Consider the following 230,686-nt stretch of genomic DNA (forward strand, 5'->3'; position numbering starts at 1 on the left):
CGAGATACACAAGTCGCTACTTGCTGTTATTTTTATAATCAGCATCCTGCTAAAAAAGCATTCATCCCTAAAATCTTATTATTGTTATTGTGCCGTTGTTATTATCGTAAGCTTACTATGCCGCGCTACAGCCGATTACATCTCCATAGCATCTTCAACGTCATCATCGAACCAGTCGGGTACCTGAAGCTCTTCTAAATCTGCTGCTAAGCACACGGTTGCAGCGTTTGACAGATTGTTTGATGCATTGTTTGATAAAACATTAAATAAGGTCATTCTCGTCCTCCTAAGCTTGGGTGGTTTGTCATTTAGTTTGTTGTTATCTGTTCAATAACTACAAGATACCCGCCCTAGATGACAAACTCATTAAGCAATGATGACGATTTTATGACCCCGCTATTTTGTCACCCATTGTATAAGCACAACCGGTGATAACGGCTACTGTTTACCAGCGCGCACTTAGCAAAATAGCGACTACTGAGCCGCTTTGTCCTTAACATGACGGGTAAAGTGGTTGAGCAGCTCACGCACTACCTCTACCCGCTTGGCTGGCGTGTCAAGCTTATCCGGGTTGGTATAGCGGATACCTGAGGCACCATTCATACGGTAGCGATTGCCATCAGACTGAATAAGCTGAATAATTGCTAGTGCTTCAACCGGAGTGTCTGGGGCAAACTCTAGGATAACTCTGTTGCTGGTCGCATCAATCTTATAAATCGCCAAAGGCTCAGCCAATACCCGCAACTGATGAATCGCAAACAGCTGCTTGGTCTGATCAGGCAGCGCACCAAAGCGATCAATCATTTCGGTACGAATGTCAGTAAGCACCTCTTTGTCTTCCGCATTACTGATACGTTTATAAAATAGTAAGCGCTGCGGCACATCATTGACGTAATCTTCAGGTATCAGCGCGGAGCTGTGAAGATTAATATCACTGGTCAACGACAGCGGCGTGTTTAAATCCGGCTCTTTGCCCGCTTTAATGGCTTTGGTTGCCCGCTCTAGCATGTCCATGTACAGACTAAAACCAATGGCCTGCATGTTACCGCTTTGCTGTTTACCCAGTATCTCGCCAGCGCCGCGAATCTCCAAGTCCTCACTGGCCAGCATAAAGCCTGCGCCCAAGGTATTGGCACGCTCAATGGCAGTTAAGCGTTTTTTGGCATCGCCTTTTAGGCCTTTTACCGAAGGCACTAGAAGATAACAGTAAGCCTGATGGTGACTACGCCCTACTCGGCCACGTAGTTGATGCAGCTGTGCTAAACCAAATTTATCGGCGCGCTCGATGATAATGGTATTGGCATTGGGCACGTCAATACCAGTCTCAATAATGGTGGTACACACCAGCACGTTGAATTTTTTGTGATAAAACTGCTGCATCACCTGCTCAAGACCACGCTCATTCATCTGACCATGCGCAACACCGACTCGAGCCTCTGGTACAAGCTCTCGGATATTTTCTGCCATACGCTCGATGCTAGCAACATCATTATGCAGCAGGTACACCTGACCGCCACGCAGCAGTTCACGCAAAATAGCCTCTTTCATGAGCTGATTTGTCTTTTGCATCACGAAGGTTTTAATCGACAAGCGGCGCGCCGGCGGAGTGGCAATAATTGACATGTCACGCATACCGGTCAATGCCATATTGAGCGTACGCGGAATGGGCGTGGCAGTCATAGACAAGCTATCAACATCGCTTTGAATGGCTTTAATTTGCTCCTTGTGGCGTACCCCAAAGCGGTGCTCTTCATCAACAATCATTAAGCCTAAATTGGCAAATTTCACGTCTTTTTGTAGCAGCTTATGGGTGCCAATAACAATATCTACTTTGCCTGCTGCTAGATCCTCTAGCACTTGATCTTGGTATTTTTTGCCCCCAAAGCGAGAAAGCGTCTCCACTCGAATCGGCCAATCAGCAAAGCGGTCTTTAAAGTTGTCTTCATGCTGTCCTGCCAGCAAGGTAGTCGGCACCAGTACCGCCACTTGATAGCCACTATTTACCGCAATAAAGGCCGCGCGCATGGCCACCTCTGTTTTACCAAAGCCCACATCACCGCAAATCAGGCGATCCATCGGCTTGTTCTGCTTCATATCATGCATCACCGCATCGATGGCATTGGCCTGATCGGGGGTTTCTTCAAAGGCAAACTGGCTGGCGAACAGCTCATACTGAGCCGTTTCCACCTTGAAGTGGATACCCTCTTTGGCCTGACGGCGCGCCTGCATATTAAGCAGCTCAGCCGCCACATCGTGGATTTGCTCCAGTGCTTTTTGTTTGGCCTTATCCCATTTACCGCTACCAATCTTATGCAAAGGCGCAAGTGCTGGATCACCGCCACTATAACGACTAATCAGCTGTAGATTGGCCACGGGCACATAGATACTGGCATCATCGGCATATTTTAGATGAATAAATTCTTGCTCACCTTCACCGATGTCTAGAGTGATTAGACCATGATAACGACCAATACCTTGGTCAATGTGCACCACCGGACTGCCTTCTGTTAATTCGGTGACACTTTTTACTAAGAACTCTTCGGACACATCGCTTTGACGGCGACGACGGGTTTGTAGCACTTGACGACCAAACAGTTGAGTTTCACTGATAATGGATAAATGCTGATCAATCACTGCGCCGCGCTCAATGGGCGCAATGGTCAGACCCACCGTTGGCTTAGTGTTGCTAGCGGATGCGGTGTTTTTAATCAATGATTGTTGATACAACTCACTGCCTAAAAACTGCTGTAAGCTATCAAAGGTTTGCACATTAAGCTTGCCGCGAAATAGCTCAAGTAAAATCTCACGTCGGCCAGCAGTCTCGGCCACCACTAGGATTGGGCGCGCTAAAGCCGCCTCAGTGGTGTTGTCATCCCACCCGGCACTGGCATAATTTAAAAGCTCTAATAAAGGCTCAGCTTTTTGATGACTGACCGGCAGCTCAGGCGGCATCAGTGCCGGCAGTTTTACCTTACCGCTTTGGGTATTATCGGCAGCTGCTAAGTCACTTTGGCTTAAGATAACGCGCGGATACGCATTGAGCATCTCATTTAAGCTATTGCTTGGTAAATAAAGCAATGTAGGTTCTACAATTGGCTTATCGATATCATGACGGCGCTCTTCATAACGGCGCTGAATCTGTGACCAATAGTCAGCCTGCGCCTCAGCCGTATTTTCATCGATAATAAACAGGGTATCTTTGGAGAAATAGGAGAATAAATGGCCATTTTGTGACCAATCCTCTATTTCAAAAAACAATGGCTGGTAGTACTCCAGACCACTACTGGCAATGCCTGCCATTACGTCTTTGTGTAGCTCAAACCTGCGGCTACTGACATTGGGGAACATGGCTGCAAAGTTATTACGGAAGGTCTCTTTGCCCTCATCTAGCGGAAACTCTTTGGCCGGCAAGATCTGAAACTGAGTGATTGGCTTAGACACATCAGGCAGCTTATGCAGTAGAGATAAGGATTCAACCGTTAAATCATGCTGATTGGCACTATTGGCATCGGCACGGCCTGCAACCAGATCCATCAAGGTCTGAGTAGACAGTGTGCGCTGAGTCTGCGGGTTAAAAAATCGAATGGTCTCAATTTCATTATCAAACAAATCCAAGCGTAGCGGAAACGGCTGACCCATGGCGAAGATATCAATCACACTACCGCGCACCGCAAATTCACCGGGTTCAAACACATTATCCACCGCCCGATAGCCGGCTGCGGCGAGCATCTCTCGTTGTTGATTGATGTCAAAAATATCACCAACGCTTAAATCAAAATGCTGACCAATCAGCCAGCTTGGCGGCGCCATACGCTGCATCAGCGTCTGAATACTAATCAGTAAAATGCCCTGCTTTGGCATATCGGTTAATAGATTGATACGCTCACTGACAATATCTTGATGCGGTGACAGCTCATCATAGGTTAGTGTCTCCCAATCAGGAAACACATAAGCATCGACACCGCAAAATGCCAATTCTGTCTCGATTTGGTTGAGCTGGTTTTGATCTTTGGTGACGACCACCTTGAGTCTATTGGCGACATTGGCCACAGGACAATCACTTAAACTGGCCAGCCATAAGCTGCCTGCTGCTGCATAAGCCGGATAAAGCCAGCGCTTTTGCGCCTTATCGATAGGAAATAACTGCTCGTTGGTGGGGGTAAAAATATCGGTTAAAGGGTGCTCAATAAATTTAGGCATAACGGTGTAGTATGTATCCTTATCAAAGGCCAGTGTGCTAAAACTAAGTAGGAAGGCCGTTATTATACGAACAAAAATGGCAACAACCAATTTTTGATACCCAATCCATATAGTCTTTAACAGTGATACAGGCGTACCACCGGTTACGATTGTCTTGCACTATCTAAAGCGTATTGATTTGATATGGTGATAGGTTATCAACGACATCTGTGACAAGCTTCTAAGCTTTAGATAGTGACAGTTGAATGGTTAATTTCAGCGATCATTTACCGGTCTGTCTTATATGTAGATACTTGATAGCTGACATCTTAAACGGTGCTCAGACCGCTGATAATAAAAATAAAACAATAAGCGGCTAGGCACACTAGGCAATCAGTGGTTTATCACTGGCAATAATGCCGTTATTATCAGCGTAGATAATCATGCCTGAATTTAAGGTCAAATCACCAAAACGAATTTCGATATCCGTCTGACCTTCGCCGCGGCGGTTGGACTTACGAGGAATACAGCCAAGCGCCATGACACCGATATCCATTTGTGCCATGTCATCCACATCACGCACGCAGCCATAAACAATCACGCCAGCCCAGCCATTATCAATGGCTGATTGGGCAATCATATCACCAAGTAGTGCACAGCGCATTGAGCCACCGCCATCAACCACCAATACTTTGCCCTCACCCTTGGCATCTCGGCCATCCGTATTTAGCAGCTCTTTAACACGGCTGTTATCCTCAAAGCATTTAACCGTAACAATCTCACCACAAAATCTGTCCTTACCCCCAAAACTATAAAAAGACTTGCCTTCAATATTAGGCAAGCACACTTGGCTTTCAGGATTGGCATCTAACAAATCACAGGTCACAAAGTTGGTTTTGGTCATCTCAGTCATGGTTGTTCCCTCAAATAGTATTATGGTTGCACATCTTTTTGGCTTAAGACATCAGCCAGTTTGATTTTAAGCTAAAAACAGCCTTGTGTTTAGCTTAAGACTTTAATTGGGTCATCGCAAGCAGTTGTTTATTGTCTATAATGGTTACTTTATGTACTTGCGACTCTGTCTGGGCATCCATAAATCTATGGCGCTCATATAAATTTTGAGCGGTTACCGCCATAGCAGCGGCGACTCTTTGTGCCTCAATAGGACGAGCCTTCATGGTCTTAGGCACCAAAGGCGAGAATACCTTATAAATACTTTGAGCGGTATTTTCAAGTACGCGCCCTTTGTGTTTGCCAAGTAGTAAAGACGGCTGGAAGATGACCAATTCATTAAAACCCAGCTCGCTTACTGCTTGCTCAAGCTCGCCTTTAACACGGTTATAAAAAAAGCGGCTTTTGACATCTGCTCCAAGAGCGGACAATAAAAAGAAGCGCTGCACTCCTTTTTCGCGGCACACTTTGGCAAATTCGAAATTGTATTCATAATCAATGCGTCTAAAGGCCTCTTCACCACCGGCCTGTTTTTTGGTGCTGCCCAAACAGGTAAAAGCATCTGTATCTGAGCCAATGGCGATACTGGCCATGATTTCTTGTAAGTTGGTAAAATCGCCCAATTGATAAAACTGCATTTCTGCAGACATGCGCTTTGGTGGCTTTCTGGCCACGATGATCAAGCTGTCATACATTAAACTTAGGTGGTTTACCAGTTGCTTACCAACCAGTCCAGTTGCGCCTATAATTATGGCTTTACGTTTCATAACTTAGTACCTATTTGATAACGCTTCTTGTAACGCGCACAGCTTTTGCTGATTTTATAAAGTTTTTCAAAGGTAATCATAGTAGCAGGCTACTCTAAACATTTTTACCCCTTCGCTCAATCAGTTATTGAGGATTGAAACCATTTGATACAAAGCTTGTTAATATCGCCAATAACTGTTATAATCCGCCGCTTTATAGCAACAAGTAATTTTGAAAGGGCTTTAATTATACAGCCTTTATCCTAAAAATTATTTTATTGTAGATGGTTACTTTTATTTTTATTATCTGTCTTTGCTATAAATCTCCTTGCTGTTGACATGGGGTCAATGGCTACTAATCCGTAAGGAGTCTTAAATGCGACATTACGAAGTGGTGCTTATCGTACACCCTGACCAAAGCGACCAAGTAGTCGGAATGGTTGAGCGATATATCAAATTAGTTCAAGACAACAATGGTATGGTTCATCGTCTTGAAGATTGGGGCCGTCGTCAATTGGCTTACCCAATTAACAAAATCCATAAAGCACACTATGTTTTATTCAACATCGAGTGTGATGGTGCAACTCTAGAAGAGCTTGAAGAGCTATTCCGTTACAACGACGCTATCATCCGTAGCTTAGTTGTTCGTCGTGACGACGCTATTACTGAACCTTCACAATTAGCAAAAAGTGCTGATGAGAAGCGTGCCCGTAAAGCTCCACGTAGCGAAAACTTTGACAACGATCAGGATGATGAGTCTAACGACGATTCTGACGAATAATTTAAGCTCATTTAAGGAGAAGATCCATGGCACGTTTTTATCGCCGTCGCAAATTTTGCCGTTTTACCGCTGAAGGTATTACTCACATCGACTATAAAGATGTTGAGCTACTAAAACAATACATCAGTGACAATGGTAAAATTGTTCCTAGCCGTATCACTGGTACGTCTAACAAATATCAGCGTCAATTAGCCACTGCTATCAAACAAGCTCGTTACTTAGCATTGCTACCATACACTGACAATCATCAGTAAGCCAACTTAGGAGTGACTCATGCAAGTTATTTTATTACAGCGTATCGTCAACCTTGGTAAACTTGGCGAAACTGTGGATGTAAAATCAGGTTACGGCCGTAACTATCTTATCCCACAAGGTAAAGCTCTACCTGCCACACCAGCTAACGTTGAGAAGTTCGAAGCACGTCGTGCTGAGCTTGAAGCAATTGAAGCTGAAGAGTTAGCAGCTGCTAACAAACGTGCTGAAGCTTTAACTGACGTTAACGTTATCATGCGCGCTAAATCTGGTGAAGATGGTAAACTATTTGGTTCTATCGGTACTCGCGATATCGCTGATGCCCTTACCAAATCTGGTCTTGAAGTGGATCGCGCTGAAGTTAAGCTACCTGAAGGTACTTTACGTCAAGTGGGTGAATACAACGTTGACATCCAACTACACCACGATATCTTTGCTAGCATCCTAGTTACTATTCTTTCTGAAGATGGTGATGTAGAAGCAGCACAACAAGAAGCTGAAGAAGACGCAGAGTAATTTATAGCTGAGAGCCAAGCGCCCTCACCTATTCTTACTTTGATAGTTATCTACCGCTTTTGGTTGTAGAGATCAAAAAAAGACAGCTTAGGCTGTCTTTTTTTATAGGTAAGGGGTTTGGTAAAATTAGTTATCTATATTAATATGTTACCTAATGTAAGAGCCGGCTTACTTGGCTTGTGCTCGATGAAAAATGTCTATATAATTACTCGTTCAATTGGGGATGTTCTGGCTTCGACGCTGGTGATGAAACTCAATGATGCATGTCGAGAGTATATGTCCTCTCGTTAATCAAACATATATTGTTATAGTCGCAAACGACGAAACTTACGCTCTAGCAGCTTAAACCCTGCTTACTCCTCTGCCCTTTACCCATAGTGGGTTAGACGAGTTGAAGCGCACGCATATGGGTTCGCTTAAATGATTGCCTTAATCATTTAGGTTCAAACTTAAAGGATCGCCCTATCCAACCTGACTGTCGGTTCGGTGCGGGTTAAAGCCAAAGACAGACCCTAAACATGTAGATTCATGAGCGTAGTGCTGGCGGACGCGGGTTCAACTCCCGCCATCTCCACCAAACACTAAAAAAGCTTGTCACATTCATTGTGGCAAGTTTTTTTTTATGCCTAAAGCTTATATATCCATTTTAGAAATAGGGTTATAACTTACCAGTAATGCCCTATTTTTTTATCTTTGATAAAATGAGCTCATAGACTGAGCTCATAGACATAAATACCTACTCTTATCATGAGGAGATCATCATGAAAAAATTGTTATTGACCACTATTTCGCTGGTTTTGATTGCCAGCAGTCTTCCCGCTCAAGCCGCTCGGGTTAAGTGTTCTGACTTCAAATCGCAAAGAGAAGCACAGGCTTATTTTGATGCCAAAAAGCCCGGCTATCAATCCTTGGATCGCGATAAAGATGGCATTGCTTGTGAAGCTTTAAAATAACAAAGCTGTCTTGCTAACCCGCTTATCACAATAAATGTGGTCTCATTAATCTGCACCCAAAAAAAAGCTTGCCACCAATTTGTGACAAGCTTTTTTTTGAGCCTATTTAAGGTAAGCCAATTTCAAAAATAAATGTTGGTATTATTGTTGGTATAAAAACCCACGGTTGGTATTGCCTGACTATTTAAACAAGCCATTTTAATTTAATAATAGTTATTTATAGCCAGTGCTTTAAAAACAGATATATGGCCGTTTTCGCGGCTCTAATATGTACCGCTTGTCTGTCCCCAATAAGCTCACGTTCAATAATAGATATGTTGCCATCAATGCACAAAGCGATATAAAACCTCTTAGCACTTCTACCTGAGGCAACTTGCGTGGCCGGCAAGTCATGGCAGTGGAATAAACCGATGGCATTAGCCAGCTGATGATCCTCAATAAACTGCATGAACTGCTCATTTACCATAGGCTCAGTTAACGGCGGTGCAGCAAACTTGGTCACACTTAGTGTCACATTATCATGCTCATCATCGCAGCTAAGTAGCCTATGACTCAGATAAGCATTGGTATTCACCTCCAAAACACCAAAATCTTTGAGGTTATGACGGCTTAAGGTCTGCTCTAAGCTTTCATTTTGCTCACTATATAAGTGCTCAGCTAAGCGCTGTTTTATACGTTGCACGGTAGGCGCAAAGTCATGCTCCGCCTCCTCTGCACTATTAGCCTTCACACTCAAACGCACGGTTATCTCACCAATGCCCGCATAAGGCGCCAAAGACACTTTGCCTTGGCTACTAATTAAGTCCTTGAGTCTATCCTCTACAGCCGACTCGCCGATACCGCCAAATTTCAAGTACTTTGAATACAGTTTACGGCGCTCACCCAGTAGCTGATCGAGCCATGGCTTCAGCTCATGCTCAAACATATACGCCATCTCTCGAGGTGGCCCTGGTATCACTGCATAATAGGTTGCGTTGTACTGATGCACAAAACCCACGGCCAGACCCACTTCATTTTTTAATAAATGACTACCCTCAATGGTATTGGCCTGTCTTTTATTAGCGGTGATGAGCGACTCACTGCCGTCTTTGAACAGCTGCATGATTTTTGCTTCAGCCTCTTTATCTATCACAAGCTTAGCACCAGTAAATTCAGCCACGGCATCTTTGGTTAAATCATCTTCTGTGGGACCTAGACCACCGCAGCATACCACTAAGTCTGAGCGCTGACTGGCAATTTTTAGCGCCTCTTGGATCCGCGCCATATTATCGCCTACGACCCCTTGAAAATATACATCGACACCTAAATCGGCCAGTACTTCAGCCATATACTGAGCATTGGTATTGACTATTTGGCCAAGTAATATCTCTGTGCCTACTGCAATAATTTCTGCTTTCATAAAAGATACCCTTATAATTTTTAGTTGAATGGAGCGCCATAAGCTGTTGTTGGTATTATAACGTGTAAGGGTGAAAAACTTGGTTGCTTTTTATGGTCTACCTTACTGCATAAGAAACCCGAGCACTTGTCTAAAACGGTATAAAAAATACAAAAAAAGCCTGACACGTCACCGTGTCAGGCCTTATGGTATAAAGCAATTAGTAATATTGGTAAGCTTTATCAAATTTTGAACAAAAAAAGATGGCCCCACTAGCACATCCTCGGCACACCCTGTATCTACTACCGTTGCTACCTTCCGGTCCTGGCGGGGTTCGTAGTACAAAGTTGCGAGGCTACCAATGGAGCCACCAAGCACGTATTATACCTAAACTTTCAATATTTTCAAGTAGATTCACAAATTTATGCGCAGCAAACTTTGCTGTCAATACAGATTGTTCGCCCAAGAGATTGTCATTTGAAATCTAGGTCGAAAGGACGCTAAAAAAGCATTTACACCCTTATCTAAACCCAAAGTATTGCGTAACAATTTTCACATCGATTGCACTTACTGCAAACATGTAACATGATATTATCCAGTTATCTTAGCTACTATAAGCTTATTTAAAACGCTAAGCCTTTGTTAAATCCTATCAAGACTTAATTATATTAACAACACTAATAAACACAATTAAAAGGATAAATTCATGTCTAATTTACTATCAAAATCATTATCTAAAGTAGGCCTACTATCAATTATTGGCTGTGCTGCAGCTTTTGCTCAAGGCGCACAAGCAGAGCCGACAGGTTATAACCAAATTAGCTTTAATGTAGAAGCCAATCAAGAAGTAGAAAATGATGAAGTAACCGCCACTTTATATAAACAGGCTCAAGCAAGCACCCCTAAGCAATTGGCAACCCAGCTAAATACAGCCATCAATCAGGCGCTAAGTATTGCTAAGCGCTACCCCACAGTGACAGCCACTACCGGTCAACAAAACACTTATCCAAAGTACAATGATGACGGTAAAATTGTTGGCTGGACAGGCACTGTAAGCGTTGATTTAAAGAGCAATGACTTTGCTAAGACCAGTGAGCTTGTGGCCAACTTACAAGAAAACTTAGTGGTACAAAACCTTCAATTTGGTGTCTCTGAGAAAAAACAAAAAGAGCTTGAAAAAGAGCTGATCAAAAAAGCTTCTTTACAATTTAAAGAGCAAGCCAAATCATTGGCAGAAACGTGGGGCATGAGTGGCTATCAAGTTATTAACGTATCTATTAATACCAACAGTGGCTATAATCCGCGTCCAATGGTGATGATGCGTGATGCGTCTGCTAAAGCGGGCGTGCCTGCTCAAAGCTTTGAGGGCGGCAACTCACGTGTGGCTGTTACTGCCAATGGTACCATTGAGCTTATCCCATTTATGAGATAAATATTTAAGACGCTTTATTTATCAAAAAAAATCCCAGCACATGTGCTGGGATTTTTTATTTTAACCTAAATCTTTGAGGATTATAGGCTGTAGTACATATCAAATTCTACTGGATGCACAGTGGTATTTAGACGACGTACTTCTTCAGTTTTTAACTCGATAAACGCATCTAGCATATCTTTAGTGAACACATCACCTTTTAGTAAGAAGTCATGGTCATCTTTTAGTGCTTGTAGCGCGACCTCTAAGTTTTCGGCCACAGTTGGGATTGAACCTTCTTCTTCTGGAGGTAGATCATACAAGTTTTTATCCGCAGCATCGCCAGGATGGATTTTATTTTGGATACCATCAAGGCCGGCCATTAATAAAGCAGCAAATGCTAAATATGGGTTAGCGGTTGGATCAGGGAAGCGAGCTTCTACACGCACACCTTTTGGTGAGCTGACGTATGGGATACGGATAGACGCTGAACGGTTACGCGCTGAGTAAGCAAGCATGATTGGCGCTTCGTAATGAGGTACTAGACGCTTATAGCTGTTAGTCGATGGGTTAACAATCGCGTTAAGGGCGCGAGCATGCTTAATGATACCACCGATATAATAAAGCGCTGTTTCTGAAAGACCGGCATACTCATCACCAGCAAAAGTATTTACGCCATCTTTAGAGATTGACATATGCACGTGCATACCTGAGCCGTTATCACCAACGATTGGTTTTGGCATAAAGGTCGCTGTTTTACCAAACTGGTGCGCTACGTTATGTACCACATATTTGAATTGCTGTACTTCGTCCGCTTTACGAACCATGGTGTTAAATGACACACCGATTTCTGATTGGCAAGAGGCCACTTCATGGTGATGAACCTCAACACGGTCTGGGCCCATAATGTCTTCTAAACGTTGACACATCACTGAGCGCAAGTCTTGTGAGCTATCTACTGGAGGTACTGGGAAATAACCGCCTTTTACACGTGGACGGTGACCCATGTTGCCCCAATCGTATTCATTATCCGTTGACCAAGCTGCTTCTTCTGCTGTGATACGGTGGCGCGCGCCTGACATATCAATAGACCATTTAACGTCATCAAATACGAAAAACTCTGGCTCAGGACCAAAGAAGGCCGTATCACCGATGCCAGTTGATTTTAGATACTCTTCAGCACGGCGAGCGATTGAACGAGGGTCACGGTCATAGCCTTGCATGGTGGTAGGCTCAATGATGTCACAAGTTACCACAACGGTTGTCGCATCAAAGAATGGGTCGATAAATGCGGTCTCTGGATCAGGACGCAAAATCATGTCAGAAGCTTCAATGCCTTTCCAGCCAGCAACAGATGATCCATCAAACATTTTACCATCTTCAAGAACATCTTCATCGATGCTTGAGGCAGGATAGCTGATGTGCTGCTCTTTACCGATCGTATCAGTAAAACGGAAGTCTACCCACTTGGCATTAGACTCTTTGATTAGATCGAATAGTTTGTTTGACATTATATGTCTCTCCATTAATTGGTTACTAAGAACTCGGTTGTGGTAGTGATATTAGCTGCACTTAATTTGAACTTATTATGCTGTACTTAGCTTTTTTAGTTAGTTAGGCAAGCGGCACATCATTTTCATTTTATCAAAATTCAGTATAGGTGACAGTAATTTAAAATCATAGCCAAAATTTAAAGATCAACTGGTTTTTGGTGTGTTCACTTTATTTTGGCATTTTTAGCATTGCTGCTTTCATGACCTAACTGTTGCAACTGACATGCCAGATTTTCAAAAAAAGGTTAAAAAGTGGCGCAATATTTTTGTTCTGGCTCAAAATGCCCCAAAAACCGCTATATTTAAAGCAAGTTTAGCGCATTTACGCCATAAAATGTGCGTCTAAAAACATTCATAAACCAAATTGGGGCAAAATATGGCATATTAACGCACCAATATTGTGCATAATATATTAAATTTTATAATTTTGGTGCAATATCTAGGTTTATGGGCACACCCAATAGCTCATGGTTTAATTACCGATTGACGCCAGCGTTAAAGCTTGCTTTTATATTTGCAACATAAGCCCTTATCACGGCGTGATGTTTGGGTATAATTGGGCACTATGTATAAGGCAGTTAGCTTAAGCAGCTGCTTTTTTCCGTTTATCATTGCCAGTCCTATCTGTTATTCATAGGCGCGATAACTTTTGTGATAATAATTTATGATTTTGCTTTTAGATAACTACGATAGCTTTACTTATAATATTGTTCAGTATTTACAGCAATTAGGCGCCAAGGTTAGGGTTTGTAAAAACGATCAGGTAAGTTTGGCTGATATTCATGCTTTACAGCCGCAAGCAATTGTCTTTGGACCTGGCCCTGGCACACCAGATGATGCCGGTATTACACTGCCGTCTATCAAACACTTCGCCGATAAGCTGCCCCTACTTGGGGTGTGCCTAGGACATCAAGCCATCGCGCAAGCCTTTGGTGCCCGTGTCATACACGCGCCACAAGTGATGCATGGCCGTATCTCACAGGTACATCATGATCAAAAAGGGGTATTTGAAGGCTTGGATAATCCTAGCGTCTTTACCCGATATCATTCACTGATTGTTGACAAAAGCAGCTTGCCTGATACTCTTAAGGTCAGCGCTTGGACACAAAGCATACACCCTAATGAGCCAATCAGTGAGATTATGGCCATTCGTCATACGCAGCTGCCCATCGAGGGGGTACAGTTTCACCCTGAGTCTATCTTAAGTGAAGCCGGACTGCAGCTGTTTAATAACTTTTTGATGCAGCACAATTTATTACCAAGCTAACATCATAAGCTTGATTGTGTATAATAAATAACACCCATCCCTTTATTCCTTATCCCAACATAGTGTTCGAACTTATGCCAAATACCGCCTTATCTACCGCTGAGCTGACTGATGATCAAGTTCATGACATTCTCACCACAGCCTTAGCCCGCATACTCAGACGTATTGATCTAACGCAACAAGAGATGCGTCAAATTATGACCATTATTATGGATGGCCGTTGCCCTGATGCCATGCTAGGCGCCCTACTTACAGGGCTTAATATGAAGAGTGAGTCTATTGATGAGATTACTGCCTCTGCCAGTGTGATGCTTGATTTTGCCAAAAAAATTGAACCAAAAAACCGCACAAATATGGTCGATATTGTTGGTACGGGAGGCGATGGCAGTAACTTATTTAACGTCTCTACTGCCTCAGCATTCGTGGCCGCTGCTGCAGGTGCGACTGTCGCCAAACATGGTAACCGCGGGGTATCATCAAAATCTGGTAGCTCAGATTTACTGGAGCAGGCAGGTCTTAATCTGAACATCACCCCAGAGCAAACGCGCGAATGTATTGAGACTCAAGGCATCGGCTTTTTGTTTGCACCCAATCACCATACGGCGATGAAGCATGCCATTCCCGTACGCCGAGCTTTAAAAGTACGAACCATATTTAATATTCTAGGCCCACTGACCAACCCAGCTGGGGTCAAAAACTTAGTGGTTGGGGTATTTACTGATAATATGTGTGAGCCTTTAGCACACGTATTCAAAAACTTAGGCGCCAAGCATGTGATGGTGGTCGGCTCAAAAGATAGACTGGATGAAATCAGCCTGGCAACCAGTACCAAAGTGGCCGAATTAAAAGACGGTGAGGTTACCGTGTATGATATCTTCCCAGAAGATGCCGGTATTGACTCTCAGACCTTAGTCGGACTTGACGTCAACTCCTCTGAACAAAGCCTGCAACTGATACAAGCCGCTCTATCTGGTAAAGAGACCAATGACTTTGGTATTGCTCAAAACAAGGTCAATAAAGCGCGTGACATGATTGCCTTAAACGCAGGCGCTGCCATCTATGTTGCCGGATTGGCCAGTAACTTCCCTAATGGGGTAAATCAGGCCCAAAACATCCTCCAAAGCGGTAAAGCCCTGCAAAAAATGCAGGCATTGGCTGAATATACCCAAACCTTTGATCGCTAGTTTTTGCTAAATTCATTATTGATAACCCTACGAGCCCAATATGACGCATGATGCCATCCCCTCAATCCTAAAAAAAATTGTGCTGACCAAAGAGTCTGAAGTGGCCAGTGCCAAAGCACAACAAGCGCTGCCTGCGATTAGAGCTGAGGCTGAGCAGCTTGCTGCCTCTCAAGAGGCCCCTCGCCGCGGTTTTGCCCAAGCGTTATTGGCCAAACAAAGCGCTGGCGTGCCAGGCATCATTGCTGAGGTCAAAAAGGCGTCACCATCAAAGGGGATTATCTCACCTAACTTTGATCCTAGCCGAGTCGCTAAGCAATATGAGCAAGCTGGTGCTGCCTGTCTGTCTGTACTGACTGATGAGCAGTATTTTCAAGGCCATAACAGCTACTTACAACAGGCCAAAGCCGCTTGTAGCTTACCCGTACTTCGCAAAGACTTTATGATTGATGAGTATCAGATTTATCAGTCCTACCTACTGGGCGCTGACTGTATTTTGTTAATTGTTGCCTGCTTAGATGACAAGCAATTACATCATCTACATGACTTGGCCTGCAAACTTAGCATGGATGTCCTTATCGAAGTGCATACCCTTCATGAGCTAGAGCGCGCCCTAAAGCTACCGGCGTCTGAGCACAATATTTATGGCATCAATAACCGCGATTTAAACACCTTTAATACTGACCTACAAACCTCCATAAAACTCAAAGAATTCCTTGATAATCAGTCAGCCAAACCTCAGCTGTTGGTGACCGAAAGTGGCATTCATAGCACTGAGGATATGCAGCTAATGCTCACTCATCACATAAACTGCTTTTTAATTGGCGAGCAGTTTATGAAAACTGAGCATCCGGGCGACACCCTAGCCGCCCTACTCAGCTCACTGTAAGAGCGATAACCTTCTAAATTCATTTAATATAAGTGGTACCTATTACTATGGCAAATTCATTATTTTCAAAAGAGATGCAAGACCAGCTCAAAGAGCTAAAAAGCGAACTTAGCAAAGGCCGTGCTACCTCTCCTAGCGATCCTGAGAATGAAAAACCCACTGATCCTGTGACCCTACCGACCAAAAAACAGGTCGAAAAAACCGTTAAGCAATTAGACAGCGCTCATGTTGATGATGACAAAGTACTGTTTATGCAGGCCATGGCAGGTGTTCAGCCCATCAAAGACAATAACACCTTATCGGATGTGGCCAAGCCCAAATCAACCAAACCTGACGCAGCCACGTTATCAAAGCGTGCAGCGGCTCAAGGCGCTGACTCTGAAAAGCTAGAAGCGGGATTGTCAGACATGCAGGCACTATTAAACCCTGTGAGCGGCGACTCTTATCTTATTTATAAAACCCCAACGCTACAAAACAAAGTCTTCACTCAGTTAAAACAAGGCAAATTACGCTGGTATGATGCTGTAGACGTGCACGGCTGTACTATTGATGAGGCGCGTGAAGCCATGACCACCTTGATTACGCAGGCACGTAGCAATAATGAATCTGTGGTAAAAATCGTCCATGGTAAAGGTACTGATGCGGTTCTAAAAACTTGCGTTAACGGCTGGCTACGCCAATTACCCGAAGTTCTAGGCTTTTGCTCAGCTCCGCCAAAAGATGGTGGCAATGGCGCTGTACTGGTGTTATTAAAGAAAAATAAATCACAAGACTAAAGCTCTAGCAACAAGCTATTTTTTGTCATACAGCCTTAGCGCTTTACGCTACAAATGTTAAGCATAAAAAAAGCCACTATCTACAATAGTGGCTTTTTTTATGCCATGTGGTTGGCAGCTACTCTTCTGTATCATGATGACTTTGAAGAGCAGCAGTTGGGCTGTCTTTAGATGATGCGTTATCTGTATTAGCATCAGAGGACTCTACAATCATTTTTTGCGTGGCTAACGCATGCTCAACAGGATACGTTTCTATCTCTTTTAAGATTTCAATTAGCAACTGAGTCTGTTTGTCATAAAACTCATCAGCGCCGCTGGCATAAATATAGGCACGGAATTCTATCACCATAGAGTCCTGACGCAGCTCTGAAATTCTTACTTGGGTCCATTCAGAGTTGGTGACTTCATGGTTAACTAAGAACTCCTCCATCTCTTTTAAAAACCTCTCCAACGTGGAGGCCGCCACATCGCGTTTAATATAAATATTATGCAAAAAGTGAAACATATCACGGGAGGTAAAGTTTTCAATCGACATAGAGGAAAACTCGCCGTTAGGCACTGTCACAATGGTACGGTTTAAGGTGCGCAGTCGAGTGGAACGAATACCGATGTCTACGACCGTGCCTTCTAGCGAACCAAACTTACAATAGTCACCGACACGCACTGGCTGGTCTGCTACCACCACCACACTACCGACCAAGTTTTCAATCATCTTTTGCGCACCTAGGGCCAAGGCCAAACCACCGACCCCCAGTGCTGCAATCCCTGTGGTTAAATCAAAACCTAAATTACCAAAAATGAAGATACAGGCTAATATTAACAGCACTGTCTTAATAATTTTGTGCAGTAAGCTTAAAATCGATACGCGTTCAGTCTGATTGCGCTTATAACTTTGACGCTCTGCACGATTGAAAATGGCATCGACCACTCTGAGCAGTAGCCACGTTGAGGCAAACCAGCCCACAATATCCTTAATACGGTTCACCGGCTCTCGCACTGTTACCGAAACCCCAGCATACACCATAACCTCATATAAAATCAGCGAGGTCATGACCAAGGCCAGTGGTAACACAAACTTAATATCTATCGGTAGCGGCTTATTACGTACTTTGGGATAGAAAACTTTAAAAATAAAATACAACACAGCGAAGAACACATATGAGGCGGCTATACAGAATAACGCCAACAAAAACACCGCAAAGATATCGGCTAAGTTATAACCACCAATCATTTTATCTTGCAGCGGCTTGAGCGTGTACTTATCAATGATTGAGGGATTGGCTGAAATATCTGATTTTTTTATGGCCTGCAACGTCTCATTAGAGATCTGCCAGTACTGATTGCCATGCTCTGCAGTCTTTCTTGCCAGTACAATATCAATCACTTGATCTTGAGCGGTAATGGTGCCCACCTTCTCTAAGGTCGGTGGCAACTGATCAGCAAAATTACCCGAAGGGGTGTTATTAATCTGCAGCTCAGCGTCTAGGCGTCCCCCCATGTCTAATGCAAGCTTTACCTGACGCACGGCCTCTACCGAGTTCTCTCCAGCATCTAAGCTTAGATAATTAGCGGCTAATGACGCATTGTTTTCGGCTAATGATTTAATGAATCCTTGCACTGTGCTGCGCGGCGTCTGTCGACCAAAAGGGTCAACGACTTCTTCTGCGCTCGGGGCTGTATCACTGGCTTCATCAGCTGCTGTCGCAGTCACCGATAGTAGGGATAGGATAAGTGCCAATATTATCCCCAGTGTTACACTGAGCAGCTTCATAGGCTGCGGGCTGACTGAGTTAGCTGAGCTGGAAATATCACGTTTCTCAAAAAAAAGCATGGTTTATAGCCTAATACTTGGGCCTCAGTTATAGAGGTATAAAAAATCGTTTGGGCAATTTTAACATGACCTGCACCAGTGATAAGTAACGGTCAGTGTCTTCTAAATAAAATTAGGTGGCAACAACACTAAAAAAGACAATATATTAAGACCGTATGACGGGTAAACACGCCTATTTTAATGACAAGTTGAGTATTACTAATCAAAACATGAGTAAAAATCGCTTAATTGTTGTTTATTTTTTAATTAGATACGGGATAATAGCCACATTATTTCTTAAGTGTTATTTTATTTAAACGATTGGAACCAGACATGAAAACCTCTTACAGCCCTTTGTATCGCAGTGTTGTTACCGCTTTGGCATCTTCTAACTTGACCCCAAAAGCTTTGACTATAGTGTCTGCTCTTGCAGTTTGTATGCCTGCTATGGCCGCTCAAAATCGAGGGGAAGTGGATGCTGAGCAGCCTAGAATAAATTTTCCAGCGATTACGGTTACTGCAACCCGCACACCGACTGCTGTGAATAATACCATTGCCCAAACTCGTGTTATTGATAGCCAAGAGTTAAGTACTTATAAAGGCCAAACAGTGCTTGATGTTTTAAAGCGTCAGCCGGGCTTTAGTTATAAACAAAATGGCGGAATGGGAACGACCAGCAATTTCTATCTACGCGGTTATGACAATAAAAGCATCTTAGTATTAATCGATGGGGTACGTTATAGCACCCTTAGCGCAGGTGGCTCAACACTTGAGCTACTTCCTGCTGAACAAATCGATCGCATTGAAATACTGTACGGTGCCTCAGGCTCTAGTATGTATGGTGCAGATGCTGTTGGCGGTGTGATTCAAATCTTTACTAAGGGTCAGAATATTGAACAAAATCAATTCTCTGTCACCGCTGGTGCTGGTAATCATGATCATTACATGTATGGCGCTACTGCGCAGTTTCGTAATGAACAGGGCACCAGCTTAAGCCTATCGGCCAGCCGTAATGAAACCAAAGGCTATAGTGCTCTGTTGCCCGATCCTACCAATCCTAATTCTCAGTATAACAGCGATGATGACGGCTTTGAGAGTAACAACTATAGCTTACGCCTGAATCAACAAATCAATGCCGACGTCGATGTTGGTATCAGTGGTCTATATAGTGATTCAGAAACTGAGTTTGATAGTGGTCCATCAATCGGTAAAGACCGCACCAAAGCCAAACAAAAAAATGGCGCTGCTCAAGCCTTTGCTAACTGGCGTTATGCCCCAGGCTCTACGGTAAAACTGGCGTATGGTCACTCTATCGATGAGTCTGAAAACCCAACCTATTCGAGTAATTACGAAACCAAGCAAGATCAAATCAGCATCACAGGTCAACATAAACTACCTGTCGGTACCGGAATATACGGTATTGAACATTTGAACCAGGAACTTGATGGTTATTTAAATGTGTACCCTGCACCTAACTATATCCCTACAAAAGTAGACTACAGCCCATCAGATAGAAAAGTCACTAGTGGATTTCTAGGCTATTTAGTGTCTCATAATAATATCGATGCCCAAGCTAATATTCGTTATGACGATTATTCAGATTTTGATAATGAAACCACGTACAACCTTGGCATCGCTTATAGTTTTACTCCAGAATTTCGTACTGGCGTCAATTATGCCAAAGGCTATCGTGTCCCAACCTTCAATGATTTATATTATCCAGGATATGCCAATCCAGACTTAGACCCTGAAACCAGTGATAACTATGAAGCTTTCATAGATTATAATACCGCTTTACAATCGACACGTTTAACGGGTTATTACAATAAAGTCGATGATTTTATCTTAGCAGAAGAACCTAGCTATATCCCACAAAATGTTTATAAAGCTAAAATCAAAGGTGTGACGTTAACCTCTGACTGGAATATTAATGATTACCTATTTGGTCTAAGTTATGATTATCAAAAAGCGGAAAATGATAGTGGTAATGCTAATGACGGCAATTATTTGCCTAACCGTCCAAAGAATAAAGGAATGTTCTATTTAGGTTACCAACTATCTGACTTAGATGTCCGTGCTGAATATGAATATGTTGATAATTTTTATGCGGATGCAGGAAACTTTACCAAACTCAATGACTATAGCTTAGTTAATATAAGTGGTAACTATCAGTTAACCCCTGCATTATCTATGTCAGCTCGACTCAATAACGTATTTAATAAGAAATACGTAACTAATCCTGGCTATAGTACAGATGACGGCACCAACTTCTTTACCTCACTAACCTACACCTGGAAATAATCCCTTTCACATTGTTACCCTTTTATCAAAAAAACCACTCGCTTAAGCGGGTGGTTTTTTTATCACCGGTCGCCGTAAAACCACCCACTTCAGGGGGTGGATATAAGGCGACACACACTGTCGTGGTTAGTACTTAAAGTATTGCAAGTTAAAATTAACCTCGCCATACTAACCCTATGAAAACACTCAAGCTACGCATCAAAGACAAACACGTAAACCAGCTAAACAAACTAGCTGGGAGTGTTAACTATGCGTGGAACTATATTAATGCGTTAAGCTTTGAGCATTTAAGACGCACAGGTAAGTACTTTTGGGCCTATGATTTAAGCCAATACACCAAAGGCAGTGGTGAGTATTTAGGCTTGCACTCGCAAACTTTGCAAGCCATCAACGAAACTCATGCCAAATCTCGTAAACAATTTAAAAAAGCCAAACTAAATTGGCGAACCAATCGTCCTGATGCCAAACGCAAAAGCCTAGGCTGGATACCCTTTAAAAAGTCTGCTATCAAGTATCTACGTAGCAGACAAACGGGCAAAAAGGCACTTAAATCAACCATACAGCTATCGCTCTGTAAAGGTCAAAAGCTTATCATAGACGTATTCGATAGCTACAATTTGTCTTTGTATCAAATTAATACGCTTAAGATAGTGCAAGACAGCCGTAATCGTTGGTATGCCTGTATTACCGTCAAAGATTTTCCTAGACAAGCAAGTGGCAAAGGCAGCGTTGGTATTGACTTAGGCTTAAAGCAGTCTGCTACCACCTCAAACGGTGACAAGCTGACAACCAAACAAACGCAAAAGTGGGCTAAAAAGCTTGCAATAGCTCAAAGAGCGAAAAACAAACAGCGAGTCAAAGCAATCCATGCCAAGATCAAAAACTCAAGATTAGATGCCATACACAAATTCACCACCCAATTAGTCAAGGATAATGCCTTAATTTTGGTTGGTGATATTAAATCACGCTCATTCACTAATTCGATGACCAACCTAGCTAAATCGACATACGATGCAGGATGGTTTGAACTTAAACGACAACTGGAATACAAATGCAAGCATGCAGGTTGTCAGCTTGAGATCGTAAATGAGAGTTACACTACCCAGACCTGCTCGTACTGCCGCCAAATAAGTGACAGTAGTCCGAAAGGTAGAGCAGGTCTTGGAATAAGAGGATGGAGGTGTGCTGAGTGTGGCACATGGCATGATAGAGATATCAATGCTGCTAAGAACATCCTTGCGGTCGGGCTTGACCGTCTAGCTGTAGCAATCCCCTCGGTTTAGCGAGGGGAGGAGGTCAAAGAAGAAAAAAGTTTTTTATTGATGCGCTGCCTTTACTCATTTATGAATTATATCAATCAAGACAGCTATCTGCGGGGCAAATGCTCAGGTAAGTAACAGCGTAAATAAGCCACTGAAGCCTTTATCGTTTCCTCACACATCTCAGCCGTGATTTCATCAAATTGCTTAAATGATAAGGCAAATATGCTATGAATAATGCCATAAACGATTAAGAACAAGTCATCTATATCCTCAAAACTAGACATATCATAGTAGTCTGATAATTTGCCCACAATCATACCGACCATGTTGATATCGATTCGTTCATCATAATCATGGTCCTGAAACTCAGGGGTATTTGCTCCGTACATCAATTTGTTCTTAGTCACATCGTTATTAAACACTTGCCCTGACTGTCTAATAACTTGAGCCAAATAGTCTTCCCAGCGCTTGAAATCATGCACTTCTATTTTTTCTAAGGCCTTAAAGGTTTCTATATAGCTTAAGAATCTTAGGGCCAAAAAGATAGATTCTACATTCGGAAAAAAGTGGTAAGCCGAAGCACGAGGGATGCCGGCTTTTTCACAAACATCGGCTAAGCTGATGTCCTGAATATCACGTGTTTCACTCAATTTTTTTGCTGCCATTAGCAGTTTTTGCCGGCGTGCCCGACCTTGCTTGCTGGTGTGCTTAAATTTATTTGGCACGATATTTTTTGCCAATTCAGAGTCAACGAGGACATCTTTAATCAAGTCGCTACTTCTTTCTGTCATAACACGCTCTAAGTCTCTTGGTAGGTGAATAAGACCACTAGTCTCTCATTGTGTATTTTATTGTAACACCCCAGTAAGTACAGGGTTATGCTATTTATACTCACACAAATGCCTACTATGACTTACTAAGCATAACGTTAATAATACGACATGAGGATCTATTCCACTGTTACTAACTATTTACAGTTATTTATCGTGGTTAAAGCAGTTTTATTTTTGCACGTACAATACCGTGGTCAGAATACCTGTCTTGATAGTCTTGCTTGAGATGATCATTAAAGTAATCAACCCGCTCCACCTCACCCAGTGAAAACTTACCATCGACCAAAAACTCCTCTGATACAAACAGCTGGTCGATTACCTCTGGCATGCCTTGGTATAGATGTGTATAAGCCACATCCCGCATCCAGCCATAACTGGTCTGTACGCGTGCAGCATCAAACAAAGCCACATCACGCATACTCTTATCATAAATCACTTCGCTGGTCTCAGCCAGTAGCTGAGTAGTCACACTATCAGTCACATCATTCATATCACCCAACAAGATGAGGGGATGACGAGTATTGTGCAGCTTATCAATCATAAATAATCTAAGTGCGGCTGCCTCTGCTGCACGCATGCATAAGCTTCTAAGCTTAGCCCGTACTCGCAGCAAGGGGTCATTGTAATCCTCAACTCGCCCGCCCGCTTCATCACGGATATACTGTGGACGCTTACTTTTTAGATGAGCAGTAATGACCGTAATCGGTTGACCGTAGACGTCTAAAGTCACGACCAAAGGTGGACGATTGAAGCTTTTATACAAGCCTTGGTCAGGAATATCCACCACAGCCAAAGGATCAAAATCGGTGAGCAATTGCCAGTCAATCACGTTGAATTTGGAAATAATACCCAGTGCAGGTGTGTCCTGTGCCCCTTTGCCTTTGGTTAATTGGCTCGAGGGCTCATTACTTGCCATGGGCGCCAGCACTTGTGACGGCTCAAATCCTAATTTTACTGCCAAGTCTTGTAATGCCTTTTCGTCCCACACTTCTTGAAATGCATAAATATCTGCTTTGGCATTTCGTAATAACTGATGCAATCCATTAAGCTTACGCTGATATTCACTCTGACTATAGGCGTCCATATTAGCGTAATAAGTGCGATTGGGCAGGGCAAAATTAAGCAGATTGCTGGTGGCAATATAAAAATTTTTGTCTTCTTTTTGGGTTTGATGCGGCGCCATACTTATTTTATCCTTTTTTTATTATTTCACTGCGTCACTTGTCGTAAGCGAGCTTTATTATGGGTTGTGGCCCTCCTCTTTTATAACATAACAGGGTGTAAGCCGTCTTGTGGTGCCCTGTAATATAAGTTGCAGATTATTGTAGAGTCTTGGTAATTGCTTTATGCCATTTATCCAGATGCGCCTCACGCTCATCAGCAGACATCATCGGCTCAAAGCTATGGTCTAAGTCCCAAGAGTCATCAATGGTGGTCTCATCATAAAGACCGGCTGTAATACCTGCCAGCAGCGCCACCCCTTTGGCGGTAATCTCAGTATCTTTGGGCCGTAATACTGGCACCCCAAGCATATCTGACTGAAACTGCATCAACAAATTATTATTAGCAGCACCGCCATCTACCCTTAACTCAGTCAATGGACTGGGGCTGTCTTTTTGCATGGCACTAAGCACGTCATACGTTTGAAAAGCAATGGATTCTAAAGCAGCTCGGGCAATATGTGCCTTAGTAGTACCACGGCTCATCCCTGAGATACTGGCGGTAATATCTGATCGCCAATAAGGGGCACCAAGGCCGGTAAAAGCAGGCACTAAGACCACCTCTTCACTGCTCGCAACCTCTTTTGCCAGCCGCTCAACATCTTCTGACTTGTTAAATAAACCTAAGTTGTCGCGCAGCCACTGCACAATGGCACCAGCCATAAATACCCCGCCCTCTAGCGCATAAGTTACCTCACGCTTGGCAGGGGTTAAGATACGCTGACCGGACTTAACCAGCTTAGATAATGAAGGATGCTCCATTTGATTGGTACGCAGCGCGGCAGTATCGACTCGGCGCTGCCAACCCACTGTGGTCAACAACTGATGCTGGCTCAGCTGCACCTCACTACCAATATTCATTAGCATAAAGCAGCCGGTACCATAAGTATTTTTGGCCATACCTGTTGAGATACAGCCTTGACCAAACAGCGCTGCCTGCTGATCTCCCAAGATAGCTTGAATTGGGATTTGCTTGGCAAACAGGCCTTTTTTTGTCTTGCCAAAGTCACCATCTGAGGGCAGCACTTTGGGTAAGATGTTTTTGTTAATACCAAATTTGGAGAGCAGCTCATTGGACCACTCAAGCTTATTGATATCGTACATCAAGGTGCGAGAAGCGTTGGTAATATCTATCACATGCTCACCACCCGTTAATTTAAACATAAGCCAACTGTCGATGGTGCCAACAGCCACTTCACCGCGCTGTGCTCTATCTTTTAGATTGGGGTGATTATCAAGCATCCATATAATTTTACTGGCGCTAAAATAAGGATCGAGACGCAGGCCGGTGATTGACTGCACGTACTGCTGCATGGTCATATCCTGCTTAGCTACACGCTGCTGCTGCATCTGCTGACACCAAGCATCAGAGCGCCTGTCTTGCCAAACAATGGCTGGGGCCAATGGATTGCCGGTACGCTTGTCCCAGATCACGATGGTTTCGCGCTGATTGGTAATCGCCAAACTGCTGATGTCTGTCGCCAGTAAGCCGGCTTGGTTGATGGCATCATGAGCACAGCTAATCTGAGTGTGCCAAATTTGCATAGCATCTTGCTCGACATACCCAAGCTTTGGGGTAAGCAGGGTGGTCGGCTTTTGTGATATCTTAATGGGCCGCGCCTGGTCATCATATATAATGGCACGACTTGAGGTGGTACCTTGATCCAATGCTAAAATGTAACCTGCCATGGGCTCTCTCCTAAGTACAATACTGGATGTCTAACTGTTATCCGCCAGACGCAACACATGTGTCTTGCTCATCATTTTATATAAATGGTAAAGCAAAAGGCACTATCTCATACATACCGCTACAAAAACGCTTGTAAAACCTGGTTAAGATAACGGCGCCCCAAAGCCGTCGGTTCGATCCAATCGGCCTTGGATACCAGTAAGCCTTGTTGCTTTAACTGGCGGATAATCGGCTCAATATCCATAGCGGCCAAGCCTGTTCTGGCTGTATACAGCGTTAAAGGCACACCTAAGCTTAAGCGCAGTACATTGAGCATAAACTCGCCGCTGAGCTCATCTACGGCGATAGGGGCACAGCCTACCATTTTGGGATATTCCTCATAACTTAGATAGTCTTTGGGCAGCCGAGTCTTACTAAAGCGGTAGATGCCTGGCTGCGTGATCCCCAAGGCCTCAATATCCTCCTTGATATCCGGCTGATCAAAGCTTTGTTGCCCGACAGTCACTTTGCCATGAGCACCGGCCCCAATCGCCAAATAATCTCCGAATTGCCAATAATTGATATTATGACGTGAGCCACTATCCGCCTCACTGACCCAAGCCGACACCTCATAATTGCGATAGCCAAGCTCAGTGAGCAGTGCACTACCCTGCTCTTCGATATCTGCCAATCTATCATCATCAGGCAATATCGGGGTATCTCGATAAAACACAGTATTAGGCTCAATGGTCAACTGATACCATGAGATGTGTGTCGCCCCTGCTTGATGCGCCATTTTAATATCGTACAAAGCTTCCTCAAGGGTTTGCTCTGGTAAACCATGCATAAGATCGATATTAATGCGTTTAAAACCGGCTTTTTTTGCCGCTTGCGTGGCACTTTGAGCTTGATTGGCACTGTGAATGCGTCCTAAAGCCGCAAGCTTACTATCCGAGAAGCTTTGTACCCCCATAGACAGCCGATTAATCCCCACTTCTAAATACTGCTCAAAGGGAGCATGCTCCAAGGTGCCTGGATTGGCCTCCATAGTGACTTCAATATCATCACTCATAGGCAGCACCTGCTTAAGGTGATCAAATAGGCGCCGATACTGAGTGATGGGCAGCAAAGATGGTGTCCCGCCCCCAATAAAGATAGAGCGAATGATTCGATTTTGCAGCAAAGGCAGCTGTGCATCGATATCCTTGATCAGCGCATCAACATAAAGCGCAAATAAATCACTGTCTATTGAATTACCTTGACGGTCTAAAGCTTTGGTGTCAACGCTTGGCAGGGTATGTGAATTAAAGTCGCAGTAAGGACACTTTTTGACACACCAAGGAATATGAATGTATAAAGCTAGTGGGATATCAGGAACATGAATTAAAGAGGACATAAAGATAAGGTCTTATACTCGCAGGCAGATAGTGGTATAGTCACGCCTTTATTGTTGTCAACAAGTCTCATTCTATAACTCACGCTTTGGGCCATAAAATGCAGCTGAGCTTCCAATAAAGGCAGTTAGCCATAAGACTCTTATTATACGTGCTCCTTGAGCAGATGATACAGTGATTGAGTGGCTGTCTTGATAATGAAGTACTCAGTGGTAAAATAGTACCCCACTCAAGCCACTTTACTGACTCAAAGTATTATCCAAGATGACCTGCCTTTTGGCAGGTTATTTATTTGCCTGATGTTAAAACTCTATATAAAAGGTGGCGCTGCATTGCTATCGCTATAAAAGCGTCTTCTTTTTGTCTCACTCTTTGGGCTGTCACCCTTATATTTAGAAGTTATGTTATGTTGTCTAATTTATCTTTTTCTGAGTTTAAACAGCACAGTTTACGCTTAGGTACCTTAGTTCTTCCCATCTTAATTACTCAGTTTTGTCAGGCAGCGTTAGGCGTGGTCGATGCGCTGATGGCCGGCGGCGTTTCTGCTCTAGACTTGGCAGCAGTGTCCATTGGCTCAGGTATTTGGCTGCCTTTGTTCTTGTTAGCCACAGGGACTTTGATTGCTACCACACCACTGATTGGCGAAAAGATGGGGGAAAAACTGCCCCATCACGTACCGCATATCACTCAGCAGTCCTTGTGGGCAGCATTATTTATTGGGGCCATTGGTCTGGTAGTGGTGTCCTTTACGCCTAATATTCTAGGCCCTATGGGCGTGCCAGCCGATATTCAGCCTAAGGCAGCGCAATATCTACGCTTCGTAGCCTGGGGCTTTCCTGCTATCGCCTGCTATGCGGTACTGCGCAGCTATTGTGAGGCGCTCGGTAGACCTGAGCCGGTCACTATTATCAGCTTAATTGGCTTATTTATTAATATTCCAATTAACTACATCTTTATCCACGGTTTATTTGGCATGCCAGAGCTTGGTGGCGCAGGCTGTGGTCTGGCTACCGCTTGTGTGCTGTGGATTAATGTCATCTTACTATCTATTTATTTGTTTTTCTCGAAGCACACAACCTTTGATGAGACCCGCTTCTTTTACAACTTTGCCAAACCTGATCGTCAGCAAATCGGTAAGCTGTTTCGCTTAGGTGTCCCCATTGGCATCTCAATATTTTTTGAGGCAAGTTTGTTTAGTCTGGCCTCTATCGTAATTAGCCCCTTGGGTGCAGTGGCTGTGGCCTCTCACCAAGTGGCACTGGCGGTGACCTCGCAGCTGTTTATGATTCCGATGTCAGTGGCGATGGGTCTTACCATTATGGTCTCTAATCGCTATGGCGAGAAAAACTGGCTGGCCTTACAGCAAGTGCAGCGCACGGGACTGATTTGGACCGTGGGTATCGCGTTGGTGAGTATGCTTGGGGTATGGTTGTTCCGTGAGAACTTAGCCGATGCCTTTACCGATAATCCGGCCGTAAAAGCACAAGCGATGTATTTATTGCTATTTGCCATTGCCTATCAATTGGTAGATGGATGGCAGGTCAACATAGCGGGTATCTTACGTGGTATGCAAGACACACAAGTGCCGATGTGGATCACTTTATTTTGTTATTGGCTGGTGGCTTTACCATTAGGAACCTATTTGGTTCGTTATACCGACACAGGTGCACAAGGATTTTGGATGGCATTGGTCACTGGCCTGAGTTTATCTTCGGTGTTATTGACATTAAGGCTAATTTATCGTCAGCGCCAAGTTTTGAGCATACCTGCGCGCTAGCCCTTTAAATATAAGGGCTGTATCAACCCGATTTAAATACTTATAGACAAAAATATGTCTGAAAATTCACAAGATTGGTCACAATTTGTTAATTTTTGCAGAAATAAACGATTTGTGACTCTTCAGGCATGAAAAAATTTGTTACAATATAGTTTACATTATAAGAAAACCGGTAGGGAACCGTATGGAAATTCAGAAAATTCGTACGCTCATCGAGCTAATGGAAGAAAAAGACCTTGTTAATCTTGAGATTAAAACAGGCGATGACAGTGTTAGCTTAACTCGACACTATAATACTCCAATGCCCTCTATGATGGCGGCCAGTCCAACTTTTATGCCAGAATCGCAGCCTGAGGTGGTGCATTCAGGTAGTATTGAAACCTCACCTATGGTAGGCGTGTTTTATGCCGCACCAAGCCCAAATGATCCACCTTTTGTGACCCCTGGTCAAAAAGTTCAAGCTGGGGACACCTTGGGCATCATTGAAGCAATGAAAATTATGAACCCACTTGAGGCCACTCAAAGTGGTATCGTGGATGCCATCTTGGTGGAAAATGGTGATGTGGTTCAGTTTGGCCAACCCGTAATCCGTTATAGAAACTAATATATAGGCACCTTGATGATAAAAAAATTGCTTATCGCCAACCGTGGCGAAATTGCTTTACGCATCGTCCGTGCCTGCAAACAGCTGGGCATTAAAACGGTAGGGGTTTATTCTACTGCCGATGAGGATTTGATGCACTTACGGTTTGTGGATGAGGCCATCTGTATTGGAAAACCCAATGCCAACCAAAGCTACTTGAATATCAATGCGATTATTACTGCCGCAGAGATTACAGGCAGTGATGCCATTCATCCCGGCTACGGCTTCTTGGCAGAAAATGCTGAATTTGCAGAGAGCATTGAGGATGCGGGCATTATATTTGTCGGCCCCCACCCCGATCACATCCGCTTAATGGGCAATAAAGTCTCCGCCATTAATGCCATGAAACAGGCTGGGGTACCTACGGTGCCAGGTTCAGTGGGCACAGTCACTTTAAATAACGCTGAAGAGCAGGCGAAAAATATCGGCTTTCCATTGTTGATTAAAGCAGCTGCCGGTGGTGGTGGTCGAGGCATGCGCATTGTTGAGCGCTTCGATCAGCTTAATGAACAAGTACAAGCTGCCAAGCAAGAGGCAGAACTGTGGTTTGGTGATGACAGCGTCTATATGGAGCGTTATCTGCAAAATCCACGCCACATCGAAGTTCAAGTCTTAGGGGATGGCAATGGTAATGCTATTCACTTATATGACCGTGACTGCTCACTGCAGCGTCGTCATCAAAAAGTGTTAGAGGAAGCCCCTGCTCCAGATATCCCAGATGACATTCGTGAACCCATTTTACAGGCGTGTGTTAAGGCGTGTGAAACCATTGGCTATCGCGGTGCAGGCACGTTTGAATTCTTGTTTGAGGACGGTGAATTCTTCTTTATCGAGATGAACACCAGGGTTCAGGTAGAGCACCCAATTACTGAGATGGTCACCGGTGTGGATGTGGTGGTAGAACAGCTAAGAATTGCTGCAGGCTATGGCCTATCGTATCGTCAAAGCGATATCAGCGTTCATGGTCATGCTATTGAATGCCGTATAAATGCCGAGGACCCCAAAACCTTTGCCCCCTCACCTGGTAAGATTACCCAGTATTTCACGCCTAGTGGGGCCGGGGTCCGCTTTGACTCTCATTTGTACCCCAATTATGAGATTCCCTCGTACTATGACTCACTTATTGGCAAGCTTATCTGCCATGGTCAGACTCGAGAACAGGCCATTGCTAAGACGCTTCATGCCCTTGATGAGCTAATCATCGAAGGCATCAAGACCAACATTCCTATGCACCGTGATCTGATTTTAAAAGATCCCGATTTTGCCTCACGTGCCCAAAATATTCATTATTTAGAAAAATGTCTATTAATGCCAAAGGCTGAATAGCACAGCATAGGCTGTTTGGTTACTTATATTAATGATATAAACATAAAAAAAGCAGAAGTGATATCACTTCTGCTTTTTTGGTGTTAACCGTCACTAATCGATTAAGACAAGTCACGACCACGGCTGGCTTCGATAGACAGACGCAGACCATTTAGGCGGATGAAGCCCTCTGCATCTTTTTGATCATACGCACCTGCATCATCTTCAAAAGTCGCAATCTTCTCATCGAATAAAGAATAAGGAGACTTGCGGCCCACAACGCTGACATTACCTTTATATAGCTTAACGCGCACTGTACCGGTCACATATTCTTGCGACTTATCGATCAAGGCTTGTAGCATTTGACGCTCTGGGCTAAACCAGTAACCGTTATAAATGATTTTTGCATAACGAGGCATAAGCTCATCTTTTAAATGTGCCGCTTCACGGTCTAGGGTCAATGATTCCATACCACGGTGCGCTTTTAGCATAATGGTACCTGCTGGCGTCTCATAACAGCCGCGAGACTTCATACCCACGTAACGGTTTTCTACGATATCTAGGCGGCCAATACCATGCTTACCACCCAGCTCATTTAACTTAATCATTACCTCATAAGGCTCTAATTTTTCGCCATTGATGGCCACGATATCGCCTTTTTCGTACTCAAGCTCTAGATATTCTGGTGTATCTGGTGCTTGCTCTGGGCTTACTGACCAGCGCCACATATCATCTTCAGCTTCCGCATAAGGGTCTTCTAAGATATCGCCTTCATAAGAGATGTGCAGTAAGTTGGCATCCATTGAATAAGGAGATTTTTTCTTATTGGCGGCAAAGTCGATAGGAATGTTATGCTCTTTGGCATAGGCCATTAAGCTTTCACGGCTGGATAAATCCCACTCACGCCAAGGGGCAATCGTTTTTACATCAGGCGCCAGTGCAATGGCACCCAGCTCAAATCTCACCTGATCATTACCTTTACCGGTAGCACCATGGCTGATGGCATCGGCATTGTGCTCTTTGGCAATCTCAACCAAGCGCTTGGCAATTAAAGGACGTGCGATAGAAGTACCTAGCAGATACTCACCTTCATAAATGGCATTGGCACGAAACATAGGGAACACATAGTCACGCGCAAACTCAGCTCGCAGATCTTCGATATGTATGTGCTTAATACCCATGGCTTCAGCCTTAGCACGAGCAGGCTCTACCTCTTCACCCTGGCCAATGTCTGCGGTAAATGTGATTACTTCTGCATCATAAGTATCTTGTAACCACTTGGCGATGATCGAAGTATCTAGACCGCCTGAGTATGCCAAAACAATTTTATTAATATTGTCTTTGTTTTCTATCGACATAATGCATCCTTTATTGAGTACGTTTTAAGTGAGTATTGATTAAATATTAAGTGCCTCTAGCACTTATAACGCTAAATCTAATCGCCAACCTTGGTATAAGCCAAATTTGCCCTTATCATCTAAGCCCGTAAAGCGTGGTCAGGCTTAAATCTGGCAGCTTATTGCTTTTATATCTGTTTAAATGACCGATTTTAAATCAGCAGCTCTACAACGCAAACTGCCTTAAACCACTGCGCCCATTCAACATTTCAGTTTACACTATTTAATTGAGCAACAAAAGCTGAGTAGCCCGTATTTACCACTTAATTCAAACAGCTTGGGGGCAATATTGCGCATATTTGGTCATGGATAAATGTGCTGATGGCCGAATTTATCAGCAAAACCTGTTATCATTAGCCTATCAGATGCGGCTTGAAAACTGGCGTATAAAAACCTTACTGATTCGCTTAGGCCTATCAAAAACCCAATGATGGCGACAAAGCCAAGTCAGGCTGCATGCTTACCTACCCTATTAAATAACGACGGCGATAACTTATGACTCATAATACTGCCCCCACCACTGCGGATACCTCTGACACTGCGGCTGCGACACAAGAGGTCCGTCACATTACGCTAACTCGCCCAGATGATTGGCACATCCACCTGCGTGATGGACTATCACTGAGTACCACAGTGGCCCATGCGGCGGCTCATTTTAGCCGAGTTATTTGTATGCCAAACCTTGTGCCACCCGTAAAAAATACTGAGCAAGCCTTGGCTTATCGCAGCCGTATCATGCAGGCATTGGCCCACGCGGATATTGATGACACTGCCAAACGCGCTTTTGATCCACGTATGACCTTATATTTAACCGACAGCACCACTGCCGAAGACATCAAGCAGGCCTCAGAGTCAGGTATGATTCAGGCCGTTAAGTTATATCCTGCAGGTGCTACGACTAACTCAGCCGATGGTGTCACCAACTTAGGCGGCCGCAGTGCGGTATTTGAAGCGATGCAAAAGTACAAACTGCCTTTATTAATCCATGGTGAGGTTACCGATGCACACGTCGACATCTTTGATCGTGAAAAGCAGTTTGTCGATACCACTTTGAGCAACTTGGTGCGTCAATTTCCTGAATTAAAAATTGTGGTTGAACACATTACCACAGGCGATGCAGCAGACTTTGTGCTGTCACAAAGTGCACTGGTGGCTGCCACCATTACCCCTCAACATTTGTTATTTAACCGAAACCATCTGCTGGTAGGCGGGGTAAAGCCGCATTTTTATTGTCTGCCAATCTTAAAGCGTCAGCAGCATCAGCAAGTACTGCTTGATGTGGCGACCAGTGGTAACCCTAAATTCTTCTTAGGTACAGACTCAGCGCCGCATGCCACCAATGCCAAAGAAAATGCTTGTGGCTGCGCAGGCTGCTATTCGGCATCTATTGCACTGCCTTTATATGCGACCGCCTTTGATAGTGTTGGCAAAATTGATCGTTTAGAGGGATTTGCCAGCCATTTTGGTGCCCAGTTTTATGGCCTACCCCTCAATGACAGCACCATTACCTTAGTCAATGAGCCCATGACTGTGCCACAAAGCTACCCATATCTTGACACGCAAAGCCTGACGCCCTTAATGGCCGGTGAGACCCTACCTTGGTCTATCAAAAGCTAATAGATAAGAGAGTAGATGGCCTTATTTTTGAGTTGCTTAATTTTTTATTTACTTAATATGTGATTTTTGATTTATGACTGATTTAACTGTACTGGCAGATGATGAGCAAAATGGGTTGAACGATAATCAAGCAGAGCCCAGAACGTGTAGCAATACCTCCACCAATGAAAACAGCTCGGATGCCACCTCAGATCATGGCAATGGTCTAGCAAAGCAGCCGGTATTAAAGATGGTGGAGCGTTTTCGCAAATTTTTACCCGTGGTGGTGGATGTCGAAACCGCCGGCTTTAATGCGGCAACGGATGCGTTATTAGAGATTGCCTGTATCCCTATTGTGATGGATGATGAAGGCAAATTTGTCCCAGGTGAGCCGCTAAGCGCCCACCTAAATCCTTTTGAGGGTGCAAACTTAGAGCAGCGGGCATTAGATTTTACCGGTATTGATCCTAATAATCCGATGCGTAAAGCCATTGCTGAAGAAGAGCAGCCTGCGCTGCGCCGTATTTTTAAAGAGCTAAAAGCGGTACGAAAAGATAACGACTGTTTAAAATGTATTTTGGTGGGTCATAATGCTCACTTTGATCTGTCCTTTTTAAACGCCGCCATTGAGCGTACCAACAGCAAAAACCACAACCCTTTTCACCAGTTCTCTGTACTCGATACGGTGACTCTATCAGCGCTTGCCTTTGGTCAAACGGTATTGGCGCGCGCCTGTAGAGCAGCTGGTATTGAATTTGATGGCTCTGAAGCTCACTCAGCACTGTATGACACTCAAAAAACCGCAGAGCTTTTTTGCAAAATCTTAAACCATTATTCGATGATGCCCATTAGCTTACCTGAAGACAACACAACCGATGAGCAATCAGGAGTAGAGTTGGTTAATAAAGATGATGGTTAGAATGAGGGTGACTGATTCAATTCTATAACTGTCATGTGAAGACAGTGGCTGTAACGACTGTCTTACTTTAAGGCAATTACAGTTAAGGAATGACTATGCAATCAACTCAAATTATCTGGGTAACTATTGTCAGCTACATGCTCTTAGCAGTGACGATATCGTTCATCACCAGTTTATGGATAAGATATCATTTAAGACGTCCCACCGTGTTTCCACACTGCTTATTGACAGACAGACCGATGCGCAGCACCTATTGCTTACTAACCGATAAGCCGATTGTGCGCTCTTTTTGTCTGCTTTCAGAAAGGCCCGATAAATAATCATACTTTTTTTAAAAAACATGTTGACACATCGAGGCGATATCATTAGAATACGCTCCACTTCGACATTAACGGTGAAAGCGGTCGAAGTGGTCTGTGTCCCGTTCGTCTAGAGGCCTAGGACCCCGCCCTTTCACGGCGGTAACAGGGGTTCGAATCCCCTACGGGATACCACTATTTTGTGATATCTAGTAAGCATTATCCGGTTGATAAATGCTGACACCAAAAAGCCAAACTCGCAAGGGTTTGGCTTTTTTTATGGCTGTTATTGTGCCATCCAGTTGGCTCATTTTAATAACCTGTGATTGGTTTTGGTTTTTTTTGCTATTTTCAAAAAAATATGTTGACACATGGAGTTGATATCATTAAAATACGCCCCACTTCGACATTAACGGTGAAAGCGGTCGAAGTGGTCTGTGTCCCGTTCGTCTAGAGGCCTAGGACCCCGCCCTTTCACGGCGGTAACAGGGGTTCGAATCCCCTACGGGATACCACTATTTTGTGATATCTAGTAAGCATTATCCGATTGATAATACTTACACCAAAAAGCCAAACTCGAAAGAGTTTGGCTTTTTTTATGGCTGTTATTTTAATGGTTTTTAAGCGGTTGACTCATCGCTTTATTGGCCTAATGACTGGCCAATATACGCTCAATTAAGCTTAAATCTTCAGGATAAGTCAGTTTTATATTTTGATGGTTACCCTGTACAATCTGGATAGCATGCCCCATCAGCTCAAAAGCACTGGCTTCATCGGTAATCATCAAATCACGTTTGGCCACCTGCGTTAATACCTCGCGTAATTTGCCGGCACGGAACACTTGGGGGGTCTGAGCCTGCCATAGCTGACTGCGGTCCACTGTGGCCTCAATACGACCATTTAAACCCACTTTTTTGATGGTATCAGCCACAGGTACGCCTAAGATAGCGCCAGAAGAGTGATTATGTGCAGCGGCAATCACAGCATCTATGTGCTGCGCCATGACACAAGGGCGAGCTGCATCATGAATTAAGATCAAATCTTCACAATCAGCGCCTGCTTCAAAAATGGCCTCCACCCCAGATTGGACAGATTGCCAGCGCTCAGCGCCCCCTGTAGCAAAGGTGATGGGTAGACTAAAAGATAGGGTTTGTGCCACAGTGTCATCGGCGGCTATCACCAAAAACACCTCTGTTATATGCTCACTGCGACTAAGCGCCAATACGCTTTGTTGAAGAATGGTCTTGCCATGCACCGGCGTATATTGCTTGGCTATTGTAGAGCCAAACCGGCTCCCCTTTCCCGCAGCCACAATAAGGCCATACACTTTAGGCTTCTTAAGTGTAGCGCCACAGTAAGCGTTGGTTGAATCAGTTAAGGGGGTATCGAGATAAGCGTCAGATGCGGTCATTATCGAGCTGCCTAAGGAATACTTTCAATGGCGTCATCAGGGTTGATAGGCGGTGTGGGCTGAGTGGTATGGGTCACTGGTGCGGTAGATAACTGCACGAAGGTTTCGCCAGGCTTAATCAGGCCTAAGTCTAATCGTGCATGCTCTTCTACGGCTTCAAGACCATTTTTTAGGTCATTTACATCGGCCAGTAGTACCTTGTTCTCATCCACTTTTTGATCATTAAGCTGCTGCTGTACTTGTATATCTGCATGCAGTTTGTCTAATTCAGCGCGTCCACTTTTACCCAGCCAATATTGATATTGCAAACCCAGCAATACGGCCACTGCAATTAAAAACAACATGAATTGGCTAAAATATTTCATAGGACGACTTATGTTAATTCCAAAATAGTACGCATTAAGATAGCGACTATTGGCTAAAAAATAAAGAAAAGAGGGCTAAGGTTAATAAAAAAAACCATCCCAGCAATAATTGAAAAACACCAAACAACCAGACTGCCCAGCCTTAAATCACAGGCCAAGCAGTCTGGTTGAGTTATCTGAGTAGATAGCAACTAGCCACGTAGGCCGATGAACTCTTCACCGCCACGATAGCTGGCACGAACTTGCTGCTCAATACGCAGTAACTGGTTATATTTAGCGACGCGGTCTGAGCGGCACAGTGAACCGGTTTTGATTTGACCTGCTGCGGTACCGACTGCTAAATCAGCAATGGTGCTGTCTTCAGTTTCACCAGAGCGGTGTGAAATAACGGTCGCATAACCATTTTTCTTAGCTAAGTAGATGGCATCTAAGGTTTCTGACAACGTACCGATTTGGTTGAATTTAATCAAAATGGCATTGGCGATTTGTTTATCGATACCTTCTTGCAAGATGGCTGGGTTGGTTACAAATAAATCATCACCTACCAGCTGTACTTTTTTGCCAAGCTTGCTGGTTAAATACGCCCAACCTTCCCAATCTGACTCATCTAAGCCATCTTCAATTGAGATGATAGGATATTGCTCAGTTAATTTTACTAAGTAATCTGAGAAGCCTTGGCTGTCAAAGGTTTTGTTGCCCTCACCGGCTAAGATGTACTGACCATTTTTGTAAAACTCACTGGCAGCACAGTCAAGCGCTAAGTGGATGTCTTTGCCCGCTTTGTAGCCTGCTTGCTCAATGGCCTGCATGATAACGGTGATGGCCTCTTCATTGGTGCGTAGGTTAGGTGCAAAGCCACCTTCATCACCCACAGCTGTGTTTAGGCCTTGTGATTTTAGGACAGACTTTAGACTATGGAAAATCTCAACACCTGCACGTAGCGCCTCTGAGAAGCTGCTAAAACCTGTCGGCTCAATCATAAACTCTTGGATGTCTACAGTGTTGTCTGCGTGCTCACCGCCGTTTAAGATATTCATCATAGGTACCGGCATGGTCAATGAAGTTTGGCCACGAAGGTTTGCGATGTACTGATGTAGCGGTAGGTTTTGTGAGATGGCCGCCGCTTTCGCTGTCGCTAAAGAAACTGCCAGCATCGCGTTAGCGCCTAGATGATCTTTATTGGCTGTGCCATCAAGCTCGATTAATATGTTATCAATGCCTTGCTGGTCTGTGGCATCGCTTTCAAGTAATGCGCTTCTGATTTGGCTATTCACATTAGCAACAGCTTTGGTCACGCCTTTACCTAAGTAACGTGATTTATCACCATCACGTAATTCTAAAGCTTCACGAGAGCCTGTAGAGGCACCACTGGGCGCTGCAGCACGGCCCATAGAGCCATCTGCCAAAATAACATCCGCTTCAATAGTTGGGTTGCCGCGTGAATCCAAAATCTCACGAGCACGAATGTCTTGAATTTCAACTGCGTTAGTAATATTTTCTGCGTACATAGCGTCTACAAGCCTCTTTGATTGAGTTATAAAAGATAAGTTTTGAGCCGATTACGGGGCAATTATAAGCAAGAAAAAGCCATCATAGCTTCAAACTTGCCTGCGCTTAGAATCAAAACCTAGTCTCAAAAACAGTTAAAAACACCAATATTTTTAACGTCAATTTTTGCAACAAATAAGTTGCGCCATCATAGCATAAAATGGCAAATTCTTGGATGCCAAAGCCTATCCAGCGCTCATTATACTTTATATCGGGTCAAACGTAACGCATTCATTAGCACCGAGATTGAGCTGAGCGCCATGGCTGCAGCCGCTATCATAGGGTTTAACAATCCAAAGGCGGCTAAGGGAATACCTAGACAATTATAAATAAAGGCAAAAAACAGATTTTGCTTGATATTACGCACTGTGGCTTGGGCAATATCTACCCCAGAATGCACCTGCATAATAGAGTGGCCCATCAAGCGCGCAGAAGCACTGTGTTTGGCCACCTCTGTGCCATCCAGCATGGCGAAGCTGGCATAAGCGGTGGCCATAGCAGGCGCATCATTTACCCCATCTCCGACCATCGCCACTTTATGACCAAGCTGTTGGTAATTCTCAATCCACTGAGACTTATCACGGGGTTTAAGATCGCCATGTGCCACTATAATGCCCAGCTGCTCAGCCACATGACTGACAACAGTAGGCTTATCGCCACTTAATAGCACCACCTCTAGCCCATTAGCTTTTAGCGTCTGTACCGCCTCTAAGCTCTCAGGTTTTAACTCATCGGCTAAAGCGAATATACCCAGCGGCATATCCTCCACACTCACTGCTATGGTACTGGCAATCACCCATGCTTTGGGCAGCTGCTTAGGTAGTTTTAGCCCCGTAAATTCAGCCGTACCTACTTTAACCAAGCCAAAACCTTCTACATTGGCCTGAATACCCATACCGGCCACCACATCGACTTGGCTGGCCGCCAAAAGCGTGATACCCCTCTCAGCTGCAGCATTGACCACGGCGGTCGCAAGGGGGTGGCTGGCGTGGGCCTCGACACTGGCCGCCAGTTGCAGCACATCATCACTATTAATCTGATTGTTAACCATCATAGAGGCGACAATATGCGGCTTGCCTTTGGTTAAAGTCCCCGTTTTATCAAAGACGACGGTGTCAATACTACCGGCCACCTCCAAGCTTTGCGCATCTTTGAACCATACCCCATTGCGCGCGGCAACGCCCATACCCGCCATAATCGCTGCTGGTGTAGCAAGCCCTAACGCACAAGGGCAAGCAATCACAAGCACAGAGACTGCGTGCAAAACTGCCTTATCCATTGCCCCAGTCAGCCACCAAGTCAGCCCAAAGGTCACCAGCGCAATCATCACCACCACAGGGACGAATACCGCAGCCACTTTATCGGCAAGACGTGCCAAGTCCGCTTTACTGCCTTGCGCCTCACTTAATGCCTTGACCATATCGCTCAATTGGGTCTCGCTACCGGTAGCAGTCACCTGATAATTTAAGCTACCATTATCTATCATGGCACCTGCCAGCACCTTATCGCCCACTTTTTTACTCACAGGTACCGATTCACCAGTTAAATGGCTCTCATCACACCAGCCTTCACCAGATACCACGATGCCATCGGTGGCCACACGAGCGCCTTGCTTAGCGCGCAGCACATCCCCTTTGTGTACCTGCGCTAAGCTTACTTGCTCAAAAGTGGTGTCTGTGTCAGTTGACTTTGATCCAACCCGTCTTTCAACGGTAGTCGGTGTCAGCTCAAGCAGCATATTAATACTATTTAAGCTGTGCTTTTTGGTACGCTGCTCTAAGTATTTGCCCAATTTTACAAAGGCAATAATCATCACTCCCGCTTCAAAATACACGGGAATATGGGCGGTATGTGAATGCAAAATATCCGCCCAGCTTAGCGTAAAGCTGCTGCTATCTGCCAGATTTACCCCTAAGCTATCAAACCAGATATAAGTCGAATATGCCCAAATGGTAAAGGTGCCTATCACCACCAGCACATCCATATTGGCCAATCCGCCTTTTATAGACGCCCAAGCACTGCGATAAAACGGCCCTGCCAGCCCAAATTGCACCAAAGTGGCCAGCACAAATTGCAGCCACAAAGGCGGCATCCAGTGCATGCCTTGACCTACTAGCATACCGGCCATACCAATCAAAAATGGAATCATGCACAACCAAATCAGTAGCAAGCGCCAGTCCATCGCTTGTTCAATGGGCTGTGGTATCTGATTGTCAATCATAGGCCGCGCTGTAAATCCGGTCTTACCGACCCACTCAGTGATTTGATCAATACTGGCCTGATTGGGGTGATACGCTACGTTTAAAGTCTCTCCGGCAAAACTGACACTGGCAGACTCAATGGCAGGCTTCTTATTTAGCACCTTTTCAATTCGAGTGGCACAGGCCTGACATGACATGCCCTCAATTTGAAACTGTGTTTTCGCCAAGTCATCCCTTGGCGGCTCATTCATAGGGCTATGGGTGGTATCGGTATTGACAGAAGAGGTAGATTTAGACGTATCGAGGACGTGCGGAGTAGACATAAGGGGTACCACATTTTGGTTAAAAACAGTTATCTAAAGCCTGAAGGAGGTTTGGTATCAGTATCTTAGTTATGGCTTTAGTATATAGATTATAACGTACAGTACTATCATATAAGAGATTAAAAAAAGCCAGCATCACTGCTGACTTTTTAGGTAACGGGCATCAGTCAAAACAAAATCTGGCGCAAGTATGACAAGGATTATCTAGCCACTGTGGCATCAAAACCGGCATCTTCGATGGCTTCTAGCACCGACTCAATTGAGGTGACCTCATTATCGAAGCTCACCACTGCTTGATTGGCTGCCAAATCCACATCAATGCTTTGCACAGCCGATAACTGACTGACGGCGCCCTCGACACTTTTTACACAGCCACCACAGGTCATGCCCTCGATATGAATAGTCGTTGTCTCTAGACTCATTTTATACTCCTTTTATGGTTATCTTTACCCCAATCGTTAGTTAATGGCTATCAGCAGTTAACTGTTATCAGGTATCAGGATTTTGCGGCGCCCCTTCGGGGAAAGGCTGAGTGACGTAATCTACCATAGAAAGCGCTGCTTCAATGGCATGACTGGATGTTTTAGTATCTTCAAACTCAACCCTACCACTCTGGCTATCCGGCAATAGCTCAGCGGCCACTACCCCATCAATATTTTTTAATGCGGTCATCAAACTGTCGATGCCATAGTCATCATCGATGTTTTTTATACTAAACTGCACCTGTTGTCTTGCCATAACCGGTATCCTTTTTTACATCGCCCTAAAGCTATAGGTTTGATTAATGAGTGTCTAACACACTAAAGCCTTTCACCAAGTCATCAATCTGTTTTAACTGTGATAAAAAGGCTTCTAATTGGCTCATTCTCAGCGCACAAGGGCCATCACATTTGGCCACTTCAGGCTCAGGATGTGCCTCTAAGAATAGCCCTGCAAGCCCAGTGGCCATACCTGCACGTGCCAGCGTGGTAATCTGCTCGCGGCGTCCACCGGCACTGTCACTGCGCGCACCTGGCTGTTGTAAGCTGTGTGTCACATCAAAGAACACCGGCACATCCATCTGTTTCATAGTATCAAAGCCAAGCATATCTACCACTAGGTTATTGTAACCAAAAGCTGTGCCTCGCTCGCATAAGATAATCTTATCGTTACCTGCTTCTAGACACTTATTAATGATATGGCGCATTTCGTGAGGGGCTAAGAACTGTGCCTTTTTGATATTAATAATTGCCCCTGTTTTGGCCATAGCTTGTACCAAATCAGTCTGACGACTCAAAAACGCTGGCAATTGAATAACATCTGCCACCTCTGCCACAGGCTCGGCTTGATACGGCTCATGTACATCTGTGATGATGGGCACATTGTATTTTTCTTTGATTTGACCCAGCCAGTCCACCCCTTTTTCTAAGCCGGGTCCACGGTAAGAGTTTAAGCTTGAGCGGTTGGCCTTATCGAAGCTGGCTTTGAACACATAGCCGATACCCAAACGATTACAGATATCGATATAACCTTCTGCAATTTCAAAGGCCAGCTCCTTGGATTCTAATACGTTCATACCACCGAACAACACAAAAGGCTGATCATTGCCAATGGTCATGTCGTTTAACTGAAGATGCGATTGTGCTTGAGTTAATGCCGTCATAAGGGACTCTTTTTATTTTATGAAAGGGACGAATAAAGGGTTGTTACCAAGCTGCATGGTATCCCCATAGCGTAGGTTACCCATAGCGTAGCAAATACAAACCTTGAATACAAAAAGGGTGATAAAATTAAGTATAAAATACCTGCCAATAAAAAAGAGGTCGGGATAACCAAACCTCTTTTTTTATATAACGCTTAGAGCATCACTGTCAGCTATAGACAGCTTGGCGCTGCCTTAGATATTTTGATGGTCAATGGCTGCTTTTACAAAGCTTGCAAACAAAGGATGACCTTCGCGTGGCGAGCTGGTAAATTCTGGGTGGAATTGCACCCCGATAAACCAAGGATGATCCGCAATCTCTACCGACTCGACCAAATGCTGCTTGGCAGAATAACCTGAGATGCTCATACCTGCCTGCTCTAATGGCTCAATATAACGATTATTCATCTCATAGCGATGGCGATGACGCTCAGTAATTAACTTAGCACCATAGATTTGATGTAGTTTTGAACCCTCTACCAACTCAGCTTTTTGGCTACCCAAACGCATGGTACCCCCTAAGTCTGAATCATCAGTGCGAACTTGCAACTCACCTTTTTCATCCAACCACTCAGTGATTAAACCAATAATAGGCTCAGCCGCTTTACGATTAAACTCTGTAGAATCCGCCTCTAGACCAAGCACATTGGTGGCATATTCGATAACCGCCAACTGCATACCCAGACAGATGCCCAAATAAGGCACTTTGTTCTCACGAGCAAATTTAATGGCGCGCATTTTACCCAATTTGCCACGCTCACCAAAGCCGCCTGGTACTAAGATAGAATCTGCTTGCTCCAAACGTGCTAACAGGCTGTCATCCGTCTCTAAGGCTTCGGCATCTACATAATCAATCTCAACTTGGGTTTTGTGAGTGATACCTGCATGCAATAAAGCTTCGTTAATTGACTTATAAGCATCTGGTAATTCAACATATTTACCAACGATGGCAACCGTCACTTTGCCTTGGGCATTTAGCAGACCATCTACTACCTTATCCCAATCTGACAAATCAGCTTCTGGCGCATCAATACCAAAGCGCTCACAAATGATGTCATCTAAATCTTGCTCATATAAGGTGCGAGGAATCTGATAAATGGTGTCGGCATCTTCACAAGTAATGACCGCGCGCTCTTCTACATTGGTAAATAGTGCAATCTTGCGACGGTTCTCTTCACCAATCGCATGTTCAGAGCGGCAAATCAACACATCAGGCTGCAAGCCAATTGAACGCAGCTCTTTTACTGAATGCTGAGTGGGCTTAGTCTTGGTTTCACCAGCACTTGAGATATAAGGCACTAACGTTAGGTGCATAAGCATAGCACGGTTGCGACCTAACTCCACTTGCATCTGACGTACCGCTTCCATGAAAGGTAGCGACTCAATATCACCCACAGTACCGCCAATCTCGATAATGGCAATATCATGGCCTTCACCACTGGCATGAATGCGGTGTTTAATCTCATCAGTAATATGCGGAATAACCTGTACAGTACCGCCTAGGTAATCACCACGGCGCTCTTTATTTAATACGGTTTGGTAGATACGGCCACTGGTAAAGTTATTGGTTTTACTCATTTTTGAGTGGCGTAAAAAGCGCTCGTAATACCCTAGGTCTAAATCAGTCTCAGCCCCATCTTCAGTAACGAATACTTCACCGTGCTGAAACGGGCTCATGGTGCCTGGGTCAACGTTGATGTACGGATCCATTTTGGTCATGGTCACTTTTAAACCACGCGCTTCCAAAACGGCCGCTAAAGAGGCTGCGGTAATACCTTTACCTAGTGAGGACACAACCCCACCAGTCACAAATATAAATTTAGTCATAAGAATCAGTCGGCAGTTGGTAAAAGGGGATTTTACTAAATTTGAGGGCGAATTTATAGGGTTGACTTTGTATTTAGTTTACGCTTAGAGCGATTTGACCCTATCCAGCATCAGCTTTTTATTATTCAAATAGAAGCAGCTGTCTATATGGGGGCTTATTGTTATAGCACAATGGGACAGCTCAGCTTTATCTATGTATAACGCTGAATCTCCCATAAGATGTCGCCTTTGATGATAAGCTCTGGCCATTAAGCTCAACACCACACAACAAAAAAACTCACCCCCGAAAGGATGAGTTTTTGGAAGAATCAGATTCTAATTAAATTAGAATAAGTATTCTAGACCACCACCAACTGCGATTACATCAGCATCATGGTTATCAGTTTCAGCTGAGTTAATACCAGCGTATGCGTGAGCAATGATGTTGTTGCGGTATGAGTACTTACCACCAATCACAACTTGATCAGAATCAAAGTTATTGATACCACCTAGGTTGTCAGTCTTGTCATACTGGATGTATGCAACAGCTGGGTGAGCGAAGTTGCTTAGAGCCCACTCAGCGCTTACGATCATACCTTTTTCTTTCTTATCAGCGCCGTCAAAATCAGCTACTTGATATAGTGCACCTAAAGTTACAGGTACGCTGCCGAATTTAGCTAAATCAACGCTTGCAGTACCACGAGTTAGATCACCCAATTGGCTCATATCTTTATCGTATGCAATACCTGCAGTGATACCAGTGCCAGCGTCATACATTAATGATGCGCCAAAACCACTGTCGCTGCTTTCAAAGCTTTCGTCAGCACCGTACATTAGAGCAAGCTCTAGTGGTAAGTTGTTGTATTTAGGTGCAATCCACACGATAGAGTTGTTGATACGAGTACCGTCAGATAGCGTTAGAGCATTGATTAAGTCATCAGCAGTGTTATCTGTTCTGCTTACATCAGCGCTTAGAGTGCTTGCACCGATGTTATCGAAGAAACCTTCGGTACGGTAAATGTTGTTTACATAGTCAATTACTGAGAAGTTACGACCTACACGGAATTCACCGAAGTCTTTGTTTTTCAAACCAAGGTAAGTATCACGGCTTTTTAGTTCTCTATCTTCACCGTCTACACGTAGACCATACTCTAACTGGTACGTTACGTCAGTGTTTGCTGTTACTGCTTCAGAACCTTTAAGACCTAGCTTTGAACCAGTAGAGTTGATTTGAACAGTGTCTTCATCGATATCTGAATTAGGTGCATCTCTATCGATTTCAGCATTTACATAATCAGCTGTAAGGAACGCTTTACCATAAACAGTTGGTGCAGCATTAGCAGCAGATACAGATAGAGCAGCAACAGCTGATGCTAAAAGTAGTTTTTTCATGGGGTAGATCTCCACTTTACAATTTTAGTTATGGGCTGCCCTAGTCAGCTAACGCCCAATATGTTCAAAGATTTCTAACTTAATTACAGTATCCAATATTCGGAAATGCATTGTTTAGAACTGGATTAAATATCAGTATGGCAATAAAGTGTGACAAAACTGTTAAAGTAAGTAACTTAAGTCCTAATTATTTAAGCAACTTCCCTATTCAAGAAGCTAACAACGGATAAGCTTCTGTTACATCACTCACCAAACTCATACCTCATTTATAAGCATATCAACTTTGAAATAATTTGCAACATTTATTTGTGGATTTTATTGACACAATTTAGCTACTAATTAAATTAAGTTGTTGAAATAAAAAACAATAATAACCCTAAATAATTTGTTAAGCAGGTATTTATAAGCTAGGTATAGGTTTATTTTTACCTCTAATCGGTCAGTTTTTGACTAAAATTCAGGTCATATAAGCCTAAAGCTGTACAGAATATGGGTTTACAAATGTTCTATTTTAGAGTTGAACAACTTATTGGTTACTATTTTTTAGGATAAATAAACAAAGTATGTCTCTAAATATGACCAGCTTATGCCGAGTATGTCGTGATATATAGTAAAGATCAAAACAAATATGACTACTTTTGTATTAGATAAATTAAGACTAATGATACTGGCTAAGTATGTTGACTCAGGTTACTAGTTATCCTTCATACTCAGCATTATATCTGCCTAGGGTCACCTATTACCGCTGTGTATTGCGTACTATATATACCAAACCCCAGAAACTTTAAAAAAATTAACCAATAAGTCATCTAATTACGAGTGTTCTGAGCCATACTGCAATATTTTGGACAGAAAATAATGTAATAAATTTACATATATAAGTAAAGCCGTAATAATCTAAAAATCAGCCATTTACATGATTTTTTATGACCCCTGAGTCAGATACGCCCCAATAGATTACGCTTTATTGGCAAGATGAGTAGCTGACTGGCATATTTACTTTTATATTGACAGCTATTTTTAGCAAAAAAAACTCTGCCAAACTCAAGATTTGGCAGAGTCAACGGTAGGGCTATCTAACAGGCTATGAGCTTAAGCACCTATTAGCCATTGGAAGCAGCTGTTAGCCATTAGCTTTTAGCTTTAAGCGCGCCGCATGCAGTAATGGCTCAGTGTAGCCACTTGGCTGCGCGCGTCCTTTGAACACCAAATCACAGGCGGCTTTAAAAGCAATAGAATGATCAAAGTTATCCGCCATAGGCATATAGCTTGCATCACCTAGGTTTTGCTCATCGACCACTTTTGCCATACGCTTCATGGCATCCATTACCTGCTCTTCGGTTACGATACCATGGTGTAACCAGTTAGCGATGTGCTGACTTGAGATACGTAAGGTAGCACGGTCTTCCATTAGGCCTACGTTATTGATGTCTGGCACTTTTGAACAGCCCACGCCTTGATCTACCCAGCGTACTACGTAACCTAGGATGCCTTGAGCATTGTTCTCAAGCTCTTGACGCTTCTCTTCATCTGTCCAGTTGGTGTCTTTGGCCAATGGAATGGTTAAGATATCATCTAAGCTGGCGCGCTCACGGCCCTTAAAGCCCTCTTGAATCTGTTGTACATTGTTTTGATGATAATGGATGCTATGTAAAGTAGCACCTGTGGGCGAAGGTACCCAAGCAGTCGTGGCACCAGCTTGTGGATGGTTCATCTTAGTCTCAACCATCTCTTTCATCTCATCAGGCTTAGCCCACATGCCTTTACCAATCTGAGCGCGGCCAATTAAGCCGGTCTCAATGCCGATATCCACGTTCCACTGCTCGTAGGCAGGCTGCCAAGCTTGCGACTTCATATCCCCTTTGCGTACAAAGGGACCTGCATTCATACTGGTATGAATCTCATCGCCTGTACGGTCTAAGAAGCCAGTATTAATAAAGATAACGCGCTCTTTAGCTTGGCGGATACTTTCTTTTAGGTTGACTGTGGTGCGGCGCTCTTCATCCATAACCCCCATTTTTAGGGTATTGCGAGGCAGATTAAGGGCATCTTCTACTGCAGCAAATAGGTCATTGGCAAATTTCACTTCTTCAGGGCCATGCATTTTCGGTTTTACAATATACATAGAGCCTTCACGAGAGTTTGAGCGTGTACTCTTGCCTTTAATATCGTTGATGGTCAATAGTGGCGTGATAAGCGCATCCATCATACCCTCGAAGATTTCTTCTTGACCCTCACCTAAGTCTACCAAGATAGCTGGGTTTTGCATTAAGTGACCCACGTTACGGATTAACAATACCGCACGTCCAGGTAGTACCAGCTTGCCGCCCTCAGGTGTAGTGTATTCACGATCTGGGTTGAGTTGACGGGTCAGCTCTTTGCCACCTTTCATAAACTTCTCAGTCAAGTCACCATTCATCAGACCAAACCAGTTACGATAAGCTTCTACTTTTTCTTCCGCATCTACAGCGGCTACTGAGTCTTCACAGTCTTGAATGGCGGTGATTGCCGATTCTAATAACACATCTTTTATGTGCGCTGGGTCATCTTGACCTACTGGATGGCTGGCATCAATCTGAATCTCAACGTGTAAGTTATTGTTCTTTAATAAGATGCCGGTAGGGCTTGATGCCTCACCCACATAGCCTGCGAACTGAGCGCTGTTGGCCAAAGAGGTTGTGCTGTCGCCTTGAGCGATGTTTAACTTGCCATCTTCAACGCTAAAACCAGTCACATCGGTATAGCTGCCTTCAGATAAGGCAAAGTTGTCATCTAAGAAGGCTTTGGCATAGGCCACGACCTCTGCCCCACGCTTTGGATTGTAGCTGCTACCTTTGTCTTTGCCATCGGCAGTATCAATCACATCTGTGCCATACAAGGCATCATAAAAGCTGCCCCAACGTGCGTTGGCCGCATTCAATGCATAACGAGCATTACGCACCGGTACCACCAGCTGTGGACCAGGAATAGTTGCGATTTCGGCATCGACATTTTCAGTAGATACTTCAAAGTCATCGCCTTCTGGCAATAAGTAGCCAATGTCGGTCAAAAACTCTTTATATTTTGGATAGTCAATCTCCCCGTCTTTGGCAGGATTGTCTAAATGCCACTGATCAATTTTGGCTTGTAGCTCATCACGTTTGGCCAATAGCTCTTTATTACGCGGGGTAAACTGCTTTACGATTTTTTCGAAATTTGACCAATAAGCTTGTGAGTCCACACCAACGCGGGGTAACACATCATTTTCAATAAAATTATAAAGTTCGCTATCAATGGCAAGAATGCCTTTTTGAACACGGTTCTGGTTGTTATTAACAGAGTTACTCATACCATATGATCCTTTGTTGGTGAATGGGGTTATCGGTGCCTTTAGTACCTTAGTGTTTATTGTGCTTATTTATGGCTTTATGTCGCTTAAGTAATGTCACTTAAACCATTCTGTATTCATACTACTATCAATCAGATAAATAAACAAGAAACAGCCATTTATTAAATAAATGTTTAGTCTTTAATCAATTGATAATACCCCTTAAAGCCAATAAAATCAGTCATTTGTGATTGCAAATTAACAAGCGACCCACCATTCATTATTAAGTAAAGCTGTGTTAATCACAGTCCATATCGCCTCTACGACCTCTTCCTATATGTTAAAAGAGGACAAAACGCTTATGGCAACTGCTGAGGCGACTCTAACGCGGTCACTTAAGCAGACGCATCAGGCTATATTTGTTAAAATAGCGCCCAACAGATTAGTTTATAAAACCTTGTCCTTACTTTATGACTTGATAATACCTATCAAGTGAGCGGTAACACCTGAGTGATAAATGAGCCCTACTATGAATGATGATCTTCTTAATGACAGCAGCAATACCGTTCACGCGCCTGCCCGTACTGACATCTCTCACATTCATCAGTTTTTGGGTGCGCCCACACCGCAGGCTTGGCTAGATGCTGCCTTACAAGATATTCCCAAGCTGATACAAGACCATGCCAATTGCGAAAAAAAAGCCGCTGGCACAGCGATGAATTTAATTTTTCGTTATGAGTTCCATCAAGACTTACAGCTTAAGCTTGCGCAGCTGATCCGAGAGGAGATGCTGCACTATGAACAGGTGGTGGGGATAATGAGAGAGCGTGGCCAGCCCTGGAAACATTTGAGTGCCAGCCGCTATGCTAAAGGCATGCTCAAGCACAAGCGTACTTATGAGCCGGCAGCTATGATTGATATTTTAATTATTGGTGCCTTTATTGAGGCGCGCTCTTGTGAACGCTTTGCAGCCTTAAGCGAAGTGATTGATGATGAGCGCTTAGCAAAATACTATCGCTATCTACTAAAGTCAGAGAGTCGTCATTACGAGGACTATATTACCCTAGCCCGCTCGCTTGAACCCAAACGTCAGCAGTCAGAAGCTCAGCTTGACTTTGAGGCATTGCAGCAAGCCACCAATGGCAGCATAAATTTAGACCAACAGACCATGGATGTTGATCAGCGTATTGCTTTTTTTAGACAAATAGAAGCTGAGTTAATTACCAGTTCTGATAAAGAGCTACGTTTTCACAGTGGCACACCTGCTTAAGAGGCCATTATTACCGAATTTATGACAACGTTGTTTTCAGCTTGTACAAAAAGGCCTACTAAAATTAAGTAGGCCTTTTTAATGCATTAATATTCGTGTCACCCTCTACTTTAAGTCTTCATTTAAGACACGAGCTTGGGCATTATCAATAGTGGCATAACGATTACGATCTGTGATTTCACCACTTTGTGGCTGTTCAGTACCGGTAGTATTCTCATTAATATTATCATCAAACGCAGTACCGCCTTGCTGATCTCGTCTGTCAGGTTGGCGAGCGGGGTTGTCCCCATCGTTAACATGCTCACTTTGAACATAATCATTGTTTAGGGTTTGGGTCCCGTTAGTGTCAGAAGACTCTGCATATCGGCCCGATTTATCGTTAACTGCGTCGTCAGTCGTGGTTGCGTCGATTGGTGTTTTGGTTAAATTTGGGTCTCGAGTTTGCATCATACTTCCTTAATTTATTGAAATAAATATATCGAACTGAACCGGTGTATTAACCACCTATGCCTGTTATGACGCCTGTTATGACTTAAACTTAGTCTTGCTTGAATTTAGATCTAAATGTTTAACATGCTCAGCAGCTTTAAGACATAAGACTGGTCGGTGGTTGGACTTGATTACCATCACTATATAGTCATCTATAAAACTATTAGAAAACTATCAGAACGCTAGTCGTTATCATGTCGTCCTAAATCAAAAGCATTCAAATCGCCCACATTCTTGCCTGCAGGTGGCAGACCAGAGTTCATTTTACGGGTATCTTCATAGACATCGTCGGTCTCTTGTGAAGCTTGCTGTGGGCCATCGATTTCTGGTAAGTTCTTATTACCACCATACGTCCCCACTTCTAAAGCGCCCTTATCTGAAGTTGCTCCGGTTTTATCAACCGCACCCACTTGTTCATCCTCAGTAGACACAGTAGACTCATTGGCAGCTTCTATCGCATCATTTTCGACTTGTGCATCTTGAGGTAATTTGACAGTTACTGATTCATTGATTGACATAATATTCCCTTATCGTATTTTAGTTATTGTTAAATTAGTTATCATTTATGATTGGCTGTTTGTAGCCGAGCTCTTATTATTTATCTTTACGCAAATTATTTATCTGTACGCAAATCATCTTCAATAAAAGGGGTTTGCTCTTGCTCAGTCAGCTGCTCTGGCTGCTCTTTTTGCTCTGAAGGCTTTAAGTTTTCTTTTACCTCATCAGGCTTTACCTGATTGGCTGCTTGTTGCAAGTCAGAGTCTTTATCAGCTTGTGGATTTGAATTACTCATAACATTATCCTTTTTTTTGTTGGGTATTTTTTTATTTGCGAGCAATTTTTTATTTGCGAGCAATTTAAGTCATATGTCTTATCATATAACCTGCTATGGCCGATAAACTATTAGTAACTCGTAGCTTTGTGTTTAGATATGTTGAAAAAAAAGCAACTTTGTAAGTCAAAGTTGCTTTTTTATTGAGTCAGGTAGATGTCTTTTAAATGTAGATGTCTTTTAAATAATGATAAGCTTTGAGACAACGCCTAGTTGCTTTGGGAGGTTAGATCAGAAACTTTGTTAATCTTTTGTAGTAAGTAATCTTGTGCAATAAAGACTGCCTCACCTTTGGCCGGCTGTACTTGATTCCAGCTGCCATCGCCTTTTAACTCCCACGCCTGCACGTTGTCAGTTAAGTAGCTCATTAAGCCATCTTCATAAACACGTTTGAACAGCTTAGGATCTTCTACTGGAAAAGCCACTTCTACGCGGTGGAACAAGTTGCGACTCATCCAATCTGCACTGCCACAGTACAGACGCTCATCACCACCATTATAAAAATAATAAACCCGAGTATGCTCTAAGAAACGCCCCACCACCGAACGAACTGTGATGTTCTCAGATAAGCCTTTAACTTGAGGGCGAATACAGCTCATTGAACGCAAAATAAGTTCAATCTTCACGCCCGCTTGTGAAGCATCATACAGCTTATCGATTAAATGACGCTCCGTTAAGGCGTTACATTTGACGATAATATGCGCCTTTTTGCCCGCTTTGGCATTGGCAATCTCATCATCAATAAATGACATGAGCTGTGTGTGCAGCGTAAAGGGCGCATGTAGTAGCTTGTTGACGTTAGCCGCTTTGCCCATACCGGTCAGCTCTTGGAAAATCTTATGCACATCCTCTGATATATCAGGGTCAGAGGTAAACAGTCCATAATCAGTATAGGCCTTGGCATTGCCCTCATGATAGTTACCAGTACCTAAGTGTACGTAACGACGAATCTTATTATCTTCACGGCGCACAATAAGCATCAACTTGGCATGAGTCTTATAACCGACGATACCATACACCACCACTGCGCCTGCTTCTTGCAGCAAATTGGCCACCTCAATATTTGAGGCCTCATCAAAACGGGCACGCAGCTCAATAATGGCAGTCACTTCTTTACCATTTCTTGCCGCAGCTGCTAAGGCTTTGACAATCTCGGAGTTTTTGCCTGAGCGGTATAAGGTTTGTTTAATCGCCAATACCTTAGGGTCTAAAGCGGCTTGCCAAATCATATTAACCACGGGGTTAAACGACTCATACGGGTGATGCACCAACACATCGCCTCGGCGAATGGCCGTAAACATGCTCTCGCCTTTATCGAATGACTCACGTCTAAAGGCTTTTGGCATCATGTGTGAAAATGGCTGAAATCGCAGGCTTGGGATATCAAAGTCAAAAAGTAAGCGGGTGAGGTTCACCGGACCATTCACACGGTACAGCTGACTTTCGTGCAACCCAAACTCTTCCAACAGATAATCGCTGACTTGAGTAGGACAATTGGTGGTCACCTCTAGGCGCACCTTGTCACCAAAGCGGCGATTATTAAGCTCACCCTCTAAAGCTTTAGCGATATCCTCTACATCATCCGCCAGCTCCAAGTCAGCATTGCGTGTTAAGCGGAACTGATGGCAGCCTGTCACACTCATACCCGGGAACAGCTTACCGACATGCTCATGAATCACCGCTGAGAGCATGATGTGGTGCTCTTTGCCGTCGGTCAGCTCGTCGGGCAGACGAATCACGCGCGGTAGGCTGCGCGGCGCGGGTACCACAGCCAAATTGATATCTCGGCCAAAGGCATCTTTTCCCTCTAGACTCACCATGAAGTTTAAGCTCTTGTTCACCAGACGTGGGAACGGGTGTGCCGGATCAATACTGATTGGAGTCAGTACTGGCATGACCTGCTCGATGAAATATTCCTTCATCCACTGCGCCTGCTCCGCATTTAACTCATTGCGCTTAAGATAGCGAATGTCCTCTTGAGCCAAGGCTGGCAAGATATCTTCATTTAAAATACGGTACTGCTCTTCAATCGCTTGATGCGCCACATCAGATATCTCTTGTAATACTTCGCTTGGACGCATCTTGTCAGGCTTATGCGAGATATTGCCATGATTGAGCTGCTGCATTAAGCCTGCCACACGAATCTCAAAGAACTCATCTAAATTGGATGAAAAAATAATCAAAAAGAACAAACGCTCAAGCAGTGGATGACGAGGATTCGTCGCTTGAGCCAGCACGCGCAGATGGAACTGTAGCCAAGACAGCTCACGGTTAATATAACTATTAGAGGAGTAAGTGCCATCTTCATAGCGTTCCCAATCTAGCTCAGTTAATGACTTAGATTTGGTAGTGTCATTGGTTTTATTGACATGACTGTTTTGAGAATTGTCTTGAGAAGTTAAGGCGGTATCGGTCATAGTTTGCTCTGCTTTGGTTTGCCGGCTTGGGGAGGAGTCTTGATTATTTGGCGCATGATTGGATGCATTATCTGACGTAGTGGCTGCACTATTTTTTGGATTACGAGCGGGTCTGGTCATGACAAATATGCCTCCTTTATGTCTGCGCCAAAATAAAAATCGCGCAGACTTAGTATATAAGATTCATTTTACAAGTTTATTAAAATCAAATACTTAAATTAATTAGGGCAAAACTGCATTGTTCATACGGCGCATGATAATACGCTGCTTATTGCGCAGACGCTTATCGCTCATATGTCCTTGATAATACTTGGGATTGGTGAGCATGCTAATCAGCAGCGCCGATTCGTCTCGATTGAGCTTGCTTGCCGGCTTATTAAAATAGTGATGCGCAGCCGCCTCAATGCCATAGATGCCATTGCCAAATTCGGCCACATTTAAATAAGCGGTTAAGATACGCTGTTTGTCCCACATCCCCTCTATCATTAAGGTGATACTTGCCTCAAGTCCTTTACGCACATATGAGCGGTGCGAGGTCAAAAATAAGTTTTTGGCAAGCTGCTGAGTGATGGTTGATCCGCCAGCTGCCACTGTGCCTGAGCTTTCATTTTTTTTCATGGCCGCCTCGATACCTTCCATATCAAAGCCATTGTGGCTGGCAAATCGAGAATCTTCACTGACAATAGCGGCTCGCTTAGCAGACTTGGCGATATCTTCATACTCTACCCAAGTTTGGGTCACGCTGCCACCCCCTAAGCGGTGGGCAATCATAAACATGCTATTATTAATGGGCTGACTTTTCCAGACCATCAGCAGACCCGCTACAGAAATATAAAAGGCCACTGCCAATAATACCAGGGCCCCAAACAAACGCTTAAAAAATGTGGAAACTGCCGTCATAGTTTTTTGACTCGGCTAACGGTTAAAATTAAAACAATGATAAACTAACTTAAGGCTTACGGGTAGTTGTCTTTTACTGTTACCCAAGATGAGCGCACCTAAGATGACCCACGATAGGATAACAATTTTGACTCAGATTAACCTTACTCGGCATAAAATTGCACAGCAAATTCACACAGTCACCTTATCCACTAAGGACTCAAATGCTAAGCTGCCAGATGTGCAGCCTTTAGATGGCCAAGCTTGGTGGCTACTGGGTACATCTGGGTGTCATTTATGCGACGTTGCAGAAGAGACACTTAGGCTATTTTCAAGTGTGTCTCCGGTAAAGGTTCAAAAGGTAGATATTGCAGATTTAGATGAGGCATTGATGCAAGAGTTTGCCACGATTATTCCGGTTATCCTTACACCCACTCACCAATTAAAATATCCTTTTTCTGTTGTTGATTTACAAACTTTAATTTAAAATACCTTACCCTTTAATTCATTAGTGTTATAGATGATATCACTCAAAGCCCGCCCTTTATGGCTTTGGGAACCATTACGTGCCAATAAGATCTGTAAGTCAGCCTATTTTATAATTCAAAAATACTAAGTAGAGAGTACAGTTGCGCTCTACTTTGGGAGCTTTATTCCCTAATTGTTATGCCTTGCGTCAGAGATTAAAAAGCAGATGCCTTGATATAGTGCTGCCAACTCCCTTTATTATTAATGATCTGATTGATTGACTTATTGGTTATGTCTTAAAAATACCCGCTAAATCCATTCGCACTATACAAGGATGTTTTATGTATACTTTTTTGGCTTTAACTCCCATCTTGGCGGTTTTCTTACTGTTGGTGGTGCTACGGCTTCCAGCTAAAATTGCCATGAGTCTCACTTTTGTGATAACTGCACTACTGTCCTTACTGGTTTGGCATACCTCAGGTGCCCAAGTCGCAGCTGCCTCTTTAAATGGCGTGATTGTGGCACTGACTATTTTATTTATTGTTTTTGCCGCAATTTTGCTGCTAAATACCTTAAAAGAGAGTGGCGCTATTATTGCCATTCGTAGAGGCTTCATGGACATTTCACCCGACCGCCGTGTGCAAGCCATCATCGTGGGTTGGTTGTTTTGCTCATTGGTAGAAGGCTCTTCAGGATTTGGCACGCCCTCTGCGGTAGGTGCACCTTTGTTATTGGCACTGGGCTTCCCTGCTATGGCGTCTGTCATGGTGATGCTTATCATTCAATCCACACCCGTCTCTTTTGGTGCAGTAGGCACGCCTTTATTAGTAGGTGTATGGTCAGGTATTGAAGGTAAGCAAGACTTAACTCAGTCTATCGCGCCAATGAGCCCTGAAAACTACCTATTACAAATCACCGCTAACGTAGGCTTATTGCATGCACTCATCGGTGTACTCATTCCTCTTATCCTCAGTGCTTTTTTGACCCGCTTCTTCGGTGAAAAAAGATCATTTATTGAAGGCTTAAAAGTCTGGCCATTTGCTTTATTCGCCGGTATCTGTTTTACGCTCCCTTATTATTTAGTCGCCAAATACCTAGGTCCCGAATTCCCCTCTTTGGTCGGCGGTTTTATTGGTCTTATGATTGTGGTACCTGCAGCCAAACGTGGCTTTTTGATGCCAAAAGAAACCTTTGACTTCGGTCCTAGAGCTGCTTGGGATAAAGATTGGGTAGGCACATTGGCTGAAGAGAAGTATGATGATACTGTCGCACCTAGATTTTCTATCGGTCGTGCTTTTTCTCCTTATATTATCGTCATCGCTCTATTAATTTTGACCCGAGTGATTGCCCCGTTAAAAGCATTTTTAGTGGGAGACAGTGCGACTTTAACTTTCTCCAACTTATTCGGTACCGAAATATCCAGTAAAATACAGCTACTCTACTCTCCAGGTAGCATATTAATTATCACCTCACTACTGTGTGTGTGGCTATATAAAATGGATGGCGCTTCGGTTAAGCGCAGTTGGAGTGGCTCAGCTAAAACCATGATGGCAGCAGCACCAGCGCTTTTATTCTCGGTGCCTATGGTGCAAGTATTCATCAACTCAGGTTCCACAGCAGACTTGGCCACCAGCTTGCCTGCCATGCCTATTTTATTGGCACAAAGTGCTGCAGATGCGTTCCATGATACTTGGCCACTAATCTCACCTTGGATTGGGGCTATGGGCGCTTTTATTGCCGGCTCTAATACCATTAGTAATATGATGTTCTCATACTTTCAGTGGTCCACAGCAAGTCAAATTGGTCTGGGTCCTGACTTAGCTGCGCAGATCGTCGCATTACAAGCCATTGGGGGCGCAGCAGGCAACATGGTATCGGTACATAACGTGGTGGCTGCTTGTGCTGTCGTGGGCTTGGTCAATAAAGAGGGCTATGTTATCCGTAAAACCTTAGTAGCCATGACTTATTATGTGGTTCAAGCTGGCTTCTTAGGGATGGCGTTAATTTTTGGCAACGTTATGTGGTGGATGATGGCAGTGGCTTGGCCGATAGGCTTCTTGGTCATTATGTCGTTAACGACAAAAGGTGCAAAGGCCTAAATGCCTCATTAATAATAAAAAAGCACTAAAATTTACTGTATTTTAAAACCGTCATTAATAAGAGGGCTGATATGAAAGACTTAACCAAAATGACCGAGATTGAAGACTTGCGCCGAGTAGCTGAGCGCAAAGTACCGCGCATGTTTTATGATTATGTCGACTCAGGATCATGGACGCAGACCACTTATCGTAATAACGAAACCGACTTTGACCGTATCAAATTACGCCAGCGCGTGTTGGTCGATATGGACAACCGCAGCTTAGCAACTCAGATGATCGGTGAAGACGTAAAAATGCCTATTGCCATTGCCCCTACCGGCTTTACCGGTATGATGTGGGCCAATGGTGAGATGCATGCCGCTAAAGCCGCCAAAGACTTTGGGGTACCTTTTTCACTGTCCACCATGAGTATCAACTCTATTGAAGATGTGGCCGAGTACACCAACCATCCTTTCTGGTTTCAGCTGTATGTGATGCGTGATAAAGACTTCATGGCCAATCTGATTCGCCGCGCTAAGGAGGCCAACTGTTCAGCCTTAATCTTGACTGCGGACTTACAGGTACTTGGTCAGCGTCACAAAGACATCAAAAATGGTCTATCTGCACCACCAAAACCCACTTTGGCCAATATCTTAAACCTAATGACCAAGCCTGAATGGTGCTTTAATATGCTGGGCGCCAAGCGCCGTACATTCGGCAACATCGTAGGCCATGCTAAGGGCGTGGGCGACTTGTCGTCATTGTCTTCTTGGACCGCTGAGCAGTTCGATCCTAGCCTAAGCTGGGATGATGTTGCCCGTATTAAAGACATGTGGGGCGGCAAGCTGATTATCAAGGGCATCATGGAGCCTGAAGATGCCATTTTGGCTGCCCGCAGTGGCGCAGATGCTATGGTTATCTCAAACCACGGTGGCCGCCAATTAGATGGTGCGCCCTCCTCTATTGCCTGCTTGTCTGAAGTGGTGCAAGCGGTACAAGCTGAGAAAAGCGATATTGAAGTGTGGCTAGACAGCGGTATCCGCTCAGGTCAAGACGTACTGAAAGCCATTGCTTTAGGCGCTAAGGGCACCATGGTTGGACGCGCTTTCTTGTATGGCTTGGGCGCTTATGGTGAAGATGGCGTGCGCCGCGCATTAGAGATTTTATACAAAGAGTGCGATATCACTATGGCATTTTGTGGTAGAACCAACATCAGCGACGTCACAGATGACATCTTGGTCAAAGGCACGTATGAGTATCTTAAGACCTCTATCCCGCAAGTGGCACCCATTCGTTGGGGCTAAATGGCGGCGGTCATTAGCTTCGTTAAATAAGCGCCATTAATTACATACCAGTCAAAGCGTCGAGCATATCGAATGCAGTGACTGGTATTTTTTTGCCCATAAATCTTGGTGGCACCTGCGGCGCTGAACCATATCTACCTTGAATATGTACCTATGCTAAAATAGCCGCACCATGCACCACTAGCCTTGATTATGACTATAAAAACCTTATTTAGCCGAGCCCCAGTCACTGCCTTATTGTTAATAAGCTTCGTTGGCTTATTTGTCATTCAGGTGGCCTCCGGCGTCGATATTAATGAGCCAAGCCTACCGTCTTTGCTGAAGTGGGGCGCTAATGCCCTACCCTATACCGTAGGCTATGAACCTTGGCGGTTAATTAGCAGCGCCTTTTTGCACATCGGCTTGATGCATTTGTTATTTAACTGCTTTGCCATGTACTACTTTGGCCAAGCTGCAGAAGTCAGCTTTGGCTCTATAAAATTTTTATTACTGTTTTTACTATCGGCCGTGGGTGGTAACTTACTTAATAGCTATGTTACTTGGTGGCAGATATTTTACAATAACGGCGCACCAGGTATATCAGCAGGTGCTTCAGGCGGCATTATGGGCATAGGCATGGCACTGCTAATGGTTGAGCTGCTCAAAAAAAGCCTACTCAAATTCCCAAGCCATGGCAAAAACCCTCAGCTAAGAAGCCTGGCGCTGATTATGGGCATTAACCTGATGTATGGTTTTGCGGTACCTGGTATTGATAACGCAGGACATATTGGTGGCGCACTCACTGGTGCTGTATTAGCAGTGGGAATCATGGTGGGGTATCGCTACTCGATACTGGGAGATAAACCGTTATTTAAGGCGTTACCTTGGCTGATTTTTGCTATTATTACCATTATTTTTTATCAGTTATGGCTAGACTTACATCTACAGATAGGGCTATAGTTAATTTATTATGGCAATCGCGCCAATTTTTTGAATAGCCCTCTGTACTCCTAGACGACTTTCCTTTATATAAAGAGCCTTGTTATGACAAAGATGACACAAACCGCCCTGAATACTGCTGTGCTAAGTGCCGGTATCATGCTGCTGGCCACTGCCGCCGCTCAAGCTGCACCTACCACTACGTCCACAGCTTCCAGCGAAAAAATGGGCTTGAGTGTGGGTATTAACCTTCGAGCCGAAAAAAGCGCCTATGATATGGACAACACCACCTCTGTGCTACCCAGCCTATTTTATGACAATGGTCAAGTCTATGCCCGTGGCAGTCAGTTGGGTGGTTATTTGATTAATGATGATGTCAATGAGGTGGCCGGTTTTATTCAGCCAGGTGGCAGTCAGTTTGATCCCGATGATGCTGATGGTGCAATGGCACAATTAGATGAGAGAAAATGGTCAGGCATGGTAGGTGCCAGCTATATGCGTAAAACACCAGTCGGCGGTTTTCGTGGTCAAATTGCAACAGACGTTACTGGCCGCAGCGAAGGCACAGTCGCTCGTCTAACGTACCTTGCCCGCCTAAATCCTGGCAAATGGACCATTTACCCCAGCGCAGGTCTTGAGTGGGTAGATAAAAACTACAATGAATACTACTACGGTATTAGCGAAAAAGAGTCTGCTAAATCAGGGCTAAACCCCTACAAGCCAGACTCAAGCATTAGTCCGTATGTAAGCATTAACGGTACTTATGATTTAAATAAAGACTGGGATATTTTTGTCGGTCAAAGCATCAACTATCTGGCAGATGAGCAGCGTGATAGCCCTATGGTAGATGACCGTTTTAACTTCACCACCACCGTCGGGGTGATGTACGAGTTTTAATAGTCAATCTTGACAGCAGGTTTAACGCTCAGCGTTTAGTAGATTTTCGCTTACCCCATGCCCACACAAAGAGGATTTTACGTGCAACATACTCAGCAACCTATTAGTGATACGACCGATGAGCTTTATTCAGATTATGATGAGAGTTTAAAGTTTAGTATCTCCGATATGTGGTCATCCTTTACTGGCAAAGTGAAGGCTGTGTATGGCAAGGCGGCAAACTCTGTCGATGATGAGTTCTCCTTGCCGGTTAGCCAAGATCAGGTCAATGCGGCACTAAAAAAGTTCGTCACCGATAATGTGAGTCAAATTCTTGAGCTACGGGTGGAGCTGCATGATGATTGGTTTCGTCTGTTTTGTACCATTGATGTGGCTGGTGTGTATGCGGAGATTGCCAGTAACTTTGGCTTAGTACATGTTCAAATCGACCGCGATGTGCAGCGCTTTGTGTTCGCCCAGCAGACCAATACCGATGTGATCAAGTTAAACTGCGAGTCATTTTTAAAGCGTACAGGCATTAAGTTTGTGATTTGGTTTTATCACAGTGTGCTAAAAAAAGACCCACTTGGCTTTATTTTAAGTAAGATTAATATTGCTCGCCCAAAAGATAATATCATCTACCTAGATATTAACCGCTGGCTAAAACGCAATAAAAAAATCATCAGCACCTTGCACAAGGTTCAAGTCAATTACGGTCTGGTAGAAGAAGAACAGTTAGTACTAAAAACCAAAGTTAACGTCCGCGACTTATTGTCTAACACCAGCTCTGAGGACATTATCACCCCAGATGATGAGCCTGAGCTGCTCAAAGGCCCCACCAACCCTATCAGTGATGCCATTAGCCCAAGTCAAGAACAGTAAGCTTAACCCTTGCATTACTGTGGCTGTGATAGTGCCAGATACGCCATAAAGACAAAACAAAGCCCCTAATTAAGGGGCTTTGCTGATTAAGGTGAGTGCTAAGCTGATATCGCTACCAATAATTCTCTACTGCAATATTACCCACCCCGCGGCGGTTCATCACCAGACCCATCTGCTTTAAGGTCTCTTTGGTATCCTCCACCATCTCAGGGTTACCGCATAGCATAACATGCGAGTGCGCCACGCTAAGCTTATGCCCCACAAAGCTTTCAAGCTCACCGTTTAATAGCAGCTCAGGCAGGCGTTTGCTCAAAGCCCCTGCTACCTCTTCACGAGTCACAATTGGCACAAAGGTCAGCTTGGCAGGATTATTGACCAATCCTCCGAAGTCCTCTTCTAGCTGCTTAATGCGCTCAATGTATGCCAATTCTTGTTCATTACGGGCACTGTAGGCTAAGATAATATACTCATAATCTTCCCACGTTTTTAAATCTTGTAGCATAGATAAAAACGGCGCCAACCCAGTACCGGTAGCCAATAGCCATAAGTCTTTTGGTAAAGGTTCTTGATAGCGTGCTAACGTTAAAAAACCAAAAGGTGTGGTGTTCAACAACAGCTCATCGCCTACTTGCAAATGCTGAAGCTGCGATGTAAAAGCTCCTTCTGGAATGACAATTGAGAAAAACTCCAACACCTCATCATAAGGTGAGGAAACAATAGAATAGGCACGGTAAATATCTTCATTGGGTGCCTCGCTCTCACTGCTGTTATTTTGCAAATGATAGGTTAAGCGGCTTGGATTGACCCCTAAGCGTACAAATTGACCGGCCGTGAATTTAAAGCTGTTAGGACGGGTAACTGTGAAGCTAAATAAAGTCGGCGTCCAAGTGGTTTTTGAGAGAACCGTTACGGTTTGAATGTTATCAGAATCACTCATAATATCTTCTTATTATTAAGACGTTATACCCCTTTTATGGGAACAAAAAAATGCTTGTAGAGCAAATTTGCCCTACAAGCATATCATATCATAGCCATTAACTCATCTGATGCAAGCGGCTATCTGCTTCATTATAGCCTAGCGCCATTACCAGATAATAGATTTGGTGGCCCAAACAATAAAGTCATTCGGTAGAACACCCACATATAACACAATTAGGGTCACTAAAATCACCATAATACCACCCACTTGAATACCCCAGTCGCCCAGCGCATCAAATTCGATAGTTTTGTTAGGACGCTTGAACAAGGTAAGCATAACGCGTAAGTAGTAGAACAAACCAATGGCACTACCTAAGATAATCATAGCCGCTAAGAACCACTGATCACCATCGACAGCAGAAACAATCGCGAAGAACTTAGTGATAAAGCCTGCAGTCAATGGAATACCGGCCATAGATAATAGCATAACGGTCATTACCCCAGTCAGTACCGGACGACGCCAGAATAGACCTTGATAATGATACAGCTCAGAGGCTTCCCCTGCATCCTTATAAGTACTCGACATTAGGGTAATTACGCCAAATAGACCCAGTGAAGTCAACGCATATATGGCCATATACATATTGGTGATCGAGTAAGCCCCTGGACCAATACTGACCGCAACAACCAACACATAACCCATATGCGCAATAGAGGAATAACCCAATAAGCGCTTAAGATTGGTCTGGCGTACCGCCAATAAGTTACCAATTAAAATAGACAACGTAGCGATAACCATCAGCAGCGTATTTACTGTTGGCAATGCTAAGATAGCGCCATCTAGTAAGAAGCGAATGGCCAAAGCCATCATAGCCACTTTGGTCACTGAAGCTAAGTAAGTGGCTACCGGTGCAGGTGCGCCTTGATACACATCTGAGGTCCAGATATGAAAAGGTGCGGCTGATAGTTTAAAGGCAATACCAAAGGTCATCATTGCCGCACCTAAAATCATCAAAGGTGACTCAAATACATAAGTTAATGAGTGAGCAATCTCTTTGAAGTTTAAAGTACCGGTTGAGGCATAAATAAAGGCCATACCCATAAGGAGCGTGGCTGAAGCCGTGGCAGATAAGACCAAATACTTCAAGCCCGACTCTAATGAACGGCTGCGCATGAAGGCATAAGCCAACATACCGTATAAAGGTACTGATAATAGCTCCAAACTCATGAAGAAAGAAGCTAAGTTATGCGCAGATACCATCAACAAGGCACCGATGGTCGATAGTAACAATAATAAGTACAGCTCTTCTTTATGATCTTTAAAGGTTCTAAAGTACGGATAAGCCAAGGTACAACAGGCCAGTGAGGCTAGGAAAATAAACACCATGTTGAACTGAGCAAAAGGATCAACCATAAACATACCGCTGATCACAACTTGCTCAGGTACCCCAAACCAGCCCATCATTTGGCCCACTAACACCAGCAGACCTGTATTTAGGCCAAGGACGGTTAATGTGCCTGTCAAAAAGTGTGAACGCTTTACCGCAATGGCGATCATTACCACCAATAAGGTGGTGGCAACGATACCCACAGGGGCAAAGGGCAATAAAACAGGCCAAGCATCTGCTACAAGATTATTCATTAACGTACCTCCCCTGTGGCAACTGCTGATTGGACTGAATCTATGACATCAAAATTCACAACTTCATGATAAGTGTAGGCATTATTAATCCACTGCATGGCATGGCTGGAGGTGTCCAAAACAGGTTGTGGGTATAAGCCCAACCACACTAGACCGATTGCCAGTACCAACAGCAAAGTCAGCTCGCGCTTGTTTAAATCATGTAGCTTAACTGATTTGTCAACAGGCACTTCTTCTTCATAACTGTGGTTAATCTTATGGCCTGCAGGCGTGGCTGTCGCATAAGTCGCCTTAGCAAGTTGCGCCTTAGCAGCAACAAACTGAGCGGTTTTTGCTACAGCGGTTTCAGGTACGGTTTTTTCACCAAATAAAGCACGGTAAATGATAAGTAGTGAATATAAACCTGCCCATACCAAACTAAATGTCGCTAAGACAACAAATACAGGATACTGCTCAAAGGCACCTAACAAAATTAGGATCTCACCGATGAAGTTGCCTGTACCTGGAATACCCAGCAGTGAGGCACAAAAGAACATCAGCAGCGGCGCGTAGTAGCGGAACTGTCCCCACATACCGCCCATTAAAGGCAGCTCGCGGGTATGTAAACGCTCGTATAACTGACCGGCCATGATAAATAGCGCAGCAGAAGACAAGCCATGCGCCAACATCTGTACCATCAAGCCTTGTAAGCTGATTAAGGTACCGGCATAAATAGCTAAAATAACAAAGCCCATGTGCGAGACACTGGTATAAGCCAATAGACGCTTAATATCAGTTTGCATAAAGGCAAGCCAAGCGCCATAGAAGATACCGATGGCCCCTAAGGTCATAGCGATAGGTGCAAATTGCTGTGAGGCTTCTGGGAATAATGGCAATACAAAGCGGATCAAACCATAAGCGGCTGTCTTAATTAAGATACCGGCTAAGTCAACAGAACCTGCTGTCGGTGCCTGAGCATGCGCATCGGGCAACCAGCCATGAAAGGGCATAACAGGCAGCTTAACTGCAAAACCGATAAAGAAGCACAGCATGATGGGATATTCCCAACCACCCAGCGGTGTCCCTAACAAGTCATTGTAGTTGAAGCTAAATACGCCGGAGCTGCGGTAGTTCATCAGTACCAATAATAAGATACCAATCAACATAATGAGACCAGAAGCTTGGGTGTAAATAAAGAACTTGGTGGCTGCGTATTCTTTGGTCTTACCATTGGTGGCATTGTGGCCCCAGATGGCAATTAGGAAATAGATAGGAACTAACATCATCTCCCAGAAGAAGAAGAACAAGAATAAGTCGATGGCCAAAAACACCCCGATTACCCCGCCTAAGCTCCATAACAGGTTCAGATGAAAAAAGCCCACGCGGCGTTGAATCTCACCCCATGAACAGCCCACGGCCATGATACCTAGGAAGGCAGTCAGTGAGACCATAAGCAGTGACATACCATCAAGCGCTAAGTGGAAGCTGATACCAAACGACTCAATCCAAGGCACACTAAACTCTGCAAACCAAGGCAATTGAGCAGTCGGTGCCAACACTTGCTGGCTCATACCGGCAAAGGCGCCTTCACGCCATAAAACCAAGCTTAAGCCAAAGGTGATGATCATGCCGATCAAAGCAATCCAGCGTGGCAGACGATTATTAATTTTCTCTACTAACCAGCACAGCGTACCCGCAATGAACGGGGTTGCAATCAATGCTGGCAACATCCAAGCTAATTGAAATTCTGTCATCTTAAATCACCGTCGTCATGACTAGTATCAATAACACTGCCATCCCCAGTCCAAAGCTTGCGGCATATCCTCGAAGTGACCCTGTCTGTGTCATGGCCATCACTTTATTACCTGCAGAAGCAATTGCTGGTAGGATGTTCCATGTTTTATCAACAGGATCCGCTTTAAGTAATTTACCGATGAATAAAAATGGTTTTACAAATATTAAGTCATATAAAGCATCGAAGCCTAAACCATGGTAGCACCAGTAATAAATAGCGCCGCCTAAGCTTGAAGCTTTGAATTTAGCGAGAAGCTTACCACCATTAACCACATAAAGTAGCACGGCAAGAATAAGGCCTGATGCCATCGCTGCCATGGCAATAAACTCTGCCGTGTGCTTGGCGTGCGCGTCACCATTCATCTCTAACACATGACCCACGCTTTCAGGCAATACGCCTTGTAGCGGCGGCGTAATTAACGCACCCACTGCGGTCGACAGTACCAGTAATACAATAAGTGGAATCTGATAAGACAGACCGGATAGCTTGTGCGCATGAGTCTTTTCTTCACCAAAGAAGGTGAACCAAATCATACGGAAAGTATAAAGTGAGGTTAATAGCGCACCAAATACTCCCATGTAGAACAAGACTTGGTTACCTGTGGCATAGCTTTCCCACAAAATGGCCTCTTTTGAATAAAAGCCCACCGTAACCCAAGGAATAGCTGCCAAAGCGCCGCCACCAATAATGAAGCACCAAAATACCAGTGGAATCTTCTTACGCAGACCGCCCATCTTAAAGATATTTTGCTCGTGGTGAACGGCAGTAATTACCGCACCGGCTGACAAGAACAATAAGGCTTTGAAAAAAGCGTGCGTCATCAGGTGAAAAATAGCCCCTTGCCAAGCACCTACGCCCAACGCTAAGAACATATAACCAATCTGACTCATGGTTGAGTAAGCCAAGATACGCTTGATATCAGTCTGTGCCAAAGCACAAAAACCTGCGACTACTAAGGTGATTGCGCCCACAGCGCCTACCCAATATAGCAGCACGCCTGGCGTTAAGATAAATAGCGGATGTAGACGGGCAATCAGATAAACCCCTGCTGTTACCATGGTCGCTGCGTGGATCAGTGCAGAAACTGGCGTCGGACCAGCCATCGCATCAGCAAGCCACGTATGTAGTGGAATCTGAGCTGATTTACCCATAGCACCGCCCACCAACATCATGGTTGCCAGTACTAAAGTTGAGTTGTTGGCGGCGAACATTTGCGGCGCTTGAGTAATAATGTCTTGAATGTTTAAAGTGCCAAACTCACGGAACAATAAAAACAGACCAAAGGCCAAGAACACGTCACCCACACGAGTTACCGTAAAGGCTTTCATTGCGGCACGGCCATTGGCTCTATTGTCAAAATAAAAGCCAATTAATAGGTAAGAACAAATACCCACGCCTTCCCAGCCTAGATACAATAGCAATAAGTTATCTGCTAAGACCAATAACAGCATGCTGGCAACGAATAGGTTCATGTAGCTAAAAAAGCGGGCGAAGCCTTGATCACCTTTCATGTACCAAGAGGCAAATAGATGAATCAAAAAGCCCACACCGGTAATGACGCCAGTCATGGTTAAGGCTAAGCCATCAAAGCTTAAGCCAAAGTTTGGCGCAAAATCACCCACCTGTAGCCAAGTCCATAGCGGAATATTAATGACTGTGCTTGGATCGTTTTGTGATAAATAGGTGTATGAGGCAATCAGTGCACATAAGGCAGATAGCCCCATGCTGCCTACGCCCAACCATTTGGCTGAGACTTCAGGCAAATGATCACGCATAAATGCCAAAATCAAAAAGCTGATCGCTGGAAAGATAAAGGTTAAAGGGAGTAAGCTCATAGTTTTAACCTCTCATCTCGTTGGCCGAATCAACATCTAAATGACCGCGGCGATGGTAGAACTGCAATAAGATTGCCAGACCCAATGACGCCTCAGCAGCCGCTAATGTTAAGATAAAGATAAACATAATTTGACCGTCTGCACTTAACCAATGACTGCCCGCGACTATAAACGCCAAACCTGCAGCGCTCATCATAATCTCTAAGCTCATCAGCATAAATAAGAAGTTACGGCGCACCATAACACCACATAGGCCAATAGCAAAAATAATGGCGGCCAGTATCAGGCCATGTTCCATAGGAATTGGGCCCAATATGGTGGGATCTGCTGTCGTAAATGTGGGCGTGTCTTGTACCGTTTCAACAGGCTTTAGGTGCATCGATTGCACAGATGCCTCTTGGTTTGCAGTGCCTACAGTAGCGCCATCAACAGCGGTTACTGATTCAGAGGTTGCAGTTGCCATTAACGATCCTCCTTATTGTGCAGCTTTGAGCTTACGCCCTGTTGCGCATGAGTCTGTTTAAAGCTTTCGCCATCAATCTGCTGATATTGATAAGCATCATTCGACTCAGCATACTCTCTTGAAATGCGGCTATTATGGCTCTCATTCTCATCATCCAAGGCTTTTTTGCCCAAATGATAAGCGGCAACCAAAGCAGCCAACAATAGCATTGCAGCGACTTCTACCAACAACAGATACTCGGTAAATAAGGCGATACCTACTTGCTTAGCAGAAATAGTTTGGGCGCCTATCATGGCTTGAGCCACAGTACCATCAGCATTGTGAACACCATTGCCTAGTGACAGGATATAGCCCAATACTACCGCAATAACGAAGCTTAATGCTGCCGGCACGGCCCACACATCTGAGGACAACCACAGGCTCTCGCGGGCATCATTTTTGACGCCCAGGTTCAACATCATAATGACGAATACGAACAATACTAAAATTGCGCCCGCATAAACAATAACTTGTAATGCGCCAGCGAAAGGCGCGCCAATGATAAAAAATATACCTGCCAAAGCAAGTAAAGAGACAATCATCGACAAAATGGCATGGACAGGATTTGCCAGCATAATCACACGAAGGCTGGCAATAATGGCCACCAAGCCTAAAGCATAAAATCCTACCAATGGGGTATTATCAAACCAGTGTAGCCAACTCATGGCAATAGACTCCTTAAATCGACAGGCTGGGCCTCATTTTGGGCAGCACCTTTTGGTTTGTCTTTAATCGCCATACCACTAACACGGTAGTAGTTATAATCAGGGTATTTACCTGGGCCTGAGATTAATAGGTGCTCTTTTTCGTACACTAAGTTTTGACGTACGTATTCACCAAGCTCAAAGTCTGGTGTCAACTGAATCGCTGTGGTGGGACAAGCCTCTTCACACATGCCGCAAAAAATACAGCGCGAGAAGTTAATACGGAAAAACTCAGGATACCAGCGACCATCTTCACGTTCTGCTTTTTGTAATGAGATACAGGCTACAGGACAAGCCACGGCACACAAGTTACAGGCCACACAGCGCTCATCACCGTCCGGATCGCGGGTCAACACAATACGGCCACGAAAGCGCGGCGGCACAGGAACAGGCTGTTCTGGATACAATATGGTATCGCGAGGTCTAAACGCATGACTGTTAACCATCCACATGGAGCGTACAATGGTAAACATGCCCACGACTGTATTTTTCAACGTTTTAAACATGTTAACTTCTCTTATTGCTTATCGGTGAGCGACCTTGCTAACTTTACAATCTAAAGCGGCTTGGATATCTCACGATAAATAGAAGATTTAAAAACCCAGTAATTTTTTTACCTGCAGTCAGCTTATGTTGTTGCCAGTTTGATGGACTACTTTTAGCCCACACTACGCGGCTGAAATTAAGATAAGTGCTGCGGTAATCATCAAGTTAATCAAAGTCACTGGCAAGCATACTTTCCAGCCAAAGTTCATAACTTGGTCATATCTTGGACGCATTAATGAGCCGCGCGCTAAGACGAACATAGTCATGAAAAATAAGGTTTTAATCATAAACCAAAAAGCAGGTGGCAAAATGGTAAAGCCTAAATTCAGCGGTGCATCCCAGCCCCCAAAAAACAAACAAGTCATCAAGGCAGAGATGAGTACCACGTTGACATATTCGCCAATAAAGAACATACCAAATTTCATGCCCGAATATTCGACATGATAGCCTTCGGCCAATTCTTGCTCAGCTTCTGGCTGATCAAAAGGATGACGGTGAGTGACTGCCACACCAGCCACCACGAAGGTTAAAAAGCCTAAAAACTGTGGAAAGATGTTCCAGTGCCAAAAGCCGCCTTGTTGGGCCACCACAATATCACGAAGATTAAACGAGCCGGTCATGGCGACCACACCCATTAAGGATAAGCCCAAAAACACTTCGTAGCTAATGGTTTGCGCCGCTGAACGTAGGCCACCCAATAAAGAGTATTTGTTTTGTGAGGCCCAGCCACCGAACATAACGGCATATACCGCCATACCCGCCATAGCAAAGAAAAACAAAATACCGATGTTCCAGTCAGCGACCCCAAGCATGGGCGAGACTGGAATAATGGCAAATGACGCCAAAGCCGTGAACATCGCCACAGCAGGCGCTAGAATAAACATGAACTTATCAGCAAACTTAGGCGTCCAATCTTCTTTAAAGAAGATTTTTAGCATATCCGCAACCAGCTGCAATGAGCCCCAAGGACCCACACGGTTTGGACCGTAGCGATCTTGCCACAAGGCCAACATACGGCGCTCATAGATAATCATCAATGCCGCTACAATCACGACCACTAAGAAGATGACTAAAGCCTGGCCCACTAAAAATAAAATATTCCAAGCGTCAACGGACAAGACTTGATTTAAAAAGCTGGGCACCTCAGGGATGATTCGAATAGATTCCATATTAGCCTCCCTGACCCTCTAGGTGTGGTTTAGTGGTAGTCACGATAGTTTTGTCTGATTTTGGGGGATCAATTTTCACAACCGATGCTGGCAGATGACCATGCAAGATAGGCACTTGACCGACCGGATAGCCAATGCAGCCTTCAGCTAAGTAAGGCACTACCAATACTGGCAACTCAACACGCTGACCGTCTACTGTGATGGCTAGCCAATCATTGGTTTTCACCTGCCAGTGCTCAGCATCCTCTACACCGATCTGGAACGCTGGCGCCTGCATCTGCTCTGCCACCACAGGGCTACGATGAGCCATAGGTGAGCTACCATATATATTGTGTACCGGTACCAGCTTGGCTTGACCTTGGAAAATACTGGTCTTAATAGGCTGAGCGGGCTCAGGACGCACGTACTCACGTTTGGCTAATTTGCGATCGGCATCTACTAAGTCAAATAAGCGCACACCAGGGTCACCTTGTTTTAGGCTACCGCCGATTTCATCTTGGTACTTATTCCAAGCTTGAGGTGAGTTCCAGCCAGGCGCTTGTGCAAAGGGAATCATAGAGCCTGGGGTCTGAGTACCGCTATAGCCTTCCATTGAAAAGGTCAAACCTGTGTCTAAGTCTTTTGGCTGCATCGGCTCATGCACTGAGACATTGGCACGCATCGCAGTACGGCCTGAGTAACGTCTTGGCTCACGTGCAATTTTTAGTCCTGAAATACGGAAATCTGCTGCAGGCGCCGCTTGTTTGATACCGGCTAAATTAGGATGCGTTTTAATCAGCTCATTGATGACATCATCGAGCTGAGTCCAATCTAATGGCAACTCATTTAGACTGGTTTCAACCGCATGCAACCAGCGCCAGCCCTCTTTAATACAGTTTTTGTTGCTATAGTAGCTTGGGTCATATACTTGGAAGAAACGCTGAGCACGGCCTTCAGCAGATACCAAGGTACCATCTGCTTCAGCGAAGCTTGCAGCAGGCAATACAATGTCCACAAATTTATGCCAATGCAAGTTTTGATTATCCAAGGTAATCACGGTTTTGTTGCTTAATAGCTGAGCCAATTTTTCGATATCTAAGGCATCGGTTAATTGGTTTTCGGCCACAATCACCGCATCGAAATCTGTCGCTAAAATTTGCTCAACCGGCTTACCGCCTAATAAACATACACCCACGCTGTTGGCATTGGGTACAGTAAGGTACAAACCAGCTTGCTGACGATAGTGATTATTGATCTGTTTTAATTCTAAAACAGGCGCATTGGGATCACGTTCTAGGTTGTCAGCTTGTTTAGATTGACCCGCTTGATCTGGCTTGGCATCTAACTCTTTGTCCTCAGCAGGCTGATTAAGTGCTTGCTGAGCCTGTACTTTGGCATTGTGTGCATCTACTTGCTCACGCTCATGAGCTTTAATATCGGCACGCTTATCAGTTAAGTTCTGTGCAATCTGTGCCGAAGCTTCAATGATGGCCACACTAAATTGACCAGTACCTGAGATAACCAAAGGCTGATTGGCAGTGACCAAGTCAAAAGCAATTTGCTTCGCCAAAGCTTGCATGGCATCGGCTTGCTCATCGCTCTCTTCACTTGGTGCACTTGCCAGTATTTGCTGCAAATCGTTACCGAACTGTTTAATGGCATCAGCTACCGCAAAGCCTAGGCTTGCAATGTCTTCTGGTGTCGCCACGCAGCTGACTTTACTGATGTCATCAAGCTTGGTCTGAACGGTATCTGCGATATACACAGGGCTTAGTGCTTTTTGACCAATACGTTGTACTGGCTCTGCCAGCCAAGACTCAGTTTTTAATGCCGCCGCCATTTTAAGCTGTTCATTCTTGGCTGCTTGACGTACTGCCAAAGCAACACGGGCACTGGTCTGAGTGATGTCTTCGCCTAGGATAAATACCGCATCATGGTCTTCGATTTCGGCCATGGTGGGGTTATAAATACCTTGGGTATTTAGCACTTCAATGCATTTTTCGACTAAGGCTTGCTGATGATTATTAAGACCGGTTGAGAAGTTATCAAAGCCCACTAGTTTTTTTAGGGCAAAGTTGGTCTCTAAGCTGGCTCTAGGTGAGCCAATACCGATGACCTTTTTGCCTTTTAGGCGTTTAACCGTTTCGTCTAAAGCATAGTCGATATTAATTTTGACATGCTTATCATTGATATACTCAATGGCTTGTACCGGACGATCTTCACGATTGACATAGCCATAACTAAAGCGGCCTAAGTCACACAAGAAATAGCGGTTTACTTCACCGTTATAACGGTTTTCGATACGGCGTAGCTCGCCATAACGCTCACCGGCTGAGATGTTACAGCCCGCTGAACAACCGTGACAGATGCTTGGAGCATACTGCATGTCCCATTTACGGTTGTAACGATCTGAGTGGGTCTTGTCTGTAAATACGCCCGTTGGGCATACTTCAGTTAGGTTACCTGAGAATTCGCTTTCGAACTGACCATCTTTATCACGGCCAAAATAAACTCGGTTATTTGAGGCATAAACACCCAAATCTTCACCGCCAGCATAATCTTTGTAATAACGCACACAGCGATAACACGCGATACAGCGGTTCATCTCATGGGCAATAAAAGGCCCTAACTCTTGGTTGTGGTGAGTACGCTTAGTAAAACGATAACGACGCTTATTGTGACCTGACATATAAGTCATGTCTTGCAGGTGACAATGTCCACCCTCTTCACACGTTGGACAATCGTGAGGGTGGTTGGTCATTAAGAATTCAACAATAGATTTTCGAAATGCTTTGGCCTCAGCATCATCGACAGAGATGTACATGTCATCGGTAGGTGCTACCATACACGACATGACCAATCGACCTTTACCTGCTGCTGCGTCTTCTGCGTTGTTAAACTGCTTTACCGCGCACTGACGACATGAGCCGACTGAACCAAGTGCAGGGTGATAGCAGAAATAAGGCACATCGATACCCAGTGACAAACACGCCTCTAATAGGTTGTCTGCGCCGTTTACCTCGACCTGCTTACCGTCAATATGTATGACCGCCATGCCTGTTTCTACTCCTCTACTTCACATCACTAGGGTTAGAAGTTAGGGTTTTATGCCCGGCTTCTGCGCCTGCTGTTGTATCCGAATTAACGTTACTACCGGTATCTGCGCTTGAATTAGACGATGCCGCAGGACTGCCGCTTCCCATAGATGACATTACTTTTTTGATTTCTGACTCCGCCCACTGTGACGTCTCAGCGTCTACCTCAATAGCAGGAACCACAATTTTGCTGTCAAACTCATGGCGGAAATACTTAAGCGCACTCATAAGCGGCTCCATAGCACCCGGTGCATGCGCACAAAAAGTTTTACCCAACCATAAGTCGCGGGTTAAGCCCTCAAGCTTTTCAACATCACCTTGCTGACCTTGGCCATCATCAATGGCCGTTAACAGCTTCACGCCCCAAGGCAAGCCGTCACGGCAAGGGGTACAAAAGCCGCAAGATTCACGCTGGAAGAAAATCTCCAAGTTTTTAAGCAAAGGCACCATATCTTGGCTTTCGTCCACTACCATAATCAGACCTGTACCCATACGGCTGCCCGCTTTTTGAATACTGTCAAAATCCATGGCCACATCTAAATGCTCTGTGGTCAAAAAGTCAGTTGATGCCCCGCCAGGTAGCCATGCTTTAAGACGTTTACCGTCTTTCATACCGCCTGCGAAGTCTTCAATGATCTCTCGAGCCGTATATCCAAAAGGCAGCTCCCAAAGACCAGGATCATTGACCAGACCTGAGCAACCAAATATTTTTGTACCTGGTGTGGTACTGTTGCCTTTTTCATTTGGTAAAGACTGGTACCACTCAACGCCATTAATCATAATGGCTGGCATGTTGCTTAGCGTTTCCACGTTGTTGACAACAGTGGGTCGGCCCCAAGCCCCTGATACCTGAGGGAATGGTGGCTTAGTACGGGGATTGGCACGACGACCCTCTAAACAGTTAATCAAAGCGGTCTCTTCACCGCAGATATAACGGCCAGCGCCGGTGTGCACGTGTAAGTTAAAACTAAACTCTGAGCCTAGAATATTATCGCCCATCAGATTATTGGCCAAACACTCATCGATGGCTGCCATTAGGCGCTCTGCTGCTAAAATGTACTCGCCACGGATAAAGATATAACCATCCGTTGCGCCAATAGCATGCGCGGTAATTAACATACCTTCAATCAGCTGAAAAGGCAGACGCTCCATAAGCAAGCGGTCTTTGAAAGTACCTGGCTCCATTTCATCAGCGTTACAAATTAAGTAACGAGGCCCGCCATCTGGTGGGGTCATAAAGGTCCATTTCAGACCGGCGTTAAACCCTGCACCACCACGGCCACGAACGTTAGCCGCTTTGATCATATCGCCCACTTCTTTTGGGGCCTTTTCTAAAGCAGTCTTTAAGCCCTCAAAGCCGCGCAGCGACTGATAAGTGGCCAAATCCAAAATCGCGTCATGGTGCGCCAAACGCCAAGTTAACGGCTTGGTCTCAATAGTCGCTGTGGCTTTATCGCCATAGATAGGTACACGTTGGCTATTTAATTGACTGGGGGCTTGACCTTGCTTGCGGCGAGCAAACTGCTCGGCAATGCTTAGTTTTTTGGGTTGATCAGATTGTGCCGTTAGCACGTCTTCGTTGTGACTCATGGATAATACTCCAACAATTCGGCAACCTCAGAAGGAGATACCGGACCAAAGGTGTCTTCGTCAATTAGTACCGAAGGCCCTTTGTCACAGTTACCTAAACAACAGATAGGTAATAAGGTAAAACGACCATCTGCTGTGGTCTGTCCAAACTCAATACCCAAGGTTGTCTTTAATTCAGCGGCAAGCTCTTCGTAGCCGGTCAAATAACAAGCAATAGAATCACACACCAAAATTACGTGGCGACCTACTGGGGAACGATAGATACGGTTAAAGAAAGTAGCAACCCCTTCGATATCAGTTACAGGAACATCCAATAGGTTTGCAATGGCATTAACTTGCGCATCATTTACCCAGCCGTTACGCTTTTGAACCAATTTTAACGCATCAAGAGACGCCGCACGCGCGTGAGGATAATGATGGATATACTCGTGTATCCCCTCAATCTCTTGAGCCGTCAAAATACTGGCAACATCTACGGTTGGGGCTTTGTCGGTCACAATCTTAATCATTGTATTATTTTCTCTTTAACTGCTAGCCAGGTCGATGTTTTGGCCGGCTGGCTTGATACCCTAGAAAATTGAAAACTATCCGCTATCTTTATCTGTCCGTATCGGCCATCACAATATCAATTGAGGCTAAATAGATAATCAAATCCGATACCAAGCTTCCGTTAATTACAGAAGGCATCTGCTGCAAATGTGCAAATGTTGGGGTACGAATACGGGTACGATAACTCATGGTCGAGCGATCTGAGGTAATGTAGTAGCTGTTAATACCTTTGGTCGCCTCTACCATCATAGATGCTTCGCCCGCTGGCATCACCGGTCCCCATGATACGGAGATAAAGTGATTAATCAAGGTCTCAATATCGTTCAATGTACGGTTTTTTGGTGGCGGTACAGCCAGTGGGTGATCGGCTTTATAAGGACCAGATGGCATGTTGTCCATACACTGTCTTATGATGCGTAGTGACTGACGAATCTCTTCAATCTTCACCATACAGCGGTCATAAGCGTCACCGTTATAACCTACTGGGATTTCAAAGTCATAGTTCTCATAACCCATGTAAGGACGCGCTTTACGTAGGTCAAACTCAACACCTGTGGCACGTAGACCTGCCCCAGTAACCCCCCATGCTAAAGCTTGTTTGGCATCGTATTGCGCCACGTTTTGGGTACGTCCTTTAAGTACCGAGTTCTCCATTGCGGCTTTGACGTACTCATCTAAACGTTGTGGCATCCAGTCTAAGAACTCACGTACCAAACGCTGCCAGCCACGTGGTAGATCCGCTGCAGTACCGCCGATACGGAACCAAGCTGGGTGCATGCGGTAGCCGGTAACCGCTTCAATCACATCATAGGCTTTTTGACGGTCAGTAAACATATAAAATACTGGCGTCATACCCCCAGCATCCTGAATAAAGGTACCGAAATACAATAAATTATTGGTAATACGGAAGAACTCACTCATCATGACGCGAATGGTCTGAGCACGTTCAGGGACTGTGATGCCCGCCAACTGCTCAACTGCCATGACATAAGGCAGCTCATTCATGACGCCGCCAAGATAGTCAATACGGTCGGTATAGGGGATATAAGAGTGCCAAGTTTGACGCTCAGCCATCTTCTCTGCACCGCGGTGGTGGTAGCCGATGTCTGGGATACAGTCGATGACTTCTTCACCGTCTAACTGTAGTACCAATCTGAATGCACCGTGCGCTGAGGGGTGGTTCGGGCCTAAGTTTAAGAACATAAAGTCCTCATCTCGGCCACTGCGCTTCATCCCCCACTCTTCAGGAACAAAGCGTAGGTTTTCTTGCTCAAACTGCTGCTTGGCATTGTTTAGGAAATACGGGGTAAATTCAGTAGCGCGCGCATGGTACTCTTTGCGAAGCGGATGACCCTCCCAGTATTTGGGTAATAAAATACGGGTTAAATGGGGATGGCCATCAAAGACGATACCGAACATGTCCCACACTTCACGCTCGTACCAGTTAGCATTTGGCCAAATCTTGGTCGCTGTTGGAACCTTTAGATCGTCTTCTGACAAGGCCACTTTTACGCGAATATCACTGTTACGCTCAAGCGACATCAAGTGATAAAAGACAGTAAAATCACTGGCAGGTAAGCCGTCACGGTGCTGACGCAAACGCTCATCCATTGCTGATAAGTCAAGCAACATTACATAAGGTTTGGGCAGGGTGCGTAGGTACATCAATACGTCAAGTAAATCCTGGCGCGATACCCAAATGGTAGGGATACCATCAAAGGTGAACTGCTCAGTGAATTTACCTGCAAACTTATGTCCAAGCTCACGCAGCACAGCATGCTGTGTCATATTAGGATTGGCGCTATTGTCAGTCGCTTTGCTATTATCCGTTACCATGGTTACCGCTTACCTCAGAGTCATTGCAATTGTTGCGAATACGCAAGGATGAATACTTTGTTTTGTCTGGGCTTATTGCCAAGCTGGCTAGGCGATTCAGCCCTTAAAATATCTGAGCTTATTAAATGCTGTCCGGACTACGCAGATTTTTTACGGCGATACGATCGGCCTGTTTGCGGTCACGCTCAGGCAGCATTTGTGGCTGATAGATGCCTTTATCATTAACATAAGCCCCTAATGGACGGCGCTCTTTGGTAATGGATTCTTGCAACAGCATCAAGCCTTGAATAAGCGCTTCGGGACGTGGCGGGCAACCGGGCACATAAACATCCACTGGAATGATTTTGTCCACCCCTTGTACCACCGAGTAGATGTCGTACATGCCGCCTGAGTTGGCACAAGAGCCCATAGAGATGACCCATTTTGGCTCAAGCATTTGTTCATAAAGACGCTGGATAACCGGGGCCATCTTCACAAAGCAAGTACCCGCCACAATCATCACATCCGCTTGACGGGGGGAAGCACGAATAACCTCTGCCCCGAAGCGTGACAAATCATGTACTGCTGTTAGCGTGGTGGCATACTCCACATAGCAGCAAGAGGTACCAAAGTTAAATGGCCAAAGTGAGTTTTTACGTCCCCAGTTAGCTGAGGCATGCACCATATCCTCAAGCTTACCCATAAATACATTACGATTTACCTCATCCTCAATGGGATTATTAACGGTTTGGCGTGTCTGCGCAGGATAAGTATCGGCGTCAGGATTTGCACGGGTTAGCGTATATTTCATGATATAACCCTTAAGAAGACGATTTATTGGATAAAGAATTAGTAGATTGGGTAGAGAAGTCTACACTGGTAACATTACCAGTGACGTTGATACGATCGATATTGGCAAGATGGCGCTTGTTGGCTTCGATATCGTTTGAGACGTTTACTTGGCCTGATGATTGAGCCGGTACTTTACCTGTAGGGTCAGTGTGTAGCTCATCGATGCCATTAAATTTGGTGATACTGGCTAAGTTGAAGCCAGCTGGGGCGGCGCTCAAACGCTCTTTTTTGCGGCGTTTGTCAGCAGGTGCCCAGTTGAGCGCCCCTAAACTTAGCGCGTAGATGAGGCCAATTAATAAATCAACCACAAAAATAAGGGCTGTCGCATAGCCGATCCAGCCCACTTCCCGCACCGATACCGAATAGGCATATAAATACAGGGCTTCTAAATCGAAGATCACGAAGAAGATGGCCACTAAATAGAATTTTGCAGACAAACGAATTCGGGCATTGCCTGCTCCGACAACGCCCGATTCAAATACTTCCTCTTTTTCTGTACCTTGCGAGCGTCCACCTAATAAACGTGGTACTACCAGCATGAATATAACCAAACCAATGGCAGCCAAAATAAAGGCTAATGCTGACCAATTAAAGGCGGAAGTCATCTATAAATCTCCTCACTGGCAAGTACCCGATGACACTGATTTTCAATAAATAGGATAAATCAGCGGTGAAATAGGATACATCGGCTGGCAAAATTGAGGTGCTACTATACTTTTTTTAAGCACTAAATGCCAATTTAATACTGAATTAGAGGGTCATAGTTCGGTATGAACTGTCGCGCTCTACTTCTTGACATTTGTTACTTTTTAAGGCAACACCTTCTATTAATTTACTTTAAAATCAGCAGCTTATCCCATTAAGCACTGATAAGCACTGATTTGTATCATTTGGCTATGTTGGCCAATCTGGATATCTGAACATAAGCACTTGGTGTTTGAAAGTGCTTGGTGTCTATACAGTAACAGACGAAGTACGTACAGACTAAGTACGAGGTAGTGTTACCCCTCGTTGACCTTGATATTTACCACCACGATCTTTGTAGCTGGTTTCGCAAATATCATCGGCATCGCTTTGGAAAAATAGCATTTGCGCTACCCCTTCACCCGCATAAATACGCGCAGGCAACGTGGTGGTGTTGCTAAACTCTAAAGTAACATGACCTTCCCACTCAGGCTCAAGTGGGGTAACGTTGACAATTATACCACAGCGGGCGTAAGTTGACTTGCCCAAACAAATGGTCAATACATCACGAGGAATTCTAAAGTATTCTACAGTGCGCGCTAGGGCAAACGAGTTGGGTGGAATAATACACTCATCACCGACGATATCGATAAAGCTATTTTCATCAAAGTTTTTTGGGTCTACTATGGCAGAGTGGACATTAGTGAATACTTTGAATTCACGAGCACAGCGTACATCATAACCATAGCTTGATGTGCCATAACTGACCAACTTATCGCCCGCTTCATTAAACCGTACTTGACCTGGTTCATATGGCTCAATCATGCCATGTTCTTCAGCCATTTTACGAATCCAGCGGTCAGACTTAATTGACATTTCACACCCTTATTTTTTGGTTCTAAACAGTTTTTTGATTATAAACTGTTAATTTATCACAAATTTTTCAAAAGCAGGTCGATTATAATTAAATACAACCGATAGTTAAGCGCCCCAATATTTAGCCCCAATTGGCTTTTTTTTGCTCTATTAGAGTCATTAACGGCGCTATTTTACGCTTATTAATGGCTTTACGCCATCCCCTATGTCAACATCTTGTGGTAACAGCTGTGACAAAGTGTAAGAGGCTAAAATATTATTTGGCCCTTTTTAATCGCTATTAACCCAATGCCCACGCCACATGCCCGCCGCCCCTACCACTTTGCAAAATGGTCTTCTGCAAGACCCATGACGTTATCAAGTGCCACCACATGACCACCCTGCGCTGCGCTAAGTTTTATATGGCCGCAGTATGTGCCAATCCACTGCTCAAACACGCTGGCTATTACCCCATAGTTATCCATCTTTTTATAGACACTTATTGGTGTAAAGGTTAACTCAATCTCCACATCACTCCAGCCTAAATTAAGATGACTAACCTGCCAAGCACAGGCACGCGGCTCATCTGGACTTGTGCCGCACTTAGGCTGCTTGCCACCAGTTAAATCTGACTGTCGGCTAAATAATACCCGCGGCAGATAATAAATCTGCCCATCAATCCAGCATGCATTCTCACTGATCCCAGTCTCATTGACACCCATAGACAGGTTCAGCATAAATGTCCGTCCATCTGGCAACTCGGTGGTGATGCAGCTCCAAAACCAATTGGTCTCATGACGCATAAACCCAAGCGTCCAATCCAAATTAACCAAAGCATGTGGCTTAAGTGGCAGGCTATGGCTTAGGCCCGTTTGTGCTTTGTCACCACTTAGCTTATTGTCTGCCTCATTGTCTGAGTCGGTATCCGCCAGCTTAGGGTAATGTTTAGAGTCGGCAAAAAATGTGAGCGTACCCCCTATTACAGTCAGCGGCTCTTTTTGGGTGAAGCTCCAGCCCCTTCTGCCTGAAGGTGAGCACACTGCCAGCGGCTGATCACTGCGCCCCAACTGAGCTGATACTGCAAACTGCTTACTGACCAAGTCAAGCTGCACCCCTGACTCAGAAAACTGTAGCACCAGCGACAGTTTGCCTTGCTTAAGGCTCATACGCCCTTGCCGATGATCACCACTAAACTCGCTGTTATGGGTGAGAGGCTGCAAGGCTTCAACCACCTCAAACTCGCCAGTATGTTCATTATAAATATAAGCAAACACAGTGCTGGCAAGCTTAATGGTCGCAATTGCCATACAAATACGATACGGCGGCTGCACTATCTGAACAAAGGCAAACTGATTGGCTTTAAACTGTTTGCGCCGCTGAGATACTGCCTTTTGGGAAATCAGGTGACTGTGGTAATCAAGATAATTAATCCGCTCTACCTCAGCAAAGACGCCAAAGTGAGGCTGACCGTCTACGATAAGCTGGTCAATATGTGCCAGTTTCGGCAGCCGAGTCTTTGTCGGGGCTTTAATAGTATTGTTTTGCCTATCCATCTTATATTCCCCAATATCCTTTTGAGTGATTTGAGTGGTGCGCCGCAACTGGCTCATTAAAGCCTAAAAGATACGTCCATCATTGCGCTGCTTAGCAAATTTGGCGATATTGGCTTCAATTTTTTGAGCAATTTCCACATAAAAATGTGCGTAATCATCGCCGTCACCTTGATTGGCAATCACACTCGGTTCACCTTTATCAGCTTGAGCACGGATAGTAGAGGCCAAAGGCAGTTGTCCTAGTAATGGCACCTGATACGCTTCAGATATGGTTTCACCACCGCCGGCACCAAAGATGGCTTCGGTATGACCACAGTTCGAGCAGGTGTGTAGCGCCATGTTCTCCACCACCCCAATCACGGGAATGCTGGTTTTGTTAAACATTTCAATACCTTTTTGGGCATCCATTAAGGCAATGTGCTGCGGCGTGGTGACAATGACCGCCCCTGTCACTGGAATACGCTGCGCCAAGGTAAGCTGAATATCACCGGTACCTGGCGGCATATCAATCACTAAGTAATCCAGCATTGGCCAGTTGGTCTGATTGAACAACTGCATTAACGCACCCGTCGCTTTTGGACCACGCCAAGCCACAGGGGTATTATCACCATCTAGTAAGCTGCCTATGGAGAGCATAGCCAGACCATGCGCCTCTACCGGCACAAACTGCTCATTTTCTAACTGCGGCTTCACGCCTTCCACGCCTAGCATACTGGGCATAGAAGGCCCATAAATATCAGCATCCAATATGCCTACTTTATTGCCAAGCTTTTGTAGGGCTAAGGCGATATTGACCGTCGTGGTTGATTTACCGACGCCGCCTTTGCCTGAGGCCACCACCAAAATATGCTTGATACGTGGATGCGGCTGTAAGCTTGACTGTAAGGGCGCACGCTTGGTAATAGGCGGCTCATCTGTCTGAGACTTGGGCGCAGCCGCGTTGACTGTTTTTGGTAACGTCTTCGCACCGCCTTTGGTAGACGCAAAGGCAGGCATATCATCACTTGTCATAGAGGGGGCCTGAGTAGAGGATGAATGGGAATGAGAGGATGGGCTTGTCTTAGGTTTGGCCGGCAAGCTGACATTTAAGTTTACTTCATTAATACCATAATTTTGTAGGGCAAGTCCTAACTGGCGATGTACCTCTTCAGGATCAGCATCGGCATTTAAGCGCAAATCTAGCGTTACTGAATCGCCGTATTGTTTAATAGCTGTCACTTTATTATCTTGACCACCGGCACTATGGTCTTGTAATACTTGATTGGCTACCGCAAACAGCTGTTCGCTTTGCAGGCTTTTTTCACTGTTTTTGTCGTTTTTAGCCATCGATTTTTTTATAAAATTAAACATGATTGCCCCTAAGCCTTACGGCTATAAATTTAATATTGCACGCTTTGGCATGACACGTATGACACACATTATAAGTATTTTAGCTAGTTTAGCTGACTTTGATGGATAAAAAAACCACACTGACAACGCCGCATTTTTATCAAACAGTCCGGCACATGGCCTTACATCATTTGTTTTGCGCGGTGACTTAAAGCGGTAAAAACTTAGAAGCAATAAACAAATAAATGGCCACACCTGAAGCATCACACACCGAGGTGATTAATGGTGCACTGGCGCTGGCCGGATCAAAGCCGAGCTTATTAAGCACAAAAGGTAGACTCATACCAATCACACAACCAATCATCACCACAGACACCATACTTAGCGCCAGCACTAAGGACACCACTGCATCACCACGTACATAGCCAATCACTGAAATTGCAGCAGCCATAGTTATCCCCAGCAATAAGGCCACTAAAGCTTCACGCCCAAGCAGTGAGAACCAATCTCGCATCACCACTTCTCCTGTGGCCAAGGCCCGCACCATCAGTGTTGCTGATTGAGAGCCGGCGTTACCGCCACTGTCCACCAATAAAGGCAAGAAGAATACCAACACTAAATTGGCTGCAATCACCTCTTCAAAGTGAGCAATACCGACCCCTGATATTAGGTTACCAAACACCAAAAATACCAACCAAAATACCCGTTTACGATACAAAATACGAATACTGGTGTCTTTAAAGCTGCCTACTAAGCTTGAGACGCCCCCTGACTTGTGGAAGTCATCGGTGGCTTCATCACTTGCCACATCCATCGCATCATCATGGGTCACAATACCAACCAGTGCCCCACCGTCATCAATAATAGGCAGCGCAATTAAATCATAACGGGCGACCTTTTTTGCCACATCTTCTTGGTCTTCATTGACATTTGAAGCCACCACTGAGGTGAGCATAATATCGCCAATGCTCTGCTCAGGTGAGGCCAAAATTAGACTGCGCAGTGAAATGACCCCAATTAATTGGCGCTCAGAATCAATCACATAAGCATGATAAATGGTCTCAGCATCTGGTGCTTCTAAACGCAGTGCGGCTAAAGCTTGTGCCACCGTCATCTGCGCTTTTAACGTGGCATAGTCAGAGGTCATTAAAGCCCCAGCTGTGCCCTCAGCATAAGCAGACAAAAGGCGAATATCCTCACGTTCTGCCTGAGCCAAAGCGGGCAATAACGCATCACGCTGGCTTTGATCTAAGCGCTTATATAAGTCGGTACGCTCATCAGAGGGCATATCGCCCACCAGTCGGGCCAGATTTGCCCTAGGGAATTGATAGGCCAAAGCCACTTGGTCTTCTGCCTCTAAATAAGAAAAAACAGTCGCCCTATTGGGTAGGCGGTCTAACAGTTGCCAAGACAATTTAGGGGGGATTAATGCCAAGATATCAGCCGTATCAATGGGGCGTAAATCATGCACTTGGCCAATGGCTGTATCGAATTTTTGTTGTTCAATGGCTGTGGTCAGCAGCTGTGCAATGTCTTTATGAGTCATGGTTTTTACTCCTTGCAGCTCATTGGATGCCGCAAGTAACGGTATAGGATAGATAACAACGTCAATAAGAAGATGGATGACAAATTAGATAAGCAAAAAAGCCAATAAAACATATTGGCTTATGATTCAGACTAAAAATATTACTCAAGCATAAGCAGGATAAAACTCAAGCGCTGGTATAGGTCTGTGCTAAAAATAGGAATATCAGCTCGGCGGCGGTATGAGTATTAATCAAAAAAGCTTAGCATCACCGGTAAGTATGTTACCGGTGATGCTAAGCGATTGGGCTAGGATTAGCAAGGCCTTGACTGTTAAGTTAAGCAAACGCTTAATTCATAAACCAGCCATGGCTTGCCACAATAGACTGACCGGTAAATACATTGGTCGGGAATGCAGCCAAGAACAATGCTAACTGAGCGATATCTTCCGTACTGGTAAACTCCTTATCCACGGTATTCACCAGCATAATGTCATTGACCACTTCTTCTTCGCTAATGCCCTTTTCACGCGCCTGCTCAGGAATTTGTTTTTCAACCAAAGGCGTCTTGACAAAGCCTGGGCAAATCACGTGCGAGCGCACATTGTACTGAGCACCCTCTTTTGCCAACACCCGGCACAATCCTAACAGCCCATGCTTGGCCGTCACATAAGGGGCTTTAAATAAGGAAGCTTCATGTGAGTGTACCGAGCCGGTATAAATCACTGTTCCTACTTTATCATTGCTATACATGTATTGTAGCGCTGCTTTGGTGGTCAAAAATGCCCCATCTAAATGAATAGACTGCATCTTTTTCCAATCACTAAAGCTTAGCTTATGAATGGGGTCAATAATTTGAATGCCGGCATTAGACACTAAAATATCGATACCACCAAAGTGATCCACCAACGCCTTCACCCCATCATTGACCGCAGATTCAGACGAGACATCCATGGCAAGGGCCAATGCCTTACCGCCGGCAGCCTCAATATCTTTGACGACATTTTGTGCAGCTTCAAGATTAATATCTGCTACACCGACCGCTGCGCCTGCCTTAGCATAAGTTTCGGCGATGTCTCGGCCGATACCACTGGCGGCACCGGTTACTAAAGCCACTTTGCCGGTTAAGTCCTGATTGAGTTGAGTCATCCTTGTCTACTCCTGAGTGCTTAGAACAGCACCATCAGCTGGCGCCATTAAATTGTGTATAAAACAGTGGGTTATTGGCTAATCTTCACTGGGGTATTTTTTTGTAGCTCATCGAAACTTACCCCATCAGCCAGCTCAACTAGCTTAAGGCCGGTGTCAGTGACATCCAGTACTGCCAACTCTGTGATAATACGATCGACTACTTTTTTGCCGGTTAGTGGCAGCTGACACTCAGCTAAGATTTTGGGTTCGCCATGCTTATTGATCTGCTCCATAAGCACAATCACTCGTTGCACGCCTGCCACCAAGTCCATAGCGCCGCCCATACCTTTGACCATTTTTCCTGGAATCATCCAGTTGGCCAAATCGCCCTGCTCAGAGACTTCCATCGCGCCTAAAATAGCTAGGTTCACATGGCCGCCACGGATCATAGCAAAAGACTCTGAGCTACCAAAGAAGCTGGCACCTGGCTTAGCCGTAACGGTTTGCTTGCCGGCATTAATCAAGTCAGGATCCACGTTCTCTTGTGTGGGAAACTCGCCAATACCCAGTAGGCCGTTCTCAGATTGTAGCCAAACATGCATACCCTCAGGGATATAGTTGGCAACCATAGTCGGCAAGCCGATACCTAAGTTAACATAAAAACCATCTTGTAGTTCTTTGGCCGCACGCTGCGCCATCTGCTCTCTTGTCCATGCCATGGTGATACTCCTTATTATTCATTAATACTTAAGTGGCTATTTTTTTACGGTAATTTTTTCGATGCGTTTTTCTGGCGTACTATTTAATACCAGACGCTGTACAAAAATACCAGGCAGATGAATTTGATCGGCATCCAGCTCACCAATTTCAACGATCTCTTCCACTTCAGCCACTGTAATTTTGCCCGCCATGGCACAATCTGGATTAAAGTTGCGTGCGGTTTTATTAAAGATAAGATTGCCTGCTTTGTCGGCTTTTTGGGCTTTAATAAGTGCCACATCAGCCGTCAGCGAATGCTCTAGAATATAGGTGCGACCATCAAAGTCGCGAGACTCCTTGCCTTCGGCTACCTGTGTGCCCACGCCTGTGGCGGTATAAAAAGCAGGAATACCCGCGCCGCCTGCACGTAGCTTTTCAGCCAAAGTGCCTTGAGGGGTTAATTCAACTTCGAGCTCACCGCCTAAGAACTGACGTTCAAATTCTTTATTTTCACCCACATAAGAGGCGATCATTTTTTTGATTTGACGGGTCTTTAATAACAGGCCCAACCCAAAGTCATCCACGCCAGCATTATTACTAATACAGGTGAGCGCTGTGGCCCCACTGTCTCTTAATGCCAAAATAAGATTTTCTGGAATACCGCACAATCCAAAGCCGCCAATGGCTAACGTTTGTCCGTCTTGGATGATGTCTTCTAACGCCGCTTCAGCACTGGCGTATACCTTTGATTGACTCATTATTCTCTCCCTGTTGAATCAACGTAAATGATGATGTGTACCTATATTTGTACCTATATTTGTGCCTATAAAAGACTTTAATACCCACAGAAGCTTGCACACATTGTGGCATATATAAATGGTATAGACATTAATAGTATAGACATTAATAGTATATATTCGCAAAATCGAATATAATATTTTTTTGCTCGTAGACTGATGCTGATTTGCGCCATTGCATAGCAAGCCTGTTTGCCAAAAGGCCCGCTGTATCATTAAGCGCTAATAAGCCCGTTAGTTTACTGCATTTGGTATATAGTGTACAACTGATAACCCATCTTGATGTGTCATCACTGCCCCATTTATATATAGCAACCTACTTGATATAGGGACTTATCAGTAGCACAGCCGATTAAGTCTGCTTAATTTAGCAGCTTAATGGGCTTGGTGTTTTTTTATTCATATTTAAGCCAAGGAGAAGGCACCTATGTTTAGCACACTTGCGATTATCGTCACTTTATTATTACTGATGTTTTTTGCCTATCGTGGCTACTCAGTTTTAATCTTAGCACCCATCATGGCCGTCTTGGCGGTTTTATTATCCGGTGACTTTTTAAGCAGTATCCCTGCTTACACTGACGTATTTATGTCAGCCCTTAGTGGATTTTTATTAAAATTTTTCCCAATATTTTTATTAGGCGCTTTATTTGGTCGGCTTATTGCAGACTCTGGCGCTGCTACTGCCATCGCCAATACCGTGGTGAACAAAATGGGTAGCGACAAAGCCATTTTGTCGGTCATTATGGTCTGTGCTATTTTGACTTATGGGGGCGTCTCTTTATTCGTGGTGGCCTTCGCCATTTATCCCATCGCCAAAAACTTGTTTAAAGCGGCAGACATTCCTAAGCGCTTGATTCCAGCGGCCATTGCTTTAGGGTAATTTACTTTTACTATGACCGCACTGCCTGGTACCCCTGCCATTCAAAACGCAATCCCCATTCCCTACTACAATACCAACGTCTTTGCTGCACCTATCTTAGGTACTATAGGCGCTGCCATTATGTTTTTTGCGGGTTGGTATTGGCTACAGTTGCGTGCTAATAAAGCCAAGCTTGCTGGTGAAGGGTACGGGTCACACGATGATGATTTGGAACAAAAAGGCGATATTGATCACAGCCAAACCAGCCTAGATCATCAAATTTCTTTTACAACAGCAATTATTCCGCTCATATTGGTTATCGCTTTAAATGCGTTATTAACTTATGTGGTCTTTCCAAGCTTAGATTTTAGCGCCCTACAAGCTCAGTATCCGGATTTAAATATCCAAGGATCTCTAGGACTGTGGTCTATTATTATTGCTTTGCTTGTGGCTTGTACCGCGTTAGTGATACTGCGCATAGGACATTGGCACAACCTAAAAAAATCCATCAACCGCGGCACTTATGACTCGATGCTGCCTATTTTTAATACCGCCTCGGAAGTCGGCTATGGGGCAGTGATTGCTTCTTTGGCAGGCTTTATTATCATTCGCGATAGTATTTTGAATCTAACGCCTGACAATCCACTTATCTCTGAAGCAGTGGCGATGACGACCCTTGCAGGTATTACGGGCTCTTCTTCAGGCGGTCTAAGTATTGCACTGTCAACCTTGGGTGAGAGTTACTACAAAATGGCTTTGGCCACAGGCATTGACCCCGAGCTGATGCACCGCGTTGCAGTTATGGCCGCCGGCGGTCTAGACACCTTGCCACACAGTGGTGCGGTAATCACCCTATTGGCCATCTGTGGATTGACTCACAAACAGTCTTATCTCAATATCGCTATGGTAACCATGGGCATTCCTTTGATCGCTACTACAGTGGTGATTGTATTAGGTACTTTGTTTGGCTCTTTTTAAGATAATCTGCTTAAGCCCTCTTAATGAATGAACAAAACTATCAAACCAAAAAATCCCCACATAGTCGCTATGTGGGGATTTTGTTATGTGAGGGTAGTTATGGCTAAAGCCGTTTATACCAATAACCAAAAACCCCCCGTAATAATAGCGCCTGAGACCGCTAGGATAATCAGACAGTAGCCCATAATGGCTCTGGCATCTAATCCTGCGATACCCAGCAGTGGCAGTGCCCAAAAGGGCTGAATCATGTTGGTCCAAGCATCGCCCCAAGCAATCGCCATGGCGGTCACACTTGGACTGACATTCAACGCCAAGCCTGCTGGCATCATCACTGGCCCTTGTACCGCAAACTGACCGCCGCCTGAGGGTACAAAGATGTTTACCAAGCCTGCACTTAAAAAGGCAAAGACAGGAAAGCTATCGGCTGTGGCATTATTCACAAAAAACTCAGTCACTTCACTACTGATAGACACCCCATCGGCATTGGCACCCGTCATAATCCCCATAATACCGCCATAAAATGGGAACAACAAAACGATACCGGCAATACCCCCAATACCTGATTTCACTGCACGGTAATAACGCTCAAGGGTACCATGCGCCATCAGTCCAATAAATAAAAACAGACCGATAACAATATCTAATCCTAAGTTAAAGCCATTGGTCGAAAAGTAATTGATGTAATACATCAGCGCTAACAGCAGTAAGATGATGGCCACCACGCGGCTGTCATCTAATTTTTGAGCCGGTGTATTAGTTTCAGGGGCTACATAAGCCTCTATTTTAATGAGCGCCGGATCTACTATGGTCGGATTTTTTGGGTGCATCATGCGGTTGACTATTGGCAATACCACAATTAAAGCGGCCAAAATAATAAGATTATATGAAGCAAAAATCGTCTGTGATAAAGGAATTGCTTCGGTTAATACCCCACCTGAGAGCGTCTGCAAGTTATCGCCGCCCGTACTTAAGGTTAAGGGAATAGATCCTGAGAAGCCGCCATGCCAAATCACAAAACCAGAATAAGCCGCTGCCACCAATAAGGGATAATCCACATTAGGCAGCTTTCTGGCCAAAGACTTGGCAAAAATAGCCCCGACCACCAGACCAAAACCCCAGTTAATCCATGAGCCTGCCAGTCCCACCAACGTTGAGATGACAATGGCTGTGGTCGGTGAGGTAACCTTTGAGGCCAGACTGTCTAAAAAACGTTGAATGATGGGCGCATTGGCAAAAGCGTAACCGGTAACCAACACCAGTGCCATCTGCATAGCAAAGCTGTGTAACGACCACAGACCACCGCCCCAGTGTCCCGCCATGGTCAGCACATCTTGTCCGGTCAATAAGACACCACCCAAAAAGGCAATCAGGGTTAATACAATTGAGAAAACAAAAGGAGAGGGTAAATAGCGATTAACCAGCTGAACGCTGGCATTGGTAAGTATCTGAAACATGACTAACTTCCTTGTGCTAAGTAAAGATAAGAACTTATAGTGGGGTCCATCCCTACTTAATGTTATGAGAAATAGGCGGCGTATGGTAGCGCAAATTTTAGATATTGAGAATAATTTTTATTAAAACTGGGGCTGTTTTTTGCCCAGCCCTTGAATCACAAACACTATAGAGGCATCAGCGTATGTGATAAAACCAGTGAATATAAAATTCATCCCGAGGTAAATTCCCATTTTTATGCCATTTGCGGTATCATAGGCGCACATTTTATATTCTGATAATCCTCTTAAAATCAACAAACTTAAATAGGTGATTTTGTGCGTCAAATACTCGTAACCAGTGCCCTGCCCTATGCCAATGGCCCTATTCACTTAGGACATTTGGTGGAATACATTCAAACTGACATTTGGGTACGAGCGATGAAGGCTCAAGGCCATCAAGTCACCTACGTTTGTGCTGATGACGCTCACGGTACCGCCATTATGCTAAAAGCTGAAGCCAATGGGGTCACGCCAGAGCAGCAAATCGCCACTGTAAAAGCCTCTCACGAAGCAGATTTTAGTAAATTCTTAATTGGTTTTGACAACTACCACTCTACTCACTCTGAAGAAAACCGTGAGCTATCTGAGTTAATTTATCGCCGTCTAAATGGTGAAGGTCATATCTCAACCAAAGATGTTGAGCAATTATTTGATCCAGAAAAAGGCTTATTTTTAGCCGACCGTTTCGTGAAAGGCGAATGCCGAGAATGTGGGGCTCAAGACCAATATGGTGATAACTGTGAAGTGTGCGGCACCACTTACAATGCCACTGAACTTAAAAACCCGTATTCGACCTTATCGGGTGCAACCCCTGTATTAAGAACCTCAAAACACTACTTCTTTAACCTGCCTGAATTTGAGAGCTTCTTAAAACAGTGGACCAAAGATGAGGGACGTTTACAGCCCTCAGTTTCTAACAAGCTTCAGGAGTGGTTTGAAGCCGGCCTTGCCAGCTGGGACATCTCACGTGATGCGCCCTATTTCGGCTTCAAAATCCCAGACACGCCAGAGGGTGAGCCGGATAAATACTTTTATGTGTGGCTAGATGCCCCTGTGGGCTATATGGCCAGTTTTAAAAACCTATGCAAACAGCGTCAAGGCTCCACTGATCCACAACAACCAGAATTGAGCTTCGATGATTATTGGTTACAAGAAAATCAGCATAAAACTGAGCTGTATCATTTCATCGGCAAAGACATTGTTTATTTCCACGCTTTATTTTGGCCCGCCATGCTGGCCGGCAGTGAATACCGTACCCCAACGGGGGTGTTCGCTCACGGCTTCTTAATGGTCAATGGCGATAAAATGAGCAAATCTCGCGGCACCTTTATCCAAGCCGAAACCTTTGCCAAACATTTAAACCCTGAGTATCTACGTTATTATTTCGCCAGCAAACTGTCTGAGAAAGTTGAAGACATTAATCTAGACTTTGCAGATTTTATGCAAAAGGTGAACTCAGACATGGTCGGTAAAGTGGTGAATATTGCCAGCCGTAGCGCCGGTTTTATTGCCAAAAAATATGATGGCATGCTCTCAGACAGCTGTGCTGAGCCTGAGTTATTGAATGAGATTGTGCGCGCTGGTGAAGAGATTGCTACGGCTTATGAAAATCGTGAGTTTAGCCGTGCCATGCGCCTGATCATGCAGTGCGCAGACAAGGCTAACGAATATATCGACAGCAAAAAGCCTTGGGCAATGGCCAAAGAAGAAGGCCGTGAACAAGAGGTTCAGGATGTATGTACGGTTGCTATCAATATTTTCCGTCAATTGATGGTGTATTTGGCGCCTGTGTTACCAGAGCTTACAGACAATGCCAAAGCCTTCTTAAATATTGATGACTTAAGCTTTGCCAGCCGCCATGAGTTATTGCTAGGTCATAAAATCAATAAGTTTAAGCCGTTAATGCAGCGTATTGAACAGGCTCAAATTGATGCTATGGTGGCAGACTCCAAACAAGACTTGTTGGCAACACCAACTGCTCAGGCCGATAACGTAGCTAAAGCAGCTCAAGCGTCAGAAACTAATGATCAGCAAGACAGCGACTACATAGAGTTTGATGACTTTATGAAAGTTGAAATGACGGTGGCTCAAGTACTTGAATGTAATCATGTTGAGGGTGCAGACAAGCTACTGCAGTTCACATTAGACATCGGCAAAGAGCAGCCCATTAATGTCTTTAGTGGCATTCGTAAATTCTATGAACCTGAGCAACTGGCCAACAAAAAAGTGATTTGTGTCACTAATCTTGTCCCGCGCAAAATGAAATTTGGGGTGTCAGAAGGTATGATCTTATCATCAGGCGATCCAAAAACAGGACTGGTGGTCATCACGCTACCTGACGAGTGTAAAGTGGGCGATAAATTGGCTTAAGCCTTTTTAAGATAAGTGCCTCTTTATCATAAAAGCCGATGTTGTTAACATCGGCTTTTATATTATTTATATTTTATTTAGCTAGTTTTTTTATTTCCCACTTATGTTACATTATTGTAATATAGCCTTACACTGTTAAACCCCAATGGATTCGTAAATACTTATGCAGTCAAATTATTCCTCCTCTTTGCCTTATCGCAGCGCTGCTGCCACTCTTAATGCTCAACCAAAAAGCAACAAAGTTTGGCAAGGCTTATTGGCTTTGGGTATGGGCTTAAGCTTAGCTGCACTAAGTGGCTGCTCGGATGCCGATCAAGCGCAGCAAGAGCCTGTCGCTGATGCGCCTGCCAAAGAAGCCAAGACCATAGCCATTACTCAAATCGTTGAGCATCCCTCACTTGATGAGATTCGCCGCGGCATTACTGAAGAGTTGGCCGCCAATGATTATGTGGAAGGTAAAAACTTAACGGTGAATTTCCAAAGCGCACAAGGCAATACCGCCACCGCCGGTCAGATTGCCAAGCAGTTCGCCGGTGATATGCCAGATGCCATTGTGGCCATTTCTACCCCATCGGCACAAACTGTGGTGGCCTCTACTAAGAATATTCCGGTTATTTATACCGCCATCTCTGATCCTTTGGCCGCCAAACTAATTAATGAAAATAACGTACCGACCCAGCCGAATGTCACCGGTTTATCCAGTCAGCTGCCTATCGAGCCACCGCTGGATTTAATCCAGAAGATTGTGCCACAGGCTAAGACCATTGGTTATGTATACAGCCCTGGGGAGGCCAACTCAGTCACGGTATTAAAGCAGCTACAAGCTGCCGCACCGGCTCGGGGTCTAAAAATATTAGAGGTGACTGCCAACCGTCCTAATGATGTGGCTATGGCAACCCGTAGCTTACAAGGCCGTGTCGATGTGATTTATACCTCACTTGATAACAATGTCATTAGTGCTTTTGAAGCCATGGCCGGCGCTGCTAATGAGATGAAAATCCCAGTTATTACCTCAGATGAGTTCAGTGTGCGCCGCGGTGCCACAGCAGCTTTAGGTGTTAATGACTATGATTTTGGCCGCGTGACCGGCAAGATGGTATACCGCGTGCTAAACGGTGAAGCGATTACCGATATCAAGCCTGAGGTAATGAACAAGCTAACTTTGTATGTCAGCCCAAAACATGCCCAACAGCAAGGGGTCAGCTTAGATCCCTCTATCTTAAAAGGGGCAGTTAACGTGGATGAGACCAAACCCAGTACTGAGCCCAATAAATAAACAATTGCCCTTAACTATTTAGGCAATGCTGAAGCAAACAGCAGATTTACCAGCAAACACGTCTTATAAATGGACCTTTATAAGAGCATTTTATTTTAGGAGATACACCCATGTTCAACCCCAATCGTTTTGTTAAGACCCTTATGTGGGGCGGTGTTGCTACCGCTATTTTAGCGGGTTGTAACCAGCAGCCGAGTACAGATACCGCCGCGCAAAGCAGCGATGACACCAAAGCTGGCACCTCAAGCGAAGTCAAGCACGTGGCCATTACCGCCATTGTTGAGCATCCTGCACTAGATGCTGTGCGTCAAGGGGTTGTTGAGGAGCTTGCCGAAGAAGGATTTGTGGAAGGCAAAAATCTTGAGATTAACTTCCAAAGTGCCCAAGGCAACACCGCCACCGCCGGTCAGATTGCCAAACAATTTGTCGGCGACAACCCCGATGTTATCGTGGCCATTGCAACCCCATCTGCCCAGTCTGTGGCCGCAGCAACCAATACCATTCCTTTGGTATTCTCAGCGGTGACCGATCCTGTAGAAGCCAAGCTATTAAAAAGCATGGATGGCTCTGGCACCAACGTAACGGGCGCCTCTGATGCCCTACCCTACGCGCCGCAAATTGACTTGATGAAGCAGATTATTCCTAGCCTAAAAAATGTCGGCTACGTATACAGCCCTGGTGAAGTCAACTCTACGGTCATCTTAAAGAATCTACAAGAACAGCTACAGCCTATGGGCATCACTGTGCACTCAGCACCAGCACAAAAAAGTAATGACATCGCTATGGCAGCTCGCAGTATTGCTGACAAAGTAGACGTTATCTATACCTCAACTGACAACAACGTTGTGTCCGCTTACGAGTCACTATATCAAGTGGCCAAAGAAAGCAAAGTACCATTAATCGCCTCTGATACCAGCTCGGTTGAGCGTGGCGCCATTGCCGCTTTAGGCGTGAACTATCATGACTTAGGTCGTGAAACTGGTAAAATCGTCGGCCGTATCTTAAAGGGTGAAAAACCAGGTGATATTCCTGTGTATACCCCAACTTCTTTAGACTTATATGTCAGCCCCACTCACGCTAAAGAGCAAGGCATTGAGCTGTCAAAAGAAGTGATGGACCAGGCCAAAGAAGTGGTTAAATAGACCGTTTTAGGGCAAAAATATTGAGTCAGTCAAATAAAAGGCACATGATCTTCATGTGCTTTTTAGATTGTTTAAATTTGGCGTTATTTGCTAGAATAAATCTTTTTTGGCCAGATGACTATTTATTGCCTAGGTAGTGGTCTTATCTTACTGGTGAGTGTTTTGCTGACAATTCAAGAATTACGCAGCCCTAAGACTCATCGGTTTACCCTAATTGCAGATTATTTAATCTGTTAAATCCACTTTGGCTAACTGTCTATTGACTGTGCTGGTATATTATTTTATTTAAGTGTTGCCAGCTCACACAATCAATAGTAGCAAGCTGAACACTAAGCGGTGGCTTAATCTCTTATGTCTCTCATTGCTTTTTTTGGTGCTCTTGAAAGTGGCCTCATCTATGCCTTAGTGGCTTTAGGTGTCCTACTTTCTTTTCGAACCCTAGATTTCCCAGATTTGACAGCAGATGGTAGCTTCCCGCTGGGTGGCGCGATTGCTGGTATCTCTATTGTGTCTGGTATAGACCCCTGGATTGCTTGTGGTTTGGGTATGCTCGCTGGTGCAGCCGCTGGTGTGGTCACTGCTTTTTTACACGTGAAGTTGGGAATTTTGCAGCTTTTGGCCAGTATTTTGGTCATGGTCGCTTTGTACTCAGTCAACCTACGTATTATGGGTGCCCCTAACTTACCTTTGCTGGGTGAGCAAACGGTATTTAGCACGTTGGTGACCAATGAAAATGGATACTGGATGCGCTGCTTGATTATCGGGGCGGTGGTATTGGTGGCCAAGCTAATTCTAGACTGGTTCTTTAGTACAGAAGCCGGTCTTTCGATGCGCGCTACTGGATCAAACCTACGTATGGCACAGGCTCAAGGTATTAATACCTCATGGATGACGGTCATTGGTATGGCCATCTCCAACGCCTTGATTGCTTTGGGCGGCGCACTATTTGTGCAGACCCAAGGCGGCGCTGATATCTCTATTGGTATTGGTACCATTGTTATTGGTCTGGCTGCGGTTATTATTGGTGAGACCATTATCCCCGCTAAGCGTATTTGGCTAATTACCCTTGCGGTTATTTTAGGTGCGGTTATCTATAAGCTATTTATTCAGGTGGCTTTATCGAGCAGTACCTTACGCAGTATTGGCTTTGGCTCGCAAGACTTGAACTTAATCACAGCGTTATTGGTGGTCATTGCTCTACAACTGCCATCCATTAAGTCAAAACTGTTGTCCGGTCGCCGTAGCAGCTAACCTTTATTAACCATTTAATTCAGACCCTCTGAAATAAGAAGGATATCGCCTTATGATGCAAGCCAATGACCTACGACTGACCTTTAACCGAGGTACTCCGATAGAAAACCCTGCGCTGCGTGGCATTAGCTTAAACATCGCTGAAGGCGAGTTTGTGACCGTAATTGGCACCAACGGCGCAGGCAAATCTACCTTTTTGAACGCAGTAAGCGGCACCACCCGTGTTGATAGCGGCTCAATCTTATTAAACGGTGTTGATGTCACCAAAAAAAGTGCGCACCAAAGAGCGCACTGGGTGGCTCGGGTATTCCAAGACCCTATGGCCGGTACTTGTGAAGCACTAACCATTGAAGAAAACCTTGCGTTAGCCTATAAACGCGGTGGTAAACGTGGTTTAAGCTTTGCGCTTAATAATAAAAACCGTGATTTGTTCCGTGAAAAGCTGTCTATCCTAAAGCTGGGACTTGAAAACCGCTTAACCGATAGAATGGGGTTATTATCAGGGGGTCAACGTCAAGCAGTCAGTCTGCTTATGGCCTCATTACAGCCCTCAAAAATCTTATTACTTGATGAACATACCGCAGCTTTAGACCCCAAAACTGCCGCTTTTGTCTTGGAGCTGACCGATAAGATTGTCACAGACAACAATCTGACCACCATGATGGTCACCCACTCCATGCAGCAAGCCTTAACCCACGGCGATCGCACCGTGATGCTGCACCAAGGCCAAGTGGTATTAGATGTCTCCGGTGATGTACGACAAGGTATGACTGTGCATGATCTATTAGATATGTTTGAGCAAACTCGGGGCGAAAAGGTAGAGGATGACAGCCTGATTTTAAGCTAATTTCTCACGACTGACGAGCAGCTCATGCCGTTACAAACCTAAAAAACCCGCCTCAAGTTGAGGCGGGTTTTTAGTTAATAGCACGGTATAGATAGCGACTAAAGCTTAAATATCAAACTCTAAAGCACGGTCGCCTTTATCATCTTGAATGCGTGTTGGCAGACCAATATTGTTCAATAGATTAATAAAGGGTTTAACATCAAGCTCTTCAACGTTTGCCATGTGCCCCACATCCCACTCACCAGTGGCCACTAGCATGGCAGCTGCGACAGGTGGCACGCCTGCGGTGTAAGAGATACCTTGGCTACCCACTTCGTTGTAGGCTTCTTTGTGATCAGAGACGTTGTAGATAAAGATCTCAGTGTCTACACCATTGATTTTACCCTTCACTTTATCACCAATACAGGTTTTGCCTGTATAGTTTGGTGCCAGTGAACTTGGGTCAGGCAGAACAGCTTTTACCACTTTAAGTGGCACCACTTCTTGACCCTCAGCCGTTACTACTGGCTGCTCTGATAACAAACCTAGGTTTTGTAGTACGGTGAATACATTGATGTAATGGTCACCAAAGCCCATCCAAAAGCGAATGTTTGGCACATCTAGGTTGGCAGATAAAGAGTGGATTTCGTCATGGCCACTTAAATAACTGTTTTGCTCACCCACCACAGGCAAGTCATCGGTGCGTTTTACCTCAAACATTTTATTTGATTGCCACTGGCTGTTTTGCCAAGAATACACCGTACCGGTAAACTCACGGAAGTTAATCTCTGGATCAAAGTTGGTGGCGAAGTATTTGCCATGGCTACCGGCGTTGATATCAATGATATCGATATCAGTCACTGAGCCTTTGTCCATCATATCGTAGCCGGCACGGGCATAAGCATTGACCACACCTGGATCGAAGCCTGCCCCTAAGATGGCAGTAATGTTATTGGCTGCACAGCGCTCTTTGCGCTTCCACTCGTAGTTGCCATACCATGGCGGGGTCTCACAAATCTTGCGAGGGTCTTCATGAATGGCCGTGTCAATATAAGCTGCACCGGTGTTAATACAAGCTTCAAGTACCGTCATGTTAACAAAGGCTGAGCCCACGTTAATCACAATCTGAGCACCTGTTTGGTTAATTAACTCAGCAACCGCTTCAGAATCCATGGCATCTACAGCATGTGTATGCAGTGTCGCTGGCTGATTAAAGCTGTTCTTTTCTACCACGCTGGCTGCGATGTCATCACATTTTTGTTTGGTGCGTGAAGCGATATGTAACTCCCCAAGCACATCATTATGCATGGCACATTTGTGAGCCACAACTTGGGCTACGCCGCCTGCGCCGATGATTAGAACGTTGCGTTTGGGGGTTTGAGTGTTAGTAGTCAATCTGGAAATCCTCCTTAGTGGGTCAACTTAATGATTAATGTGTTGACGCCGTGAGTGTTGTGCGTGAATTAAAAAGGAAGAATTGGGAAAACCCACGCACCCGAAATTACTTTAGTCAAACTTTTTGGTGCGCTTAGCACGCTTTACTACAATGACACCCAGCGCGATAATCAGTCCAAAAAGTTCTGATACTAAAAACCGAGCATTATAATGTCAAATGTCTAAATTTGCGACAGTCATTTACGTCATTTATAGACAAATAAGTAAGCTCACTTACTAGGCTTGTCTTAACGAAAATGACCATCGCAGTTTTGGGGTAATGGATAAGCTGTTAGATTAAGATAGACTGGCTTTAAAGTCTTCATAACCAAAGGTTTTTTGGACTGTAAGCTCACCTTGCTCATCACAAATAACAATGGCTGGCATCGCCACACCATTAAACCAGTTTTTCTTAACCATAGTGTAGCCCGCTGCATTGCCAAAAGATACCTTATCGCCAATAGTTAACGGCTTATCTAGCGCATATTCACCAAAGATATCACCGGCTAAGCAAGATTTACCATAAATAATGGTGCTGTCATCGCTTTGCTGCGAGGTAATTTGGCACGCTTCGTCGTTAATCTGTACCAAAGGCGCAGTCTCACGATAAATCAATAAGTCGAGCATATGTGCTTCAATAGACGCATCCACCACGGCCAGTGGCTTACCATTATGCAGCGTATCTAGCACGGTGGTAACCAATTTAGCAGCATTATGAATACAGGCCTCGCCTGGCTCTAAATACACTTGTACGCCGTATTTTTCACTAAAGCTCTTCAAGCGCTGCGCCAACTTCTCTAGCGGATAATCTGGGGCAATAAAATGAATACCACCGCCTAGACTGACCCATTCAAGCTGATAAAACAGCTCCCCAAACTTAGCTTCAATATCAGCCAGACTGTCACTAAACGCCTCAAAGCTGTTATTTTCACAATTATTATGGATCATAACCCCAGTGATGTCGTCAATAACCGGCTTGATTTTTTCGATATCATGCTCACCCAGACGGCTAAAAGGACGTGCTGGATCGGCAATAATAAATGAAGAATTGCTGGTTTTTGGGTTAATACGCAAACCCACAGGAATGCCTTGAGCTTTGGCTTTGTCTTTAAAGGCATGCAACTGATTGAAGGAGTTAAAGATGATTTTGTCGGCATAGGTTAACACCTCATCAATCTCATCTGCACTATAAGCGACACTATAAGCATGCGTCTCTTTATCCTCACCAAACTCTTCTTTGCCCAAGCGCACCTCATTTAAAGATGATGAGGTGGTGCCATGCAGATAAGGCGTCATCTCATCAAACACCCCCCAAGTGGCAAAGCATTTTAAAGCCAATAAAGCCTTAGCACCCGACAGATCACACAGACGCTGTACAATTTGCAGATTTTGCTTCAAGGCAGCAATATCAATTTGATAGTAAGGGGTTTTAAGCATATTTTTTCCCAAATAAAGTAAAAATAGTTAAAAAGTAGACCTATGAGGAGAAGCCCCTCAGTAATAACTTAAGCTGACTATATGCCGTCAAAGTTTGCAAATTCAAACTTAAACGGTTAATTATTTTTTGATGCCTTTTAGCGGATAATCTAATTTATCAGCCTCAGGATGAAACGCATAGCATATCGCCTGTTTGTGACCCTGCTCCCAGCTCTCAGATGTGGGAAATAATACCGACATCTCATAAAATGACTTTTGGTACTCTTTACCGATATAGTCCTTAAACTCATCTTCACAGATATCTAGCATCTCCTCAAAGAACTCAGGCGTCTCTAAGCGGGCCTGAGCAGTGGCGGGCAAAGCATGGATATAATACACCTCATTGTCATGGGCGGCGTCACAGGCTAATGACTCAATCGCCAGATTGGTAATCGATGAGCCAGCGTCCTCATTAACCTCAGTATCCTCAGGGCTAGCATCATTAAAGCACATCCCTACGAATATCTCATCAGCACCGTGTTCAACCGGTTTACTGTCTTTAGCCTTGGTACATCCTGTGGCCAAAGCCATCATCACTAAACTCAGCGCAACAGATTTAATAGACAGCCTACGCGGGTCTATAGACAACTTGATCAATTTATCTCCTTAAAATATCAATAAGTAATGACACCGCTGCATACGCTGTCAGATGAATAATGGTTTTAGTGTTTATTTAGCTTAAAAATAAATAGCTCGCTTATAAACGCCAGTTGCTCAGACTAAAAAATTACCGCGCCAAATACTCGGTCATCTCCTCTACCCCGTGTAGGCTCATGGGGTACATATGACCTTGCATCAGCTTTTTAATTTCGCCTATGGTGTGGGTGTAGTCCCAATAGGCAGCATCTTCAGGATTGAGCCACGCCACCTTATCAAAGTGATCGGTCACTCTTTTGAGCCAAACTGCACCCGGCTCAGCATTCATATACTCCACACTACCGCCAACAGAAAACAGCTCATAAGGCGACATAGAGGCATCGCCAACGAAGATAACTCGGTATTCGCGGCCATATTTTTGCAGCAGCTCCATGGTTGGGGTGCGCTCTGCATGCCGGCGCTGATTGTTTTTCCATACATAGTCATAAAGACAGTTGTGGAAGTAGAAAAACTCTAAGGTTTTAAACTCGTTTTTGGCCGCTGAGAACAGCTTCTCAAGCGCTTCAATGTGTATGTCCATGCTACCCCCCACATCGAATAGCATCAGCACTTTGACCCTATTACGGCGCTCCGGCTGCATATGGATATCAAGTACTCCTTTTTTGGCCGTCCGCTTAATGGTCTCTTTGATATCTAGCTCATCGGCACTGCCGGTACGAGCGAATTGACGCAGATTGCGCAGCGCCATCTGCAACTGACGGGTACCCAGCAGCTTATCATCGTCAAGGTCGCGGTATTTGCGCTGCTCCCATACTTTAACAGCGCTACGCTTACGAGACTCACCGCCAACCCGTACCCCTTCAGGGTGGTCGCCATAAGCACCAAAAGGAGAGCTGCCTCCAGTGCCGACCCATTTGCTGCCCCCTTGATGACGCTCTTTTTGCTCTTTTAAGCGCTCCTCTAACGCCTTCATCAGCTCCTCAAGCGAGCCGTATTTTTTGAGCAGGCGTCGCTGCTCTTCGGTCAAGTTTTTTGGATCAAGCTTAAGATCAAGCCACTCTTGAGGAATGTCGGTCAATTTTGCCATCAGCTCATCGATGTCCAGACTATCAACGCCCTCGAAATAATCGGCCATGGCACGGTCAAACTTATCAAAATGACGCTCATCTTTGACCATACACAGCTTAATAAGCCGGTACATATCCTCACGACTAGCAAAGTACCACAGGTCTTTATCCTCAGGAAACTGTTTAGATAGTTCAGGATGCGGCTGGCGCATTAATCCCTTATCAAGCGCCGCATTTAAGTCAAGCAGCTCACGGGTACTGACCGGCACCCCATAAGTGCGCAAGGTATAAAACAGTTTTACAAACATATCAGCCTAACCTTTTTTTATGACACCGATTCGATACTTTTAAGCTTATGCATAAGCCGCCATCTTCCATCATTAGCGGCGCATCATATTGGCGAAGCGCTGTAATAAGGTAATGTCCGCTTCATTTTTTAACAAGGCGCCATACAGAGGTGGAATTGATTTTTCGCCGCGTAAGTTTTCCTCAAGCTCTTCTTGTGCCATGTCATCAGCCAATAACAAGGTCAACCAGTCCACCAGCTCAGACGTTGAGGGCGGCTTTTTAAGACCTTGAAGATTGCGCAGCTTATAGAAGATATCTAATGCATCATTGACCAGCTTTTCTTGAATATTGGGAAAATGCACATCGATGATTTGACGCATGGTTTGCTCTTCTGGGAAGTCAATATAATGGAAAAAGCAGCGACGTAAAAAAGCATCTGGCAGTTCTTTTTCGTTGTTTGAGGTGATAATCACAACAGGGCGTTTATCAGCGGTGATGGTTTCTCCTGTCTCATAAACATAAAAAGACATCTTATCTAGCTCATGCAGCAAGTCGTTTGGGAACTCAATATCGGCCTTGTCAATCTCATCGATTAATAACACACTGCGCTCATCTGAGCTAAAGGCTTCCCATAATTTACCAGGCTTAATGTAGTTATTGATGTCATACACTCTATCATCGCCCAATTGCGAATCACGCAGACGCGATACCGCATCGTACTCATACAGCCCCTGCTCAGCCTTGGTGGTCGACTTGATATGCCAAGTAATAAGCGGCATGCCCAAGCTTGCGGCCACCTCTTCTGCCAATAAAGTCTTACCTGTGCCCGGCTCGCCTTTAATCAGCAGTGGCTTTTGCAAAGTAATGGCTGCATTCACGGCCAACTGTAGGTCGTCAGTGGCGATATAGCTTTGGGTACCGGTAAACTGAGTATTTTTTGTTTGATTAAGATTAGATTGGGTCATAATAAGTCTCTTCTCACTAAAGATAAGGTGGATATTGTAATAAATAACAAGGGGTAGCCATTAGGTTTGAGCACTATTTTTAGAGCTTAGCGCATGTTTATGCACATTTTAAACATCATATCAGTCGCTAATGTTAACCAAGCTTAATTGGATTTAATGAGGTTTAACTAAGCTCAATTAGGCTGCGTGTTTTATTGACTGATTTTGCTGATAAATAGTTGCTCACTAACCATAGCGAATAAGAGGAAGATTGCGGCAATTGTCATGTGTCTGTCATGTATCATGGCTAAGCGAGATTAGCGCAATCTAAATTGTGAGGGGCTAAGACCGGTAATAGGCAAACAATACCTTGTTTACCCACCCGCCTTGCTCATTGTCTGTTGTTATTAAGGCCGGCTTTACTTTTAAGGGTTTAATAGCGTGTGCCTAATACGTGTATGACTTATTATCAGTTATCTTTATTGCTATCTTTGGCGATAGGCACAGACTTTTGGGTTTTTACCAGTTCAGCCTGACTTGCTTCAGTATCGCCCTGTACCAAGTCAACATAGTTGGCGGAGGCCAATTGCATATTGGCTTTTTCATCAGCGATGGCTTGTTGACGCGCCTGTTCAGCACTGGACTCAACGGCATTTTTAATCATTTGCCAAATAAAGCCTAAAACCAACCCAACCGCAAATACCACCAAGATAGGTAGCAAGCTGCGCATGGCTGCACCCGGTTCTTTCATTAAGATACCATAAATCACCCCGATACTGGCCGGAGCAATATCGCCGGTCTCGCCAGCGGCAGATCCAGGTGCCAGCAAAATAGCGAACACAGCTAGCCAGCTCATACCACCAAAGGGACTGGGCAGCACTCTAACCACCAAAAGCCACAACAACAGCACCATCACTGAAAACCCAACATAGGCATACATGGGCAGCATATCAGGCGGCACATTGGCCACAAAATGGCTCCACCAGATCGTCAGTCGGCTCGCCGCATCGCTGATGTCATCCAGCGGTAAATTAATAACAATATTGCGTAACCATTCCATGCAATGCTCAGTCTTCAAGTAATTAACGTTAAATTAAACTTACTGCCAAGGCCAGTCGGACCAAAGCAAATCTTGTCTTTCATTTGCCATATTCTACCATGAGTTAACTAATAATAAATCCATGGCTGATAGCTAATCGGCAGCTATTAATAAATTTTTAAGTCGTTATTAAGCGGCAAATTTGGCCAAAAAGTGTGTCTTTTGACCAATAAACCCCTATTTTAAATGTTTTCTACACCAAATGAAAAATTAAATCCATTTATCAATCATAACGCTTATCTTGACCATCTTTCATACGCGCCTGTGCCTGCGCCAATAGCACATCTGAGGGTGGGGTTTGTACAAAATAGCCTTGTGATTGTAATTTTTCAATCACGTCATCTTTATTGACTCTGGCCAGTTTTTTGGTTTCTGCTAAGTCCAAATGCATTAAGAATTTTGGCTCGCCCAAGCTTTGACGTAAGTCCTTGGGTAACACGCCCAGCCAATCTTTAATTTCATCGGTATCATTGGGATAGTCAGGGCGTGCAATATAGACATACATCTCGCTGCGTTTGGGAAATTTATAAATATCACAATGCATTACATACTACCTTTACAGTTAAAAAAATTAAGGAGTGATCCATTTAGGGCGACATACAATCAAATTTAGGGCGCCATACAATCAAAAAAGCTAGCTTTGGCAGACCAAGCTTATTGTCATAAGCAAAATTTTGTCACGCTACCATAATACAACACGTGCGCCTTTTGGGTGGCTATAATAACGAATATGCTAACAAACGCAACACAAGCATAGCCTTGCCATCTCATATAGGCGGAAACGGCCTGCTAAGCGCATAAGCCAGTTTAAGATTTTACCAAGGCTTTTATTAAGTTGCGGCGTAGATTTTCGCTAAATGTTTACTCATCCAAGGTGCTGTATAATTCGCTGAGAATTTGTCACTTGTAAATTTGGCGCACACCTTTCATAATAAGGGCGTTTTTCAGGAGAGCGCAGTAAGCTTTTTAAGGCAAGTTAACTTCATGTGAGTGAACCGCATTAATAAATAAGACTGCCACCGAAGGCGTAAGCACCCTGCCAATCGCTCAGGTAACCGGACTGAATGACTCATTAGCCCACCGCCACAGCTGACCTATTAAGCTTATGGCCAGACGACTCATTACGGCAATAGTTATAAAATGCTGACAATGAGGTGGGCTTCAAAGCACAGCCATAGCCTGCGTTTTGAGACAACAATGACAAATCTGGAGAGTGGTACTTCAAGCATAAGTACCCACCGAAGGGGAAAAGATAGCGGTGATAGGCCACTATCGAAAATCTCAGGTCACAGGACAGATGGGGCAAATAAGTATTTCGAGAGACTTTATCAGTGATTGCTGATAAGGCTAATGACTCGGCGACTTATTTGCCTTTTTTTATGCCATTTTTAGGCCTTTTATTTTTGGCTTTCATTTTTATTAATGATTTTTTTGATGATTTGCTATCCGCATCATTTACGATACAGTAGGTATTCACTTAAGTTTTATTAACTGCTTTTATTACTAACCATAAGGATTTGTCATGACCACCTTACAACGTACCCCTTTTTATCAGTCGCATTTAGACAATAACGGTAAGATTGTTGATTTTTCTGGTTGGGAGCTGCCCATCCATTACGGATCTCAAATTGATGAGCATGAAGCAGTCCGTACCGATGCCGGTATGTTTGATGTGTCACATATGGTGATTACTGATGTTGAAGGCGCTCAGGCAAAAGCTTGGCTACAAAAGCTGTTGGCAAATGACGTGGCCAAACTAAAGACTGTCGGCAAAGCGCTGTACTCTGGCATGCTAAACGCAGACGGCGGCGTTATTGACGATTTGATTGTCTATTTGATCAACGAAGAAGAAACCCAATACCGTATTATCTCAAACGCCGCTACCCGTGATAAAGACTTGGCTCAGTTTAATAAAGTGGCCGAAGATTTCGATGTGCGCCTAACAGAACGTCCTGAATTGGCAATATTAGCCGTTCAAGGTCCAAAAGCTGTGGCCAAATTAAAACGAGCCAAACCTGCTTGGGCGGATACTTTAGATGCCCTTAAACCTTTTGTTGGTGCAGATTTAACCGATATCGAAGGCAATGACTGGTTTGTGGCGCGTACCGGCTATACTGGTGAAGATGGTGTTGAGGTTATTTTGCATGGTGATCACGCCTCTGACTTTTACAAATTATTATTAGAGCATGAAATCAAGCCAGCTGGTCTGGGCGCACGAGATACCTTGCGTATGGAAGCTGGCATGAACTTATACGGCCATGACATGGACGATACAGTGAGCCCTTATGAGTGCAACATGGGCTGGACCTTGGCATTAAAAGATGACCGTGATTTTGTGGGCCGTGAAGCTTTAGTTGCCAAGCGCAAGCAGTCACAAGAAGAAGGTAGCGCCATGAAGCAGGTGGGCTTATTGCTTGAGACCCGCGGCGTACTGCGTGAAGGCATGAGCGTTACCATCAATCAAGGCACAGATAAAGAAAGTAGCGGTATTATCACCAGCGGTACTTTCTCGCCTACCCTAAAACAATCTATCGCCATCGCACGTGTTCCAGAGTCAGTCACCGATGAAGACACGGTACAAGTCGATTTACGCGGCAAGGGTAAATTTGTCGATGTCCGTGTGTTAAAGCTGCCTTTTGTGCGTAATGGCGCTAAGCAATTTGACTAATAGCCATTTATTGCTCTGCTAGCCAAGCTGTGCCCTGATTTAAGGCCTATTTTCGACCAAATTTCTATCGCATTTTTATTTTTTTGGTAATCGAAAATAGGCGCTAATAAACCCTGCAATTGTTTGCTATAGTAAGAGCGAATTTGCCCCAGTAGCGGATTTATTTAACCTTTTAATTCAACTACTTAATATTTTATTATTGTTTGATTTTTTAACCCCAGGAGAAAAACATGAGTAATGTTCCATCAGAGCTAAAGTACGTTGCCAGCCATGAGTGGCTACGTTTGGAAGACGACGGTACCGTGACCGTTGGTATCACTGACCACGCTCAAGAAGCCCTTGGCGATATCGTTTATGTTGAACTACCAGACGTCGGTGACACTGTGGCCGTTGACGACGAAGTGGCTGTCGTTGAGTCTGTAAAAGCCGCCTCTGACGTTTATGCCCCGCTTACTGGTGAAGTTGTGGCGATTAACGAAGCGCTTGAAGATGATCCTGAAGTTATCAATACCGACCCATACGGTGAAGGTTGGATGTATCGTATCAAGCCTGACAATGCTGATGACTTTGAGTCATTATTATCAGCTGAAGAGTACCAAGCTGAACTATAAGTAACGCTTTATTGTCCATCAGTGTGTTAGATCAGCATTGCCTCTGACATGAGGTAATGCTGAGTTTTAAGACTTATTTTATAGTGCTTAAAATATAGAGTCTTAAGCTGATTCTCTAAATTTAAAGAGATGAAACTGGGGAAAACCTTATCAGTTGTCCCCCCTTATGATTTGCAAAGGATATGCTGGTATGAACAACGACAACAGTCACCAAGACAGTAACGCGAATGCTGCTAACCTTGAGACGGCGAATAATGAGCAGGTGCTCAGCCCAAAAGCCCCTTATCTGGAAGCTTTTAAAAACGTGGTGGAGTCGCGTCGCTCGGTAAGAAGATTTACTGACACGCCCATTTCAGATGACGTGCTACGTGATTGCTTGCGATTGGCCATGCTCGCCCCGAACTCAAGCAACTTACAGCCTTGGGAGTTTTATGTCATTAACACGCCAAAGAAGCGTGCTAAGGCCAATAAAATTTGTATGAACCAAAACGGTGCCAGAACCGCAAATCGACTTATTGCTGTGGTGGCAAGAACGGACACTTGGCGCGATAACGCCAAACAAAATATTCGCAAGTTCCCAGATGGCGCTGCGCCAAAAAAGGTGCGTGATTATTACGAAAGAATTGTTCCATTAGATTTTTTGCGTGGACCAGCTGGCATTATTTCGATTGCCAAGTGGGGCATGACAAAGGCCGTTCGTCAATTTAAAGGCCCGGTTAAATCCCCTTATTATACCTATGAAGACATCAAAAACTGGGCGATGTATAACACGGCTCTTGCTGCAGAAAACTTGATTTTAGCCTTACGTGCTCACGGCTTTGACAGCTGTGCTATGGGTGGCTTCGATGAGCCTGCCCTAAAAAAACTGCTCAAACTTGGCAATCACCATCATGTGGTTATGATGATTGGTGCCGGAGAGCGTGCTGATAATGGTATATACCACAGTCAGTTCCGTTTCGATTACGATCAATTCGTCAAAGAAGTTTAACCTATTTTTTTATCCTACTTTTATTACCGCCTCATCATTCCCTACGTTAGCGGATTGGTGATTTAATCAAGCTCAATTTTGACCTTCAACTTGATACAAAGGACAACCATGACTTCAGCAAATTCAACCACTACCAGTAATGGCTTATCTTTTGATGGGCTGTTTGATGAAGCCCGTTTTGTCGCTAGACACTTAGGTTCAGCCGCCAACGACCAAGCCGAAATGCTAAAAGCAGTCGGTTATGAGGATATGGACAGTTTTATCGCTGATACCGTGCCAGAAGCTGTGCGTATGAACCGCGAATTAGACCTACCTAAAGCCATGAGCGAGCACAATGCCTTAGCCAAATTGCGTGCTATGGCAGACGATATCACCGTCAACAAAAGCTATATCGGCCAAGGCTATTCTCCTGTGCGTATGCCTGCGGTCATTCAGCGCAACGTACTAGAAAATCCAGGCTGGTACACAGCTTACACCCCTTATCAAGCTGAAATCTCACAAGGTCGTCTAGAAGCACTGCTAAACTTCCAACAAGTCTGTATCGATTTGACAGGTCTTGAGATGGCCGGCGCCTCTTTATTAGATGAAGCAACAGCCGCCGCTGAAGGTATGGCCATGGCCAAGCGAGTCAGCAAAAGCAAATCAAACCAGTTCTTCGTTGATGAGCGCGTATATCCGCAGACCCTAGATGTTATCAAAACCCGTGCTAAGTACTTCGGTTGGGACGTTGTGGTCGGTGATTTTGAAACTGCCAAATCTGGCGACTTCTTCGGTGCCCTATTCCAGTATGTGGGTAAAGAAGGCGACGTGGTAGATTTAACTGAGGTTATTGCTGCGGTTAAACAAAACAAAACGTATGCGCTTGTGGTCAGCGATATCATGAGCTTGGTACTGCTAAAATCACCCGCTGCTATGGGCGCCGATGTGGCTTTGGGTAGTACGCAGCGTTTTGGTATTCCTATGGGCTTTGGTGGTCCACATGCGGCCTACTTTGCCTTCACAGATAAAGCCAAACGATCAGCGCCAGGCCGTATTATCGGGGTATCAAAAGACGCCCAAGGCAATACAGCGCTACGTATGGCGCTACAAACTCGTGAGCAGCACATTCGCCGCGAAAAGGCCAACTCAAACATCTGTACCTCTCAGGTGCTATTGGCCAACTTGGCTGGTATGTATGCGGTATACCATGGCCCTGAAGGCCTAAAGCGCATTGCCACTCGCATCCATGCTATGGCAACTGCCTTTAGTGATGCCATTAAAGCGGCTGGCGATGAGCTAAAAGTGGTTCATGATCAAATCTTTGATACGGTATTGATCGATTGCGGCTCAGAAAAACTGGCCACTCAAATCTATGAGAACGCTGAAAACCTAGGTTATAACTTATGGCGTGAAGGCGACAGCAAATTGTCGGTGTCTTTCTCTGAAACCAGTAATGCAGCAGACTTTGAAACCTTAACTCAGCTGTTCACCAACAAAGCAGAAGCCTTACCTAGCGATGCTCGTGTCTCTTTAGACTCAGCGGTATTGCGTACCGATGCTATTTTGACTCACCCTGTGTTTAATTCGCATCACACCGAACACGAAATGCTACGCTACTTGAAAAAGCTTGAAGACAAAGACTTGGCCATGAACCGTAGCATGATTTCGCTTGGCAGCTGTACCATGAAGCTCAATGCCACCAGCGAAATGTTGCCCATCACTTGGAATGAGTTTGCCAATGTGCATCCTTTCGCCCCTCGTGACCAAGTTACCGGTTACATCGCTATGATTGAAAGCCTGCAAGAGCAGTTAAAAGCCATCACCGGCTTTGATGATATCTCTATGCAGCCAAACTCAGGCGCCTCTGGTGAGTACGCAGGTCTATTGGCCATCCGCCGTTACCATGAATCATTGGGTCAAACTGAGCGTGATGTGTGTTTAATCCCTAAATCTGCCCATGGCACCAACCCTGCGACTGCTCAAATGATGGGCATGAAAGTTGTGGTAGTAGATACCGACGAAAACGGTAACGTCGATGTGGATGACCTAAAGGCGAAGTGTGAGGCGCACAGTGCAAACTTGGGTGCCTTGATGATCACTTATCCCTCAACGCATGGGGTGTTTGAAGCGGGTATCCGTGATATCTGTAGTTTAATTCACAGCCATGGCGGTCAAGTGTATATGGACGGCGCCAACATGAACGCTCAGGTGGGCATTATGCAGCCAGCTGAAGTGGGCGCGGATGTGCTACACATGAACCTACACAAAACCTTCTGTATCCCTCATGGCGGCGGCGGTCCAGGCATGGGTCCTATTGGCATGAAGTCGCATCTTGCACCTTTTAAAGCCAACCACAGCGTAACCCCTGTGTTTAATGCACCAAAAGACACCACGGCGGTCTCTGCAGCCCCTTATGGCTCAGCAAGTATCTTACCTATCTCATGGATGTATATCACCATGATGGGCCGTGATGGTCTACTATCAGCCACTAAGACTGCGCTGCTTAACGCCAACTACGTGGCCAGTCAGTTAAAAGACGATTACCCTGTGTTATATACTGGCAAAAACGGCCGTGTGGCGCACGAGTGTATTATTGATATTCGCCCGCTCAAAGAAGAAACCGGCATCACTGAAGCAGACATTGCCAAGCGTCTTATGGACTACGGCTTCCATGCGCCTACCATGAGCTTCCCTGTGGCTGGCACCTTGATGATTGAGCCTACTGAGTCTGAAGCTAAGCATGAGCTTGACCGCTTTATTGCTGCGCTAAAATCTATCAAGCAAGAAGCCATGAAAGTAAAAGCGGGCACAGACGGCTGGACGTTAGAGGACAACCCTCTGGTCAATGCACCGCACACTGCCTTTGTGATTACTGGTGCTGAGTGGTCACACCCATACAGCCGTGATACCGCAGCCTTCCCATTAGACTATATCCGTGAGCACAAATTCTGGCCATCTGTGGGCCGTATTGATGATGTGTATGGCGATAAAAACCTAATGTGTAGCTGCCCAAGTATCGAAAATTATATGTAGGTAGGATGTAGCAGACAGCTTAGATGGGCATGTAAGCCTTCAATAAGCTAAGCTGCTATTGATCACGCTGCTATTACTTAATGAGTAACAACAAAAAAACCTTCAGGTCCAAGACTTGAAGGTTTTTTTGTATGCAGTGTATTATGATAAGACTCACTCATGAGATTATATTAACGAGCTTACCTTATGTTAAAGCTACCCCTGCCTAATATTGTGCTTCTAAAAAAACCTGATAAACCTCATAAACCATCCCATAAACTGATGACCCATGGCGACTCAGAGCGTCCTTTTGTGGTGTTAATCCATGGACTGCATCAAAAAGACTGGATTATGACGCCATTGGCCAAGCAGTTACAAAACCGTGGTTTTGCCACCCATCAGCATAATTATCACAGCCTGCGTGAGCGTATTGATCAGCACAGTAAACGCTTAAATCAGTGGCTCACTGAGCATCACAATCCTGCCATCGCCATTCATTTGGTCGGACACAGCTTAGGCGGCTTGGTCATTCGAGATTTTGTGGCGCGTTATCCACACTGGAAAATTGGCCGCTGCGTTACCTTAGGCACACCACATAATGGCAGTACCACCGCCAAATACATGAGTACATTGGCGGCGCCTTTGGTGGGACACTCATTTAAAAATGCATTAGATGGCCAAAGCGCCCCTTGGCCTAAAAGCATAAGCTTAGGCGTGATAGCCGGCGATGCCCCTTATGGCTTAGGGCAACTGGTGCTAAATTATCACAACCAAAAGGTTAACTTATCACAGCCGCAATCTGCCCACGATGGCACCGTTTATGTGTTTGAGACCCAGCTTAATGAGGCAACAGATCATATTATTATGCCCGTCTCACACACCGGCATGCTCATTAACCCAAAAGTAGCTGAGCAAACGGCCTACTTCTTAGACCATGGTTATTTTAAACGCCGCTAGTCATCCTCTTGCATGCTCATACCCGCTTTTAGTGCTTCTTTGTGCGACGTGATAAGTGGAATTAAGGTGCTCATCACCCATTCATTGCGCCAACCTTTTAGACCCTCAGGCAGCTGCTCAAGTGGTAAGTCATAGGCCACAATTTCATATAAGCTTGACAGCCATTTTTTGCGCATCAGCACATTGGCAGGCACGCCAGTCTGTTCCTCATATTGCTTAATCACCTGATCGACCGCTTTTGAGACACTCTTATCTTTAGAGCGGTAGGGTGGAAAAATCCGTGGTGGCTGCTCCTCTGGGCTTAGCGCCTTGGCCTGATTAATCACTTGGATCAGCTCATCACCATATAAGCGTACGATACTGCGGTGCATGGTGGTCTTTTGAGTCAGCTGCTTAATACTGGTTGGCATCTCTACCACCAAATCACGTACGGCTTGTTTTTTTAGCACAAAAGTCTTGGGCTGATTGGTCGCTCGAGCCAATGCCTCGCGCCAGCTAGATACTGCTTGTAATACCGCCAACTGCTCTGGGGTATAGCGAAAATCTGCCATAGCAAGATAAGTGGCGTCATCTTCGATATTGGCCGATTCATACAACTCTTTGGCATACAACTGACAGTCCTCAACCACTTTATCAGTTAAGCCCTGCTTGCTCAGTTGCTGCTGCAATATATCGTATAAATTGAGCAAATAACGCACATCATCAATGGCATAATTTTCTTGCTCATGGCTCAACGGACGTGCCAGCCAATCTGATTGGCTCTCTGCTTTTTCGACATGCACATCAAGCTCTTGGCTCAGTGCTTGCTGATACCCCATCTGTAGCTGTCCGGTTAGATAAGACAAAGCAATTTGAGTATCAAACACATTGGTGAGCGCAGGGCTTTCTGATAGCAGATAAAAAATACCCAGATCCTCACCGCAAGCATGCCAAATCATCAATGGCATCTCTTCTAATACCACCCAAAACTCCGTCAAATCAAGCTTCGGTGCATCAATCAAATAGATGGCTTTACCGGTATTAATCTGCACCAGCGCTAGAATAGGAAAGTAAGTATTGCGCTTAATGAATTCGGTATCTAGTGCCACCCGATCGCAGGTCTCTAAATCATCTAAACAGGCCTCTAGGGCATCAAAATCTGCCACCCAGTGCACAGGCAAATCTGCTGACGCTTGTCGCTCACGTGCAATAGCCTCAACATCTAGTAGCTTGCTGCTGTCATAAATAGAGGCAATTTTTTTGTCTGTGGATTGCGCTTTTGCTGCGGTTGTCTCGGATGCTACCTGTGTCATTGGGGTCTTCTTAAAAATTGGCGAAAAAGTTAAACAAATAAAATCACAAAATATAAAAGCTAAGAGCGGTTTTGTAGCGCTTGCGATAAGGTCATACTGTCTAAATACTCAAGCTCACCGCCCATAGGAATACCTTGTGCTATACGCGTGACCTTGCCCACATGGCGACGCACAGCTTCAGCGATAAAATGCGCGGTGGTCTGCCCCTCTACGGTGGTACTGGTGGCTAGGATAATCTCATCAACCGGTGCGGTTTTGACTCGGTTAACCAGCTGATCTATATTGAGGTCATCGGCATTAATACCGTCTAATGGCGATAAATGCCCCCCCAACACAAAATAGCGACCTCTATAGCCTGCTGCTTGCTCGATGGCCATGACATCAGCGGCGGTCTCCACCACACACAGCACGCTATCATCACGTCTAGGATCAACGCAGATAGGACAGATGTCATCATCACTAAAAGAATGGCATTGACGACATTCAATGATTTCGTGCATGGCGATATCTAGCGCCTGCGCCAAAGCTGAGCCTTGCCCTCTTCTACCATTTAGCAGATGCAGCGCCATACGTTGGGCGGTCTTTTGACCCACACCTGGCAGCACACGCAGCTGCTTAACCAAATTATCAAATTTTTCGGTTAACAATCAATCACCTTTTTTACTTGTGTCAATGAATCTATAAAATCAGCCAAGCACCTTAAATTCAGCGCCCTAGATTAAGCACCCTATTTTAGGGTCGCTCAACAATAGCGTTAAAAAAATAGCGTTAAAACAAAAATGGGGGGTAATTGACTCATTACCACCCCATTTTAGCTTTTAATCAGTCAATTAAAACGCCATTAACCAAATAGCCCTTGCATGCCTGGAGGTAGCCCCATGCCACTGGTGGCCTTGGCTAAAGTCGTCTCTGACAATTCGTCAGCTTTGGTAACAGCAGCATTAATGGCAGCAGCGATTAAATCTTCGATTAAATCTGGCTCATCTTCTAATAAGCTTGGATCAATAGAAAGACGTTTTACCACATGGCGACCGGTCATGGTCACTTTTACCAAGCCATTGCCGGCTTCAGCTTGAACTTCTTTATCTGCCAGCTCTTTTTTTGCTTTTTCTACGTTGGCTTCCACTTGCTTTTGCATGGCTTGCGCTTGCTGCATAAGTGCTTGAATATTCATATTTACCTCTAATAAGTAATCACAATGTATCGAATTTTGTGCTAGGTATCAGTCACTGTTTTATTGTTTTTAACAGCCCTAAGTCACCATTAGTCTCATTATACTGATAACTGAACAGACTGTCTAAGGGGTTATGTTTTAAGCTTGTGACTTGGCTTATTTACCTTGTTTTTAGGCTGCAGATGTCTTTATAGGACAAACACCGTCAAACTTAGCTCAGACTGTCCAATCCGCGTGCTAAGTCTTTGATAATATCATCGACATCTTCAAGGCCCACAGACAGTCGAATTAATGAGTCAGTGACGCCCGCCTCAGCTCTTGCCTCAGACGAAATCCTAAAGTGGGTGGTGGTGGCCGGATGGGTCACTGTGGTTTTGGCATCGCCCAAGTTGTTGGTAATAGACACCATGCGCGTGCTATCAATAACATGCCACGCAGCAGATTGAGCGGTATGTGCCCCTACCGCCTTCACCTCAAAGCCCATAATGGCACCAAAGCAATTGGCGCGGTGATGCTGATTGACCGCTAATTCATGCATAGGATGACTGGTTAATCCTGAAAAATGCACTTTTTCTACATGGGGATGCGACTGCAAGAAGGCGGCAATCTTATTGGCATTGTCACAATGTGCCTGCATGCGCAAATTCAAGGTTTCAAGACCTTTGATAAATATCCAAGCATTAAACGGGCTCATGCTAATCCCGCCTGATCGTACCACAACGAAAGCCTGCTGCATTAGCTCATCGCTACCCACTAAAGCACCGCCCAATACGCGGCCTTGCCCATCGATATACTTGGTGGCTGAATGAATCACCACATCGGCACCAAAATCCAAGGGCTTTTGAATGGCTGGGGTCGCAAAACAGTTATCAACCACAAACAGTGCGCCTTGAGCGTGAGCGATCTCACTAATGGCCTGTAAGTCGGCGATTTGACCCAAAGGATTGCTTGGGGTTTCACAAAATAGCAGGCGGGTATTGGGCTCAATGGCATCAGCCCAAGCTTGATTGTCAAAGCAGTCCACATAGGTGACGCTGACACCAAACTTACCCATAAAGTTATTAAACAGACCGACCGTTGAGCCAAACAGCTGCTTGGCTGCTACAATGTGATCCCCTTGCTTGAGATAAGCTAGGCACATGGTCAAGATTGCGCCCATACCAGAGGCTGTGGCCACCGCACGCTCACCACCCTCTAGTGCAGCCAATCGACGCTCAAAGGTACGTACTGTAGGATTGGTGTGGCGTGAATAGACATTACCGCTTTTGCTACCATTAAAGTGGGCAGCAGCATCAGCCGCTGACTCATACACATAAGAGCTGGTGGTGAAAATTGGCTCATTGTGCTCACCCTCATCGGTACGATGTTGACCGGCTCTGACTGCTATGGTCTGCATGCCATAGTCTTGGCTCAAATCAAGCGCATCGTTGTTCCAATTACTATCTAACTGAGGGCCTGACTTACTAGGGGTAGGCGCAGTTTTTGAGGGATCAAGGCTTAGAGTATTATCAGTCATGGTGTTGTCAGTCCTAGTATTATCAGCTAAATTGGCCAGTAAACTTAAAAGAAATTAATTAAAATAAGGGCTTATTAAATAAGCTATTCTAGCAATATATGGATGATTTTTTAGTAACTTTAGTGTTCTAATGTAGTGTAACGCTATTCTTATTTTGGATATAAAGGATTTTGACATGAGCTCTACCCCTGATACGTTTGCGCCTCGCAGTGCTGCCCCTACCTCAGTAAGCTTCATCGGCCTAGGTGCTATGGGGCACCACATGGCCAAGCACTTAGTCGGTTCGTTTGATACAGTGATGGTCTATAATCGAAATTTTGACAAGGCCACTGCGCACGCCGCAGAGTTTGGCACCCAAGCCGTCAGCCTAGAGCAAGCGGTGAGCGCCGATGTCATTTTCTCCTGCCTGCCCACCAGTCAAGTAGTCGATGACCTTATTGAACAAGCCTTGCCACACCTTAACGCTGGCAGTGTGTGGGTAGACTGTACCAGCGGTGTACCTGAGAACGCCAAGGCCAGTCAGGCCAAGCTTAATGCTGCGGGCTGTGAGTTTTTGGATGCTCCTGTCTCTGGCCAAACCTCAGGGGCTGACAGCGGTACGTTAACGGTGATGGTCGGCGGCTCAGCCAAAGCGTTGGCTTATGCTAAGAGCGCCATCGACTGCTTTGCCGGTCTGATTGTCCATGTCGGTGACTCGGGGGCGGGTTTTGCGGTCAAAGCGGTCAATAATACCTTATTTGCCATTAATGCTTGGGCGGCTGTAGAAGGGTTATCGGTGTTAAAGGCACATGGCGTCAACCCAAGTGATGCCTTAGCCTGCATCAATAAAGCCAGTGGTCAAAGTTTTGCCACTCTCGTCACTTTGCCAGATCGCATTGTTAATCAAACCTATCCTAAGACCTTTACCATCGACTTAATGGCCAAAGACTGCGGTATTGCCATTGATTTACAAACCGAAAAACAAGTGCCTACTCCGGTTATGGCGCAAGTAGCAAGCCTAGTGCGTGCCGCCAGCAATCAATATGAGCCCGGCTCTGCTGATTTTTCAGAGTTTGCTAAGTTTTATCAGCTGATGAGCGGCATTACTTTAAAAGATAACCATTAAAATCTTCTGCAATGCACTAAGCTGCGCTTTGTTGACCGTCCTCAATAGGATGGATTGGCGTTACATTCGTCCTATTGCTGTTTTATTCCTGTCTTGTTTTAGTAAACATTTAACATACTTTAAACCTTACTAATTGGGTGTAAAATAGTTTAATTTTATGCCGCTTAATCTGCTGTCAGCTTTGGCTTCTTATTGCAGAGTGCTTTGAGGTCAGTTTTAGGTAAAGGTATCCTTATTTTGAGCGATTATTTGAATACTCAGCGTCCGCTAGCCAAGACATCCAGCCAGCCTGTGATCCACTCTTTTGAGTCCGTATTACTGGCCGACTCACGAATGTTAACCACCCACCTACCCAACTTGAGCATCTATGGGCTAGCTAAGCTGCTGTGCGTGGCGATATTAGCGGTATTGCTCAGCGCTTGTAATACCTTACCAAAACAGCCACATTTAAATCAAAGCATTCAATTAACCCAGCGCTTACAGGCTAATTACAATACACACTTACAGCCAGCCTTGCCCAGTAACGCGACCGATGCCGAGATAGAGCTGGACAAAAAAGCACAATTGTCACGCGCAATTGACCAGCAAAGCGAAGCCCATCCGCATTTATCGGGTTACCACACCATCATCACAGGTGCCAACGCCTTTGCTGCCCGCAGTATTTTGACCGATAGAGCCAGCAAAAGTATCGATGTGCAGTACTATATCTGGCACAACGATCAAGCTGGCCAATTATTATTAAAAAAATTATGGCAAGCGGCAGATCGCGGCGTCATCGTGCGCTTTTTATTAGATGATTTTAATAACAATGCTGCGCTAGATAAGCACTTACTGCGCTTTGCTAGCCACCCTAATATCGCAGTCCGCTTAATCAATCCGCTCACCCATCGTAAGTTTCAGACCCTCAACTATTTAGTCAGTCTAAAGCGAATTAACCACCGCATGCACAATAAAAGCATGACCTTTGATCGCAAACTCAGTATCATTGGTGGCCGCAATGTGGGCAATGAGTACTTAAGTAATGATAAAAATACTCAGTTTGCGGATCTTGATGTGCTGTTAATAGGCAATGTGGTCGACGATGTGACACACAGCTTTGATCAGTATTGGGACTCAGGTTTGTCTTATGATATTGAGACCTTAGTAAAAGGCAAAGCTAACAAACCGATAAACTATGATAAACAAACCAGCTCCGAGCAGTTTTTCAGCAGTTTGGAGAAAATAAACCCACAGAACCCAGAGACAGCCGAAGAGGCGCTCAATGCTTATAATCGTGCCTTGGCCAACTCTACCATTGATACTGACTTAATAAATAAAAGAATGCCTTTTCGCTGGGCTCCCATGACTTTTTTGAGTGATGATGTTGAAAAACTGGTTCAAAAAGCAGATCCTGAAAGCCATTTAGTGGTACAGCTTAGAGATCTGCTGGGCACGCCCACTAAGCAGCTGTCTATCGTTTCTTCGTACTTTGTGCCCACCAAAGATGGGGTAAATACTTTAATTGAGCTTGCTAAACAGGGCGTTAAGGTTAGAATACTCACCAACTCTTTTAATGCCACTGACGTTTCGGCAGTTCATGCCGGTTATGCTCAGTGGCGTGTGGCCCTATTAAGAGCGGGTATTGAAATCTATGAATTAAAGGCCACAGCGTCTGAAGAAGATAGAGAAAATAAGCTGTGGCGGGCTCGCTCTCAGTCATCTACGAGCCTACATGCCAAAGCTTTTGCTGTCGATGATCACAATGTGTTCATCGGCTCCTATAATGTCGACCCCAGATCAGCCAATATTAATACTGAGATGGGCGTGGTCATTGAAGATGATGCGTTGGCCAAAAAATTGCATGCTGCTATTAGTGACCAGTTATTATCGCAAGCTTACAAGGTCATCTTGACCCCAACCAGTCAACTGCAGTGGCAAACTTTGGAAAATACTGAGCTGGTTATTTATGAGCAAGAGCCGCACATAGACTTAATAGATTCATTATGGATTAATGTCATGTCCTCGATGCCCATTGACTGGCTGTTGTAAGTTTTATACCCCTTATTTGATTAGCAGACGCGTCCTATCCGTTACGCTTAGGATGCTCATTTTACTTTTAATCACTCGATACCTTTACTATGCCTTTTGTTGCCTTATCAGATTCCCAAAGCTCGGTGTCCCCAAAGCAATTAATGGTTATTTGCTTTGGTAATGCGGTCGCCTATTTTGATTTTCTAATCTATCTTTTTATGGCAGATATCATTAGCGCCACTTTTTTTCCGGCCAATGATGATCCGTTACTCGCCAAGCTACAAGCACTTACCATATTTATCGCCGGTTATTTAACTCGGCCCATTGGGGCGCTGCTGCTGGGCCGTTATGCCGATGTCAAAGGCCGCAAACCTGCGCTTTTGATCAGCACCTCATTTATTGCTGCGACGGCACTTATTACTGCTTGCCTGCCGACATACTCCCAAGTAGGCATTTTGGCACCCATCTTATTCTTTATCGCACGCATGTTTCAGGGCATGGCCTTTGGTGCGCACACCCCCTTAGGCTGGGTGTATATTGCTGAGCATGTAGACAAGCGTAATCTGGCCACTTACTTAAGCTTTGTCACCGCAAGCTTTATGCTTGGTGAGCTGGGCTCAAACTTATTATTTGAAGTAATTACCAACACCCATACGCCCACTGAGCTTATCGAAAGTGGTTGGCGTATTCCTTTTGTTTGGGGCGCTACGCTCAGTTTTGTGTCTTTGATGTTGTGGCACACTTTACCTGAGACGCCTATCTTTACCGCTCAAAAATGCAAACAGAAGTTTATGCCCAAAATATCTGAGATTGGGCCGTCATTTAAGCGCTTTAATGCCATTTTCTTAGCCTTAGTACTGACCTTTATTATGAGTAGCTTGACAATGGTTGTGGCCTTGCTATTACCGCGGCTAATTTCTATGAAGTTTAGTATTGATGAGTCTATGCTCAGTTTCTCAAATAATTTGGGCTTACTGTTTTTAATGATTGGTTGTATATTTTTTGGGTTAGTCGCAGATAAAAGCAGCACCGGTAAGGCTTTAATGATTGGCTCAATCGCCTTGACCTTGCAGGCTTTAGCCTTTTATTACCACTTAGAAAACGGCGGTGGCGCGTTTATCTTATTTATGTACGCCATTTTAGGGTTCTGTACGGGTATTATTAGCCTAGGCTCCGTCATCTTAGTGCAGTTATTTCCCACCGAGGTTCGAGTCGCCGCCGTTTCGCTCACTTATAACTTTATGTATGCGATAGTGGGGGTATCCCTACCCTTTGGTCTGGTCTATGCCACCAACTTGGTCAGCATCTCGCCGGCGTTATACATTATCTTTGTGAGTATCGTCACCTTTATTATCGGGCTATATATTTACCGTTTGCCTAAGTTTAAGTCGCTCGATGCATCTATTAAGCTATAGCTAATATAAACACAAAAGCCAAAAATCGGCTCAAGCAGGTCATGATATAATGATCACTTGAGCCTTTTGCTGCTCAAGCTGTCTGCTACAAACCCTATCGTCTTCCCCTTTTTATTCTAAGAGTACTTATCCTGTTATGACTGATACTGCCTCAGCTGTCACCGCAGCGCCTTATTCTGCCGATCTCATGCACAATAAGCGACTCTCAGTTGCCCCTATGATCGACTGGACTACGACAGATTATCGTTTTTTTGCGCGTCTGTTTAATCCGCACACTTACTTATATACTGAGATGATTTCGACCAGTGCCATTTTACAAGGCAAAACCGATCGCTTACTGCGCTATGACACACTTGAGCATCCACTGGTATTACAGCTAGGCGGTGCCGATATTAGCGAGATGACCCAGTGTGCTGTTGAAGCACAAAAGCGCGGCTTTAATGAGGTTAATATTAATGTGGGCTGTCCCTCTGATAGAGTCCAGCACAATAAAATAGGTGCCTGCTTGATGGCTGAGCCTGAGACCGTAGCCGCCTTGGTGCGTAATATGCAAGCGCATGTTGATATTCCAGTGACTGTCAAGCATCGCATTGGCATAGATGAGCATGACAGTTATGAGTTTATGCAAGACTTCGTGAGTGCCAGTGCTGAAGCCGGTTGTCAGCGTTTTATCGTTCATGCCCGTATCGCTTGGCTAAACGGACTAAGCCCTAAAGAAAACCGTGAGATTCCGCCACTGCGCTATGAGGATGTCTACCGCTTAAAGCAAGCGTTTCCTGAGCTACATATTGAAATTAATGGCGGTATTGATAGCATTGAGCAGATCAAAGCCCATCTTCAGCAAGTCGACGGGGTCATGATTGGCCGTGCTGCCTACCACAATCCCTATATCTTGGCCGAAGCGATGTCGCTTTGGGGCGAGGCTGCGCCTAGTCGCGCACAGATATTAACCAAATTGTACCCCTACTTAGAGCAGCAAGTGGCCAAGGGCGAGCCGCTACCTTCTTTGGCCCGTCACTTCTTGGGGTTGTTCCAAGGTCTGCCCGGTGCCCGCAAATGGCGACAAGCTTTAAGCGGTAAGCAGCAAATGAGTGTCGATGATATTCGCCGAGCAGCTGATGCGACCCTAGCCATCATTGAGCGTGCGGCTACTGATGATTTGCTTGATAATTCGCTCAATTAAGCCCTATCATGCCTGTTCGTGATGGCGCCCAATAATACAGACAAAAAAAGCTCAGTGCTGATGGCACTGAGCTTTTTTTGTCTGTATTACTGGGTACTAATATTACTGGGTATTAAGATACATCCACATTGCCAACCCATTATTCATCATATGAATAAGTATCGGCAGCATCAAAGACCCAGATTTGGCACGGGCGTAACTGAGCAGTAAAGCCAGCAAAAATATCACGCTCATCTCATAAAACGCATATTGTAAGTGGATAATGGCAAACAAAATACTGGTCACCAAACTTGCCACCCATACCCCAGTCTCGCCCTCAAACTGCTCTTTTGTTGCCGTCCATAAAATGCCGCGGAACATCACCTCTTCATAAATAGGCGCAGCCACCACCATGACTGCTATCAACAACCATTTTGGGTCTGCACTGGCATACAGCTCATCGACAAAAGCGGTGGGGTCTTTTTCAAGCCAATAAGTCACCGCCTCAGTCGCAAACATAAATAGCAGCCACAGCCCAAAGATACCCAGAGCTATGCGCGGTGCAAAAGGCTTAATTGCCAAATAATCCGCCACACTGTGGTTATGAGACAAACCGGGTAAGGTGCTACTGTTTAGGGTAACCTGACGCAGCCGTACTTTAATCAGCGCCGCTATTGCCAACAGCAATACCACCAAAGTAAATATCATCGCATAGCTGGTCACTGTGCCGTTATAACTGCCCATACCAAAGCGCTGCGCAGCGGTCAGCGTCTGTTCATTAAACACATAAGGGGCGAACAGATACACCCCAAGCAGCTGCAGTGCCAAAAACAGACCCACAATGCCAATATACAACGCCCCCACGCCAGCTTTAGAAAATAGCTTGGGTGGGGGCGCATCTAAAATAGCTTTATCCGTAGATCTGTATAGCCGATGGCTCATGGTTTATTTTTAGCCTTGTTCAGCAATGGTTGCCAAAATTAACGACACCACAGAGTCAGGATACTCTAGCGGGAACATGTGTCCGCCAGCATGTAGCTTAAAGGGGATAGACAGCCGCTTACGTATCTTGGGCGGAAAGCTGCGTTTATAAAACTGACTGTCATCACCAATAATTAGAGTCACCGGCTTTTTGGGTGGTTTATTGGGTTTTAACCAATACCAAGAGGGATTCGTACGAAACACGGCAACTTCAGCGTCTTTTGGAATGGTTAGGGTCACTGTACCATCGGGTAGACTGCGCAAGCCATGCTGAATGTAGCCCTCAAAGGTGCGTGGATCGAAGTTTTTAAAAAAAGTCTTAGGTCGCAAAAGCTGACGCGCCTGCTCACGACTGTCCCACACATCGCGGCGATGCTTAGAGATACCGGCAGGTGACATCTTATCCACGGTTTTTGCTGACAATAGCTTAGCGGCATGCCACAACAAGTTATCACGGCCATAAATAAGCGGTGGATCCATCAATACCGATTGCATAAATAGCTTAGGCTTACGGTACATCGCCTGTAGGGTACACAAAGCCCCTAATGAATGGCCAAGCCCTATCACCGGCACCTTGTGCTTGTTGACCACGCTTTGAATACTATCAATCACTTGATCTGTTAAGCTCTTCCAGTGATTATCAATGGGATAACTGACCTCGCCCAACTCATCAAAGCCCAGAACTGGGATATACTCCACCGTAAAATGCTCCTGTAGCTGCTCAAAGAGTGGCTGGTAGACTTGGCTTGGCATACCATTGGCATGGGCAAAATGAATAACAGGCTTACCGGTCAGCTTTGACACAGGTAAGCGTGAAAAATCTAAGTTAAGAGGACGAGGTAGTGTTGACATTTATTTCATCTCAGCTGAAGTTTGTTCCTCTGGCAATAGCTTTAGTTCTACCGAAGAACCAATACCAGAGCCCAATTGTAGAGCAAAGTTATTTAAGAACATCTGCATCGGATCAACTGGGGTGTAATCTACTACATTATCAATATCCAGCTCTTTTTCCAAGCTCATTAAGCTGCCCTTTTTATCGGCCAGACCCAAAGCAATGGCTTGCTCACCTGTCCAGAACAGCCCAGTAAATAGCTTATTGTCTTCTGGATTTTTTAGTCTGTCGCCGCGACCTTTTTTCACAGCATCAATAAAATGCTTATGCGTATTGTCTAACACGCCTTTGATGTGCTGCTTTTCAAAGTCTGTTAAATCACGGCTCATGCTTAGGATATCTTTGTACTCACCAGCCGTCAGTGTGGCATCTTTTACACCGTACTTATCCATCAAGCCTTTTAGGTTATAGCCTGGCATAATAACACCAATTGAGCCAACCAAGCTTGAAGGATTAACGTAAATCTCATCAGCCGCAGAAGCAATGTAATATGCCCCTGAAGCGCCCATATCACCGATCACCGCGTACAGCTTTTTATTGGGGTGCTCTTTACGTAGCGACATCATGGTCTGCCAAATCTCATCTGACTGCACCGGAGAGCCACCGGGCGAGTTGATATTCAACACGACAGCCTTGGCGCCTTTTGATTCGAATGCTTCAGATAAAGCAGCGCTAACATCGTAGGCATTAGCGGTATTATCAGCACTAATGACCCCTTGCAAATCCACCACAGCAATATGCGGCTTGGTCACATCAACGCTGCTAATGCTCTCGGCAGTACTACAACTGCGGCTGAGCATAAAAAATAATAGCAGTAAGGTAAGCAAGCTTAATACTTTAGAAATCACGCGCCAGCGTCGAGCACGGCGCTGCTCTTCAATGCTTGCCAATAAGGTTTTTTCAAGCAAGTGCCACTCTCGGCCCCCAGAGCTTACCGGCATTACTCGCGGTGATGGATTGTCTGAGTTGTTGGGTGTGGGGGTGTTATCGGGAGCTTTATTTGGATCTGGCGGCCAGTTTGACATATAAAATGTGAATCCTACTTTTAGATTAATGTGTTTATTTTGCTGATAAAGCAGTAATTTTTATTGCGTCACTTAATGGCGTAAATAAGACACCATACCGCTTTTTTAGCAGTTGCCACCATACCTTACAACGCCTATGTCTGTCAGCGGTAATTCTGTAAAATATTAATTCAAATCTTATTGTTAGGCCTAAGTAGTCGATGACGTCATTTGCTTTTGTCATTGAGTCATTGTTTACTTACGTTCTCACTAAGCGATGAGATATTGATACTATTTATGATCAATTGTTTCACCAATTTTAAGTCATTTAATATTACTCATCACTCATAAGATAGTGCTGCTGCCAGTACAAATGACTGTCTTTTAACTTCACAGTGGTTCTACTAAATACTTGACCACCAATATGCCAGGTTAAGGGCTGAAATACGTCAATTAAAGCCGGAGCCAGATACGCTTGAGATGGGGTAATCCAGTGCTGAGCCAAGACTTGATCTGTTTGCTCACACATAAGCGGCCACAACTTGCCAAGCTTGGCCTGCCGGCTACTATAAAAAATCACTGCATTGTGTGCGCTTGGCGCTAAGCTTGCCCCCGCCTTATGCTGAGCATACCTTTTAGGCTTGGCTGTCAGCGCACGCAGATCTTGTTGGTCATGCAGCCAAAATGTCTGCGTGCCGCTAAGCTTAAGCGTGCAATCTAAAAGCTGTCTGTCATTAAGCTGTGGCCAGCCGGTAACAGCAGTTAATGACCAGCCGCCACCCTCCTCAGAGCGGTGCTGCGTCTGCCAGCTTTGGTTGGCCTCACAGCTTTGTGCCAGTAGTGTACTGCCCTGCATCTGAGCTTGTATCATCGTCTTATTAGCGTTAAGGCCTGCCTGCCAATAATACGACAGTGGAATATACTCATCTAATTTAGACACCACAGCCGCCAGCTCAGGGGTATTTGTTTGCACCACCACTCCGGTCAACTGCTTTATATCTTGGCGCTGTATCTGATCGTACAAAGCGGTTGATATCTGCTTGGTTTGCTCATCAGTTAGTTGCGGGCTCGGCTGTAGATAGGCTTTAGGGTAGCCCGATAACAACAGCCAAGCATCTGAATGACTATAAATAAGGGTGGCGGCATACTGCAAATTATTTAGATTAAGCACCTTTATGTTTACTGCTTGCGTATCAAGGCTTGTAGCACTTGATTGAGACTCAGCTAAGCGGTGTTGAGCCGTCGTTGAAGCAACACTCATGGCCGCGATCAGACTCAATGGCGCTAGCGCAAGCAATCTGTTAAGCACGCCTTTAGGCAACAAAAATGGCAGTAGCACCATAAACAGCAACAACAGCAGTGAGATATCAAGCTCAGTATAAAGCCAGCCTACTTGCTCAAAACGGGTTTGTAGCTGAAAAAGCAGCTGATGCAAACCATCGAGCAGCCAAAATAAAAAGGACCAGATTTTATCCGGCAACACTGAGCTGCTAGGCCAAGCCGCATACAGCACACCTGCTAACAAATTTAGCGGCACAATCACCCAGCCAAATAGACCAATGGCAAATAAATTAATGACAAAGCCCCACAAAGATACTTTGCCAAACAGCCATAAACTCAGCGGTAATAAAGCCACCGACATCCACATTTGTAGTTTAAATAAGGCCACAAAGTGCGCTTTAAGCGTCACCCTTAAACGCTGCAAGACGCCGGTGTTTGTAGCACGACCCACCTCCTGTCTAGAAGAGGGGCTCACCTGCCAGCGCTGACCATAAGCCACCAAAGCTGCGACCGCTATAAAAGATAGCCAAAACCCAGCTTGCCATAATACAAAAATATCGACCCAAGCCATGCCCACTGCTAGCCACAGCAGCACTTTTAAGGTAGCCGGCGCTGCCAACACATAACGCAGCAGCCCCACAATAAGTAGCATAAACGCCGTACGCACTGCTGGGACATCAAAGCCTGCAAATAATGCATAGCCAAAGGCGACCACCACAGCGATACCAAACGCCCACTGCCACCGCGGTATGCGAGCATACCAGATAGGCCAAAAGCAAGTAATTATCGTGGTAACTATCCCTGCACACAGCAGGGCCAAGAATAAAACATGGGTACCGGAGATTGCCAATAAATGGGATATCCCTGCAAAGCGATATAAGCCGCTCATCTCTTGACTGATTAAACTGCGGTCACCGGTGAGCAGGCTTAAAGTCACCGCCAGCCCTTGCTGTGGATTTATTTGCTGAGGATCGCGTGCCGTGCGCTGCTGCCTTAATGCCAAAAAGTGCTCACGCAATAAAAAACGCTGCTGATTAATTGTCTGGGGCACACTAAGCTTAGGGTTTATGAATGCTTTTTTAACATCAGCATGGATAAGCTTTGCCTTTGCAGTGGCATGGCGGCTACTTAGCCAACGATACTCATCGAAGTCCTCCACCTCATCATGCGCTTTAAATTCAATAGGAGTAAGCGCTAAAGACATGGTCAGCTGCTGATTAGCTGCCAGATCATTGAGCCACTGCTGCTGACCGCGATAACTTTGTAACATCACTGTCATACTACTGGGTAAGCGGCTTTTGGCAGGTGCGTTAAGGGATAACGCTTGGGTCTTTGAGGCGTTTTGGCTGTGATTAATGGTTTGCGGTTTGTTTTGGCTGACAGAGTTTTTATTCGGTATTTTTTGAGTGGGATTGGCCAGATAAAATGGATTGTCTAATTTAATAATGCCTTGCTGTGAGGCAGTAGCAGCCATAGAGTGATAAGGGCGTATATTGGTTAAGCGTACCAATTGGCGATAGCCTTGCGCCACCTGCTTTTTTTGAGGGTTTAACTTTGGGTTTACACCTCCCTCAGAGGACAGTGACACTGCTTTAGCAGCCTCAAAGGTGAGCCTTTTGTCACTTAAGCCAATAGGCGTAACCAAGGCGTTGACATAGAGGGGCCTTGTCGGCGCCTGCTCAATGGCGCTCAGACGCTGTGCCACACTATGACATAACGTAGCTGACCAAAACAGACCCACAGCAATTAAGGTTAATAAAGCGGGCACAATGCCTGAAACAGTTGGCTTTTTAAAAATCCTAGGCAGTGCAAAATATGAGGGTGACATTGAGGGTTTAGCAAAAGCTGAGGAGTTAGTGGTAGTGGCGGGCGTAAGCAGATCAACTGAGTGATTCACAACCAAAGAGGGCGCTTTAGTATAAGACGCAACTTGAGTATAAGGCGCAAAAGGCAAAAGCTGCGGCTGGGTAGCCACGCCGATTGAATAAGACAACCGGCGCCTATGCCAAGCCATATATCCATAGCGCAGTAGCCACACCAGCGCTAAACCGATAAGCTGCACATAACTGGCGTACTGCCAACGTTCTGCTCCGACCTCAGGGGCTAGTTGATACCCCATCAATAACAGCTGATCAGGCGTCATCTGCAAAATGGCCAACATCAAAACCAGTGCCACAAGTGCCATTAGCCAAATCAACTACCTATCCTTATTATTGTCTATCGTGACTTTCTTAGCAGAAGCGTACAACAATCATAAGGCAGCTAACATAAAGGCCTAATCCGAAAACGCTTCCCACTTACCGTTTTTTAGCAGCATTTGACGATCGGCCATGGCCGCCAGATTTCTGTCATGAGTGACCATAAGGAGCGCCGTTTTCATGGTGTCTTGAAGCTCAGCCAACAGCGCAAAGATACTTTGGGCATTGTCATAATCTAAGTTACCTGTCGGCTCATCCGCTAAGACGAGCGAGGGCTTGGTTACCAAGGCTCGAGCAATGGCTACCCGCTGACGCTCCCCGCCAGACAACTCACCAGGGCGATGCTCTAATCTGTGCCCAAGCCCCACTCGCTCAAGCAAGTCCACGGCCTGCTGGCGCGCCTCTTTAATAGGCACCTCTTTACGTAGCAATAGCGGCATGGCCACGTTCTCAATAGCGGTAAATTCGGGCAACAGATGGTGAAACTGATAAATAAAACCTAAGTGCTTATTGCGCATCTCACCGCGCTCAGTTTCGTTCATGTTATTTAAACACTGACCATGTAGCCATACTTCACCTGAGCTTGGTACATCAAGCCCGCCCAATAAATGCAGCAACGTACTTTTGCCTGAGCCACTGGTACCTACAATGGCAATGCGCTCACCGGCTTTAACGGTTAAATTAAGCCCGGTCAGCACCTGAGTGCGGATATTGCCCTCATCGTAGATTTTATTAATATCTTTTGCGACTAAAATTTCTGACATACTGTTTTCTCAATACCTATTTCTAAGGCCACCTCTGAGTTTATATAAACCCAATGAAGCGGCTTATTTTTATTTATTCGTAGCGTAAGGTTTGGGCCGGCTGAATATTGGCTGCTCGGCGAGCGGGATAAATGGTCGCCAAAAAGCTCAATAAGAATGAGGTGCTGGTGATGATCAGCACATCTAGCCAGCGCAGCTCTGTGGGCAGATAATTGATAAAGTACGCATCAAATAAATGTAGGTTAAATGCTTGGTTGACCCAGCCTAGCAAATCGCCAATGGTCAGTGCCAAAACCACCCCCAAAATAGTACCCGCTACCGTACCAATGACACCGATAACCAGTCCTTGTACCATAAATACTTGGGTAATGAGTTTTGGAGAGGCGCCAAAGGTCTTTAAAATTGCAATATCCGCTTTTTTATCAGTTACCAGCATCACCAAACTTGAGACAATATTAAAAGCGGCGACGATGATGATTAAAAACAGCAATAACCCCACCATGGCCTTCTCCATTTGGATTGCACCAAATAAATTGCCATGAGTACGTGTCCAGTCATTGGGAAACAGCTGCTGCGGATTGATTTTAGCAGCACGCTGAGCCACTTGAGGCGCTAAGAAAATATTATCAAGCTTCATTCGAATGCCTTGCGCGCCCTCAGGTAAGCGCAAAAGCGTCGCCGCATCACCCATAGGAATAAACGCCACTAGGTTATCTACTTCACGGCTAATATTAAACACGCCCGTTAAGGTAAAGCGCTTAAAACGAGGAATAACGCCTGCAGGCGATGGCGACGCTTCTGGCAATACCAAAGTCACCTTATCACCCACTTGTAGGCCCAAGGCCTCCACCATGCTCTCACCAAGCACAATACTAAAGTCGCCATCTTTTAGGGTGTCTATGCTGCCCTCAACCATGTGCTCATTGATGATAGAGACATTTTTTTCATACTCAGGCTCAACCCCAGTGACCATAATGCCGGCCACCTGACCATTAGAAGTTAACATGCCTTGTAGCTCAATAAAGGGCGCCACTGCATGTACTTCGGGGTCTTTTTTAATTTCATTGGCGAGGTTTTTCCAATCAGGGATAATCTCCGCTGAAGTGACGGTCGCTTGGGGCACCATACCCAAAATCCTGGTCTTAAGCTCCCGATCAAAACCGTTCATGACGGACAAGACCGTAATCAATACTGCGACCCCAAGGGTCAATCCCACCATAGAAATTAATGAAATTAATGAGATAAAGCGGTTACTACGCTCAGCGCGCGTATAACGTAATCCTAAAAATAAGGCTAATGGACGAAACATAATACAGGCTCTTAACCTATTCGGTAATAAATAATAGGTGATGACTAAAATGAGAAGTGAAGGACACAACAAAAACCCATAGTTTGACACAAACAGCGCTAACTTGGCTATGCTTGATTGCTGCAGTTACTTTATTATAACTGTCTGTGTTTTTAATTTTAGACACAAAAAAAATATTATTTTTTTATCTAAGCTTGGCTATATTAACCCTATGATCTTGTATTCAAATAAGTTGCCCCTATTTAGTTAATATAAGAGCCTGTTGCTTGGCTCACGATATATCTTATTTTTTAGTTAGCTTATTTAACTTATATACTAAGGCGATATCACATATCCTTAGGTAATAACAGACCTTTAGCAAAGATGTAGCCACTCCTTAAAGCCAACCATCAAAAGTATAAACATATTATGACCACTCAAACTTATAAATATAGCCAACATCCCGACACTCGCCCAGTGACTATTGCCTTAACAGCTGAACAGACAGCCGGTCATGGCGATCACTGGCGCATTTTAACTGACAAGGTAGAGGATGATGTGCCCAACTGGCTAAAAAGCTCTATTGATGATGCCACCATTGCTGCAGGTTTACATGCTTCGCTTACCAAAGACAGCTTATCAAACCTTTTGCTGTCGTGTAATCACATGTGCCATATCAATCAGGTACTGGCCATGAAACAGGGCAAACCGCAAAACTTTATTAACGCCTATCCTTGTGTTAATAGTCCTTACGGCCTCACCTGCAAAATTGAGCGCATCATCGCTAATGAGGATACTCAAGATGCCGTACTGCGCTTAGTTAGCGAAGATGGTAGCGTGATTTATGCCTTCGACCAAATGTATACTGTGAACCAGTCTTTATACCGCCAAGATCAGCAGTATTTCGTGAACTTTAGCGCTTGGGCTTACTCGATTAAGCCAAGCAGCAAAGATGAGATCATTTTGGTAGAAGATCCAGAAGCCATCCGCTACCACCGTGCCTATAATGATATTGTCGCTAACAATAATGGTGTGATTCCCCAAGATTTAGACCAACAAATAGAGCAGTGGCAACCTGATAGTGACGAAGCTTTGGCTCCGGTTGAGATTAATCTAGGCAATATGTGTGCCTACTTATTTGGTGAAACCTTAGGCCAAGAAGATGAGGCTTGGTGCCAAGGCCAAGTGTTAGGCAAGCAGCAAGAGACGTTATATGATCGTCCACTGACTGTTTTTGATGTGGCCATTTTGCGTGAGCCAGACGCCGATCCTTTTGTGGTACGTATGGCAACACCCACTACAGCTGAAGTCAGTGCTATTGAAGTCAATGATTACATTCAGGCCAATATTTGGCTTCAAGCGGCCATTTATTATGAAAATCAAAATAATGCTGTTTAATGTTTGATTAACTTAAATACTTTAAGATATTGAATAAAAATAGCTCAGTAGACACACTGGGCTTTTTTTATGAAAAGATAAACATAAGGTGAAAATTTTAGCCAAAAAAAGCCTCATAACACATTCTGATACAAAAAAGATTGCCCTTGTAATAATTGCAACAAAGACGCTGTTTACAATGTTAATAAATTCAGGTTAGTATTAATCAACTTCTCTACAATGAAAGAAAATAAGTCATCGTGTCTTATCCCTTTCATAATTGTGTGCCTATGAAAGTCTCTACGCCAAACAAAACCTTTACTACGGCGCCCGCAACCCTACCTTTTTCTGCTTATTCAGCTAAGGCGGAGCATAGTATTATGGGTAATAGTACTGTGAGCCATAACCTTGTGCTTCAAAGTAACACCTTGCAAGCGGTAGATAAGATGTCTGCTCAAGAAGATGTCACCTCACCTTTAAAAACATCAGCTCTAGAAACAGTGCCTTGCGTTACTATCAAACCCTCCAAACTGTATGCCAAGACGCCTGATACAGACTTACTGGCCACTCAAACTTTATACTCTAGTAACCAATCAGCTTCTAATGATTCAACACCTCAACAGCCCTCCTCTACGTTAGCTGCTTTTTCTAGTAAAGAGGTTCAGGTTGGATCAATCTCTAACCCTGATGCGCCTTTATCAGCTCCTACTCATGCCCATGGTATTTTTGCCACTCAGCCTAATCTTCATCAACACATTAAGCTAATCTTTGGTGCCAAAGTTGCTGACTCTATTAGCATCATGTCAGTAAGCTTTTTACTCTCAGGCATGCTACTTATGTTTTATTTAGTGCATTTAGCCTAGTTATTGCTTAATTGAGCCGTTTCAACAGCTGCACTGATTGTTGAGATTTTTATGACACAGTGGCTCATTAAAAATCCTGACAAAAAAAGAGCTTAGAAATTATCCTAAGCTCTTTTTTTTGCTGTTAATTTAAAAGCTATTAGCCTTGCTCGGTCATTGAATAGATTTTTTTGAACAGCTCTTTTTGTTCAGCCGAAGGCTTGGTAGTCTGTAGCGCCATGACCTGGCCCATATCACCATCAATACGGATTTTACCTGACATAAAGGCATTCATCGCTTCATTCATATCGCCTTTTAAAGCGATTGCTTTTAAGGTCTCTTCATCGATATTAATTGTGGTATTGGCATCTGACGCACCTTTTTTTAAGACACCGTCCACCAAAGAGGCATCTACATCGCCATTGGCGGTATTCGTGACCTTCAAATTAAGCTTCATGTTTGCTAAAGCTGGCGGAAGATTTAACTCTCCTGCTTCTTTGGTTAGACGATCAACTTCGTTAAACCATTCATCTGTTAAAAAAACTGCCATAAAATTCTTCCTTTTCAAATAAAAAATAGAGTTAACCTAAAAATAAAGTTAAAATATCACTTATGGGACCTTTTTATATAACTATTTATCTACTAAGTTATATAGCCAGGACAGTAACATTGATACCCGTTATTTAAGAGCAAACTTGTCATTGCTCGCTTTAATCACTATAGCAATTAATAGCTATAGAAGAAATAAGCTTAAGTAAGTAGCCATCGAAATTGTAGCAAAAAATAAAAAAGGTACGGTGTGTTTTTGAATGTACAGCTCACTTTATTGTTACAAATATATCGATAGCATCACCCAATCTTAAGCGAATCTTAGATAAATCTTTATATCAAGCCCTGGCTACTGCACAGATTCTTGAAGATTACCCATAAAAATTTTACGGGTTTTTTTGTATTTGACTGTTTCGTCAGATGATATTTTGTATCCTATGCGTTACAATAGCTTCATATTTAGATAACATCAGGTATAACAGCCAAACAAATGAGAGGGTTACTGTCACATTTACCCCTCATAAGTTGAGCCATTATTAACTTTAATTGCTGCAATAGTGTCTACACCAGGCGTGGTTTTGCTCCTGCCTCCTTATTCAGAATTAAGTTCTTTTTCAGGCTCTTTTTGGTTGAAACCTTTGATACTTAAGGCTGTAAAGGAAATATTCCAATGAGTATAAATAACACAGCAGTCTCTCCAGTCGATCGTGATTACGAAATCACTGTTGTCAGATATTTTACTATCATGACAATCGTCTGGGGGATTATAGGCATGAGTCTTGGGGTGTTTATCGCCTCACAGTTAGCTTGGCCTGCCCTTAACTTTGATATCCCCTGGCTAACTTTTAGCCGTTTAAGACCGCTGCACACTAACGCGGTTATTTTTGCGTTTGGTGGTTCTGCTTTATTTGCAACTTCCTACTACATCGTACAGCGTACTTGTAAAACCAGACTTTTCGCGCCTTATTTAGCGTGGTTTACCTTCTGGGGTTGGCAAGCCGTTATTGTGTCTGCGGTTATCACCCTACCTTTAGGTATCACCTCTACTAAAGAGTATGCGGAACTTGAGTGGCCAATTGACATCTTAATTGCTGTTGTTTGGATCTCTTACGCTATCGTTTTCTTCGGTACACTTATTAAACGTAAGACCTCACATATCTATGTGGCGAACTGGTTCTTTGCTGCTTTCATTATCACTATTGCTTTACTTCATATTGTAAACAGCATGGCCATTCCACTAGGCTTATTTAAGTCGTACTCATTATTTGGTGGTGCTACCGATGCTATGGTTCAGTGGTGGTATGGTCACAACGCAGTAGGCTTCTACTTAACGGCAGCCTTCTTGGGTATGATGTACTACTTCGTACCGGTACAGATTGGCCGTCCTATTTATTCATACCGTCTATCTATTGTACACTTCTGGGCGCTTATCGCCTCGTACATGTGGGCTGGTGGACACCATTTACACTATTCAGCACTTCCTGACTGGACTCAGTCTTTGGCGATGGTTTTCTCTGTTATCTTATTCGCACCGTCATGGGGTGGTATGATTAACGGTGTACTAACGCTTTCTGGTAGCTGGGACAAATTACGTACTGACCCTATCATTCGCTTCTTGATTGTTGCTTTATCGTTCTACGCGATGTCAACTTTCGAAGGCCCAATGATGTCTATCAAAACTGTGAATGCTTTATCGCATAACACTGACTGGACAGTAGGTCACGTACACTCAGGTGCGCTAGGTTGGGTAGGTTTAATTACCATGGGTTCTTTATATGTGTTAATCCCACGCATATTTAATAAGCCTAAAATGTACTCTATTAGTTTAATTAATACTCACTTCTGGCTTGCAACTGCTGGTACGATTTTCTACATCGTTTCTATGTGGATTTCAGGTATTGGTCAAGGCATGATGTGGCGTCAAACAAACCCAGATGGAACGCTTGCTTACAACTTTATTGAAACAGTAACGTTCTCACATTATCCGTACATCGGTCGTGCCTTCGGTGGTTTGTTATACGTCAGTGGTATGTTTGTGATGGCTTATAATGCTTATAAGACGATCAAAATGCCAAGTGCTCGTCCTGTGGATGAAGCCGATCCAACAAATCATAGCCCCATCGTCAATGATGACGAAGACACTCAGCCTGTTAACGTGTAAACCAGCAATCGCTTAAGGAGATATCATGGCGGGTACAGCTCATGAAATAATTGAAAAAAACACAGGCTTGCTGGTCATCTTTATTGTTATTGCAATTAGCTTTGCAACACTAGTAGAGATCGTTCCACTAATTTTTGATACCAAGTCTGGTGAAGAAGGTGGGGTAAACCAACCCCTCCCCACTATGCAACCTTGGACAGCGTTGGAGCTTGAGGGGCGTGACATTTATATCCGTGAAGGCTGTCATGTGTGTCACACACAAATGATTCGTCCTTTACGTGCAGAAGTGGAACGTTACGGACCTTACTCTCGCGCTGCTGAATCTGCTTGGGACCATCCATTCTTATGGGGCTCTAAGCGTACAGGTCCAGACTTAGCACGTGTGGGTCAACGTTACTCTGACGATTGGCAGAAAAAACACTTAATCGACCCACGTTCATTGGTGCCTGAGTCAGTTATGCCTGGCTTCCCATGGCTTGCTAAGCAAGAAGTGGATGGCAGCAAAGTACAAGATAAAATGCGCTTATTCCGTGACCGATTTGGTGTACCTTACACTGAAAAGGATATCGAGAATGCGCCTGACCAAGTTTTAGGTGCAACAGAGCTTGATGCTCTTGTGGCTTATCTACAGCAGCTTGGTACTGCAATGGAGGGTCAACGCTAATGAGTATCAGTGACCTACAAATTATTGCAACTGTGACAGCATTTATTGCCTTCATCAGTATTGCATGGTGGGCCTATTCACCTAATAACAAGAAGCGTTTTGAAGAAGATGCACAGCTTGCGTTGGATGATGAGCTGGTCAGCTCTTTAGCCGCTAACTCACGCAATAAGGATAAAAAATGAGCATATTTTGGAGTTCATGGATTACCATCTTAAGTTTTGGCTGCTGGCTATTCATTCTTGGTGTGCTCCTTTTCGTTCTGCGCAATAAGCCAGATCTTGCAGAAGACGGCACCACCGGTCACACTTATGATGATGTTATTCAAGAATACGACAAGCCGCTACCTAAGTGGTGGCTGGTAATTTTCTTCGGTAGTATTGTTTGGGCACTAGCCTATTGGCTACTATTCCCAGCGATTTTCCCAAGCCATTTCCACGGTTTATCAACCGTAGAAGTTGAGGGCAAAACTGTGCCTTGGAGCTCACGTAACGAGCTTTATAGTGATTTAGAAGCCAACAATAAAATCTTTACCGACAACTTTAACACTAACTTTTTGCCTAACCCGACTGCCCAAAAGCAATTAGCCAGCCTTGCGGCATTGCAAGTAAAAGCTCCGGTTAAGTCTGAGCGTCCTTCTGAGCTTAACGATCAGATTGATGCAGGTATTGTGGCTTTAGCACCTTATGTTACTGAGCTTTCAGGCAACCAAAAAGCGTTAATGGCAGGTGAGCGTTTGTTCTTACAGAACTGTGCAGTATGTCATGGTTCTACAGCGCAAGGTGCTCCTGGATATCCAAACTTAACAGATAATGATTGGTTACATGGTGGCAAACCTGAAAACATCCTATTAACCCTACATAATGGTTGGCATGTTAACCTTGACCCTGCTCAGCCTCTACCTATGCCAGCTCAGCGTGCTGATCTTGGTGAACAAGGGGTTCGTGCTGCTGCTGAATATGTGTTATCAATCTCGAAAAACCAAGAAAAAGGTGAGCTTGATCCGGTTAAAGTGGCTCAAGGTAAAGCAATTTTTGATGAAAAATGTTTTATCTGTCACGGTGCAGATGCTAAAGGTACCATCGCAGCTGGTGCTCCTAACCTAACCGACGGTATCTGGTTGTATGGCGGTGATCGCGAGACCATCCAAGAGACCATCCGCCACGGTCGTGGTGGTGTGATGCCTGAATGGGAAACTAAGCTAGGTAACGAGCGTATTATGCTATTGGCCGCTTATGTTTATTCACTGTCTCACAATAACGTGGTAGCCAACGCACCTGCAGCTGCTACTAGCAAATAGCTGTCAATTTTATTAATTGTTAAATTGGTGTCAGAGACGAACACATAAAGGGGGCTGTTAATACAGCCCCCTTTATTGGTTTATGCGCTTTAAAACTTAATACACTCTTTGACACTAAAAATAATAGGTTGCCCCTTCAACTTAAACATACATTTTGATTGTATTTTTAGAACAGAGTAACTATATAATAGTCACCTGAATAATAAAGGTCGGCCACACCAGCCCAATCAGTTATATCCATATGTATTAACAATCAACAAGTTAATTTGGCTTTTAAGCGAAACCTATGAATCAATGTTAAAATAGTATCTAAGGCTCTAGAGATATCCACTTTCTCGTTGCTTACCTTTTGCCAGCATAATGATTCTAAATATTAGAGGTACATTTATGTCAGCCCCCTCCCCCCAAAAAATCCCAGTCCATGATGTAGATGCCACAAAAAAACGCATCCACCCCAGATTTACTGATGGTTTTTATCAGCGCATACGTCTTATTAGCATGTATGCGTTATTAGCATTGTTTTTAATTTTACCGTGGCTAAAATACGATGGTCGCCAAGCCATCTGGTTCGACGTGCCAAGCCAGCATTACTATATTTTTGGCTTGACCTTATTTCCACAAGATTTCTTCTTTGTGGCGGCCTTCTTCATTATTGCCGCCTTTACCCTGTTTATGGTCACTGTGTATGCTGGCCGCGTTTGGTGTGGTTATGCTTGTCCTCAGACCATTTGGGTTCACCTTTTTCAGCATGTCGAAAAATGGGTTATTGGGGATAGAAACAAGCGTATCAAGTTCGATAAAGAGCCTAACTCTGGTAGTAAAATCTCTAAAAAACTGCTGATTTATCTGATTTGGTTCTTGATGTCAGTACTCACCGCCACGACCTTTGTCAGTTATGTGGCCGGTACTTCTGTCATGTACAGCAGTTGGCAGTCTTTAGGGGGCATTCCTTTTCCTGATTGGCCAGGTTGGGTTTGGGTATCGATGTTTATCTTTACCTTTGCCACTTATGCTAATGCCGCCTATATGCGCGAGTTTATGTGTATCCACATCTGCCCTTACGGCCGCTTCCAAAGTGTTATGTTCGATAAAGACACGCTTATCGTATCGTATGATTATAACCGTGGTGAACCGCGTGGAACCCGTAAAAAAGGCACGCATCCTGAGCACTTAGGTGACTGTATCGACTGTACGATGTGTGTACAAGTATGTCCTACAGGTATTGATATCCGCGATGGTCTGCAAGTCGAATGTATTCAATGTGCTGCTTGTGTCGATGCTTGTAATGAGGTCATGGATAAAGTGGGCTATCCTCGTGGGCTTATTCGCTACACCACTGAGCGTCAATTGGTTGAAAAAGAGCCCAGTCGCTATTTACGCCCAAGACTATTTGCCTATTTACTGTTATTATCTGTACTCGTTGGTGTTATGGCTTATGCACTTATTGGCCGTGTTCCACTACAAATTGATGTACGTGGTGACCGTAACCAGCTATCCTCAATGAATGCTGAAGGGCAAATTGTTAATAGCTATATCATTAAAGTGACTAACAAAACCCAGCAGTCTCACGAATACATGCTCTCTATCGATGCCCCTGAAGGCTTAAGCTTAGTGACCCGATTTGCAAGCTTACCTCTTGATGCCGGTGAAAGTTATGATATGCCAGTCAGTGTGGTGGCCGATCCTAAAGTACTCGACCAAAAAGAGATCCCTGTGGTATTTAATGTAGATAGTAAAGATGGTAACTATCATGCTTCGCGCACTAACGTCTTTACCTCTCAAGGTCAAAAGTAGACAGCCAATAACATTGTTAAATTAAAACAGCGCCGCTCAGCTCTCAGTAGCTGAGCTAGTCGCTAAAAATCGCCAGCTTTATAGGCTTTGTGCTTATGGGTTGGCACTTTATTTTTATGTATATGGATTAAGGTTGTGCTATGAAAAAATCCACGTCTCCTGTCAAGTTTGGGCATCAAGATACTCAGCCTTGGTATAAGAACTACATGGTCCTCGTTTTTGTGATTGGCTTGCCATTGTTTGTCGTAGTGGCCTGTTTGTGGTTTGTGTATTACTCAGTACAAATCAAAGACACAGTGGTTCGTGATGACTGGTATATGGATGGTAAAACCTTATATCAGGATGTCTCTCGCGATAAGCTGGCTCATGACTTAGACTTAAGTGGTGATATGATTTTTGATAAAGATGGTACGGTTACCTTCACCCTACACTACCCAAGTGATAGCCTAAAGTCAGGCAAACTGCATGATGGCACCCCACTTTATTATCCCAAAAAACTCAACCTATCCATCTCTCATGCTACCGACATTAGCAAAGACAGAGATGGTGTGCTAACCCACACTCAAGGCAACAAATATACCTCGCACATTGATCTTGATGGTCTAGAGTCGAAGTACTATGTCCAAGTCAGTAACGAGGGCAAATTAAACTGGCGCTTAAGAGAAGTCGGCAAATTACCCCAAGCTGAGATTAGCTTTCAGCCGCTGCACTCTTTTGATGAAAAATAACCAAGCCCTGTTTTTTCACAAAAATCTTAGCCAAAAAAAAGAGAGCCCAAGCTCTCTTTTTTCATATTCATGAATACCCGCTCAAAACCTTTCCTCTGTCACTACAGGCCACTTATTAATCGATAATAGGATTAATGGTCGGGATTTTTTTGGCGTCTGTTGCACTCTCAAAAGGCTTGATGTCAGGCTGAGTGGGTAGACCAATTTCAGCCAACTCATTGGCCACACCCACTTGAATATTATGGCCCTCAAAGTCTCTTTTTGAGTCATCTCTTTGTAGAGTTAGGCTCTCAAAGTCAAATAGCTCTCTATCTGCAAGCTGTGATGGCGCCACATTTTGCATCGCTTTAAAGATAGAGGCCAAACGCTGAGGATGCGCGTCATCCCATTGACGCAGCATGTCATTAATCATGGCTCGCTGCAGATTTTCCTGAGAACCACATAAGTTGCATGGAATAATGGGAAACTCTTTATAGCGCGCATACTTAATAATGTCTTTTTCTTCTACATAAGCCAAAGGACGGATCAATACATTTTGCTTGTCATCACTTAATAGCTTCGGTGGCATGGCCTTAAGTGACCCGCCATGGAATAAGTTTAAGAAAAAAGTAGCCAAAATATCATCACGATGATGACCTAAAGCAATTTTAGTTGCGCCAATTTGTTTGGCAAATCCGTATAAAGAGCCGCGGCGCAGACGTGAGCAAGCTGAGCAATAAGTCTTGCCCTCTGGCACCACACTTTTTACCACGCTATAGGTGTCTTTTTCTAAAATATAGTGCGGGATGCCCTGCTGCTGCAAATAATTTGGTAGCACCTCTTCGGGGTAACCCGGCTGTTTTTGGTCCAGGTTTACCGCGACAACATCGAAGTTAATCGGAGCAATACGCTTTAAAAACAGCAAGATATCAAGCAGTGTATAGCTGTCTTTACCACCTGACACACACACCATCACCACATCGCCATCTTCGATCATATTGAAGTCACGGATGGCATGAGAGACTTGTTTACGCAGCTTCTTTTGTAGCTTTTTAAAGCGTGCAGACTTTACGCCTTTATGGGCTATCTCTTGCTCATCGGATAACTCAAGATCCAAATCTAAATCTAAGTCTTCTTCGTCACTATCGAGGCTATCGACCATGTCATCTTGATTGTTATCTATAACATTACGGGTTATATCAGCAGGATTAAAGGTTTGTGGCTGTGAAAAATTAGTTTGCATAATCGATCGCTATTCGCTGTCTGTATTTAAGGTGGGATTATATCAAATTGGTGGTTTTTGCGCTTGTTTGATTGGATTTTAGTGCGGCATTGCATTTTAATATGGCATAGGTTCTGGTTAAATATCAAACATGTCTTTTTATGAGTAACTTATGCAAAGCACATCAAAAAGACTACTGTTTTTGGCTAACAAAGCGCTCCATACGACAAATTAAGTCAAATATCATTAAGATGCGGTAGAATAAACCCTCGCATACACAAGGAATTTACCATTCATGTCCGCTAAAAAGTTCGATAAGTTTAAAAAATGGCTGCCGGCTATTAGCTTGGCCGTTGTCATTCATCTGATACTCATTGCGGTGGTCATGAATAGCCAAAAACAAACTGTCATTACAGCAGATGACAGCTTAGTATCAACGCCTACAACCAATGTGGAGGCAGCTTTAGTTAATGACGATGAGCTATTAAATGATACTGAGGTATTAACCACTTTAAGTGACACAACAATCATTGAAAAGACCACACAGAGCACTGATAAGGCAGGCGATCAAGCACAGAATAAGCAAGCCGACCAAGATACGGACAGTGCTCAATCTGGCGCAAGTCAAGGCAATAGCGCCTCTAATATTGACAAGGCGTCAAGCAATACAAACACAGACTCTACCAGCCCTGCGCTTCAAGCTAAAGCCAACAAAACCTCTCAAATAGATAATGCCAATACCAATACCACTGCGACATATAGCAGCGCAAGCTCTGAGCCACCCTATCTAGAAAAAAATACCAGTAGCGCCAGCGATCAGCTGTTATTGTCTCGAGATTTGCCACAAGCAGAAGCCCATGGCTTGGCTGAGGAAAAAGGATTTAAGAGTACTGCTCAAGAAGTAGAGGCGCTCAATGACAAATTAGGCCGGATGGTCGATGAGGTAAAAGAACAAAAACTAAAAGAGATTGACGCGCAGCAACAGGCAAGCAAAGCTGCCTATCTTAGAGCCAAAAATATTCAGCTCAGTTCAACTGAGCAAAATCCAGCCGCGACTAAGGACGACCGGGGTGATGAGTAGTGCCTTGTATCTGTAGATTTTGGTTGATATCGTCTAAGCGCTCCGCTGTGCCCACATCTACCCAATTGGCCTGCATCACCTCAGCAGTCACTTGAAATCCGAGCGTGGCTTTTTTTAATAAAGGTGCTAATGCTGCCACCTGACCTTCAGCGATACCTTGTACCAAGGTCGGCGAAACCACACTGATACCCGCAAAGGTATACTTATCAGCACCTTCGACCGCGTGCTCGCCGGCCAGCCCATTATTAATAGCAAAGTCACCTTTAAGATTATGCACAGGGTTATCAATCATCAATAAGTGTGCGCGTTGATCGGCTGTCAACTGATACTCAGTCAGGCCAGATAAGTCATAATCGCTCCACACATCACCATTAATCAAGATAAAAGGCTCAGATCGTAACGCTCCCTCTCTTAGCGCTTTGGCGATACCGCCGGCTGTTTCTAAAGGCTCACCCTCTTCTACCGACCAGTGAATGGTGACCCCATATTGTTCACCATTGCCCAAAGCTGACATCAGCTTGTCTGACAACCAAGAGGTATTAATGGCAATATCAGTGATACCTGCCGCTTTTAGAGCCTTAATATGCCATACAATCAAAGGCTGACCACCCACCTCAACCAAGGGTTTAGGCGTGGTCAAGGTTAAAGGACGCAGCCGAGTGCCTTTACCTGCAGCCAAGATCATAGCTTGGGTAATATGAGGAGTTTGAGACATCTGCACAGTACTCATTGTGAACCTTATACTTGTGGGTAGTGTTAAAAGTGGCTTTTTTATTGCCGCAACTTGACTTATTTTTCACCAAACTTTTGCTTAAATTTAGGCGCAATCTGTTGCTGTAGCCACGTGGCAAACGGCGCAACCATTTCTTGAATTTGAGCATCAGCATGTTGAGACAGCCAGTCAAGCTCAACGACTAAATCTTGCCAAACTTTAGGAATATCAGACAAATAACGCGTTTTGCCATCACGCTGAGCCAAGCGAATAAAGATACCGAGCACTTTTAGATGGCGCTGTAAGCCCATCAAATTTACTTGTGCGGTAAAATGGGTAAGCTCAGCGGCACAGGGCAACCCCATCTGCTGGCACTGCTGCCAATAATATTCAATCCAGCCCGCTACCTGCTCTTCGCTCCAATCCACATAGGCATCACGTACCAAAGACACCAAGTCATAAGCATAGCTACCAATTAAAGCATCTTGAAAGTCAATCACCCCAAGATTCTTGCTGTGATACTGATCTTGCATCAGGTTGCGGCTGTGATAGTCTCTGTGCACCACGACATTAGGATGCTGTAGTAACTGCTCAATCAGCCCATCTGTAAACTGCTGCCATAAAGCGTGTGTAGGCTCATCTAACGTCACCTCTATATAAGGTAAGAACCAGTCACTAAATAAAGTCATTTCACGCGCTAAAGTTGCCGCATCATAATCAGCCACGTTAAAGTCTTGTTTGGCCTTGGCCACATCCAAAGTCTGTAGCTGCAATAAGCTGTCAATGGCCCAGCGATACAGCTCGTCGATACGGCCTGTGTCCTGCTTTACTTTGGCCTCGGCAATCAAATGGGCAAATTCTGTACTGCCAAAATCTTGTAGCACCAAAAAGCCTTGCTCAATGTCTTGAGCCAGTAAGGTGGGCACGTTGATTTTTGGCGCCATTAATTTATCGATACGTACAAAGCTTTCGATAGACTCTAATTGCGGCGGTGCATCCATGACGATATAACTTGGATCAAGCTGCGCATCATTTTGAAAATCTTGCTCTTTTTGCTGCAAATACACTCTATGATAACGGCGAAAGCTGGCATCCCCTGGTAAGCTTTCGATGCGCAAGGTGTGCTGCGGAAACGCCGCTGCAATAAACTGACTCAGCTGCTCGTAGCGCTTGGGGGTATGGTAAATCTCTGCCGCGTTAGCTTGAACGGGCTGGGGGGTGGTATTTGTCATAATTTAAGCGACTTTTATCTATATGGCTATAATAAAGGAACAGAAGGACGGCACAATACGCTGCCTTCTAACACGTCTTCACTGGTATTTTTTGGGGCCTTGTGACTAGAATAATCAGTCAATGAGCCTGTGCTGATAATCAATGGCAAAATTTAAAGCATATAGTGTAGCTGATTTGCCTTTTTTTGACTATGATAAGATATTGCAAATTTATATCATCACTATAGCAGCGCAAGCCTATATAATAGCCACAGGTTTTGGTACATTACACCATAAACATGGTTAATGCTAAATTGATGTAAGATAGATTCTGCTGGCCTATTTGCAGCTTAGTAAATACCGGTTAGGCTAAAATATATTTTTTAACTCAATATAATAAGGTAATCTCTTGCTGTACTCGCAACTCTATAGCAGTATTTTGCGTGCTTGCCGTGATTTTTCACGCCGTCCGCATACGACCACCCGCTTAGCCTTCAGCTTACCGCTGTTGATTAGCGTGCCCAGTGCTTACGGTGCTATCATTAGCCCGCAGGCCCAGCCCGACTCGTCTGTACAATCGGTTAAAGCGGTGCCTACTGCCAGCGTATCTCAAGCGTCAACTTTTGTAGAAGTGGCGACTTTAACTGATGCCTCAACCAAAACTTACAAACGCCTAGATACGAAAACAGATACGACAACAGGCACTGCAGCTAACAAGCAAACCTCTGCAGCAGTCCGCCCTACCACTGTCAATAAAGCTGTAACAGAAGCTAGCGTAGATTTGCCAGCAGCTCCGCTTACTGCCGCAGCGAACAGTGCCAGTACTGAAGCTTTGCAAGCCGTGGGGCTTGAGAGTGAGCCGCAGCCTGCCTTTTTTAATAAAGCGCCACTCACCAATAAAGACTTTGTTGCCAATCACACCAAGGCCAATCAAGCGAGGGTGACCCAAAGCGCTAACGCCAGTATCGCCAAGGTCAACTCCTCTGAAGATGACTACATTCAAGTAAAAAGCGCTGATGACGGCCTCCCTACTGCCACAAATAATTCTGCGCCTAAAACTAATCCTGTGCCCCAAGCTAACGCTGATCTACGGGCACCAACTGTCCCAAGCACCCCTGCTGGCGCTACCCCCAATAGTGCCAAGCAAAGCAGTGGCCAAGCTGCCATCAATAAAAATAAGCAAGCCTCCAGTATCGGTAAGCGGGTAGATGAATCAAAGAATCTGGCAGCAAGCTTCAAAGACGACAGCGTACAAAAAAGCTTAGAGCGTTTGGCGCAGTTTTATCAATTACAAGCAGAAGAGCTACGTGAGCGCGTCGAGCAAGGCCAAAGTGGCAGTGTTATTGAAGCACAGGCCATGGCACCCGTTGCTGCTCCGCAAATCTTCAACAGCCAATCTGACGGCGCTTCAGCGTATCGCTGTGAGGGCGTCTGGGTGACACCTAGTAGTGCTGGCGCCGATGCCAATTACCAACAGGCCATTCAAAGATCGCAGCAGCAAGATGGGCTGTCTTTAGCCAACGGCCTACCCTTATATGCTCAGTCCGATTATGCTTACTATGACAACACCACTTATGTGGAGCTGGCCGGTAACGTTGAGGTGATGCAAGATGGCAAGATGGTCAGCGCCGACCAAATCGCGCTTGACTTAAATACCGGTATCGCCGGTGCCAAAGGTGGGGTGTTATTAGCGGAATCAGGCCCAAGCAACCCCAAAAATCAGCCCACCAGTCTTGAAAAACTGGCCATCAATCAAGATGCAAATGCCACAGATGGTTCAGGCATGATAGTGGTGGCAGATGAGCTGGCTTATAACACCAATAACAGTGCCGCCACAGCCTATGATGTGGCTTTTGCCAGCGTCCCCATGCAAGCACACGGCTATGCCAAGCGACTCAATAAGCCGGATAATACGCATTACGAGCTTGAAAAGGTGATGTTCTCAACCTGCCCACCTGCCAACCGTAAGTGGCAGATTGAAGCACAAAACATTGATATCAACACCGAAACCGGCCGCGGTGAAGCTTATAACGCCACTTTCCGCTTAGGTAAAGTACCGGTGTTGTATCTGCCTTACTTTAACTTCCCAGTTGATGACAGACGCAGCAGCGGCTTATTAACCCCGAATGCCCGCATCGATAGTGACAGCGGCCTAAAGCTTAGTGTGCCCTATTACCTAAACTTAGCGCCAAATTATGATGCGACGGTTACCACCGACATTTACAGTAACCGTAACCCCATGTTAACCGGTGAATTTCGTTATCTTACCGAGGATTATGGTCAAGGTCAGCTGACCACCGCTTATATGCCCAAGGATAAAAAGTATGACGATGAAGACCGTACTGGCGTGTTTTATCAGCATCAATGGGCTTCAAAAACCATTCCTAGATTAAATGCTGATGCCGTCTACAGCTATGTATCTGACCCCGATTATCTCAATGACTTTGATGATTATGGTTTGGTAGAAAATCGTCTTAACCTGCCCAGACGTGGCCGTGTCAATTATTATGATGACTATATTAATGCGCAGCTCAAGGTAGAAACTTTTCAAAGCTTAGAAGCCACTGATGTCAACGGTAATATCATTCAAGACAAAGACAAGCCCTATTCTCGTCTGCCGCAATTGACAGTGGATTATCGCTTACCTACTTTGAATAATGCCTTAGATAAGTTTGTCATTACTGGCGTGCATGACTCCGCCTACTTCAAAAAATCGATTGATGACGGCTCAGAGAATGAAAAAAGTGGTGTGCGCGTTTATAACGAGATCAATGCCAGCTACCCGATCGAAAAAACTTGGGGTTATGTGACACCCAAGGTAAGCTTGCAGCACTTGTACGCCGCTTTTGATGAAGAAAGCCGCCTAGAGAACAATGTGTCTAAAGATGATAACGATCAATCTGCTTTTGTGCCTAAATTTAGTATAGATTCAGGTTTGAATTTTTATCAGGCAGGCTCCCCCTTTGGTTGGTTTGATAACACCATGGGCGGCTATCAGCTGCTAACCCCTCGGGTGAAATACAGCTACTCACCTTTTGAAGACCAAAGCGCTATTCCTAACTTTGATACTCGTTTTGCCTCAATTGATTATGATCAATTATTTGCAGACAGTTGGTTTTTAGGTCATGACCGTATCTCAGACAACAATAACGTCGCTGTGGGCCTAAATTATCGCTATATCGACTCGATGGGGGTTACCCGCTTCGACGGTGGTATTGGTGATCAGTTCTTTTTGAGTAAGCCAAAAGTCTTGCTAGACTCAGAGGACGCTGGCTATGACTCACACTCAACTGGGGTGGCATGGCGCTCAAGTGTACAGCCTTATCGCAACCTATGGTTTGACTTCAACGGCGCACTGGACTCAAATAACAACCTAAACTATATCGCCAGTCAGGTGCGTTATAACCCCACACCCAATAGTTTGGTGAATTTTGGGGTGATAGAGCGCAAAGAAGATCGCCTCACCAACCAATCTGAGCTTTCTGCCTTAACGGCCGCTGCTATTGTGCCTATTAATGACAGCTGGCGCGTACTCGGCCAAGGTCAATACGACAGCCGTAACAACAAGTTTATCGATGCCACTTTAGGCTTAGATTATGAGGACTGCTGCTATGGATTTTCAATTTATGGCCGCAGTTACTATAATGATTTAAACTTAGATGACAAGCCGACACGCGCTATCATGGCTGAGTTTAGAATCAATGGCTTTGGCGATAGAAGCAGTCGATTAAGTAAGCACCTCAACGATAAAATACTTGGTTATGAGCCGGTAGACACACTTTGGAAAAAGTAATCTAATCGGTGACAAAAGCGAAACTTTTGTGCTTAAAATTAATGATATCCTAGTGCAACCCTTATTGATAGTTAATCCATTTTTTACAGTAAAATACCCATACTCAGGCTAAAAACAGGCTCCTTATGACAGTACTCACTACTTCGCGACTTGCAATTAAAAATGCTCGCAATATCACAGCAACTCCGGCGCATTCAGTGGCTCTAAAAAAGCTTACCCATACATTAATGGTTTCGACCGTACTAGGTACGCTTGGCACCTTAAGCTTATCTGCGCAGGCGGCCGATGCTAAAACCGATACAACTGAGTCAAATACGGCTGCCATTGCTACCAGTACTGCCTCAGCCAACACCCCTGTCTCAGTCCGTGAAAGCACCAATGGCATGATTGCCCTGGTTAACGACACCCCTATTTTAAAAAGCCAGCTGGTTTCAGCGATGGCCACAGCGCAAGCCCGTATTCAAGCCAGTGGACAGCCTGCTCCCAGTGCACAGCGTCTACAAAATGATGTATTAAACAGTTTGATTTTACGCCAGTTGCAGCTAGATATGGTCAAAAGAGCAGGTATCCGTCCTGATGCCGATGTGGTTAACCAAAGCTTGGCCCGTTTTGCACAGTCTCAAGGCCTAACCTCCTTATCACAATTACAGCAAACACTAGATTCCAAACAGCCTGGCAGCTATGCAAGCTTGCGCGCTCAAGTCATTGAAGAGGAATCTTTAAAAGCCCTACAACAAAGCCAAGTTGCCAACCGTGTGCGTATCACTGAGCAAGACATTGATGCCTTTTTGGCCTCACCAGAAGCTCAGCGGTTACAAAGCGCAGAGTACCGTACCATCCACATTCGAATTCCCTTTAGCGATGATTACAACCGCATTACCGAAAGCGAAAAACAAACGGCACTGCAAATCGCTCAACAAGCCAAAAATTTATTAATGAATACAGATGATGCTCAGTCTGTCTTAGATGAGCTATCAGCAGGGATTGCCAAAAACTACGTAGCGCCAGTACAAGGCGGGGATATGGGCTATCATGAAGCCTCTGGCCTACCCACAGATATCGCCAAACAAATCACGCCATTAAATGTCGGTCAAGTGACTGAGCCACAGATCACCCCAGAAGGTATTGATGTGGTGAAGCTGGTCGACAAGCGCAATAATGACAACATGATTATTCCGCAGTGGAAAGTACGTCATATCTTAATCAAAACTGATGAACAAAACAGTGACGCGCTGGCAGAACAAAAAATCAATGACTTATACGAGCAGCTGCGCCATGATGCCGACTTCTCAGCGCTGGCCTCAACTTACTCAAATGACCCTGGCTCAGCCGGTCGTGGTGGGGACTTAGACTGGGTAGCTGAAGGTCAAATGGTGCCTGAATTTGAAGAGATGATGAAGCGCACTCCCAAAGGCGATTACTCCATTCCTTTCAAGTCGCAGTTCGGCTGGCATATTCTAAAAGTTGAAGATACGCGTGAAAAAGATGTGAGCGATACGGTCAAACGCAATCTTGCCCGTGAAGCTTTATATCAACGTTTAGCACCTCAGGCTCAAGAAGACTGGTTACAAGAGCTGCGTGCCAATGCCTACATTCAGATCTTTGACTAATGGGCATTGATATGAGCTAATTTGGATGTAATTACCATGACATCCAAAGTAATCGGCCAGTAAATAGCACAATAAAAAAACACCCCACTGACTCTTGGGGTGTTTTTTTTGGGCTTATTATCCGTAAATAACATTAGGTGCTGATGACATATAAAATGCCTAGCTACAGCTACTATAGCCCCAGTACTGCTCTTGGATCAATTGGTGTGCCATTTTCTCTAACTTGGAACTGCAAACCGACCTGATTGGTCTGGCCAGAATTCCCCATGGTAGCAATACGCTGGCCGGCTTGTACTTGATCACCCTCTTTTACCAGTAACTCATTATTATGAGCATACACTGTGATATAACGATCATCATGTCGAATCATAATAAGATTACCATACTCAGGCAAGCCATTACCTGCATAGAGTACTTGACCACCCTTACTAGCTAACACAGGGTCTCCTATACGGCCACTAAACCACATCCCCATATCGCCTGCTGTAGCATTGAAGTTTTTAACCACTGGGTTGCTAGTTGGGTAGCCATAGCCTTTGGTTGAGGTAGCGGTTGCATTGTAGCTTGGGGTAGTTGGTGTAGTCACGGGTGCAGGCGTGTTATAGACTGGGGTATTGTTTCGAGTATTGGTCACCACAGGTGCTGCAGCACCACCTTCCCACAATTTTAACCACTGGCCAGCATAGATGGTGTATTTACTGTCTAAACGGTTTAAAGCCCCAATTTGACGATAATTTAGACCATAGCGCGCAGCAATATGACTGACCGTATCCCCTGATTTCACTTGATAGTAGTTGGGTACACCGCGCGCATTAACTTGAACGCTGGGGCCTGAAGCTTGATAGGTAGGCTTAGTAGCGCAGCCTGCTAACATCAATACGCTGCCCAACACTGCCACGGTTAGCCCTTTAAACTTAACTGAGCTTACTGCCGGTTTAACACTGAGTGATTGCGTGGTTTTTTGTGTGTCTATAAAAGTGGTATTAGACATGCCTGCCTCCCTATAAAATATTTACAATAGCAGCAGCAAGCGACAGCCATAAATTAGCCGACGCTTATCGCTGCGGACAACTAGAACAAGGTGTACAATACAAGCAAGTGCCTGCTCATTGTGACAAACACTAAGCCCACAGATGATGATTTAGATAGAGCATTACCCTATCATAATAACTGATTATATACCTAACTAATGAGTATCCTAATCACTTGATTGCTTATGTCAATATACCGGCAAAGGATATAACGATTCTTTACATAGCGTAAAGGCTAGGTTAGGGTTAGCGCTGTTAAATCTGCTACAATAAATTAAGGCCTTATAGTAGGTCAGCTAAAAGGTGGGGAACATAAACCGACTCATAAAATCGCCTTGATTAGCCTTGGGTAACTAGAAACTCCCATAATATAGTTAGCGAATTCATCAGCCACAGCTGAGTTATTACAGCCACTGTCGGTGCAGCAATACAAATTACGCTTTAAAAAAATACGGTCACACTTGTTAAACATCACCCCCCTTAAACCGTGTGATAATAGCTATAGATGATAGACTTATGGCTGACGCCCCGTTGGTCATTAAAGCGATAACGTGATCAAAACTAAAACTATAAAATAGACCTATCAAAATAAACGTTAAGTGGCGCGCTAAATTTGACCCAATTGTTTTCAATGTTTACTTTATTCTACAATCAATTTTTGACACTTAAGTTGATACATATGCCTTATCACTTAATAAGATGATGATGAAGATTATGAAAAACCTAATGACCCAATGTTTGAGTGCTACCACTCTATCTAAGACATTAACCCATAGTGCACGCAAACTGATTTTCACCACGTTAATAGGCAGTGCTACTTTTTTTGCCTCAGCCCTTGTTCAAGCGGCTCAAACCACTATCCCTGTAGATTTAACCGGTGCTAATGCCACTAAGCATGAAATTGCCGTCTTACAAGTATTATCTGAGGTGTGCCCGCCTATGTTAAATCGCCAGCAGCAAACTAACTTTCGTAGAACCTATAACAATCAATTAAAACAAATGCTGCCGTCTATTAAAAATCCAAAAGCAGCAATTCAATATTTATCTACGCAGCAAGATTACAAAGCCATTTTATCAAGTATGCGCGACTGGACATTGAGTTATTCACGTGATGAGAACTTAGCACTTTGTAAAGACTTGGCCAATACTCGCTTTTAGCCAATCACCTAAAATACATAGCCACATAACACTACATAGCACATAAAAAAAGGGTCGATAAATTATCGGCCCTTTTTTATTTTTATATCCGCTTTATAAGATAATGAATCCAAAATTAGAGCACAGAGGCTCTAAAGATAATAAATCATAAAAACAACCTTGCTGCTATCCTAAGGGTTTTAATTTAAAGGTTATTTGCTAATTTATTTGTTTAACCCATTTGTGCAATTTGTTAATATACACTCTCGTTTGACCCCAAGCTTTAGTAATGGGCGCTGTTTTTGCAACGGCACTTAATTAATAAAGCATCTGTGGCCAAACCTAACGCTTTGATTCTTCTGTTATGTGGTATTTTTAACATAGTAAACCTTTACCTCCAATTTAGATTCATTCAGATGTAGTCAAAAGCCTCTGATACCACTATGCTAGCTCGCCTACTGTGCCTCTGCTTTAAAAAATAAGCCACACATCTTGCCTGCGTCTGCTATTGGTTCATTGACAGGCCTACTCTACCGCTGAATAACCTATGACCAAATATGGTGTCTTAGATATGACTGCTCCTGTAACCCAGCTGTTACCTATATTAGATAAAGCTCAATCAGTAACCCGTTTATCAACGGCTAAATCTCTATTTTTAGGCTCTAGTATGCTGCTGCTATCTAGTGCCTCATTAGCAGCGACGGCTCCGGTACCCCCACCTGAAATGGACAACACCGCCTATATCTTGATGGACTATGATACGGGAGTCATTTTGGCAGAAAAAAATGCCGACCAGCCACTTCCTCCAGCGTCACTTACCAAAATGATGACCAGTCACATCATTGAAAAGAAGCTGATGTCGGGTGAAATGAAAGAGACTGACCCCGTATTAATGACAGAAAGCGCCTGGTGTCGCGGTACCAGCGATCAGTCTTGTATGTATGTGCCGGTCAATAAAAGCGCCCCGGCTATTGATATGCTACGCGGTATTATTATCCAGTCAGGTAACGATGCCTCAAAGGCTATGGCTGAGCACATTGCTGGTAGCGAAAGTGCGTTCGCTCAAATCATGAACGCAGAAGCCAAAGCCTTAGGCATGACCAACACCCATTTTGTCAACGCCACCGGTATGCCAGATGAAGGTCACAGAGCTTCTGCACGCGACTTGGCCATATTATCACGCGCTATTATCAAGCAAGGTGGTGATTACTATAAGCTTTACTCTGAAAAAGAGTTCACTTATAACAACATCACTCAAGGTAACCGTAACGCCCTATTGCGTACCGACCCCACTGTTGATGGCCTAAAAACGGGGCATACCGATGCTGCTGGCTACTGTTTAGCCGCGTCAAGTAAGCGTAATGACATGCGTCTAATTTCTGTCATTATGGGCAGCAAAAGCATGCAGGCACGTGCCGATCAGTCACGTGAATTATTAAACTGGGGCTTTGGTCACTTCGACACTAAAGTCGTTGCACCTGCCAATCAGTTTGTAGACTCAGTGCCTGTTTATTTTGGCAAGCAAGACTCAGTAAAAGCAGCCACTGGTGAAGCATTAAAAGTATTAATCGCTAAGACCCAGACGGATAAAATCAGCACTGTGGTAAACATCTCAGATAAAGTAGAAGCCCCCATCAAAAAAGGCCAAGAGATCGGCCGCATGATGGCAGTAGTAGATGGAAAGTCTGTGGCCTCTGTGCCTATCGTTGCCACTGAAGATGTGGAACAAGCTGGTATCTTTAAGCGTGCTTGGCAGCATGTGGTAAAATGGTTTAGCAACTTATTCTAACGCGAGATAGAGCGTAACGCACAAAAAAGGGGCGGTCTATGACCGCCCCTTCTTTTATACTTTAAAGCTCAAGGGTGCTACTTTTTATGCGAGCCTTTTTTGTACTTCATGTTGCGGCGCTTTTGGCGGGCTTCAGAGACCCCAGGTCTTAGCTTCTTAGATGAAGTGGTCTTCTTGCCAGCATAAGGGTTGGTATTAAGCTTGAATTCAACCTTTAATGGCGTGCCCTCTAGGTTAAACACCTTACGAAACTCATTTTCTAAATAACGCTGATAGCTTTTAGGCAGGGAGCCTGTCTGATTACCATGGATAACGATAATCGGTGGATTATGACCACCCAAATGCGCATAACGTAGCTTAATACGGCGCCCACCTGACATAGGTGGCGGGTTTGCGGCCACAGCATCTTCTAGAATCTGAGTCAAACGATTGGTCGATACTTTGAACATCGATGAGGCATAAGCTTTATGAATCGATGGATATAGGTTACCGACGTTGGTACCATGTAGCGCTGAGATGAAGTGTACTTTGACATACGGAATGAAGTTAAATCGGCGATCAAGCTCGATGCGTATCATCTCTTTTTTGTCTTCTGATAGCCCATCCCATTTGTTAATTGCCACCACCATAGCCCGGCCAGCATCTAGCGCATAACCCAGCATATGTAAATCTTGATCGACAATACCTTCTTGGGCATCAATGACAGCGACGACCACGTTGGCATCTTTAATGGCTTGTAGGGCTTTAATTACTGAGAATTTTTCAACTTTTTCATCAATACGGCCACGGCGACGTACACCGGCAGTATCAATAAGTACGTAGTTTTTGCCATTGCGCTCAAAGGGGATATAAATACTGTCACGGGTGGTGCCTGGCATGTCATACACCACAACGCGCTCTTCACCAAGCATGCGGTTAACCAGCGTGGATTTACCCACGTTCGGGCGACCGATAATTGCAAGCTTCAGCCCCCCTTGATCTTCTTCTTCCACATCCTCTGGCATATCGGCAGTTAAATCATCAAGTAAGTTGGCAATACCTCGGCCATGACTGGCTGTCATAGGGTATGGCTCACCCAATCCTAATGCATAAAACTCAGCGGGCGCAGCATCATGAACGCCATCAATTTTGTTGGCCACCAGGTATACCGGCTTGCCTAAGGTATGCAGCATTTTACCAATTTCAGCATCAGCGCCAATCATACCGGCACGAGCATCAACCACAAACACGAGAATATCTGCTTCATGGATGGCGGTATGCGATTGTGCGGACATATAGTCATCAATACTACCGCGGCCATCATCAGCCTCGCCAATACCGCCGGTATCAATCACAACAAAAGACTTGTTGTTATACGTGGCATCACCATACTGTCTGTCACGAGTGAGTCCGGACAGATCAGCGACTAAGGCTTGACGGGTTTTGGTCATTTGGTTAAATATTGTCGATTTACCCACATTTGGGCGACCTATTAAGGCAACGACAGGTTTCATGGACATCTTTTATCTCACTTGGTTTTACAAGGCTTTAATGATTGAGGGTTAAATCAGAGTGCTTGATAGATTATTAAATTGGGGTTGATTAGGGGTTAGGGCAATTGATTCGATGCCAATTTCTATCATGACACCTACCGCCTTAGCACCAATCTGCACAGCGGCATCATCTCTTATAAAAATTAAAGTTGAGTTATCTCAACATAGTTCTTAAAATAATTTCCAGTTTGTTAAAAAAGCCAATAATATGGACCCTATCATTCGCGCTTAAGTCGAATTTTATTGATTGGTCTGTATTGTGCTGTTTTTCTGGCCACTACTGACAGGCTACTGTGAGATCACCACCACCCATAACCGGGGTAAAAGCTTATTATCTAGCGTATGTCGTCAAAATAATATAACAGACTAAACGCAATTAGATTGCTCGGCTATGATAACATGGTTTTAACCCTCTTAATAATGAACCTATATCAATTATGTCAAGACGCTCTGCACCTTTTGTCGCTCCCGAAGATATTATCCCAGATCCTTTATCTAAGGAGGGTAAATCACTTGCTAAAGAATTACTCTCAGGGTTGCAGGCAGATATTGCCGCGTTTCGTCATGACCAGTTTCCGCCAGATATTATAACTCAAGTGCGCGACATGCCCATTTATCAGGGCAATAAAGACGAAGTTGCCGCGTATCATGCACGATGGAAGCCGCTGATACAAAGAGCATTGCAGTTTTATCCGGCAGCCTATTTGCCGCCTGATAACCTGCCTTTGCCTGCAAGTTTAGAGATTCCACAATTTATCTATCACGTGCAGCGGCTACATTTGACCAAAACTCGTGCCAAAGAATCCAAAAACTTTGGCTCGGTGGGCGCACTTATCGAAAAATGCGGTGAGTTTACTGAAAATGAGTATCTACGTCTAGAAAAAGTCTTGGCCAATGATGAAACGGCGCGGCTGGTTGCACATCGAGAGTTTATTGATCTGCGTGCTTATGTGTTTTGTCGCAATGACAAGGGCGAGCTGCTTGATCCTGAGCGTATTCGTTTTTATCGTACTGGACTTATTGTCCATGCCCTGCCGGACTTCAAGGTTGTCGATAGCCGTCAAAAACCCAGAAAAAAACGCAATGATGCTTACAGTAATCCCCTAGCCGATAACGGCGTTTGGAAAGTATATCGCAAAAAATAGCCCACTGTTTGTGGCCATTATTTCAATTTTTGAAGCACGCTTACGTTTTAAGCGGCTTTGAATAGTAACCATCACTGTTGTGACATACCTCTTTTATCACTTGTTTTATCACTTGCTTGCCCTAAGCTTACCGCCACTGCTCTACAAATAAGGATCCTACATGATTGCAGCCTCCCTTGTTCAACCCAGTCTCATGTTACAAGCGACCATCTTTTTAGGTGCCGCCTTGTTATTGGTACCTTTGGGCAAGCGGCTGCATATCTCAACTGTACTGGGTTATCTGATTACTGGCTTGCTGCTGGGTCCGAGTGTGTTTGATGTGGCCGGTGATGCCGAAAGCTTAATGCACTTTTCTGAGTTTGGGGTGGTCATGCTGTTGTTCGTCATCGGACTTGAGCTGCAGCCCTCACGGCTTTGGGCGCTGCGTCACTCGATTTTTGTATTCGGGGGCTTGCAAGTTGGGGTGACAGGCTTATTGTTAATGGGGCTGCTGTATGAATTTAGCAGCTTAAAATTAGACACCGCCTTTATTGTCGGCTTTGGTCTGGCGTTGTCTTCTACTGCCTTTGTGCTACAAGTATTGACCGAAAAGGAGCAACTGTCGAGCACCCATGGCCGCGAAGCCTTTACCATCTTATTGTTCCAAGACATCGCGGTTATTCCTCTGCTGGCTGCCATTCCCTTCTTATCTGGGGTGCGTGAGCAGACTTATGACTTAATTTATTTTGGTAAAGTTGTGGCAGTGTTTGGCGGCTTATTCTTAGTCAGCCGTTATGTTGTACGCCCTTTTTTCAAGTTCGTGGCCTTAAGTGGTGCCAATGAGCTGCTGACCGCCGTGGCGCTATTTATTGTCATGGGCGTGTCTATTTTGATGGGTCAGATTGGCTTATCTATGGCATTGGGTGCTTTTTTGACCGGTGTACTACTGGCCGACTCTGAATACCGCCATGAGCTTGAAGCCAGTATTGAGCCTTTTAAAGGCTTGCTGCTGGGTCTATTTTTTATGTCCGTTGGTATGCTCACCGACGTCAAACTTATCTTGGCGCACCCCGCTTTTATCATTGGTGCAGCCATTGCCTTAATGGTAATTAAATTTGGGGTGATTACCATTATTGCCCGCTTATTAGGCAACCGCTTACCAACCAGTATTCGTCTGGGGGTGACTTTGGCTCAAGGCGGTGAGTTTGCTTTTGTGTTATTTAGCACGGCGGCCAATTCAAACGTACTGCGTCCAGAGCATGCCAATCTACTGACTTTGATTGTGACCATCTCTATGGCACTGACCCCTATTGGATTTATGCTGCTTGAAAAATTCGGTGAGCCCAGATTTGATAAAGGTCAGCCAGACCGTGAATATGACAGCATCCCTGACCATGAGCATCCGGTAATTATCGCAGGCTTTGGCCGTGTCGGACAAATTATCGGCCGCGTACTGCGCATGCATAATATCGAATTTACCGCCATTGAAAGCTCAGCCAACCAAGTGGATTTCGTGCGTAAGTTTGGTAACCAAGTTTATTATGGTAACCCGCAAAATCCGCAAATCTTGCGTACTGCCGGTATTGAGAAGGCACGCCTGTTTATCATCGCCATTGATGATATCGAGCGCTCTATTGCCACTGCCCGCTACTTGCATACCAATTATCCGCATCTTCAAATCCTAGTACGTGCGCGTAACCGGGCCCATTTTTACCGTTTGCGAGAGATTGGTATTACTCACATTTGGCGCGAAACCTACTTATCCTCGCTAGATATGTCACGTGAGTCGCTTGAGCTGCTTGGTATTTCTCCTCAAAAAGCGCGCGAGACCATTACCGCCTTTCGTGATTATGATGACAAACTGTTGGCACAGCAGCAGGCCATTTATGAAGATGAGGCCAAGATGATTGCCTCAGTACAGTCCTCTATGATGGAGCTTGAAAGCTTATTTGACTCTGATCATTCAGAGGGCAAAAAGCTGGACTTAAATGAAATAGAAACCGCAGTGGGCATTCATAAATCCAGCTCTTAGCAGGCCAGGTTGTCTGATTTTCAACTGGGTTTATTTAGCTGCTTTGACATATCGCAGGGCGCTGCTTGTCATTTAAAGTACTGATACATTGCCATTTGCCCTGCTTATCGGCTGAGGGACGATACATAATAAAGCGCTGCCCATTAAGATTGCGATTGGGAAATGGCACCCCAGTGAGACTAGCCATCAATACGCAGCTACTGGGTTTATTACCCAAGGCCGGGGTCTGCGCGACTACTTCAAAACGGATATTTTGTGCCGTGCTGTCAACAGACATCCCGACCGGGCACTGGCCTTGGGCTTGATAAGCGGCTTCCACTTGGGCAGTGGCGACTCGGGTAAGCCCAAAGCTTTCTTGAATAATGCCTGTGGCTTTAGGCTTGGCATATAAGGGCAAAAACTGCTGCTGGATAACGGTTATTAGGAATAAAAACAGCCCAAAAGAGGCCGCCAGACCAACCACACTAACGCCGCCCTCCTTTTTTAAATGCGCTTTTTGCTGCTCAGGGGCTCGAGGATAATCCTCTAATACATCCGCAATCTCTCGGCGCGCCATGCGATAATAATAAGCATCGGCCCAGCGTGCGACCATCACTGACCAAAAAATCCAAATCGCCAACGCAATGAAAGCCCGCACCCCCATCTGATAGCCATGCGCCACAAGCGGCATAAACATATATTCAAAGGCAACCAATACAATAACCACATTAAGCTGAATAAAAGACCAGCCCGCTACGGTATATACGATACAATCCAAATAGCGCTTGCGATACAGCAGCCATCCAAAGGTGGCAATAAATGCCGCCCAATTCCATTTAGGCGACAAATAGCCTTGCTCATCAAACTGAGCAAAGCGTTTTAAATAATAAGCTTGCGATCGCTTACCAATGAACCATTTATCCAGCTGAGTACGCTGCTCAGCACTAAGCTTAGGCTGATAAAATGGCGGTGGCGAGGTCTCTTCAATAAACAACATACCGGCTAAGCCTTGTATAAACATCTATCATGCTAAGTACACGCAAACTATCGAGGTTTGCGCATCGTTTTATAGGGAGATAACCGCTATAATACGCCAAAATGACTGATTTTTTTAGCCAGGCTGTGGTTTTTCAACCGTCTTTGCCTGCTGCTAATATCTTTACTCTTATAACGCCAATAGTGGACGATTTTTTTAATATGAGCGCTGAGACTACCCCCAACACCCCAAACACCCCAAATATAGACAACTCACAAACCTCTGAAGCCAATGACGCCGCCTACCCGCGCCTCATCAAAACCTTTATGAAGCGCCGTACCCACCTTAACAAAAATGCCGAGCAAGCGCTAACTGATCCTGTTTATGCCAAGTATATCGTCAATACGATGGATGACAGAGGCCAAGGCCTTATTGAGGACATCACAGACTTGCGCGCTTTATTTGCTGATACGGAACAAACCCCTAACGGCCCAGATGCACCGCTGACCTTTGAAATTGGGTTTGGTATGGGGGGATCACTGATTGAGATGGCCAAAGCTGATCCCACGCGTAACTTCGTGGGCATTGAGGTGCATGAGCCGGGTATCGGTAAATGTGCCTTTACCGCTGACGAGGAAGGTCTGAGTAACATTAAGATTATCAACGGTGATGCCATCGCCCTAATGCAGCAGCTGCCTGAGAATCATATTGACCGTATTCAGCTGTACTTCCCCGATCCATGGCAAAAAAAGCGCCATTATAAACGCCGCTTTGTAAGCCCCAAGCGCATGCAAATTGTCACCCGAGTACTTAAAACCGGTGGCTGGTTCCATACGGCAACAGACTGGGAGCATTATGCGTTTTGGATGTTAGAGGTGCTCGATAACTTTGAGGGGCTGACCAATACGGCAGGCGAAGGTAACTTTACGCCGCGCCCTGACTTTCGTCCTTTGACCAAATTTGAAAAACGTGGCATCGATAGAGGTCATGGGGTATGGGATTTGATCTACACTAAAGACTAATAGGCCATCGTTTTTAACCCATAAACAAAAAAACAATTCACTTTTAGTATTGTCATCATCGTGAAACATCTGCCAAAAATAGTCCTTAACAGCCTTGAAAATACTGGTTTTTTATATTTTTTGGCAGATTTATTAATTTTTTGTAGCGCCATGCCATTTTTTCCAAACTTTGATAAGTTGCTTGTAAGCTATGCCAGACAAGGGCGTGCGGACTTTTCCCCATATACTGTGGATAACTCTGTGGATAACTGGGTGTTTGACAACTGATACCCTAGAGCCATTAGGGCTTTAGGTAAAATTGTTCATTTTTTATACAGTTATTTTTACCATAAAAATCAAACACTTATGTAGATAATTGTTTTTATGCTGTTTTAATCAAATTTTTTGGGCTCAAAATGTATAAAATAAGTTAATGTTTCACAGCTTGACCCATGGGTCTTTTTTTCTCTGTGGATAACTGGCTATTTTAGCGTTTGTCCGGTTGACTTTTTTCACCGTATCAGCTTTGTGCATTATTGGCTAATGATGATTAACTCGCTATTAAAAGCAGGTTAACTGACGTTTAAAACCGTAGGTTTTATTATTTTAATTGGCTTTAGGTATTGCTATGCATTGGCATGCATTGTTATGTTTTGATCAGTATGGCAGATATTGGAGTTTAGTACTCCCAGTTAGCTTGAGTGTTAGCACAAGGCTTAATTAAGGCTTTTTTATGAAATTACGAATTCTAAGTGTCGGCAGTAAAATGCCTAAATGGATTGATACTGGGTTTAATGAGTATCACAAACGTATTCAGCCGATGTTGACTACCGAAATGGTCGATTTGGCCGCTGCAAAACGCGCCAAAAGCCCCTCAGAAGCCAATCTAGCACAGTATCGTGAGCAGGAAGGAAAAGCCATTTTGGCCACCCATCAAAGTAACTCACGTGAGAAGCTTTGGGTGCTCGACGTTAAGGGTAAGATGCTATCGACCGAGCAGTTAGCCGATAAGCTCAGTGAAGCGATGCAAGTTGGTGACGATGTGGCATTGGTGATTGGCGGCGCTGATGGGGTATCACCTGAGGTACTGGCCGCAGCGGACTTTAAGTGGTCATTATCACCATTAACCCTGCCCCATCCCTTGGTACGTGTGGTATTGATGGAGCAGCTTTATCGAGCAATGAGTATCAATAACAATCACCCTTATCACCGCGGTAATTAGCACTCAAAGAGCGCACGATCAGGGTAATGTATGGCAAACATCACCTCAACTTTAAAAAATGCTGCCCGCCCCCATAATTAGCTTATGACACATTCAAATCGTACCCACAGCTCAACCTTTAGCCCAGTGACTGCCATCACAAGGCTCACAAGCTTTGAGCCAGTCACTAACAGTCACAAGCCAAAAGTGCGTTCCATGCAAGCGCTGGCCACATTGCCGGCGCTATTTATTTCGCATGGGGCGCCTACCTTTGCGCTTGAAAAAAGCGCCACCACCAATGCGCTGGCGCGTACTGGGCAAAACCTACCCAAGCCCAAAGCTATTGTGATTATGTCAGCACACTGGGTCACTCAAACCCTTGAGATTGCCAGTAACCCTACACCGCAGACCTGGCATGATTTCTCAGGGTTTAGTCATGAGCTTAATCGCATTGAATACCCTGCTTTAGGCCATCCTGAGCTGGCTGAGTCGCTATCAAATCAGCTTAATAAAATGGGCGTCATCAACAGTCTTAATCCACTGCGACCTTTAGATCACGGGGTATGGGTACCACTTCTTCATCTATATCCAGAAGCTGATGTGCCCATTGTGCAGCTGTCATTACCCAAGCACTTCGACGCTTATGCCTGTTATCAATTGGGCAGCTTGTTTGAGCAGCTTCGCCATGAGCAAATCTTAGTGATTGGTTCTGGCAGTATCACCCATAATCTGGCGGCCTTAAGTTGGAACGCTTCTAGTGAAGATGCCAGTGCCAAAGCCTTTAAAGTCTGGCTACTGCAACAGTTAAAGACGGACATTCCAGCGGCTTTAGATTGGCAGCAGTTCGCTCAAGTGGAGCAGGTTCACCCCAGTGCTGAGCATTTACTGCCCCTATTTTTTGCGCTGGGCTGCGGTCAACGGGTGTCGGTCATTCATGAAAGCATGTCACATCATAGCTTAGGCATGGATATGTACCGTTTTGATTAAACCCTGCCGGACAAGACACCCCCAATGGCGTCATTTTTGTTAAAATAGACGGTTTTCATTGCCCCATTGTTATTTTAATAACTGCCATTTTTAATTGTTTAAGCCTTTTAGGACACCCTTATGACTGATGCCTCAGCAGATGCTTTAACCTCACCCTCTAACAGTGGCGCAAGCCAAGATACTTCTCAGCAAAACGCGGTGGTACTTCTCTCAGGCGGGCTAGACTCTGTCACTTGCTTATACTGGGCAAAAGCGCGCTATGCCAAAGTCACGGCTGTGAGTTTTAATTATGGTCAACGTCATAACAGTGAATTGGTCGCAGCCAAAAGCATCGCTGGCCAAGCTGGCGTCAATCATAAAATCATCGATATCGATATTGCGCAGTTAGGCGGCTCTTCATTAACTGACCATGATATGACCGTTCCAGATGGCGATGCGGACAAATTCCCGACGCATACCGATGACATCGACAACCAAGCCATCCCGAACACCTATGTCCCTGCGCGCAACACCATATTTTTATCATATGCCTTAGCAGTGGCTGAGGTAACCGATTCAAATCATATCGTCATTGGTGTCAGCTCAGTTGACTATTCAGGCTACCCGGATTGTCGTCCTGAATACATCAATGCCTTTGAGGTTATGGCCAATTTAGCCACCAAAGCGGGGGTCACTGGACATAAGCTGCACATTCAAACACCGCTACAAATGCTCTCAAAAGCCCAGACCATTCAGCTCGGCAACTCATTGGGTGTAGACTACTCGCAAACCATTTCGTGTTACAAAGCTGACAGCGAAGGCCGAGCTTGCGGTATCTGTGACAGCTGCACTCTGCGCAAAAGAGGCTTTAGTGATGCCGGATTGACCGACCCTACCCGTTATGCCGGCTAATAGAATGGCTTTATCGCATTGGCGTTGGCCGTTATGTAACGGCCTAGTAACATTTATTTGCAACTGGATAGCAAAATTCATTATCAATCTCACTATGAGCTTGGTAAGGTATGCTGTTAGATTAGCTAGGCATAAGACCAAGCGGATTGCGGTCTTTATGCTGCAGTTATGTTATAAAAATTTAAGCAAAGAGGGTGTTGTACTGGCTAATCTTTCTTAAAACTGCGCTTTCTTTTAATACTACCTGTTGCCCTCAAAGGATTTTCGTTTATGATGTTTATCACAAAAAAAGTATTGCCTCTGTTCGCGCTTGGCGCTTCTGCGGCTATGTTTATCACGCCAGCTCAAGCCTTAGATATCAAGCAAGATCAAATTGATCAGTGCGTCAAAGGTACAGTAAGTTATAAAGTAGCGGACAATGCCACAGCCAAAAAATTATGCAGCTGCACCGTCAATGTGCGCAGTAAAATGACTTTGGGTCAAATGTGGGAAATTGAGAGCTACGCACAAAGTGGTAAAGACCCCTCAAAGTTGTCTTATGCCAAAAACATGCAAAATGAATTACAACAGTGCACCAAAGGCTTAAAGCTTAATCCCCCTCAAAAACCAAAAGCCTAGTCTTTAAAGGCTAAGTCTTTATGGGCATAGCCTTTAGGGCTTTAATACGCAGCTAAGCTGTGGATCATTTTTTGAATATTGACCTGTTTTAATTAGGCTGACCTATGTCAGCCTTTTTTTATACCTTAAAGGTTTACTTAACGCTTACACGCGACGCTTTGAGTCATTACTCAATCTTAGGTAAACTACTCTAAAAACAATAACTGCCTTTTAGATTAATAAATGTAGATGAATAAATTCATTTAAGTAAATAAGGAAAACAAAATGGCCAAACCCACTGACGAAATGATTACCCTACCTAACTTCCCAATGCCTATGGTACAAAGCATAGATGATGACATGGTAGAGAGCGAAGTAGTACTTGATCAGTTTGTTGAGAATATGGAGAAAGGCTTAATTATTTACTTCTATCCACGTGATAATACGCCCGGATGTACCACTCAGGCGACTGACTTTACCGCCAAACTTAGTGAATTTGATGCGCTTGGCTACGAGGTTATCGGGGTGTCTAGAGACAGTATTGAATCGCATAAGAAATTTATCGAAAAACACCATCTTCAAATTGCGCTCATCAGTGATACAGATGAAAAGCTTTGCCAGCACTTCGATGTGATTAAAGAAAAAAATATGTATGGCAAAAAAACTCTAGGCCTGGTGCGCTCTGCTTTTGTGTTTGATAAAAATGGCACACTGACCCACGCTCAGCGTAATTTGCGTGCTAAGGACTATGCCGATAGACTTCTTGACACCTTATCGTAATGGTTATCTTAAATACCTTGTTTAAGCACAATGCAGTCTTTATAAAAATCTAAGGTATTACCTGTGTTTGCGGCATAGCCTCCATAAATTATTTATAACCTAATACAAGGATTATCATGACAAAACCTGCAATAGACTCTCAAAAATCCATTCGTTATGTTGATGCTGCTGTGATTGGTGCAGGTACGGCAGGCCATAATGCTTATCGTCAGATTAGCAAGGTAACAGACAATGTGGTCATCATTAACGAAGGTATCTGGTCAACAACTTGTACCACCATGGGCTGTATGCCCAGCAAGCTGTTAATTGCAGCTGCAGATAGAGCACATCACGCCAACCATTCAGAAGAATTCGGTATTGAAGGCCAAGCTATCATCAATGGCAAACAAGTCATGAAACGGGTGCAGTCAGAAAGAGATCGCTTCTCAAGCTTTGCGCTTAAAAATGTCGCGAGTTGGGATGAGAATAATAAAATCTATGGCCGAGCTGTGTTCTTAGAAGATGGCCTGATCGAAGCACATACCTCAACCGGCGAGACGCTATACATAAAGGCGGAGCATATTATTATTGCCACTGGCTCCAAACCTTTTGTACCAGAAGGTTGGAAGCTAACTTTGGGCGATGCCCTTATCACCTCAGATACAATTTTTGAGCTACCCGATTTGCCAAAGTCGATGGCGGTCGTGGGTGCCGGTGCTATCGGCCTAGAGTTGGCACAAGCCATGAGCCGATTAGGCGTTGAGGTGGCTATTTTTAATCGCAGCGAAAATGTCGGCGGTATCAAAGATGAGATTGTCAATCAAAAAGCAATAGACTGCTTTTCAAAACAGCTGGATTTGCGTCTGGCCACCAACATCCAAAGCGTATCGCGTGATGACAGTGCCAATAGCGCTCAGGCCATCATTAACTACACCGATGCCCAAGGTAATAGCCAAACTTGGCAAGGTGAAAAAGTTCTGGTAGCTACTGGCCGCCATAATACGTTAGATACTTTCGGCGTCGAGCACTTAGGGGTGCGTTTGGATGATAAAAATCGTCCGCAAGACAGGGACACCATCACCGGTAGGATCAAAGATACCAATGTTTATATCGTTGGCGATGCCAATGCTTATATGCCCTTATTGCATGTCTCAAGTAATGAAGGTTATTTATCTGGCAAAGAGGTAGCGCTAAAGATCTCAGGGCTATCAGATAAAGTTAGTATGAGTGATGCCATTGAACACGACCCTGACAGTTCAAAAAACAGCACTCTTTTAAATGATATTGCCCCTGATAAATCACAAACTGTCACCACCCCCATGTCGGTTATATTTACCTCGCCTCAAATTATGTCGGTTGGACAGACTATAGATGAGATTGAAAAATCTGGCGAAGCTTATGTGGTGGGTGAGGTAAGCTTTGACAATCAAGGTCGTAGCCGTGTGATGGGCGTGAACTGCGGATTATTACGTATTTATAGCGCTGCCAACACCGGTCTTGTATTAGGCGCAAGTATGGTAGGGCCTGATGCTGAATATCTTGCCCATATTTTGGCGACCGCCATTACTAATAAAGTAGATATTGATGGCTTACTAGACAGCCCCTTCTACCACCCCACGATACTGGAAGGCCTACGCACTGCACTGCGTGATGTCGCCGCTAAGCTAAGAGCCTACCAAGCCTAGTATAATAAACACGTATTGTGCTATTCATAAAGACACTCTAACTATAGGGTGTTTTTTTATAGCAGGGTATTTTGTATAGCAGGATGTTTTTATAGATAGTGCATAAGCGCATCGCAAGATGGTCTCAACTTATCTCATTTTGTTGTATATTACTACTTTAAAACCAAGAATCCTAACTGCTCCAAATACTCACGATTTATAGGAAGTGCAATGGCAAAAGAGACCGGCTCAAAGATTAGCGCATTTTTTCAAGAAATTATGCACGACTTATATTCGAGCTTATATCTTGCCATCGGTGGTGATCTAGAAGAAGAGACTCATGACTGGGCATCACGTGGTGCTGAACTGGCCAGTACCACCATTAAGATTATTATCCTACTGGCTATTCTTGGCTGTCTATATTGGCTGTTTATCTATATGATTAAACACAATAAAGAGCGGTTAAAGCTTAGCGACAAGCGTATGAGTATTGCCCGCTCCACCATCCGCTACATTTGGGTGGTCAGCTGCCTTATAGCGGTAATGAGTCAGATTAATATTGAGCCATCCACTGTCAAAGCCACAGCCAAGGCCAGTATTTGGGCCGGTATCTATTATGTGCTATGGACCTCCTCTGAGCAGGTGATTAGCCGTGTGCTTAAGCATTACGGCCTCAATGCCTCTATTGAGCAATTGCTTAAAAATGTATTTTCTGTGCTTATTGTGGTATTAGGTCTGGCCAGCGTCATGGCACAGTTTGGCTTCGATATTGTCTCCTTGGTTGCAGGTTTAGGTATTGTCGGTTTGGCAGTGGGTTTTGCGGCGCAGTCTACGATTGCTAACTTTATTTCAGGTATTACCATCTTGCTTGAACAGTCCTTTCAGGTCGGTGACTGGATTAGTCTTGGTGATAAAGAAGGGCGTGTGATTGTCATCTCCTTGCGTACAACTCATATTTTAACCCGGGATAACATTACAATTATTATCCCCAATGCGACAGTCGCCTCATCCGAGGTGACTAACTTAACCTCCAAAAACTTTATTCGTTTTGATATTCAAGCTCGCATCGCCCTAGAAGCAGATATAGAAGCGGCACGCCAAGTCATTCTTAATGTTATCAGTGATATGGATAACATTCTTAAACGCCCTGAGCCGTCTGCTACCATTGATCATATTAGTGATTTTGGTGCGGTATTTATTGTGCGCTTTTGGGTCACGCCAGCAGCAGTACCACGTATTCCGCGTATTAAAGAGGCGCTACATGAGCAAATCAAAACTCAGCTACAAGCGGCAGATATTGCTATCCCCTATCCGCATATGCGCATCTTAATGCCCAAAGATGTGGATTATCCCATTGATACCAAGCCCTTCGAGGTCACCACCCATATCAGCGATAAAAAATAGCACAGCACATCAGTACAAAACAGCGTGTCATGACCTCTAAATAAAGGCAGGGAGGTTTTGCCCAAATGGGTGAAAATTATGTCAACGGACAGATTAATTTGCAGTGCCTTGTCAGCGATTGTGTTAAAATCACTGACCATAAATACTGGTTTAAATCACCACACCCCTTATAACAACCTCTTAGCTTAACTCATACTTTAAATCTGCATCCTCTCGTCAATTCAATATCATTGAATGGGCCGATGCATGACTAAGCAACACAAACGTAAAGGCCACCTATGTCCACCCCTACATCCGAAAATACCCCCTTAACCACCAACGCAACAGACGATACTCCATCCAGCACACGCTATGATATTGTTATCACTTGTGCCGACGGCTTAGAAGCACCTTTGCAAACAGAGCTGAGTCACATGGATATCGTCAGTGATATCAAAAGTACGGGGCGTCTGAGTGTCTCGGCCACGTTAGAGCAGGTGTATCGTATATGTCTGTGGTCGCGTGTCGCCTCACGGGTATTACTACCACTCAAAAAGCGTAATATTAATAAAGAATACGATGTTGCTGAGCAGCTAAATGGCCTTGCCAAGACCATTGATTGGACCCAGTGGTTTGGGCTCGACAATACCTTTGCGATTCGCATGAGCGTTGATAAAAGAGTTCAAGTGAGCCAGCAGTTTGCGATGCTGCGTATCAAAGATGCGATTGCCGATACCTTTACTGAAAAGTATGACAGCCGCCCTGATGTCGATAGTAATGACCCAGACTTTCCGATTTATGCCACGGTGAATGACAAACAGGCAGAGATTTTTTTAGACTTATCGGGTACCAGCTTGCACCGCCGTGGCTACCGTGTCGCCATGACAGATGCACCGCTAAAAGAGAACTTAGCTGCAGGCCTACTGTACAGCGTGGGCTGGCATAAAACCAAAAACAGCTACAGCGCTCTCATTGACCCGATGTGTGGCTCAGGTACCTTTATTATCGAAGCGCTACTGATGCAGTGCGACTATGCGGTGGGCATCGATAAAGCAGAATCACAATTTGGTTTTTATCACTGGCATGAGCACAACTCTGAGCTGTGGCAGCAGTGTGTCAATGACGCACAACAGCGCTTTCATACGGGCTTAGAAAAAGCCGCCTCAGGTAAATTGCCAACGATTATGGGCTTCGATGCTGATGCTGGCGCGATTAAAGCCACCCACAAAAACTTAATTGCCGCAGGCCTTATTGAGATTATTCCACATTTGACCTTAGAGCAGCGTCCGCTGTCACAGCTAAAGATAGCTTTGGCCAAACCGCTATTAGACCGTAAGCTAAAACGTCCTTTGGTTATTACCAACCCACCTTATGGCGAGCGTTTGGGCGAAAGTGACTTTATTAAGCCCTTGTATCAAGGCCTAGGTTTGACCTTGCAAGAGATTTTCGCCAAACAAAAATACCAGCCCATGCTAGGTCTGCTTGCCGCTCATGTCGAGCAAGCTGACGTGCTGCCTATTGAAGACCCGCAAACTTTGCGCTGTCATAATGGCGCCATTACCGTGTATTTCCGTCATGGTCAGCTGATCCGCAAAGAGGGCGAAAGCCTAATCACCCGCTTTGAGAAAACCGAAATTAAAGTGGATGAAGCGCAAGATTTCGTCAACCGTCTGCAAAAGAATGTGAACCATCTAAAAAAACTGGCTGCCAAAGAAGATGTGACCAACTTGCGTGTTTATGATGCAGATTTGCCCGACTATAAAGTGGCCATTGATGTTTATGGCGACTATGTCCATGTGCAAGAGTGGGCTCCGCCGAAGAGTATTCCACCAGAAACTGCTCGCAAACGCTTTAATCTTGCGCTCATGGGTATCCGTGAAGTGTTTGGCATCAACCGAGAGCAAATCTTTATCAAGACCCGTGCTCGACAAGTGGGTAACACTCAATATGGCAACCCTGAAGCCAGCGCTCAATCTAAAGAGTCAAAAAATGCCCCAGAGCTTAAAAAGGACAACCGCAATCGCTATAAAGGCAATAAGTTTCAGCAAGCCCGTGAACAGGCCAAGCGCCAAGAAGCTCAGCGTCTGGCACAAAAGAAACGTAAAATGCATGTGGTGCAAGAAGACGGCGCTTACTTTTATGTTAACTTCACCGATTATCTAGATACCGGCCTGTTTATTGACCACAGAAATATGCGTAGTATGATTCGCTCTGCTAGCCGCGGTGCGGATGTATTAAACCTATTCGCTTATACCTGTACTGCCAGTGTTCACGCCGCACTTGGCGGGGCAAAATCAGTGACCAGTGTCGATTTATCGCAAAACTATCTGGACTGGGGCAAACAAAACTTTGCGCTAAATGGTCTAGATGTGACCACCAGCCGTTATCAGTTTATTGCCTCTGATATCTTTGACTGGATTAAAGACAATACCGATCAGTTTGATGTGATATTTATCGATCCACCGACCTTTTCAAACTCGAAAAAGTTCCAAGGGACGTTTGACGTGCAGCGTGACCACACAGCACTGATTAACCGTGCCATGAACCGTCTATCAAATGGTGGCGTGATTTATTTCTCGAATAACTTTACTAAGTTTGAATTAGATGAAACGCTGTATGATCGTTATGAAGTCACTGAGATTACCAGTGAAACCATTGGTTTTGACTTTAATCCCAAAAAGCCAATTCACCACAGTTTTGAGATTCGTCATAAGCTTTAAAAGTTAGCGATAGCACTTTACACATAAATAAAGCCCCGTTAGTTAGCTAGCGGGGCTTCTTTAGCTTTGTGATGACCATATCTGTTATTCATGCGATTATATTTATTTTAATAATAATGTATTCTAGGCTCATTGCTATGATTCGCTAGGAATACTTTTATGAGTAACGCACCTCCGCCACAGTGCTTATTTATTCGAACCTATGGTCAGCAGCCAAAGGGGCATAGTCACCGCCATCTGCAAATCACTATTCCTCTCACCGGCACCATCAACATGATAATGAACGATGAGGTGCTTAACGTTCATTATGGTGAAGCAGTGATTATACCTAGCCACATGTTCCATCAGTTTAAGGCACAAGAGGATTTTCGTTTTCTGGTCATGGACTTACCTCAAACGCTCAATCTGAATCATTTCCTACGAAATAATTCTCAAGGCATCAATGACAACTATCAAGCTAATAACTATAAAAATAGTGATTTACACATTCCTCTTGATGAGAAGACACTGTTGTTTATACAGTTTATTGAAAAACAATTAACCACTGCTGGCAATACTACAATTGAAGCGCTTATGCTTGAACTATTAACTGAACTCATTAGCTCTCTCGATAGGCCTTACCGTCCAGACTCTCGGATTACCAAAGTCATTAACAGAATAGACCAAGATATTGCAGCCCCTCATTGCATTGCATCTTTGGCAGAGGTTGCCTGCCTCAGTCCTAGCCAATTTAAGGCTGTGTTTAAGCACCAACTGGGATGTTTGCCAAATGATTATATTACCGAAAAACGTATGCAAAAAGCACTAGGACTTATCTTAAATACAGATTTGCCAATCGCTATTATTGCCGAACAATGTGGTTATCGTAGTGTACCTGCCTTTATAAGACGATTTAAACAAACATACAATCAAACGCCTAATAAAATGCGTATCAATTCATAGCACAAATGGGTTTTAATTTGTCTAATTATTACTTTTTAGATTCACCATAAATCATAATTAACCCACCTAACGTTACTAACAAAAGGCCTGATAATTTATAAACATCAATTTGTCTAATTTCAAGCCCAAACAGACCTGTTTGGCTTAGAATTATCGCAAAATACATCTGTCCAAGAAATACCCATAATAGCGTATTACCCGATCCTATCTTTGGTGCAGCAATAAACATAAATAAAATATAAAGACTACCAAGAAACCCTGGAGACCACATCCACCAACTTGCATTTGCGACCTCTGGAGGTTTAATACCACCACTTATAAGATACGACATTATTAACGAGGCAGCTGTACCACCAAGATACAAATAGAAAGTAGCTTGAATCTGTGAAGCTTGAGTGCTTTCTCTAAAAGCATTTACAATGGCGAGTTGTAGCGGCACAATAGCGCCACCTAATAAACTGATAATCACATAAGGTAAAATATTCATAACTTAATGCCTGTGCGGTTACTTTATAAAAAAGTATGCCGATACAGGCGAAAATAAAGCAAGAAAACTACCTTTTTGGGATATAAAACAAGCCGTTCAGGTAATAAAGTATTATCTTTTCTAAAAATAACTTAGCGTTGTAAAACAATCTAACATACGAGATGTATAGTTCTCACTCGGTTTTCTTGCTATGTTAACTTTTAGATTCGGTATAAGCGTTATGATGGTTAAAAATAAACCCCCATCGTCACTCTATCATTGCCGCCATAATCTTGAACAGTCTTAACCTGTGTATAGCCAAAATCAGTAAAAATTTGACGAACTGCCGCGCCTTGGTCATAGCCATGCTCAACCGCTAACAGACCGCCACTTACCAAATAGCCTCTTGCCTGCTCAGCTATCTGCCTAATATCAGCCAGCCCATTATCAGGCGCAACCAAAGCCGATAACGGCTCAGCTTTAAGCTTGTCTAGGTGCTCATCATCATCAACGATATAAGGCGGATTGGACACGATGACATCGAAGCGTGGCGACTCTTTATTTGTATTAGCTGCCTCTAATGCGCTAAACCAATCACTTTGGATAAACTCAATGTTAGTGACCTTATTAAAAACCGCATTGCGCTTGGCAACCTCTAAAGCAGGGTTAGAGTAATCAATCGCGGTCACTTGCCACTGACTGGCTGTATGATTGGGCGCTAACATTTGCAGCTCATGCGCCAAACTAATGGCGATACAGCCAGAGCCTGTGCCTAAGTCCAATAACCGCTTGGGCAACTTGTTGGCATCATCGATATCATCGGCATCATCGTTCTGAACTTGGGCATAATGCGTATCAATCCAATCCAGTACCTGCTCTATCAACACCTCCGTATCTGGTCTTGGTATGAGTGTGTGCTCATTAACGAAGAAGTCTAGCGACCAAAATGCTTGCTTACCAGTCAGATAAGCCAGCGGTGTGCCAGAGCGCATCTGAGCAATACCAGACTCAAAATGCGCTTGCTCAGCGTCAGTAAGCTTATACTCTGCATCAGTAATCAAAAATGAGGCAGGCTTTTGTAACACATATAGTAGCCAGTCAGCGACCCAGTGTTCAGGCAAATCACCGTAATCATTTTTTTTCATCTGGCTGATGCTCAACCGCTGCTGTGCCGTCATTGCTATCCTACCTTGGGTTATTTTTTGCTTTCAGGCTGAGTGTTGGCAGTATCATCAAGCGCCAGCTGACTGGCTGCCACATCGTCGCCATAAATGTCATCATTGCCGCCAATCACGATATACTTATCTACCAAATAGATCAGCACTAAAATCGGAATACCAATAACAAAGGTAAAGGTAAAGAAGAACGGCCAGCTGGTCGTCTCTACAATAGAGCCTGAATAGCCACCCATTACCTTAGGAATTAGGGTCATAATCGATGAGAAAATAGCGTATTGAACCGCCGTAAATTTAATCGAGGTTAACGCCGATAAGAAGGCAATAAACACCATACTGGCAAAGCCTGATGCCAAGTTATCGACAATGACCGCAAAATACATATACTCAACACTGCCTTGATGGTAAGTCAGCAAGATGAATAACAAGTTGGTAGAGGACGCCAAGACAGCACCGAGCATCATCACCTGCATGATGCGCATTCTTTGAGCCAACATACCGCCTAAGAAGCCGCCGACAATCGCCATAATAACCCCAACTAACTTCACCGCATCGGCGATTTGGGTTTTATCAAAGCCCATCTCTTGATAAAACACGTTTGAGATGACGCCAGCGACGATATCTGAGATACGATACAGGCCAATTAGTGCCAAAAGTAGCAAGGCCTTTTTGCCATAGCGGCGGAAAAAATCTAAGATAGGATTAATCCAAGTTGCCATCGCCACTTCTTTTTTGACCAGGCCCACTTTTACCAACAATAAACCGCTGATAATTGCCAATCCTAAGCTTGCCAATAAGCGAAGTGTGGCGATTAAAAAGGCCGCCAGCGCATCTTCGAACTCAGGAAGTACTTTACCAATAAGGTTATAACCGGCCACGAATACCACCACGGATAGTACAAATACCAATACCAATCTGAGATAGTCGTTTTTGGACTCGGTCACAGTGGGCGCTTTATTAATAATTTTTGGCTGATTGATAAACAAAAACAGCAATAACAAAGGTGCAGCCGCGATGGCCACAGCAAAATAGTTATTTAGTAGCGGATAAACCGTTTTAGGCACCAACACCATACTGCTACCTGACAGTCTGTTATACAAGGTTTCTATTAAATACGGCAGCCCAATTAAAGTACCTGGTACCAATAAAATCGCCGAGTAAATAGAGAACAGCTTGAGGTTAAGCTGTTGTTTTTTGATCTGTAAAATCTCAGCGGTCGGCTCGTAGCCGGCAAAGGTCGTCAGTAAAGGTAGGGTCATGATCAGCGCCATAACATAGTAAGTATTACGCCATGCCTCATAGCTATATGCCGTTTCAGTAGAGCCAAAGTATACGGCCAGATATAAAGATCCAGCACCGGCGACAATCATACCGATGCGGTAGCCGGTAACATAGATAGAGGACAATACCGGCTGCATTTCAGGCGGGGCAAGCTCAATACGGTACGCATCAATGACGATATCTTGCGTTGCTGCGGAGAATCCTAAAAGTACGGATCCTGCTGCCATTAAATGCAGCACATTGACCTCAGCAGGGTTGACGCTGGCCATCAAATAAATGGCCAAAATAATCAGCAACTGCGCGACCACCATCCATGCTCGGCGACGCCCTAACCAGTTGGTCAGTATTGGTACAGGGATTGCATCAATAAGCGGCGCCCAGATGAATTTAAACGCATAGCCAAGACCTGCCCAACTAAACATGGTGATGATACTCAGATCCACACCTGCTTCATTCAGCCAAAGCCCCAAGCTTGAGAAAATCAGCATAATGGGCAAGCCGGCGGCGAACCCTAAAAAGAACATAATTAGGACGCGCAGGTCTTTAAAAGCCTTTAAAGAGTCAATCCAAGATTTTTTGGCAGGGGACAACTTAGCTTTTGAGCTGCGTTTAGTAGGGGTCGATACAGACATAGCAGACCTATAGTTATAAAATCAGAAAACCGTTATGTTACTTTAGAATGGCAGGCTTGACTAGCCGTATCGTATTGCGCGTACAATACAGTCGGCAGTTGGTGCACTGAAACTGGGCATATGTTACCAAATAGCGGTATAATGTTTGGGTTAAATGGTGTGCCCTCTTTATAATAAATTAAGTTAATAAATTCAGCTGATAGCTTTGGCTTATTGTGCAGGCTCTTTATATGTTTAGTAGGCTAAATTTGCTTTGGCCACTGACGTGTTTTGAGTGAGCTTTTTAAGTGTTGCTGAAGTGATATAGGAAAAATTTATGGCCATTGATGTCATCGTCAATCAAAGACATTTACAAATTCAGCTTAAACAGTTAGAGACGGTATGGCATACCGTAATTAATGGCTATAACTTAAGCCAAGCGGCGCAAGTGCTACATACTAGCCAATCAAGCCTGTCAAAGCACATCTCCGCTTTAGAAAACCAATTAAAAGCCGAAGTCTTCGTGCGCCAAGGCAAACGCTTAACCGGACTGACCCCTGTCGGTGAAGCGCTACTGCCCCATATTGAGGCAATTTTTACCGAAATTCGCACCATTGAGAATATCAGCCTTGATTACAACAACCCACAGACTGGTACACTAACCCTAGCCACCACCCATACCCAAGCACGCTATGTACTGCCAGATATTATCAAGCAGTTTAAGCAGCAGTTCCCTAAGGTGCAGCTGGTGCTACAGCAAGCCGATCCGCAAACGATTGCCAATATGGTCATTCGAGGTCAAGCCGATATCGGTATTGCTACTGAAGCACTGCTACAAAACTCTTATCTACGCTGCTACCGTTATTATGATTGGTCTCACCGTGTTATCGTGCCTAAAGACCATGAACTGGCAGAATTAGACAGTATTGATTTGCCGACTCTTGCCAGCTATCCTTTGGTCACCTATCACGGCGGCTTCACAGGTCGCAGTGCCATTGATAAGACCTTCCACGATGCCGGTCTTGAGCCTGAAATTGTCCTTGCTGCTCTCGATGCCGATGTGATTAGTACCTATGTTGGGGCAGGTCTTGGTGTGGGTATTATCGCTGAAATGGCCTTTGAGCCAGGTCATTACCAGAATCTGACTGCCATTCCTGTTGATCATTTTGGCCGCTTTACCAGTTGGATTGCGGTGCGAGATGACGCTGAGATTCGCCACTTTGGGCAGGCATTTATTCAGCTTTGCCAACAGCAATTTAGCAGCTAACTGCTCTTTGAAAACCCTCGGTTGATATCAAACTTGCGTTGACTCACAACCTTAATTTTCTTTTCATTGATACACGCTTTTTACTCTTGCACCTTGATGGCGCAAGAGTTTTTTTTGCTTTTTGTAACTGCTAATAGCCGCCGTGATAAACTAGCAACAGCTTTAAGCAAGCTATCTTTACATTAGATACTTTATTGTTAGATGCCTTCCCTCTATCTATGCTTTATAAGCAATTTAACTATGCTTTATAAGCAATTTAACTATGCTTTATAAGCAATTTAAGCCTTCAAGGACAGAAGGATCACTTAGGCGATAAGCCGACTTTGATTTTTGTTAATCATATTCACGCATAAGGTAACCTCTCATGCAAAAATTTCTGGCTATTTTGATGGCATTGTTTGCGCTGCCCTTGCTTATTGGCGGCGGCTACTTGCTATCCTTAGGAGGCAGCCCCTATTATGTGATCGCGGGCATAATGATGCTACTGACCGCATGGCTACTGCTAAAAAGACATTGGGGGGCTTATGCCCTCTATAGCCTGTTTATCATTGGCTCAGTTATTTGGGCGGTATGGGAAGCAGGCTTTTATTGGTGGGCGTTGGCCACGCGCCTAGGCTTCCCACTTATCTTCGGTCTACTCATGCTGCTGCCTTGGGTCGCTAAGAAGATGGGAGATCATAAATCCAAAATCTTGACTGCGCCTGCCGGCAACACCCTGCATACCCCCTCAAGCACGGGTGCCGCTCAAGTACAGCCGCCTGTATCCCAGCCGCTGACTTCTGCGCCAGCCGATACCCACAATACGGGTAACCCACTTTATTATTGGGGCTTATTGGCATCAGTAGTGGCCGGTGCTGCGGTATCTTTTGGTAGTATGGCCAACAATCCCACTGACAAATTGGGCCGCTTAGATCTAAATACCAGTACGTCAGACACTACAGCCAACTTAGGCGACGCCTTATCGAACGGTCAACAGACCCCTGAAGGAGATTGGAGTGCTTATGGCCGTACCGATTATGGTCAGCGCTATTCACCCCTGAGTCAAATTAATACCGAAAACGTCAAAAATCTAGAAGTGGCTTGGCAGATCCAAACCGGTGATGTCAAAGGCCCTAAAGATATCGGTGAAACCACATATCAAGCCACACCACTGAAGATTGGCAATGCGCTATATCTATGTACCCCTCACAACTGGGTAATGGCACTAGATGCGGATACGGGTGAGAGTCTATGGACCTTTGATCCTAAGGTGGGTGAAAACCAAAAGCGCCAGCACCAAACGTGTCGCGGCGTCTCTTTTTATGCAGGCTCACAATCGCCAGTGAATGCCATTCAAGCTTCAGCCGCCACCTCGGCTAACAATACGACACTTACAGCGCAAAAAATCGAGGGCAATACCTTTAATAATGCGCCTGTGCAGTGTGATGCTCGCATCTTTATTCCTACCTCAGATGCTAAGCTTTATGCACTAAATCCTGAGACCGGACAACGCTGTGCAGACTTTGGCGATAACGGCGCGCTTGATTTAATGCACAATATGCCATTTAAACAAGCCGGTTTTTATTACTCAACGTCACCACCTGTTGTGGCCGGTAACCTAGTTATCGTAGCCGGTGCAGTCAATGACAACTATGATATTAACTCACCTTCTGGTGTTATCCGTGCTTATGATGTGCGTACAGGTGAGCTTAAGTGGAACTGGGACTCTGGTAACCCACAACAAACTGCGCCGCTGGATGTCAACGATCCCAATCAAGTGTACAAGACCAGTTCACCCAACTCTTGGTCTATTGCCACAGCTGATGAAAAGTTAGGCTTGGCTTATTTCCCAATGGGTAACCGTACCCCTGATCAGTTAGGTGTTTATCGCACCCCTGAAGAAGAAAAGTATGCCACCTCTGTGGTTGCCTTAGATCTAAAAACCGGACAAGCACGCTGGGTACAGCAGTTCGTACACCATGACTTGTGGGATATGGACACCCCTGCTCAGCCGACATTATTGGACTTAAAAACCGATAAAGGCGTGCAGCCTGCGCTTGTGGTTCCGACTAAGCAAGGTGATGTTTATGTGTTAAACCGTGCTACGGGTGAGCCTATCTTACCGATTAAAGAGCGCCCTGCACCGCAAGGTGACTTGATAGCAGGGGAACATGCTGCTCCCACTCAGCCTTACTCAGCACTAAGCTTTGAGCCAAAACGCTTAACTGAAAAAGACATGTGGGGCGCAAGCTTAATCGACCAAATGATGTGTCGTATTGAGTTTAATAAGCTGAACTATGAGGGCCGCTACACGCCACCTTCGCTCAATGGGACGTTGGTATATCCAGGTAACTTTGGTACCTTTAACTGGGGCAGCTTGGCGGTTGATCCAGAAAGTGGTGTCATGTTTGGTATGCCCACTTATTTGGCCTTCACCTCCAAGCTTATTCCTAAACACAGCTTAGGTGACGTGGAGACCAACAAAGGTGAGCAAGGGGTTAACGCCAACGAAGGCGCCGATTATGCCGTAGAGATGGGGCCTTTCTTATCGCCACTTGGCGTGCCTTGCCAGCAGCCACCTTGGGGCACGATTGCTGCCGCCAACTTAAGCACAGGCGACATTGCTTATCAGCGCAAAAACGGTACCGTACAAGACCTATCGCCTTTACCATTGAAGTTTGAGCTGGGTGTACCGGGTATTGGTGGTCCTATCATCACTAAAGGCGGCGTGGCCTTCTTATCAGCTGCAACTGAAAACAACTTCAGAGCTTATGACTTAGCAACCGGTGATGTGCTTTGGAACCAGCGTATACCGGCAGGTGGCCAAGCCACACCTATGACTTACTTAAACTCAAAAGGTGAGCAGATGGTGGTATTGGTAGCCGGTGGTCACGGCTCAGTCGGAACCAAAATTGGTGATTATGTGATTGCATATAAACTGGCCAAATAAACCTGCTCAATCAACATATTTACTTGGTTAATGTTACTTGGTTAATAACGATATAAAAATAAGGTGCCTTAGGGTGCCTTATTTTTTTGGATCGTACTGTTACAATACCCCAAGATGAAGCCTAGATTAATGATGGCACTGATGTGTTAAGTAGCCTTGTTATTAGTTTATTAATATTCAACCGGTCTACTTGAAACTTAAGCAGCCAAGGCTCATATCAACCATTAGCACACCATCAAAAAATTTATTAATAAGCAATAAATAAACCCTTCTGCTTAAGGCTTTATTGACTCTGCTAATGGATGACTTATGAGCGCAACTCCTTTATCTTTTTTAGACTTAGCCCCTATCCCTGAGGGTCAAACCACTGCTCAGGGCGTGGCTTATACCGTGGATATGGCACAAAAGGCAGAGGCCATTGGCCTAAACCGCTTTTGGATGGCAGAACATCACAATATGCCTGGTATCGCCAGTGCCGCAACGTCAGTACTGCTCTCGCATATTGGTGCTAAAACCAACAAAATCCGTATCGGCTCAGGTGGTGTCATGCTGCCAAACCACGCGCCGTTGGTAATAGCTGAGCAGTTCGGTACACTGCATGCTTTATATGGGGATCGTATTGACTTGGGATTGGGCCGCGCGCCTGGCACAGATGGGGCAACCTTTCGAGCACTGCGCCGTCAGATGCACGATGCCGATCGCTTTCCACAAGATGTGCAGGAGCTGATGTTCTTTTTGGGTAGCGACTCAGACAACAGTCCGGTTCAGTCCTTCCCAGGTGCTCATAGCAAGGTGCCAGTTTGGATTTTAGGCTCCTCACTGTTTGGTGCCACCTTAGCGGCTAAGCTTGGCTTGCCTTATTCATTTGCCTCACATTTTGCGCCGCGTATGATGACGCAGGCCATTACCACGTATCGCGAAAACTTTGAACCCTCACAGTATTTGGATAAGCCGTATGTGATGCTTGCGGCTAATATGCTACTTGCAGATGATGATGCCACGGCTCGCTATCATTTTACCTCTGCACAGCAAAGCTTTGTGCGCTTACGCCGTGGTGGCCGTGGTCAAGTACCCGCGCCCGTAGAGTCGATGGACAGTATCTGGAGCGCCCCTGAAAAAGCCATGGTCGATGATGCCTTAGCGGTATCTTTTATTGGCAGTGTTGGACGCGTGCGTCCTCTATTACAGCATTTCTTGGAGGAGCATAAGCCTGATGAGCTGATGGTCACTGCTAATATTTATGATCAGCAGGCGCGCCTGCACTCTTTGGAGTTGGTACCTGAGCTTGAGATTTTCGATTTAAATCCCTAAGCGTAAGTCATCAAGCATAATAGGCAAAGAATTGACTTCCTCCCCTCGCTAAACCGAGGGGATTCCTACAGCTAGACGGTCAAGCCCGACCGCAAGGATGTTCTTAGCAGCATTGATATCTCTATCATGCCATGTGCCACACTCAGCACACCTCCATCCTCTTATTCCAAGACCTGCTCTACCTTTTGGACTACTACCACTTATTTTAAGGCAGCACGAGCAGGTCTGGGTAGTGTAACTCTCATTTACCATCTCAAACTGACAACCTGCATGCTTGCATTTGTATTCCAGTTGTCTTTTGAGTTCAAACCATCCTGCATCGTATGTCGATTTAGCTAGGTTGGTCATCGAATTGGTAAATGAGCGGGATTTAACATCACCAACCACAATTAAGGCATTATCCTTAACTAATTGGGTGGTGAATTTGTGTATTGCATCTAATCTTGTGTTTTTGATTTTGGCGTGGATTGCTTTCACCCGCTTTTTATTATTTGCACGCTGGGCGACTGCTAATTTATTCGCCCATTTTTGAGTCTGCTTAATCTGTAGTTTATCGCCCGTTGATGTGGTAGCAGACTGCTTTAAGCCTAAGTCAATACCAACGCTGCCTTTACCACTTGCTTGTCTAGGAAAATCTTTGACGGTAATACAAGCATACCAGCGATTACGGCTGTCTTGCACTATCTCAAGCGTATTGATTTGATACAGGCTTAGGTTGTAGCTATCAAATATATCAATGATGAGCTTTTGACCTTTAGATAACGATAATTGAATGGTTGACTTCAGTGCTTTTTTACCGCTTTGCCTCGTATTTAGGTACTTGATGGCTGATTGTTTAAAGGGTATCCAGCCTAGGCTTTTGCGTTTGGCATCGGGTCGGTTGGTTCGCCAATTAAGTTTGGCTTTTTTAAACTGCTTACGAGATTTGGCATGAGTTTCGTTGATGGCTTGCAAAGTTTGGCTGTGCAAGCCTAAATACTCACCACTGCCTTTGGTGTATTGGCTTAAATCATAGGCCGAAAAGTACTTACCTGTGCGTCTTAAATGCTCAAAGCTTAACGCATTAACATAGTTCCACGCATAGTTAACACTCCCAGCTAGTTTGTTTAGCTGGTTTGCATGTTTGTCTTTGATGCGTAGCTTGAGGGTTTTCATAGGGTTAGTATGGCGAGGTTAATTTTAACTTGCAATACTTTAAGTACTGATCACGACAGTGTGTGTCGCCTTATATCCACCCCCTGAAGTGGGTGGTTTTACGGCGACCGGTGATAAAAAAGCCGATATCTACAGATATCGGCTTTTTTAATAGGTAAGGCTTAAGACTGCACATGTTAATAAACACAAAACTCTACCGTATGAAAGCCTGAGCCTACTACTCTGATGGTATGTTCACCCTTATTGTGAGTGACATAGCGATAATCATACTCGCCTTGATCAGGCAAAATTTTGCCTTTACTGTCTCTAACTGAGCGAACATCAGCGTCAGTATTAATCACCAACTCTTGATTGGCGCCCAAAAAGATCTTAAATAAACGCGTATTTTGTAAGCTACCGGTATAACTGCCACAATAGCTGCCTTTGGCAAAAGTCACCTGAGTAGTGGGCAATGCTTGCGCGGCCACAGACAGTGACACCGCCAAAGCTAATACGCTGCCTTTGATAAACCATTTTGATTTCATAGTGCCATACTCCCTGTCGCCCACTATAGTTTGATAAAATGCTGTGAAACTTTTTAAACAGTTAATTTCAGTCCTTTATATTAATTAATATAGCACTCAAGTTAGGGGCACACAATGGTTAACTGTCTTTTTTCAAAGGCGCTGTACTTTATTGCAACACACAAAATTCTACTTGGCTTTCAACGCGGCCAACCAGCTTAATAGTATGTGTACCAGAGCTCTTAGCAACGTAACGATAATTGGCACCGCCTTCATCATTAAGCAGCCGCCCTTTGCTATCGGTCACACTTTGTACATGACCATCGGTCTTCACAACTAGCGTCTGGTTAGCCGTCATTTCAACACTAAACATTCGGCCTGTGGTTAAATCACCTTGATACTGTCCACAATCACTGCCTTTGGCAAAAATCACTTCACTGGTGGGCAACGCTTGAGCAGGCAGTGCCATTAACATAGCACTCACCCAGCACACTTGAGTGCTGATTTTTTTGATCATAATCACAAATTCACTGTATACGGATTAAAACAATTGACGCGTAGGCCACAGGCGCAAAACTGTAACATTATCAATGCACAATGACAAGGTTGGCTAGCCGTTAGCTGTTATTAATGGCATCCGTCTTTTAGCCTTACATCCACCCAAGCCCACGTAAAATGGCCGCCCCTATTGCCATCCCAAACAAGGAGAAGACAGTGGTAAAAGCTAGGATATTGGCAGCAAGCACTTCATTGCCTCCCATAGCCTTGGCCATGACATAGCTGGCTGCGGCTGTCGGTGATGCAACCATCAAAAATAAAACACCTAAGTGCACCCCAGTAAGCCCAAACGCAAGTCCTACCAATACCGCTAAGACAGGTGCGATAACAATACGGCCCACACTGGCCTGCATAGATAGCCCAGATAAGGCAAGCATAGAGCGCATATCAATAGTGGCACCAGCACAAATCAGTGCCAAAGGCAGAGATAATGCAGCCAGAAGTGAGCCGGTCTGAGTCACCACATTGGGTAGTTGAGGAAGGTTTAAAGAGGCAGCCAAAGCTTTGTAAGCAAAGGCGGCCAATAAGGAGAGAATTAATGGATTGGTAACTATTTTTTTACCCAGCATAAGGGCGTAGCCACGCTGACGGGCTTGCGGCTTTGATTCGCCTGTTGGGGTACGGGTTAAAGTAATCACTGCAAGCACGTTAAATACCAGAGTAATCACCCCCATATAAACAGCACCGATACTCAGCCCCTCATTGCCATAAGCGTTGGCCACTGTGGCCAAGCCAATAATGGCCATGTTACTGCGAAAGACGCCTTGGACGAATACACCTTTATCTTCATTACGCTCAATAAAGTACTTAGCATAAATTTCTGAGCCAAAAAATAACACTAACGTCACCAGCAGACCTGCCGCAATTAGGTTTAACTGCTCAGCAAAGTCCACCTTACTTTTTATGACGCTAAAAAACAGCAAACAAGGCAAAGCATAGTTAAATACCAGCTTTGAGGCTTGATCAATAAAGGCTTTACTAATTTGACCTTGTTTATACATAAAAAAGCCCAACCCCATCAGTATCAGGTTGGGCAGTACAATATTTAAAGCAAAGACAATGGCGTCAATCATGGCTCTCTCAAAGCTTGGTTATAGCTAGCGGTTGAGTTCATCATAATTGCCGCACAATTTTTTGTCTAGCACTTAGCACTAAGTGAGCCTAGGCGCTAAGTGAGCCTCGGCGCTAACTAAACCTCGCCATTGCTCAGTGCGACTAGGCTACTAGATATCTAACGCCGCTTTGGCTTTTTTCTGTTTTTTCAACGTCATACCCAAAAGCTGAATGGCAGCTGGGGTAACCCCGCTGATGCGGCTGGCCTGAGCCAAAGTTGCCGGACGAATATCATTGAGCTTTTGTACAATCTCATTGGACAGACCTGATACCGCTTTATAATCAAAATCAGCAGGCAGCTGCGTATTCTCTAAGCGCTTCATCTGATCAATGTCTTCTTGCTGACGATCGATATAGCCTGCATATTTGACTGAGATTTCAATCTGTTCACCCACATCAGCCGCCACTTGTGCACCCGTGACCGCAGCGATGTCGTTAAAGCCCACATTGGGACGCTTTAATAAGTCATAAGCGGTGGCCTCTTTTGACAACACTTCACCGGTTTGCTCAGTGAATTTTTTGCCAAGCTCGTTGTGCGGTGTGGCCCACAAGTCTTTTAGACGCGCAGATTCAGTGGCCATCGATTCCATTTTTTGCTGATAAGCCTGCCAGCGGGTGTCATCCACTAAGCCAAGCTTGCGACCAATCTCAGTCAAACGCTGATCGGCATTGTCTTCACGCAGCAATAGACGGTATTCGGCGCGGCTGGTGAACATACGATACGGCTCTTTTGTCCCGTGGGTAATTAAGTCATCGACCAACACGCCCAGATACGCTTGGTCACGGCGTGGTGTCCAGCTGTCCATTACTGGATTGTCTTGGGTAGATAAGGCGGCGTTGACCCCGGCCAATAACCCCTGCACGCCAGCTTCTTCATAGCCTGTGGTACCATTAATTTGACCGGCAAAGTATAAGCTATCAATAGACTTGGTTTCTAACGTGGGCTTAAGATTTTGCGGATTAAAGTAATCATACTCGATGGCATAGCCTGGGCGAGTAATATGTGCATTCTCTAGACCGGCCATGGTACGAATAAACTCAAGCTGCACGTCAAAGGGCAGACTGGTTGAGATACCATTTGGGTATAGCTCATGGGTGGTCAAGCCTTCTGGCTCAATAAAAATCTGATGGCTATTTTTGTCCGCAAAACGGTGGATTTTATCCTCAATGGAGGGACAATAGCGCGGACCTACCCCTTCAATAGTACCTGAAAACAGGGGTGATCGGTCTAGATGCTTACGAATAATGTCGTGCGTCTTTTCATTGGTATGGGTGATAAAGCAGTTCACCTGCTCAGGATGCATATCCACATTACCCATAAAGCTCATGACAGGTAGCGGCGTATCCCCTGGCTGCGTCTGCATCACACTGAAGTCTACCGTGCGTGCATCGATACGCGCAGGTGTCCCTGTCTTTAATCGCCCCACAGGCAGCTTTAATTCACGCAAACGCTCAGCCAATTTGATTGAGGGCTGGTCGCCGGCACGTCCGCCTTTAGAGTTATCTAAGCCAATGTGGATCACACCGCCTAAGAAAGTGCCTGACGTCAGCACCACTGTCTTGGTTCGAAAGATAATACCCGTCGCCGTTACTACCGCACAGGCTTTGCCATTTTCGACCAAAATATCATCAGCGCCTTGCTGAAATAAATCTAAGTTAGGCTGATTTTCTAGCGTATGGCGAATGGCGGCTTTGTACAAAATACGATCGGCTTGAGCTCGGGTGGCACGCACTGCAGCCCCTTTACGGCTGTTTAATACCCGAAACTGGATACCTGCCTTATCAGTGGCCAAAGCCATAGCGCCGCCTAACGCATCAATCTCACGTACCAAGTGCGATTTGCCAATACCCCCAATGGCTGGGTTACAGCTCATCTGTCCTAATGTCTCAATATTATGGGTCAGCAATAGCGTTTGTGCGCCCATACGCGCAGCCGCCAATGCTGCTTCGGTACCGGCATGTCCCCCACCAATGACAACAACGTCATAGGCCTTAGGATAAGTGATACCAGCGGTATTCGATGTGGAAGTAGATGACATAAACGCCTCGCCTGCTGTTTAACCAGCACATTACTAAAAGGGAGGGTCTTTTTGATTCGCTATAACACTGCCCTTATCAAAAGACCCACTAATCGGGAAAGACACTCGGGTGGCAGTCGCCACAAAAGCTCAAGCTTACTAAAAATAGGGTAACGGATAATTATAGCAAAATTCAGCCACCAGCTGTAGTGAAACTAAAGCCACTATACAATTAGGGTTATTACGGTATGGGTTATTACTATTGATACTGTATTGATATAGGCGTCAGCAGAACATCCATCTGCTAAAACCGCGCAAAATACCATCATCGCGTGCCAACAATAAAGATTGGGTAATAAAAGTTCACATTATAAGCATATGACAACGGTGCCAATAACGCTACCCTATGCTATCTATAGCTATAATAATTAAAATCAACCCCATACTAATGATTTTATTGCTCTATTGAACAGCCTATAGGTTATAACACCTTTTTAAACCGATAACTTGAGGACTGCATGAAAACTGATTTTTTAACCCATTGCCCAGCAACCGGCCATCACACTTCATCAAATTCACACCCAACCCTTGCCTCATCACCCCAAGCCTCACCTCATGCGGGTATCAAGCGCCTCAAGCTGAGCGTATTGGCGGCAATGACCATCACAGCGCTGGCCGCTTGCAGTAGCTTACCGGCAGCCCAAAGTGACACAGATAACAAGGCTGCCCGTCCCGCTGTATCCTCAGCGGACACACACTTTGCTGATGATGATAGCCGTCATGAATATCAACTAGATAATGGGTTAAAAGTCATCATTAAAGAGGACCACAGAGCGCCGGTTGCCATGACTCAAATTTGGTATGGTGTGGGGTCAACCGATGAGCCTAAGGACAAAGGCGGTATCTCACATCTGCTTGAACACATGATGTTTAAAGGTACCAAAAAAGTCTCAGGTGCCGACTTTGATCGCTTAATTGCCAAGTTTGGTGGCGATCATAATGCCTTTACCAGCTATGACTACACCGGCTACTATGAGATGTTTCCAGTAAATCGCCTTGATTTGGCATTAGAGCTTGAGTCTGATCGCATGGTGAATCTGCGCTTTGACAGTGATGAATTTGTCCAAGAATTTGCCCAAGAGCGCAACGTGGTGATGGAGGAGCGCCGCCAACGTACCGATGACAATCCTTTGGCGCGCGCCTTTGAAAAGTTTCGCAAAATGGCCCTGCCTGATAGCCCCAAAGGCGAGTCCGTCATTGGCCCGATGGATGAGATTGCCAATACCGATATCAAAGACTTACAACAGTGGTATGACACCTGGTATGCCCCAAACAACGCCACCTTGGTTATCGTGGGTGATGTCAATCCTAAAGAGACCCTAAAAAAAGTTGAGCATTATTTTGGGTCGATCAAGCACAAACCCATTCCTCAGCGTCCCTCAGTACAGCAGCAAGCTTTTCGCGGATATCAGCAGCAGACTGTAAAAGAAACGGTCAATGTTCCCACCTTAATTATGGCATTTAATGTGCCCACTCTGCCCAGCGCCATAACCGCTAACAGCTCTGATAAAGAGGTCTATGAGCTGTTAATGCTGCAATATATTATGGATGGCGGCTATGCTGCACGCTTCGAAAAAAACTTAGTGCGCAAGCAAGGTTTACTGGCTTCAGTGGTGGCTTATTATGATGCTTATGAACGGGGTGATGGGCTGTTTATGGTGCAAGCCACTCCTCGTGAGGGAGTAAGCTTGGCTCAAGCACAAAAAGCAATTACAGATGAGATGGATACATTAAAAACCCAGACCATCAGCAAGCAAGAGCTTGAGCGGGCACGCAACAACGCAATAAATGGCTTTGTGTTCTCGCAAGACAGTATGGCCGGTCAAGCCAATATGATAGGCAGCTTACAAGTACGCGGTTTGGATGATCGTTTGGTCACCACTTTACCTGATAAGTTGGCCAAAGTAACCAGCGCAGATGTCAATGCAGCTGCAAGCAAATATTTAGTTAATAATAACTTAAATGTGATGTATGTAGAGCCTGGTGAGACACGTAGCGGCCTGCCTGCCTCTAATTCTATGCCAGCTCAGCCCATGCCAGCTAAACCATAAAACCGCTAATTATGCGCCAATAAATGCCAGACCAATTGCCATTGACCACCAATAAAACACCCTTTTTAAAAATATAAAACCTAATTACGGATTTTGTTATGAAAGCACATGTGCCGCCTTTTTTATCTGTTAAACCGGCTTTACTTACCACCGCCTTGTTGGCCACATTCACCATGGGCGCCGCTTCTGCTCAAGCTGCCACAGAGATGCCCAGCGGTGAGCATGCCAGCGCTGATGTGGACATCACGCAGCCAATCAAAGCCATCGATAAGCTTGAGAGCTTAAAAAACGAGCAAAAGCTTAGCCTATCCATTCCCAAGTTTCAGCACTTCACCACCAGTAACGGTGTCCCTGTGATATTCGTCCAGACCAAGCAGCTGCCCATTGTCGATGTGGATTTGCGCTTTAACGCAGGCAGTGCCCGTGATGAGAGTATTCGCAAACAAGGCTTTGGGCTGGCCAGCATGGTCGCCGACTTACTCACCAAAGGCACCAGAGACCTTGATGAGACGGCATTCGCTGAAGCAACTGAGCAGCTTGGGATTGAGCTATCCAGCGCCGCTTACAAAGACCAATTTGTGGTAAATTTGCGCAGCTTATCTGACGCTGAGCATCTAGACCCTGCCTTGTCCTTGATGAGCAGTATCATCACCCAGCCGCGCTTTGATGCGCAAGTGCTCGAGCGCAGTAAGGCCCAGCAAGTACTGGCGCTCAAACAAATGATGCAAAACCCCTCCTATTTAGTCAGTACCACCTTTAGCCAGACCCTGTACGGCTCGCATCCTTATGCCCATTCCCCTTATGGCACGCAGCAAAGTATTCCTGCTTTGACTCGTAATGATTTACAGAAGTTTCATGACACCTACTTTGTGGCGCAAAACGCCACTTTAAGTCTTACTGGAGATCTAAGCTTATCGCAGGCAAAACAGGCAGCAGAAGCCATTACCCAAGCACTGCCTCAAGGTAAGCCGGCGCCCAAATTACCCAATCCTACCCCCATTAAACAAAGCAAGTGGGTGCATGTCGATTATGACAGCGACCAAACCTCAGTGATGATCGGTCAACAAGGCTATCGCATAGACCCTAGTGCCAAGGGCATACAGCGTGGCACTGACTTTAGTATAGGTAATGAAGTGCTCGCCGGTAGTGGCTTTAGCTCACGCCTCATGGGTAAAGTGCGCAAGGAGCTTGGTTATACCTATGGTATTTATGGCAGTATGACCCCGATGCAAGCACCAGGCCCTTATACCATCCGTTTCTCAACCCGTAATGAAAAAGCCGATGAGGCCATCGCCGCCACATTACAGACGGTCAATGACACCTTAAAACAAGGCATCACCGCTCAAGAATTTAAACTGACCCAAGAGAGTCTGATTAACAGCTATCCGATGGGCTTTGCCAGTAATGCCGGTATCAACGGTATGCTGGGTGTGCTTAATTTTAATAAGCTGCCTGACTCGTATATTACTGACTACATCAATAGAGTCGAAGGTGCACGTATCGACCAGGTCAATACTGCCCTACGTGACACCCTGACCCCAGATAAATTTATCATCGTCACTGTGGGCAAGCCCGACATTGCAAAAAACTCACAACTACAAAAGCTTAAGTAAAGTACTGCCTTTTATTGGCGCTCTTTATATGTCTAAGCGCAAAAAAAAGACACCCGCTTTACGTGGGTGTCTTTTTTTGTGGGGAGGCTGCTTAAATTGTTAGGTTCAGACGGTCAATCCAGTAAAGGGTTTATGGCTACTGAAGATTAATAGTCACCTCACCTTGCTGCTGATCTAACGGATAAGCCATGCCTGCAAACTTCAATCGAACCACATATTTGTCAGCTTGTTCCACAAGCACCGCACCATTATCGAAATCATGCTGCATAGGAGAAATCAAATAGGCTTTGATGCTTCTAGGCTCAGTATGTACGGAGAGAGTTTGACCTTTATCAGGATATAAATAGTAGTCACAAGAGTTGCTGGCTGATGCGTTGAAATCTCGCTCAATCTGGACCGCATCAAGTTCAGATTCGACAAGCTTTGGGCAGAGATCTTTGTCTCCTTGACCATACTTAGTAGAAAGCTTGGTTCTATCAGCACCAATAGGCTCAGGCAGATTGTGCAGCGAGAAGCTGTCTTGATGAGATAGATTTGCCTCGTCACCGATCAATTCAATTTTTTGACTAAATTCTGGCAAACCAATAGGAGTGATAGCAGGCAAGCCGGTATCCGTAATGTCTCGCCACTCTTCGGCCTTGGTCTGACTAAACAAAGTATCTGTCGGTTTGCAAGCAACGATAGGCGTTGCCATTATAAAACAGCTTAACACTGCCAGATACGATGATGATGTTATTTTCAATGCTTATGCCTCAAATGGTGTCTACCCTCTATACCGCTCATGAATAATTATTACTTTCGTTCACCCAGCGCTAAGCGCTGTTAATTATGCAAAAAGCATGAACCTAAAGTTCATCCGGCAAACCGAGGCTAATTATCATACACAAAGAAGTGTGGCGTAGAGAGTATTCAAGAAATTGATAGAGGATAATATTAAGCCCTGGTACAAGTGTTAACTCATTTGTTAAGATAGGGCTTAAGACCAGGACCGTACATATTATACACCATTTTTACATAAGTAATAAGAATATTATCAATATTTCGGTTGACTTAATTTATATAGCGGCAATAAGAGTTAGGGTCTGAGTACTGAGCACCCCAGGTACGATAGCCTTGGGTATCTAGATGTATGGCGCCTGTGGAATATAACCCCAAACCAAAGTTATAGGCCTCACCTTGACTTGACCAAAACTGACACAGTTTATCTTGCATACCGCTCTTATACCAAGGCTGCGACTCATACTCAGGCACCCAGATATCAATGGCGCCATTGGTCATGTGTTTACTGGCCCCTGCTCCGCCAGCACAAGCATTTAACCCAGGTGAACGATAAGTGGAGCGAATCTCAGCGGTGGCTGGAATGACCCCTTGTTTTTTGAGCTGATCATATAGCCGTAGGGTCGGTATCATATTCGACCACAGCTCACGCGGCGGTAACTGATACTGCTCATATCCACATTTTTCCCAGCTGCGCGCTGTGGTCAATAACTGATCAAGCGGTGGCACACTATTGCTACCCACATAACCGGCTAAGTATCGCTGGTATTGCCCCACATCACCTGCCCGATAATAGGCGCTATTTAACCACTGGGTGAAGCTGTAATTTTGTTCACCAAATCCAGTATTATAATTAGGCTGACTGGGATAATGATTGGTATTGGCTGGACGAATGGTGGTGCTTTGCTCAATAGTCAGCTCTTTAGTGCGAATAAGATTGCCTAGCGCATCGGTTTGGGTATTACCAGCACTCACGGGCCTGATTTTTCTTTGCTCATTAATGCTTGCGCCTGAGGTCTCAGCCATACTCGTACAGCTGGTGGCTAATAAGAGGGCGGCAGCGGTTACACCTAGCGGGAATTTTATGGGGCTGTTCATAGTGGTGCGGTATCCAGTAAAGGTTGTATCAAACTTAAGATAAATTAATCAAGGTTTTAATTGATAGCACGTTGCAATTTATAGCAGGTTAATCGATCTGTCGTTACTTAATTGTTATGTCAGATTAGCGCGCATGGGCAGCTGTGCTTATAAGAAGCAGGTTTGCTCATCATACAAAAAATTAGAGATAAAGTTGGTACATTGATACTATCAAATTTGCCATAGTCACGCTAAACTATAGCGTCCCACTTCTTACCAAACTATTGCTCGTGTTTAGATTATTTGCTATTGAGCTGTCAGGTTTGTCAAAAACGCAGCAACACTAGATAATTGATGGCTTAATTGAGTGGTTCAACTCAATATCGCTACGATGCACGCCCCCTTTACTAACTTCAGTAAAAAAACCGCCCTATGTCAAAGAACCAACAATATCGATTTTCTCGGCAAACACATCATTTTGGCCGAGATGACAACATTAGTATCTGGCAACGCATACACATTGACCCTTGGTTGATGTTGCTGCTTTTGACCGTCTGTTTTATTGGTCTGGCCATTTTATACAGTGCTTCAACCCAAGATGTGGCGATGGTAACCCGTCAGATGGTCAGCTATCTAATCGCTTTTTCGGTGATGATAGGTATGGCGCAGATACCGCCTGGGATGTATCGTGATTTCACGCCGTTTTTTTATGTGATAGGCCTGTTCTCTTTGATATTGGTCGACCTCATCGGCGAGGTGCGTATGGGTGCTCAGCGCTGGATTGCCATTCCTGGTTTCGGTAGCGTGCAGCCTTCAGAGTTTATGAAGCTTGGCTTACCTATGATGTGTGCTTGGTATCTGTCACGCCGCGATTTGCCGCCCAACTTGATAACAGTGGCCTCGACATTGGCCATTATTGTTGTGCCAGTATTACTCATTGCTAAAGAGCCAGATTTGGGCACCTCGCTATTGGTTGCCGCCAGTGGCTTTTTTGTGCTGTTTTTAGCCGGTCTACCTTGGTGGATGATTGGCTCAGCCATTGGTTTGATGATTCCGCTGGTCTGGGCCGGTTGGATGTTCTTTATGCACGACTATCAAAAACAGCGGGTATTGACCCTGTTAAACCCCGAGGCGGATATGCTGGGTGCGGGATGGAACATCACTCAGTCTAAGACAGCCATCGGTGCTGGCGGGCTGACAGGTAAAGGCTATCTAGAGGGGACTCAATCACATCTGCACTTCTTGCCGGAAGGACACACTGATTTTATTATTGCTGCTTTCTCAGAAGAGTTTGGGCTGCTTGGCGTCAGCGTGCTGATGTTTTTATATGCCTGTATTTTGGTGCGCTCACTGTTTATCGCCTCTGTGCATGTCGATACTTACGGCAGACTGCTTGCCGGCGCCATTGGTATGTCATTTTTTGTGTATGTGTTCGTCAATATTGGTATGGTGGGCGGTATCTTGCCAATCGTTGGGGTACCGCTGCCGCTGATCAGTTACGGCGGCACGGCCATTATTACCTTGATGGCAGGTTTCGGTCTGTTAATGTCGGTATATACCCACAATACCAAGTAATTAAAATGGCTTATTTTTGGGCGCTGATGCAAAGGTCTATAACGACACTAGCTGTCGTATAAAACTGCGTTTTGGCTGATAATCCCTTAAGTCTCTGGTTAAGTTTGTTATCATAAAGGGGCGGTATTCTTTAGATAACAGCGAGTAAAGTAGAGGCTTATGGGTTCGATTAATTACGACAAATTACAGGCCAAATTAAATATCTTAGCCGATGCGGCCAAGTATGACGTGTCTTGCTCCTCCTCAGGTGGCAATCGAAAAAACCAAGGCGGCGCTTTAGGAGACGCCTCAAAAAGTGGCATTTGCCACAGCTATACCGAAGATGGCCGCTGCGTTAGTCTACTCAAAATCCTACTCACCAATCACTGCATTTATGACTGCGCGTATTGTACCTCAAGGCGCAGTAACGACACTGTGCGTGCCGCTTTTACGGTCGAGGAAGTGGTTGAGTTAACCATGCAGTTTTATCGGCGTAATTATATAGAAGGGCTATTTTTAAGCTCAGGCATCTTCAAAAGTGGCGACCATACTATGGAGCGCTTGGTGGCAGTGGCCAAGCTGTTGCGCACTCGAGAAGGCTTTAATGGCTATATTCACCTAAAGACCATACCCGGTGCCAGCAAAGAGCTGTTATATCAAGCCGGCCTATATGCCGATCGTCTAAGTGTCAATATCGAGATACCCACCAAGTCTGGCCTTGCGCTATTGGCACCTGAAAAGAATCATGCTGAGCTGCAAGCACCCATGCAGACGGTAAAAGATAACATCATTACCATTAAAGAGAGCCGAAAAAAGCACAAGTCCGCTCCCAAATTCACCCCAGCTGGCCAAACCAGTCAAATGATAGTAGGCGCCAGTCAAGAGACCGACTTGCAAGTCATTCAACTGTCAAACCACTTTTATAAAAAGTATGATCTTAAGCGGGTGTATTACTCAGGCTATGTGCCTATGTTGTCCGATAGCCGCCTGCCCGCGATCGGCACCCCAGTGCCCTTAGTACGTGAAAACCGCTTGTATCAAGCCGACTGGTTGATGCGCTTTTATGGCTTTGCTGCTCATGAGATTGTAGAACCGCAGTCGCCATTTTTAGATTTAGACTGCGACCCAAAGCTTGCCTGGGCCATTCGTCACCGTGAGCATTTTCCGGTCAATATCCAGACTGCCCCTTATGAAATTATCTTACGCGTGCCTGGTATTGGGGTAAAAACTGCCAAAAAAATCATCAAAGCCCGCCGCTTTAATCAGATTACCTTGGATCATCTAAAAAAAATGGGAGCCGCGGTCAATCGCGCCAAGTATTTTATTGCCACCACAGGTAAAAACGAACACCTAGCGCACTTAACTCGTGATAACTTCCGTCAATTTGTGCTGGGGCAAACCCAAACCAAGTTTGGCGATCAGCGCAGTGGCCAACTGGCGCTATTTTAGACAGCCCACTTGATGAAATAGATAGGTGACAACTATGACCCAATCCCTCATCACCAACACCGCGCCTATTATTGTGTATCCTTCAAGCTTTGAGGGGTGGCTTAGCGCAGTTTTTTATGTGTATGAGCAGCGACTGCAAAATCAGCCTTATTTGCAGTGGGCCGACCAGCGCAGCTACCAGCTGTCACTTATTGATACTGCTCACTACGTTGATTTCGATGAAGATAAGGCGCAGCGGGTGTTAGTTAAGCTCCATGCTTTATTCGGCCACTCAGGTATGCGCCAAATTTTATGGGGGTTTTTATCAGAGCAGTCCGATATTGGCGCTGTATTGTTCCAAGTGATTAAATATGCGCTAGATTTTCCTGCTCGGCAAGTACTACAAGATTTGGGGCATATGGCGGTACTTGAGCTGTCCAAAATTGTAAAATCTGTGGGGCGTGAAAAACACCGAATGGAGGCGTTTGTACGCTTTGAGCATACGATAGAAGATATTTATTTTTCGCGCGTAGAGCCGGACTTTAATGTCCTACCACTGATTGGAGAGCACTTTCGGCAGCGCTATCAAGATCAAAACTGGGCCATCTATGATTTGGTGCGTGGTTATGGTATTTATTATGACAAAAGCCAATCGACGCAAGCGGGCCCCGCACCCTTACAGCTTATCTCAGAGCTTGATGATCAAGTGATACACAATCCTGCCAGTATTCACAGTGAACAAGAGCTGCGTTATCAAAGGTTTTGGCAAGGCTATTTTGCCAATGTGACCATTAAAGAGCGCAAAAACCCTCGGCTACACAAGCAGTATTTGCCGCAGCGTTACTGGAAATACCTCACTGAAAAACAAGTGTTGCCAACGGCGGCTCATTTGTCCGAATCACGTTAGCCTGATAAGTTTTATTGGTCGTATCAGCCTTGTTTTTTGGTGCATTCTGACTGACAATGTGGCCGGCTATTCATTAGACGCTTTCAATTGCGTCCGCCACTTATTTTGACTCGGTTTTTAGGGTATTATTGATTTAGTACCGTTAATAAATGCCCAATATTCTAAACACCATATAAGGGGCTCAAATCAAAAGCCTTAAAACCCTATATGGTTTACTCAATCGTTCAATTACTCCACTGACTCAGTTGCCCTTATGAAAGTGATGCGCCTGCTCTCTTCTTTAAAGCACGATGAATCCGAACGAGGGATTTTTCATCTTGGCCGCGCCTTGGTAAAACGGGGACACACCTCGATTATTATCTCCTCAGCTGACAAAGAGCACGATTTGGTCAAGCGCCTTGAGCGTGATGGTAACATCTATAATCAGCTGTCTTTAGAAAAAAAGTCTTGGCTGGCGCTACGCCAAGTGCTGCCGCTTCGCAGGCTTATTGAGAAGCATCAGCCGGATATTATTCATATCCATTCACGCACGCCGGCTTGGATATTGCATTGGGCATTAAAAGGTGCCAAGGTTAAGCGAAAACCTAAGCTTGTGGCGACCATGTATGGCTTTTATCCACTTAATAATTACTCGCGCGCGCTGCTTAATGTCGACCGTTTAATTACCGTCTCTGATAGCGTCAGTGATTATCTGATGCAGGGACTTAAAGAACTCAAAAACCCACCCCGCTCTATTACTCGTATCTATCGAGGCGTCGATACCCGCAGCTTTCCTTACCGTTACAACCCTTCTGTGTACTGGCTACGCCGCACTTTTGCTGAATATCCTGAGCTTGAGCACAAAAAGTGGCTACTGTTTCCCACCATCATAGGGCAAGAGTATGGACAAGAGTGGCTGATAGATGTGGTGGGTAATTTGGGTGAGGCTTTTCCCAATATTCATATTATTATTATGGATGATGAGTCGCGTCATGGTGTGGTGCACGATGAATTTTTACAGCGGGTTAATGCGTTAGAGCTTCAAGATAAGTTCACCTTCATTGGCTCTAAACGCAATGACATGCGTGAGTGGCTGGCAGCAGCCAACTTAGTGCTGGGCCTTGCCAATCAACCTGAATCTATTGGTATTAATATCTTACAAGCCATTCACTTAGGCACGCCTGTGGTGGGCTGGAACAAAGCCGCTTTTAATGAGATTTTGCGTCCTTTATACCCGCAAGGTTTGGTCAAAGAAAATACAGCCTACGCACTGTGTAAAGTTATTCGCAGCCAATTAGAGAATGTGATGCGCCCCTCTATCACAGATAAATTCACCATGCAGCAAATGATTGATGAGACTTTAGAGGTGTATAGCACGTTATATGATGCCAACCAGCTCAGCTACAGTGATACGTTTATTGAAAAAAAGCGGCTGAAAAAAAAGGCGCAGCAAAACTTACGATGACAAGGATAGCAGAAGAATAGTAGAAGGAGAGTAGACAGCTACTTAGTTTGAATGTGAGTGTCTGTTGAGTCAACAAGCCGATGCTTATTAAAGTTAACGCTGACTACAAATGGTAGATAAGAAAAAACCCAAGTCTAGGGCAGAGACTTGGGTCTTGGGGCGCGATTTATTATTATTATTTCCTTTTTAGACTCTTCCTTAGTCTAATAAATAACCTAAATGAGAAGTTTTAGTGAGTTTACAGGGCAATAAACCAATAAAACTTGCTGAAATCTCTAACAGCACAGTTAAGTTATTTAATCAACACTGCTATCCGTGCCATCCTTGTGTTGATGTGCCCATTGTATGCTCAACTCACTTGGCTGCATAGCAGGCAAAAGCCCATTTTAGCGTAAGCATTTGCTTACAAGCTTAAGGCCTCTGCGGTGGTGGTGTGGTCGTCATCTCCGCTTCCGTATTATCCTCATTTTGCTGCTCGGCATGCTCCTCAGATAAACGCACCCCCTCTTTTTTGCCCTCTTCAATTTTCTCTGCGGTTTCTTGCTTATCTTTAAGCGTGGCAGAGGTGGCATTTTGCTCTTGCTCCACTTGAGCGCAATGTTCATATTGTAATGTGGTCAATACTGGAAAATGATCGGAGCCGATAGAGGGCAAGCGCTCAATATTCACTAAGGTAAAGCAGGGACTATGAAAAATATGGTCTAAGGCCCAGCGCAAAAACGGATAGTTGACATGAAAGGTGTTGATAAAAAAGCGCCCGATACGCGGATCTAACAGCCCCGAGATACGCTGGAACATTAAGGTGGTTTTTGACCAAGCCACATCGTTTAAGTCTCCCGCCAAAATCGCAGTCTGGTCATTGGCCTTAATATGACGGCCCACTATTAATAACTCTGCATCTCGCGTGGTGGACTTATCGGCCTCAGTTGGACTGGGCGGCATAGGATGCAAACAATACAGCCAAATCACCTCATCATTACTGAGCCGCACTTGAGTATGAATAGAGGGGATATCGTCGATGAGCAGATACTTCACTTCAGGGTCAATCAGCTCAAGCTTAGAGTACAAATGCATGCCATATAAGTTATCTAACGGCACCTTTACCGTATAAGGATACTCAGGCTCAATGGCTTCAAGTGCCCGCTCCCACTTCTTATCTGACTCTAAGGTGATTAAAATATCGGGCTGTTTTTGACTCACTAAATCTACCAACGCTTGGGTATTGTTGTTGGGCGTGAGCACATTAGATACCATCAGCTTCACTTGTACCGGATTGTCCATCGCCTTAGCCAATAGCACCTCTTGCTTCCATAGCCGAGTATAAGGCAATACCATACGCAGCTGAAAGCCTATGGCCAGTACCAAGGCTATTATCAATGCAATCTCAGGCCACTGCCAGTCTGGCGTTAGTAGCAACAAGCCTATTAAGCTTACCACCCCAATAACCAAAAACTGAATCCTAGGAAAATCTACCCCCCTCACCCACCAGTTATCCAGCGGCAATAGCCCCCAAGCACTGGCAAAGATAATCAGACCTGCCAATATTTGAAACGTAGTATGTAATATATCGAGCATAAAGTATCCAGTGGGTGGAAAGTTAGAGAATAAAAACCAAGGTATTCACAATAAGGGTATCAAAAACAAAGGTATCAACAATCACGCTGTATCAAATTGGGCTAAAAACACCTGCCAATACAACAGCTAAGCGGCGCAAAACCAATCTTGATAAAAAAAAGCATAAAAATTAAGCCGCTGCTCTTGCATTTTATATCATATCAAGGCAATGTAATCGGTTGCGTATAAGTTATTTCGTTTGTAATTAAAGGCAAACAAGTAACTTGGCTACTGTATTTTGTAGCCAAGCTCTGCCGCTTATTGAGCAAATCTGAGCACAGCGTTATTCATTAAATAAATCATTTTAGGCGAATACACAAGGGGTATTTCATGAGTCAATTAAAAGTAGGTCTTGTTGGATGGCGTGGCATGGTAGGTTCTGTGCTTATGCAGCGTATGGTAGAGGAAAATGATTTTGCAAATATCACCCCCATTTTCTTTTCGACCAGTAACGCCGGTGGTGATGCACCAAGCTTTGAGGGCGTCACGCACACCGAAGACAGTGCTACACTAAAAGATGCTCATGATATCGAAGCGCTCAGCAGCTGTGACGTGATTATCACTTGTCAAGGCGGCGACTACACAAAAGCGGTACATGGCCCACTGCGTGATTCAGGTTGGCAAGGTTACTGGGTCGATGCCGCCAGCAGCCTACGCATGGAGCAAGATAGCGTCATTATCCTAGATCCGGTTAACCGCTCAGTTATCGATGAGGCGCTACAACAAGGTACCAAAGACTTTATCGGTGGTAACTGTACAGTATCACTGATGCTGATGGCCATTGGCGAGTTATTCAACCGTGGCTGGGTGGAGTGGGTATCAGCCATGACCTACCAAGCCGCCAGTGGCTCAGGTGCCAACAACATGCGCGAGCTCATCAGCGGCATGGGCTTATTACGCGACTCAGTCGCTGACGAGTTGGCCAATCCTGCCAGCGCCATCTTGGCCATTGATAAAAAAATTGCCGAAACTCAGCGCAGCGACAGCTTCCCTACCCAGTACTTTGGAGTTCCACTCGCCGGCAGCTTAATCCCTTATATCGACAGCCAGCTTGAAAACAAGCAGTCTCGTGAAGAATGGAAAGGCGGCGTTGAAACCAACAAAATTCTAAACAACCAAGGTGCGGATATTATCCCAATCGATGGCCTATGCGTTCGTGTTGGCTCAATGCGTTGTCATGCTCAAGGCTTAACCATTAAGCTAAAACAAGATATTCCACTAGAGGAAATTGAAGCGGCATTAAAGAACAGCGGTAATCAATGGTTAGACTTCGTAGAAGATGACAAAGAGCAGACCATGCAGCGTCTGACGCCTGTCGCCGTTACCGGTACATTAACCGTGGCACTTGGCCGTCTACGTAAGCTTAATATGGGACCTGAGTACCTAGGTGCCTTCACTGTTGGCGACCAACTACTGTGGGGTGCTGCAGAGCCTTTACGCCGTATGCTTAACATCATTCAGCAGCAAGGCTAAGCCCTACTACATTACAGATTGGCTGGATTATTGACATTTCATCCCAAACAAAAACCCCTAGCATTGCTAGGGGTTTTTGTTTGATTCACTGTTTAATTGTTTATTGTGACATTCTGCCATTAGCTTATCAAAGTATTAATAAAGACAATAATTACCCCAATTGGCGCAATAAACTTAGCCACTATTTGCCACAAGGTCCAAGCACCGCCTGAAAGCCCCAGCTCTTGACGTACGCTGTCTTGGCTCATGACCCAGCCGGCAAATACAATAGCGGCCAAGCCGGCCAATGGCAACATAAATTTACTGGTCAACTTATCTAATAAATCAAAGATATTGTTGCCGAAGATAAGTACATCTGACCATAAGTTGAAAGACAACAATGCCGCCACACCCAATAACCAAATGGCGATAGTGGCCACGATAACCGAGGTCGTACGGCTCATTGACGTACGCTCTTCTAAGAACTCAATAGAGGGCTCAATCAATGAAATAGAAGAGGTCAGCGCTGCAAAGGTCACCAATAAGAAGAACAAGGTACCCAAAAGTGCACCTGCTGTCATACTACCAAAGGCAATCGGTAAGCTTACAAAGATAAGGCCAGGGCCTGCAGCAGGATCCATACCATGACTAAAGATAATTGGGAAAATCGCCAAACCTGCTACAAGAGCAATCACGGTATCCAAGATAACCACAGTACGCGCCATGCTCAATAAGCTGATGTTTTTACCCAAGTAAGAGCCATAAGTGACCATGATGCCCATACCCAAAGATAAGGTAAAAAAGGCATGACCTAACGCTGATAAGATAATGGTTGATGAGTCAGGACCGGTCAACTTAGATAAGTCAGGTGAGAATAAATAAGTTACCGCTTCTGCAAAACCACCATTCATAATGTTGTAGCCTACGATGACGAATAGCAAAAGCGCCAACATAGGAATCATAATTTTTGAAGCTTTTTCGATACCACTGGTCACGCCAAGCGCCACAATGATTGCAGTGACACCCATAAATATTGTGTGCCAAATGGTCAAGGTGCTAGGAGAGGCCAACATACCGTTAAACACACCCTCTACCGCTTCACCATTTAAGCCAGTAAAAGTGCCAGAACCTAGCTTAACCATATAGTTCAAGGCCCAGCCACCGATCACACTATAAAACGATAGAATTAAAAAGGCACCTAAAATACCCACCACACCAACGATGGCCCAATTTCTGCTTTTGCCTTCGCTTGCGGCCACATCAGAAAAAGAGTCCATCGGGTTTTTTTGTCCGCGGCGGCCAATCATCCATTCAGCCACTAAGATAGGAAAACCTATCAGCGCGATACACAACAAATATGCCAATACGAAAGCAGAACCCCCACTTTCGCCTACCATATACGGGAATTTCCAAATATTTCCTAAGCCAACCGCCGAACCAACGGCAGCCATAATAAAGCCCACTTTCGAGCTCCACTGGGCATGATTTTGTTTGTTTGACATCTTCGTTCTCCAGCCATCCAAGGCTTAGTCTTAATCTTTGCCAATTTAGTAGTATTCAGTGATAGACATTTGTCACGCCCGTTAACACCAACTGGCTTCTAGTAATATGTATTTACAACTAATTACAAAGTAGTCTGTTTCATCAGCGTTTAAAAGTCAAGCGACTATAAAACAAAAAAGCCATAACTTTCGGTTATGGCTTTGAAAACTATTTGATTTTACTTACTTAAATTAAATTTAAATTAGCGAATAATTCCCCGCTTACTGCTTAATAATGAATCAATTAAAAGTTGAACTTTTGGCTCTTGCAGTAAGAAGTCTTGGGTCAGCTCCTCTATCACCTCTTCGGTGGTTTTTCCGGATTTAAAGATGAGCTTATAAGCGGTACGCAAGGTGTTAATGGTCTCTTTTGACCAGTCCTTACGGCGCATGCCTTCGATATTCAAACCGTGCGCTTGTGCGGGGTTGCCTGAAACCAACGTCATGGCTGCCACATCTTTTAGGATAACGCTACCGCCACCCACTAAGCTGTAGTCACCGATTTGACAAAATTGATGCACCCCAGCATTGCCACCCAAAATCACATTGTTACCAATATGCACATGTCCAGCTACGCCCACGTTATTGGCCAAAATATTACCATCACCAACGATGCAGTCATGGGCAATGTGAGTATTTACCATAAATAAATTATTGCTGCCAATCTTAGTTAAGCTATTGTCTTGAATGGTGCCTCTATGGAAGCTACAAGCTTCACGTATTGAGTTGTTGTCACCAATCTCAAGCCAAGTCTCCTCACCATTGTATTTTAGATCCTGGCAGTCTTCACCGATACTGGCAAACTGAAAAATCTCATTATTTTTACCAATACGGGTGTTTTTGGTGACCACCACATGACGCAATAGCTTCGTGCCAGCCCCAATACTGACATTATCTCCCACGATACAGTAAGGTCCTATCGAAGCTGTTTCGTGAATCTCCGCTGTGCTCGAGACGATGGCAGTGGGATGGATTTGTGTCATTAAAGCAACCTGTTATTTAAGTGAATATAAGTAAGGGGTAGCCGCAGCTATAGGACCTCATATCGCCTCACTAAAGCTTAAGCGGGGCAAAAAGCGGCCAAGTGTTAAAAAGGGCAAATAAATTTATCAGCCGCCGATATCTAAAGTTTTATCTTAGAGATTTGGTCTATAGCTGGGCTTAAATAGACCTATTTTGAGCGACTGTCTTGACGCATAATCATCAGCTCAGCACTGGCCGCTAGCGTATCCTCAACATAAGCTTTACATTCAAACTTATACACATCACGCTTTTGAGTCAATAGCCGAGATTTTAATATCAGCTTGTCACCGGGCACCACAGGGCATCTAAATCGCACTTTATCAACACCTGCAAATAAAAACAAATGACCATCTGCAGCAGAGATACCACGGCTAATAAACGCCAAGACACCAGAGACTTGTGCTAAAGCTTCAACAATTAATACCCCAGGCATAATAGGCTGCTCAGGGAAGTGCCCTTGAAAAAATGGCTCGTTAATAGTGACATTTTTATAGCCGCTTATCCACTGACCAGAGCTACAATCGGTGACTCTATCGACCAACATAAAAGGGTATCTATGTGGTAAGTAGCGTTTTAGCGCCTCGAATCGTAGCGGTAAGCTGACCCCTTGGTCGGCTAAAGCTTGGTGGTCTTCTGCAGTCATTTGCCACTCATTTTGAGTGGTGGCCGCTGCCGTTGGGGTTATCGTGTCACAGTTAATTGTCATGGGCCATCCTCGCCTAAAATATAATTATAATGATGTTTTTTTAATTGATTTAATTATCTTTTTTTCCTAACGCGCGCAATTTTACCATAGCACGGCGCCAATCCATGGCGGGCATAGCAGCCACGCCTGAAGAGTAGACGCCAGGCTTTTTAATGGATTTTGTTACCAGTGTCATGCCTGTTAATACCACGCCATCAGCTATCTGTAGGTGGCCGGCAATACCCACACCACCGCCTATCATACAGCTTTTGCCTATGATAACGCTACCAGCAATACCGGCATTACCGGCAATGGCAGTACCCGCACCAACCTTCACATTATGACCAATTTGTACCAAATTATCTATAATGACATTATCTTCAATGAGGGTATCGCCAATAGCCCCACGGTCGATACACGTGTTACTGCCAATGCGTACTTTGTTGCCGATGACGACGCGTCCTAATTGCACAATACGCTCCCAGCCCTGAACGGCAGTATTGCCTAAAGGGGCGAAGCCAAAGCCTTCTGAGCCCACACTGGCGCCTGCATGAATGCGAACTTGATCGCCCATCTGGGTATCATGACCAATAAATACCTGCGGATACAGCTCACAGTTATCGCCTATGATGGCGTGCGGCTCAATGTGTACTTGGGCATGCAGCCGAGTACCTGAGCCAATTTTTACCTGCTCACCCACCACACAAAATGGCCCAATAGACACGCCCTCACCCAGTAGCGCACTGCTGGACACTTGCGCTGTCGGATGAATAAAGGTCGCGGCATTCGCATCTAAAGCCTGATGCTCGAACAGATGCGTGATACTGGCATAGGCCGCATAAGGAGAGGCGACCACCACAGCCACACTATGATCTGGCACCGCACTGGCACTGTCTTGCGCCACCAGTACCACAGCGGCCTGTGTGCTGGGCAGTGCCGACGCATAGGCTTTGTCATTTAAAAAACTTATCTGTGCTGTACTGGCCTCATCTAAGCTGCCGATACCTGTGAGCGTTATTTGTAACTGCTCAGCGGTTAGCTGCGACTGGTTCAAGACAGGCTGCCGCACGGTGATGGCAGCAATGACATCAGCCAGTGTGACAGACGGCTTAGCGGGGCTTATGGAGTCTATATGGCTCATAGCGACAGTATCAATCCTTATGGCTATCTTTAAGCAGCAAGTGGCCGGGTAAAATAAATGAGGGTGATTTTAAACTAAAAAGCCAAATCAGTGAAATTGAAATGGCTTTTTAATTTATGAATAGCAAGTGATGACAGATAAAGGCAGGCTTAGAAAGTACTACCAATCTGGAATTGGACTTCTTCTGTTTTGTCGCCCTCTTTATCACCAAAAGGTTTGGCATAGCTTAAAGAGATGGGACCAATAGGCGTGTACCAAGTCACACCAGCACCGGCACTATAACGCATAGAGTTATCTTGTCTTAGCAGTGGTACGCCATCTGCAGACTCTTCAAATTTGCCATCCACAAATTTAACTTTTTTGTCTTCTTTGTCAGTGGTATCAAATACTTGACCACCCTCAACGAAGAGCACCGGACGCACTTGGTCTGCCCAGTCGCCCTTAAATGGCATCGGTAAAATCAGCTCAGCACCCACAGTCGCTAGCGCATTACCACCCACCTCTTCGCCATACCCTTTACCAAAGGTCTCTAAATCTTGCTCATAACGATCCATTTGTGCAAAGTAAGGAGAGCGTGGACCTAAGCTTGAAGACTCATAACCGCGCACTGAGCCATAGCCCCCTGCGTAGAAGTTCTCATAAAACGGCAAGTCGTTACCGTAGCCAAGTTTTGCATAACCACGGGCGACGAAGTCTTTGGCCAGCGGGTAGTAAACGTTACCTTTATAGACGATTTTTTGGTAGGTTTGATCACCAAAGCCTAAATCTAGGTTCACGGTGTGGTTCATACCCTTCGTCGGGAACACAGGTCTATCTAAGGTGCTATAGTCCCAGCCTAACAATAAACTATAGGTGTTATAGTCATTCTTAAAGTTGGTACCTGATGTATTAGATTCGCTATCGGCACTATAAGACTTAGCTTCACCGCCCTCTTTTAACAAGTCATAGGCATTGGAGATACCCATAAAGCGGCCACCACGAACTTCCGTATTGTCATAGTTGAAGCCTGCACTAATGCGCTTGGTTTCATCAATAGGATAGCTGTAGTTTAACGTACCACCGTAAGAGTCTGTCACATAGTTACTGACGTTGCGATCATCATATTTAGTCTTTCTATAATAGCCGCTCACCCCTTGAGACACCCCGTTCTCAGTGAAGTACGGGTCAGTAAAACCTAAGCTATATGAGTCGCGCGTCTGTGAGCGTGATAAGGCAGCATTTACTCGGTTACCTGTGCCCATAAAGTTACGCTGACTGAAGTCTAGCTGGAAGGTCACACCGCCACTTTGTGAGTAACCGGCGGCGATGGTTGAGCTACCAGAAGGCTGCTCTTCTACCACAAAGTTGACGTCCACTTGATCAGGGCTGTTAGGCACAGGTTTGACATCCACATTGACGCCTTTAAAGAAGCCGGTACGCATCAAGCGCACTCTTGAGCTTTGAATTTTTTCGCTCGAGGCTAAGCTGCCCTCTAACTGACGCATTTCACGGCGCAGCACTTCATCTTGGGTCTTAATATTGCCGTTGAAGTTAATACGGCGAACGTACACAGGACGGGCCGGATCAATGAAGTAATCAATATCAACGGTTTTTGTTTCGTCGTTAATACGGGTAATGGGTCGAATTTGGGCAAAATAGTAGCCATCATCGCCATAATAGTTCTTTAAGGCTGTGGTTGACTGCTCAAGCTTGGCTTGTGAAAACTGCTCTCCGGGTTTAAAGGCAATCTTATCGTCTAATTGATCTTTGCTGTAAGTGGGGTTACCTAAAAAGTTAGCTTGACCAAATTTATACTGCTCACCTTCTGTCAAACTGACTTCAATAAAAACTTTATCTTTGCTTTCATTGATGTTTAAAATGGCATTATCTACGCTAAAGTTAACAAAGCCTTCGTTCATATACATGGCTTTGAGGTTCTCTAAGCTTGCTGCCAGCTTTTCTTTGGCATAACGGTCTGATTTCGACAGCATACGCGTCCATGAGGACTCTTTTACCGCAAACACATCTTTGATGTCTTCATCACTAAAGTACTTATTACCAATCACGTTAATATCGACCACTTTGGCCGCTTTACCTTCGATAAAGCGCACAGTCAATTTTACGCGGTTGCCATCTAATAGCTGCTGATCAACTTCGATATCACTGTTGTAATAGCCTTGACCGATATACTGCTGCTGTAGTTCGTTGGCTACGTTTTGTACTGTGGACTGCTTTAATACCTCACCCACTGCGATGCCGGCGTATTTTAGACCATCTTCTAAGCCTTGTTTTGGGATAAGCTTGTTACCCTCAAAATTAATTTCAGCAACGATAGGACGCTCTACCACATAATAGGTTAAGCGGCCATTTTCTGTTTTTGCTTGAATGTTAGCAAAGTCACCTGTGGCATATAAAGCTTCAATGCTTTGCGCCAAATCTTGGTCACTAATTGTGTCGCCTACATTGGTATTGAGCAGAGGATATAAGCTTTCAGGTGTTAAACGCTGTAAGCCCTCAAATTGGATATCGGTGATTACCGTATCCGCAGCTTGAGCAGAAACAGCCATTATTGCTGCAAAGGCAGGGACTGCTATTAGTTGAGACATTTTAAATAAAGACGTTTGCATACATACAATCCGTAATTCAAAGAACGTGCTAAAGGTAAGGTAATTTTTTTAGTTTGTCATGAAACATTCAGTTCAAAACACCCAATATAACAAACTATTTAAAGCTATAAAATTAATAAAATCCAGTAATTTTGATTAAAAATAACGACTAAAGTCATTGGTAATTGCCAATATCATAAACGCCAGCAAGAACAAAAAGCCCATATTAAAGCCAATAATTTGCATTCTTTCTGACACCGGCTTACCTCGAATCAGCTCTATTAAGTAATATAATAAGTGACCGCCATCTAATACCGGAATGGGTAGCAGATTTAGCACAGCCAAGCTTAGGCTGATAAGGCCGGCGTTGGCCAGCACTTGCTCCCAACTGATTTCAAAGCTTTGTTTACTGATAACGGCAATGGTTATTGGGCCGGATAAATTATCAAGTCCCACCTTACCTGTGATCATTTTACCCATAGAATTTAAGGTCATGGTCGCCAGCTGACCGGTCTTAGCAAAGGCTTTACCTACTGCACTGATAGGGTCGTAGGATACCATCGTTTTATAATCATCGGGTACTACAATCTCAACCGGGCTCACGCCTGCCCCAATTTGACCATATGTCTGACCGGCGGTCGCTTTTTTGCCTTGGGGCATAATTTGAAGCATGACAGGTTTTTCAAGTCCTTGCGCATCCTTTCGTAGCACCTTGAAGCTTAGCAAGGTTTCTGGATTGGCACGGATAATACGGGTCGCATCCAGCCAATCATTAATAGGCTGATCATTGATGGCCACTATCTTATCGCCGACCTTCATACCCTGACGAATGGCGGCACCATCCTGAGTCAATTGACCGATGATGGGCTCAATGTGCGGCTGCCAAGGCATCACCCCAAGACTGGTTAACGTGTCTTTTCCTGAGTCTTCGCCCTGCATAAAGTTCTTAATGGGTATCTCAACTTGCATCGTCTCAGAGCGTGCAGCAGAGGAGAGCGCCGCTGTCTGGGTATCGGTGCTTGGCGCGACTTGTTGTAAGGTAACCCCCACGGCACCGCTTTCACCCATACGATCGGCCAAGCGATAATTAATCTCTTCCCAAGTTTGAACCTTGTGTCCGTCAACGGCAATAATTTTGTCGCCTTTGGGCAAGTTAACGGTAGCGGCCGGCGTGTCCGGTAAAATTGAGCCTATTCGGGTATTAAGCTGCTCGCTTGGTACCAAAAACAGCACTGAGAACAGCGCAATGGCGATGATAAAATTCATCATGGGCCCTGCCGCCACAATAGCAATCTTTTTTAGCGGATGCTGATTATTAAAGGCCAAGTGCTTTTCATGCTCAGCCACTGCCCCTTCGCGCTCATCTAGCATCTTCACATAGCCGCCTAACGGCAGTGCTGAGAGACGATAATTAATACCGGTTTTTTTGCTGGTCCAGCTGGCAAGCTTTGGCCCAAAGCCGATAGAGTAAGTCAGCACTTTTACGCCGCACATACGTGCCACAATATAGTGCCCCCACTCGTGCAGAGCGACCAGTGGCCCTAATATGGCCACAAAGGCCAAAAAGAACAATAACATGGTCATTAATTGCGACATGCCATAACCTCTAGTTGGGCTTGCTCACGAGCAATTTTATCTATCATCAAAATATCATTTAACTCAGTTATTTGGCGAACGCTGATATCAGCATGGCCCGCAACGGACTTATCTTTGCCAAGCATCTTGTCTAATACCTGAGCATTAATCAATGCAATGTCGGTTAATGAAACTTGCTGTTTTATAAATGCCTCTACCGCCACTTCATTGGCAGCGTTAAGTGTGATGCTGGCCGCCTGCCCTGACTGCATGGCCTCACGGGCCAGTTTTAGACAAGCAAATTTTTTCAAATCTGGTTTAATAAATTCTAAAGACGACAGCTGATATAAATCTAAAGATTCAACACCAGCGCTTATGCGATTGGGATAAGCCAGAGCATGGGCAATAGGCGTGCGCATATCAGGGCTGCCCATCTGTGCTAAGAAGCTGCCATCACAGTACTCCACCAAAGAGTGAATGATGCTTTGCGGATGGATAACCACATTGATTTGTGATTCTGCCAAATCAAATAAATGACAAGCTTCAATCAGCTCAAGCCCTTTATTCATCATAGTGGCTGAATCAACCGATATCTTTTGCCCCATAGACCAGTTGGGGTGCTTGACCGCTTCGCTCACGCTGGCCGCCTGCATCTGCTCCCAAGTTTTATTTAAAAACGGTCCCCCTGAGGCAGTCAACCACAGTTTTTTTACCCCATGACTGGCGTCGTGAATGGCGGTATTGTTTTGTTGTATTTGAGGTGGCAGACATTGAAAGATCGCATTGTGCTCAGAATCTAGCGGCAATAAGGTGGCGCCATTGTCGCGTACGGCTTGCATCATCAAGCTGCCGGCCATCACTAGCGCCTCTTTATTGGCCAGTAGCACCCGTTTACCAGCTTTGGCCGCACTCAAAGTTGAGGCAAGCCCTGCTGCGCCTACAATGGCCGCAACCACCGTATCCACTTGAGGGTCTAGCGCAATATCATCAAGGCCAGCTTGTCCGCCCACCACCTCACAAGCTATCTGAGCGGCGGCTAAACGTGTGGCAAAATCATCTACCTTATTCTCTGGTACTGCCACACGGCTAGGACGAAACTGCTGACACAATTCAAATAACTTGTCTAAACGGCCATGACCGGATAAGGCATAAACTTGATAATGTTCAGGGTGAGCCGCTAGTATAGACAAAGTGCTGTCACCGATGGAGCCGGTTGCCCCGAGTACGGCAATGCGTTGGGTCATAAGGTACCTTTAATACGTCTGAAGAAATAAAATACTAAAAAATAAGGCTGTGAGTTCAAAGCAGTGCTGATCTCAAACAGCCTTAACAGTTGCCTTAAAGACAGGCCACATAAATGGGGTGGGTAATAAAAATATTAGCCAAACGCCAACAGGCCTGAGTATTGCAGGCCCCAAAAGCCCAAAGCAAAGATGGGGGTGGCAGAAAGTAGCGAATCAATGCGGTCTAATACGCCGCCATGACCTGGCAAAATACTGCCAGAGTCTTTCACCCCAGCTTGGCGCTTGAGCATAGATTCAAACAAATCACCCAGTACTGACGCCAGTATGGTCACCAAAGACAAACCTACGAATAAGGCAAGCTGAGTGGTCGTCAATTGCAGCTTAAAGAAGCTGATGGCAATAACCACTATGAAGCCTGTCGCTAGACCACCTGCCAGACCCTCCATACTCTTATTTGGAGAGACATTGGGCGACATTTTGCGCTTACCAAGTTTACGGCCCACAAAATAAGCCCCACTGTCTGCGCACCACACCAGCAAAAACACATACATCAGCCACCAAGGTGACTGCAGCCATAAATAATACATGGCGCTAATGGCGGCCGTTAACAGCACCATGCCCAGTATAGATAGCTGCTTACCATACCAGCCAGTGGTGGCTGGAAACTGAGTTACCCAAGACAAAGCCATCAGCCAAATCAAAGTAGAAGCGCTCCACCAAGCCGGCCAAGAGTTTGGCAACATCAAAGTTGCCATGGTTATCGCCAACACCAACACCACAAACAGTGCCGGCACATGCCACTTAGGCATAAGCTTGGTCCACTCATAGCTAGCAATAGTCACGCCAACTGCCATAAGCCCTAGAAATAAATAAGGCTGAACAGAGACTTTGAGCTGATCAGTAAATATTGCGACACCCACAATAATGACCAAGATGATAGCCGTCTTAATGCGTGTCCACATACTAGATACCTTTTTTATTTTATGATTGGGGTTCAAATTATGATTGCATCATGCTTTAAGGAGTCTAGATAAGTCCCCTTAATTTTGATACATGACTTTTACCACATAAATCACCAGAGCATCACTTAGCATGTGTATCTGCTGAGCTTTGTACGCTACCCTCTACCTGCTCACTGGTCTTACCAAAGCGGCGCTGACGGCGGGAGAATTCAAACAACATGCTATTGAGCTCTTTGGCAGCAAAATCAGGCCAGAGTGTGTCGGTGAAGAACAGTTCGGCATAAGCTGATTGCCACAATAAGAAGTTAGAAATTCGATACTCGCCACCCGTACGAATGAGCATATCCACGTCGGGAACATCAGCCAGTTGCACCTTTTGACCCAAAGTGGCCACAGTGATATCTTCAGCCGCCAATGTCCCTTGGGCCACTTGCTGCGCTAACTGACGCGCTGCATTGGCAATGTCCCATTGCCCACCATAACTAATCGCAATCACCAAGGTCATCGCGTCATGAGCAGCCGTTTTTGCTTCTGCATCCGCCATTTGTGCTTGCAGTTCTTCGCTTAATTGACTTCTATCACCAATAAATCTTAAACGAATATTATACTTTTGCATCCGCGGCATCTGTTCGGTAATGGTAGCCGACAATAAGCGCATTAACAATGCCACTTCACTGGGCGGACGCTGCCAGTTTTCACTCGAAAAGGCAAAAACAGTCAAGACCTCAATACCGATTTTTACACAGTACTCGACCAGCGGATCTAAAGACTCTTTGCCCGCCACATGCCCTTGACCCTTTGCCATGCCATGCGCTTTTGCATAGCGGTTGTTACCATCCATAATAATGGCGATGTGCTTGGGCAATACTGCAGGCACAGTCAGGGAATCATCAGGGTTTAGGGGATTTGAAGATACAGGCTCAGTCATAATAATCTTTATCTGATTGTCTTGGTGAATGTGGGTTGCATTAGCCTAGATCTAAGTGAGCAATAGGAATAACATCTGCCTAGCGCTAGCCCTTAAGACATAGGCTCAATACAACCTAATAAGGCAAACCTAGCGAACCACTCACTTGAGCCGGTCCGCTAGGTTTTCTGCAAGGCTGTGCTGTTTTGGGTCATTATCAACCACAGCGGTGCTCATTAGCGTCTCACCAATTAGCTTGGCACAGCTTGCGTGTTATGGCTTGACTTATACTTCCATCAGCTCTTTTTCTTTGGCTTCAAGCTTGCTATCGATGCTTGCGATATATTTGTCAGTGATTTTTTGGATGTCGTCACTGGCGCGGCGCTCGTCATCTTCACTGATTTCTTTTTCTTTAGCCAACTCTTTAATATCATTAAGCATATCGCGGCGTACGTTGCGAATAGACACACGGCTGTTTTCGGCTTCACCACGGGCAAGCTTTTGCATGTCACGGCGGGTCTCTTCCGTCAATGCAGGCATAGGCACGCGAATCACATCGGCTGTCATTGGGTTTAGACCCAAGTCTGCCTCACGAATTGCTTTGTCTACAGCTTGTACCATTGAGCGCTCAAAAGGCTGAACCAATAGCGTACGTGAGTCTTCAACGTTAACGCTGGCCACTTGGTTTAGCGGCGTATCAGCGCCATAGTAGCTCACCATTACCCCAGATAGCATGCCGGGATGGGCACGGCCAGTACGTACTTTGCTAAAAGCATTCTCTAATGCTTCAAGGGTTTTTTTCATACGGTCTTCACCGTCTTTTTTAATATCATTAATCATAATCTATCCTTTATAGCTAAACAGTTATCAATCAAGCTTGTCCGACTATTTTGAGCCATTAACGGTTTTGAGCCATTAACGATCAAAGTAGCCGGGTTATTATTTAACTCAGTAAAACCAATGGGTGGCTATCAGCGACTTAGTGAAAAACGCGCGTGCCTTCATTTTCACCCATAATTACGTTCAATAACGAATTAGGCTTATTCATATCAAATACTTGTAGCGGCACATTGTGCTCACGGCATAAGGCAATGGCCGTTAAATCCATAACCCCAAGTTTTTGCTCAAGTACTTCATCAAAGGTCAGCGCATCATACTTCTTGGCATCTGCATGCTCACTAGGATCTTTATCGTATACGCCATCCACCTTAGTGGCTTTTAGGATAACGCCCGCTTCAATCTCAATGCCACGTAAGCAAGCGGCGGTATCAGTGGTAAAAAATGGGTTGCCGGTGCCAGCCACAAAGATACACACATCCCCATTTTTTAGATAACGAATGGCATTGCGGCTACTGTAGCTTTCAGTCACCTCACCGATAGGCAGTGCAGACATCAAACGGGTATTAATATTGCGGCGCTCTAGAGCATCACGCATGGCCAGACCATTCATTACGGTCGCCAACATACCCATTTGATCGCCTGTAACACGCCCTACCAACCCCTCTTTTTGAAGTTGGCTGCCACGATATAAGTTGCCGCCGCCCACAACGATACCTACTTGCACCCCCAAACCGCACAAATGAGCAATGGCTAGGCTCATTTTGTCCAGAACGGACGTATCAATTCCCATTCCCAGACCACCAGCTAAGGCTTCTCCTGATAGCTTAAGTAAAATACGTGAATACTGCGGGTTTTTGTCAGACATAAGGCACCTTGCTATATTGTTTGGACCAATTTAGTTACTATGGATTAGGCTTGCATTTTTTGCGACATTTTTGGCTGGCTAAAAGCCGTCTCAAAGCCAAATAAAAACTAAATAGAAGAGTAAATATTCAGCCAAATAAAAAACGAACGAAAAATTAAGCTAAATTCGGTAAAGTTTACCAAAAAACGCTATCTGCTTATAGCGCTATTTTGATACTGGGGCAGTCCATAGCCCGATAAACGGCTGCCGAGCTTGATTTTGCCAAAGCTTCGCAGCTAAAAAACAGGTAACAAGTGCCTTAAGCCAAAGCTTGCACCGCATCATAAGAGGCAAATAAATCATACTCACTGGCCTCATCGATGGTGACCGTCAGCATATCACCAACCTTAACCATCATCATGCCGTTCTGCACGATATTATCGACATATACATGGCCGTCAATCTCAGGGGCATCAGCATAGCTGCGACAAATGGCAATTTGCTCTTCTGTGTCAATCTCATCGACCAATACGGTCATGGTTTTGCCCACTTTTTCTTGCAGTTTTTGCTCAGAGATTTGCTGCTGTACGGCCATAAAGCGCTCGTAACGCTCTTGTTTTATTGCTTCAGGCACTGGATTTGGCAAGTCATTGGCCACCGCACCTTCAATTTCTGAATAAGTAAAGCAGCCCACTCGATCAAGCTTGGCCTGTTTTAACCACTCAAGCAAGTACTCAAAGTCTTCTTCTGTCTCTCCTGGGAATCCGACCACGAAGGTAGAGCGAATCACAATATCGGGATTAATTTCGCGCCATTTTTGAATACGAGCCAGCGTATTTTCACTGTGCGCAGGGCGTTTCATGGCTTTTAGAACGCTTGGACTGGCATGCTGCAAAGGAATGTCCAAATACGGCAGTAAGCCACCGCGGTCGCCAGGCTTGGCCATAAGCTCGACCACCTTATCCACATGCGGATAAGGATAGACATAATGTAGACGCACCCAGATACCTACTTTTGCCAATGCTTGACACAGGTCAAAAAACTTAGACTTAAGCGGCATACCGTCCCAAAAAGAGGTCTTATATTTTAAATCAACGCCATAAGCTGAGGTGTCTTGTGAGATGACTAAAATCTCTTTCACACCCGCTTTTTTTAGCGCCATCGCCTCACCCATTACCTGCTCAATAGGACGTGATACTAAGTCCCCACGTAGGCTTGGAATGATACAAAACGTACAGCGGTGGTTACAGCCCTCTGAGATTTTAAGATAAGCATAGTGACTTGGCGTGAGCTTCACGCCAGCTAAGTCAATCAAATCAATCTTGGGATCATAAGCTTTTTTATCTTGAATAGCCTGAGGCATGGGGGCATGTGTTGATACTGCCGTAATGACCTCGTCATAAGCGTGAGCACCAGTCACTGCCAGTACGGCAGGGTGCATGTCGCGGATTTTTTGCGCATCTTTACCCAAGCAGCCGGTGACAATCACTTTGCCATTTTTATTAAGTGCCTCACCAATGGCATCGAGTGATTCTTGCACTGCAGACTCAATAAAACCACAGGTATTAACGACCACTAAGTCGGCACCATTATAATCTGAGGCAACACGGTACCCATCACGGGTCAGCTCAGTGATAATGCGCTCACTATCGACTAAGGCCTTAGGACAGCCCAATGAGACAAAGCCCACTTTTGGTGCCACAGTTTCGTCAGTATGCAGCGACTGTTCAGTGGCTTGCTGAGCACTTTGTTCTATACTGCGATTTTGATTGTGGTTGGCTTTGTGATGATAAGCACTGGCAGCAGATTGAGTGCTGTCTGACGCTGTTTGAGAATTAATGGACGCACCTGGCACATAGATAGAAACCGTATCGGCTGGGTTTTTGCTTGGCATAGACAAATACTTTTAAGAATAGTGGATTGAAAGAAGATAGGCTGACATAACTGACATGACATTGAGGTAGTGTGCTAACACTAAAATTTTGTGGTGCATTGTACGAATTTTAACACCGCTATACTAGCACGAATGCGTTATTCATATGTTTTTCATCTACTAGACCCAGCGGGATATGGCATCAAGCAGCCTATACAACCTCTCACCTTGCCTGCTACCCCCTTGGTCATAGTAACGTTATGATTTAGAGCAAAATAGTCAAAAAACAACATTAACAAGACTAGTTATGCACTAAAATAAATCAATATCACCCTTATTTGCACTATTTATGAGCACAATCTTAGCGGATTGGCTAAGTAAGATGAGCCAATTTGGCGCAAGTTGTGGATTAAGCTGATATAGGACTTGGTACTATTCTTGCACCTTTTATCATAACTCTTATTAAAAGCATATTTATGACCCCCTCAAATACCCTTTTATTACTGCAAAACCTCTATACCGGTGTGCTCTGGGTCGCTGATGATCTGACTATCGAATGGGTAAATGGCCAAATCGAGCAGTTGTTATCGGTCAGTAAGACCCGTCTTATCGGGCTTAATGTACTGCAGCTACTGATGCCCAGTGCCAACGAAAGTGGTGCAGAGCTAAGTATAGCCGAATTAGCAGAGGCTCAAGACAAGCTGCGTACCCAGTTTCACAATGCTTGTGATTATCGTCAGCCTTTTATTGAATACAGCCGTCATATTCGAGGCGTTATTTATCCTTTATATGTGCATTATAGCGTGACGCCTATCGAGCAAGAGGATCGGGTTTATTTTTTGATTGAGATATGGCAAGGCGATCGCCAAAGCCGGCTAGATAAAGAGCAGCGGCTACAAGAGCAGCACGATGTATCTCGTGAAATGCTACGCTCAGTGGCGCACGAGGTCAAAAACCCATTGGCGGGTATTCGCGGGGCAGCGCAGCTGTTAATTAAGCAAACTCAGCATACTAAATTGCCCTCAGATCAGTTAGGCGAGATGACGCAAGTGGATGCCAAAAAACTGACCACTTATGCCAATATTGTCATCAGCGAAACCGATCGGCTCACCCAGCTTATTGAACAGCTCTTGGGCTCCAATCAATTGCCTGATTTGCAGCAAATAAATATCCACGAGCCGCTAGAGCATGTGCTGCTATTAACACAGACTCAGTATCCTAAAGTCTGCATCCAGAGGGATTATGACTTATCGCTACCGGAGCTTACTGCTGATAAAAACCAGCTGATTCAAGTGTTTTTGAACTTAGTTAACAATGCGTGTGAGGCGATGCTTGAGCAAGACACCAGTCTGCTTGCTGCTGACTATCAGCCACAGCTTAAAGTTACCACCCGCATTGAGCATCAATACACCATTGGCACAGTGCATCATCGTCAAGTGATTAAAGTGAGTATTGAAGACAATGGCGCCGGCATTAATAGCGATTTAATTGGTCGCATATTTTTTCCTTTAGTGACGGGGCGTGCTAATGGTACGGGGCTTGGATTGGCCTTAGTACAAGAGATTTTGCATAGTCATGAGGGCGCTATTGAGGTGCATTCACAGCCGGGGGATACCCAGTTTAATATTTATTTGCCGCTGCAATTAACACCGAAGGCGGCGCCGGATGCTCACTGATGAGCTGGACTCAAAGCTGCAAATAGAGGATGCCCCCTGCCCCTTAGTTATCCTCTGCAAAAGTTATCCTCTGCAAACTGCCAATTACTTGCTAAATATTCACGACAATGGAAACTCAGACAATGACAACAAAACACAGCTTATGGTTAATCGATGATGATCCTGCTTTAAGACTTATTTTAGAGGACTCCTTTAGTGATGCCGGCTTGCAAGTGCAAGCTTTTAGCAATGCCAAAGGGGCCTGGGCTAGGTTAAATAGTGTATTAAATGGCAGTGAGCCAAAAGACATATTGCCTGATGTGATATTAACTGACATTCGCATGCCGATGATGGATGGACTGTCTTTTAGTCAGTGGATGCACACCAACTTCCCCAGCCTACCTGTCATTATCATGACGGCTCACTCAGACTTAAAATCCGCAGTTGACAGCTATGACACCGGTGCTTTTGAATATCTGCCCAAGCCTTTTGATTTAGATCATGCAATCTGTGTGGTTAAAAAAGCCATTACCACCAATCCGGCAGCGGCCTTAGTAGACAACGCCATAGTGGCAGAAGACTCAGAGGTGCCAAGTGCTGCTTCAGATAAAAAAGAGGCTATGCAGCGCCCTAATACCGCGCCGTCATCAGAGATAAAAAAACAACCTGCTACCAAAAAAGGTACCCCTGTAGCGACTAAAGCCTCAGCGGCAAGCGAATCTACACCTATCATCGGTCAATCCCCAGCAATGCAAACTGTGTTTCGTGCCATTGGCCGCTTGGCCTCCTCGCCGATTACTGTCTTAATCACCGGGGAGTCAGGCACGGGCAAGGAGCTGGTGGCCGGTGCGCTGCATCAAAACTCACCGCGTCAAAAAAAGCCCTTTATTGCGCTTAATATGGCCGCTATTCCGCACGAGTTAATAGAATCTGAGCTGTTCGGTCATGAAAAAGGGGCATTTACCGGCGCCACCACCTTGCGACATGGCCGCTTTGAGCAGGCCAATGGTGGGACACTGTTTTTGGACGAAATCGGTGACATGCCTTTTAGCACCCAGACTCGGCTGCTACGGGTCTTAGCCAATGGTGAATTCTTTCGAGTGGGCGGTCAAAAGCCGATTACTGTCGATGTGCGCATCATTGCCGCCACCCACCAAAACCTTGAACAATTGGTGAAAGAAGGCAAGTTTCGTGAAGATTTATTTTATCGCTTAAATGTCATTCGACTGCCGCTACCGCCGCTACGAGCGCGCCCCGATGACATACCTGATTTGGTTGAGTTCTTTATGAGCAAAGCGGCCACTGAGATGAAAACCGATAAAAAACAGCTGACTACAGAGGCGCTACATATTATGCAAGCCTTTGATTGGCCAGGAAATGTACGTCAACTTGAAAATGCTTGCCGCTGGATTACCGTGATGGCCACAGGAGAGAGGCTCGGTGTGGAGGATTTGCCTCCTGATTTAACCGAGTTTGCACAGCACTATCTGGCTCATGCCGCAAACCCTGAAGCACTAGAGGGTCAAGGCCTGCAAACTCTCAGCAACCTGCCAAATAATAGCCCAGATTTTGCCGCACCCAGCACCACTGCATCTGCGGCGTCTTATACACAAGGCAATTCTCCAAGCTTTGCGGCAACCGCTCAGTCTGATGAGCACCGACAAACCAGCACCGCCTCAGTCACAATCACACCGCCCGCCTTAGTGAACAGCGCCCATAGCTGGCAAGATCAGCTACAAAATTGGGCCCATACCGCTTTGCAGCAAGGACAAACCGAAATTTTGCAGCAGGCCACTCCCACATTTGAAAAAATATTGATTCGCGTGGCGCTTGAATACAGCAAAGGTCGAAAAGGTGAAGCTGCTGACCTACTCGGCTGGGGGCGCAATACCTTAACTCGCAAGATAAAGCTGCTTGGGTTAGAGGATGATTAATAGAGCGTTTATTGAAAGCCAAAATCGCATAAACGCTATAAAAACTAACGCTGTTTTGCGATTTAACCTTAAAAAACGTCGAAAAATTAAAAAAAATACTTGCCAAGCGATTTTAAATGTATATAATACACAACCACTGAGAAGCACTAACCCAGTAAGCATTAATTTAAGTTAATGTGATGATAAATGGGGCTGTGGCGGAATTGGTAGACGCACCAGATTTAGGTTCTGGCGCCGAGAGGTGTGAGAGTTCGAGTCTCTCCAGCCCCACCATTTATCCGGTTAGTTGTTCTTGGACCAAATATTAAATAAAAGACCCGCCTTAAAGCGGGTTTTTTATTGGCTACGGTTTTTATTGGCTATACGTAGGCCTCAGCGCCCAAGTCGGCCCAAGTCGATTAATCTGATTAAAATTGATTATTTTTTAATATCGGCTGATAAAAAATACTTGCCAAGCGATTTTAAATGTATATAATACACAACCACTGAGAAGCACTAACCCAGTAAGCATTAATTTAAGTTAATGTGATGATAAATGGGGCTGTGGCGGAATTGGTAGACGCACCAGATTTAGGTTCTGGCGCCGAGAGGTGTGAGAGTTCGAGTCTCTCCAGCCCCACCATTTATCCGGTTAGTTGTTCTTAGACCAAATATTAAATAAAAGACCCGCTTTTAAAGCGGGTTTTTTATTGTCTGAAATTTAAACCTAATATAAGGGGATTAAGGGGATAAGGGCGACGCTACCTCGCTATTGTATTGTCTTATTCGCACAGTCGTCGCCCCGCTCATAAAGCTAAACCACCAACTTCTTTTCCTCTAAACTCTTAAATATTTTATACTCAACTTCAGAGGCATCACTATCTGTCTCATAATGGTAAGTGGCGGGTGTATTACCACTGATAAAGTAAACAATAATGGTACGGCCTTCACGAGATAATCTGCTGATATCATGAATATTTATAGTATCGCTTTGTACGACCAAGAACATAATTAGCGCCTTTTTTAGGATGACATTTTATTTTAAAGTTAATTTTCAAACGGACAGAAGATATCTATTTGCTCGATTATAGCGCATGTTGCGCTTGTTCTAATACCTCAATCACACAATCCATACTGTTAGGCCTTTGCTGGCTGTGCTTGGTAAGTAGCCGATCGATTAACGATTGCCAATGCTGATATTGGCTCGGTAGCAAAGGCACAGGCGTTTGACAGTGTGCCACAGCCCACAGCCTCGATGAATGCCGCAGATCTTGATCCTTAGCAACGGTAAAAGGCCTACTGCCGACCAGCATCTCATACAGCATGATCCCAAAAGCATAGACATCACTTTGAACTGAAGCAGGCTGCCCCTGCCAGCATTCTGGGGCTAAATAGGCAGCGGTTCCTCTAGGATGATTTTGCATGACACTCAGTGCAGCCTTATCATTAACACTGTTATTAATAACGCTGCTATCATCAAAAAGCGGCCGATCAATGGCTTGCGCATAGGCCAAGTCTATCATGACAACCTGCCAGTCAGAGGCAGCATCTGGTCTTTTGTGTTTCGGCATAGCCATCAAAAAATTGCTGGGCTTGATATCCCCATGGATCCATCCGGCCTGATGCAAGCTTGCGATACTTTTTGCCACACTTAAAATCAGTTGCAGCTTTTGAAGCTCTGTTAGCGGCTGAGTGACTAAATAATCTTTTATACTGCCCTGCTCAAAATACGGCATAACCAAACCGCTAAGCTGCCACCACTCATCTTGTATCTGAATGGTGCTTACTTTTATAAATTGATAGGGCATTAAGCTTTGATTCAATACACTTAGCCGCTGTAGCTGTTTTATATGAGCCATCTCAACATCTAGACTTGAGTCAGCACTGGTAGATAGCGGCTGCAACTGCCATTTAATCATATAAACGCCATTTTTATACTCAGCCTGAGTCATGCCTTGATAGCAAGGCGTATCTGACGCAGACGCCTCATAACCCAAACGTCGCGCTTTAAGCGGGACATATCCTTGCTGGGTAAGCTCACCATCTACTCGCTGTAGTATAAGCGGTACTGTATTATCGCTGATAAAGGGTATAACTTGCAGAGTTGACATGGGTTTTGGCAGTTAAATGAAAGAGTAATTGATAACGGGCTAAGTTCACTGTGTCATGGGTTATGGCTTGCATTCACTAGCCTTTACTGGCACTATTTTTGACTCTAGGCTTGTTACTTATAATGATAATTGGATAGGGCTGAGTCAGCATGGCAAATTCTGTAAATACGCTTACCTTGGATGATACTTTAACTCACTTACTGACTGAATTTTTAAAACAACACATTATCCCCTCGCTTGAAATCGATCCAAACCAACTGGCTTATCGCTGGGTTGGTGGTATGACAGGACGACTTGAGCCTATCCAGGTTAGCTCCGCGCTGTCTTTAGACGATTTAATCGGTATTGACACTCAAAAAACAAAAATAATCCAAAATACCAAGCAGTTTTTGGCCGGCTATCCCGCCAACCATGTCCTAATGACAGGTACTCGAGGCGCAGGCAAGTCTTCCATAATTCGCGCACTACTAAATGAGTTTAAAGACCAAGGTCTGCGCATGATTGAAGTCTCCCGTGACGATTTACAAGTACTGGACAAAATTCGTCAGGCCATTAATGAGCTGCCTGAGGACACCTCGTGCCGTTACATCGTTTATTGTGATGACTTAGCCTTTAATGGGCAAGACGAGAACTACCGTACTTTAAAAAGCGTGCTTGATGGTGCGCTCGACTCTGAGCAGGACAAGCTATTGGTTTATGCCACCAGTAACCGCCGCCATTTGCTGCCTCAGCTGATGAAAGACAATGTTAATATCTATGATGGCCAGACCGATGAGGTTAACCCTTACGAGACCATTGATGAAACTGTCTCTTTGTCTGACCGCTTTGGCCTATGGCTGTCATTTTATCCAATGAATCAAGAGACTTACTTAAATATCGTCGCCCACTATCTGCAAGCTGAGGGCATTGAGTGGTCAGATGAGATACGCGGGCAAGCTCTATTATGGTCTTCAAGCCGCGGTGGTCGCTCAGGACGTGTGGCTTATCAATTCTCTCGGCACTGGATAAGTCAGCTGTTATTAAGTCAAGGTAACGAGTAAATCAAGGCAACGACTAAATCAAGGCAAGTGTTAAATCAAAGCTGTTATTAAATCCAGGTAAGTTATCCTAAAGCTGTTTACGTGGGCAGCTGACGAACCCCATCACTGTCCACCAAAAAACGCATAAAATCACGCGCCAGCCACAGCTTGCCTTGATAATACTGCCCCACCTCTAAGCGGATATCCGCCATATTAGGTGCTTTACTCTCAGGGTCATCATAACTGTGATAACGGGCACTAAAATGTGTCAAAATCAATGCCGGCAACTGCATCGCCTGCGCAAATTGAGCAATACACTTAGCTGTGGTGTGCATCGGATCAAAGCCATCAGGTCGTGACATGATTTTGTCTCTGACACTCTGAGTATAGGTTGCCTCATGGATGAGCACATTGGCATCTCGTACTGCTTGTTGCAATAATTCTGGGGTGTCATTATCCCCGCCAACAACCACTTTTAACTGCTGACTCTCACGGTAAGTATACTCTACAGAGACCAACTTGCGACCATCTTCCAACATCAAATCCTGCCCTGCCTGCAGCTGACCCCAAGCAGCAGTAGCCGCAATGCCCTGCTGTTTTAATTTATGAGTATTGAGTTTAAGGCTCTGCACCACTTGAGTTATCACAAAGCCATATGAGGCAACCCGATGTGATAGCTTAACGATTTCAATCTCAAGCTTATGCGCTGCAGATAACTGTAAGACAACGGGGTTAGCTACGCTCTGATCTGTGCACACCTTATCTTCTATGGCCACAAAATCAATATCATAGGGCAAATACAAATCTGTGGTGGATTGCACTGCCTGTATCAAGGTTAAAATAGCCTTAGGAGCAATAAGGGTCAGCGGCGCTGTGCGTCCCGACATCGCCATACTTGCAAGCAGCCCAGGCAAGCCATAACAGTGATCACCATGCACATGGGTGATACAGATAGCCGCTAAGTGCCTAACACTCAGCTTAGTGTGTAATAATTGATGCTGGGTAGCCTCGCCACAATCTATCAAGATCCAAGGCTTTTTACTGCCGCTTTGTTGCGCACTGTTTGCGGCGTAAGGGTTGAGGCATTCAATGGCTAAGGCTGTGACATTACGCTTTTTTGTGGGGATGCCTGCCGAGGTGCCCAAGAAGGTAAACTGTAGCATGATTAACCCTATACCTGCGACCCTAATAGATGCTCATTATTTAAGGAAGGTATGCCAGCGGTGCGTTTAAAGGCCAGCATGGTGCACGTAAAGCGCTGCACTATTTGCTGATTTTGATTAAAGGTATTGATTTGTACCACCACCATGCCACGGTCTGGTTTAGATTTGGACGCTTTAATGTCAACAACCTCCGCTTCAATATGCAAGATATCATTCGGATAAGTTGGCGCCGGCCAACTAATCTGTGCCCCAGCGCCAATCAAACCGGTAGCAATAGGAATGGTCTGCACCATTAAACGCATGGTAACCCCAGCGGTCTGCCACCCACTGGCGACCAAAGTGCCAAAAAACGTATCGCGAGCCCGCTCATTGTCTAAATGATAGGGCTGGGGATCATAATCCTTGGCAAAATCTTTAATCTCAGCCTCGCTGAGGGATGCCTCACCACTTATCCATTTGTCGCCCACCTTTAAATCCTCTAAATACAGCTGTTGTACCATGACCTGTCTCCCAAAATGATGACGAATGACTTATGATTGCTTAAATGTTCGGGTGATAAAAAAACCCCATGTTTAAAATAACATAGGGTCTTTTATTAAGCTATGACGTGCCAGTTTTGATAAATCTTATCGTTTGAGCACAATAAGACAAGACTTAGGCATCATACGGGTCGCGTAGCACGATGGTTTCATCACGGTCAGGACCAGTTGAGATAATATCGACAGGGCAATCAATTAACTGCTCAATACGCTTGATATACGCTTTGGCTTCCTCTGGTAGATCATCATAGTTAGTAATGCCTACAGTTGAGCCCTTCCAGCCTGGTAACGTCTCATATTTTGGCGTTACCGTCTCATAAAACTCACCGTCATGGGCAGCAGCAAACTCAGATTCAGGGATATCATAACCCACACCAATACGGATTTCATCCAAACCATCTAACACATCAAGCTTGGTTAAGCAGATACCTGATAGTGAATTTAATACGACAGCACGGCGCAGGGCTTCGGCATCAAACCAACCACAGCGGCGGGCACGACCTGTCGTTGCACCAAATTCATGACCCACTTTGGCCAAATGCGCACCCACATCATCGAACAATTCAGTTGGGAATGGACCACTACCCACACGAGTGGTATAAGCCTTGGTAATACCCAAAACGTAGTCTAAGTATAAAGGACCAATACCCGTACCCGTCGATACACCACCGGCAGTTACGCTTGAGCTGGTTACGAACGGATAAGTACCGTGGTCGATATCAAGTAACGTACCTTGAGCACCCTCAAACATTAGGTTTTCGCCAGCCATACGCAATTGATTTAGGGCTTCAGTCACATCACAAACCAGCTCTTTTAGCTCATCACGCCACTGCTGGCATAGGGCAAAAGTGGTATCAAAGTCGATGCCATCCACTTTGTAGTACTGAGTCAATTGGAAATTGTGGTATTCAATTAAGTTGCGTAGTTTTTCTTCTAAATCTGGGCGGAACAAATCAGCCAGCTTGATGGCACGGCGTGCCACTTTGTCCTCATAAGCAGGACCGATACCACGACCTGTCGTACCAATTTTACCAGAACCACGCTTAGCTTCACGCGCTTGGTCAAGTGCGATGTGGTAAGGCATGATTAATGGACAGTTTGGTGAGATTTTTAGACGCTCACGAACCGGCACGTTATTGTCTTCAAGCTCTTTCATCTCGATAAGTAGCGCCTCTGGTGACAACACCACGCCATTACCGATAAAGCACGTCACGTCATCACGCAAAATACCTGATGGAATTAAGTGTAGAACTGTTTTTTTGCCGTCTACTACCAAAGTGTGACCCGCATTGTGACCGCCTTGGAAGCGGGCTACAGCAGAAGCTTTTTCGGTAAGCAAGTCAACAATCTTGCCTTTACCTTCATCGCCCCATTGGCTACCTAGTACTACAACATTCTTTCCCATAACTGATCCTTAACCACTCGTATTGAACTGTAAAAATTAAATTGCGTCATTGTGGCGCACTTAGTTTAAAACCCAAAACCTATCTATGCCCTGCTGCGTCTACGCTGCAAGAGCAGATAAATTATACGGCCCGTAAAACCCACTCACCATCTTCTAAAATTAGTTTGTGTGTCACATTATTGGGAGCATCTTCACTGCTTAAAGGACGCACCACTCGGTGACCTAGATCACGTAACTCTGCAATCTTGGTCGTTAAATCTTTTGCCAACTTCTCATTATCATCACTGCGCACGCCTTGCATATCTGCGAAGCTTACTAAAACTAGCTTAGATTCATTTAAGCTAATAAAGCGCTGCAAACGGGTCACCTCTAAGCTAAAACCCGTGGCACTACGTGAGGGCAGTTCTTCGGCAATAGCTGTAGACGCCTGACTCGCAGCATCAAAGCCTTCACCATTAAAACGACCACCACGTACCACCGCCTGTGACTCGTTTTCAAAGTAGGCATTAAAAACAATGCCAGTGTGATAATGGTATCCAAGCTCTGTGATGTCTACGCTGACATTGCTTTGATACGTACTCTTGATATGAGCGACCATGGCCTGCACTTCTTGCACGGCTTTGATAATCGCTTTATCTTGCGTTGCCGTCTGCGATAAGGCTTGCTTAAGCGCATTCATATCATGGCCATATACGGCCAATTGATAAAAGTCATTGCCCATCGGCAGCTCAGCACAGACCTGCTTTAATTCAGGCAGAGCTTTATTGGCATATAAATTCATCAGTACCGAAGCGTCATTTTCTGACAAGCCAGCAAGCTCTTTTAAACGCGCAAAAATAGCCACATGTCCTATGTCTATGTGTAAGTGTTTTTTTAGATTGAGATTATTAATGAGGCAATACAGCACATCAATCAGCTCAATATCAGCATCTAAGCTGTCACTACCAAAGATTTCTGCCCCTAATTGTAGCGGTGTACGTGAGCCAAACAAACCATCTGGTAAAGTGCGTATAACGTGGCCGGCATAGCAGTATCTGGCAATTTTATTGGCTTTGCCCATCTTATTTAAGTGAGCATCAATACGCAAAATCTGCGGTGTAATATCAGCACGCACCCCCATCAATCGGCCCGATAGCTGATCAATGATTTTAAAGGTTTGACGCTTTAAGTCCTCTGATGCGTTACCCAGTAAGGACTCGGTAAACTCAATCATAGGTGGACAAATTAGCTCATAACCACGGCTGACCAACAGCCGAGTTAACTTGTAACGCAGCCATTCTTGTTTTTGTGCCTCTTCAGACAATAAATCACTGACCCCATCTGGTAATAACCAAATGTTATCGATGTCTGCTACATGGGACAATTTATCTGAAGATTGACGTTGAGCGTTATTGGAGGTTGTAGAACTGTCAGACACAAGTAATCCTTGTTTGGAGGCGACACTCATCATTTAAGCAGTTTAGCCATTACCAAATCGTTAGTTAAAGTGTATTAGTAATCGAGATATTGAGAACACAAACCATTGAAAACAGAGCACTTAATCTTGCTATGCGCTTTTTACTAAGGCTGTTTTTAATGTAGCACATTTTTTCACTGAGCACACAATTAAACGGCGTACACCGTTTTGCTGTGAGTTATTATATTTTTTTTATGATGTCTTTTTTAAGTGGGTCTAATACGACCTGCCTAGGATTAGGATACTTCTGCCACTCTCATGCGAGCGCTTTAGAGGTCTAAACGCAGACTACAGCGGTTATTTTAACACGTTTTTATGATAATTAGGACGCTTAAAGTATCTAATAAGGCGATTTTTTGTGTTATTAAGTCTAGCATAGCTGACCGCTTTCGCCTAGACAAAGCCTCAATTAATGTCACAAATAGCCACAACAAAATAGGCCTTTTTTTTGTCCGGTGCTAAGTGACCCATTTAGACAGCTTGTGAGCATAAATATTTAAGGTCATGGTTACTAACAAGAGCTTTGACTAAGATCAGCTCATCTTAACTGCATTTTATTTTGCAGCGCTATGCTTTACTCAGATGCAGCTGGTTTGTGACCGGCTTAAACAGATTTGAGGCCCCTGAATGTGTTACTATTTCATTGTGCTAAGCTGCTGATTTATAGGCTCATAATAACGGCATAATCAGCAATAGCCCCCCTATGTTAAACCTTGTGTATTATTTTTGGTCGTAGGCTGCTACATACTTTTATGTCATTGTGCAGCCATAGCCGCCTTATGAGTAGGCACATAATGTGCCCACTCAAGATTACTCTGAGATTCTTATATGTCATCACATCACCCCGATCCTAAACTTAACCAGAGAAATGTGCTGGGCACAGCGCTTGCCAGCTGCTGCTTTGACCCCATTACTGGCTATTATCGCAATGGCTTTTGTCATACCGGCCCTCAAGATATTGGCCAGCACACCGTATGCGCGAAAATGACCGCAGAATTTTTAAGCTTTTCGGCCAAAACAGGCAATGACTTAATCACACCTGTACCTGAATTTGGGTTTCCAGGATTAAAACCGGGAGATTATTGGTGTCTTTGTGCACTACGTTGGCTGGATGCTTTAGACCATGATATGGCGCCCAAAATTAAGCTTGAGGCCTGTCATGAGAGCTTACTAGAATTGGTGAGTATAGATACCTTAAAAAAATATGCTTTATAAAGTATTGCCGGTATTAAAACCACAGCTGTATTAAAACCGCATTTTTGTTAACCCAGCCATGAGACTGTAGTATGTCAGATCTGAGAACTAAAGAAGAGCAACAAGCTCTCGCCTTTATGTCCCCCACTATGCCGGTATATGACCCTGATGCTGAGCGCGTGGAAGATTTTGAACGCTCAGGGATTAATGAGATTGTTAACTGCTGTGTCTATTCACGCAAAACAGGCCTATTTATCGAGAAGATCGACTTAGATGAGGTCAGTAGAACACTGGCCAATAAGGGTCAGTTTATTTGGTTGGGCTTATATGATCCCAGTATTGAAACCATTGAAGCGGTTCAAAAGGCTTTTGATATTCATGAGCTGGCGTTAGAAGATGCGTTTAATGAAAACCAACGTGCAAAAATTGAGACCTACGGTAATGAATCACTATTTGTGGTAGTGCGTACCGCGTATCTTGCCAATAACCACATTCACTATGGCACCACCTCCATGTTTATGGGCAGCAATTACATTATTACCATACGTACTGGGGCATCAAACTCGTACGCACCGGTACGTGCCTACTGCCATCGCCGCCCTGAGAAGATGTCTATGGGACCGGTATTTGTGCTACATGCTGTACTGGATTATGTGGTGGACAGCTACCTGCCGATTACTGACAGCTTAGGCGAATACTTACGTGAGCAAGAGCGTAATATCTTTTCTTATAAATTTAGCAAAGAGATTTTGCAAAGCTTGTACATCTTAAAGTCGCAGCTGGTACATATGCGAGCCGTTATGTTGCCGGTGCAAGACATCTGTAACTTCTTTATTAATCATAAAAAAAATGAGCTAGTTTCTGTTTTCCCCAGTATAGCCAAGCCCTACTTTAGAGATGTCAATGATCATCTACTGCGCGCGATAGATGCGGTCAATGGACTAAATGAGATGCTCAGTGTGGCGATGGATACCTATATGGCCATGGTCAATATGGGGCAGAATGAGGTGGTACGTAAACTGGCAGCTTGGGCCGGTATCTTAGCGGTACCGACAGCCGTGGCAGGAATATACGGTATGAACTTCGATGTTATGCCTGAACTACATTATCAATATGCTTACTTTGTAGTACTTGCCGTTATTTTAACCACCTGTGTGGTGTTATATCGCCAATTTCGTAAATCCGGTTGGCTCTAGACAGATTATTCAAAACAACGCTATGCTAAGGCCATACACCTAAGAGGCTGACTTTATAGTAAAGCCCATAGCGAATTTTTTATTTAAACTCTGTGTTTACTCACTTAGCTTATTCGGCTTCTTCTGCGTCAGCTTATACACATTGTCTTCGGGTCTACCATACTGACTGGCCGTCCAGGTCAATAAAAATACTGCGGTACTTAGAATAAAAATCGACACGGTAATGGTCAACAGTAACCATAAGTGGAAAGTATCTGATACTGCCTGCACATCGACCACCAAATGTCGAGATAAGGCCGTGATGGCAATATAAATCAAAAATTGCACCGGCAAACGATGGGTCTTAAAATAAATGCCAATCATAGCCAACAGCTCAAGATAAATAAATAGCATTAGGATATCTTTTAAATCGGCTTTACCGCCTTGAACAATACTCACAAACTCCGCACCCGCAGCCCAGATAATCACAAAACCGATGACCAATAGTGCCAAATAATGACTGATATCAATCATAAGTATACCTATTGACTGTACTTTATGCTGCCAGCTGTTATCTGGGTGCGGGGAACTCATCGGCAAACTCTCCTTAAGCCTTTTATCTTTATTAAAATAATTTCAGCCTGGGTAATATGAGCAATAAACGCTAACTGCTGAGAATATCCCAGCAATTAGCGTGGGTTTATGCAAGTATAACGGGCAGTATTACCCATTCACCTAACTTTCTTAAACCACAGAACTCTATTAGGCCTGAGCTGCTTTTTCAGCCGCTTCAACTGTCTGACGAATCAACGTATTAATGGTCATTGGACCTACCCCACCTGGAACTGGGGTGTAGGCTGCTGCAATTGACTCAATACCTTTAAGCTCGATGTCACCTACGCCACCATCCTCAGTCGGATGAAAACCAGCATCTACCACAATGGCACCAGGCTTGATCCAGTCTTTTTTGATCAGCTCTGGTACGCCAACGGCACCAACCAGGATATCTGCACGACCCACATGCTCTTCTAAGTTTTGCGTTTTTGAATGACAGATAGTGACGGTGCAATTGGCATTCAATAGCATCTGCGCCATTGGTTTACCCAAAATAGCACTGCGGCCAACCACTACTGCATTTTTACCTGCAAATTCGATGCCATTTTTTAAGAAATAGCGCTCAAGTAAATACATAATACCTTGAGGGGTACATGATCCGTAAGCAGGCTCACCCATGCTCATACGGCCAAAACCGAGCGAAGTTACGCCATCCACATCTTTATTTAAGTCAATGGCGTCGAAACAAGCACGCTCATCAATCTGCTCAGGAACCGGATGCTGAAGCAAAATACCATGGACATCAGGGTTGTTATTTAGCTCATCAATCTTGGCCAATAGCTGCTCGGTAGTGGTACTCGCTGGCATCTCAACACGGATAGACTCCATACCCACACGCTTACAAGCATTGCCCTTCATACGTACATAAGTGGCAGAGGCGGGATCATCACCAACTAAAATGGTGGCTAAGATAGGTGTGCGGCCAGTTTTTTTGATAACAGCAGCAACGCGCTGGCTTAACTCTGTCTCAATTTGTTTTGCAAGTGCTTTACCATCAAGGCGTGTGGCAGTAGCATCATTCATTTTTGGCTCCATCATCTCAAAATTTAAGAGGTAGTTTAAGGGACACAATCAATCATTTTAAAAGCAGCCCTTTATGGGGCAGCTTTCTGCAATATTGTAACCTATGAGCGTCAAATAATCCGCCCAGTTTGCCATAAACCCTATAAAATTCTCCCTTAAAGTCACTAATAAAAATTAGTTGGATTATCTCAGCTTTATGCTTATTTCTGGCATTAAAAATAAGCTCATACATATCCCTTTTTATGGTTTAAACACAGCTGATTGCCTATATCGCTTGGTTAAAAGCCATTTTTTTAGGTCAAATAGCAAAAATGTGCCGGAATAATCACTATTTTTGCAAAATACGGCCAACATAGCTTGTATTTTTAATTTTTTTTGGTATTATAGGTCACCTCAAATGGCTGGGTGGCAGAGTGGTTATGCAGC

At 44.7% G+C, this 230,686-nt stretch carries 181 protein-coding genes, 5 tRNA genes, 2 other RNA genes, 2 pseudogenes and 2 riboswitches (1 of these 192 cut by a window edge); of the genes and pseudogenes, 84 read left to right on the plus strand and 106 right to left on the minus strand.

Annotated elements, in window-relative coordinates; all coding sequences use genetic code 11:
* Positions 1-135 precede the first annotated feature (135 nt).
* The 5 genes and pseudogenes from DLE54_RS12025 to DLE54_RS07580 all read right to left on the minus strand — a co-directional run bounded on the left by DLE54_RS12025 (position 136) and on the right by DLE54_RS07580 (position 5,897).
* Positions 136-276, minus strand: a complete 141-nt coding sequence (locus tag DLE54_RS12025) for a hypothetical protein (protein WP_155587035.1) — start codon at positions 274-276, stop codon at positions 136-138.
* Between the two features lie 198 nt (positions 277-474).
* Positions 475-4,200: a transcription-repair coupling factor gene (gene mfd / locus DLE54_RS07565; RefSeq protein WP_110816764.1), complete on the minus strand. Its 3,726-nt coding sequence runs from the start codon at positions 4,198-4,200 to the stop codon at positions 475-477.
* Positions 4,201-4,285: 85 nt separating this feature from the next.
* A pseudogene (locus DLE54_RS12255) lies at positions 4,286-4,516 on the minus strand (RNA-guided endonuclease TnpB family protein); the annotation flags it as partial.
* Positions 4,517-4,564: 48 nt separating this feature from the next.
* Positions 4,565-5,083 (minus strand): ribonuclease E activity regulator RraA, encoded by a 519-nt coding sequence (rraA, locus tag DLE54_RS07575; RefSeq protein ID WP_110817357.1) that lies wholly within the window; start codon positions 5,081-5,083, stop codon positions 4,565-4,567.
* 103 nt (positions 5,084-5,186) lie between these two features.
* On the minus strand, positions 5,187-5,897 hold the full coding sequence (locus tag DLE54_RS07580; protein WP_011960858.1) for an NAD(P)H-binding protein: 711 nt from the start codon (positions 5,895-5,897) through the stop codon (positions 5,187-5,189).
* Between the two features lie 355 nt (positions 5,898-6,252).
* Between DLE54_RS07580 and rpsF the strand changes: the two genes are divergently transcribed.
* From rpsF to DLE54_RS07605, 5 genes are all read left to right on the plus strand, one after another.
* Positions 6,253-6,657, plus strand: a complete 405-nt coding sequence (gene rpsF / locus DLE54_RS07585) for a 30S ribosomal protein S6 (protein ID WP_011960859.1) — start codon at positions 6,253-6,255, stop codon at positions 6,655-6,657.
* 26 nt (positions 6,658-6,683) lie between these two features.
* The gene (rpsR, locus tag DLE54_RS07590) at positions 6,684-6,911 is read left to right on the plus strand and encodes a 30S ribosomal protein S18 (protein WP_007395263.1); all 228 of its coding nucleotides are present in this window, start codon (positions 6,684-6,686) and stop codon (positions 6,909-6,911) included.
* A 19-nt stretch (positions 6,912-6,930) separates the two neighbouring features.
* Positions 6,931-7,425, plus strand: a complete 495-nt coding sequence (rplI, locus tag DLE54_RS07595; protein WP_011960860.1) for a 50S ribosomal protein L9 — start codon at positions 6,931-6,933, stop codon at positions 7,423-7,425.
* A gap of 219 nt (positions 7,426-7,644) precedes the next feature.
* Positions 7,645-8,002: a transfer-messenger RNA gene (ssrA, locus tag DLE54_RS07600) on the plus strand.
* Between the two features lie 184 nt (positions 8,003-8,186).
* On the plus strand, positions 8,187-8,378 hold the full coding sequence (locus DLE54_RS07605; RefSeq protein ID WP_110816765.1) for an excalibur calcium-binding domain-containing protein: 192 nt from the start codon (positions 8,187-8,189) through the stop codon (positions 8,376-8,378).
* A 217-nt stretch (positions 8,379-8,595) separates the two neighbouring features.
* Here the strand turns inward: DLE54_RS07605 and DLE54_RS07610 are convergent, their stop codons facing one another.
* Positions 8,596-9,777, minus strand: a complete 1,182-nt coding sequence (locus tag DLE54_RS07610; RefSeq protein WP_110816766.1) for a CinA family nicotinamide mononucleotide deamidase-related protein — start codon at positions 9,775-9,777, stop codon at positions 8,596-8,598.
* A 246-nt stretch (positions 9,778-10,023) separates the two neighbouring features.
* Positions 10,024-10,120, minus strand: an RNA gene (ffs, locus tag DLE54_RS07615) — signal recognition particle sRNA small type.
* Positions 10,121-10,462: 342 nt separating this feature from the next.
* Here ffs and DLE54_RS07620 point away from each other — a divergent pair.
* On the plus strand, positions 10,463-11,188 hold the full coding sequence (locus DLE54_RS07620; protein ID WP_110816767.1) for an SIMPL domain-containing protein: 726 nt from the start codon (positions 10,463-10,465) through the stop codon (positions 11,186-11,188).
* Positions 11,189-11,268: 80 nt separating this feature from the next.
* Here the strand turns inward: DLE54_RS07620 and glnA are convergent, their stop codons facing one another.
* Positions 11,269-12,678: a type I glutamate--ammonia ligase gene (gene glnA / locus DLE54_RS07625; protein WP_011960863.1), complete on the minus strand. Its 1,410-nt coding sequence runs from the start codon at positions 12,676-12,678 to the stop codon at positions 11,269-11,271.
* A gap of 706 nt (positions 12,679-13,384) precedes the next feature.
* Between glnA and DLE54_RS07630 the strand changes: the two genes are divergently transcribed.
* The 4 genes from DLE54_RS07630 (at position 13,385) to DLE54_RS07645 (ending at position 16,833) form a co-directional block, all read left to right on the plus strand.
* Entirely contained in the window at positions 13,385-13,987 is a 603-nt protein-coding gene (locus DLE54_RS07630; protein ID WP_110816768.1) for an anthranilate synthase component II, read from the plus strand.
* Between the two features lie 74 nt (positions 13,988-14,061).
* Positions 14,062-15,171 carry an anthranilate phosphoribosyltransferase gene (gene trpD / locus DLE54_RS07635; protein WP_011960865.1) on the plus strand — a complete coding sequence of 370 codons (1,110 nt, stop codon included), beginning with the start codon at positions 14,062-14,064 and terminating at the stop codon, positions 15,169-15,171.
* A 40-nt stretch (positions 15,172-15,211) separates the two neighbouring features.
* Positions 15,212-16,057 (plus strand): indole-3-glycerol phosphate synthase TrpC, encoded by an 846-nt coding sequence (gene trpC, locus DLE54_RS07640; protein ID WP_110816769.1) that lies wholly within the window; start codon positions 15,212-15,214, stop codon positions 16,055-16,057.
* Between the two features lie 47 nt (positions 16,058-16,104).
* Complete coding sequence (locus DLE54_RS07645) at positions 16,105-16,833, plus strand: Smr/MutS family protein (RefSeq protein WP_011960867.1); 729 nt, start codon at positions 16,105-16,107, stop codon at positions 16,831-16,833.
* A gap of 118 nt (positions 16,834-16,951) precedes the next feature.
* On the opposite strand, the gene DLE54_RS07650 is transcribed toward DLE54_RS07645, so the two are convergent.
* On the minus strand, positions 16,952-18,664 hold the full coding sequence (locus tag DLE54_RS07650; protein WP_110816770.1) for a mechanosensitive ion channel family protein: 1,713 nt from the start codon (positions 18,662-18,664) through the stop codon (positions 16,952-16,954).
* Positions 18,665-18,976: 312 nt separating this feature from the next.
* On the opposite strand from DLE54_RS07650, the gene DLE54_RS07655 reads away from it, so the two are divergent.
* Positions 18,977-20,944 carry a TonB-dependent receptor plug domain-containing protein gene (locus DLE54_RS07655; RefSeq protein WP_110816771.1) on the plus strand — a complete coding sequence of 656 codons (1,968 nt, stop codon included), beginning with the start codon at positions 18,977-18,979 and terminating at the stop codon, positions 20,942-20,944.
* A 176-nt stretch (positions 20,945-21,120) separates the two neighbouring features.
* Positions 21,121-22,227, plus strand: coding sequence for an RNA-guided endonuclease InsQ/TnpB family protein (locus tag DLE54_RS07660; RefSeq protein ID WP_110816772.1), 1,107 nt, complete (start codon positions 21,121-21,123; stop codon positions 22,225-22,227).
* A gap of 83 nt (positions 22,228-22,310) precedes the next feature.
* Here the strand turns inward: DLE54_RS07660 and DLE54_RS07665 are convergent, their stop codons facing one another.
* From DLE54_RS07665 to hemW, 4 genes are all read right to left on the minus strand, one after another.
* Entirely contained in the window at positions 22,311-22,997 is a 687-nt protein-coding gene (locus DLE54_RS07665) for a TetR/AcrR family transcriptional regulator (protein ID WP_110816773.1), read from the minus strand.
* A 199-nt stretch (positions 22,998-23,196) separates the two neighbouring features.
* Positions 23,197-24,222: an endonuclease/exonuclease/phosphatase family protein gene (locus tag DLE54_RS07670; RefSeq protein WP_110816774.1), complete on the minus strand. Its 1,026-nt coding sequence runs from the start codon at positions 24,220-24,222 to the stop codon at positions 23,197-23,199.
* Between the two features lie 136 nt (positions 24,223-24,358).
* Entirely contained in the window at positions 24,359-25,948 is a 1,590-nt protein-coding gene (gene glpK / locus DLE54_RS07675; RefSeq protein ID WP_110816775.1) for a glycerol kinase GlpK, read from the minus strand.
* A gap of 119 nt (positions 25,949-26,067) precedes the next feature.
* Positions 26,068-27,324 carry a radical SAM family heme chaperone HemW gene (gene hemW / locus DLE54_RS07680; protein ID WP_110816776.1) on the minus strand — a complete coding sequence of 419 codons (1,257 nt, stop codon included), beginning with the start codon at positions 27,322-27,324 and terminating at the stop codon, positions 26,068-26,070.
* A 404-nt stretch (positions 27,325-27,728) separates the two neighbouring features.
* On the opposite strand from hemW, the gene DLE54_RS07685 reads away from it, so the two are divergent.
* The 3 genes from DLE54_RS07685 to accC all read left to right on the plus strand — a co-directional run bounded on the left by DLE54_RS07685 (position 27,729) and on the right by accC (position 31,068).
* Complete coding sequence (locus DLE54_RS07685) at positions 27,729-29,099, plus strand: MATE family efflux transporter (protein WP_011960874.1); 1,371 nt, start codon at positions 27,729-27,731, stop codon at positions 29,097-29,099.
* 184 nt (positions 29,100-29,283) lie between these two features.
* Positions 29,284-29,703, plus strand: coding sequence for an acetyl-CoA carboxylase biotin carboxyl carrier protein (accB, locus tag DLE54_RS07690; RefSeq protein WP_011960875.1), 420 nt, complete (start codon positions 29,284-29,286; stop codon positions 29,701-29,703).
* 15 nt (positions 29,704-29,718) lie between these two features.
* Positions 29,719-31,068 carry an acetyl-CoA carboxylase biotin carboxylase subunit gene (accC, locus tag DLE54_RS07695; protein WP_110816777.1) on the plus strand — a complete coding sequence of 450 codons (1,350 nt, stop codon included), beginning with the start codon at positions 29,719-29,721 and terminating at the stop codon, positions 31,066-31,068.
* 101 nt (positions 31,069-31,169) lie between these two features.
* On the opposite strand, the gene DLE54_RS07700 is transcribed toward accC, so the two are convergent.
* Positions 31,170-32,405 (minus strand): argininosuccinate synthase, encoded by a 1,236-nt coding sequence (locus tag DLE54_RS07700; RefSeq protein WP_011960877.1) that lies wholly within the window; start codon positions 32,403-32,405, stop codon positions 31,170-31,172.
* Positions 32,406-32,939: 534 nt separating this feature from the next.
* On the opposite strand from DLE54_RS07700, the gene pyrC reads away from it, so the two are divergent.
* From pyrC to DLE54_RS07720, 4 genes are all read left to right on the plus strand, one after another.
* Positions 32,940-34,061, plus strand: coding sequence for a dihydroorotase (gene pyrC, locus DLE54_RS07705; RefSeq protein ID WP_227535030.1), 1,122 nt, complete (start codon positions 32,940-32,942; stop codon positions 34,059-34,061).
* A 229-nt stretch (positions 34,062-34,290) separates the two neighbouring features.
* Positions 34,291-34,959: a ribonuclease T gene (gene rnt / locus DLE54_RS07710; protein WP_049751092.1), complete on the plus strand. Its 669-nt coding sequence runs from the start codon at positions 34,291-34,293 to the stop codon at positions 34,957-34,959.
* 418 nt (positions 34,960-35,377) lie between these two features.
* Positions 35,378-35,453, plus strand: a tRNA-Glu gene (locus DLE54_RS07715).
* Positions 35,454-35,697: 244 nt separating this feature from the next.
* Positions 35,698-35,773: transfer RNA gene (locus tag DLE54_RS07720), tRNA-Glu, on the plus strand.
* A gap of 134 nt (positions 35,774-35,907) precedes the next feature.
* Here the strand turns inward: DLE54_RS07720 and ispD are convergent.
* The 10 genes from ispD to DLE54_RS07770 all read right to left on the minus strand — a co-directional run bounded on the left by ispD (position 35,908) and on the right by DLE54_RS07770 (position 49,313).
* Entirely contained in the window at positions 35,908-36,669 is a 762-nt protein-coding gene (ispD, locus tag DLE54_RS07725; protein ID WP_110816779.1) for a 2-C-methyl-D-erythritol 4-phosphate cytidylyltransferase, read from the minus strand.
* A gap of 11 nt (positions 36,670-36,680) precedes the next feature.
* Positions 36,681-37,034 carry a septum formation initiator family protein gene (locus DLE54_RS07730; RefSeq protein ID WP_011960881.1) on the minus strand — a complete coding sequence of 118 codons (354 nt, stop codon included), beginning with the start codon at positions 37,032-37,034 and terminating at the stop codon, positions 36,681-36,683.
* Positions 37,035-37,225: 191 nt separating this feature from the next.
* Positions 37,226-38,542, minus strand: coding sequence for a phosphopyruvate hydratase (gene eno / locus DLE54_RS07735; RefSeq protein ID WP_011960882.1), 1,317 nt, complete (start codon positions 38,540-38,542; stop codon positions 37,226-37,228).
* A 239-nt stretch (positions 38,543-38,781) separates the two neighbouring features.
* Positions 38,782-41,106 carry a heavy metal translocating P-type ATPase gene (locus tag DLE54_RS07740; RefSeq protein ID WP_413775357.1) on the minus strand — a complete coding sequence of 775 codons (2,325 nt, stop codon included), beginning with the start codon at positions 41,104-41,106 and terminating at the stop codon, positions 38,782-38,784.
* A 200-nt stretch (positions 41,107-41,306) separates the two neighbouring features.
* A complete protein-coding gene (locus DLE54_RS07745) occupies positions 41,307-41,528 on the minus strand; it encodes a heavy-metal-associated domain-containing protein (protein WP_110816781.1) in 222 nt (73 codons plus the stop codon).
* 67 nt (positions 41,529-41,595) lie between these two features.
* Positions 41,596-41,844, minus strand: a complete 249-nt coding sequence (locus DLE54_RS07750; RefSeq protein ID WP_011960885.1) for a heavy-metal-associated domain-containing protein — start codon at positions 41,842-41,844, stop codon at positions 41,596-41,598.
* Between the two features lie 43 nt (positions 41,845-41,887).
* Positions 41,888-42,748: a 3-deoxy-8-phosphooctulonate synthase gene (gene kdsA / locus DLE54_RS07755; RefSeq protein ID WP_110816782.1), complete on the minus strand. Its 861-nt coding sequence runs from the start codon at positions 42,746-42,748 to the stop codon at positions 41,888-41,890.
* A gap of 234 nt (positions 42,749-42,982) precedes the next feature.
* Positions 42,983-44,614 carry a CTP synthase gene (locus tag DLE54_RS07760; protein ID WP_110816783.1) on the minus strand — a complete coding sequence of 544 codons (1,632 nt, stop codon included), beginning with the start codon at positions 44,612-44,614 and terminating at the stop codon, positions 42,983-42,985.
* 324 nt (positions 44,615-44,938) lie between these two features.
* A complete protein-coding gene (locus tag DLE54_RS07765; RefSeq protein WP_110816784.1) occupies positions 44,939-45,985 on the minus strand; it encodes a porin in 1,047 nt (348 codons plus the stop codon).
* 1,123 nt (positions 45,986-47,108) lie between these two features.
* Complete coding sequence (locus DLE54_RS07770; RefSeq protein ID WP_011960890.1) at positions 47,109-49,313, minus strand: malate synthase G; 2,205 nt, start codon at positions 49,311-49,313, stop codon at positions 47,109-47,111.
* A 508-nt stretch (positions 49,314-49,821) separates the two neighbouring features.
* Here DLE54_RS07770 and DLE54_RS07775 point away from each other — a divergent pair.
* Positions 49,822-50,562: a tRNA-(ms[2]io[6]A)-hydroxylase gene (locus tag DLE54_RS07775; RefSeq protein WP_227535046.1), complete on the plus strand. Its 741-nt coding sequence runs from the start codon at positions 49,822-49,824 to the stop codon at positions 50,560-50,562.
* Positions 50,563-50,667: 105 nt separating this feature from the next.
* Here the strand turns inward: DLE54_RS07775 and DLE54_RS07780 are convergent, their stop codons facing one another.
* From DLE54_RS07780 to mtgA, 5 genes are all read right to left on the minus strand, one after another.
* The gene (locus tag DLE54_RS07780) at positions 50,668-51,009 is read right to left on the minus strand and encodes a hypothetical protein (RefSeq protein WP_110816786.1); all 342 of its coding nucleotides are present in this window, start codon (positions 51,007-51,009) and stop codon (positions 50,668-50,670) included.
* 224 nt (positions 51,010-51,233) lie between these two features.
* Complete coding sequence (locus DLE54_RS07785; RefSeq protein WP_110816787.1) at positions 51,234-51,569, minus strand: hypothetical protein; 336 nt, start codon at positions 51,567-51,569, stop codon at positions 51,234-51,236.
* Between the two features lie 95 nt (positions 51,570-51,664).
* Positions 51,665-51,844: a hypothetical protein gene (locus tag DLE54_RS07790; RefSeq protein ID WP_011960894.1), complete on the minus strand. Its 180-nt coding sequence runs from the start codon at positions 51,842-51,844 to the stop codon at positions 51,665-51,667.
* Between the two features lie 248 nt (positions 51,845-52,092).
* Entirely contained in the window at positions 52,093-54,420 is a 2,328-nt protein-coding gene (gene ppk1, locus DLE54_RS07795; RefSeq protein WP_110816788.1) for a polyphosphate kinase 1, read from the minus strand.
* Positions 54,421-54,522: 102 nt separating this feature from the next.
* Complete coding sequence (mtgA, locus tag DLE54_RS07800) at positions 54,523-55,200, minus strand: monofunctional biosynthetic peptidoglycan transglycosylase (protein WP_011960896.1); 678 nt, start codon at positions 55,198-55,200, stop codon at positions 54,523-54,525.
* Positions 55,201-55,327: 127 nt separating this feature from the next.
* Between mtgA and DLE54_RS07805 the strand changes: the two genes are divergently transcribed.
* The 6 genes from DLE54_RS07805 (at position 55,328) to DLE54_RS07830 (ending at position 61,705) form a co-directional block, all read left to right on the plus strand.
* The gene (locus DLE54_RS07805; protein WP_227535048.1) at positions 55,328-55,666 is read left to right on the plus strand and encodes a glutaredoxin family protein; all 339 of its coding nucleotides are present in this window, start codon (positions 55,328-55,330) and stop codon (positions 55,664-55,666) included.
* Positions 55,667-55,988: 322 nt separating this feature from the next.
* Entirely contained in the window at positions 55,989-57,746 is a 1,758-nt protein-coding gene (locus DLE54_RS07810) for an L-lactate permease (protein WP_110816790.1), read from the plus strand.
* Between the two features lie 71 nt (positions 57,747-57,817).
* Positions 57,818-59,029, plus strand: a complete 1,212-nt coding sequence (locus tag DLE54_RS07815) for an alpha-hydroxy acid oxidase (RefSeq protein WP_011960899.1) — start codon at positions 57,818-57,820, stop codon at positions 59,027-59,029.
* Positions 59,030-59,221: 192 nt separating this feature from the next.
* Positions 59,222-59,968: a rhomboid family intramembrane serine protease gene (locus tag DLE54_RS07820; protein ID WP_011960900.1), complete on the plus strand. Its 747-nt coding sequence runs from the start codon at positions 59,222-59,224 to the stop codon at positions 59,966-59,968.
* Positions 59,969-60,052: 84 nt separating this feature from the next.
* Positions 60,053-60,844 (plus strand): MipA/OmpV family protein, encoded by a 792-nt coding sequence (locus DLE54_RS07825; RefSeq protein ID WP_110816791.1) that lies wholly within the window; start codon positions 60,053-60,055, stop codon positions 60,842-60,844.
* An 81-nt stretch (positions 60,845-60,925) separates the two neighbouring features.
* Complete coding sequence (locus DLE54_RS07830) at positions 60,926-61,705, plus strand: hypothetical protein (protein ID WP_041773340.1); 780 nt, start codon at positions 60,926-60,928, stop codon at positions 61,703-61,705.
* 112 nt (positions 61,706-61,817) lie between these two features.
* On the opposite strand, the gene DLE54_RS07835 is transcribed toward DLE54_RS07830, so the two are convergent.
* The 21 genes from DLE54_RS07835 to DLE54_RS07935 all read right to left on the minus strand — a co-directional run bounded on the left by DLE54_RS07835 (position 61,818) and on the right by DLE54_RS07935 (position 87,207).
* Positions 61,818-62,642 (minus strand): ferredoxin--NADP reductase, encoded by an 825-nt coding sequence (locus DLE54_RS07835; protein WP_011960903.1) that lies wholly within the window; start codon positions 62,640-62,642, stop codon positions 61,818-61,820.
* A gap of 147 nt (positions 62,643-62,789) precedes the next feature.
* Complete coding sequence (locus tag DLE54_RS07840) at positions 62,790-64,265, minus strand: NADH-quinone oxidoreductase subunit N (RefSeq protein ID WP_011960904.1); 1,476 nt, start codon at positions 64,263-64,265, stop codon at positions 62,790-62,792.
* Entirely contained in the window at positions 64,265-65,998 is a 1,734-nt protein-coding gene (gene nuoM / locus DLE54_RS07845) for an NADH-quinone oxidoreductase subunit M (RefSeq protein ID WP_110816792.1), read from the minus strand. The genes DLE54_RS07840 and nuoM overlap by 1 nt, the downstream gene beginning before the upstream one ends.
* 1 nt (position 65,999) lies before the next feature.
* Complete coding sequence (gene nuoL, locus DLE54_RS07850; protein WP_110816793.1) at positions 66,000-67,874, minus strand: NADH-quinone oxidoreductase subunit L; 1,875 nt, start codon at positions 67,872-67,874, stop codon at positions 66,000-66,002.
* A gap of 4 nt (positions 67,875-67,878) precedes the next feature.
* Positions 67,879-68,187 (minus strand): NADH-quinone oxidoreductase subunit NuoK, encoded by a 309-nt coding sequence (nuoK, locus tag DLE54_RS07855; protein WP_041773740.1) that lies wholly within the window; start codon positions 68,185-68,187, stop codon positions 67,879-67,881.
* A gap of 149 nt (positions 68,188-68,336) precedes the next feature.
* Entirely contained in the window at positions 68,337-69,041 is a 705-nt protein-coding gene (gene nuoJ, locus DLE54_RS07860; protein ID WP_011960908.1) for an NADH-quinone oxidoreductase subunit J, read from the minus strand.
* Positions 69,038-69,586: an NADH-quinone oxidoreductase subunit NuoI gene (nuoI, locus tag DLE54_RS07865; RefSeq protein ID WP_011960909.1), complete on the minus strand. Its 549-nt coding sequence runs from the start codon at positions 69,584-69,586 to the stop codon at positions 69,038-69,040. The genes nuoJ and nuoI overlap by 4 nt, the downstream gene beginning before the upstream one ends.
* Before the next feature lie 162 nt (positions 69,587-69,748).
* Entirely contained in the window at positions 69,749-70,795 is a 1,047-nt protein-coding gene (gene nuoH, locus DLE54_RS07870) for an NADH-quinone oxidoreductase subunit NuoH (RefSeq protein WP_011960910.1), read from the minus strand.
* Between the two features lies 1 nt (position 70,796).
* A complete protein-coding gene (nuoG, locus tag DLE54_RS07875) occupies positions 70,797-73,829 on the minus strand; it encodes an NADH-quinone oxidoreductase subunit NuoG (RefSeq protein WP_110816794.1) in 3,033 nt (1,010 codons plus the stop codon).
* A gap of 16 nt (positions 73,830-73,845) precedes the next feature.
* Positions 73,846-75,459, minus strand: a complete 1,614-nt coding sequence (gene nuoF / locus DLE54_RS07880) for an NADH-quinone oxidoreductase subunit NuoF (RefSeq protein ID WP_011960912.1) — start codon at positions 75,457-75,459, stop codon at positions 73,846-73,848.
* A complete protein-coding gene (gene nuoE / locus DLE54_RS07885; protein ID WP_041773743.1) occupies positions 75,456-75,965 on the minus strand; it encodes an NADH-quinone oxidoreductase subunit NuoE in 510 nt (169 codons plus the stop codon). The genes nuoF and nuoE overlap by 4 nt, the downstream gene beginning before the upstream one ends.
* 91 nt (positions 75,966-76,056) lie before the next feature.
* Positions 76,057-77,844 carry an NADH-quinone oxidoreductase subunit C/D gene (gene nuoC / locus DLE54_RS07890; protein ID WP_011960914.1) on the minus strand — a complete coding sequence of 596 codons (1,788 nt, stop codon included), beginning with the start codon at positions 77,842-77,844 and terminating at the stop codon, positions 76,057-76,059.
* 121 nt (positions 77,845-77,965) lie between these two features.
* Positions 77,966-78,634 (minus strand): NuoB/complex I 20 kDa subunit family protein, encoded by a 669-nt coding sequence (locus DLE54_RS07895; protein ID WP_011960915.1) that lies wholly within the window; start codon positions 78,632-78,634, stop codon positions 77,966-77,968.
* Positions 78,635-78,644: 10 nt separating this feature from the next.
* Positions 78,645-79,280 (minus strand): NADH-quinone oxidoreductase subunit A, encoded by a 636-nt coding sequence (ndhC, locus tag DLE54_RS07900; protein WP_011960916.1) that lies wholly within the window; start codon positions 79,278-79,280, stop codon positions 78,645-78,647.
* A 379-nt stretch (positions 79,281-79,659) separates the two neighbouring features.
* Complete coding sequence (gene dcd / locus DLE54_RS07905) at positions 79,660-80,235, minus strand: dCTP deaminase (protein WP_011960917.1); 576 nt, start codon at positions 80,233-80,235, stop codon at positions 79,660-79,662.
* A 314-nt stretch (positions 80,236-80,549) separates the two neighbouring features.
* Positions 80,550-81,824 (minus strand): DUF2804 family protein, encoded by a 1,275-nt coding sequence (locus tag DLE54_RS07910; RefSeq protein ID WP_227535056.1) that lies wholly within the window; start codon positions 81,822-81,824, stop codon positions 80,550-80,552.
* A gap of 6 nt (positions 81,825-81,830) precedes the next feature.
* Positions 81,831-83,117, minus strand: coding sequence for an iron-sulfur cluster carrier protein ApbC (gene apbC / locus DLE54_RS07915; protein ID WP_110816795.1), 1,287 nt, complete (start codon positions 83,115-83,117; stop codon positions 81,831-81,833).
* Between the two features lie 187 nt (positions 83,118-83,304).
* On the minus strand, positions 83,305-84,642 hold the full coding sequence (mgtE, locus tag DLE54_RS07920) for a magnesium transporter (RefSeq protein ID WP_110816796.1): 1,338 nt from the start codon (positions 84,640-84,642) through the stop codon (positions 83,305-83,307).
* 328 nt (positions 84,643-84,970) lie between these two features.
* Positions 84,971-85,768 (minus strand): 3-hydroxybutyrate dehydrogenase, encoded by a 798-nt coding sequence (locus DLE54_RS07925; protein ID WP_110816797.1) that lies wholly within the window; start codon positions 85,766-85,768, stop codon positions 84,971-84,973.
* Between the two features lie 71 nt (positions 85,769-85,839).
* Positions 85,840-86,469 (minus strand): CoA transferase subunit B, encoded by a 630-nt coding sequence (locus tag DLE54_RS07930; protein ID WP_110816798.1) that lies wholly within the window; start codon positions 86,467-86,469, stop codon positions 85,840-85,842.
* 36 nt (positions 86,470-86,505) lie between these two features.
* Positions 86,506-87,207 carry a CoA transferase subunit A gene (locus tag DLE54_RS07935; RefSeq protein ID WP_011960923.1) on the minus strand — a complete coding sequence of 234 codons (702 nt, stop codon included), beginning with the start codon at positions 87,205-87,207 and terminating at the stop codon, positions 86,506-86,508.
* Positions 87,208-87,673: 466 nt separating this feature from the next.
* Here DLE54_RS07935 and DLE54_RS07940 point away from each other — a divergent pair.
* Positions 87,674-89,083, plus strand: a pseudogene (locus DLE54_RS07940) (GntP family permease).
* Positions 89,084-89,196: 113 nt separating this feature from the next.
* On the opposite strand, the gene DLE54_RS07945 reads toward DLE54_RS07940, so the two are convergent.
* Entirely contained in the window at positions 89,197-90,537 is a 1,341-nt protein-coding gene (locus tag DLE54_RS07945) for a short-chain fatty acid transporter (protein WP_110816799.1), read from the minus strand.
* 315 nt (positions 90,538-90,852) lie between these two features.
* On the opposite strand from DLE54_RS07945, the gene metG reads away from it, so the two are divergent.
* The 5 genes from metG to DLE54_RS07970 all read left to right on the plus strand — a co-directional run bounded on the left by metG (position 90,853) and on the right by DLE54_RS07970 (position 97,462).
* On the plus strand, positions 90,853-92,946 hold the full coding sequence (metG, locus tag DLE54_RS07950) for a methionine--tRNA ligase (RefSeq protein ID WP_110816800.1): 2,094 nt from the start codon (positions 90,853-90,855) through the stop codon (positions 92,944-92,946).
* A 268-nt stretch (positions 92,947-93,214) separates the two neighbouring features.
* Positions 93,215-94,222 carry an ABC transporter substrate-binding protein gene (locus DLE54_RS07955; RefSeq protein WP_110817360.1) on the plus strand — a complete coding sequence of 336 codons (1,008 nt, stop codon included), beginning with the start codon at positions 93,215-93,217 and terminating at the stop codon, positions 94,220-94,222.
* Between the two features lie 110 nt (positions 94,223-94,332).
* Complete coding sequence (locus tag DLE54_RS07960) at positions 94,333-95,364, plus strand: ABC transporter substrate-binding protein (RefSeq protein WP_011960929.1); 1,032 nt, start codon at positions 94,333-94,335, stop codon at positions 95,362-95,364.
* A gap of 351 nt (positions 95,365-95,715) precedes the next feature.
* Entirely contained in the window at positions 95,716-96,615 is a 900-nt protein-coding gene (locus DLE54_RS07965; RefSeq protein WP_011960930.1) for an ABC transporter permease, read from the plus strand.
* 52 nt (positions 96,616-96,667) lie between these two features.
* Positions 96,668-97,462 carry an ABC transporter ATP-binding protein gene (locus DLE54_RS07970; protein WP_011960931.1) on the plus strand — a complete coding sequence of 265 codons (795 nt, stop codon included), beginning with the start codon at positions 96,668-96,670 and terminating at the stop codon, positions 97,460-97,462.
* 105 nt (positions 97,463-97,567) lie between these two features.
* Here the strand turns inward: DLE54_RS07970 and DLE54_RS07975 are convergent, their stop codons facing one another.
* From DLE54_RS07975 to DLE54_RS08005, 7 genes are all read right to left on the minus strand, one after another.
* Positions 97,568-98,836, minus strand: a complete 1,269-nt coding sequence (locus DLE54_RS07975; protein ID WP_011960932.1) for a saccharopine dehydrogenase family protein — start codon at positions 98,834-98,836, stop codon at positions 97,568-97,570.
* 336 nt (positions 98,837-99,172) lie between these two features.
* The gene (gene nspC / locus DLE54_RS07980; RefSeq protein ID WP_110816801.1) at positions 99,173-100,312 is read right to left on the minus strand and encodes a carboxynorspermidine decarboxylase; all 1,140 of its coding nucleotides are present in this window, start codon (positions 100,310-100,312) and stop codon (positions 99,173-99,175) included.
* A 120-nt stretch (positions 100,313-100,432) separates the two neighbouring features.
* A complete protein-coding gene (locus tag DLE54_RS07985; protein ID WP_110816802.1) occupies positions 100,433-100,948 on the minus strand; it encodes a septum formation family protein in 516 nt (171 codons plus the stop codon).
* Between the two features lie 130 nt (positions 100,949-101,078).
* On the minus strand, positions 101,079-102,323 hold the full coding sequence (locus tag DLE54_RS07990) for a vWA domain-containing protein (RefSeq protein WP_110816803.1): 1,245 nt from the start codon (positions 102,321-102,323) through the stop codon (positions 101,079-101,081).
* A gap of 72 nt (positions 102,324-102,395) precedes the next feature.
* On the minus strand, positions 102,396-103,268 hold the full coding sequence (locus DLE54_RS07995) for an AAA family ATPase (RefSeq protein ID WP_110816804.1): 873 nt from the start codon (positions 103,266-103,268) through the stop codon (positions 102,396-102,398).
* Between the two features lie 448 nt (positions 103,269-103,716).
* The gene (locus DLE54_RS08000) at positions 103,717-104,307 is read right to left on the minus strand and encodes a hypothetical protein (protein WP_011960937.1); all 591 of its coding nucleotides are present in this window, start codon (positions 104,305-104,307) and stop codon (positions 103,717-103,719) included.
* A 262-nt stretch (positions 104,308-104,569) separates the two neighbouring features.
* A complete protein-coding gene (locus tag DLE54_RS08005; protein ID WP_110816805.1) occupies positions 104,570-104,890 on the minus strand; it encodes a YcgL domain-containing protein in 321 nt (106 codons plus the stop codon).
* Between the two features lie 391 nt (positions 104,891-105,281).
* A riboswitch (glycine riboswitch) is annotated at positions 105,282-105,419 on the plus strand.
* A gap of 123 nt (positions 105,420-105,542) precedes the next feature.
* Positions 105,543-105,653: riboswitch (glycine riboswitch) on the plus strand.
* 215 nt (positions 105,654-105,868) lie between these two features.
* On the opposite strand from DLE54_RS08005, the gene gcvT reads away from it, so the two are divergent.
* The 5 genes from gcvT (at position 105,869) to DLE54_RS08030 (ending at position 112,561) form a co-directional block, all read left to right on the plus strand.
* Complete coding sequence (gcvT, locus tag DLE54_RS08010; protein WP_110816806.1) at positions 105,869-107,014, plus strand: glycine cleavage system aminomethyltransferase GcvT; 1,146 nt, start codon at positions 105,869-105,871, stop codon at positions 107,012-107,014.
* A 230-nt stretch (positions 107,015-107,244) separates the two neighbouring features.
* The gene (gcvH, locus tag DLE54_RS08015) at positions 107,245-107,625 is read left to right on the plus strand and encodes a glycine cleavage system protein GcvH (protein ID WP_011960940.1); all 381 of its coding nucleotides are present in this window, start codon (positions 107,245-107,247) and stop codon (positions 107,623-107,625) included.
* Positions 107,626-107,815: 190 nt separating this feature from the next.
* Positions 107,816-108,613: a nitroreductase family protein gene (locus DLE54_RS08020; RefSeq protein ID WP_110816807.1), complete on the plus strand. Its 798-nt coding sequence runs from the start codon at positions 107,816-107,818 to the stop codon at positions 108,611-108,613.
* A 108-nt stretch (positions 108,614-108,721) separates the two neighbouring features.
* The gene (gene gcvP / locus DLE54_RS08025) at positions 108,722-111,625 is read left to right on the plus strand and encodes an aminomethyl-transferring glycine dehydrogenase (RefSeq protein WP_110816808.1); all 2,904 of its coding nucleotides are present in this window, start codon (positions 108,722-108,724) and stop codon (positions 111,623-111,625) included.
* A gap of 186 nt (positions 111,626-111,811) precedes the next feature.
* Complete coding sequence (locus tag DLE54_RS08030; protein WP_110816809.1) at positions 111,812-112,561, plus strand: serine aminopeptidase domain-containing protein; 750 nt, start codon at positions 111,812-111,814, stop codon at positions 112,559-112,561.
* Here DLE54_RS08030 and DLE54_RS08035 read toward each other — a convergent pair.
* The 4 genes from DLE54_RS08035 to DLE54_RS08050 form a co-directional block, all read right to left on the minus strand.
* Positions 112,558-113,853, minus strand: coding sequence for a ribonuclease D (locus DLE54_RS08035; RefSeq protein WP_011960944.1), 1,296 nt, complete (start codon positions 113,851-113,853; stop codon positions 112,558-112,560). The genes DLE54_RS08030 and DLE54_RS08035 overlap by 4 nt on opposite strands.
* A gap of 59 nt (positions 113,854-113,912) precedes the next feature.
* Positions 113,913-114,500 carry a recombination mediator RecR gene (recR, locus tag DLE54_RS08040; protein ID WP_011960945.1) on the minus strand — a complete coding sequence of 196 codons (588 nt, stop codon included), beginning with the start codon at positions 114,498-114,500 and terminating at the stop codon, positions 113,913-113,915.
* 194 nt (positions 114,501-114,694) lie between these two features.
* The gene (locus tag DLE54_RS08045) at positions 114,695-115,027 is read right to left on the minus strand and encodes a YbaB/EbfC family nucleoid-associated protein (RefSeq protein ID WP_011960946.1); all 333 of its coding nucleotides are present in this window, start codon (positions 115,025-115,027) and stop codon (positions 114,695-114,697) included.
* Positions 115,028-115,238: 211 nt separating this feature from the next.
* The gene (locus tag DLE54_RS08050; protein WP_413775358.1) at positions 115,239-116,543 is read right to left on the minus strand and encodes an O-succinylhomoserine sulfhydrylase; all 1,305 of its coding nucleotides are present in this window, start codon (positions 116,541-116,543) and stop codon (positions 115,239-115,241) included.
* 175 nt (positions 116,544-116,718) lie between these two features.
* Between DLE54_RS08050 and DLE54_RS08055 the strand changes: the two genes are divergently transcribed.
* From DLE54_RS08055 to dusA, 4 genes are all read left to right on the plus strand, one after another.
* Complete coding sequence (locus DLE54_RS08055; RefSeq protein WP_110816810.1) at positions 116,719-117,648, plus strand: NAD(P)-dependent oxidoreductase; 930 nt, start codon at positions 116,719-116,721, stop codon at positions 117,646-117,648.
* 333 nt (positions 117,649-117,981) lie between these two features.
* Positions 117,982-119,676, plus strand: a complete 1,695-nt coding sequence (locus DLE54_RS08060; RefSeq protein ID WP_413775374.1) for a phospholipase D family protein — start codon at positions 117,982-117,984, stop codon at positions 119,674-119,676.
* A gap of 143 nt (positions 119,677-119,819) precedes the next feature.
* On the plus strand, positions 119,820-121,073 hold the full coding sequence (locus tag DLE54_RS08065; RefSeq protein WP_227535679.1) for an MFS transporter: 1,254 nt from the start codon (positions 119,820-119,822) through the stop codon (positions 121,071-121,073).
* 136 nt (positions 121,074-121,209) lie between these two features.
* On the plus strand, positions 121,210-122,256 hold the full coding sequence (gene dusA / locus DLE54_RS08070) for a tRNA dihydrouridine(20/20a) synthase DusA (protein WP_110816812.1): 1,047 nt from the start codon (positions 121,210-121,212) through the stop codon (positions 122,254-122,256).
* Between the two features lie 102 nt (positions 122,257-122,358).
* On the opposite strand, the gene DLE54_RS08075 is transcribed toward dusA, so the two are convergent.
* The 6 genes from DLE54_RS08075 to DLE54_RS08100 form a co-directional block, all read right to left on the minus strand.
* Complete coding sequence (locus DLE54_RS08075; protein WP_110816813.1) at positions 122,359-123,177, minus strand: CPBP family intramembrane glutamic endopeptidase; 819 nt, start codon at positions 123,175-123,177, stop codon at positions 122,359-122,361.
* A gap of 9 nt (positions 123,178-123,186) precedes the next feature.
* The gene (locus DLE54_RS08080) at positions 123,187-124,068 is read right to left on the minus strand and encodes an alpha/beta fold hydrolase (RefSeq protein WP_011960953.1); all 882 of its coding nucleotides are present in this window, start codon (positions 124,066-124,068) and stop codon (positions 123,187-123,189) included.
* Positions 124,069-125,133, minus strand: coding sequence for a signal peptide peptidase SppA (sppA, locus tag DLE54_RS08085; protein WP_110816814.1), 1,065 nt, complete (start codon positions 125,131-125,133; stop codon positions 124,069-124,071). It abuts the gene before it with no gap.
* Between the two features lie 313 nt (positions 125,134-125,446).
* Positions 125,447-128,590 carry a ComEC/Rec2 family competence protein gene (locus DLE54_RS08090; protein ID WP_110816815.1) on the minus strand — a complete coding sequence of 1,048 codons (3,144 nt, stop codon included), beginning with the start codon at positions 128,588-128,590 and terminating at the stop codon, positions 125,447-125,449.
* Between the two features lie 78 nt (positions 128,591-128,668).
* Positions 128,669-129,355: a lipoprotein-releasing ABC transporter ATP-binding protein LolD gene (gene lolD / locus DLE54_RS08095; protein WP_011960956.1), complete on the minus strand. Its 687-nt coding sequence runs from the start codon at positions 129,353-129,355 to the stop codon at positions 128,669-128,671.
* 73 nt (positions 129,356-129,428) lie between these two features.
* Positions 129,429-130,664 (minus strand): lipoprotein-releasing ABC transporter permease subunit, encoded by a 1,236-nt coding sequence (locus DLE54_RS08100; RefSeq protein ID WP_110816816.1) that lies wholly within the window; start codon positions 130,662-130,664, stop codon positions 129,429-129,431.
* 408 nt (positions 130,665-131,072) lie between these two features.
* On the opposite strand from DLE54_RS08100, the gene DLE54_RS08105 reads away from it, so the two are divergent.
* Positions 131,073-132,041, plus strand: coding sequence for a hypothetical protein (locus DLE54_RS08105; protein ID WP_011960958.1), 969 nt, complete (start codon positions 131,073-131,075; stop codon positions 132,039-132,041).
* Positions 132,042-132,310: 269 nt separating this feature from the next.
* Positions 132,311-132,883 carry a hypothetical protein gene (locus DLE54_RS08110; RefSeq protein WP_110816817.1) on the plus strand — a complete coding sequence of 191 codons (573 nt, stop codon included), beginning with the start codon at positions 132,311-132,313 and terminating at the stop codon, positions 132,881-132,883.
* Between the two features lie 139 nt (positions 132,884-133,022).
* On the opposite strand, the gene DLE54_RS08115 is transcribed toward DLE54_RS08110, so the two are convergent.
* On the minus strand, positions 133,023-133,412 hold the full coding sequence (locus tag DLE54_RS08115) for an SCP2 sterol-binding domain-containing protein (RefSeq protein WP_011960960.1): 390 nt from the start codon (positions 133,410-133,412) through the stop codon (positions 133,023-133,025).
* A gap of 669 nt (positions 133,413-134,081) precedes the next feature.
* Between DLE54_RS08115 and ccoN the strand changes: the two genes are divergently transcribed.
* The 6 genes from ccoN (at position 134,082) to DLE54_RS08145 (ending at position 140,055) form a co-directional block, all read left to right on the plus strand.
* Complete coding sequence (ccoN, locus tag DLE54_RS08120; protein WP_110816818.1) at positions 134,082-135,572, plus strand: cytochrome-c oxidase, cbb3-type subunit I; 1,491 nt, start codon at positions 134,082-134,084, stop codon at positions 135,570-135,572.
* Between the two features lie 25 nt (positions 135,573-135,597).
* On the plus strand, positions 135,598-136,236 hold the full coding sequence (ccoO, locus tag DLE54_RS08125; protein WP_011960962.1) for a cytochrome-c oxidase, cbb3-type subunit II: 639 nt from the start codon (positions 135,598-135,600) through the stop codon (positions 136,234-136,236).
* A complete protein-coding gene (locus DLE54_RS08130; RefSeq protein WP_110816819.1) occupies positions 136,236-136,418 on the plus strand; it encodes a cbb3-type cytochrome oxidase subunit 3 in 183 nt (60 codons plus the stop codon). Before ccoO ends, DLE54_RS08130 begins: the two co-directional genes overlap by 1 nt.
* On the plus strand, positions 136,415-137,533 hold the full coding sequence (gene ccoP / locus DLE54_RS08135) for a cytochrome-c oxidase, cbb3-type subunit III (protein ID WP_110816820.1): 1,119 nt from the start codon (positions 136,415-136,417) through the stop codon (positions 137,531-137,533). Before DLE54_RS08130 ends, ccoP begins: the two co-directional genes overlap by 4 nt.
* 387 nt (positions 137,534-137,920) lie before the next feature.
* On the plus strand, positions 137,921-139,327 hold the full coding sequence (gene ccoG / locus DLE54_RS08140) for a cytochrome c oxidase accessory protein CcoG (RefSeq protein ID WP_011960965.1): 1,407 nt from the start codon (positions 137,921-137,923) through the stop codon (positions 139,325-139,327).
* 140 nt (positions 139,328-139,467) lie between these two features.
* Positions 139,468-140,055 carry a FixH family protein gene (locus DLE54_RS08145; protein WP_011960966.1) on the plus strand — a complete coding sequence of 196 codons (588 nt, stop codon included), beginning with the start codon at positions 139,468-139,470 and terminating at the stop codon, positions 140,053-140,055.
* 115 nt (positions 140,056-140,170) lie between these two features.
* Here the strand turns inward: DLE54_RS08145 and ttcA are convergent, their stop codons facing one another.
* Entirely contained in the window at positions 140,171-141,196 is a 1,026-nt protein-coding gene (ttcA, locus tag DLE54_RS08150; RefSeq protein WP_413775375.1) for a tRNA 2-thiocytidine(32) synthetase TtcA, read from the minus strand.
* Between the two features lie 355 nt (positions 141,197-141,551).
* Between ttcA and DLE54_RS08155 the strand changes: the two genes are divergently transcribed.
* Positions 141,552-142,337 (plus strand): hypothetical protein, encoded by a 786-nt coding sequence (locus tag DLE54_RS08155; protein ID WP_110816822.1) that lies wholly within the window; start codon positions 141,552-141,554, stop codon positions 142,335-142,337.
* Here the strand turns inward: DLE54_RS08155 and murU are convergent.
* Entirely contained in the window at positions 142,312-143,052 is a 741-nt protein-coding gene (gene murU, locus DLE54_RS08160) for an N-acetylmuramate alpha-1-phosphate uridylyltransferase MurU (RefSeq protein WP_227535059.1), read from the minus strand. The two genes, DLE54_RS08155 and murU, sit on opposite strands and share 26 nt — an antisense overlap.
* Positions 143,053-143,126: 74 nt before the next feature.
* A complete protein-coding gene (locus DLE54_RS08165; protein ID WP_110816824.1) occupies positions 143,127-144,281 on the minus strand; it encodes an aminoglycoside phosphotransferase family protein in 1,155 nt (384 codons plus the stop codon).
* A 388-nt stretch (positions 144,282-144,669) separates the two neighbouring features.
* Here DLE54_RS08165 and lptD point away from each other — a divergent pair, with 388 nt between their 5' ends.
* Both lptD and DLE54_RS08175 read left to right on the plus strand, forming a co-directional pair.
* The gene (gene lptD / locus DLE54_RS08170; RefSeq protein WP_110816825.1) at positions 144,670-148,053 is read left to right on the plus strand and encodes an LPS assembly protein LptD; all 3,384 of its coding nucleotides are present in this window, start codon (positions 144,670-144,672) and stop codon (positions 148,051-148,053) included.
* Positions 148,054-148,178: 125 nt separating this feature from the next.
* The gene (locus DLE54_RS08175) at positions 148,179-149,663 is read left to right on the plus strand and encodes a peptidylprolyl isomerase (RefSeq protein WP_227535061.1); all 1,485 of its coding nucleotides are present in this window, start codon (positions 148,179-148,181) and stop codon (positions 149,661-149,663) included.
* Between the two features lie 172 nt (positions 149,664-149,835).
* On the opposite strand, the gene DLE54_RS08180 is transcribed toward DLE54_RS08175, so the two are convergent.
* Positions 149,836-150,654 (minus strand): M23 family metallopeptidase, encoded by an 819-nt coding sequence (locus tag DLE54_RS08180; RefSeq protein ID WP_110816826.1) that lies wholly within the window; start codon positions 150,652-150,654, stop codon positions 149,836-149,838.
* 754 nt (positions 150,655-151,408) lie between these two features.
* Here DLE54_RS08180 and DLE54_RS08185 point away from each other — a divergent pair.
* The gene (locus tag DLE54_RS08185) at positions 151,409-151,852 is read left to right on the plus strand and encodes an MCR_0457 family protein (protein ID WP_041773755.1); all 444 of its coding nucleotides are present in this window, start codon (positions 151,409-151,411) and stop codon (positions 151,850-151,852) included.
* A 646-nt stretch (positions 151,853-152,498) separates the two neighbouring features.
* Positions 152,499-153,620: a D-alanyl-D-alanine carboxypeptidase family protein gene (locus DLE54_RS08190; protein ID WP_041773756.1), complete on the plus strand. Its 1,122-nt coding sequence runs from the start codon at positions 152,499-152,501 to the stop codon at positions 153,618-153,620.
* 77 nt (positions 153,621-153,697) lie between these two features.
* Here DLE54_RS08190 and der read toward each other — a convergent pair whose 3' ends face one another.
* Complete coding sequence (der, locus tag DLE54_RS08195; protein ID WP_011960976.1) at positions 153,698-155,119, minus strand: ribosome biogenesis GTPase Der; 1,422 nt, start codon at positions 155,117-155,119, stop codon at positions 153,698-153,700.
* 470 nt (positions 155,120-155,589) lie between these two features.
* On the opposite strand from der, the gene DLE54_RS08200 reads away from it, so the two are divergent.
* Both DLE54_RS08200 and DLE54_RS08205 read left to right on the plus strand, forming a co-directional pair.
* Positions 155,590-156,297, plus strand: coding sequence for a hypothetical protein (locus tag DLE54_RS08200; RefSeq protein ID WP_011960977.1), 708 nt, complete (start codon positions 155,590-155,592; stop codon positions 156,295-156,297).
* A 160-nt stretch (positions 156,298-156,457) separates the two neighbouring features.
* On the plus strand, positions 156,458-158,308 hold the full coding sequence (locus tag DLE54_RS08205) for a monovalent cation:proton antiporter-2 (CPA2) family protein (protein WP_011960978.1): 1,851 nt from the start codon (positions 156,458-156,460) through the stop codon (positions 158,306-158,308).
* A 34-nt stretch (positions 158,309-158,342) separates the two neighbouring features.
* Here DLE54_RS08205 and DLE54_RS08210 read toward each other — a convergent pair whose 3' ends face one another.
* Positions 158,343-159,308 carry a DUF2628 domain-containing protein gene (locus DLE54_RS08210; RefSeq protein WP_227535063.1) on the minus strand — a complete coding sequence of 322 codons (966 nt, stop codon included), beginning with the start codon at positions 159,306-159,308 and terminating at the stop codon, positions 158,343-158,345.
* Positions 159,309-159,484: 176 nt separating this feature from the next.
* Here DLE54_RS08210 and trmB point away from each other — a divergent pair, with 176 nt between their 5' ends.
* From trmB to DLE54_RS08260, 10 genes are all read left to right on the plus strand, one after another.
* A complete protein-coding gene (gene trmB / locus DLE54_RS08215; protein ID WP_110817365.1) occupies positions 159,485-160,285 on the plus strand; it encodes a tRNA (guanosine(46)-N7)-methyltransferase TrmB in 801 nt (266 codons plus the stop codon).
* Between the two features lie 712 nt (positions 160,286-160,997).
* Positions 160,998-161,486 carry a 23S rRNA (pseudouridine(1915)-N(3))-methyltransferase RlmH gene (rlmH, locus tag DLE54_RS08220; RefSeq protein ID WP_110816827.1) on the plus strand — a complete coding sequence of 163 codons (489 nt, stop codon included), beginning with the start codon at positions 160,998-161,000 and terminating at the stop codon, positions 161,484-161,486.
* Between the two features lie 84 nt (positions 161,487-161,570).
* The gene (locus DLE54_RS08225) at positions 161,571-162,452 is read left to right on the plus strand and encodes a DODA-type extradiol aromatic ring-opening family dioxygenase (RefSeq protein ID WP_227535073.1); all 882 of its coding nucleotides are present in this window, start codon (positions 161,571-161,573) and stop codon (positions 162,450-162,452) included.
* A 120-nt stretch (positions 162,453-162,572) separates the two neighbouring features.
* Positions 162,573-163,343 (plus strand): 7-cyano-7-deazaguanine synthase QueC, encoded by a 771-nt coding sequence (gene queC / locus DLE54_RS08230; protein WP_110816829.1) that lies wholly within the window; start codon positions 162,573-162,575, stop codon positions 163,341-163,343.
* Between the two features lie 270 nt (positions 163,344-163,613).
* Positions 163,614-163,961, plus strand: coding sequence for a hypothetical protein (locus DLE54_RS08235; RefSeq protein WP_011960984.1), 348 nt, complete (start codon positions 163,614-163,616; stop codon positions 163,959-163,961).
* Positions 163,962-164,225: 264 nt separating this feature from the next.
* Complete coding sequence (locus tag DLE54_RS08240; RefSeq protein ID WP_110816830.1) at positions 164,226-164,720, plus strand: peroxiredoxin; 495 nt, start codon at positions 164,226-164,228, stop codon at positions 164,718-164,720.
* A 116-nt stretch (positions 164,721-164,836) separates the two neighbouring features.
* The gene (locus DLE54_RS08245; RefSeq protein ID WP_110816831.1) at positions 164,837-166,384 is read left to right on the plus strand and encodes a dihydrolipoyl dehydrogenase; all 1,548 of its coding nucleotides are present in this window, start codon (positions 164,837-164,839) and stop codon (positions 166,382-166,384) included.
* Between the two features lie 210 nt (positions 166,385-166,594).
* Complete coding sequence (locus tag DLE54_RS08250) at positions 166,595-167,767, plus strand: mechanosensitive ion channel family protein (protein WP_110816832.1); 1,173 nt, start codon at positions 166,595-166,597, stop codon at positions 167,765-167,767.
* 278 nt (positions 167,768-168,045) lie between these two features.
* Positions 168,046-170,466, plus strand: a complete 2,421-nt coding sequence (gene rlmKL, locus DLE54_RS08255; protein ID WP_110816833.1) for a bifunctional 23S rRNA (guanine(2069)-N(7))-methyltransferase RlmK/23S rRNA (guanine(2445)-N(2))-methyltransferase RlmL — start codon at positions 168,046-168,048, stop codon at positions 170,464-170,466.
* Positions 170,467-170,625: 159 nt separating this feature from the next.
* Positions 170,626-171,408 carry an AraC family transcriptional regulator gene (locus tag DLE54_RS08260; RefSeq protein ID WP_110816834.1) on the plus strand — a complete coding sequence of 261 codons (783 nt, stop codon included), beginning with the start codon at positions 170,626-170,628 and terminating at the stop codon, positions 171,406-171,408.
* Between the two features lie 28 nt (positions 171,409-171,436).
* Here DLE54_RS08260 and DLE54_RS08265 read toward each other — a convergent pair whose 3' ends face one another.
* From DLE54_RS08265 to DLE54_RS08275, 3 genes are all read right to left on the minus strand, one after another.
* Positions 171,437-171,895 carry a DMT family transporter gene (locus DLE54_RS08265; RefSeq protein WP_110816835.1) on the minus strand — a complete coding sequence of 153 codons (459 nt, stop codon included), beginning with the start codon at positions 171,893-171,895 and terminating at the stop codon, positions 171,437-171,439.
* A gap of 227 nt (positions 171,896-172,122) precedes the next feature.
* Positions 172,123-173,052 carry a peptide chain release factor N(5)-glutamine methyltransferase gene (gene prmC, locus DLE54_RS08270; RefSeq protein WP_110816836.1) on the minus strand — a complete coding sequence of 310 codons (930 nt, stop codon included), beginning with the start codon at positions 173,050-173,052 and terminating at the stop codon, positions 172,123-172,125.
* Positions 173,053-173,069: 17 nt separating this feature from the next.
* Positions 173,070-174,962 (minus strand): AmpG family muropeptide MFS transporter, encoded by a 1,893-nt coding sequence (locus tag DLE54_RS08275; RefSeq protein WP_197708888.1) that lies wholly within the window; start codon positions 174,960-174,962, stop codon positions 173,070-173,072.
* 316 nt (positions 174,963-175,278) lie between these two features.
* On the opposite strand from DLE54_RS08275, the gene DLE54_RS08280 reads away from it, so the two are divergent.
* From DLE54_RS08280 to DLE54_RS08290, 3 genes are all read left to right on the plus strand, one after another.
* Positions 175,279-176,208, plus strand: a complete 930-nt coding sequence (locus DLE54_RS08280; protein ID WP_110816837.1) for a LysR substrate-binding domain-containing protein — start codon at positions 175,279-175,281, stop codon at positions 176,206-176,208.
* A 364-nt stretch (positions 176,209-176,572) separates the two neighbouring features.
* Positions 176,573-179,137, plus strand: a complete 2,565-nt coding sequence (locus tag DLE54_RS08285) for a membrane-bound PQQ-dependent dehydrogenase, glucose/quinate/shikimate family (RefSeq protein ID WP_110816838.1) — start codon at positions 176,573-176,575, stop codon at positions 179,135-179,137.
* A 309-nt stretch (positions 179,138-179,446) separates the two neighbouring features.
* Complete coding sequence (locus tag DLE54_RS08290; protein ID WP_110816839.1) at positions 179,447-180,448, plus strand: LLM class flavin-dependent oxidoreductase; 1,002 nt, start codon at positions 179,447-179,449, stop codon at positions 180,446-180,448.
* A 48-nt stretch (positions 180,449-180,496) separates the two neighbouring features.
* Here the strand turns inward: DLE54_RS08290 and DLE54_RS08300 are convergent, their stop codons facing one another.
* The 5 genes from DLE54_RS08300 to mnmG all read right to left on the minus strand — a co-directional run bounded on the left by DLE54_RS08300 (position 180,497) and on the right by mnmG (position 185,816).
* A complete protein-coding gene (locus DLE54_RS08300; RefSeq protein WP_110816840.1) occupies positions 180,497-181,603 on the minus strand; it encodes an RNA-guided endonuclease InsQ/TnpB family protein in 1,107 nt (368 codons plus the stop codon).
* Positions 181,604-181,779: 176 nt separating this feature from the next.
* Positions 181,780-182,127 (minus strand): hypothetical protein, encoded by a 348-nt coding sequence (locus DLE54_RS08305; RefSeq protein ID WP_110816841.1) that lies wholly within the window; start codon positions 182,125-182,127, stop codon positions 181,780-181,782.
* Positions 182,128-182,275: 148 nt separating this feature from the next.
* Complete coding sequence (locus tag DLE54_RS08310; RefSeq protein ID WP_041773343.1) at positions 182,276-182,623, minus strand: hypothetical protein; 348 nt, start codon at positions 182,621-182,623, stop codon at positions 182,276-182,278.
* Between the two features lie 133 nt (positions 182,624-182,756).
* Positions 182,757-183,737 (minus strand): AEC family transporter, encoded by a 981-nt coding sequence (locus DLE54_RS08315; protein WP_110816842.1) that lies wholly within the window; start codon positions 183,735-183,737, stop codon positions 182,757-182,759.
* A 150-nt stretch (positions 183,738-183,887) separates the two neighbouring features.
* Entirely contained in the window at positions 183,888-185,816 is a 1,929-nt protein-coding gene (mnmG, locus tag DLE54_RS08320; RefSeq protein WP_011960998.1) for a tRNA uridine-5-carboxymethylaminomethyl(34) synthesis enzyme MnmG, read from the minus strand.
* Positions 185,817-186,313: 497 nt separating this feature from the next.
* Between mnmG and DLE54_RS08325 the strand changes: the two genes are divergently transcribed.
* A complete protein-coding gene (locus DLE54_RS08325; RefSeq protein WP_110816843.1) occupies positions 186,314-187,906 on the plus strand; it encodes a M16 family metallopeptidase in 1,593 nt (530 codons plus the stop codon).
* Positions 187,907-188,004: 98 nt separating this feature from the next.
* Positions 188,005-189,519: a M16 family metallopeptidase gene (locus tag DLE54_RS08330; RefSeq protein ID WP_110816844.1), complete on the plus strand. Its 1,515-nt coding sequence runs from the start codon at positions 188,005-188,007 to the stop codon at positions 189,517-189,519.
* Positions 189,520-189,655: 136 nt separating this feature from the next.
* On the opposite strand, the gene DLE54_RS08335 is transcribed toward DLE54_RS08330, so the two are convergent.
* Positions 189,656-190,213 (minus strand): hypothetical protein, encoded by a 558-nt coding sequence (locus DLE54_RS08335; protein ID WP_110816845.1) that lies wholly within the window; start codon positions 190,211-190,213, stop codon positions 189,656-189,658.
* Positions 190,214-190,569: 356 nt separating this feature from the next.
* Positions 190,570-191,394: a D-Ala-D-Ala carboxypeptidase family metallohydrolase gene (locus DLE54_RS08340; RefSeq protein WP_110816846.1), complete on the minus strand. Its 825-nt coding sequence runs from the start codon at positions 191,392-191,394 to the stop codon at positions 190,570-190,572.
* 411 nt (positions 191,395-191,805) lie between these two features.
* On the opposite strand from DLE54_RS08340, the gene rodA reads away from it, so the two are divergent.
* From rodA to DLE54_RS08360, 4 genes are all read left to right on the plus strand, one after another.
* On the plus strand, positions 191,806-192,948 hold the full coding sequence (gene rodA / locus DLE54_RS08345) for a rod shape-determining protein RodA (protein WP_011961003.1): 1,143 nt from the start codon (positions 191,806-191,808) through the stop codon (positions 192,946-192,948).
* Positions 192,949-193,107: 159 nt separating this feature from the next.
* Entirely contained in the window at positions 193,108-194,376 is a 1,269-nt protein-coding gene (locus DLE54_RS08350; RefSeq protein ID WP_110816847.1) for a putative DNA modification/repair radical SAM protein, read from the plus strand.
* 34 nt (positions 194,377-194,410) lie between these two features.
* Positions 194,411-195,262, plus strand: a complete 852-nt coding sequence (locus tag DLE54_RS08355; protein WP_110816848.1) for a TIGR03915 family putative DNA repair protein — start codon at positions 194,411-194,413, stop codon at positions 195,260-195,262.
* A gap of 253 nt (positions 195,263-195,515) precedes the next feature.
* Complete coding sequence (locus tag DLE54_RS08360) at positions 195,516-196,706, plus strand: glycosyltransferase (RefSeq protein WP_011961006.1); 1,191 nt, start codon at positions 195,516-195,518, stop codon at positions 196,704-196,706.
* A 411-nt stretch (positions 196,707-197,117) separates the two neighbouring features.
* Here the strand turns inward: DLE54_RS08360 and DLE54_RS08365 are convergent, their stop codons facing one another.
* Positions 197,118-198,281 (minus strand): endonuclease/exonuclease/phosphatase family protein, encoded by a 1,164-nt coding sequence (locus tag DLE54_RS08365; RefSeq protein WP_110816849.1) that lies wholly within the window; start codon positions 198,279-198,281, stop codon positions 197,118-197,120.
* 369 nt (positions 198,282-198,650) lie between these two features.
* Here DLE54_RS08365 and asd point away from each other — a divergent pair, with 369 nt between their 5' ends.
* Positions 198,651-199,793, plus strand: a complete 1,143-nt coding sequence (gene asd, locus DLE54_RS08370) for an aspartate-semialdehyde dehydrogenase (RefSeq protein ID WP_011961008.1) — start codon at positions 198,651-198,653, stop codon at positions 199,791-199,793.
* Positions 199,794-199,912: 119 nt separating this feature from the next.
* Here asd and DLE54_RS08375 read toward each other — a convergent pair whose 3' ends face one another.
* The 12 genes from DLE54_RS08375 to rimO all read right to left on the minus strand — a co-directional run bounded on the left by DLE54_RS08375 (position 199,913) and on the right by rimO (position 215,013).
* Complete coding sequence (locus tag DLE54_RS08375; RefSeq protein ID WP_110816850.1) at positions 199,913-201,274, minus strand: sodium-dependent transporter; 1,362 nt, start codon at positions 201,272-201,274, stop codon at positions 199,913-199,915.
* Between the two features lie 242 nt (positions 201,275-201,516).
* Positions 201,517-202,296, minus strand: a complete 780-nt coding sequence (lpxA, locus tag DLE54_RS08380) for an acyl-ACP--UDP-N-acetylglucosamine O-acyltransferase (protein ID WP_110816851.1) — start codon at positions 202,294-202,296, stop codon at positions 201,517-201,519.
* Between the two features lie 188 nt (positions 202,297-202,484).
* Positions 202,485-202,979 carry a 3-hydroxyacyl-ACP dehydratase FabZ gene (fabZ, locus tag DLE54_RS08385; RefSeq protein WP_041773760.1) on the minus strand — a complete coding sequence of 165 codons (495 nt, stop codon included), beginning with the start codon at positions 202,977-202,979 and terminating at the stop codon, positions 202,485-202,487.
* Between the two features lie 112 nt (positions 202,980-203,091).
* Complete coding sequence (gene lpxD / locus DLE54_RS08390) at positions 203,092-204,162, minus strand: UDP-3-O-(3-hydroxymyristoyl)glucosamine N-acyltransferase (RefSeq protein ID WP_110816852.1); 1,071 nt, start codon at positions 204,160-204,162, stop codon at positions 203,092-203,094.
* Between the two features lie 149 nt (positions 204,163-204,311).
* Positions 204,312-206,768 (minus strand): outer membrane protein assembly factor BamA, encoded by a 2,457-nt coding sequence (bamA, locus tag DLE54_RS08395; protein WP_011961013.1) that lies wholly within the window; start codon positions 206,766-206,768, stop codon positions 204,312-204,314.
* 135 nt (positions 206,769-206,903) lie between these two features.
* On the minus strand, positions 206,904-208,331 hold the full coding sequence (gene rseP / locus DLE54_RS08400) for an RIP metalloprotease RseP (RefSeq protein WP_110817367.1): 1,428 nt from the start codon (positions 208,329-208,331) through the stop codon (positions 206,904-206,906).
* Positions 208,331-209,566 carry a 1-deoxy-D-xylulose-5-phosphate reductoisomerase gene (gene ispC / locus DLE54_RS08405; protein ID WP_110816853.1) on the minus strand — a complete coding sequence of 412 codons (1,236 nt, stop codon included), beginning with the start codon at positions 209,564-209,566 and terminating at the stop codon, positions 208,331-208,333. The genes rseP and ispC overlap by 1 nt, the downstream gene beginning before the upstream one ends.
* A gap of 134 nt (positions 209,567-209,700) precedes the next feature.
* Positions 209,701-210,528, minus strand: coding sequence for a phosphatidate cytidylyltransferase (locus DLE54_RS08410; RefSeq protein ID WP_110816854.1), 828 nt, complete (start codon positions 210,526-210,528; stop codon positions 209,701-209,703).
* 121 nt (positions 210,529-210,649) lie between these two features.
* Positions 210,650-211,456 (minus strand): polyprenyl diphosphate synthase, encoded by an 807-nt coding sequence (uppS, locus tag DLE54_RS08415; protein ID WP_011961017.1) that lies wholly within the window; start codon positions 211,454-211,456, stop codon positions 210,650-210,652.
* 264 nt (positions 211,457-211,720) lie between these two features.
* On the minus strand, positions 211,721-212,275 hold the full coding sequence (gene frr / locus DLE54_RS08420) for a ribosome recycling factor (RefSeq protein ID WP_110816855.1): 555 nt from the start codon (positions 212,273-212,275) through the stop codon (positions 211,721-211,723).
* Between the two features lie 139 nt (positions 212,276-212,414).
* Entirely contained in the window at positions 212,415-213,140 is a 726-nt protein-coding gene (gene pyrH / locus DLE54_RS08425) for a UMP kinase (RefSeq protein ID WP_011961019.1), read from the minus strand.
* A gap of 298 nt (positions 213,141-213,438) precedes the next feature.
* Positions 213,439-215,013: a 30S ribosomal protein S12 methylthiotransferase RimO gene (gene rimO, locus DLE54_RS08430; protein WP_110816856.1), complete on the minus strand. Its 1,575-nt coding sequence runs from the start codon at positions 215,011-215,013 to the stop codon at positions 213,439-213,441.
* A 455-nt stretch (positions 215,014-215,468) separates the two neighbouring features.
* On the opposite strand from rimO, the gene DLE54_RS08435 reads away from it, so the two are divergent.
* The 4 genes from DLE54_RS08435 (at position 215,469) to DLE54_RS08450 (ending at position 219,203) form a co-directional block, all read left to right on the plus strand.
* Positions 215,469-216,668: a two-component system sensor histidine kinase NtrB gene (locus DLE54_RS08435; RefSeq protein WP_110816857.1), complete on the plus strand. Its 1,200-nt coding sequence runs from the start codon at positions 215,469-215,471 to the stop codon at positions 216,666-216,668.
* Positions 216,669-216,790: 122 nt separating this feature from the next.
* Entirely contained in the window at positions 216,791-218,581 is a 1,791-nt protein-coding gene (locus DLE54_RS08440) for a sigma 54-interacting transcriptional regulator (protein WP_227535088.1), read from the plus strand.
* A 188-nt stretch (positions 218,582-218,769) separates the two neighbouring features.
* Positions 218,770-218,854 (plus strand) — tRNA-Leu (locus tag DLE54_RS08445).
* 264 nt (positions 218,855-219,118) lie between these two features.
* Positions 219,119-219,203: transfer RNA gene (locus DLE54_RS08450), tRNA-Leu, on the plus strand.
* A 171-nt stretch (positions 219,204-219,374) separates the two neighbouring features.
* Here the strand turns inward: DLE54_RS08450 and DLE54_RS08455 are convergent.
* Together DLE54_RS08455 and DLE54_RS08460 are read right to left on the minus strand one after the other, a co-directional pair.
* Entirely contained in the window at positions 219,375-219,569 is a 195-nt protein-coding gene (locus DLE54_RS08455; RefSeq protein ID WP_041773346.1) for a hypothetical protein, read from the minus strand.
* A 76-nt stretch (positions 219,570-219,645) separates the two neighbouring features.
* A complete protein-coding gene (locus tag DLE54_RS08460; RefSeq protein ID WP_110816859.1) occupies positions 219,646-220,671 on the minus strand; it encodes a protein kinase domain-containing protein in 1,026 nt (341 codons plus the stop codon).
* 149 nt (positions 220,672-220,820) lie between these two features.
* Here DLE54_RS08460 and DLE54_RS08465 point away from each other — a divergent pair, with 149 nt between their 5' ends.
* On the plus strand, positions 220,821-221,711 hold the full coding sequence (locus DLE54_RS08465; RefSeq protein WP_110816860.1) for an ATP-binding protein: 891 nt from the start codon (positions 220,821-220,823) through the stop codon (positions 221,709-221,711).
* A gap of 77 nt (positions 221,712-221,788) precedes the next feature.
* Here the strand turns inward: DLE54_RS08465 and DLE54_RS08470 are convergent, their stop codons facing one another.
* The 4 genes from DLE54_RS08470 to DLE54_RS08485 form a co-directional block, all read right to left on the minus strand.
* Positions 221,789-222,853, minus strand: coding sequence for a ribonuclease Z (locus DLE54_RS08470; RefSeq protein WP_110816861.1), 1,065 nt, complete (start codon positions 222,851-222,853; stop codon positions 221,789-221,791).
* An 8-nt stretch (positions 222,854-222,861) separates the two neighbouring features.
* Positions 222,862-223,353: a MaoC family dehydratase gene (locus DLE54_RS08475; protein ID WP_110816862.1), complete on the minus strand. Its 492-nt coding sequence runs from the start codon at positions 223,351-223,353 to the stop codon at positions 222,862-222,864.
* 154 nt (positions 223,354-223,507) lie between these two features.
* Positions 223,508-224,797: an adenylosuccinate synthase gene (locus DLE54_RS08480; RefSeq protein WP_110816863.1), complete on the minus strand. Its 1,290-nt coding sequence runs from the start codon at positions 224,795-224,797 to the stop codon at positions 223,508-223,510.
* A 121-nt stretch (positions 224,798-224,918) separates the two neighbouring features.
* The gene (locus DLE54_RS08485) at positions 224,919-226,244 is read right to left on the minus strand and encodes an ATP phosphoribosyltransferase regulatory subunit (protein WP_413775376.1); all 1,326 of its coding nucleotides are present in this window, start codon (positions 226,242-226,244) and stop codon (positions 224,919-224,921) included.
* A gap of 837 nt (positions 226,245-227,081) precedes the next feature.
* On the opposite strand from DLE54_RS08485, the gene DLE54_RS08490 reads away from it, so the two are divergent.
* Both DLE54_RS08490 and corA read left to right on the plus strand, forming a co-directional pair.
* Complete coding sequence (locus tag DLE54_RS08490; protein WP_110816865.1) at positions 227,082-227,468, plus strand: DUF2237 family protein; 387 nt, start codon at positions 227,082-227,084, stop codon at positions 227,466-227,468.
* A 71-nt stretch (positions 227,469-227,539) separates the two neighbouring features.
* Entirely contained in the window at positions 227,540-228,643 is a 1,104-nt protein-coding gene (corA, locus tag DLE54_RS08495; protein WP_011961030.1) for a magnesium/cobalt transporter CorA, read from the plus strand.
* A gap of 96 nt (positions 228,644-228,739) precedes the next feature.
* Here the strand turns inward: corA and DLE54_RS08500 are convergent, their stop codons facing one another.
* Positions 228,740-229,216, minus strand: a complete 477-nt coding sequence (locus DLE54_RS08500; protein ID WP_011961031.1) for a phosphate-starvation-inducible protein PsiE — start codon at positions 229,214-229,216, stop codon at positions 228,740-228,742.
* Positions 229,217-229,384: 168 nt separating this feature from the next.
* Positions 229,385-230,260 carry a bifunctional methylenetetrahydrofolate dehydrogenase/methenyltetrahydrofolate cyclohydrolase FolD gene (folD, locus tag DLE54_RS08505; RefSeq protein ID WP_011961032.1) on the minus strand — a complete coding sequence of 292 codons (876 nt, stop codon included), beginning with the start codon at positions 230,258-230,260 and terminating at the stop codon, positions 229,385-229,387.
* Between the two features lie 399 nt (positions 230,261-230,659).
* On the opposite strand from folD, the gene DLE54_RS08515 reads away from it, so the two are divergent.
* A tRNA-Cys gene (locus DLE54_RS08515) sits at positions 230,660-230,686 on the plus strand (it continues 47 nt past the right edge of the window).

The organism is Psychrobacter sp. YP14 (genome assembly GCF_003209315.1).
Classification (GTDB): domain Bacteria; phylum Pseudomonadota; class Gammaproteobacteria; order Pseudomonadales; family Moraxellaceae; genus Psychrobacter; species Psychrobacter raelei.

What these genes read in the sequence shown, in the direction of transcription:
- DLE54_RS12025 (WP_155587035.1), bottom strand. Translation starts at nt 276, where the DNA reads ATGACCTTATTTAATGTTTTATCAAACAATGCATCAAACAATCTGTCA.
- mfd (WP_110816764.1), bottom strand. Translation starts at nt 4,200, where the DNA reads ATGCCTAAATTTATTGAGCACCCTTTAACCGATATTTTTACCCCCACC.
- rraA (WP_110817357.1), bottom strand. Translation starts at nt 5,083, where the DNA reads ATGACCAAAACCAACTTTGTGACCTGTGATTTGTTAGATGCCAATCCT.
- DLE54_RS07580 (WP_011960858.1), bottom strand. Translation starts at nt 5,897, where the DNA reads ATGAAACGTAAAGCCATAATTATAGGCGCAACTGGACTGGTTGGTAAG.
- rpsF (WP_011960859.1), top strand. Translation starts at nt 6,253, where the DNA reads ATGCGACATTACGAAGTGGTGCTTATCGTACACCCTGACCAAAGCGAC.
- rpsR (WP_007395263.1), top strand. Translation starts at nt 6,684, where the DNA reads ATGGCACGTTTTTATCGCCGTCGCAAATTTTGCCGTTTTACCGCTGAA.
- rplI (WP_011960860.1), top strand. Translation starts at nt 6,931, where the DNA reads ATGCAAGTTATTTTATTACAGCGTATCGTCAACCTTGGTAAACTTGGC.
- DLE54_RS07605 (WP_110816765.1), top strand. Translation starts at nt 8,187, where the DNA reads ATGAAAAAATTGTTATTGACCACTATTTCGCTGGTTTTGATTGCCAGC.
- DLE54_RS07610 (WP_110816766.1), bottom strand. Translation starts at nt 9,777, where the DNA reads ATGAAAGCAGAAATTATTGCAGTAGGCACAGAGATATTACTTGGCCAA.
- DLE54_RS07620 (WP_110816767.1), top strand. Translation starts at nt 10,463, where the DNA reads ATGTCTAATTTACTATCAAAATCATTATCTAAAGTAGGCCTACTATCA.
- glnA (WP_011960863.1), bottom strand. Translation starts at nt 12,678, where the DNA reads ATGTCAAACAAACTATTCGATCTAATCAAAGAGTCTAATGCCAAGTGG.
- DLE54_RS07630 (WP_110816768.1), top strand. Translation starts at nt 13,385, where the DNA reads ATGATTTTGCTTTTAGATAACTACGATAGCTTTACTTATAATATTGTT.
- trpD (WP_011960865.1), top strand. Translation starts at nt 14,062, where the DNA reads ATGCCAAATACCGCCTTATCTACCGCTGAGCTGACTGATGATCAAGTT.
- trpC (WP_110816769.1), top strand. Translation starts at nt 15,212, where the DNA reads ATGACGCATGATGCCATCCCCTCAATCCTAAAAAAAATTGTGCTGACC.
- DLE54_RS07645 (WP_011960867.1), top strand. Translation starts at nt 16,105, where the DNA reads ATGGCAAATTCATTATTTTCAAAAGAGATGCAAGACCAGCTCAAAGAG.
- DLE54_RS07650 (WP_110816770.1), bottom strand. Translation starts at nt 18,664, where the DNA reads ATGCTTTTTTTTGAGAAACGTGATATTTCCAGCTCAGCTAACTCAGTC.
- DLE54_RS07655 (WP_110816771.1), top strand. Translation starts at nt 18,977, where the DNA reads ATGAAAACCTCTTACAGCCCTTTGTATCGCAGTGTTGTTACCGCTTTG.
- DLE54_RS07660 (WP_110816772.1), top strand. Translation starts at nt 21,121, where the DNA reads ATGAAAACACTCAAGCTACGCATCAAAGACAAACACGTAAACCAGCTA.
- DLE54_RS07665 (WP_110816773.1), bottom strand. Translation starts at nt 22,997, where the DNA reads ATGACAGAAAGAAGTAGCGACTTGATTAAAGATGTCCTCGTTGACTCT.
- DLE54_RS07670 (WP_110816774.1), bottom strand. Translation starts at nt 24,222, where the DNA reads ATGGCGCCGCATCAAACCCAAAAAGAAGACAAAAATTTTTATATTGCC.
- glpK (WP_110816775.1), bottom strand. Translation starts at nt 25,948, where the DNA reads ATGGCAGGTTACATTTTAGCATTGGATCAAGGTACCACCTCAAGTCGT.
- hemW (WP_110816776.1), bottom strand. Translation starts at nt 27,324, where the DNA reads ATGTCCTCTTTAATTCATGTTCCTGATATCCCACTAGCTTTATACATT.
- DLE54_RS07685 (WP_011960874.1), top strand. Translation starts at nt 27,729, where the DNA reads ATGTTGTCTAATTTATCTTTTTCTGAGTTTAAACAGCACAGTTTACGC.
- accB (WP_011960875.1), top strand. Translation starts at nt 29,284, where the DNA reads ATGGAAATTCAGAAAATTCGTACGCTCATCGAGCTAATGGAAGAAAAA.
- accC (WP_110816777.1), top strand. Translation starts at nt 29,719, where the DNA reads ATGATAAAAAAATTGCTTATCGCCAACCGTGGCGAAATTGCTTTACGC.
- DLE54_RS07700 (WP_011960877.1), bottom strand. Translation starts at nt 32,405, where the DNA reads ATGTCGATAGAAAACAAAGACAATATTAATAAAATTGTTTTGGCATAC.
- pyrC (WP_227535030.1), top strand. Translation starts at nt 32,940, where the DNA reads ATGACTCATAATACTGCCCCCACCACTGCGGATACCTCTGACACTGCG.
- rnt (WP_049751092.1), top strand. Translation starts at nt 34,291, where the DNA reads ATGGTGGAGCGTTTTCGCAAATTTTTACCCGTGGTGGTGGATGTCGAA.
- ispD (WP_110816779.1), bottom strand. Translation starts at nt 36,669, where the DNA reads ATGACCGCATCTGACGCTTATCTCGATACCCCCTTAACTGATTCAACC.
- DLE54_RS07730 (WP_011960881.1), bottom strand. Translation starts at nt 37,034, where the DNA reads ATGAAATATTTTAGCCAATTCATGTTGTTTTTAATTGCAGTGGCCGTA.
- eno (WP_011960882.1), bottom strand. Translation starts at nt 38,542, where the DNA reads ATGTACGCAGAAAATATTACTAACGCAGTTGAAATTCAAGACATTCGT.
- DLE54_RS07740 (WP_413775357.1), bottom strand. Translation starts at nt 41,106, where the DNA reads ATGTCTACTCCGCACGTCCTCGATACGTCTAAATCTACCTCTTCTGTC.
- DLE54_RS07745 (WP_110816781.1), bottom strand. Translation starts at nt 41,528, where the DNA reads ATGAGTCTAGAGACAACGACTATTCATATCGAGGGCATGACCTGTGGT.
- DLE54_RS07750 (WP_011960885.1), bottom strand. Translation starts at nt 41,844, where the DNA reads ATGGCAAGACAACAGGTGCAGTTTAGTATAAAAAACATCGATGATGAC.
- kdsA (WP_110816782.1), bottom strand. Translation starts at nt 42,748, where the DNA reads ATGACGGCATTAACTCAAGCACAATCGCATCTTCAGTTAAACGACATG.
- DLE54_RS07760 (WP_110816783.1), bottom strand. Translation starts at nt 44,614, where the DNA reads ATGACTAAATTTATATTTGTGACTGGTGGGGTTGTGTCCTCACTAGGT.
- DLE54_RS07765 (WP_110816784.1), bottom strand. Translation starts at nt 45,985, where the DNA reads ATGAAAAAACTACTTTTAGCATCAGCTGTTGCTGCTCTATCTGTATCT.
- DLE54_RS07770 (WP_011960890.1), bottom strand. Translation starts at nt 49,313, where the DNA reads ATGAGTAACTCTGTTAATAACAACCAGAACCGTGTTCAAAAAGGCATT.
- DLE54_RS07775 (WP_227535046.1), top strand. Translation starts at nt 49,822, where the DNA reads ATGAATGATGATCTTCTTAATGACAGCAGCAATACCGTTCACGCGCCT.
- DLE54_RS07780 (WP_110816786.1), bottom strand. Translation starts at nt 51,009, where the DNA reads ATGCAAACTCGAGACCCAAATTTAACCAAAACACCAATCGACGCAACC.
- DLE54_RS07785 (WP_110816787.1), bottom strand. Translation starts at nt 51,569, where the DNA reads ATGTCAATCAATGAATCAGTAACTGTCAAATTACCTCAAGATGCACAA.
- DLE54_RS07790 (WP_011960894.1), bottom strand. Translation starts at nt 51,844, where the DNA reads ATGAGTAATTCAAATCCACAAGCTGATAAAGACTCTGACTTGCAACAA.
- ppk1 (WP_110816788.1), bottom strand. Translation starts at nt 54,420, where the DNA reads ATGACCAGACCCGCTCGTAATCCAAAAAATAGTGCAGCCACTACGTCA.
- mtgA (WP_011960896.1), bottom strand. Translation starts at nt 55,200, where the DNA reads ATGACGGCAGTTTCCACATTTTTTAAGCGTTTGTTTGGGGCCCTGGTA.
- DLE54_RS07810 (WP_110816790.1), top strand. Translation starts at nt 55,989, where the DNA reads ATGTATACTTTTTTGGCTTTAACTCCCATCTTGGCGGTTTTCTTACTG.
- DLE54_RS07815 (WP_011960899.1), top strand. Translation starts at nt 57,818, where the DNA reads ATGAAAGACTTAACCAAAATGACCGAGATTGAAGACTTGCGCCGAGTA.
- DLE54_RS07820 (WP_011960900.1), top strand. Translation starts at nt 59,222, where the DNA reads ATGACTATAAAAACCTTATTTAGCCGAGCCCCAGTCACTGCCTTATTG.
- DLE54_RS07825 (WP_110816791.1), top strand. Translation starts at nt 60,053, where the DNA reads ATGACAAAGATGACACAAACCGCCCTGAATACTGCTGTGCTAAGTGCC.
- DLE54_RS07835 (WP_011960903.1), bottom strand. Translation starts at nt 62,642, where the DNA reads ATGAGTGATTCTGATAACATTCAAACCGTAACGGTTCTCTCAAAAACC.
- DLE54_RS07840 (WP_011960904.1), bottom strand. Translation starts at nt 64,265, where the DNA reads ATGAATAATCTTGTAGCAGATGCTTGGCCTGTTTTATTGCCCTTTGCC.
- nuoM (WP_110816792.1), bottom strand. Translation starts at nt 65,998, where the DNA reads ATGACAGAATTTCAATTAGCTTGGATGTTGCCAGCATTGATTGCAACC.
- nuoL (WP_110816793.1), bottom strand. Translation starts at nt 67,874, where the DNA reads ATGAGCTTACTCCCTTTAACCTTTATCTTTCCAGCGATCAGCTTTTTG.
- nuoJ (WP_011960908.1), bottom strand. Translation starts at nt 69,041, where the DNA reads ATGAGTTGGCTACACTGGTTTGATAATACCCCATTGGTAGGATTTTAT.
- nuoI (WP_011960909.1), bottom strand. Translation starts at nt 69,586, where the DNA reads ATGTTTAAAACGTTGAAAAATACAGTCGTGGGCATGTTTACCATTGTA.
- nuoH (WP_011960910.1), bottom strand. Translation starts at nt 70,795, where the DNA reads ATGGAATCTATTCGAATCATCCCTGAGGTGCCCAGCTTTTTAAATCAA.
- nuoG (WP_110816794.1), bottom strand. Translation starts at nt 73,829, where the DNA reads ATGGCGGTCATACATATTGACGGTAAGCAGGTCGAGGTAAACGGCGCA.
- nuoF (WP_011960912.1), bottom strand. Translation starts at nt 75,459, where the DNA reads ATGAGTCACAACGAAGACGTGCTAACGGCACAATCTGATCAACCCAAA.
- nuoC (WP_011960914.1), bottom strand. Translation starts at nt 77,844, where the DNA reads ATGGTAACGGATAATAGCAAAGCGACTGACAATAGCGCCAATCCTAAT.
- DLE54_RS07895 (WP_011960915.1), bottom strand. Translation starts at nt 78,634, where the DNA reads ATGAAATATACGCTAACCCGTGCAAATCCTGACGCCGATACTTATCCT.
- ndhC (WP_011960916.1), bottom strand. Translation starts at nt 79,280, where the DNA reads ATGACTTCCGCCTTTAATTGGTCAGCATTAGCCTTTATTTTGGCTGCC.
- dcd (WP_011960917.1), bottom strand. Translation starts at nt 80,235, where the DNA reads ATGTCAATTAAGTCTGACCGCTGGATTCGTAAAATGGCTGAAGAACAT.
- DLE54_RS07910 (WP_227535056.1), bottom strand. Translation starts at nt 81,824, where the DNA reads ATGAGCCAGTTGCGGCGCACCACTCAAATCACTCAAAAGGATATTGGG.
- apbC (WP_110816795.1), bottom strand. Translation starts at nt 83,117, where the DNA reads ATGTTTAATTTTATAAAAAAATCGATGGCTAAAAACGACAAAAACAGT.
- mgtE (WP_110816796.1), bottom strand. Translation starts at nt 84,642, where the DNA reads ATGACTCATAAAGACATTGCACAGCTGCTGACCACAGCCATTGAACAA.
- DLE54_RS07925 (WP_110816797.1), bottom strand. Translation starts at nt 85,768, where the DNA reads ATGACTCAACTCAATCAGGACTTAACCGGCAAAGTGGCTTTAGTAACC.
- DLE54_RS07930 (WP_110816798.1), bottom strand. Translation starts at nt 86,469, where the DNA reads ATGGCATGGACAAGAGAGCAGATGGCGCAGCGTGCGGCCAAAGAACTA.
- DLE54_RS07935 (WP_011960923.1), bottom strand. Translation starts at nt 87,207, where the DNA reads ATGAGTCAATCAAAGGTATACGCCAGTGCTGAAGCGGCGTTAGAAGAC.
- DLE54_RS07945 (WP_110816799.1), bottom strand. Translation starts at nt 90,537, where the DNA reads ATGTTTCAGATACTTACCAATGCCAGCGTTCAGCTGGTTAATCGCTAT.
- DLE54_RS07955 (WP_110817360.1), top strand. Translation starts at nt 93,215, where the DNA reads ATGGGCTTAAGCTTAGCTGCACTAAGTGGCTGCTCGGATGCCGATCAA.
- DLE54_RS07960 (WP_011960929.1), top strand. Translation starts at nt 94,333, where the DNA reads ATGTTCAACCCCAATCGTTTTGTTAAGACCCTTATGTGGGGCGGTGTT.
- DLE54_RS07965 (WP_011960930.1), top strand. Translation starts at nt 95,716, where the DNA reads ATGTCTCTCATTGCTTTTTTTGGTGCTCTTGAAAGTGGCCTCATCTAT.
- DLE54_RS07970 (WP_011960931.1), top strand. Translation starts at nt 96,668, where the DNA reads ATGATGCAAGCCAATGACCTACGACTGACCTTTAACCGAGGTACTCCG.
- nspC (WP_110816801.1), bottom strand. Translation starts at nt 100,312, where the DNA reads ATGCTTAAAACCCCTTACTATCAAATTGATATTGCTGCCTTGAAGCAA.
- DLE54_RS07990 (WP_110816803.1), bottom strand. Translation starts at nt 102,323, where the DNA reads ATGTTTGTAAAACTGTTTTATACCTTGCGCACTTATGGGGTGCCGGTC.
- DLE54_RS07995 (WP_110816804.1), bottom strand. Translation starts at nt 103,268, where the DNA reads ATGACCCAATCTAATCTTAATCAAACAAAAAATACTCAGTTTACCGGT.
- DLE54_RS08000 (WP_011960937.1), bottom strand. Translation starts at nt 104,307, where the DNA reads ATGGAATGGTTACGCAATATTGTTATTAATTTACCGCTGGATGACATC.
- DLE54_RS08005 (WP_110816805.1), bottom strand. Translation starts at nt 104,890, where the DNA reads ATGCATTGTGATATTTATAAATTTCCCAAACGCAGCGAGATGTATGTC.
- gcvT (WP_110816806.1), top strand. Translation starts at nt 105,869, where the DNA reads ATGACCACCTTACAACGTACCCCTTTTTATCAGTCGCATTTAGACAAT.
- gcvH (WP_011960940.1), top strand. Translation starts at nt 107,245, where the DNA reads ATGAGTAATGTTCCATCAGAGCTAAAGTACGTTGCCAGCCATGAGTGG.
- DLE54_RS08020 (WP_110816807.1), top strand. Translation starts at nt 107,816, where the DNA reads ATGAACAACGACAACAGTCACCAAGACAGTAACGCGAATGCTGCTAAC.
- gcvP (WP_110816808.1), top strand. Translation starts at nt 108,722, where the DNA reads ATGACTTCAGCAAATTCAACCACTACCAGTAATGGCTTATCTTTTGAT.
- DLE54_RS08030 (WP_110816809.1), top strand. Translation starts at nt 111,812, where the DNA reads ATGTTAAAGCTACCCCTGCCTAATATTGTGCTTCTAAAAAAACCTGAT.
- DLE54_RS08035 (WP_011960944.1), bottom strand. Translation starts at nt 113,853, where the DNA reads ATGACACAGGTAGCATCCGAGACAACCGCAGCAAAAGCGCAATCCACA.
- DLE54_RS08045 (WP_011960946.1), bottom strand. Translation starts at nt 115,027, where the DNA reads ATGAATATTCAAGCACTTATGCAGCAAGCGCAAGCCATGCAAAAGCAA.
- DLE54_RS08050 (WP_413775358.1), bottom strand. Translation starts at nt 116,543, where the DNA reads ATGACTGATAATACTCTAAGCCTTGATCCCTCAAAAACTGCGCCTACC.
- DLE54_RS08055 (WP_110816810.1), top strand. Translation starts at nt 116,719, where the DNA reads ATGAGCTCTACCCCTGATACGTTTGCGCCTCGCAGTGCTGCCCCTACC.
- DLE54_RS08060 (WP_413775374.1), top strand. Translation starts at nt 117,982, where the DNA reads ATGTTAACCACCCACCTACCCAACTTGAGCATCTATGGGCTAGCTAAG.
- DLE54_RS08065 (WP_227535679.1), top strand. Translation starts at nt 119,820, where the DNA reads ATGGTTATTTGCTTTGGTAATGCGGTCGCCTATTTTGATTTTCTAATC.
- dusA (WP_110816812.1), top strand. Translation starts at nt 121,210, where the DNA reads ATGACTGATACTGCCTCAGCTGTCACCGCAGCGCCTTATTCTGCCGAT.
- DLE54_RS08075 (WP_110816813.1), bottom strand. Translation starts at nt 123,177, where the DNA reads ATGAGCCATCGGCTATACAGATCTACGGATAAAGCTATTTTAGATGCG.
- DLE54_RS08080 (WP_011960953.1), bottom strand. Translation starts at nt 124,068, where the DNA reads ATGTCAACACTACCTCGTCCTCTTAACTTAGATTTTTCACGCTTACCT.
- sppA (WP_110816814.1), bottom strand. Translation starts at nt 125,133, where the DNA reads ATGTCAAACTGGCCGCCAGATCCAAATAAAGCTCCCGATAACACCCCC.
- lolD (WP_011960956.1), bottom strand. Translation starts at nt 129,355, where the DNA reads ATGTCAGAAATTTTAGTCGCAAAAGATATTAATAAAATCTACGATGAG.
- DLE54_RS08100 (WP_110816816.1), bottom strand. Translation starts at nt 130,664, where the DNA reads ATGTTTCGTCCATTAGCCTTATTTTTAGGATTACGTTATACGCGCGCT.
- DLE54_RS08105 (WP_011960958.1), top strand. Translation starts at nt 131,073, where the DNA reads ATGACCACTCAAACTTATAAATATAGCCAACATCCCGACACTCGCCCA.
- DLE54_RS08110 (WP_110816817.1), top strand. Translation starts at nt 132,311, where the DNA reads ATGAAAGTCTCTACGCCAAACAAAACCTTTACTACGGCGCCCGCAACC.
- DLE54_RS08115 (WP_011960960.1), bottom strand. Translation starts at nt 133,412, where the DNA reads ATGGCAGTTTTTTTAACAGATGAATGGTTTAACGAAGTTGATCGTCTA.
- ccoN (WP_110816818.1), top strand. Translation starts at nt 134,082, where the DNA reads ATGAGTATAAATAACACAGCAGTCTCTCCAGTCGATCGTGATTACGAA.
- ccoO (WP_011960962.1), top strand. Translation starts at nt 135,598, where the DNA reads ATGGCGGGTACAGCTCATGAAATAATTGAAAAAAACACAGGCTTGCTG.
- DLE54_RS08130 (WP_110816819.1), top strand. Translation starts at nt 136,236, where the DNA reads ATGAGTATCAGTGACCTACAAATTATTGCAACTGTGACAGCATTTATT.
- ccoP (WP_110816820.1), top strand. Translation starts at nt 136,415, where the DNA reads ATGAGCATATTTTGGAGTTCATGGATTACCATCTTAAGTTTTGGCTGC.
- ccoG (WP_011960965.1), top strand. Translation starts at nt 137,921, where the DNA reads ATGTCAGCCCCCTCCCCCCAAAAAATCCCAGTCCATGATGTAGATGCC.
- DLE54_RS08145 (WP_011960966.1), top strand. Translation starts at nt 139,468, where the DNA reads ATGAAAAAATCCACGTCTCCTGTCAAGTTTGGGCATCAAGATACTCAG.
- ttcA (WP_413775375.1), bottom strand. Translation starts at nt 141,196, where the DNA reads ATGGTCGATAGCCTCGATAGTGACGAAGAAGACTTAGATTTAGATTTG.
- DLE54_RS08155 (WP_110816822.1), top strand. Translation starts at nt 141,552, where the DNA reads ATGTCCGCTAAAAAGTTCGATAAGTTTAAAAAATGGCTGCCGGCTATT.
- murU (WP_227535059.1), bottom strand. Translation starts at nt 143,052, where the DNA reads ATGTCTCAAACTCCTCATATTACCCAAGCTATGATCTTGGCTGCAGGT.
- DLE54_RS08165 (WP_110816824.1), bottom strand. Translation starts at nt 144,281, where the DNA reads ATGACAAATACCACCCCCCAGCCCGTTCAAGCTAACGCGGCAGAGATT.
- DLE54_RS08175 (WP_227535061.1), top strand. Translation starts at nt 148,179, where the DNA reads ATGACAGTACTCACTACTTCGCGACTTGCAATTAAAAATGCTCGCAAT.
- DLE54_RS08180 (WP_110816826.1), bottom strand. Translation starts at nt 150,654, where the DNA reads ATGTCTAATACCACTTTTATAGACACACAAAAAACCACGCAATCACTC.
- DLE54_RS08185 (WP_041773755.1), top strand. Translation starts at nt 151,409, where the DNA reads ATGAAAAACCTAATGACCCAATGTTTGAGTGCTACCACTCTATCTAAG.
- DLE54_RS08190 (WP_041773756.1), top strand. Translation starts at nt 152,499, where the DNA reads ATGCTGCTGCTATCTAGTGCCTCATTAGCAGCGACGGCTCCGGTACCC.
- der (WP_011960976.1), bottom strand. Translation starts at nt 155,119, where the DNA reads ATGTCCATGAAACCTGTCGTTGCCTTAATAGGTCGCCCAAATGTGGGT.
- DLE54_RS08200 (WP_011960977.1), top strand. Translation starts at nt 155,590, where the DNA reads ATGTCAAGACGCTCTGCACCTTTTGTCGCTCCCGAAGATATTATCCCA.
- DLE54_RS08205 (WP_011960978.1), top strand. Translation starts at nt 156,458, where the DNA reads ATGATTGCAGCCTCCCTTGTTCAACCCAGTCTCATGTTACAAGCGACC.
- DLE54_RS08210 (WP_227535063.1), bottom strand. Translation starts at nt 159,308, where the DNA reads ATGTTTATACAAGGCTTAGCCGGTATGTTGTTTATTGAAGAGACCTCG.
- trmB (WP_110817365.1), top strand. Translation starts at nt 159,485, where the DNA reads ATGAGCGCTGAGACTACCCCCAACACCCCAAACACCCCAAATATAGAC.
- rlmH (WP_110816827.1), top strand. Translation starts at nt 160,998, where the DNA reads ATGAAATTACGAATTCTAAGTGTCGGCAGTAAAATGCCTAAATGGATT.
- DLE54_RS08225 (WP_227535073.1), top strand. Translation starts at nt 161,571, where the DNA reads ATGACACATTCAAATCGTACCCACAGCTCAACCTTTAGCCCAGTGACT.
- queC (WP_110816829.1), top strand. Translation starts at nt 162,573, where the DNA reads ATGACTGATGCCTCAGCAGATGCTTTAACCTCACCCTCTAACAGTGGC.
- DLE54_RS08235 (WP_011960984.1), top strand. Translation starts at nt 163,614, where the DNA reads ATGATGTTTATCACAAAAAAAGTATTGCCTCTGTTCGCGCTTGGCGCT.
- DLE54_RS08240 (WP_110816830.1), top strand. Translation starts at nt 164,226, where the DNA reads ATGGCCAAACCCACTGACGAAATGATTACCCTACCTAACTTCCCAATG.
- DLE54_RS08245 (WP_110816831.1), top strand. Translation starts at nt 164,837, where the DNA reads ATGACAAAACCTGCAATAGACTCTCAAAAATCCATTCGTTATGTTGAT.
- DLE54_RS08250 (WP_110816832.1), top strand. Translation starts at nt 166,595, where the DNA reads ATGGCAAAAGAGACCGGCTCAAAGATTAGCGCATTTTTTCAAGAAATT.
- rlmKL (WP_110816833.1), top strand. Translation starts at nt 168,046, where the DNA reads ATGTCCACCCCTACATCCGAAAATACCCCCTTAACCACCAACGCAACA.
- DLE54_RS08260 (WP_110816834.1), top strand. Translation starts at nt 170,626, where the DNA reads ATGAGTAACGCACCTCCGCCACAGTGCTTATTTATTCGAACCTATGGT.
- DLE54_RS08265 (WP_110816835.1), bottom strand. Translation starts at nt 171,895, where the DNA reads ATGAATATTTTACCTTATGTGATTATCAGTTTATTAGGTGGCGCTATT.
- prmC (WP_110816836.1), bottom strand. Translation starts at nt 173,052, where the DNA reads ATGACGGCACAGCAGCGGTTGAGCATCAGCCAGATGAAAAAAAATGAT.
- DLE54_RS08275 (WP_197708888.1), bottom strand. Translation starts at nt 174,962, where the DNA reads ATGTCTGTATCGACCCCTACTAAACGCAGCTCAAAAGCTAAGTTGTCC.
- DLE54_RS08280 (WP_110816837.1), top strand. Translation starts at nt 175,279, where the DNA reads ATGGCCATTGATGTCATCGTCAATCAAAGACATTTACAAATTCAGCTT.
- DLE54_RS08285 (WP_110816838.1), top strand. Translation starts at nt 176,573, where the DNA reads ATGCAAAAATTTCTGGCTATTTTGATGGCATTGTTTGCGCTGCCCTTG.
- DLE54_RS08290 (WP_110816839.1), top strand. Translation starts at nt 179,447, where the DNA reads ATGAGCGCAACTCCTTTATCTTTTTTAGACTTAGCCCCTATCCCTGAG.
- DLE54_RS08300 (WP_110816840.1), bottom strand. Translation starts at nt 181,603, where the DNA reads ATGAAAACCCTCAAGCTACGCATCAAAGACAAACATGCAAACCAGCTA.
- DLE54_RS08305 (WP_110816841.1), bottom strand. Translation starts at nt 182,127, where the DNA reads ATGAAATCAAAATGGTTTATCAAAGGCAGCGTATTAGCTTTGGCGGTG.
- DLE54_RS08310 (WP_041773343.1), bottom strand. Translation starts at nt 182,623, where the DNA reads ATGATCAAAAAAATCAGCACTCAAGTGTGCTGGGTGAGTGCTATGTTA.
- DLE54_RS08315 (WP_110816842.1), bottom strand. Translation starts at nt 183,737, where the DNA reads ATGATTGACGCCATTGTCTTTGCTTTAAATATTGTACTGCCCAACCTG.
- mnmG (WP_011960998.1), bottom strand. Translation starts at nt 185,816, where the DNA reads ATGTCATCTACTTCCACATCGAATACCGCTGGTATCACTTATCCTAAG.
- DLE54_RS08325 (WP_110816843.1), top strand. Translation starts at nt 186,314, where the DNA reads ATGAAAACTGATTTTTTAACCCATTGCCCAGCAACCGGCCATCACACT.
- DLE54_RS08330 (WP_110816844.1), top strand. Translation starts at nt 188,005, where the DNA reads ATGAAAGCACATGTGCCGCCTTTTTTATCTGTTAAACCGGCTTTACTT.
- DLE54_RS08335 (WP_110816845.1), bottom strand. Translation starts at nt 190,213, where the DNA reads ATGGCAACGCCTATCGTTGCTTGCAAACCGACAGATACTTTGTTTAGT.
- DLE54_RS08340 (WP_110816846.1), bottom strand. Translation starts at nt 191,394, where the DNA reads ATGAACAGCCCCATAAAATTCCCGCTAGGTGTAACCGCTGCCGCCCTC.
- rodA (WP_011961003.1), top strand. Translation starts at nt 191,806, where the DNA reads ATGTCAAAGAACCAACAATATCGATTTTCTCGGCAAACACATCATTTT.
- DLE54_RS08350 (WP_110816847.1), top strand. Translation starts at nt 193,108, where the DNA reads ATGGGTTCGATTAATTACGACAAATTACAGGCCAAATTAAATATCTTA.
- DLE54_RS08355 (WP_110816848.1), top strand. Translation starts at nt 194,411, where the DNA reads ATGACCCAATCCCTCATCACCAACACCGCGCCTATTATTGTGTATCCT.
- DLE54_RS08360 (WP_011961006.1), top strand. Translation starts at nt 195,516, where the DNA reads ATGAAAGTGATGCGCCTGCTCTCTTCTTTAAAGCACGATGAATCCGAA.
- DLE54_RS08365 (WP_110816849.1), bottom strand. Translation starts at nt 198,281, where the DNA reads ATGCTCGATATATTACATACTACGTTTCAAATATTGGCAGGTCTGATT.
- asd (WP_011961008.1), top strand. Translation starts at nt 198,651, where the DNA reads ATGAGTCAATTAAAAGTAGGTCTTGTTGGATGGCGTGGCATGGTAGGT.
- DLE54_RS08375 (WP_110816850.1), bottom strand. Translation starts at nt 201,274, where the DNA reads ATGTCAAACAAACAAAATCATGCCCAGTGGAGCTCGAAAGTGGGCTTT.
- lpxA (WP_110816851.1), bottom strand. Translation starts at nt 202,296, where the DNA reads ATGACACAAATCCATCCCACTGCCATCGTCTCGAGCACAGCGGAGATT.
- fabZ (WP_041773760.1), bottom strand. Translation starts at nt 202,979, where the DNA reads ATGACTGCAGAAGACCACCAAGCTTTAGCCGACCAAGGGGTCAGCTTA.
- lpxD (WP_110816852.1), bottom strand. Translation starts at nt 204,162, where the DNA reads ATGAGCCATATAGACTCCATAAGCCCCGCTAAGCCGTCTGTCACACTG.
- bamA (WP_011961013.1), bottom strand. Translation starts at nt 206,768, where the DNA reads ATGCAAACGTCTTTATTTAAAATGTCTCAACTAATAGCAGTCCCTGCC.
- rseP (WP_110817367.1), bottom strand. Translation starts at nt 208,331, where the DNA reads ATGACCATGTTATTGTTCTTTTTGGCCTTTGTGGCCATATTAGGGCCA.
- ispC (WP_110816853.1), bottom strand. Translation starts at nt 209,566, where the DNA reads ATGACCCAACGCATTGCCGTACTCGGGGCAACCGGCTCCATCGGTGAC.
- DLE54_RS08410 (WP_110816854.1), bottom strand. Translation starts at nt 210,528, where the DNA reads ATGTGGACACGCATTAAGACGGCTATCATCTTGGTCATTATTGTGGGT.
- uppS (WP_011961017.1), bottom strand. Translation starts at nt 211,456, where the DNA reads ATGACTGAGCCTGTATCTTCAAATCCCCTAAACCCTGATGATTCCCTG.
- frr (WP_110816855.1), bottom strand. Translation starts at nt 212,275, where the DNA reads ATGATTAATGATATTAAAAAAGACGGTGAAGACCGTATGAAAAAAACC.
- pyrH (WP_011961019.1), bottom strand. Translation starts at nt 213,140, where the DNA reads ATGTCTGACAAAAACCCGCAGTATTCACGTATTTTACTTAAGCTATCA.
- rimO (WP_110816856.1), bottom strand. Translation starts at nt 215,013, where the DNA reads ATGCCAAGCAAAAACCCAGCCGATACGGTTTCTATCTATGTGCCAGGT.
- DLE54_RS08435 (WP_110816857.1), top strand. Translation starts at nt 215,469, where the DNA reads ATGACCCCCTCAAATACCCTTTTATTACTGCAAAACCTCTATACCGGT.
- DLE54_RS08440 (WP_227535088.1), top strand. Translation starts at nt 216,791, where the DNA reads ATGACAACAAAACACAGCTTATGGTTAATCGATGATGATCCTGCTTTA.
- DLE54_RS08455 (WP_041773346.1), bottom strand. Translation starts at nt 219,569, where the DNA reads ATGTTCTTGGTCGTACAAAGCGATACTATAAATATTCATGATATCAGC.
- DLE54_RS08460 (WP_110816859.1), bottom strand. Translation starts at nt 220,671, where the DNA reads ATGTCAACTCTGCAAGTTATACCCTTTATCAGCGATAATACAGTACCG.
- DLE54_RS08465 (WP_110816860.1), top strand. Translation starts at nt 220,821, where the DNA reads ATGGCAAATTCTGTAAATACGCTTACCTTGGATGATACTTTAACTCAC.
- DLE54_RS08470 (WP_110816861.1), bottom strand. Translation starts at nt 222,853, where the DNA reads ATGCTACAGTTTACCTTCTTGGGCACCTCGGCAGGCATCCCCACAAAA.
- DLE54_RS08475 (WP_110816862.1), bottom strand. Translation starts at nt 223,353, where the DNA reads ATGGTACAACAGCTGTATTTAGAGGATTTAAAGGTGGGCGACAAATGG.
- DLE54_RS08480 (WP_110816863.1), bottom strand. Translation starts at nt 224,797, where the DNA reads ATGGGAAAGAATGTTGTAGTACTAGGTAGCCAATGGGGCGATGAAGGT.
- DLE54_RS08485 (WP_413775376.1), bottom strand. Translation starts at nt 226,244, where the DNA reads ATGAGTGTCGCCTCCAAACAAGGATTACTTGTGTCTGACAGTTCTACA.
- DLE54_RS08490 (WP_110816865.1), top strand. Translation starts at nt 227,082, where the DNA reads ATGTCATCACATCACCCCGATCCTAAACTTAACCAGAGAAATGTGCTG.
- corA (WP_011961030.1), top strand. Translation starts at nt 227,540, where the DNA reads ATGTCAGATCTGAGAACTAAAGAAGAGCAACAAGCTCTCGCCTTTATG.
- DLE54_RS08500 (WP_011961031.1), bottom strand. Translation starts at nt 229,216, where the DNA reads ATGAGTTCCCCGCACCCAGATAACAGCTGGCAGCATAAAGTACAGTCA.
- folD (WP_011961032.1), bottom strand. Translation starts at nt 230,260, where the DNA reads ATGAATGATGCTACTGCCACACGCCTTGATGGTAAAGCACTTGCAAAA.